Consider the following 166357-nt stretch of genomic DNA (forward strand, 5'->3'; position numbering starts at 1 on the left):
CCAAGGCTTGGCCTGCCCGCAGAAATGAACGATCGCCGGGGCGCGCGGTCTGAGATGGCGGGGATACTCGTGAAAGCGGTTGACGTGGAAGTTCCAGCACCGGCCGAGACGATGGACCTCGCCGCGCAGGATCCCGTTGATGATCGACTGATCCTCGGCATTGTGGGTCGGGTCCGCCAGCATCGCCAGCGCCCGCCGCGCCGCGCCGCTGCGGCGCCAGGCCTCGAGATCCATGACCATGACGCCGCTGTTGACGTAATCCCCCGGCCGGCACCCCGTGGCGGCGAGTTCGTGGCCGAGGATGAAGTCATCCGGCACGGCCGCGACGAGCCGGCCGCCGAGGTCGACCTCCCAGAGCGGGCGCAGATCGGAGAGCACGATGGTGTCGGCATCGAGCCAGAGCACGCGCTTCCGGTCGGGCAGCAGATCGGGCAGGAACAGGCGCGCATAGGCCGCGCGCGACAGGTGCGGCGACCTCAGGGGCGTGTCCGCCACCCGGTCGGGATCGAAAGGGATCAGTTCTACGGAGAGCCCGAGACGATCGGCATGAGCCCGGATCGTCGCCTCCTCCGCGTGCGACAGGCCGACGGCCAGGACGACGACGCGGGTGCCGCCCGCCGCCCGGGCGAGAGAGCCGAGCATGGCGACGAGCGGCAGGATCGCCGCCGCATCCGCTGCGGTGGCGACCAGCGGATACGGCACGCCGCTCCCGCCATCCGTGCGCCGCGCCGCACCTCCACGCGCTCCGGTCACAGCGGTACCGACCCCGAAGGGGAGACGCCACCCCCGCACCACCCGTGGCGGCCACGCGCCGCCCCGACGCGATACCGCTGCGCCCCGCGAGCCGCGGAGCCCACCCGACGGTGCGGATAGGCGACAGGCAGCGACGGAACCGCGCCGGTCGGCTCCGGAACACAGCCCCTCTTTCGACGGACGAGAAATGGCATCGATCCCCCGCTCCGGAATCCCGCGCATCATCCACCAGACGTGGCGCGACCGACGGATCCCCGAGGGTCTCGGATATCCGAAGAGCTGGATCGACAGCAATCCGGATTGGACCTATCGCTTCTGGACCGACGAAGATCTGCTCGCCTTTTTCCGCACCGAGCGTCCCGATCTTCTCGACCTCTATCTCGCCTATCCGAAAGGCGTCCAGCGCGCCGATCTCGCCCGCTACTGCCTCCTCGAGCGCTATGGCGGGCTCTATGCCGACATCGATACGCGCTGCGTCGGCTCGCTCGAACCCATCGCCGGCGATCACCGCGTGGTCCTGTGCGAGGAGCCGGAGGCCCATTGGGGGCCGGCGATCGCGCGCGGGCTGCCGCGCCTGTGGTTCAACGGCACCATGGCGAGCCCGCCCGGCCACCCGCTGTGGGGTCGGGTGATCGAGCTCTGCCGGCGGATGGCCGATCGCCGCGATGGCGATGTGCTCGACAATACCGGGCCGCTGATCCTCAGCGCCGTGGTCGAACGCTGGCCCGATCCGAACGAGCTGGCGCTCAACGGCTGCGCGCTGTTCGCCGACATCGACGCCTATGGCAAGCCGCCCTCCCGGGCGCCCTGGGGGCCGTTCGGCGACCGCACCATCTCCACCCATCTGTGGCGCGGCACCTGGTACGAGACCCATCAGGAGCGCTGGCGCGCCCGCAAGATCGGCCGGCTGCGCCAGATGCGCGACGCGCTCTTCGGCGGGCCGCGGATCGATCCGGCGGCCGCCGCGGCGGGGATCGACGCCGAGCTTCTCGCGCGGCCCATTGCCGCGAGCGACGGGTCGGCCTCGGTGCTCGTGCTCCTCGATCTCGGAGCGGCGGGATCGGATCCGGAACGTGCCTTCGCGCTTCTCGCCGCGCTCGACTATCCGAAGGATCGCTTGCACATCCGGCTCTATGGCGGCGGCGCGGCGGGCGGCTGGACGACGCCGCCCGGCGGGTCGGGCGGACCGTTCGGGTCCGCCGCGGCGCTGTCGGGGGCGGCCGGCCGGCCGCGCTCCCGCCGTGCGGCGCTGCGGGAAGGCCGGTCGAAGGAGCGCAACGCGGCGCTGCGCGCAGCCCTCACCGCCGAACATGACTGGGTGCTGTGGCTCGATGCGAGCCTCCTGCACTATCCGCCGGACACGCTCCGGCGCCTGATGGCGGCGCAGGCGAAGATCGTCGTGCCTCATTGCGTCGGTCGGGCCGGCGGACCGAGCCTCGACCGGAGCACCTTCCTCGAGGTCTATCGGCCGACGCGGGCCGAGTTCTACGAGCACGTCAGGAGCGGCGTGCTGAGGCCGCCGGCCGACTGGTGGTACCGCCGCCACCTGCACGACCTGCGCTATCTCGATCGCGTGCCGCTCCACGGCGTCGGCGCGGTGATGCTGCTGGTCGACGTATCCTGCCACCGCGCCGGCCTGCTCTTTCCCGAGCTTCCCTACCGGCATCGTGCGGAGAGCGAGGGCTTCGGCCTGCTGGCGCGCGATCTCGGCATCGTGCCCGTCGGTCTGCCGAACCTGGAAGTCGAGAGAGACCCCGCACCGGCCCGGACCGCGCCGTGATCCGCGGCGCGCCGGGAAGGAGACGCGAGTTCTGGACAAGGCCGCGCAAACCTTCGATATGGTCGGAGCCGGATCGGTCCGCCCGCGCCGGCGGCCGTGCGGCGGCGGCGGTGCGGCGGCGGCGGTGCGGTGGTCGTCGGCCCGAGGCGCGGGTTTCTCCATGGGACGGGAGTTCGTGTGAGCCATCAAGGAAAGGTCGCGCTGATGACCGGCGTGACGGGGCAGGACGGCGCCTATCTGGCCCGCCTGCTCCTGCAGAAGGGCTATGTCGTCCATGGCATCAAGCGCCGTTCGTCTTCCTTCAACACGCAGCGGGTCGAGGACATCTATCAGGACCCGCATGTCGAGGGCGCCCGCTTCGTCCTGCATTACGGCGACCTCACCGACACGACCAGCCTGATGCGGGTGATCGAACAGGCCGCGCCGGACGAGATCTACAATCTGGGGGCGCAGAGCCATGTCCGCGTCTCCTTCGAGGCGCCGGAATATACGGCCAATGTCGACGCGCTCGGCACGCTCCGCCTGCTCGAGGGGATCCGCATCCTCGGCCTCGCCGAGCGCGTACGCTTCTACCAGGCCTCGACCTCGGAGCTCTACGGCCTGGTGCAGGAGACGCCGCAGCGCGAGACGACGCCGTTCTACCCGCGCTCGCCCTATGCGGTCGCCAAGCAGTTCGCCTTCTGGAGCGTCGTCAATTATCGCGAGGCCTATGGGATGCACGCCTCGAACGGCATCCTCTTCAACCATGAGAGCCCGCTGCGCGGCGAGACCTTCGTCACCCGCAAGATCACCCGCGCCGCGGCCGCGATCGCGCTCGGCCGCCAGGACCGGCTCTATCTCGGCAATCTCGACGCGGAACGCGACTGGGGCCATGCGCGCGACTATGTCGAGGCGATGTGGCTGATGGTGCAGCAGGACGAGCCCGACGACTATGTCGTCGCCACCGGCACCAAGACCTCGGTGCGGCAGTTCGCCGAATGGGCCTTCGCCGAGACCGGCGTGACGCTCGCCTGGCGCGGCACCGGCGTCGAGGAGAAGGGCTATGATGCCGCCAGCGGGCGCTGCCTGGTCGAGATCGATCCGCGCTATTTCCGCCCGACCGAAGTCGACCTTCTGCTCGGCGATGCCGCCAAGGCCCGTCAGAAGCTCGGCTGGCGGCCGACCGTCACGGTGCAGGAACTGGCCGCCGAAATGGTGCGCGCCGACCTGAAGGTGATGGCGAGCGATCCCGTGATGAACGACGCATAGGCGGCGGTTTCGGATGAGCTACGATCTCGGCGGCAAGCGGGTCTGGGTGGCGGGCCATCGCGGCATGGTCGGTGCGGCGGTCGTGCGCCGGCTCGAACGCGAGGATTGCCACGTCCTCACCGCCGGCCGCGAGAGGGTGGACCTCACCCGCCAGGCCGAGGTCGAGGCCTTCATGGCGGCGGCGCGGCCGGATGCCGTGGTGATCGCCGCGGCGAAGGTGGGCGGCATCCTCGCGAACGACAGTGCGCCGGCCGACTTCCTCTATCTCAACCTGATGATCGAGGCGAACGTCGTCGAGGCGGCGCATCGGACCGGTGTCGAGAAACTGCTCTTCCTCGGCTCCTCCTGCATCTATCCGAAGTTCGCACCGCAGCCGATCCCGGAATCGGCGATGCTGACCGGCCCGCTCGAGCCGACCAATGAATGGTATGCGGTGGCGAAGATCGCCGGCATCAAGCTCGCGCAGGCCTATCGGCGGCAGCACGGCCGCGACTTCATCTCGGCCATGCCGACCAATCTCTACGGTCCGGGCGACAATTTCGACCTCGCCTCCAGCCATGTCATGCCGGCGCTGATCCGCAAGGCGCACGAGGCCAAACAGCGCGGCGACGCGGCGATCACGGTATGGGGCAGCGGCACGCCCCGGCGCGAATTCCTGCACGTCGACGACTGCGCCGATGCGCTCGTCTTCCTGCTGCGGCACTATTCGGAGGCCGAGCACGTCAATGTCGGCTCGGGCACGGATCTGTCGATCCTCGAACTGACCGAACTCGTCTGCCGCGTCGTCGGCTTCGAGGGCCGGATCGAACACGACCTCTCGAAGCCGGACGGAACGCCGCGCAAGCTGATGGATTCGGGCCGCCTCGCCGGGCTCGGCTGGCGTCCTTCCATTCCGCTCGAGGACGGCGTCGCCGCGACCTATCGCTGGTTCCTCGACAACGCCGCCGGCTGAGCCGTCGCCGCCCGGTCGAGCCGGGCGGCGGGATCGCTCAGAACTTGCCGTAGCGCAGATAGGCCTCTTGCGGGTCGACGCCCTCGAGAATCGCCTTGCGGACGAGATTCTCGGTGCCGATCGCCACTTCCGCCTTCTCGATCACCGCCTCGACGATCGCGGCGGGGACGCGGATGGCGCCGTCGCGGTCGGCGACCATGTAGTCGCCGGACCGGATCTCGACATCGCCGATCGTGATCGGCACCTCGGTCGCCTTCGGAAGCCACCAGCTGACGATGTCGCGCGGGGTGAAGCCGCGCGACCACGCCTGGAAGCCGATCTCGAGCAGGAAGTCGACGTCGCGGATATAGCCGTCGACGATGCAGCCGCGCACGCCCTTGTTCTTCAGCGTCTCGGCGGACAGCTCGCCCATATGGGCGACGATCCGGTCGTTCGGCTGGCAGACCCAGATCGAGCCCCTCGGCGCCTTCGACAGAAGGCCGGTCCAGGCGAGCAGCGTGTCGTGCGCCGCCGCGCTCGCATCGGTCATGCCCTCGATCGTGAAGGCGGGTCCGGCGATCCGCTTCTCCGGCAGGATCGGCCGCAACTCGGCCGGCAGGGTGAAGTCCTTCAGTCCCATCGCCCGCATGACGTCGTGCACGACGCCGGTGTAGCAGGCGGCGAGCCTGTCCGCAGTCTCCGTCATTGTTCCTCCCGGAATGGTTTTCTCACGCCGCCGGCAGGCAGGCCGGGCCGATCGGCTCGAAACTCTTATAGGTGAGAACGAATTCCTGATGGGCCAATTCTTCCGAACGGGTGCGGCCGCCGGCGGCGAGGCCGATGACGAGATCGCGGATCTCGGCGCCGACCTCGTCGAGGGTCGCGCGGCCCTCGATGATCCGGCCGGCATCGACGTCCATGTCGTCCTCCATCCGGCGATAGGTCTCCGGATTGGCGCAAATCTTGACCACCGGCGAGATCGCCGAGCCGACCACCGAGCCGCGCCCGGTGACGAACAGCACGGCATGGCTGCCGCAGGCGATCAACTCGGCGATCTCGGCATTGTCGTTGATGTTGGGGAAGCCCCAGCGCACCTCGCCGTCCGGCACCACGTCGAGCAGATAGAGCCCGCCCCTCGGCGGCAGGTCGCCGGGCTTGATCAGGCCGGAGATCGGCGAGGCTCCCGATTTCGCGTATGCCCCCATCGATTTCTCCTCGATCGTCGAGAGCCCGCCCTCGGCATTGCCGGCTGCGAAGGAGCCGTAGCCGAGCGTCGCGTAATAGCGGGCCGCCTTGGCGACCGAGGCTTCGAGTTCCCGGCCGAGTTCCGGCGTCGCGGCGCGCGCCGCCATGATGTGCTCGCAGCCGATCAGCTCGCCGGTCTCCTCGAAGATGCAGGCCGCCCCCGCCTCGACCAGCATGTCGAAGGCGCGGCCCGCGGCGGGATTGCCGGAAATGCCAGACGTTCCGTCCGAGCCGCCGCACACCGTGCCGATCACCAGTTCGGAAACGTCCATCGGCACGGTCGGCGCCGCGTCGAGCGCCGCGCGCTGCGCGGCGACGAAGGCGCGGCCGGCGGCGATCGACTTCCGCGTCCCGCCCGTGCCCTGGATGACGATCGTCTCGACCGGCCGGCCGGTCGCCCGCACGGCCCGTTCGAGCGCGCGCTTGTCGAAGCTCTCGCAGCCGAGCGAGACGAGGAGCACGGCGCCGACATTGGGGTGCGTGCAGAGCCGCTCCATCATCCGCTCCGCATAGGCGTTCGGATAGCAGCCGGGGAAGCCGATGACGTGCACGCCCTCCTCGCGAAAGGGCAGCGCGATCTCGCGCGCGACGTGATGCGCACATTCGACCAGGTAGCCGACCACCACCGTGTTCCGGATGCCCTTGCGTCCGTCCGAACGCAGCCAGCCGCGCATCGTCATCGACCCGCCTCCCCGCCGAGCAGGTGATAGGTCGGCGTGTAGTCGCTCTTCACATTGTGGACGTGGACATGCGCGCCGAGATCGATCGCTACGGTCGCGGTGCCGATCGGCGCGCCGTATTTGACGATCTTCTCGCCGGCCGCGATCGGCCGCCGGGCGATCTTGTGGCCGAGCGGCAGATCGGCCGGCACCGGGACGGGGACGCCGCCGCCGACCCGGATCGTCTCGCCGGCCGGAATGCGGGCGCGTACCACGAGCACATTGTCCGACGGATCGAGCAGAAGCAGCCGCCCGTCCGTATCCTCCGCCCGCCCTTCCAGCACGGCCCGAGACATCGCCATTGCCGCCGGCCCTCCCAAGCCGTGTCGGGCACCGCCCGGCGCCTCCAGTCATAGCCGCCCCGTTCGGATTTTCTACAAAAAATTTTCTATTGGATATCTTGCACCGCGCGCCCGGCCGTGGAAACGTCCGGCCATGAAGAAGCTGAAGGGCGCCACCTTGGCCGAGCAGGCTTACGAGGAACTGCGGAGCCAGATCGTCTCGGGTCGTCTGCCGGCCGGGCAGAGGCTCGCCCCCGATCAGCTCGCCGATGCGCTCGGCATCAGCCAGACGCCGGTCAAGGAGGCGATCGCGCTCCTCGAACGCGACGGGCTGGTGGTGGGCGAGGCCCGGCGCGGTACCACGGTGCGCCAGTTCGCTCCGGCCGACATCGAGGAGGTGTTCGAGGCCCGAACCCTGCTCGAGCTCCACGCCGTCCGGCGGGCGATGGCGGCCGGCCGGATCACGCCGGCCTTCGTCGCGCGGTTGCGCGCCGTGCTCGAGGCGCACATCGCCGAGGTGATGAAGCAGACCGAGGACGGGCTCGCCGCCGCGATCGCCCTCGACCGCGAGTTTCACGAGCTGATCGTCGAGCGGGGCGGCAACGAGACGATCGCCGGCTGGCACAGCGTGATCCAGCGCCAGACCCAGACGATCAAGAACTTCACGCTCAAGACCTACACGCTCGAGCGGACCATGCAGGAGCACACGGCGATCGTGGAGGCGCTCGCCGGCGGCGATGCGGAGGCGGCGGCGGATGCGCTGCGCTTCCATCTCGAGAAGAGCCGCGACGCGATGCTGTCGCGCGCGGCGGAGGAGGTGCCGGCCCGCGCGTGACGGCGGGAGGCCGGAGAACGGCCGCGGCGGAAGACCCCCGGGAGAGAGGGTGCCGCGGAACGAGAAGTCGGACAATGGGAGGAGACCCGTCCATGAAGACCATGATCAAGGCCGCGCTCGCCGCGGCGCTGTTTGCCGGCGTCGCCGGCGCGCTGCCCGCCCGGGCCGAGGAAGGCAAGGTGGCGCTCGACCTGACGACGCTCACCTCGCCGTTCTGGACCTCCTACCATCGCTATGTGATGGAAGAGGCGAAGAAGCAGGGCGTCGAGATGCTCGAGCCCTTCAATTCCGAATTCGACACGGCGAAGCAGATCACCGGCGTGCAGAACGCGCTCGCCCTCGGCGCCAAGGGAATCATCTTCTCGCCCTTCGAATCGGCGGCCGCCGGCAATGTGCTGAAGGCGGCGGAGAAGGCCGGTGCGGTCGTCGTCGCCGTCGACGTGGCGCCCGACAACGGCCCGGTCGCGATCGTCGTGCGCGCCAACAACATCGCCTATGGCGAGAAGGCCTGCCACTATATCGGCGAGCATGTCGCCGAAGGTCCGGTCGTGCAGATCATGGGTGATCAGGCCTCGATCAACGGCCGCGACCGCGGCGTCGGCTTCCGCGACTGCATCACCAAGAACTATCCGAAGCTGAAACTGCTCGAGGTGCCGACCAAGGCGTGGTCGGGCGAGGACGCGGCGGCCGGTCTCGACGCGCTGCTCAATTCGACGCCGGACCTCAAGGCGATCTACATGCACGCCGGCGGCGTGTTCCTTGCGCCGACGCTGCAGACGCTGAAGCGCAAGGGCCTCCTCAAGACGACCGGCGAGGAGGGCCACATCGTCATCGTCTCGAATGACGGCATCCCGCAGGAATTCGACGCGATCCGCAAGGGCGAGATCGACGCCACCGTCTCGCAGCCGGCCGACCTCTATGCCAAGTACGGCATCCAGTATGTGAAGGAGGCGATGGCGGGCAAGACCTTCGCGCCCGGCCCGACCGACCACGACTCGACCATTCTCGAGGTCCGGCCCGGCGTGCTCGAGGACCAGCTGCCGGCGCCGCTGGTGACGAAGGAAAACGTCGACGACAAGTCCTTCTGGGCGAACCAGCTCTGATCGCCGGGGGCGGGTCCTCGCGAGGGACCCGCCCCTTCGCCCTCTCCTCTTCTCCAGGCGACGCCATGTCCTTCACCGCACAAGCGGCCGCTCCGCCGATCGTCGAGGCGATCGGCGTCTCGAAGCGCTACGGCCCCACGATCGCGCTGCACGAGGCGCAGCTGCGCGTCGTCGCCGGCGAATCGCACGCCCTCGTCGGCCGCAACGGCGCCGGCAAGTCGACGCTGGTCGGCATTCTCACCGGGCTGCGCGCGCCCGACACCGGCATGGTGCGTTTCGCCGGCGAGCCGGCGCCGCCGATCGCCGACCGCGAAGGCTGGCGCCAGCGCGTCGCCTGCGTCTACCAGCACTCGACCATCATCCCCGACCTGACGGTCGCCGAGAATCTCTTCATCAACCGCCAGCCCGAGAAGCGCGGCTTCATCTCCTGGCCGACCCTGAAGCGCGAGGCGCGCGCCCTCCTCGACCGCTGGAACGTCGCGGTCTCCGAGGACATGCGCGCCGGCGATCTGCGGATCGAGGCGCGCCAGCTGGTCGAGATCGCCCGCGCCCTCTCCTACGGCGCGCGCTTCATCATCCTCGACGAGCCGACCGCCCAGCTCGACGGCGAGGAGATCAAGCGGCTCTTCGTGCGCATCCGCGAATTGCAGGCGGCCGGAGTGACCTTCCTCTTCATCTCGCACCACCTGCAGGAGGTGTATGAGATCTGCCAGACGGTAACGGTGCTGCGCGACGCCCGGCACATCGTCACCGCGCCGGTCGCCGACCTGCCCAAGGACCGGCTGATCGAGGCGATGACCGGCGAGCAGGTGCATTTCGGCTTCGCCGACGCCGCCGGCCGCAGCCCGGTGCGCGATGCCCCGGTGGCGCTCGAGGTGAAGGGCATTTCGGGCGAAGATTTCGAGGATGTGAGCTTCACCGTCCGCAAGGGCGAAACGATCGGCATTTCGGGCGCCACGTCGAGCGGACGCGTCGGCGTCGCGGAGGCCGTCGCCGGTCTCGCCCGCTTCGGGAAGGGCGAGATCCGCATCGAGGGGCGGCGCCTGCCGTCCGGAAACGTGCCCGCGGCGCTCGCGCTCGGGGTCGGCTGCGTTCCGAAGAGCCGGCACGACCAGGGCCTCGTCCTGCCGCTCTCGGTCGCCGACAATGGCACCATGACGAAGGCGGGCAGGATGGGGCCGCTCGGCTTCATTGCGCCCCGCCGCCGCGCCGAGACCACCAACCGGATGATCCGCGAGCTCGGCGTCGTCACGCAGGGGCCGGAGCAGCCGGTGTCCGGCCTGTCGGGCGGCAATCAGCAGAAGGTGGTGATGGGCCGCGCGCTCGCCACCGACCCGTCCGTGCTCGTGCTGCTCGATCCGACCGCCGGCGTCGACGTCAAGTCGAAGGAGGCGCTGCTCGCCGTCGTCGAGCGGATGCGGCGCGAAGGCAAGGCGATCCTCGTCGTCAGCGGCGAGATCGAGGATCTGAGAACCTGCGACCGCGTGCTCGTGATGCGTCACGGCCGCGTCGTCGCCGAGAAGAAGGCCGGCTGGAGCGACAACGAGCTCGTCGCCGCGATCGAAGGAATCTGACGATGACCACCCGCGACACTGCCGGCGGCATCGCCGCCGCCTCCGCCGGCCGCCCGGCCTTCCTCTCCGCCGCCGCACTGCGGCTGCGCGACCTCGCCCTCCTGCCGGCGCTCGCCGTGCTCGTCGTGGTCGGCACCTTCGTCAGCCCGGCCTTCCTGACCCAGGCGAACATCTACACCATCCTCACCTCCTCGGCGGCGCTCGCCCTCGTCGTGCTCGCCGAATCGCTGATCATCATCACCGGCAAGTTCGACCTGTCGCTCGAATCGATCGCCGGCTTCGCGCCGGCGATCGGCGCCATGCTCGTCATCCCGGCGGCGACCAACGGCTTCGGCACGGAACTGCCGACCTATGTCGGCATCCTCGCCATCCTGGCGATCGGCGGGCTCGTCGGGCTCGTCAACGGCTTCCTCGTCGTCCACCTGAAGCTCAACGCCTTCATCGTCACGCTCGCCATGCTGATCATCCTGCGCGGCATGCTGGTGGGGGCGACGAACGGCCGGACGCTGTTCGACATGCCGGACGCCTTCTATGCGCTGATGATCGTCACCGTGCTCGGCCTGCCGCTCGCCGTCTGGCTCGCCGCGCTCGCCTTCGCGGTCGCCGGCGTGATGCTGCGCTATCATCGGCTCGGCCGCGCCCTCTACGCGATCGGCGGCAATGCCGAGGCGGCGCGCGCCGCCGGCATCCGCGTCGAGCGCGTCGTCTGGGGCGTCTACGTCATCGCCGGCATGCTCGCCGCCGTCGGCGGCCTCGCCATCACCGGCTATGTCGGGGCGGTCTCCGCCAATCAGGGCAACGGCATGATCTTCACCGTCTTCGCGGCGGCGGTGATCGGCGGCATCTCGCTCGAGGGCGGACGCGGCACGATGTTCGGCGCGCTGACCGGCGTACTCCTGCTCGGCCTCGTCCAGAACCTCCTCACCCTCGCCCAGGTGCCTTCCTTCTGGATACAGGCTATCTACGGCGCCATCATCCTCGGCGCGCTGATGGTGGCCCGCGTCACCTCCGGCCGCGCGCAGACCTGAGAGAGCGCCCCCCGATGCCCTCCTTCCCGATCGTCGACACCCACGTCCATCTCTACGACCCGGCCGCCCTGCCCTATTCCTGGACGGCGGGCTCGGATGTGCTCGGCCGGTCGAGCCTGCCGGCGCGCTATTTCGAGCGCTCGGCACCGGTCGAGATCGAGGCGATGGTGTTCGTCGAGGTCGACATCGACGCCGGCCACCATCTCGACGAGGCGCGTTTCGTGACGCGGCTCGCCGACGACGAGCCGAAGCTGCGCGGCATGGTCGGCCATGTGCCGATGACCAAGGGCGCCGCCGCGGCCGAGGATCTCGAACGGTTCGCCGGCCTGCCGCTCGCCCGCGGCGTGCGCGACCTGATCCAGAAGCACGCCGACACGCCCGGCTGGTGTCTCCAGCCGGCCTTCGTCGAGGCGGTGAAGCTCCTGCCGCGCTACGGGCTCTCCTTCGATCTCTGCATCTTCCATCCGCAGATGAAGGACGCGATCGAACTGGTGAAGCGCTGCCCCGACACCCGCTTCGTGCTCGACCATATCGGCAAGCCGGGCATCAAGGCCGGCGTGTTCGATCCCTGGCGGGCCGATATCGCGGCGCTCGCCGAACTGCCGAACGTCGCCTGCAAGATCTCCGGCGTCGCCACCGAGGCCGATTTCGAGCACTGGACCGAAGAACAGCTCGCGCCCTACATCGCCCATGCGATCGAGCGCTTCGGCTTCGACCGGGTGATGTTCGGCGGCGACTGGCCGGTGTCGGAGCTCGCCATCGGCTATGCGGAATGGGTCGCGATCGTCGAGGGTGTCGTCGCCGGGGCATCGGAGACGGAAAAGAGAAAGCTCTTCCGCGACAACGCGATCGCCTTCTACCGGCTGTAGGCGCCGCGGCGCCTGCCCGCCCGTCCGCCGCGGCGGACGGGCGATGGGGCAGAACCCTCAGTGCGCGTCGTCCCAATTGTCGGCGGCGCGCGCTTCGACCTTAAGGGGCACCGAAAGCTGGACGGCGGGGAGCGGTGCGTTCTCCATCACGTCCGCGACGACCGGCAGGGTGCGCTCGACCTCCTCCTCCGGCACCTCGAAGACCAGTTCGTCGTGCACCTGCAGCAGCATGCGGGCCGACAGCCCGGCGGCCGCGAGCGCGCCCTCCATCCGCACCATGGCGCGGCGGATGATGTCCGCCGCCGAGCCCTGGATCGGCGCGTTGATCGCCTGGCGCTCGACGGCGGCGCGCTGCGAGGGGTTGGACGAGTTGATGTCGGGATAGTGGCAGATGCGGCCGAACACCGTCGTCACATAGCCGCGCTCGCGGCAGAGCCGCTTGGTCTCGTCCATATAGGCGCGGATGCCGGGGAAGCGCTCGAAATAGCGGCGGATATAGGCGCCCGCCTCGTCGCGCGGGATGGCGAGCTGCTCGGCGAGGCCGAAGGCCGAGATGCCGTAGACGATGCCGAAATTGATCGCCTTGGCGCGCCGCCGCACATCCGAGGGCATGCCCTCGACCGGCACGCCGAACATTTCCGACGCCGTCATCGCATGGATGTCGATGCCGTCGGAGAAGGCCTTCTTCAGCTGCGGGATGTCCGCCATATGGGCGAGCACGCGCAGCTCGATCTGCGAATAGTCGGCCGAGATCAGCTTGTGGCCGGGGGTCGCGACGAAGGCCTTCCTGATCTTGCGGCCTTCCTCGGTGCGGATCGGGATGTTCTGGAGATTGGGCTCGGAGGAGGACAGCCGGCCCGTCGTCGTCGCGGCGAGCGCGTAGGAGGTGTGCACCCGGCCGGTCTCCCGGTTCACATAGCCGGGCAGGAGATCGGTATAGGTCGATTTGAGCTTTGCGAGCTGGCGCCAGTCGAGCACCTTGCGCGGCAGCGGATGGCCCTCGGCCGCGAGCTCCTCGAGCGTGCGCGCGCCCGTCGCCCACTGGCCGGTCGCCGTCTTCTTCGCGCCCGGCAGGCCCATGCGGCCGAACAGGATGTCGCCGAGCTGCTTCGGCGAGCCGATCGTGAAGCGTTCGCCGGCGAGCGCGTAGACGTCCTCCTCGATGCCGCCGAGCGCCTGCGCGAACTCCGCCGACATGCGCGACAGGATTTGCCGGTCGATCGCGATGCCGCGCCGCTCCATCCGTGCGAGGGTCTCGACCATCGGCCGCTCGAGCGTCTCGTAGACCGTCGTCAGCCGCTCGGCGGCGAGGCGCGGCTTCAGCACCCGCCACAGCCGCAGCGTGACGTCGGCGTCCTCCGCGGCGTATTCCGCCGCCTTGTCGATCGGCACGAGATCGAAAGTGACCGCCGACTTGCCCTTTCCCGCGACGTCCGCATAGGCGATGCACTTGTGGTTGAGGAAGCGCAGCGCCAGCTCGTCCATGCCATGTCCGGACGAGATGCCGCCACGGCCGGCATCGAGCACATAGGAGATCAGCATCGTGTCGTCATAGGGGGCGACCTCGATGCCGTAGCGGGCGAGCATCAGCCAGTCGAATTTGAGGTTCTGGCCGATCTTCAGGACACCCGCCGATTCCATCAGCGGCTTCAGCCGCTCGATCGCCTCGGGCGTGCCGATCTGATCCGGCAGAAGGGCGGAATCGAAGAGGCCCGAGCCGTTGCGATGGAGGAGCGGCACATAGGCGGCGCGGCCCGGCTCGAGCGCGAGCGAGATGCCGACGAGATCGGCGCTCATCGCATCGAGACCGGTGGTCTCGGTGTCGAAGGCGACGAGCCCCCGCTCGAAGGCTTCGGCGATCCAGGCGTCGAGCCGTTCGATCGTGGTGATCGTCTCATAGCCGGACCGGTCGCAGGGGTTCGCCTTCGCCGCCTCGGCGCGGGCGGCGGCGAGCGCCTGCGGGGTCATGCCGCCGGCCGGCGCGGGGGGCGCGGCCGCGGCAACACCGGCGGCAGCCGGCGCTGCGGATTCTGCACCGGCCGCCAAAGGTTCGCCCTGCGCAGGGGCGGCGCCGTCGAAGCGCTGCGCGATCGCGGCATCCGGCTCGATCTCGGCCGGATCGACGCCATAGGCGTCGGCGACCCGCTTCGTGAGCGTGGTGAATTCGAGCGCCTTCAGGAAGGCCACCAGCCGTTTCGCATCGAGCGCCCCGAGCGCGAGATCGGCGAGCGGCACGCCGACCGCCATGTCGCAATCGAGCGTCACGAGCCGCTTCGACAGCCGCGCCCGTTCGGCGTTCTCGATCAGCGTCTCGCGGCGCTTCGGCTGCTTGATCTCGGAGAGCCGGGAGAGCAGCGTCTCGAGATCGCCGAACTCGGTGATCAGCTGCGCCGCCGTCTTGATGCCGATGCCCGGCACGCCCGGCACGTTGTCGGTCGGGTCGCCGACGAGGGCCTGCACGTCGGTGACCTTTTCCGGCGGCACGCCGAACTTCTCGATCACGCCGGCCCGGTCGAGCCGCCGCTCGGGCCGGTAGCCCGGCTTGCCCTTCACGCCCGATTCGAAATCGTAGAAGGTCACCTTGTCGGTGACGAGCTGCATCAGGTCCTTGTCGGCCGAGACGATCAGCACGTCGGCGCCGGCCTTCTCCGCGGCGCAGGAATAGGCGGCGATGATGTCGTCCGCCTCGTAGCGCTCCTGCTCGACGGGCACGAGGCCGAAGGCGCGCACCGCCTCGCGCATCAGGGGGAATTGCGGGATCAGCTCGGCCGGCGGATCCGGCCGGTGCGCCTTGTAGTCCGGATAGATCTCGCGGCGGAACGAATCCTCCGACTTGTCGAAGATGATGGCGAGATGGGTCGGGCGGATGCCGACCGCCCCCTCGCGGATGAACTGCAAGAGCTTCGTGCAGAACAGCCTCACCGCGCCGGTCGGCAGGCCGTCGGACCGGGTGTTGTATTTCCGGTCCTGATTCATCGACTGGAAATAGGCGCGGAATACGAAGGACGAGCCGTCCACCAGGATCACCTGGTCGCCGGGCTTGACCGCGTTGGGATGGGGGGCGGAGGTGTCGGACATGGCCGGGACTATGCCCGCCCGCGATCGGATTTTCCACTCCGGAACGGGCCGCGCCCGGCCTGGCGGGGGACGCGGCGCGCCCCGCCGCGCCCGTCAAATCGCCGTATTCTGCGGCCATTCCTCGGTCGCGCGGACGGGCGGACAGGATGGAAAGTCGATAGGGATGGCAGGATCGCTTCGCGGCACGCCGAGGATCGAGCCGAAGCTCGACGGCACGACGCCGCAAGGACCCGAGACCCTCGACCTCCGGCTCGGTGCCGCCGATCGCGCCGCCGCGTCCTCGCCCGGGGACGATGGCCGGCGCCGCCGCAGGCCTCCGCCGCGTGAGGAGGACGACAGCTTCGAGGACGCCGAGTTCGAGGACATCGCGCCGGAGCCCCGTGCGAGCGGCGGCAAGTCCGCAAAGGCGCGGCGGCCCGCGGCCGTCTCCTCGGAGCGCAAGCGCCGCAAGCCGAAGGCGAAGCGCGGCCGCCGCGGCGGCGGCAATGGCGGGCGTCGCAGCCTGCTCGGCCGGATGGTGCGCTTCGCCCTGATCGTCGGCATCTGGACCTTCGTCGCGGTCGCCGGCGTGCTCGCCTATTACGCCACCACTTTGCCGACCACGGCCGCCCTCGCCGTGCCGAAGCGGCCGCCCAACATCAAGATCCTCGCCACCGACGGCACGCTGATCGGCAATCGCGGCGATACGGGCGGCGAGGCGCTCGGCCTCGACGAGATGCCGGACTATCTCTCGAAGGCCGTGCTGGCGATCGAGGACCGGCGGTTCTACTCGCATTTCGGGGTCGATCCGCTCGGCCTCGCCCGCGCCGCCTATGCCAATCTGCGGGCGGGCAATGTCGTGCAGGGCGGCTCGACGATCACCCAGCAGCTGGCGAAGAACCTCTTCCTCACCCCCGACCGGACGCTCGAACGGAAGATCCAGGAGGTCGTCCTCTCGCTCTGGCTCGAGGCGCGCTACTCGAAAGATCAGATCCTCGAAATGTATCTGAACCGCGTCTATCTCGGCGCCGGCGCCTATGGCGTCGACGCCGCGGCGCGGCGCTATTTCGGCAAGTCGGCCGCCAATCTGTCGCTGAAGGAGGCCGCGACCATCGCGGGTCTCCTCAAGGCGCCCTCGCGCTACGCCCCGACCACCAATCCGGACGCGGCGGATGCGCGCGCCAATGTCGTGCTCGGCGCCATGCTCGCCGCCGGCTTCATCAACGGGACGGAAGAGAAACAGGCGCTCGCCGACAAGGTTCAGACCAAGAGCGAGGATTCGAACGGCGCCGGCAATTATGTCGCCGACTGGGTCGCCGATGTGCTGCCCGATGTCGTGGGCGCGCTCGACCAGGACGTCATCGTCGACACGACGATCGATCCTACCCTGCAGGCCGCCGCGGCGAAGGCGGTCGCGGACGGCCTCGCGAAGAACGGCGCCAAGGCGGGCGTCGACCAGGGTGCGCTCGTCGCGATCGAATCGAGCGGTGCGGTGCGCGCGCTCGTCGGCGGCCGCAGCTACGAGAAGAGCCAGTTCAACCGCGCCACCGAGGCGAAACGCCAGCCGGGCTCGTCCTTCAAGCCCTTCGTCTATCTGACGGCGCTCGAATTCGGTCTGGTCCCCGAGACGGTCCGCGTCGACCAGCCGATCAAGATCGGCAAATGGGAGCCGAAGAACTACGCCAAGGACTATAAGGGCCCGGTGACGCTGCAGACCGCGCTCGCCCTCTCGATCAACACGGTGGCGGCCGAACTCGCCAACGAGGTCGGCCCCGAGCGGGTGGTCGAGACGGCGCACCGGCTCGGCATTTCCTCGCCGCTGCAGGCCAATCCCTCGATCGCGCTCGGCACATCCGAGGTGACGCTGCTCGAACTGACCGGCGCCTACACGCCCTTCTCGAATGGCGGCCTGTCGATCCCGCCCTATGTCGTCTCCCGCGTCCGCGGCATCGACGGCAAGGTGCTCTACCAGCGCCCCGCGACCGCCGCGCCGCAGATCGTCGATCCGACCATGGTCGGCATGATGAACGGCATGATGGCCGATACGCTCGCCCGCGGCACGGCGCGCAAGGCCCATATCGACGGCTGGGACGCGGCCGGCAAGACCGGCACCAGCAATGATTTCCGGGACGCCTGGTTCATCGGCTACACCGCCCATATGACGACCGGCGTCTGGCTCGGCAATGACGACAACAAGCCGACCAAGCGGGTGACCGGCGGCGGCCTGCCGGCGGAGATCTGGAACGGCTTCATGGCGGCGGCCCATCGGGGTGTGACCCCGGCGAAGCTGCCGGGCGACTACCGCTTCCGCGATCCCGACACGTTCGACGCCATCGCCGCGCCCTCGCAGGAGATTCGTCCGCCGGCCGATGTCGGCGCCGGCGATGCGGTCGCCGCCCGCCCGCCATCGGCGCGCGATCCCGGCGCGGCCGACGAGACCGCCATGGGCGACCCGGTCGAGGGGGACCGGCGCTATCTCGACACGCCGCCGCCGCGCAACGAGGCCCGGCGCGACACCTGGGACGAGCCGGCGCGGCCGGCGCGGCGCGACGAACCGCTCTATGACGAATGGGGCTATCCGGTCGACCCGCCGCCGCTGCGCGAACGGATGGCGCGCGATCGCCGCTATGCCGAGGAGCGGCCGCGCTATGACGACCGCGCGGCCGAGGAGCGTTGGCCGCCTGAGGCGGTACCGCTGCCGCCCGCCGATGTCGGCGACGACTATTATTATGAGCGCCGGCCACGGCGACCGCTGCTCGACCGGCTGTTCGGGGGCTGGTAGCGGGAAACGGATCGCCGCCACTCGCGTTGACCCTGTCCGAAACGAAAAGGACAGGGCCATGGACGCGCGCAATCAGAGAACCCCGCCGAAGCAGACCGGTCCCGAAGGCGAGCCGGAACTCACCGCGACCGAAGCCCGGCAGGGCCAGTCGCTCAACCGGATGCGCTATGTGCTCGGCATCGGCCTCGTGCTCGTCATCTTCGGCTTCATTGCGAGCTATATGCTCGCCCCGAGCTGACGCGCCCCGGCCGGCGATCGGAACCTCACGGGCAGCGCGGGGTTGAGAAGGCGCGGTCCGAACGGCCGCTCCCCGATCCGTTCCGAGCACACGAGGGAAACCCCATGCGCGCTCTCGCCTCCGCCGATCAGGGTCAGACAGCGCCCGGACGGCCCTACGCCCACCCCGCCACTGAATATCGCGCCGACGCCGACGATCACCGCGGATTCGCCTACCGGCTGGAGGCGCTCGCGACGCTCTCGGTGTTCGCCCTGACGCTCAGCTATCTGTCGGGCGCGGCCCGGATGATCGGCGCGCTGATCAGCACCGCCGTTTCCTGAAGACATCGGGCCGCATCGCGCCGCCGCGGCGATCGGGCGGCAGCGTGCGAATCATCGGCCGGCTCGGGACGATTTCTCTGGATTTCGGCTGGGCATCGGGATGTACAGCGCACGCCTCAGGCATCGCGCTGACGTTCCAGCTCCGCCGCGGCTTCCGGCGGCAGGTCCTCATCGCCCGTACGGACGAGCGGTCGCACCGGCGGCTTTCCCGTCGGTGCGGGTTGTTCGAGGCTCTTCTCGCCTCGCGGTTTGCGGTCGTCGTCGGCCATCGGATTCTCCTCCCACCGCCCGATTATAGGACAGCGAGAGGAATCCGTCGCCCGCCTCAGCGGGCGGAGCTGCCGGTCCGGACCTGGCCCGTTGCCGCTGCCGCGAGAGCGCGGGCGGCGAGTTCCATACGGCTCTTCGGACGCGCGGCTTCGATCGCCGCAAGACGCTCGGCCTCTTCGGCCGCCTTGCGGATCTTCTCCGCCTCGCGTTCCGCCGCCTCGCGAGCGAGACGCTCACGGCGGGCCGCCTCACGCGCGCGCTCGCGCTCGGCGCGCGCCTCGGCGATGGCGCGCCGCTCGGCCGCACGCTGCTGCGCCGCCGGATCCTGCTGCTGGGCCTTGAATTTCTCGAGCTGCGACTGCCGTGCGGCAATCGCCGACTGACGCCGATCGACGAAGCTCTGTTCCTTGAAGGCTGACAAGTGTCGTATTTCCCTTTTCGGTCTCGACGCGGGGACAATGCGCAGTCGGGCGGCTCTGTCAACCCCGCATGATCACGCAGGGAGCGCGGCGCTTTACTGTGTCATCGGGGACCCGCAGAATCGGCATGCCCGATCGAATCGCGAAGGGGCGCGCCGATCCCTATATGGGGGCGAACAGGGAGTTTTTGAATGCCCACCGCCACGGCTTTTCGCCCGAGGCACGCGATCGTGCTCGCCGCCGGCCTCGGCAAGCGCATGCGGCCGATCACCGCCACCGTGCCGAAGCCGCTCGTCGAGGTGGCGGGGCGAGCGCTGATCGACCATGCGCTCGACCGCCTGGCACAGGCCGGCATCGAGGAGGCGGTGGTCAATGTCCATTACCTCGCGCATCTGGTCGAGGTACACGTCCGCCGCCGCACCGCGCCGAAGGTGACGATCTCCGACGAGCGCGACCTGCTGCTCGAGACCGGCGGCGGCATCAAGAAGGCGCTGCCGCTCCTCGGACCCGACCCCTTCGTGGTGATGAACTCCGATTCGTTCTGGATCGAAGGGCCGCGGCCGAATTTCGACTGGCTGTTCACGACCTGGGACGAGGCGCGGATGGACGCCCTCGTCATGCTGGCGCCGACCGTCACCGCCGTCGGCTATTCGGGACCCGGCGATTTCGTCATGGACAAGGACGGCCGGATCCGCCGCCGGCCGGAGCGCACCGTCGCGCCCTTCGTCTATCCGGGCGTCGCGCTCCTCCATCCCCGCCTCTTCGACGACGCGCCGGACGGACCCTTCTCGCTCAACCTCCTGTTCGACAAGGCGATCGAGGCCGGACGGCTCTACGGCGTGCGGATGGACGGCATCTGGGTGCATGTCGGCACGCCGGAGGCGATCCGCGAGGCGGAAGTCTGCGTGCAGGAGAGCGCCGCCTGAGCGGCGCCCCGCCCCCGGCATGAGCGGCCCGCGCGTCTTCACCATCCCGGCGGGGGTGCCCTTCCTCGATACGCTGGTCGACGCGCTGTTCTCCGGCCGACTCGGCCCGGTGCCCGATTTCGAAGCCGATCCCCTCGCGCTCGCCGACGTCACCCTCTTCCTGCCGACGCGCCGGGCGGCGCGCGCGCTCGCGGAGCGGATCCTCGCCCGGCTCGGCGGCCGCGGCGCCATCCTGCCGCGCATCCGGCCGATCGGCGACGCCGACGAGGAGGAGCACCTCCTCACGCCCGTCGACGGCGAGGACCCGGACGCGAGGCTCGCCCTGCCGCTGTCGATCGGCCGGCTCGAACGGCAGCTGATCCTCGCCCGGCTGGTGCTCGCCTGGGGCCGCGCGATACGCGCCGAACAGCTCCGCCTCGCGCCCGACGAGCCCGTGCTGGTCGCCGCGAGCGCGGCGGACGCGCTGCGGCTCGCCGGCGACCTCGCCCGCCTGATCGACGACGTGGAAACCGCCGGGCTCTCCTTCGACGCCTTCGCGGCGCTCGTTCCGGAGGCGCTCGCCGGCTATTTCCAGATCACGCTCGATTTCCTGAAGATCGTCGCGGAAGCCTGGCCCGCGATCCTCGCAGAGCGCGGTCTCGCCGATCCCGCGGTGCGACGCGACCGGCTGATCCGCGAGGAAGCGGCGCGCCTCGCCGCCGCGCCGCCGCGCGGGCTGGTCGTCGCCGCCGGTTCGACCGGCTCGATCCCCGCGACCGCATCGCTCCTCGCCACGATCGCCCGGCTGCCGAACGGCGCGGTCGTTCTGCCCGGGCTCGACACGGCGCTCGACGAGGCGGGCTGGGCGGCGATCGGCGCGGTCGGCACCGAAACCTCGGCGCCCGGCCATCCTCATTATGCGCTCAAGCAATTGCTCGCCGGGATGGGCGTGGTGCGGCGGGACGTCGTCGCCCTCGCCGAAGCGACGCCCGCACTCGCCGCCCGCGCCGCGCTCCTCTCCGAGGCGATGCGGCCGGCCGAAACCACCGAGGCCTGGGCCATTGCGCCCGCGCCGCCGGCCGCGGCGACGCAAGGCATCGCCCTCCTCCTCGCGCGCACCGAGCAGGAGGAGGCGCTCGCCATCGCGGTGGCGCTGCGCGAGGCGATCGCCACCGAAGGCCGGCGCGCCGCGCTCGTCACGCCGGATCGCACGCTCGCCCGCCGCGTCGCCGCGGAGCTCGCCCGCTTCGGCATTTCGGCGGATGATTCCGGCGGTCGGCCGCTGTCGCGCGCCGCCTCGGCGACCTTCCTCCGCCTCCTCGTCGCGGCCGCCGCCTCGGACGGGGCGGCCCTCGATCTGCTCGCCCTCACCGCGCACCCCTTCGCCGCCTTCGGGTTCGATCCCGCCTTCTGCCGGCGTGCCGGACGCCGGCTGGAACTCCTCGTCTTCCGCGGCCGCGTGCTGTCGGGCGGCCTCGCCGGACTGGTCGCGGAAACCGAGGCGGCGCTCGCCGACCATGCGTCCGGCGAAGGCCGGCTGCCGCGGCCGGTGCGCCGGCTCGGCGCCGAGGATCGCGCCATGGCAGCCGATCTCGCCGCCCGCCTCGCCGCCGTGCTCGCACCGCTCGCCCTCGTCCTCGGGGCGCGGCAGACCGATGCGGCGGCGATCACCACCGCGCTCCTCACGGCGGCACGCGCCGCCGCCGACACGGGGGCGGGCGACGGCCTCGCGCTCTTCGGGGGGGAGGAGGGCGAAGCGCTCGCCGGCCTCGTCGCCGGTCTCGCCGGACCCGACGGCGCCGGCATCACACTGTCGGGTCCGGAATATCCCGGCTTCCTCGCCGCGGCGATGGAGGGCGTCGCCGTGCCCGGCCGACCGGGTGCCGACCCGCGGATCGCCATCTGGGGCACGCTCGAAGCGCGGCTGCAATCGGTCGACACGCTGGTGCTCGGCGGCCTCGATGAGGGCGTCTGGCCGGCCGAGACCCGCACCGACCCGTTCCTGTCGCGCCCGATGCGCGCCGCGCTCGGCCTCGAGCCGCCCGAACGGCGGATCGGCCAGTCGGCGCATGATTTCCTCGGCGCGCTCGGCACGCCGGACGTCATCCTCACCCGCTCGGAGAAGCGCGGCGGCAGCCCGACCCTGCCGGCCCGCTGGCTGCAACGGCTCGACGCCCGGCTCGGCGAAGAGGGCCGCACACCCTTGCTCGCCCGCGGCGCGCGCTTCCTCGCCGCGGCGCGCCGGCTCGATACGCCCGCCGCCCCGCTCCGGCCCGCCCTGCGGCCGCGGCCCGCTCCGCCCGTCGCGGCGCGGCCCCGCCGCCTGTCGGTGACCGAGATCGAGACGCTGGTGCGCGACCCCTATGCGATCTACGCCAAGCACGTTCTCGGCCTCGATCCGCTCGATCCGCTCGGCGTCGCGCCCGACGCCGCGGCGCGCGGCACGCTGATCCACGCGGCGCTCGCCGAATTCGCGCAGAGCTGGAACGGCTGGTTCGACGCGCGCGCCGAGCGGGCGCTGATCGCGATCGGCGAGCGGCACTTCCGCGCTGTCGCCCCCTTTCCGGACATTCACGCGCTGTGGTGGCCGCGCTTCCGCGCCATCGCCCGCTGGTATGTCGGCTGGGAAGCGGGCCGGGCCGCCGAGATCGCCGAGCGTCACGCCGAGATCGCCGGCGACTGGACGATCGCGGCGCCCGCCGGGCCGTTCCGGCTGACCGGCCGGGCGGACCGTATCGACCTGCGCCGCGACGGCACGCTCGACATCCTCGACTTCAAGACCGGTGCGCCGCCGAGCGCCCGGCAGCTCTCGACCGGGCTCGCGCCGCAGCTCGCCCTCGAGGTGGCGATGGCGCGCGCCGGCGCCTTCGGCTCCGGCTTCGCCGGCCGGACGGTGGCGACGCTCGGCTGGATCGGCCTCGGCCGCGCCGGACGCGGCGAGCCGTTCTCGAATGCGGCGAAGGAGAAGGCGCCGGACGCGCTCGGTGCCGAAGCGGCGCGCCAGCTCGCCGCGCTCGTCGCCGCCTATGACGATGCGGGCCGCGCCTATCTCTCGCGCGCCCGGCCGATGTTCGAGCGGCGCTACGAAAGCCCCTACGACCACCTCGCCCGCGTGCGGGAATGGATGCTCGGCGGGGCGGAGGAGGAGCCGTGAGCGGCCGCGCGGTCGATCCGGCGACGCGGGCATTGCAGGCGCGGGCGACGGCGCCCTCCGCCTCGGCCTGGGTGTCGGCGAATGCCGGCTCGGGCAAGACCTTCGTGCTCGCCCGCCGCGTCGTCCGGCTGCTCCTCGACGGTGCGGACCCCTCCGCCATCCTCTGTCTCACCTTCACCAAGGCGGCGGCGGCGGAAATGTCGAGCCGCGTCTTCGCGATCCTGTCCGCCTGGACGCGGCTCGACGATGCCGCGCTCGACACCGAGATCGCCGCGCTCGAGGGCGCGCCGCCCGCCGCCGCCCGCCGCGACCGGGCCCGCCGCCTGTTCGCCCGGGCGCTCGAAACCCCCGGCGGGCTGAAGATCCAGACCATCCACGCCTTCTGCGAGCGCGTGCTGCACCAGTTCCCCTTCGAGGCGAATGTCGCCGGCCGCTTCGAGGTGCTCGACGAGCGGGGCGCGGCGATGCTCGCCGAGGAGACCCGGCGGGCCGTGATCGCACGGGCCGCGGCCGATCCCGGGCCGCTCGGCAACGCCTTCGCCACCGTGCTCGACGCGGCGAGCGATCAGGGCATCGAGACCGCGCTCGAGGCGATCGTGGCGAAGCGCGATGCGCTCGGGGCGCTCGTGCGCGCCCATGGCACGCTCGACACCGCGATCGCCGCGCTCGGCCGGGCGCTCGGCCTCGCGCCCGGCGAGACGGCGGCGACGCTGTGGCCGCTGATGCTCGACGCCGCAGAGGGCGGGCGGGAGGCGCTCGCCCGGATCGTCGCGGCCGCCGCGGCGAGCGACAAGCCGACCGACCGGAAATGCGCCGAGAAGCTCGAAGCGCTGCTCGCCATGGAGGAGCCCGTCGCGGCGGGCGAGGCCTATCTCGATTTCTACCGCACCGCCGCGGGCGATTGGCGCAAGCCCGACAAGATCCTGACCAGGGCGGTGCGCGACCGGCTCCCGGATGTCGCCGACCTGTTCGCGCGCGAGATCGACCGCGTCGCCGCGCTCGCCGACCGGATCGCGGCGGCCGAGAGCCATGCCGCGACGGCCGCGCTGCTGCGGCTCGGCGAGGCGGCGATCGACGGCTATGAGGCGGCGAAGCGGATCCGCGGCGTGCTCGACTTCCAGGACCTCGTCAGCCGCACCGCCGATCTGCTCGCCCGTTCCGATGCCGCCGCCTGGGTGCATTACAAGCTCGACCGCGGCGTCTCGCACATCCTGGTCGACGAGGCGCAGGATACGAGCCCGCGGCAATGGCAGGTCGTCGAGCGGCTGGCCTCGGAATTCTTCGCCGGCGAGGGCGCGGTCGAGCGGACGCGCACCCTCTTCGCGGTCGGCGACGAGAAGCAGTCGATCTATTCCTTCCAGGGCGCCGTGCCGGCCTGGTTCGGCCGCCAGCGCACGCGCTTCCGCGGCCGCGCCGGGCAGAGCGGCGCGCCCTTCGAGGATGTCGCCCTCCATCTCTCCTTCCGCTCGACGCCCGCCGTGCTCGCCGCGGTCGACGCCGTCTTCGCACAGCCTGAGGCGCATCAGGGCCTCGCGCAGGAGGATGCGCCGACCGTGCACGCGGCGCATCGCCGCGGCGAGCCCGGCCGCGTCACGCTGTGGCCGCCGATCGCCGCGGAAAAGCGCGCCGAGCCCGAGGACTGGCACAGCCCGCTCGATCATCTCGACGAAAAGGCACCGGAGATCACCCTCGCCGAGCGGATCGCCGCGACGATCAAGAGCTGGATCGACGGCCGTGAGCCGATCGAGGCGACCGGCCGGCCGATCCGGGCCGGAAACATCCTGATCCTGACACGCAAGCGCGGCGCCCAGACCGACGCGATCAACCGGGCGCTCAAGGCGGCGAAGGTGCCGGTCGCCGGCGCCGACCGGCTGGCGCTCGCCGGCCACATCGCGGTGATGGACCTCGCCGCGCTCGGCGACGTGGTGCTGCGGCCGGAGGACGATCTGGCGCTCGCCGCGCTCCTCAAGAGCCCGCTGATCGGGCTTTCCGAGGAGGCGCTGTTCGACCTCGCCCATGGCCGCAAGGGGTCGCTCTACGAGGCGCTGCGGGCCTCCGACGATCTCTTCGCCCGGGCCGCCTTCGAGCGGCTCGCCGCATGGCGGGCGAGAGCCGGGTTCGAGCCGCCCTTCGGCTTCTATGCCCGCATCCTCGGCGCGGAAGGAGGCCGCCGGCGCTTTCTCGAACGGCTCGGTCCGGAGGCGGACGAGGTGCTCGACGAATTCCTCGCCCAGGCGCTCGCGCAGGAGGAGATCGAACCGCCCTCGCTCGAACGCTTCCTCGCCCATCTGCGCGGTGCCGCGACCGAGATCCGGCGCGATCCGGACCTGCGGCGCGACGAGGTGCGGGTGATGACGGTGCACGGCGCGAAGGGGCTCGAGGCGGAGATCGTCTTCCTCGTCGATGGCGGCTCGGCGGCCGTCCATCCGAGCCACGACCCGGCGATCCTCGCGCTCTCCGACGACGCGGATGCGGAGGACGCGCCGCTCGTCTGGCTGGCGCCGCGGGCGCGGCGGCCGAAGACGGTCGAGACGGCGGTGGCGGCGGTGCGGCGGAAGGCGCTCCACGAATACCGCCGGCTGCTCTATGTCGGCCTCACCCGGGCGCGCGACCGGCTGATCGTCTGCGGCACGCAGAAGGAACGGAAGGGCGCCGACCCGCTGTGGATCGAGATGGTCGGCGCGGCGCTCGGCACGATCGGCACACCGGTCGAGGCGAAGGCGGGCGACGAGACCTTCGAGGCGATCGAATTCCGCCTGTACGAAGCCGTTGCCGCCGCGGGCGGCCCCGCCGGGGCGGGGCCGAAGCCGGAGGTGGAGTTGGCGCTCGCCGGCCCCGATCCGCTCGCCATGCCCCTGCCGCCGGCGCCGCCGGCGCTGCGCCGGCTGGTGCCGTCCGGCGGGGCGGAGGAAGCGCCGCCGCTCTTTCCCGCGGCGCGGGCGCTGGAAGAGGGGCCGGACGGCGGCATGGCGCTCGAGCGCGGCCGCATCGTACACCGCCTGCTGCAGGCGCTGCCCGACCGGCCGGCGGCCTCGCGCGCCGCGATCGGCCGGAGCTATCTCGACGCCGTCGCCCCCCTCTGGCCGGAGGCGGAGCGCGCCGCAACGCTCGCCCGGCTTCTCGCCCTGATCGAGGCGCCGGAGCACGCCGCGCTCTTCGAGCCCGGCACGCGGGCGGAAGTGGCGATCGCCGGCATGGTCGATACGGCGGGTGGCCCCGCCTCGGTGTCGGGCCGGATCGACCGGCTGTGCGTGACGCCGGAGCGGGTCACCATTCTCGATTACAAGACCAATCGCGATGTCCCCGGGAGCCTCGCCGCCGTGCCCGAGGCGCACATCACCCAGCTCGCACTCTACCGCGCCGTGCTCTCGCCGCTCTATCCCGGCCGCATCATCGACGGCGCACTCCTCTACACCGAGACGCCGCGCCTCATCGCCGTCGACGCGGCGACCCTCGCCGCGAGCCTCGCCACGCTCACCGGGCCGTGACGGCACGCCGCCTTGACCGGGCGGGGGCCGGTTCCTACCTTCGGTGCCCAACCTCACGCAGGCCCACGAGGCACGCCATGACCGTCAAAGTCACCGACACTTCCTTCGACACGGATGTGCTCGGCTCGAATCAGCCCGTCGTCGTCGACTTCTGGGCCGAATGGTGCGGTCCCTGCCGGATGATCGCCCCGGCTCTCGAAGAGATCGCGGGCGAGATGGACGGCAAGGTGACGATCGCCAAGCTCAACATCGACGAGAATCCGAACGTCGCGATTCGCTACGGCGTCCGCTCGATCCCGACCCTCATCCTGTTCAAGAATGGCGAGCCCACCGCCATGCAGGTCGGCGCCGCGCCGAAGGGCAAGCTCGCCGACTGGATCAAGAACGCGATCTGATCGCCGTTCGTCACGGCATGCGCAACGGGGCCGAAAGGCCCCGTTTGCTTTTGTGCCGTCCCCCGCCATCCGTCATCCCCGCGACGGCGGCGATGACGGGCGGCAAGGCCGCAGCCGGATCTCAGATCGTCTGGTTGTACTCGCCGACTTCCGGATTCTCGCGCAGCGTCTCGTCGACGGCTTTGAACATCTCGCGCATCCGCGCCTCGGAGACCGGGCTCTCGACCACGACGACCAGTTCCGGCTTGTTCGACGAGGCCCGCACCAGACCCCAGGTGCCGTCCTCGGTGACGACGCGGACGCCGTTGACGGTGACGAGATCGATGATCGCCTGCCCGGCGACCGGCTCGCCCTTCGCCCGCTTCTCCTCGAAGCGCTTCACCACCTTGTCGATGACGCCGTACTTCGTCTCGTCGTCGCAATGCGGCGACATGGTCGGCGAACCCCAGGTCTTGGGCAGCGCGTTCTTCAGGTCCGCCATGGTCTTCCCCGGATTGCGGTCGAGCATGTCGAGGATGGCGAGCGCCGAGATGAGACCATCGTCATAGCCGCGGCCGATCGGCTTGTTGAAGAAGTAATGGCCGGACTTCTCGAAGCCGGCGAGCGCCGAAAGCGCGTTGACCCGCCGCTTGATGTAGGAATGGCCGGTCTTCCAGTAGTCCGCCTTGACGCCGTTCTGGCGCAGCACCGGATCGGTGGCGAAGAGGCCGGTCGATTTCACGTCGACGACGAAGGTCGAGCCGGGATAGAGCGCGGAGAGGTCGCGGGCGAGCATCACGCCGACCTTGTCGGCGAAGATCTCCTCGCCCTCATTGTCGATCACGCCGCAGCGGTCGCCGTCGCCGTCGAAGCCGAGACCCACCTCGGCGCCGTGCTCGCGCACCGCGTCGGCGATGGCGTGCAGCATCTTCAGGTCTTCCGGGTTCGGATTGTAGCGCGGGAAGGTGAAGTCGAGCTCGGCGTCGAGCGGGATCACCTCGGCGCCGATCAGCTCGAGCACTTTCGGGGCGAAGGCGCCCGCCGTGCCGTTGCCGCAGGCGGCGATCACCTTGATCGGACGGTTGAGCTTCGGCCGGTTGGTGATGTCGGCGATGTAGCGGGTGGGGAAATCGTCGTGGAAGACATAGGCGCCGCCGCCGGAGAGATCGAAGGCCGCGGCGAGCACGATCTCCTTCAGGCGGCCCATCTCGTCCGGTCCGAAGGTGAGCGGCCGCGCGGCGCCCATCTTGACGCCGGTCCAGCCATTCTCGTTGTGCGAGGCGGTGACCATGGCGACGGCCGGCACGTCGAGTTCGAACTGCGCGAAATAGGCCATCGGCGTCACGGCGAGGCCGATATCGTGCACCTTGCAGCCCGCCGCCTGCAGGCCTGTGGCGAGGGCGAGCTTGATCGAGGCGGAGTAGGAGCGGAAGTCGTGACCGGTGACGATCTCGCGTTTGACGCCCATCTCGCCGAGCAGCGTGCCGATGCCCATGCCGAGGGCGGTCACGCCCATCAGGTTGATCTCCTGGCCGAACAGCCAGCGGGCGTCGTATTCGCGGAAGCCGGTCGGCTTCACCATCGGCTTCGATTCGTAGTCGTAGGTGTTCTGGACGAGCTTGGCGACCGGCGTCGGAAACATGGGCAACTCTCCCCGAAAGAGCGTTTCTGCACCCACACTGCGCGGGCACGCACCCGGAAGCAACAGCCTGATTGCGACGGGGTTGCGACGATGGCGGGGAGAAGCGCCCGGCCGGTGGAACGGGCCGGGCGCGCGGCGCGGAACCGGCCGGATCAGACCCAGCCGCCATCCACGACATAGGACTGGTTGGTGCAGCCGGACGCCTCGTCGGACGCGAAGAACAGCACCGAGCGGGCGATGTCGTCGGGATAGAGCTTCCGCTTCAGGCACTGCCGCTGCATCAGCTCCTTCTCGCTCTCCGGCGTCAGCCAGAGATCGAGCTGGCGCTGCGTCATGATCCAGCCCGGAACGACGCAGGTGACGCGGATGTCGTAGATGCCGAGATCGCGGGCGAGGCCGCGGGTCAGGCCCTGCACGGCCGACTTCGCCGAGGTGTAGGCCGGCATGCCACCCTGGCCGACCATCCAGGAGGTCGAGCCGAGATTGACGATCGAACCGCCGCCGGCCTGCTTCATGTCCTCGGCGACGTCCTGCGCGGCGAAGAACTGGTGGCGCAGATTGACCGCGTAGCGCTCGTCCCAATACTCGACGGTGACGTCCTCGAGCTTGTGGCGCTGGTCGTGCGCGGCATTGTTGACGAGCACGGTGATCGGCCCGAGCGCGGCGCGCACCTTGGCGATTGCCGCCTTGAGCGCCGGGATGTCGCGGATGTCGCAGGGCTCGAAATGGACGGTCGCGCCCTCGGCCGCGAGTTCGGCGGCGAGCTTTTCGGACGGCTCGCGCGCGATGTCGAGGAAGCCGACCTTCGACTTCTGGCGCGCGAAATGGCGGACGATCGATTCGCCGATGCCGCTGCCGCCGCCGGTAACGAGCACGGTGCGGCCCTCGAGGCTCGGATAGATGGCGCCGAATTTCATGGTCTGTTCCTTCTCGCGTCTCCCCGCCGCCTCGCCGGGCGGTCGTGTGGCGACAGTCATAGGCGAAAGCGCCGATGCCGCAAACGGAAATGAAGGCCGCACCTCAGGACCCGTCAGGACGCGTCCGCGCGGGCGCGCCGGCTTGACCGCGGCGAGCCGCTGCGGCCAAGTCGGGTGCCGCGGCGCGCACGCCGCCTCGGCCGAAAGGACTTCACGATGAGCCACGACGGCGCCCGTTCCCTTCTCACCTCCGCCGCGGTGCGGACGCGTGCCGAGCGGCTGCTGGCGCTCGGCCTCGCCGGGGCGCTCGACCATTTCACCGTCGTGCCGGAGCGGCTTCCCGCCGTGGTCGACTATGTCGTCGAGACGACGCGGCTCAATTATCCCGATCTCGACATTCCCTTCCACGCCCGCTGGCGCAATTTCTCGGTCGGCGGCATCGATCGCTGGGCCGATCTCGTCTCCGCCTCCGGCCTCGCCGAGGACCCGCTCGCCTTCGGCCGCGCAGCCTACGATCTCGCCATCGTCTCCGTGCTCCTCGACGCCGGGGCGGGTCCCGACTGGTCCTATGAGGAGGCCGCGACGGGCCGGCGCTGGAGCCGCACCGAGGGACTCGGCGTCGCGAGCCTCGCGATGTTCGCCTCCGGCCTCTTCTCGTCCGATCCGGCCGAGCCGCTCCGCGCCGATGCGGCCGCGCTCGCGACGCTCGGCGCCGAGGAACTCGGCCGCGGCTTCCAGGCGGGGCCGGACAACCCCCTCGTCGGCCTCGAAGGGCGCGCCCGGCTCCTCAACGCGCTCGGCCATGTCGTCGCCGACCGCGCCGATCTCTTCGGCGAGGGCGAGGCGCGGCCGGGCGGTCTGTTCGACGCGGTGCTCGCCACCGCCGAGGACGGCAGGGTCCGCGCGCCGCGCATCCTCGAGCTGGTGCTCGAGGCGCTCGGACCGATCTGGCCGAGCCGGATCGTGCTCGACGGCGTGCCGCTCGGCGACACCTGGCGGCACGACAGGCTCGTCACCGGGGATGCGACGAGCGGGCTGATGCCCTTCCACAAGCTGTCGCAATGGCTGACCTATGCGCTGGTCGAGCCGCTCCTGTGGGTGGGCGTCGAGGTGACCGATCTCGACGGGCTGACCGGCCTGCCGGAATACCGCAATGGCGGCCTCTTCCTCGATCTCGGCCTCCTCGTGCCGAAGGACCCGGACGCGCTCGCCCGGACCTTTCGGGCGGAGGACGCCTTCATCGTCGAATGGCGGGCGCTCACCGTCGCGCTGCTCGACCGGGTGGCGGAGGGCGTGCGCGACCGGCTCGGCCTCGACGCGGCGGCGCTGCCGCTCGCCAAGGTGCTCGAGGGCGGCACCTGGGCGGCCGGACGGCGGATCGCCAAGGAAAAGCGGGCGGATGGCGGGCCGCCGCTCATCATCGAAAGCGACGGCACGGTGTTCTGAGGGAGAGCCTCAGAGCGGCAGGTGTCGGGCGTGCCAGCCGGCGATCGCGGCGAGCACGGGCTCGGCGAAAAGCCGCGTGAGATAGCCGCGCACCCGCGGGATGTGGCGCAGATATTCCGGCCGCCCCTGCGCGGCGAGCCGGGCAAAGGCGCCGAGCACCTTGGCGTTGCGCTGCGCGCCGGCGATCGCATAGGCCTCGAAGAAGCCCGTCTCGTCGAAGCCGGAGGAAAGCCGCCGCCGCGCCGCGACATAGCGGGCGACCAGCCAGGCCTCGAGTTCGGGCGAGATATCGACGCGCGCGTCGAGCGCGAGCGACGCGACGTCATAGGCCGACGGCCCGGCGAGCGCGTCCTGATGGTCGAGAATGCCGATCCGGGCGAGGCCCTCTCGCTCCGGCAGCCAGAGCAGGTTGGGCGAATGGAAATCGCGCAGCACCCAGCTCCGCTCGGCCGTGGCGAGCCGGGCGGCGAGCCGCGTCCAGATCGCCTCGAAGGCGCTGAAGGCGGCTTCCGGCAGCGCTGCGCCGGTGGCGTGCGGGGCGTAATGGAGCGGCAGCAGCTCGACCTCGACGAGCAGCGCCTCGCGGTCGTAATGGGGCAGGGCATGCACCGAGCCGTCGGGCAGCGGCAGGCCGACGGGCCGCCGCTCCGCATGGATCGCGGCGAGCACGTCGATCGCCGCCGCATAGCGTTCGGGAACCGGTGCCCCTTCGGCATCGAGGAGGCCCGTCGAGCCGAGATCCTCGACGAGCAGGAAGCCCGCTTCGAGATCGTCGGCGATCCGGGCCGGCGCCGACAGGCCGAGCCCTCGCAGCGCCTCGCCCATGGCGACGAAGGGTCGGACGTCCATCGCCCGGCCGGCGAGGGAATCATAGGACCGGCCATGACGGAGCGGCGGCCCGTGCTTGCGCTCCGGCGCGTCCATCAGCACGGCCTTTGCGGCCTCGGTCGCGACCCGCTCGTAGATCCGCGTCGAGGCGTCGCCCTGCAGCGGCCGGCGCCGCGCATCGGCGAAACCGGACCGGTCGAGAAAGGCGCGGGCGGCGCGGCTGCGGCGGAGCCGCGCCGGCCAGCTGCCGCCGGCCGAGAAGGTGACACGGCGGCCGGAACCCGCGAGGGCGAGCACGATGTGGAGCGCATCCGCCGGGATGCGGTCCGCCGCCCGCTCCGGCCACTCGACGAGCACCGCGCCCTCGTCGATCGCCTCTTCGAAACCGAGCTCGTCCAGCTCGTCCGGGCCGCCGAGGCGGTAGAGATCGAAATGAGCGACGGGGAAACGCAGCCGGTAGGGCTGCACGAGGGTGAAGGTCGGGCTCGGCACTTCGAGCGCCGGGTCGTCGGCAAGCGCCCGCAGCAGCGCCCGGGCGAAACTCGTCTTGCCGGCGCCCAGCCCGCCCCCGAGCGCCACCACGTCGCCCGGCCGCAGCCGGACCGCGACATCTTCGGCGAGACGCCGCGTCGCCGCCTCGTCGGCGAGGAAGAGCGGCGGAAGCGCCTCCGCCATCACTCGGCCGCTTCGGCGGTGGCGATCGGCGCGGGCGGCAGGCGGACGGTGACGGTCGTGCCGCGGCCGACCTCGGAGGCGATCGCCACCGTGCCGCCGTGCAGTTCGACGAAGCTCTTGACGATCGACAGGCCGAGGCCCGCCCCGCCACGGCCGGCGCCGAGCGAACGGCTCTCGAAGCGCTCGAAGGCGGTGGCGACGAGATCGGCCGGCATGCCGCAGCCCTCGTCCGAGACGACGAACTCGACCAGACCGTCGCGCCGGCGCGTCGCGACGGCGATCCGCCCGCCCTCCTCGGAGAACTCGATCGCATTGGCGACGAGGTTGTAGACGATCTGGCGCAGGCGCTTCTCATCGGCGAGGAAGCGGCCGATGCCCTCCGCGACATCGAGATCGAGCGTGAGGCCGCGCGCCCGTATCCGGTCGGCGAGGCCTTCCGTCACCGCGCCGACGACGCGCGCCGGATCCGTCTCGGCGTAATCGAGGACGATCGCACCGGCCTCGACGGTGGCGAGGTCGAGGATGTCGTTGACGATGGCGAGCAGCGCCGCCGAGGACGTGCTGATATAGCCGAGATACTCGCTCTGCTTGTCGGTCAGCGGGCCGACGCCGCGATCGGCGAGCATCTGGGCGAAGCCGATGATGGTCGTGAGCGGCGAGCGCAGCTCGAAATTGACGTGGCGCAGGAAGGCGTTCTTCATGCGGGCGCCGGCTTCGAGCGCATCGTTGCGCTCGATCAGCGCCCGCTCGACCTGAACGCTCGCCGTGACATCGACGAAGGTGACGAGGGTCTGTCCCTCGGGCAGCGGCACGGTCGCATAGTCGATCACCCGGCCGTCCGCCCGCTCGATGCGGCCGGCATCGGTGGCGCGCGCCTCGGCGAAGCCGGCGATGCGGCGCATCACGCCGTCCCAGACCTCGGGCGCATCGTGCAGCGCGCGGCAGGCGCGCACGATCTCGGCGACGTGCGGCCGGACCTTGAGGACCGCCGCGTCGAGCGCCCAGATCTCGGCGAAGATCGGATTGTGGAGCCGCAGCCGGCCGTCGGGGCCGAATACGGCGACGCCCTCGGCGAGATGGTTGAGCGTCTCGCCCTGCACCCAGGCGAGCGACTTGTAACGGCTCTCGAGTTCGAGCTGGGCCGTGACGTTCTCATAGACCCAGGTGAGGCCGCCGTCGGGATGCGGGTTGGCGATCACGCGAAGGGTACGGCCGTCCGGCAGGTGCCAGAGATCCTCGCGGGCGTCGAGCGATTCCCAGGCCTTGAGAAGATCGTCGCGCCAGGAGCGGAAATCGGCCTGTTCGGGCAGCTTGCGGGCCGCGCGCATGCGCTCGAGGACGGCATTCTCTTCCGGATGGGACGAGAGAAAGACGGCGTCGAGGCCGAACAGGTCGCGGAAGGCGGCGTTCGAGGAGGAAAGCCGGCGGTCCGGCCCGAACACCGCGACGGCGGTGGTGAGCAGGTCGAGCGTGCGGGCCTGGAAGGCGGCGAGGCGGCGCAGCTGGCTCTCCGCCGTCTCGGCGGCCGACATGTCGACCGCGAGCCCGGCGCTGCCCGAGGGGAGCGCGACATGGACGAGGTCGAAGGCGCCGCGGCGCCCGGCCGCGACCGCCTGGATGCGGCGGGCGAACACCGGCGGTCCGGCCTCCGCCACGCTGCGGCGGGCAGCACTGTCGAGGAAATCGAGCCCGCGGGCGAGCGCCTCGGCCGGATCGGCGGCATCGACGGCGCGGGCATAGGCGGGGTTCACCCATTCGAGCCCGCCGGTCGTGTCGCGCAGCCAGGCGGGATGCGGCAGCGCCTCGAAGAGGGCGCGCAGCGCCGCGACCTCGCGGGTCATCCGGGCGTGGCGCGCCTCGAGCGCGGCGAGCGCGCGGCGGTCGCCGGCGAGATCGCGGAAGCGGACCGCCGGGCGGCCGAACACGGTGCGGCCCGAGGCCTCGACATGAAGGCCCTCCGCCGTTTCGAGGGTGAGCCCGAAGCTCTCGCCGCGCTCGCGCAGCCGCGCGACGGCATCGTCGAGCGCCGCGGCGCTCTCGGGCGCGAGCCAGGTGCCGAAGGCGAGGAAGGCGGCGCGGTCCTGCGGCGCGGTGCGTGCGGCGAGCCGGCCGATCATCACCGGCGGGGCGCCCGGTTTCGGCCAGGCGACCAGCCGCTGGTCCTCGGCATCGGCGAGCGCCTCGGCCCGGTCGGCCGCGGCCTTGCGGTCGGCGAGTTCGAGGCGCAGCGCGCGGTTCTCGGCCTCGCTGCGGGCGCGGGCGCGGATGAGCACGATCGTCGCGGCGAGTGCGAAGCCGACGGTGCCGACGAGCAGGGCGATCAGGACGACATGCTCGGGCGGCAGCGGCCCGGCCGTCTGCGCGGAGGCGGGCTGCGCCGCAGCGACGAGGGCCGCGGCGAAGGCGAGAAGCCGGCGGAAGGCCGATCGCCTCCCCCGAATACCCCACGCTCTCCCGCGCTGCCACCGCATGGCACCGGCCCCTTTCCGTCACCCGAACTCGATTGGAACGCGCATTCGGGGCGGCGCAGATGGTGCCGCGCGCACACGAATCGCCCCACTCTAGCGGCAGCGGGATTCCGGTGTGAAGCACCCGGCGACGGAAAAACCGGCATAATCGGCGCGCCACCGCCGCCAAGCCGGGATCAGCGAGGTTTTCAAAGGGGTTACACGAAAGCGTGAAGATGCCGCGCCGGCTCGGTTTCCGGCGCGGCAGAGCGTCAGTAGCGGTAGTGCTCGGGCTTGAACGGGCCGGCGGCGGCGACGCCGATATAGCTCGACTGCTTCTCGGTGAGCTGGGTCAGCTTGACGCCGATCTTCGCGAGATGGAGGGCGGCGACCTTCTCGTCGAGATGCTTCGGCAGCACGTAGACCTTGTTCTCGTACTGGCCCGGCTTGGTGAACAGCTCGATCTGGGCGAGCGTCTGGTTGGTGAAGGAGGCCGACATGACGAAGCTCGGATGGCCCATCGCATTGCCGAGATTGACGAGGCGGCCTTCCGAGAGCAGCAGCACGCGCTTGCCGTCGGGGAACTCGATCTCGTCGACCTGCGGCTTGACATTGTGCCACTTGTAATTGCGCAGCGCCGCGACCTGGATCTCGCTGTCGAAATGGCCGATGTTGCAGACGATCGCCCGGTCCTTCATCGCCCGCATATGGTCGATGGTGATGACGTCGACATTGCCGGTGGCGGTGACGAAGATGTCGGCCTTGGGGGCCGCCTCTTCCATGGTGACCACCTCATAGCCTTCCATCGCCGCCTGCAGGGCACAGATCGGATCGACCTCGGAGACCATGACGCGGCAGCCGGCATTGCGCAGCGACGCCGCCGAGCCCTTGCCGACATCGCCGAAGCCGGCGACCATCGCCACCTTGCCGGCCATCATCACGTCGGTGCCGCGACGGATGCCGTCGACCAGCGATTCGCGGCAGCCATAGAGATTGTCGAACTTCGACTTCGTCACGCTGTCGTTGACGTTGATCGCCGGCCAGAGCAGCTTGCCCTGCTTCTGCATCTCGTAGAGACGGTGCACGCCCGTCGTCGTCTCCTCGGTGACGCCGCGCACGGAATGGGCGACGGCGGTGTACCAGCCCGGCCGCTCGGCGAGGCGTTTGCGGATCGCGGCGAAGAGAACCTCCGCCTCCTCGCTGTCGGGATGGTCGAGGAAGCCGGTGTCGCCCTCTTCGGCGCGCTTGCCGAGATGGATCAGCAGGGTGGCGTCGCCGCCATCGTCGAGGATCATGTTGGGCACGCCGCCATCCGCCCACTCGAAGATGCGGTGGGTGTAGTCCCAGTAGTCGACGAGGCTCTCGCCCTTGATCGCGAAGACCGGGATGCCGGCGGCGGCGATCGCCGCGGCGGCGTGGTCCTGCGTCGAATAGATGTTGCAGGACGCCCAGCGGATGTCGGCGCCGAGGGCGGCGAGCGTCTCGATCAGCACGCCGGTCTGGATCGTCATGTGCAGGGAGCCGGCGATGCGGGCGCCCTCGAGCGGCTGCGACGGGCCGTATTCGGCGCGCAGGCTCATCAGGCCGGGCATCTCGGTCTCGGCGATCGCCAGTTCCTTGCGGCCCCAATCGGCAAGCGAAAGGTCGCGGATCGCATAATCGGCCATGGCATCTCTCCTGAAGCGGGGTCGCCGGGCTTATAGCGCGCCCGCCGTCATGCGGCAATCAGGATATAAAGATGTCTTTATGTTGCCGGCCGGGCGCCCGTCACTCTTCCTCGCCGAAGCGGTCGGCGACGAGGTCGGCGAGCGCGGCGAGCGCGGCCTCGGCCTCCGGTCCCTCGGCGCAGACCCGGATCGTCGTGCCGGGCGCCGCGGCGAGCATCATCAGCCCCATGATCGAGGTGCCGCCGACGGTCGTCTGGTCGCGCGAGACGGCGATCGTCGCGGTGAAGCGCTCGGCGAGCTGGACGAACTTCGCCGAGGCGCGGGCGTGCAGCCCCCGCTTGTTGACGATCGCGAGATCGCGACAGAGAGGATTGGTGTCGGGCATTGCGGCGGGCCTCAATGTCCGGCGAGCACCTGGCTCGCGACGTTGATGTATTTGCGGCCGGCTTCCTGGGCGCTCGCGACGACGGCGGCGAGCGGCTTCTCGACGCGCGTCGAGGCGAGCTTGATCAGCATCGGCAGGTTGACGCCGGCGATCACCTCGATATGGCCGGCGCGCATGACCGAAATGGCCAGATTGGAGGGCGTACCGCCGAACATGTCGGTGAGCAGGATCACGCCCGCGCCGTCGTCGACGCGGCTCACGGCATCGATGATGTCCTGCCGCCGGCGCTCCATGTCGTCCTCGGGGCCGATGGCGATGGTATCGAACTGGGTCTGCCGCCCCACGACGTGCTCGAGCGCGGCGCGAAACTCGGTGGCGAGCTGACCATGGGTGACGAGGACCAGCCCGATCACGTCGAAACCCCGAAAAGCACGTCTTTCGGCAAAGCGAGCTCTTGCCTTCTTCTTCCGGCCCTTTGCGCGGCACGGGGCCTGTTTGGCGCGCTCGACGCAAGCGTTGCGAGCGGCGCCACATCTTGACCAAACGATTCCGCAACGCAAGAGAAAACGGCTCGCCCGGGTTGCGTGCGTTCAGCCTTTGTGAAAATCGCGTGCCCAGCTTTCCAGCGCCGCGCGGACGCGCACGGCGCCGTCCGGTTGACCCGCGGGCAGCGCGAAGCGGTGCAGCAAAACCCCCTCGATACGGGTCTCGAGTTCGGCCCGTTCGGGCATGCGGGCGCTCTCCCCCGGCGCGACGAGATCGACGCAGAGCACGATCGCCACCTGCGGCTCGGTCGGCCAGGCGAGCAGCCCCTGGCCGCGCACCTCGATCAGGCCTTCGAGGCCCTCGGCCGGACGGGCGATCAGCCGCCCGCCTTCGGCGGTGAGCAGCACCCGATCATCGGCGACCAGCCGGACCGTGCCGAGATCGCTGAGCAGCAGCGAAAGCAGCAGCGCCGACTTGCCCGAGCCCGACGCGCCGCGCACCAGAACACCGCGGCCGCCGATCGCGACGGCCCCGCCATGGATGCCGCCGGGCGGGGCGGGCGGCGGCGTCATTCGGTGCGGGCCGCCGGCAGACGGACGGTGAAGCGTGCGCCGAGCACCTCCGCCGCCTCGCCGTCGCTGCGGCGGGTGCGCAGCCGGTTCTCCGCCCAGATGCGGCCGCGATGGCCCTCGACGATCTGCCGCGAGATCGACAGGCCGAGGCCGGAATTCTGGCCGAAGCCGTCGGTCTCGGGCCGGTCGGTGTAGAAGCGGTCGAAGATGCGGTCGATCGCGTCCGGCCGGATGCCCGGCCCGTCATCCTCGACGACCACTTCGACGGAACCGCCATTCCGCCGAACCGCGACCCGCACCGTCCCGTCCTTGCGGCAGAAGGAACGGGCGTTGTCGATCAGATTGTTGAGCACCTGGCCGAGCCGGCCGTCATGGCCGAGCACGACATAGGGCCGCTTCTCCTCGCTCTTGACGAGGTCGAGCACGATGCGCGGCCCGCCTTCCGGCGTCATCTCGCGGGCGATCGCCACCACGGTGCGGGCGACCTCGCCGAGATCGACCGGCACGGCGTCCTGCCGCGCCAGCTCGGCATCGAGCCGCGAGGCGTCGGAAATGTCGGAGATCAGCCGGTCGAGGCGACGCACATCGTGCTGGATGATCTCGGTCAGCCGCTTTTGCGCCGCCGGGTCCCTGGCGAGCGGCAGCGTCTCGACCGCGGAGCGCAGCGAGGTCAGCGGGTTCTTGAGCTCGTGCGCGACATCGGCCGCAAAGCTCTCGATCGCCGCGATGCGCGAGAAGAGCGCCCCCGTCATGTCGCGCAGCGCCTGCGACAGATGGCCGATCTCGTCGCGACGATTGGTGAAATCGGGGATCTGCGGACGCTTGGTGACGCCGCGCCGGACCCGGTCGGCGGCATCGGCGAGACGGCGGAGCGGCACGGCGATGGTCGAGGCGAGGAGCACCGAGAGCAGCACGACCACCGCCGCCGAGACGAGGAAGACGCGCACGATCGCCATCCGCTCGGCGTGCACGATATCGTCGATGTCGCTGCCCTGGGTGGAGAGGAGCAGCACGCCGCGCACCGACCGGTAGCGTTCGATCGGCACGGCGACCGAAACGATCAGCTCGCCCCGCTCGGTGATCCGCACCACCGAGGACGGGCCGCGTTCGAGCGCCGCCGCCACCTCCGGATAGCCCTTGCCGTTGGCCGGGCCGAGTTCCTGATAGATCGGCAGGTCGCCGCGCTGCATCCAGACCTTCGTCCACTGCCAGACCCGGTCGAGGAAGCCCGGCTGCTGGTCGGGCGCCGGAAGATCGAAGCGCAGGATCTGGCCCCGGGTGAGGAAGCGCGAGTCGAGGATCAGCGCGCCGTCACGGTCGTAGATTCGGGCGCGGGTGCGGGTCGGCGAGATGAGCCGCTTCAGGACCGGCCCGACCTTCTCGGGATCGATCGGGAAGTCGAGCCCCTCGATCGAATTGTCGTAGGGCGAAAGGCTCTGGCCGACCTGCAGTTCGAGCAGCTTCTCCGGGTCGATCGTCACCCGGTTGGTCTCGACCGTCGCCGAGGCGGCGATCGCGCCGGCGATGATCTCGCCCTGGACGAGCAGGCTCTCGACGCGCGCATCGATCAGCCCGGCGCGGAACTGGTTGAGATAGAGGATGCCCGAGACGAGAACGATCAGCGCGGCGAGATTGAGGACGATGATCCGCCGCGTCAGGCTCGAAAAGGCGTGCAGGCCCACCGTCCGGTAGACGCGGCTGACCAGCCGGCGGACGAGGCGGGTGCGCACCCGCCATGCCTTCCGCCGTTCCGCGGCGCCCCCTTCGATGCCGATGGCCATGAAGCTCGTCGTGCGCCCGACCGCGGTCAGGCCTCCTTGAAGCGATAGCCGACGCCATAGAGCGTCTCGATCATGTCGAAATCGTCGTCGACCGCCTTGAACTTCTTGCGCAGCCGCTTGATGTGGCTGTCGATCGTCCGGTCGTCGACATAGACCTGGTCGTCATAGGCCGCATCCATCAGCGCGTTGCGGCTCTTCACGACGCCCGGCCGCTGCGCCAGCGCATAGAGGATCAGGAACTCGGTGACGGTGAGCGTCACCGGCTCGCCGTTCCAGGTGCAGGTGTGTCGCTCCTGATCCATCGAGAGCGCGCCGCGCTCGAGCACGCGGGCGGCGTCCGTGACCTTCTTCTCGCTGCCGTCGCGCGGCTGGAAGCGGCGCAGCACCGCCTTCACCCGCTCGACGAGGAGGCGCTGCGAGAACGGCTTCTTGATGAAATCGTCGGCGCCCATCTTGAGGCCGAACAATTCGTCGATCTCGTCGTCCTTCGACGTCAGGAAGATGACCGGCAGGTCGCTCTTCTGCCGCAGCCGGCGCAACAGCTCCATGCCGTCCATCCTCGGCATCTTGATGTCGAGAATGGCGAGGTCGGGCTGGCTGGCCTGGAAGCCGTCGAGCGCGGAGGCGCCGTCCGTATAGGTCTGGACCCGGTAGCCTTCGGATTCGAGGGCGATCGACACGGAGGCGAGGATGTTCCGATCGTCATCGACGAGGGCGATCGTCGGCATGAGGCGGTAAACTCCCGAAAGGGCGGGCCCCGGCCCGCGTCATTGCGCAACCCCGTCGAGCGTGTTGGCCGCACGAATGCGCGCAAAGTATGACGCCAGTCTAGCGGATCGGCGCTTCGAACGCCAATTCGCGCCGATTGACGCGCCTTCGGGGCGACGGCATAAGATGATTACCTGAGTCAGATTATCGCCGAGGAACCACCATGTCCGCCACCGAAGCCTTCGACCCCGTCTCGAGCGCGCGCGCCACGCTCCGGTCGACCGGGACGGCGACCCTCGCGACGCTCGGCGCCGACGGCTCGCCTTTCGCCACCCTCGTGACGGTCGCGCTCACCGCCGATCTCTCGCCGGTGATGCACCTCTCCGACCTCGCCGTGCACACCAAGAACCTGAAGCGCGATCCGCGCGCCTCGCTGCTCTTCGTCGCCCCGGGCGGCGAGACCGGCAATCCGCTCGCCGGCAACCGCATCACGCTGACCGGAACGATCGCCAGGGCCGAGGACGAACCGACGCTGCGCCGCTATGGCTGGCGCCACGTGCCGAGCGGCAACCATCCCCCGCTCGCCGATTTCAACTATTACCGGATGACGGTGACCGGCTCGCATCTCGTCGCCGGCTTCGGACGCATCCACCAGATCCCGCCGGAGGCCCTCCTCGTCTCCCTCGAGGGGGCGGACGACCTGATGGCGGGCGAGGCGATGATCGTCGACCACATGAACGACGACCACGCCGACGCGATCGCCAATTACGCGACCCGTCTGCTCGGCCTGCCCTTCGGCGCGTGGCGGATGACCGGCTGCGATCCCGAGGGCGCCGATCTCGCCGCCCCGGGCCGCACCGCCCGGCTCCCCTTTGGCGACCGGGCGGCGACCGTCGCCGAGGCCGGAGCGGCGCTGAAGGCCTTCGCGCGGCAGGCCCGTCTCGCCGAGCAGCCGGCGGCCTGAACGGAGCCGCGGTATTTACTTCAAGGCCCTAATAATTAGCAGAGGCAATACTACCGGAACGACTTCGATCTAAATCGATTTTACTGCCGGGTGCGACAATCCCTGACTTTACGGGGGTTTGGCCGTCCACTAGCTTCCAGCGCACCGGCGCCGGGAGAGGCGGCCGGGGCATTATAACCATGTCCGTCCATCGAAGGGCCGGGCCGGCACATGCCGACCGGCCGGGAGAGCGATCATGATCGAGACCGGTATCCGGAATCCTGCCTGTGGCGCCGAGGCCTTCGGCCTCGCCGGGCTCGCCGGTCTCTATTGGAACTATCAGGCGCCGGCCCTCTACGAGGAAGCGATCCGCCGCGGCGAGGGCGTGATCGCCGAAGGCGGCGCACTCGCGGTGGAGACCGGCGTCCATACCGGCCGCTCCGCGCAGGACAAGTTCGTCGTCCGCGACGGCCGCACCGCCGATACGGTGTGGTGGGACAACAACAAGGCGATGTCGGGCGCCGCCTTCGAGACGCTGCGCGCCGATATGACCGCGCATGCCGCGGGCCGCGAACTGTTCGTGCAGGACCTTTACGGCGGCGCCGACCCGGCGCGCCGTATCCGCGTCCGCGTCTACACCGAACGCGCCTGGCACTCACTTTTCATCCGCAACCTGCTGCTGCGGCCGGCGAGCGAAGAGCTCGACCGCTTCGTGCCGGATCTCACCATTCTCGACCTGCCGAGCTTCCGCGCCGACCCCGCCCGGCACGGCTGCCGCACCGAGACGGTGATCGCCTGCGATTTCACGGCCGGCGTCGTGCTGATCGGCAACACCTCCTATGCCGGCGAGATGAAGAAGGCGGTGTTCACCTATCTGAACTTCACCCTGCCGCCCGAAGGCGTGATGCCGATGCACTGCTCGGCGAATGTCGGACCGGAGGGCGATACGGCGGTGTTCTTCGGCCTGTCGGGCACCGGCAAGACGACCCTCTCGGCCGATCCGGCCCGCACGCTCGTCGGCGACGACGAACACGGCTGGGGCGCCGACGGCATCTTCAACTTCGAAGGCGGCTGCTATGCGAAGACGATCCGGCTCTCGGCGGAGGCCGAGCCGGAGATCTACGCGACGACGAAACGCTTCGGCACCGTGCTCGAAAACGTTGCCGTCGATGCCGAAACGCGGGTGCTCGATTTCGACGACGGCACCAGGACCGAGAATACGCGCTGCGCCTACCCGCTCCACTTCATCCCGAACGCCAGCCATTCCGGCCGCGCCGGGCACCCGAAGACGATCATCATGCTGACGGCCGACGCCTTCGGTGTGATGCCGCCGATCGCCCGGCTGACCCCGGCGCAGGCGATGTACCACTTCCTTTCGGGCTACACGGCGAAGGTCGCCGGGACGGAGAAGGGCGTGACCGAGCCGCAGGCGACCTTCTCGACCTGTTTCGGCGCCCCCTTCATGCCGCTCCACCCGGCGGTCTACGGCAATCTGCTGCGCCGGCTGATCGCCGAGCACGACGTCGCCTGCTATCTCGTCAACACCGGCTGGACGGGCGGTGCCTATGGCACCGGCCGGCGCATGCCGATCAAGGCGACCCGCACCCTGCTCGCCGCCGCGCTGTCGGGCACGCTCGACGACAGCCAGACCTATCTCGATCCGCATTTCGGCTTCGAGGTGCCGACCGATGTCGCCGGTGTCGAGCCGCACATCCTGCATCCGCGCAAGACCTGGGCCGACAAGGCCGCCTATGACGCGCAGGCCGCCCGGCTCGTCTCGATGTTCCTCAAGAACTTCGAGAAGTTCGAGGCGCATGTCGACGACGAGGTGAACGCCGCCGCGCCGGGCAAGGTCGCGGCCTGAGCCGAGCGATCGGTAGCCGAGCGTCGCGCGGCGCTCGTGCCGGCGGGAGAGGGGCGGCGGCCCTTCTCCATCGAATACGAAAAAGGCCCGGCGATCGCTCGCCGGGCCTTTTCGGTTCTGAAGGCCGATACGCTGCCGCTCACTCGTTGGCGGCGGCCTCGCGGTCCTGCTTGATCTCCTCGCCGGTCTCCTGGTCGACGACCTTCATCGACAGGCGGACCTTGCCGCGCTCGTCGAAGCCGAGCAGCTTCACCCACACCTTGTCGCCTTCCTTGACGACATCGGAGGGCTTCGCGACGCGGCGGTCGGCCATCTGCGAAACATGGACGAGGCCGTCGCGCGAACCGAAGAAGTTCACGAAGGCGCCGAAATCGACCACCTTGACGACGGTGCCCTGATAGACGGCGTTGACCTCGGGCTCGGCGGCGATGCCCTTGATCCAGTTCATCGCGGCGGTGATCGCCTTGCCGTCCGCCGAAGCGATCTTGACCGTGCCGTCGTCCGAGATGTCGATCTTGGCACCGGTCTTCTCGACGATCTCGCGGATCACCTTGCCGCCCGAGCCGATCACTTCACGGATCTTGTCGGTCGGGATCTGCATCACCTCGATGCGCGGCGCATACTCGCCGAGCGTCGGGCGGGCCGAGGTGATCGCCTTCGCCATCTCGCCCAGGATGTGGGCGCGGCCGCCCTTCGCCTGATCGAGCGCGACGCGCATGATCTCCTCGGTGATGCCGGCGATCTTGATGTCCATCTGCAGCGAGGTGACACCTTCCGACGTGCCCGCCACCTTGAAGTCCATGTCGCCGAGATGATCCTCGTCGCCGAGGATGTCGGAGAGCACCGCGAAGCGCTCGCCCTCGAGGATCAGGCCCATGGCGATGCCGGCGACCGGCCGCTTCAGCGGCACGCCGGCATCCATCAGCGCCAGCGACGAGCCGCAGACGGTCGCCATCGAGGAGGAGCCGTTCGACTCGGTGATCTCCGAGACGATGCGGATCGTGTAGGGGAAGTCGTGATGCGCCGGCAGCATCGGCCGGACGGCGCGCCAGGCGAGCTTGCCGTGACCGATCTCGCGGCGGCCGGGCGAACCCATGCGGCCGGTCTCGCCGACCGAATAGGGCGGGAAGTTGTAGTGCAGCAGGAAGGTTTCCTTGTAGGTGCCTTCCAGCGCGTCGACGAACTGCTCGTCGTCGCCGGTGCCGAGCGTCGCCACGACGAGCGCCTGGGTCTCGCCGCGGGTGAACAGGGACGAGCCGTGCGCGCGCGGCAGCAGGCCGACCTCCGAGACGATCGGACGGACGGTGACGAGGTCACGGCCGTCGATGCGGATCTTGGTGTCGAGGATGTTCCAGCGGACGATCTTCGCCTGCAGTTCCTTGAAGACGGTGCCGATCTGCTCCTTGCTGAAGCGCGGCTCCTCGCCTTCCGGGAAGAAGTGGGCCATCACCTTCGCCTTGACGGCGTCGACGGCGCCGTAGCGCTCCTGCTTGACGGTCTTCTTGTAGGCCTCGCGCAGCTCGCCCTCGGCGATGCCGAGCATCTCGGTCTCGATCGCCGACAGGTCGGCGGGAGCGAAGTCGCGCGGCTCCTTGGCGGCCTTCTCGGCGAGGCGGATGATCGCGTCGATCACCGGCTGGAACGCGCGGTGGCCGAACATCACGGCGCCGAGCATGACCTCTTCGGAGAGCTCCTGGGCCTCCGATTCGACCATCAGGACCGCGTCGCCGGTTCCGGCGACGACGAGATCGAGCTTCGAATTCTCGCGATCGTCGATCGGCGTGTTGAGCACGTAGGCGCCGTCGATATAGCCGACGCGGGCGGCGCCGACCGGCCCCATGAAGGGCACGCCGGAGAGGGTCAGCGCGGCGGAGGCGGCGACCATCGCGACGACGTCGGGGTCGTTCTCGAGGTCATGGCTCAGGACGGTGGCGACGACCTGCGTCTCGTTGCGGTAGCCTTCCGCGAAGAGCGGACGGATCGGTCGGTCGATCAGGCGGGAGACCAGCGTCTCCTTCTCGCTCGGCCGGCCCTCGCGCTTGAAATAGCCGCCCGGAATCTTGCCGGCGGCGAAGGTCTTTTCCTGGTAATTCACCGTCAGCGGGAAGAAGTCCACGCCCGGCTTCGGCTCCCTGGCCGAGACGACGGTGGCGAGCACGGTGGTCTCGCCATAGGTGGCGAGAACGGCGCCATCGGCCTGGCGGGCGATCTTGCCGGTTTCGAGCGTCAGGAGGCGTCCGCCCCACTCGATGGAAACGCTCTGCTTATCGAACATGTTTTCGGGTTCCTTGTCCCTCGCGGATCAGGGACGAGGCCATGGACAAGACGGCGAGCGGCTCTCCTTGGAGACCGAGAGCCGCCGGCGATCCTGCCATGGCCAGGCCGGATCCGCATTTCGAGGCACGGCAGCCCCATGCCGCCGTACCGGTCGCGAGGACGGGCGCCGATGCGCCCGCCCGTCTTCGAGCGGCGCGCGGGGCGCCGCTCCGGCTCAGCGGCGAAGGCCGAGCCGCTCGACGATCGAGCGATAGCGCGCGTCGTCGATCTTCTTCAGATAGTCGAGCAGGCTGCGACGCTGGCTCACCAGCTTCAACAGTCCACGCCGCGAATGGTTGTCCTTCGCATGCGTCTTGAAATGCTCGGTCAGATTGGTGATCCGCTCGGAGAGAACGGCGACCTGAACCTCCGGCGAGCCGGTATCGTTGGCGCCGGTGGCATATTCCTTGATCAGAGCCTGCTTGCGCTCGGGCGTGATCGACATCGGGCAAATCCTCGTTCGAGAGAGCATGCGGCGCCGTGGGCGCCGCGGGTTGATCGGCCGTCGGGATACGCGAAGGAGGCCGGCTCGCCGGCATCGTCCGCGGTCCTGCGCTTCGGGAAGCTTCCGGCCACGTGCCGGCCGCGAAAGGCGCCCGGCGTCTTCCATCCGGAGTTCGGCCACTGCCGGGATGTCGTCCAGCAAGGTCGTTCCAAACGGCAAAGCCCGAAAGGCCGGAGCCCTTCGGGACGCGCGATCTATGGCGGAAAGTGCGCCGAAAGGAAAGTGGAAACTTCCCCCCGGGGGAGCCGGCGGAGTCCGTCGATCGCGGATCCCGAGGTCCTCGTCAGCCGCCGACGAAGACCCGCATCGGCGCGAGTTCGCCCTGTTCGATCGTCCCGATCGCAACCAGAGTGCCGGCCTCGGTCGCGTAGACCGTATCACCCTCCGCCGGGGCGTCGCGGCCGCGCACGAGCATGCTCTGACCGTTGCGCAGGCGTGCCGCCTCGTTGCGGTTGACCCGCAGCTCGGTCAGCCCGGCGAGGGCCGCCTCGATGGGCTGCATCAGCCCGTCGCAGCCTTCCTCGCCCGCCGCCTCGTGCGCCGCCCGCAGCGCATCGAGCGGCACCATCGCCGCCTCGCCGAACGGGCTCACCATCAGCCGGCGGAGCGCCGTGACATGGCCGCGCGTGCCGAGCACCCGGCCGAGATCGCGGGCGAGCGCGCGGACATAGGTGCCCTTGCCGCATTCCGCCGAGAACTGCGCCGTGTCGGCATCCGGCATCGCATCGAGGCTCAGCCGGTGGATCTCGACCGGCCGCGCCTCGAGCACGACCTCCTCGCCGTCCCGCGCGAGATCATAGGCCCGCTCACCCTCGATCTTGATCGCCGAGAAGGCCGGCGGCACCTGCATGATCGCACCCGTGAAGCCGGCGAGCGCCGCCTCGATCGCCGCCCGGTCGGGGCGATGGTCGGAGGTCGCGACGACCGCGCCCTCGGCATCGTCGGTGTTCGTCTCGATCCCCCAGCGCACGGTGAAGGCATAGACCTTGCGTCCGTCCATCACATAGGGAACGGTCTTCGTCGCCTCGCCGAGCGCGATCGGCAGCGAACCGGTGGCGAGCGGATCGAGCGTGCCCGCATGCCCCGCCTTCTGCGCGCCGAACAGGCGCTTCACCACGGACACGGCGTGGGTGGACGTCATGCCGAGCGGCTTGTCGAGCACCAGCCAGCCGGAGACGGCCCGGCCCTTCTTCTTGCGTGCCATCGGCCGCTACTCCTCGTCGGCCTCGGCCGGGGCGCCGCCGATGTCGCGCCGGATCACCGGGTCGTTGCGCAGGATCGCATCGATCCGGGAACCGCGGTCGAAGGATTCGTCGACGCGGAAATGCAGATCGGTGGCGAATTTGAGATTGACCCGCCTGGCGACCACGCCGCGCAGAAAACGCCGGTTGCGGCCGAGCGCCTCGACCGTGCGTGCGACATCCCGGCCGCCGAGCGGCATCACATAGCAGGTGGCGTGCTTCAAGTCGGGGGACATCCGCACTTCCGGGATCGACACCACGACGCCGTCGAGATCCGGATCGTTGACTTCGCCGCGGGCGAGGATCTCGGCGAGCGCATGGCGGATCAGCTCGCCGACGCGGAGCTGGCGCTGGGAGGGCGCGCTGGTGTTCATCTCTTCATCTCCTCGGCCGCTGCCGGATTCGGACCGGCGGCGGTCTGTTCCTTCTCTCGCTCGCCTCGACAGGACCAACCGCTCGGCGGGCCGTCGACCAGCGAGATCAACGCTCTTTCCGAGCCGTCGCATCGGGGATCGGCGTCGCGTGCCGCGCCCTGCGACGAGGACGGGCGCCGGCCGCGATCCCGCGCTACCGGCGGCCGACGCCGCGGGCCGTGCGGCGGGGTCCGATTTGCCGAGCTCTTCGAGGCGCCGCGCCGGCGCGACGAGGCCGAAACCTCGCGCGCGCCCGCCGACCGGCCGCTCGTCAGAGCGACCGCTTCACTTCCTCGACGCGATAGCACTCGATGACGTCGCCGGGCCGCATGTCTTCGTATTTCTCGAAGGCCATGCCGCATTCCTGGCCCGCCGGCACTTCCTTGACTTCGTCCTTGAAGCGCTTGAGCGTCGAGAGCTTGCCCTCGTGGATGACGACGTTGTCGCGGATGAGGCGGACATTGGCGCCCCGCTCGACCGTGCCGTCGGTGACCCGGCAGCCCGCCACCTTGCCGACCTTCGAGATGTTGAACACCTCGAGGATCTGCGCATTGCCGAGCATCGTCTCGCGCCGCTCGGGCGTGAGCAGGCCCGACATCGCCGCCTTCACGTCATCGACGAGGTCGTAGATGATGTTGTACTGGCGGATCTCGATACTCTCGCGCTCGGCCGCGTCGCGCGCCTGACCGCTCGGGCGGACGTTGAAGGCGATGATCGCCGCATTCGAGGTCGCCGCGAGCTGAACATCGGATTCGGTGACGCCGCCGACGCCGGAATGGATGATCCGGGCCCGCACCTCGTCATTGCCGACCTTTTCGAGCGCACCGGCGATCGCCTCGACCGAGCCCTGCACATCGCCCTTGATGACGAGCGGGAACTCCTTGAGGCCGGCCGACTGGCGCTGGTTCATCATCTCCGCGAGCGAGCCGCGCGCCGTGGTCTGGCGGGCGATCATCTTCTCGCGCTTCTGACGGCCGCGATAATCGGCGATCTCGCGGGCACGGGCCTCGTTCTCGACCACCGCGAAGCGGTCGCCCGCCTCCGGCGCGCCCTGGAACCCGAGCACCTCGACCGGAGCCGAGGGTCCGGCCTCCGCAACGGGCTGGCCGTTCTCGTTCAGGAGCGCGCGCACGCGGCCCCATTCGGAGCCTGCGACCACGATGTCGCCCGGATGCAGCGTGCCGCGCTGGACGAGCACGGTCGCGAGCGGACCGCGGCCCTTGTCGAGCTTCGCCTCGACGACGGCGCCCTCGGCGGAGCGGTTGGGGTTCGCCTTGAGATCGAGCACCTCGGCCTGCAGCAGGATCGTCTCGAGCAGCTTGTCGAGATTGATCGCCTTGGTCGCGGACACTTCGACCTCGAGCGTGTCGCCGCCCATCGATTCGACGAACACCTCGTGCTGCAGCAACTCGGTGCGCACCCGGCTCGGATCGCCATCGGCCTTGTCGATCTTGTTGATCGCGACGATGAGCGGCACCTTCGCCGCCCGCGCGTGGTTGATGGCCTCGATCGTCTGCGGCATGACGCCGTCATCCGCCGCCACGACGAGCACGACGATGTCCGTCACCTTGGCGCCGCGCGCCCGCATCGCCGTGAAGGCGGCGTGGCCGGGCGTGTCGATGAAGGTGATCTTGTGGCCGTCGCGCTCGACCTGATAGGCGCCGATGTGCTGGGTGATGCCGCCGGCCTCGCCCGAGACGACGCTGGTCTTGCGGATCGCGTCGAGCAGCGAGGTCTTGCCGTGGTCGACATGGCCCATGATCGTGACGACCGGCGGGCGCGGCAGCAGATTGCCGTCGGCCTCGGTGGCGGTGTCGAACAGGCCCTCCTCGACGTCCGATTCGGCGACGCGCTTCACCGTATGACCGAAGTCCTCGGCGATCAGCTGGGCCGTATCGGCGTCGACGACGTCGGTCGCCTTCAGGAGCTGACCCTGTTTCATCATGAACTTGATGACGTCGACCGCCCGTTCGGACATGCGGTTGGCGAGATCGCCGATCGTGATCGTCTCGGGGACGATGACTTCGCGGGTGATCTTCTCACGCGGGCCCTGCGCCATCTGACGGGCACGCTCGCGCTCCCGCCGCCGCCGGACCGAGGCGAGCGAACGCTCGCGCTCGCTGTCGTCGAGCGCGTTCGACAGCGTCAGACGGCCACGCCGGGCGGCCGTGTCGTCCTTCTTGACCGGCTTCGGCTCGACGGCCTTCGGCCGCTTCGAGGTCGAAGGACGCAGACCACCGGTCCGATCCTCCTCGTCGACCTCTGCGGGCTTCGGCGCCACCGGGCGGGTACGGCCGGCGGGCGCCTCGAACTCGGGCGGCGGCACGGGAACGCCGCGCGCGGCGAGACCGCCGCCGTCGCGACCACCGGGGGCCGGACGCGGACCGGTACGGCGCTCGCCCGAAGGCGCGCCGGCGAAGCGCGGACCCGACGGCCGGCCTTCACCGGACGGACGCCCCTCGCCGGAGGAGCGGCCTTCCCCGCCGTAACGGCCTTCGCCCGAGGGGCGCGGCGCTCCGGAGGAGGGACGCGGCGGGCGCGGCTCGGCGGCGGGCGTCGCGGAAGCGGCCGGGGCGGAGGCGGAACCTTCGCCGAACCGGCGCCGGGCGGCATCCTCGGCGCGCTCGCGCGCGGCAGCCTCGGCGGCGCGACGCGCCTCTTCCTCGGCCTGGCGGCGGGCGGCTTCCTCGCGCTCGCGGGCGACGCGGGCTTCTTCCTCGGCACGGCGCCGGGCATCGATCTCGGCCTGACGGCGCTCTTCGACCTCGCGCTGACGCGCGTCGGCGAGCGCCCTGGCACGGGCGTCGAGTTCGTCACCGGAGAGCTGGCGCAGCACCATGCCGCCGCGCTGCGGCCGCTGCGGCTGCGACTGGGCCGAGGGGCCGACGCGCGACGAAGAGGGCGCGGCACCGCCAGCCGGACGCGCCGCGGGCGCCGCCGAAGCGGCGGGACGCGGCGCAGGGGCGGGCGCTGCCGGACGGGGTGCGGAGACAGGCGCCGGGGCCGGCCGCGCGGCGGCGGGCGCTGCAGGGGCAGGCTGCGGCCGGGGCTGGCTCACGGGCGCCGAGGGCGCCGCGGCCGCGGGACGCGGCGCCGGCTGCTGGGCGGCGGGCTGCGGCTGAGGAACGGGCCGCGGGGCCGGGGCCTCGACGGCCTCCGGCTTCTCGCCCGGCAGCAGCGGCCGCCGCTTCTTCTTCTCGACCACGACGGTGTTCGTACGGCCGTGCGAGAAGCTCTGGCGCACCGTGCCGCGCTCCAGACTGTCGCGCTTCAAGGTGAGCGGCTTCTTGCCGCCGCCGAAAGTCTTGTCGCCGGTATTGGTCGTATCGTTCATTCGGTCTTCGGTCCTACGGGCTCGCCGGGGAGCCCCATTGCGGGCGGAGGGTCGATCAGCTCGGCCCCGTAGAATGTCCCGGACGGGTCGTCTTCGTCCGAAACCTGAGGATCAACGCCGAGCGGCCCGTCCTCTTCACGAAAGCGGGCAAGCGCGGCAACACGCTCGAGAACGTTATGGCTCGCGCGGCCTGCGAGCAGGGCAGCATGTATCACATTTGTTCGGCCGAATGCCAAATCCAATTGCGCGGACGAGAAAATTCGGACCGAGCGGTGCGCGGAGGCGACACCGCCCTGCCGTCTGAAGGCTCGATCGAGCTTCTCGACGCCGTCCTCGGCAGCCTCGGCCGCATGGATCAGCGCGATCGCCTTGCCGCTCGCGATCGCGGTCTCGACCTTGGTGAAGCCGGTGACCACCTCGCCGGCCTTGCGGGCGAAGGAGAGTGCGGCCACCGCCCCCTCCATATAGAGCGCCTCGACCCGATCCGAAAGACCCGGGGCAATTTTGACGTCCGCCTTGAACGCGCGCGCGAACAGCCGCCTCTTCTCGGCCAAGGCGACCGCGGCGCGGTTGGCGCTCACCCAGACGCCGCGGCCCGGCAGGCGGCGGCGGAGATCGGGAACGACCTCGCCCTCCGGATCGAGGACGAAGCGCAGCAACGCCTCCACCGGCCGGGTCTCACGGCTGGCGATGCAGGTGCGGGTCTGCGGTTCGTTCTTCCGCGGCACGTCGTGTTCCCGGAGTGCGGCACGGCCGGGCTCACGCCTCGGCCGTCTCGCCTTCTTCCTCTTCTTCCTCGCCCGCCTGCTGCTGGGCGGCGAGTTCTTCTTCCGTGATCCAGCCCGCCTTGACGCGGGCGGCCATGATCATCGCCTCGGCATCGGCGCGCGACAGACCGAAGGAATCGAGCGTACCGCCGTGACGGGTGGTGTCGCCTTCCTTGCGCTCGATCCAGCCGACCAGATCGTCCGGCACGCAGCCGGCGAAATCCTCGACCGTCTTGATCCCCTCCTTGCCGAGGGCGACCATCATGCCGGCGGTGACGCCGGGGATCTCCTTCAGCGCGTCCTCGACGCCGAGCGCGCGACGCTCCTCGTCGAGTTCCGCCTCGCGCCGCTCCAGATATTCGCGGGCGCGGTCCTGCAGTTCCCCGGCGGTCTCCTCGTCGAAGCCCTCGATCGAGGCGAGCTCGTCGAGATCGACATAGGCGATCTCCTCGACCGAGGCGAAGCCTTCCGAGGCGAGCAGCTGGCCGATCATCTCGTCGGCGTCGAGCGCGGTGTTGAAGAGGCTGGAGCGCTCCTGGAATTCCTTCTGGCGCCGCTCGCTCTCCTCCTGCTCGGTGAGGATGTCGATATCCCAGCCGGTGAGCTGCGAGGCGAGCCGGACGTTCTGGCCGCGCCGGCCGATGGCGAGCGACAGCTGATCGTCGGGCACCACGACTTCGATCCGCTCGGCCTCCTCGTCGAGCACCACCTTCGCCACTTCGGCCGGCTGCAGCGCGTTGACGATGAAGGTGGCGGCGTCGGGGTTCCAGGGGATGATGTCGATCTTCTCGCCCTGCAGCTCGTTCACCACCGCCTGGACGCGGCTGCCGCGCATGCCGACGCAGGCGCCGACCGGGTCGATCGAGGAATCGCGCGACACGACGGCGATCTTGGCGCGACTGCCCGGATCGCGGGCGACCGACTTCACCTCGATGATGCCGTCATAGATTTCCGGCACTTCCTGCGCGAAGAGCTTCGCCATGAACTGCGGATGGGTGCGCGACAGGAAGATCTGCGGGCCGCGCTGCTCGCGGCGGACGTCGTAGACATAGGCGCGAACCCGGTCGCCATAGCGGAAGGTCTCGCGCGGGATCAGTTCGTCGCGGCGCACGATGCCCTCGCCGCGGCCGAGATCGACGATGACATTGCCGTATTCGACGCGCTTGACGGCGCCCGAGACGATCTCGCCGATGCGGTCCTTGTATTCGTCGTACTGCCGGTCGCGCTCCGCCTCGCGCACCTTCTGGACGATCACCTGCTTCGCCGACTGGGCGGCGATGCGGCCGAAATCCATCGGCGGCAGCGGCTCGGCGATGTAATCGCCGATCTGGGCGGCGGGGTTCTTGGTGCGGGCGTCCTCGAGCAGGATGTCGGTCGCCGGATTCTCGACCGCCTCGACCACCTGGAGCAGGCGCTGCAGCCGGATCTCGCCCGTCTTCGGGTTGATCTCGGCGCGCACATCCGTCTCCGAGCCGTAGCGCGAGCGGGCCGCCTTCTGGATCGCGTCCTCCATCGCCTGGATGACGATCATCCGGTCGATCACCTTCTCGCGGGCGACCGCGTCGGCGATCTGCAGAAGCTCGAGCCGGTTGGCGCTCACTGCCATGGTCGTGTTCTCCGTCTTCGGGGCCGGCCGTTACGGCGCGGCGTCCGCCTCGTCTTCATCCGTCTCGGCCGTGTCTTCGGCCGCATCCTCGTCGGCGGCGGCGCGTTGCAGCCGCTTGGTTTCCCTGAGCGTCGCCTCGATCAGAGCGTCGGTCAGCACGAGCCGCGCCTCGGCGATCGCGTCGAGCGGCAGGACGACGTGCCCGGCCTCACCCTCGGCGGTCTTCTCGACGTCGAAGCCCACGCCGCCCGCCTCGAGCCCGGTCAGCACGCCGCGATAGCGCCGCCGCCCCGCGACCGCGACGGCGAGCTCGACCTTGGCGAGATGGCCCGCCCAGCGGTCGAAATCGGAGACGCGGACGAGCGGCCGGTCGATCCCCGGCGACGACACCTCGAGGTGGTAGGCGCCGGGGATCGGATCCTCGACGTCGAGCACCGGCGACAGGTCACGGCTGATCGCCTCACAGTCCTCGACCGTCATGCCGCCGTCCGGCCGCTCGGCCATCACCTGCAGCGTACGGCCGTTGCGGCCGGAGATCTTCACCCGCACCAGGCGATAGCCGAGCCCCGCCACCACCGGCTCGACGACCGCGGCGACGCGCGCGTCGAGACCCGTCTCGACGACGATGCGCGGTTCGGCGAGGGCGGTTTCCGCAGCGGGGTCGGCGGCCGTGTCAGCCAAGGCGCTCTCCGGTCGAAGGGCTCAAAAGCCGAAAGGAGCGGCCCGGTTGGACCACTCTCAAACAAGCCGAGCCTTGATTGGGAATGCGAGCGATATAGGCCGGATGCCGCGCAAACGCAAGCGCCGCGCGCGATCGGCGGCCGTGCTGTCATCCCGTTGTGATCCGGCCGCCCTAAGGCTTCCCTCGAACTGTTCCAGTTCCAGGGAACAGCCCCCTCCCCACCCCCCGACAGGAAGGCGTCATGACCAGCGATCGGACGTTCCGCACCTCGATGCTCGAGGAAGCCGCCGGCGAAGGCCACAACACCACCGCGAACGCCACCATGGGCGAGATCATCGCCGCGCGCTTCTCCCGCCGCGGCTTTCTCAAGGGTGCGCTCGCCGTGTCGGCGATCTCCGCCACGGTGAGCCCGCTCGCCCTCGCCACCGCGCAGAAGGCGCAGGCCGCCTCCGCGTCCGCCTTCTCCTTCACCGAAGTGGCCGCCGGTGTCGACGAGAACCACCACATCGCCGAGGGCTACGACGCCGACATCCTGCTGCGCTGGGGCGACAAACTGTTCGCCGATGCGCCGGAGTTCGATCCGGCCAACCAGACGGCCGAGGCGCAGGCGCGCCAGTTCGGCTACAACAACGACTATGTCGGCTTCATCCCGCTCGACGGCTCGAGCGAGCGCGGCCTGCTCGTCGTCAACCACGAATACACCAACCCGCATCTGATGTTCCCCGGCCTCGTCACGGTGGTCGAGGGCAAGATCGAGCAGAAGCCGCTCTCGAAGGCGCAGGTCGACATCGAGATGGCCGCGCATGGCGGCACGATCGTCGAGATCGTCAAGGAGGGCGGCAAGTGGCGCCCGGTGCTCGACGGCACGATGAACCGGCGCATCACCGTCAACACGGCGATGGAGCTGACCGGTCCGGCCGCCGGGCACGACCGGCTGAAGACCAGCGCCGATCCGACCGGCACCAAGGTCATCGGCACGCTCAACAACTGCGCCGGCGGCGTGACGCCCTGGGGCACCTATGTGATGGCCGAGGAGAACTTCCACGGCTATTTCTCCGGCAGCCTGCCGGAAGGCCACAAGGAAGCGGCGAACTACAAGCGCTACGGCGTGCCGGAGGGGGCCTATGAATGGGCCGCCCATTACGACCGCTTCGACCTCGCCAAGGAGCCGAACGAGCCGAACCGCTTCGGCTGGATCGTCGAGGTCGACGCCTTCGATCCGAACGCCACGCCGAAGAAGCGCACCGCGCTCGGCCGCTTCAAGCACGAGGGCGCGGAGTCGATCGTCGCCAAGGACGGCCGCGTCGTCTTCTATCTCGGCGACGACGAGCGCTTCGACTATGTCTACAAGTTCGTGACCGCCGGCACCTTCAAGGCCGACGACCGCGCCGCGAACATGAACCTCCTCGACGAAGGCACGCTCTACGTCGCGAAGTTCGCCGAGGACGGCCGCTTCGCCTGGCTGCCGCTCGTCCAGGGCGAGGGACCGCTCACCGCGGAGAACGGCTTCGCCTCGCAGGCCGACGTGCTGATCGAGACCCGCCGCGCCGCCGACCTCGTCGGTGCCACCAAGATGGACCGTCCCGAGGACATCCAGCCGAACGGCGTCAACGGCAAGGTCTATGTGATGCTGACCAACAATACGAAGCGCAAGGCCGAGCAGGTCGACGCCGCCAATCCGCGCGCCTCGAACGCCTTTGGCCACATCATCGAGCTCTCCGAAACGGACGGTGACTTCGCCGCGACCGCCGGCACCTGGGAAGTGATGCTGAAGTGCGGCGACCCGTCGGTCGCCGATGTCGGGGCCACCTTCTCGACCGCGACCACCGCCAATGGCTGGTTCGGCATGCCCGACAACTGCGCCGTCGACGCGGACGGCCGGCTGTGGGTGGCGACCGACGGCAATTCGCCGAAGGCGACCGGCCGCACGGACGGCATCTGGGCGGTCGATACCGAAGGCGAGGCCCGTGCCACGTCGAAGCTGTTCTTCCGCGTGCCGGTCGGCGCCGAGATGTGCGGCCCGCTTCTGCTGCCGGACATGCAGACGATGTTCGTCGCCGTGCAGCATCCGGGCGATGGCGGCGACGACTGGGCCGGCTTCGGCCGCGTCTCCTATTACGAGGACCTGTCGACCCGCTGGCCGGACTTCAAGGACGACATGCCGGTCCGTCCGGCCGTCGTCGCGATCACCCGGCAGGGTGGCGGCAAGATCGCCGTCTGAGGCGTTTCTCTGCGAAATTAGGTCGGCGCGGGAGCGATCCCGCGCCGTCCTTCGCGAACCACCGACCATGCGGCGGACCCCGGGGCCGCCGCCGCCCGGGGGCAGCCCGGGGACGGTCTCTCACACCCGCTCGAACGTCAGATACGTTCCCCGCCTTCCCTCGCGGATCGCCTTCGCCTCGTAGCGCGTGCCCGGCCAGCCCGGAAAAGGCTGCCGCCAGTCGTCGGCCGTGCGTGCCGTCCAGCGGAAGCCGGGATGCGCGTCGAGATGGGCGAGCGTCCAGGCGACATAGGAATCGATGTCGGAGGCGAAGCGGAACAGGCCGCCCGGCGCGATCACCCGCGCCAGCCGGTCGAGATTGCGCGGATTGACGAAGCGCCGCTTGAAATGGCGCGTCTTCGGCCAGGGATCGGGATAGAGCAGGTCGACGAGCACGACGCTCGCGGCCGGCATCCAGTCGAGCAGTTCCGCTGCGTCCCGATCGAACAGGCGGATCGTCTCGAAGCCCTCGGCGGCGATCGCGCGGGCCGCCTTCGCCATCCCGTTGACGAAGGGCTCGACACCGATCCGGCCGACCGCCGGCTCGGTGCGGGCGCGATGGATCAGATGCTCGCCGCCGCCGAAGCCGATCTCGAGCGCCACCGCTTCGACCGGCCGCGGAAACAGCGACCGCAGATCGCCGGGTGCCGGCACCGCCGTGTCGATCCGGAGCGATGCGACGGTGGTGGCGAGCGCCTCGGCCTGGCCGGCGCGCAGGCCTTTGCCCTTGCGGCGGCCGAAGAAGGAATCGCGCCGCGCCGGCGCGCTGTCCTCCGTCATCGGACGGCGCGCGTCAGAGCGCGCCGCGGATCGCCGCGACGAGGTCGGTGCGCTCCCAGGAGAAGCCGCCATCCTCCTCCGGCGCACGGCCGAAATGGCCATAGGCCGAGGTGCGGGCATAGATCGGCTTGTTGAGGCCGAGATGCTGGCGGATGCCGCGCGGCGACAGGTCCATCACCTCGCCGAGCACCGCCTCGAGGCGCCCGGCCTCGACATTGCCGGTGTCGTGCAGGTCGACATAGATCGACAAGGGCTTCGACACGCCGATCGCATAGGAGAGCTGGATCGTGCAGCGGCCGGCGAGACCGGCGGCGACGACGTTCTTCGCGAGATAGCGCGCGGCATAGGCGGCGGACCGGTCGACCTTGGTCGGATCCTTGCCGGAGAAGGCGCCGCCGCCATGCGGCGCGGCGCCGCCATAGGTGTCGACGATGATCTTGCGGCCGGTCAGGCCGGCGTCGCCGTCCGGGCCGCCGATGACGAACTTGCCGGTCGGGTTGACGTGCCACACCGTCGCGCCGCTGATCCAGCCCTCGGGCAGGGCCTCGCGGATATAGGGTTCGACGATCGCCCGCACGTCGTGCGAGGTCAGGTGCTCGTCGAGATGCTGGGTCGACAGCACGATCTGGGTGACCTCGACCGGCTTGCCGTCCTCGTAGCGCACCGTCACCTGGCTCTTCGCGTCGGGTCCGAGCGCACGGGTCTCCCCGCTGCGGCGGGCCTCGGAGAGACGCTTCAGGATGCGGTGAGCGTAGTAGATCGGCGCCGGCATCAGCTCCGGCGTCTCGGAGCAGGCATAGCCGAACATGATGCCCTGGTCGCCGGCGCCCTCGTCCTTGTTGCCCGCGGCGTCGACGCCGACCGCGATGTCGGCGGACTGGGCATGCAGATGGACGTCGATCTCCGCCGTCTCCCAGTGGAAGCCGGACTGCTCATAGCCGATGTCGCGGATGGCGAGGCGGGCGGTGTGGGCGACGAAGTCCCGGGTGATCTCGGCCGGCCCGCGGGTCTCCCCGGCGATCACCACACGGTTGGTGGTGGCGAGCGTCTCGGCGGCGACGCGGATCTGCGACGGGTCCCAGCCATGCTGCGGGCCGAGCCGGAAGAAGGCATCGACGATCTCGTCCGAGATGCGATCGCAAACCTTGTCGGGATGGCCTTCGGAAACCGACTCGCTGGTGAACAGATAGGACGCCCTCGACACAGGCCAACCCCTTCGCTCAAGATAATGGCCGGAGCGCGAGGCCCCGGCCGCGGTGGTGGTTCGTTCTGGCAGGTCGCCGGCCGAGGGTCAAGGCGGAGCCGGATCCCCGCCGGCAAGACGGAAAGGCCGTTCCGCCGCGGCATCGGCGCGAGCAAAACCGTGCCGTGCCGACGCCTGCGGGCGGAACGGGAACCTCAGTCGGCCGCCTCTTCGCCGGCGAGCGCACGGACGAGTTCGACGACCTTGCGGCGCACCTTCGGGTCGCTGATCCGCACGAACGCCTTGTTGAGCTGAAGGCCCTCGGCGCTCGACAGGAACTCGGTGACGAAGGCTGCCGGACGGGGCTCGGCGAAGCCGCCCTCGGGCGTGTTGCCCGGCGCGTCCTCGAAGAAGAAGGACACCGGCACATCGAGTACGGCGGCGATGTGCTGCAGCCGGCTCGCGCCGATGCGGTTGGTGCCCTTCTCGTATTTCTGGATCTGCTGGAAGGTGATGCCGAGGCTCTCGCCGAGCTTTTCCTGGCTCATGCTGAGCATCATGCGGCGGAGGCGCACGCGGCTGCCGACGTGGATGTCGATGGGGTTCGGCTGCTTCTTGTTGGCTATCAAAGGTTCATTCCTTGGTCGCTTGGCGTGGTGGCGCTCATGCGCCAAACCGCGCTCCGACACCCGCTTCGGAACGCGCCATACCACCACCGATCGAAACTTCCCCGCGTGCCATCTATGAAGGCCCTCGCAATTAGTGTCAATCACGAGTTTTAGTCTTGATAAAAGTTCCAATTGTTAGACCCGACAGGAGCAGCCACAGGGTCCAGAAGGGTCCGTCGCCCAGCCGCGCATAAAGGGTTGCCGGCAGCGCCCGTGGCAGATCGGCGTCGAGTGCGCCGGCGGGTCCGAGCGGCAGTTGCGCCAGAATGCGTCCGTGCGGGTCAGCGACCGCCGAAATGCCGGTATTCGCGGCGCGGACGAGCGGCAATCCCTCCTCCACCGCCCGCATCAGCGCCTGGCGCAGATGCTGGTGGGGTCCCGGCGTATCGCCGAACCAGCCGTCATTGGTGACATTGGCGAGCCAGCCGGGCCGGTTTCCGGGCTCGACCGCGGCGCCGGGAAAGATGATCTCGTAGCAGATGAGGGGGCCGGCCGGCGGTGCGGCGGGAAGCACGAGGGTGCGCCGCCGCATTCCGACATCGAAGCCGCCGGGGATGGCGACGACTTGCCGCAGCCCGAGGGCGGAGAGTGTCCGCTCGAAGGGCAGGAACTCGCCGAACGGCACCAGGTCGACCTTGTCATAGGCGTCGCGGATCGTGCCGTCATCGGCGATCACATAGACCGAATTGTAGACCCGCAGGCCGTTCTCCGCGCGCGGGTCGGCCTCGGCGCGCGCCGCACCGGTGAGAAGGGTGGCGCCCGCCGGCAGCATATCCGCGATCGCCGCCAGCGCCTGCGGCCGCTCGGTCAGGAAGAAGGGGAAGGCGGTCTCCGGCCAGACATAGAGATTGGGGGTCGCGCCGTCGGCTCGTGGCTGGGCGGAGAGCGCGAGATAGCGGCCGAGCACCGCGTCCTCCTCGCCGGAGGCCCATTTCTCGTTCTGTGCGATCGCCGGCTGGACGATGCGGATGCGGATGTCGGGAACGGCCTCGTCCGGCCCGCCGGCGAGCCGGACCGCGCCGAAGCCGAGATGGAGCGCGAAGAGGAGCGCGGCGGCGAGAAAGGCGAGGCGGTCCGGCCGCCGCCGCGGCCCGATCGACAGCAGGAGCACGGGCGCCGCGGCGGCGAGGAAGGCGAGCGCGGTGAGCCCCCACAGCCCGACGAGCGAGGCCGACTGCATGAAGAGCGGCGAGGGGGCGAGCGTATAGCCGAAGCTGTTCCACGGGAAACCGCTGAAGAGATGGCCGCGCAGCCATTCGGCGAGCGTCATCGCCGCGGCGAAAGCGACCACACGCGGCCAGCCGGGCGACCAGACGAGCCGGGCGAGCACCGCCCCGGCGCCCCAGAACAGCGCCAGCCCCGCCGGCAGGGCGACCACCGCCACCGGCATCAGGACGACGAGATTCTCGGCGCCGGCGAGGAAAGCGGCGCCGATCCACCACAGGCCGGCGAGGAAATAGCCGAAGCCGAACGCCCAGCCGATGGCGAAGGCCGGGCGGATGCCGCCGCGCCAGCCGTCACGTCGCCTGCCTGCTCCATCGAGCAGGAGCACCACGACCGGCACGGCGATGAACACGGCCGGCCAGAGGTCGAGCGGCGCGAGCGCCAGCGCCGCGACGGCCCCCGCGACGGCGGCGACCGTCATCCGCCGCCAGCCGGAGAGGAGCGGCAGCCGGTAGGCGGCGGCACGAATCGGCGGGAGGAAGCTCGGCATGGACCCCCGCGGCGGAGAATCGGAACAGGCGGCGCGCCGCGGCAGGAGAACGCCCGCCGCCGCTCCGGGTCAAGCCGAGCGCAGGCGCGGCATGCGGCGCAGTTCCGGCGCGAAGCCCGGCCGGTAGAGCCGGACGCGCCGCACGCGCCGGGTGTCGGCATCGACGATGTCGAGTTCATAGCCGCCCGGCACAACCACACGCTCGCCACGGCGCGGGATCCGGCCGAGCAGGGTGAAGACGAGGCCGCCCAGCGTGTCGACCTCGCTGTCGACGGCGCCGGGGGCGAGCGGCTCGCCGAGCACCGCCTCGACATCGTCGAGATCGATCCGGCCGTCGACGAGAAAAATGCCCTCGCCGTCCGGCACGATCAGCGCCTCGTCGTCCTCGTCGTGCTCGTCCTCGATTTCGCCGAAGACGATCTCGACGACATCCTCGAGCGAGGCGAGCCCGTCGACGCCGCCGTGCTCGTCGATGACGAGGGCCATCTGGACCCGGCTTTCGCGCATGGTGGCGAGCAGGGTGGCGGCGGGCATCGAGGGCGGCACGAAGAGAACGCGACGGACGAGGTCCGTCTTCTCGAGCGGCGTCGACAGGTCCACCTTCTCGAATCCGAGCCCGGTTCCGGTCTCGGCCGCCTTGGTCAGCCAGTTCATGAGGTCCTTGATGTGGACCATGCCGACCGGGTCGTCGAGCGTCTCGCGATAGACCGGCATGCGGGAATGGCCGGAATCGCGGAAGGCGGCGACCACCTCGGCGATCGGCCAGCCGATCTCGACGGCGAGGATGTCGGCGCGCGGCACCATCACGTCCTCGACCCGGATCTCCGACAGGTCGAGCAGATTGCGCAGCATCCGCCGCTCTTCGGGGGTGAAGGCGTCCGGGTCCTCGAGGGCGTCCTCGATCTCGTCGCGCGCGGAATGCGCAGGTCTGAGACCCACCGCGCGGATGATCCGCTCGAGCCAGCTTTCCGATGGCCTCTCGGCCTCGCGCGCCTCGGGCGCGCTCCTACTCTGCGGTTCGGTCGAAAGGTCTCCGGCGAGCGGAGACGCGTCTTGGTCACTCATCGTTCTCGTCGGGCGGATCGCCCTCTCCGGTGGCGGGATCGGCATAGGGGTCGGCAATGCCGAGACGTGCGAGAATTGCCGTCTCGAGCCGCTCCATCCGCTCGGCCTCGTCGTCCTCTATATGATCATGTCCCGCGAGATGAAGGAACCCATGCACCACCAGATGGGTGAGATGGGCCTCGAAGGACACCCCCTGATCGCCGGCCTCGGCGCGGATGGTCTCGCCCGCGAGCACGATGTCGCCGACGAGCGGACCGAGCCGCGCGCTGCCCGCCGGGGTCGCCGGAAAGGACAGCACATTGGTCGGCTTCGGCTTGTCGCGCCAGTCGGCGTTCAGCCGGGCGATGTGGGCATCGTCGGTGAAGAGCACGGCGAGCTCGGCGCCCTGCGCCAGCCGGACCCCGGCGACGTCGATCGCCACGTCGACCGCCCGCTCGACGAGCGCGCAGAGCGTCTCCTCCTCCGGCCAGTCGCCCGCCTCGACGATGACGTCGATCGCGATCTCCTCGGAAAGCGCGTTCACGGCCGGCCGCCATGCCTGCGCACGGCCGACGGGGCGGGCGTCGCGGCGTCATAGGCCCGTACGATGCGGGCGACCAGCGGATGGCGCACCACATCGGTGTCGGCGAAGCGGATCTGCACGATGCCCTCGACATCGCCGAGCAGGTCGATCGCCTCGGCGAGGCCGGAGACCTGGCCGGGCGGCAGGTCGACCTGCGTCGGATCGCCGGTGACGATCATCTTCGACCCCTCGCCGAGGCGGGTGAGGAACATCTTCATCTGCATCGATGTGGTGTTCTGCGCCTCGTCGAGGATGACGACGGCGTTGGCGAGCGTGCGGCCGCGCATGAAGGCGAGCGGCGCCACCTCGATCATGCCGGAGGAGAGGCCGCGCTCGACCCGCTCGGCCGGCAGCATGTCGTAGAGCGCGTCGTAGAGCGGCCGCAGATAGGGGTCGACCTTCTCCTTCATGTCGCCCGGCAGGAAGCCGAGCCGTTCGCCCGCCTCCACCGCCGGCCGCGACAGGATCAGCCGGGCGACGTCGCCGCGCTCGATCAGCGCGGCGGCATAGGCGACCGCGAGATAGGTCTTGCCGGTGCCGGCCGGGCCGATGCCGAAGACGAGCTCGGCCCGGTCCATCGCGCGGATATAGGCGTCCTGCGCCGGGTTGCGCGCCATCACGGTGCGCCGCCGCGTCGCGATCTGCGCCATGGCGAGCCGGCCCTTCGGCTCGAGGCTCGGCAAAGCGAGCTGGCTCTCCGCATCCTCGGCCATGCGGATCGCCCCTTCCACGTCCCCGGTGCCGATCGGATGGCCCTGGGTCAGGCGCACATAGAGGAGGTCGAGGGCGAGCCGCGCCTGCGCGCAGGCCTCCGCGCCGCCGCGGATCGTCACCTGATTGCCGCGTGCCACCACGTCGACGCCGAGCAGCTTCTCGATCGTCGCGAGGTTCTGGTCGAACTGGCCGAACAGCTCGCTCGCCAGCCGGTTGTCGTCGAAGGCGACGACGACATGGGTGAGATCGGAGGCCTGGCCGGACCGCGGCTGCGGGCGACCGCCCGGCCCGTGACGCGGGCTCAAGACGCGGCCTCGGCGAGAGCCGGCGCGCCGGCCCCGCCCGCCGTGCCGATCAGCCGGCCGAACAGGCTGTTGGTGCCCAGCCGCTCGATCGCCACCCGGCCGATCGTGCCGATCAGGGCCTCGGGCGCCTCGACCTGCACCGCCTGCAGCCAGGGCGACTTGCCGGCGAGCTGGCCGGCGAAGCGGCCCTTCTTTTCGAACAGAACGTCCATCGCGGCTCCGAGCTTCGAACGGTTGAAGGCGTCCTGCTGCGCCGCGATCAGCGCCTGAAGCTGCGCCAGCCGCTCGCTCTTCACCGCCTCGTCGACCTGTCCGTCGCGCGTCGCGGCGGGGGTGCCGGGACGGGCGCTGTATTTGAACGAGAAACAGGCGGCATAGCCGACCGCCTCGACGAGCCGCATCGTGGCGGCGAAATCGGCGTCCGTCTCGCCGGGGAAGCCGACGATCAGGTCGCTCGACAGCGCGATGTCGGGTCGCGCGGTGCGGATCCTGTCGACCAGCGCACGGTAATCGTCCGCCGTATGGCGGCGGTTCATCGCCTTCAGGATGCGGTCCGAGCCCGACTGCACCGGCAGGTGCAGATAGGGCATCAGTTCGGCGAGGTCGCGATGCGCGGCGATCAGCGTGTCGTCCATGTCGCGCGGATGGCTGGTGGTATAGCGCAGCCGATCGAGCCCGGGGATCTCGGCGAGGCGGAACAGGAGCTCGCCCAATCCCCATTCGCGGCCGTCGGGCCCCAGCCCGTGCCAGGCATTGACGTTCTGGCCGAGCAGCGTCACCTCGCGCACGCCGCCGGCGGCGAGCGCCTCGGCCTCGGCGAGAATGCGCTCGACGGGGCGCGACACCTCGGCGCCGCGCGTATAAGGCACGACGCAGAAGGTGCAGAATTTGTCGCAGCCCTCCTGCACGGTCAGGAAGGCGCTCGGCGTGCGGGCGGGGGCGCGGCCCGCCGCCTCGAGCCGGGCGAACTTCTCCTCGATCGCGAACTCGGTCTCGATCGCCCGCTCTCCGGCGGCCGCCCGCGACAGGAGCGCCGGCAGGCTGTGATAGGATTGCGGGCCGACCACCAGATCGACCACCGGCGCGCGGCGGGCGATCTCCTCGCCCTCGGCCTGCGCGACGCAGCCGGCGACGCCCACGGTCAGCCGGCGACCCATCCGCGCCGCCTCTTCCTTCGCGACGCGCAGCCGGCCGAGCTCGGAATAGACCTTCTCGGCGGCCTTCTCGCGGATGTGGCAGGTGTTGAGGAGAACGAGATCGGCCTCGGCGAGATCGTCCGTCGGCCGATAGCCCTCGGCAGCCAGAGTATCCGCCATACGATCGGAATCGTAGGCGTTCATCTGGCAGCCATATGTCTTGATCAGGACCTTCTTCGGCGCGGTCCGGGTATCCGTCATCGGTTCGTCGGGCTTTTCCGCTTGCGCTCCCCGCCTCTTCCTAGCGGGTTTCGGCCGGGTTGAGAAGGACGCCCGCCGCCGGCGGCGCGGGGATCGGCCGCCGCGCCCGCACTGCCCGGACCATCGTGCGCACCTCGCGCTCGGCCTCGGCGGCGATCCGCTTGCGGTCGGCACCGGCGCCGAAGGCGACCGGGCGGCCGAAGGCGACGACCGCATCGGCCCCCCCATCACCGACCAGCCGGCCGAGATGCGAGGCGAGGTCCATGCCGCCATACCAGGCGACGCGCGGCATCTCCGCCCGGCTCATCGGTAGGCCGTGAAAGCCGCGATAGACGACGGCGACCGGCTGGACCGTGATCGCCGCGCCGTCCGCCGCCGCATCGCGCGCCGCGCCGACGAGGGCGCTGCGGAACGGCAGCACTTCATAGCCGTCGCCGGTCGTGCCCTCGGGGAAGAGCACGATCGCCTCGCCGCGGTGCAGGCGTTCGGCGATCCGGCCGGCCGAATCGCCGGCGGCGCTCCGGCGGGTGCGGTCGACGAAGACGGTGCGCTGCAGCCGGGCCAGCCATTTCACCACCGGCCAGCCGTTCACCTCGGCCTTGGCGACGAAGGAGACCGGCATGACGGCCGAGAGGGTGACGATGTCGAGCCAGGAAACGTGGTTGGAGAGGAGCAGCACCGGCCCGCCGCGCGCCGGCACGCCCTCGACCCGGACGCGCAGCCCGACGAGACGCGCCGCGACCCGGTGCCACCAATGCGGCACCCGCGCGGCGAGCGGCGCGCGGCGGCGGATCGCGACGAGCTGAACCGGCAGCAGCACGAGCGTCAGGAGGACGAGGCCCGCCACCACCAGCGCGAGCCGCACCGTCCTCACGCGGCCGACCCGCCGCCGCGCCGTCCGTCCTTCGCCGCATCGATCGGCACGGCATAGAGTTCGAGCCGGTGGTCGACGAGCCGATAGCCGAGCCTCTCGGCGATCGCCTCCTGCAGCCGCTCGATCTCCTCGTCGCGGAATTCGATCACGGCGCCGGAGCGCAGGTCGATCAGATGATCGTGATGCTCTTCCGGCATCGTCTCGTAGCGGCTGCGGCCGTCGCGGAAATCGTGCCGCTCGATGATGCCGGCATCCTCGAACAGCTTCACCGTGCGGTAGACGGTGGAGATCGAGATGCGCGGGTCGACCGCCGAGGCGCGGCGGTAGAGTTCCTCGACATCGGGGTGATCGTCGGCGTTCTCGATCACGCGGGCGATCACCCGGCGCTGGTCGGTCATCCGCATGCCTTTGGCGATGCAGGTCTCTTCGAGCGAGACGTCGCCTTCTTCCGCGCTCACTGACCCCGCTCCAAGCTCGTCGTCCCCCGATCCGCCGTTACCGGACTTGCAGCCGCATGACAAGCGCGGCACTCGGCGCCGCGTCGGCGTGGCGATAATAGCCCTTTCGACGGCCGACTTCGACGAAGCCGACGCGGCGATAGAGCGTGCCGGCGGCGGCATTGCCCTCGTCGACCTCGAGGAAGGCGGCCTCCGCGCGCTCGCTGTAGAGCCGGCGCAGAACCTCCTCGAGGAGCAGCCGGCCATAGCCGCGCCCGCGCGCCGCCGGCTCGAAGACGATGGTCAGGATCTCCGCCTCGCCGGCGGCGAGACGCACCAGCACGAAGCCGAGGATGCGCCGCGTGCCGAAGCGCGATTCGCGCTTGAGGGCGAGGGCGAAGACGGTGCGGTCGGCGATCAGCGCCTCGATCTCGTCCTCGCTCCAGCCGCGCGCGAAGCCGGTGGCGTGGATCTCGGCGAGCCGCGCCGCGTCGGCCGGCTCGGCGGCGTCGATGAAGATGCGGGGGCGCAGGAAATGGTCGAAGATCATCGGCGGGCGATCCTGCCGCCCGTCTGCGGCGCGGCGTCGGCGGGCTTCACGTAGAGCGGCAGGGCTGGGTGCGCCGCGGGGTCGAGCGCCTGCCCGAGCGCCAGCACGGCCTCGATCGCCGGCGCGCTGCGGCGATGGACGACCGGCACGCCGCCCTCCGGCGCACCGGCTCCCGCAAGGCGGGCACCCACCGCCGCGGCGCGGGCGAGCGCGGCCTCGGGCGACAGGACCGCCGCCGGGCCGTCCGGCGTGCCGTCGGCGGAAAACAGCTGGCCATAGAGTTCGCCCGCGCGGGCGGGCAGGAGCGCGAGCACGGAAACGGCGCCGGCCTCGGCCCGCGCGCTCTGCGCGTGCGCGGCGAGCGTCGAAACCCCGATCGCCGGCCGGCCGGCGACGAGCGCGAGGCCCCGCGCCGCGGCGACCCCGACGCGCAGCCCCGTGAAGGAGCCCGGCCCGATCGACACGGCGATCCGGTCGACCGCGTCGGGCGCGATGCCGGCCTGCGCGAACACGGCCGCCACCGCCGGCATCAGCGCCTCGGCATGACCGCGACCGACCGTCGCGACGCGCCGCACGATCGTCCCGTCGGCGAGACGGAGAGCGACGGCGCAGTCTTCGAGCGCGGTGTCGAGAGCGAGAACGATCATCCCGCCCGGATAGCGCGCCGGGCGCGGCCTTGTCGAGCGTCCGCCCGGCTCAGGCGGCCGCGACCTCGCGCACTTCCGGCACGAAATGGCGCAAGAGGTTCTGGATGCCGTGCTTCAGCGTCGCGGTCGAGGACGGGCAGCCCGAGCACGAGCCCTTCATGTCGAGATAGACGACGCCGTCGCGGAAGCCGCGGAAGGTGATGTCGCCGCCGTCCTGCGCCACCGCCGGGCGGACGCGGGTCTCGATCAGCTCCTTGATCGTCTCGACCACCTCGCCGTCCTCCGCCTCGAAGAACTCGGCCGCGTCGGCCTCCCGCTTCGAGGTCGAGATGACCGGCGCGCCGGTCATGAAGTGTTCCATGATGGCGCCGAGGATCGCCGGCTTCAGATGCGGCCATTCCGCGTCGCGCTTCGTCACGGTGATGAAATCATGGCCGAGGAACACGCCGGCGACGCCGGGCACGGCGAACAGCCGCTCGGCGAGCGGCGAGCGCGCCGCCTCGTGCTCGTCGCGGAAATCGGCGGTCCCTTCGGGCAGGACGAGCCGCCCGGGCAGGAATTTCAGCGTGGCGGGATTGGGGGTCGCCTCGGTCTGGATGAACATCGCTTCGGCCTCGGCTCGGTCGGACATTTCTGTTTAGAACTCTTATAAAAGATAGCAGCTCGCACGCTGCGATCAACCCTGAGCCTCAAATGGCGGTTCCGCCGGCCCGAGACAAGCGTCGCGGCGCCGGGATTCGCCTCCGGTGCCCGGTGGGAGGGCGAATCGGCCGGCGAACCGGCAGCCCGCCGCGCAGCCTCGTTCGCGCGGCCCGCTCCCGTCCGGCGGCATTCGCAGCGGCGGCCCGGTCGCCGGCCGCTCAGGCGATCGCCCTGATGTCGTCGTCGCCGAGCGAGCCCGGCACGATGGTGATCGGGATCGGGAAGGTTCCCGACGCCTTGCCGGCGATCGAGGTGACGAGCGGGCCGGGCCCGTCCTTCTCGGCGCCGGCGCCGAGCACGAGAATCGCGATGTCCTCGTCCTCGGCGATCAGCTTCATCACCTCTTCCGAGCGCACGCCCTCGCGGATGACGAGTTCGGGTTCGATCGTGGCGTGCCTGCGGACGATGTCGGCGAAGCGGCCGAGCGCGGCCTCGGCCTCGTCCATCGCCTCGGCGCGCATGATGTTCTCGACGCCGATCCAGTGCTGGAAGGCGCCCGGCTCGATCACATAGAGGAGGGCGAGCGCGCCGGCGGTGTGTTCGGCGCGCAGCGCGGCATAGACGACGGCCCGGGCGCATTCGGGCGTGTCGTCGATGATGGCGAGAAACTTCCGCCGATGTCCGCTCTCGGTGCTCTTGCGCTTCAGCATGGCGCGGATGAAAGCACCGCCGCGCCCGCCCGGCAAGCGGCGGCACGCCGGCGCCGCATGGCGCGGCCGCTATCGCTGCGGCTGCCCCGCCGGCGATGCCGACCGGAACGGCCGCGCCGAGATCGCGCGACGGCGCCGCAGGCCCGATTGACAAGCGCCCTGCCCCCGCGTATCCACACGGCCGGTCCATCGCCGGCCTGCCCAGGTGGCGGAATTGGTAGACGCGCTGGTTTCAGGTACCAGTGGGTAACACCGTGGAGGTTCGAGTCCTCTCCTGGGCACCACTTTCCGAATAGCCCTGCCGTATTCGTCGAACGGTCACCGCCGAGGCCCGCACCAGACGAAAGGTGTGGGTCGTCTCGTCCCGGGATTTGTCTCGCCGGACCGCTTTCGCGCGACCCGCTGCCGGGCTTCGCCGTGGTGTGTGGCGGCCGGTTTCGGTCGCGGGAGGCATCGGCCACAACCGCGTTGCGGGGACGCCGCGGGACGGCTTACCTTGCCGCAGCTTTCCGGCCCGGTACCGCATGACCCCGATCGAGCATTTCATTTCCCGCTGGAGCGGCCGCGAAGGCGGCCAGGAGCGGGCGAACTATGCCCTGTTTCTCAGCGAACTCTGCACGGTGATCGGCGTTCCGCCACCCGATCCCGCCGGGCACGCCAGCGAACTCAACGCCTATGTCTTCGAGCGCGCCGTGACCTTCCGCGAGCCGGACGGCTCCACAGCGAAGGGCCGCATCGACCTCTACAAGCGTGGCGCATTCGTGCTCGAGGCGAAGCAGAGCCGCCAGGGCGAGGGGCCGAAGGCGGCGGAGGCCGGCCAGCAGGACCGGCCGGGCGTCGAGGAGCCGGCCCCCCAGGGCCGGCGCGAGAGCCGGCGCTGGGACGTCCTGATGATGAACGCCCGCCGTCAGGCGGAGGACTATGCGAAGGCGCTGCCGGCCGCCGAAGGATGGCCGCCCTTCCTGATCGTCTGCGATGTCGGCCACTGCCTGGAGCTCTATGCCGACTTCTCGGGCCAGGGGAAGAACTACGCCCAGTTCCCCGACCGGCGGGGTTTTCGCATCTTCCTCTCCGATCTGCGCTCCGAAGAGGTGCGCGAGCGGCTGCGCCTGATCTGGACCGATCCGCACGCCCTCGACCCGACCAAGCGCGCCGCCAGGGTCACGCGCGACATCGCCGAACGCCTCGCCAAAGTGTCGAAATCTCTGGAAGAGCGCCGCGCCGAGGACGGCCGGCCGCTGCACGCCCGCGAGGCGATCGCCGCCTTCCTGATGCGCTGCCTGTTCACCATGTTCGCCGAGGATGTCGAGCTGATCCCGAAGGACAGCTTCAAGGGCGTGCTCGAACGCTGCCGCGGCAAGCCCGATCTGTTCCCGAGGCTGGTCGGGCAGCTCTGGGAGGCGATGGACAAAGGCGGCTTCGCCTATGCGATCGAAGCCCAGGTGAAGCGTTTCAACGGCTATCTGTTCAAGGACCGCACGGTCCTGCCGCTGCCGCAGGAGGCGATCGGCGAGCTCGCCGAGGCGGCGCGGGCGAACTGGCGCGAGGTCGAGCCGGCGATCTTCGGCACGCTGCTCGAACAGGCGCTCGACCCCACGGAGCGCCGCAAGCTCGGCGCGCACTATACGCCGCGCGCCTATGTCGAGCGGCTCGTCATCGCCACGGTGATCGAGCCGCTGCGCGAGGAATGGGACCATGTCCGCGCCACGGCCGAGCGGCTGCGGGCGGGCGGCGATCCGGCCGGCGCGCTCGCGGAGGTGTCGAAGTTCCATGCCCGGCTGTGCGCGGTGCGGGTGCTCGATCCCGCCTGCGGCACCGGCAATTTCCTCTATGTCGCGCTCGAGCTGATGAAGCGGCTGGAGGGCGAGGTGCTCGAGGCGCTCGCCGATCTCGGCGGCCAGGAAACGCTCGGCCTCGACCGCCACACCGTCGATCCGCACCAGTTCCTCGGGCTCGAGGTCAACCCGCACGCCGCGGCGATCGCCGAGCTGGTGGTGTGGATCGGCTTCCTGCAGTGGTTCTTCCGCACCCAGGGCGGCCAGCCCGCCGAGCCGATCCTGCGCGATTTCCGCACCATCAGGGCGATGGACGCGGTGCTGGCGCATGACGGCCGCGACCTCGTCACCGATGCGGCCGGCCGGCCCGTCTCCCGCCGCGACGCGGCGGGCGAGCGGGTGGAGGTCTACCGCTACCGCAACCCGCGCCGGCCCGCCTGGCCGGAGGCGGAGTTCATCGTCGGCAACCCGCCCTTCATCGGCAAGGGCGAACCCATGCGGGCAGCTTTCGGACAGGCGTATCTCGACGCTCTGTGGGCGGCGCATCCGCACATCAACGAGAGCGCCGATTTCGTCATGTACTGGTGGGACCGCGCGGCGGAGCTGCTGACCCGGCACGGCACGCCGCTGCGCCGCTTCGGCTTCGTCACCACCAATTCGATCACGCAGGAATTCTCCCGCCGCGTCATGGCGGCGCGGCTGAAGGCGAAGAAGCCGGTCTCCCTCGTGATGGCGATCCCGGACCACCCCTGGACCAAGGCGACGCGCGACGCGGCGGCGGTGCGCATCGCCATGACGGTCGTGGTGGCTGGCGCACATGAGGGCGCGCTACGGGAGGTTGTAACCGAAGCGGAACTTGCGAGCGAAACGCCAATCGTTGACCTGAGTCAGCGGGTGGGTGAAATCAATGCCGATCTCACGATCGGTGCTGATATCACCGCGAGCGTAAAGCTGTCGGCAAATGCCGGATTATCGAGCAACGGCTTCTTGCTCGCAGGACGCGGGTTCGTCATCACCGAGACCGATGCGCAAATCTTAGGCCTTGGCGAGATACAAGGATTGGAAAAACACATCAGGCCATATCGAAACGGGCGCGATCTAATGACCATTCCCCGCAAGGTCATGCTGATCGACCTGTTTGGTCTCAAGAGTGAAGAAGTTAGAGGCCGTTTCCCTTCTGTCTACCAACATATCCTAGCAACCGTTAAGCCCGAACGGGATCAGAATAATCGCGATAGCTATCGTCGCAACTGGTGGATTTTCGCCGAGCCTCGTTCTGATCTGCGACCTGCGTTGGATCACCTGCCACGCTATATCGCAACGCCTGAAACTGCCAAACACCGCGTGTTTCAATTTGTGGACGGCCTTGTCCTGCCCGACCATATGGTCGTAGCCGTGGCAAGCGCTGACGCGGTGCACCTAGGAGTGCTCTCGTCCCGCGCCCATGTTCTTTGGGCCTTGCGCGCCGGGGGGTGGCTCGGCGTCGGAAATGACCCGCGATACTCCAAGTCTCGCGTCTTCGACCCCTTCCCCTTCCCGGATGCCCCCGAGCCGCTCAAGGCCGACATCCGGGCCGTGGCGGAAGAACTGGACGCCTTCCGCAAGGCGCGGCAGGCGGAGCATCCGCGGCTGACGCTCACCCAGATGTACAACGTGCTCGAAAAGCTCCGCGCCGGCACGGCGCTGGATGAGAATGACGTCCGCATCCGCGACGAGGGGCTGGTGCTGATCCTGAAGGAGCTGCACGACCGGCTCGATGCCCTCGTCTTCGACGCCTATGGCTGGCCGCAGGACCTTTCCGACGAGGAGATCGTCGCCCGGCTCGTCGCCCTCAACCGGGAGCGGGCGAAGGAGGAGGCGGCCGGGCTGATCCGCTGGCTGCGGCCGGACTATCAGAAGGCGCGCGCCGGCCTCACCGGCGCGGTGCAGCCGGCCGAGGCGCAGGACAGCATGGCGCTGGTGGTCGACGCGGCGAAGGCGCAGAAGCCCCTCTTCCCGACCGGCGAGGTGGAGCGCACCGCCGCCGTGATGGCCGCGCTCGCCAGTGCCGCCGGCCCGGCGGACGCCGCGTCGATCGCCGCCGGCTTCCGGCAGGGCAGGCGCGCCGAGCCGCACATCCAGGCGACCCTCGCCTCGCTCGCCCGCATGGGTTTCGCGAGCAGCCCCGACGGCCGCCGCTTCATGTTCCGCCGCGTCGCCTGAGGCGCCGCCGTGCGATCTGCCGATCGCCGATCCGGGCGCTCGGCCCGCGAGGACCTGCCGGCCGGCCCGCCCCGGGCAGAGGCGGAAAGAACCGAGATGGATGCGATCGAGACCGAGCGGCTGGTGCTGAGGAATTTCCGGCGGGACGATGCGGCCGATCTGTTCGCCTATCTCGCGGCGCCGCGCGCCGGGTGCTTTCTCGATCTGCGGCTCGCCGATCTCGACGCCGCCGCAGCGGAGGCGCAGGCGCGGAGCGGCGATGACGAGCACATCGCCGTCGCGCTGCGCGGCACCGGCCGGCTGATCGGCGACCTGTTCGCGGTTCCGGAGCCGCCCGACACCTATGCGGTCGGCTGGAACTTCAACGCCGATTTCGGCGGCGCCGGCTATGCCGCGGAGGCCGCGCGGGCGCTCTTCGGCCATCTGTTCGGGGCGAAGCAGGCGCGGCGTCTCTACGCCTATGTCGAGGACCACAACCGTGCCTCGCAGCGGCTGTGCGAACGGCTCGGTATGCGCAAGGAGGGCCATTTTCTCGACTTCGTGTCGTTCCGCACCGACGCGCAGGGCGCGCCGATCTTCGAGAACACGATGCAATACGCGCTGCTGCGCAGGGAATGGCGGGGCGAAGAAGGGCGGGCCTGATCCCGGGGCATCGGGGGATCGCATCCGGGCGGCCGGCCGGCGGCCGCGATGGTGCCCCCTCGGCAGCCGCCCGTGGGCGAGCCCGAATCGTCCTCGGAAAAAAACCGCGTCCGCCGACAGCATCCCGACAGGCGCGGGCGGCGATGGTTCCTTCGCCGGCGCGGTTGCCGGCCGATGAACAGGAACCATGATGCGCACGATCGCTCTCGCCGCCGCTCTCCTCGCCGTCCTCCCCGCCACCGCCGCCTTCGCCTCGCCGAAATGCACCTCCGAGCCGAAGGACAAGTGGATGAGCGAAGAGGCCATGAAGGCGAAGATCGCCGAACTGGGCTACCAGAAGATCCGTACCTTCGAGATCACCGGCTCGTGCTACGAGATCTACGGCTATACGAAGGACGACAAGCGCGCCGAGGTCTATTTCAACCCGGTGACCGGCGCGATCGTCAAGTCGGAGATCGGGGACTGACCGTGGCCGATCGCGGTCTCATGGCGGGGGCCGCGCAGGCCCCCGCACGCGTGGCGGTCTGGGATCCGGTCGTCCGCCTGTTCCACTGGACCGTCGTCGCCGGCGTCGTCCTCAACCTCTTCGTCCTCGAGCCGGGCAAGACCGCCCACCGCACTGTCGGCTACACGATCGCGGCGGCGCTCGCCATCCGCCTCGTCTGGGGCTTCGTCGGCACGCGGCATGCCCGCTTCGCCGACTTCTTTCCCACCCCCCGCCGGCTCGCCCGCTATCTCGGCGCGCTGCGGCGCGGCGAGGAAGCCCGCATGCTCGGCCACAACCCGCTCGCCGCGGTGATGATGCTCACCCTGATGGCGCTCCTCGCCGCCACGGCGACGACCGGCTGGATGACGACGCTCGACGCCTTCTGGGGCGAAAAATCGCTCGAGGAGGTGCACGGAACGCTCGGCAATGCGATCATGGTGCTCGCCGCCCTGCACGCCTTCGCCGCGCTCTTCGAGAGCTGGCGCCATCGCGAGAACCTCGTCTGGTCGATGGTCACCGGCCGCAAGCGGGCGTGACGGGAGGCGCGAGGGCGGACGGGGGGTTGAGGGCATGAGGCTGCTGCTCGTCGAGGACAGTGCGCGGCTGCGCGAACTGGTCTGCGAGACGATCCGCGAGGCGGGCTGGTCGATCGACGCCGTCGGCACGGCGGCGGAGGCAGCGGCCGCGCTCGACGCCGCCGAGTTCGACGTCGCCCTCGTCGATCTCGGCCTGCCGGACGGCGACGGGGTCGACCTCGTGCGGTCCTTGCGGCGGCGCGGCCGGACGATTCCCGTTCTGATGCTGACCGCCCGCGCGGCGATCGACGAGCGGATCGCCGGGCTCGACGCCGGCGCCGACGACTATCTGACCAAGCCCTTCAACAATGGCGAGCTGCTCGCCCGCATCCGGGCGCTGCTTCGCCGGGCGCCGCAGGTGGCGATGCCGGTGCTCGCCTTCGGCCGGCTCGCCTACGATCCCGCAGCGGCGCGGCTCGAATGCGGCGGCGCGGAGATCGCCCTGCCGCCGCGCGAACGGGCGCTCGTCGAGATCCTGATGCGCAATGCCGGCCGCACCGTGCCGAAGCGCCGGCTGGAGAACGCCTTCTCCGAGTTCGGTGAGGAGAGGAGCCCGAACGCGGTCGAACTCGCCGTGTCGCGGCTGCGCCGGCGGCTGGAACCCTTCGACACCCGCGTCGCCATCGAGACCGTGCGCGGCATCGGCTATCTGCTCACCGAGGCGCCCTTCGTCGAGGCGCCATGAGGTCGCTCGGCCCCCCGCTCGGGGTGATCGTGACGCGGCGCATCGTGCTCTTCGCCGTGCTCGCCATGATCGCCCAGCTCGGCATCGTCTTTGCCGACTATTATCGCGACGATGGCGGCCTCGGCCGCCTGTTGATCGAGCGCGAGACGGAGGCGATCGCCGCCGGCTTCGGCGAGGGCCGTCGGCTCGCCTTCAGCCTGCCGAAGGCGCTCGAGGCGCGCTATGCCGTCAGCGGCGACGGCTATTTCGCGCGCGTGCGCACCGCTTCGGGAACGGTGCTGTTCTCCGATTGCGGCGATGCCTGCGCCGACCATCTCCTGCCGCTCGCGGTCGATCCGCCGACCTTCTGGATGCGCCGGATCGCGCCGGGCAAGCCGCTCTCGGTCGCCGGCGGCCGCACGTTCCGCATCGCCGGCACGGACGTGCTCGTCGAGATCGCCGTGGTGCGGGACCAGGACGGGCTGATGTGGGGCGTGCTCGGTCACGAGGTGGTCGACCACATGATCGTGCCGATGGGGCTGATCCTCGTCTTCGTGCTCGGCGCGACGCTTTTTTCGATCCGCCGCGCGCTGCAGCCGGTGCACCGCGCCGCCGCCGCGGCCGATGCGCTGGAGCCGGAGCGGCCGGGCGCCAGGCCCCTCGACATCGCCGGCATGCCGCGCGAGATCGGCCAGCTCGTCGCCGCCGTCAACCGCGCCTTCGCCCGCGTCGCCGAACTCGTCCGGGCGCAGAAGGTGTTCACCTCGGCGGTGGCGCACGAGATCCGCACGCCCCTTGCGGTGATCAAGCTCGAACTGGAACGGATCGAGGATCCCCGCGCCCGGAAGGCCGAGGCCGATCTCGATCAGCTCGCCGCCTTCGTCGAACAGCTCACCGCGCTCGCCCGGCTCGAGGCGATCGACCACGACGCCTTCGTGCCGGTCGATCTCGGCCGGTTGACCGAGGAGACGGTCGGCGCGCTCGCCCCCTTCGTCTATGCCCGCCGTCACCGCATCGCCGTCGCGATAGAGGGCACGCCGCTTATGCTCGGCATGCCGGGACTGATCGGCGACGCCTTGCGCAATCTCATCGAGAACGCCGTCCGCCACACGCCCGAGGGAACGGCGATCCGCGTCGGCTGCGGACCGGCGGCCGTGCTCTGCGTGATCGATGACGGACCCGGCGGCGCGCTGCCGCAGAACGAGGCGATGCCCGGCACCTCCAAGCGCGCGGGCGGGCTCGGCATCGGGCTCGAGATCGTGCGGCGGATCGCGGCGATCCATGGCGGGCGGCTCGACATCGGCGAGGCCGTGCCGCACGGCACGGCGGCGGTGCTGCATTTTCCGCCGCTCGCGGGGACGGTCGTTGAGACCTGAAGCCCGAGGAACGGCCGTCCGTCAGCGGATGCGGCCGGCGACGATCCGGCGCAGCGCCGAAAGGCCGCCCGCCATGCCCGCGGCGAGCACGCCCGAGACGATCAGCGCCACGGCCGGCAGGTTTTCCGCCGCCGGCGGCGCGAGCGCGGCGACATAGCCGCCCGCCGTCATCATCAGAAAGCCGAGCCCGGCGAGCGCCGGCGTCGGCCAGCGCAGGATCATCAGCGTCACAGCCGCCGGGACGGCCACGGCCACCACGATCAACAGCATCTGCGGCGTCATTTCAGCCCCCGTTCAAAGAAGGCTAGCATTCCGCCGCGTCGTCCGGAACGAAAACCTGCACCCGCCTCGGCAATTCTCGCGAGGCGGGGATGCCGACTGCGCGCCGCTCAGGCGGCGCGCAGACCCCGCCGGCTCGGCAGGAATATCGTCAGGAGGCCGAGGAAGGGCAGGTAGGAGCAGATCTGGTAGACATAGGCGATGCCGTAGCGGTCGGCGAGTACGCCGAGCACGGCCGCCGCGATGCCGCCCATGCCGAAGGCGAAGCCGAAGAAGATGCCGGCGATCATGCCGACCCGGCCGGGAACCAGCTCCTGCGCGAAGACGACGATCGCCGGGAAGGCGGAGGCGAGCACGACGCCGATGATGAAGGAGAGCACGCCCGACCAGAACAGATCCGCATAGGGCAGCATCAGCGTGAACGGCAGCACGCCGAGAATCGAGAACCAGATCACCGTCTTCGAGCCGAAGCGGTCGCCGATCGGCCCGCCGAGCACGGTGCCGAGCGCCATCGCCCCGAGGAAGAGGAACAGCATCAATTGCGAATGCTCGACGTCGAGGCCGAACCGGTCGATCAGATAGAAGGTGTAGTAGCTCGAAATGCTCGCCGTATAGATGTTCTTCGTGAAGACGAGCAGGGTCAGCACGACGAGCGCCGTCGTCACCTGGCGGCGCGGCAGCGGCAGGGTGCGGCTCGCCGCCGGCCGTCCGGCGCGGGCGGCGCTGGTGCGGCCGTACCAGGTGCCGACCCGCCACAGGATCACCATGCCGGTCAGGGCGACGAGCGAGAACCAGGCGATGCTCGTCTGGCCGCGCGGCACGACGATGAAGGCGGCGAGCAGCGGCCCGATCGCCTGGCCGAAATTGCCGCCGACCTGGAACAACGACTGGGCGAGACCGTAGCGGCCGCCCGACGCCATGCGGGCGACGCGCGACGCTTCCGGGTGGAACACCGCCGAGCCGATGCCGATCAGCGCCGCACCGGCGAGCAGCAGCGTGAAGCTGGTGCCGAAGGCGAGCAGGAACAGGCCGAGCATGGTGGAGGCCATGCCGAAGGGCAGCGAACGCGGCATCGGCCGCTTGTCGGTGTAGAGCCCGATCGCCGGCTGCAGCAGCGAGGCGGTGACCTGGAAGACGAGGGTCAACAGGCCGATCTGCCAGAAATCGAGATGATAGCCGTCCTTCAGGATCGGATAGATCGCCGTCAGCAGCGACTGCATCACGTCGTTGAGCAGATGGCAGAGGCTGATCGCCAGGATGATCGCGAAGGTGGTGGTTTCGGCGGCCGGCCGCGCGGCGCCTGCAGTCGTGTCGGTCAAGATCGGAGCCCTCGGCGGCCGCTGCCGCTTCGGAAGGCAGAGGCCTCTGATCCGGGCAGGAATTTCCGGATCGCCGTTCCTATAGAACGGCTCCGCCGCGTCGTCCAGAACTCGTATGGCTTCCGAACGGATTCGCCGGGCCGCCGTCCGCACCGTTTCGAAAGGGCGCGCCACCGCGACGACCGGTCTTTCGGGGCGGCCCTTGCCGGCGCCTCGACGGCACCCCAAGTCGAGAGCATGATGGCGGGTGTCGGCGGGTTTCCTTGACTTCCGCACCGGCCATCACTAGAAGGGCGCCGATCCGGAAGGCGGCCGCGAGGTAAAACCGCGCTCCTTCCAGAGCGACGTGCCCGACGGGGCTCGCAAGACGTTCATGCGTGCCTCGGATCACGAAGAAAGAGGGTACGGAAACACTATGACCCTGCGCATCTCCGGCAAGAACATCGAGATCGGATCGGCCTTCCGCAGCCATGCCGAGGGCCGCATCGGCGACGCCGTGTCGAAATATTTCGACGGCGGCTTCAACGGCCACCTGACGCTGGAGCCGGACGGTTCGGGCTACCGGGTCGACTGCACCGTCCATCTCGATACCGGCGTCACGCTGCAGGCCGAGGGGTCCGGCCACGATGTCTACCGCACCTTCGACGTCGCCGCCGAGCGGATCGAGAAGCGGCTGCGCCGCTACAAGCGCCGGCTGCGCGACCATCATCACGGCCTGAACGGCGCAGCCGCCGGGCCCGATCTCGACGCCGCGAGCTATGTGCTCGCCGCACCCGACGACGAGACCGAGATCGGCGCCGATTATCACCCCGTCGTGATCGCCGAATCGACGACGCAGCTGCGCACCTTGTCGGTGTCCGGCGCCGTCATCGCGATGGACCTCGCCGATGCGCCCGTGCTCGTCTTCCGGCACGCCGGCCATGGCGGCGTCAACGTCGTCTACCGCCGTGCGGACGGCAATATCGGGTGGATTGATCCCGCGCTCGTCGGCAAGGGGGATTCCGTCGCCCGCTGAATGCGCATAGCATCATGAGCGGCCGGCCCGCGCTTCGCCGCGGGCCGGAGGGGACGGGTCTTGAACCGAAGGTTTGGACCGAGAGACATGGACCTGAGCGATCTGCTGAGCCCGGATGCGATCATCCCGTCTCTCAAGGCCAATTCGAAGAGACAGGCCCTCCAGGAACTGGCCGAGAAGGCCGCGACGCTGACCGGCCTCGACGAGCGGCAGATCTTCGATACGCTCCTGCAGCGCGAGCGGCTGGGCTCGACGGGCGTCGGCAACGGCATCGCCATTCCGCACGGCAAGCTCGCCAATCTGAAGCGCATTCAGGGTCTCTTCGCCCGGCTGCCGAAGCCGATCGATTTCGAGGCGCTCGACGATCAGCCGATCGACATCGTCTTCCTGCTCTTGGCGCCCGAAAGCGCCGGGGCCGATCACCTGAAGGCGCTCGCCCGCGTCGCGCGGCTGCTGCGCGAGCCCGGCCTCGCCGGCAAGCTGCGCGCCTCGACGGATGCGAGCGCGCTCTACGCCGTGCTGACCGCGAGCGCCACGTCGAACGCCGCCTGACGCCGCCTTAAGGGCGCCAACACGAGTTGACTTCCGCCGTTTCGGACGAGCCGCTAGACAGGACCGTCCGAATTCGCATGGGGGAGCGGCGGCGCATGTGCGGCATCGTCGGGATTCTGGGCCTCACGCCCGTCGCACCGCTGATCGTCGATGCCCTGAAGCGGCTCGAATATCGCGGCTATGATTCCGCCGGCATCGCAACGCTCGAGGCCGGCCATCTCGAGCGGCTGCGCGCCGAGGGCAAGCTGCGCAATCTCGAAGGCCGGCTCGCCCGCGCGCCGCGCCGCGGCACGGCCGGCATCGGCCATACCCGCTGGGCGACGCACGGCGCGCCCTCGGAGCGCAATGCGCACCCGCACGCCACCGAGCGCGTCGCCGTCGTCCATAACGGCATCATCGAGAATTTCCGCGAGCTGCGCGAGGAGCTGCTCGCCGCCGGACGGCAGTTCGAGAGCGAGACCGACACCGAGGTGATCGCCCATCTCGTCACGGTCGAGATGGCGCGCGGCCGCACGCCGGCCGATGCCGTCGCGGCGACGCTCGCCCGGCTGCGCGGCGCCTTCGCCCTCGCCTTCCTCTTCGAGGGCGAGGAGGACCTTCTCGTCGGCGCCCGGCGCGGTTCGCCGCTCGCCATCGGCTATGGCGCCGGGGAGATGTTCCTCGGCTCGGATGCGATCGCCCTCGCCCCGTTCACCGACACGATCGCCTATCTCGAGGAGGGCGATCTCGTCGTCGTGACGCGGGCCGGCGCCACGGTGCACGACGAGGCCGGCGCGATCGTCGACCGGCCGATCGTCACCATGACCGGCGCGACCTATGTCGTCGACAAGGGCAACCATCGTCACTTCATGACGAAGGAGATCCACGAGCAGCCGGACGTGGTCGGCCGCACGCTGTCGCACTATCTCGACCTGCCGAACGGCCGCGCCCGGCCGCCCGAGGGGATCGATTTCTCGGCCGTCGACCGGCTCGCCCTCACCGCCTGCGGCACGGCCTTCTATGCCGGCTCGATCGGCCGCTACTGGTTCGAGCGGATCGCCCGGCTCGCCGTCGACATCGACGTCGCCTCGGAGTTCCGCTATCGCGAGCCGCCTCTGTCGCCGGGCACGCTCGCCCTCGTCATCTCGCAGTCCGGCGAGACGGCGGACACGCTCGCCTCGCTGCGCCATGTCCGCCAGGCCGGCGCCCGTGTCGCGGCGGTGGTCAATGTGCGCGAATCGACGATCGCCCGCGAGGCGGATCTCGTGCTGCCGACGCTCGCCGGGCCGGAGATCGGCGTCGCCTCGACCAAGGCCTTCACGGCCCAGCTCGCCGTGCTCGCCGCGACGGCCGTCGCCGCCGGCCGCGCCCGCGGCGTTCTGCCGGCCGAGGAGGAGGTGAAGCTCGTCCGCGCCCTTTCCGAAGTGCCGCGCCTGATGACCGAGGCGCTCCGGCTCGAGCCGCAGATCGAGACGATCGCCCGCGAGATCGCACGGGTGAAGGACGTGCTCTATCTCGGCCGCGGCACCAGCTATCCGCTCGCCCTCGAAGGCGCGCTGAAGCTGAAGGAGATCTCCTACATCCACGCCGAGGGCTATGCCGCCGGCGAGCTGAAGCACGGTCCGATCGCCCTCATCGACGAGACCATGCCGGTTGTGGTCATCGCGCCCTATGACGGGCTGTTCGAGAAGACCGTCTCGAACATGCAGGAGGTGGCGGCGCGCGGCGGCCGGATCATCCTGATCACCGATCGCCGCGGCCGCGCGGCGGCCGATGTCGGCGCGGTCGAGACGATCGTCATGCCGGACATGCCGGCGGCGATCACGCCGCTCGTCTACGCGATCCCGGTCCAGCTCCTCGCCTACCACACCGCGGTGCTGATGGGCACCGACGTCGACCAGCCGCGCAACCTCGCCAAGTCGGTCACGGTGGAGTGAAATCAGGCCGCCCGCCGGAGCGTGGCGGCGCTGGCATGGCGCCGTGATCTGCTCCAAAATCCGGATGTGCGGGGAATCGGGGCCGACGAGGGTTTGCGAGCGATGAGCATGGACGAACGCCCCGAGAACGAGGGGCCGCGTCGCATCGGCGTGATGACGCGGCTGCGCAATTATTTCCTGACCGGCCTCGTCATCGCCGCTCCGGTGTCGATCACCATCTATCTGACCTGGTCCTTCGTCCGGTGGGTGGATGGATGGATCAAGCCGCTGATTCCGGCCGGCTATACCCCCGACACCTATCTGCCCTTCTCGGTGCCGGGCTTCGGCCTCGTCGTCGCGCTGGTCGGCATCACCCTGCTCGGCTTCCTGACCGCCAATCTGGTCGGCCGCACCCTCGTCGCCTATGGCGAGATGATGCTCGACCGCACGCCGCTGGTGCGCAATGTCTATCGGGCGCTGAAGCAGATCTTCGAGACGGTGCTCTCCAATCGCGGCCGCTCCTTCCAGAAGGCCGGGCTGATCGAATTCCCCCATGCGGGCTCCTGGTCGATCGTCTTCATCGCCACCGAGACGACCGGCGAGATCAAGCACCGGCTGTCCCAGGACGGCGAGCCCTGGCTCACCGTCTTCCTGCCGCCGACGCCCGCGCCGACCGCCGGCTTCCTGATGTTCGTGCCGAAGAGCCGGGTGATCGAGCTCGACATGACGGTCGAGGAGGCGGCGCGGATGGTGATCTCGGCCGGTCTCGTCAGCCCCGAATACGATCCGGCGCTGCGCGCTCTCGCCGCGCCGAAGCCCGCCGCCCGATAGGCGGCCGGCCGCTCAGCCCGCCCGGACGAGCCGGATCGCCGCGTCGCGGCCGAACAGGTAGAGCAGCACCCGCAGCGCCGCGCCGCGCGGCCCGCCGAGCGCCGCATCGCGCTCGACGATCAGCCGGGCGTCGTCGCGGGCGATTTCGAGCAGCGCGCCGTGATGCTCGAGCCGGGCGATGCGGAAGCCCGGCGTGCCGGACTGGCGGGTGCCGAGGATCTCGCCCTCGCCGCGCAGCCGCAGATCCTCCTCGGCGATGCGGAAACCGTCCTCGGTGTCGCGCATGATCGCCAGCCGGTCGTGCGCGACCGGGCCGAGCGGCCCCTTGTAGAGCAACAGGCAGGACGAACGCGCCGAGCCGCGGCCGACCCGGCCGCGCAGCTGGTGCAACTGGGCGAGGCCGAACCGCTCGGCATGCTCGATCACCATGATCGAGGCCTCCGGCACGTCGACGCCCACCTCGATCACCGTGGTCGCGACGAGCACGCGCGTCTCGCCGAGGACGAAGCGGCGCATCGCCGCGTCCTTGTCGGCGGCGCGCATCCGGCCGTGCACGAGCCCGACCACCGGCCCGAGCGCCTCGGCGAGGGCCTTCTCCCGCGCCGTCGCGGCGGCGACGTCGAGCTCTTCGGATTCCTCGACGAGTGGACACACCCAATAGACGCGCGCTCCGGCGGCGACCGCCGCGCCGATCCGCTCGACCACCGCATCGAGCCGGTCGAGCGGCAGGGTCCGCGTCTCGATCGGCTGCCGGCCGGCCGGCTTCTCGGTCAGCTTCGAGACGTCCATGTCGCCGAAGGCGGCGAGCACCAGGGTGCGCGGGATCGGCGTCGCCGTCATGACGAGCATGTCGACCGCCGCCCCCTTCGCCGCCAGCGTCAGCCGCTGATGCACGCCGAAGCGGTGCTGTTCGTCGACGACGGCGAGCGCCAGGTCGCGGAACACCACCTCGTCCTGGAAGAGGGCATGGGTGCCGACGACGATGTCGATGCCCCCGTCGGCGAGCCTCGGGAGGATGGCGGCCCGCTCGCGGCCCTTCTCCCGGCCGGTGAGCACGGCGAGCCGCAGGCCGGCCGCCGCGGCGAGCGGGCCGAGCGTCTTCGCGTGCTGGCGGGCGAGGATCTCGGTCGGCGCCATCAAGGCCGCCTGACCGCCCGCCTCGGCGACGATCGCCATCGCCATCAGCGCGACCATGGTCTTGCCGGACCCGACATCGCCCTGCAGCAGGCGCAGCATCCGCTCCGGCCCGGCGAGATCGCGCTCGATCTCGGCGATCGCGGTCCGCTGGCTCGCCGTCAGGCTGAAAGGGAGCGCGGCCTCGATCCGGGTGCGCAGCCGCCCGTCGCCGCGCCGTTCGCGGCCGGCCGCCCGGCGCAGAGTGCGCCGGGTGAGCGCGAGGGCGAGCTGGTTGGCGAGGAACTCGTCATAGGCGAGCCGCGTCATCGCGGGCGAATCCGGCGCGAGATCGGACGGCGCCGCAGGGCGGTGCACGGTGCCGAGGGCCGTGGCGAAATCGGGCCAGTGCTGCTGCGCCTTCAGCGCCGGATCGAGCCATTCCGGCAACAGGGGCAGGCCGTCGAGCGCGGCGCCGATCGCCTTCGCAACCGTCTTCCGCGGCAGGCCGGCGGTCATCGGATAGACCGGTTCGATCATCGGCAGCGCGGCGAAAGCCGCGGCATCGACGACATGGTCGGGATGGACCATTTGCGGCCGGCCGTTGAACCATTCCACCCGGCCGCTGACGAAGCGGATCTCGCCGACGGGCAGCGCCCGTTCGAGCCAGCTCTTGTCGGCATGGAAATAGACGAGCGCCATTTCGCCCGTCTCGTCCTGCACGAAGACCCGGTGCGGCAGACGGCGGTTGCCGGCCGGCGCCGGCTGATGGCGGTCGACCCGCACCTCGAGCGTGACGATCGCGCCTTCGGGCGACAGCGCGATGCCCGGCCGGTTGCGCCGGTCGACGAGCCCATAGGGAAGGTGGAAGAGGAGGTCGAGCACGCGCGGCGGCTCGCCCGCCTCGCGGCCGACGAGCCGTGCGAAGGCCTCGCCGATCTTCGGGCCGACCCCCGCAAGGCTCGTCACCGGCCGGAACAAAGGATTGAGGAGTTCGGGGCGCATCGTCTCCGGCCGGCATCGAATCGGCGGGATCATACGGCATCGCGGCCGCGTTGACCCCGGCCCGATGGCGGCCTATGTCTTGGCATATGACTTCAACCCCGACCTCGCCTCCGCGTACCGCCAGGCTGTTCAAGAACGGCCGCAGCCAGGCTGTGCGGATTCCGAAGGAGTTCGAGATGGCCGGCGACGAGGTGCTGATCCGCAAGGACGGCGAGCGGCTCATCCTCGAGCCCGTCCGGCCGGCGCGCACGCTTGCCGAGGTCATCGAATGGCTGCAGCAACAGCCTCCCCTCGACGAAGATTTCCCTGACATCGACGAGTTGCCACACAGCCCCGTCGAGCTCTAGGTGCCCTACCTTCTCGACACCAACATCGTCTCGAACATCGCTCGCGAACCTTTCGGCAAGGCAGCGCTGAAGGTGCTTTCTCTGCGTGGCGAGGTCTTCTTCATCAGCATCGTGGTTCTGTCGGAGTTGCGCTTCGGGATCGCGAAATCTGGCGCGACGCGGGCGACAAGAGCCGTCGAGGCCCTTTTGCCGATGTTCAGGGTCGTGCCGCTTGAAGAGCCCGCCGATGTTCTCTATGGCGCGCTGCGTGCCGATCTGGAGCGCAGCGGACGGCTGATCGGACCGAACGACCTCTTCATCGCCGCGCAATGCCTCGCGCTCGATCTGACGCTCGTCAGCGACAATGAGGGCGAGTTCTCGCGCGTCCCCGGCCTCAGGCTCGAGAACTGGCTGCGCTGACCCCTTACGGGAACAGCGCGAGCTGCTCGAGGCCGGTGGTCTCCGGCAGACCGAACATCAGGTTGAAGTTCTGCAGCGCCTGCCCGGCCGAGCCCTTGACGAGGTTGTCGAGCACCGAGACGACGATCGCCCGGCCGGGGATGCGGTCGGCGAAGACGCCGATCTGGACATAGTTCGAGCCGCGCACGTTCTGCGTCTGCGGCACGACGCCCGGCCGCGCCACATGGACGAAGGGCGCCTTCTGATAGGCGTCGGCGAGGCAGGCGCGCAGATCGTCGGCGCTCGTGCCCGGCACCATCCGCACATAGGAGGTGCACAATTCGCCGCGGCTCATCGGGATGAGATGCGGCGTGAAGTTGACATAGACGGTCTTGCCGGCGGCCTTCGAGATCTCCTGCTCGATCTCGGGCGCGTGCCGGTGCTTGGCGATCGAGTAGGGCGACAGGCCCTCGCCCGCCTCCGAGAACAGCGTGTTCTGCTTGAGACCGCGCCCGGCGCCGGTGACGCCCGACTTGGCGTCGATCACGATATCGTCCGCCGCGACGAGGCCGGCGCCGACGATCGGCAGGAGCGCGAGGAGCGAGGCCGTCGGATAGCAGCCCGGGCAGGCGACGAGCCGCGCCGAGGCGATCGCCGTCGCGTAATGCTCGGTCAGGCCGTAGACCGCTTCGCCCTGCAGGCCGAGCGCCCGGTGCTCGTGGCCGTACCAGGTCGCATAGGTGTCGGGATCGCGCAGCCGGAAATCGGCCGACATGTCGATCACCTTGATGTGCGGGTGCCGGGCGAGCAGGTCGGAGATGATCTCCTGCGTGGTGCCGTGCGGCAGGCCGCAGAACACCGCATCGACCGCCGACCAGTCGGCCTCCTCGACAGTGACCAGATCGGGCAGGTCGACGAAGGCGAAATGCGGAAACACCGCATCCATCGGCTTGCCGGCATGGCTGTTCGCCGTCAGGAGCGCGATCTCGATCGCCGGATGGCGCACGCCGAGCCGCACCAGGTCCGCACCCGTATATCCCGACGCCCCGAGGACGCCGATCCTGATCTTCTCGGCCATGCTCATGTTCCCGATCGCGCGCCCGAAGCGCGGTTCGTCAGATAGGATGTGTGCGCGGCGGCGCCAAGGCGTTCACCGGAACGGCGCGCGGTCAGTCCTTGAGGACGTTCTTCTCCGCGATCGTCGTATCGGCGGCGAGGCGATAGACGATCGGCACGCCGGTGTCGAGTTCGCGCTTGACGATCTCGTCCCCCGACAGGCCCTCCATCGCCATGATCAGCGCGCGGAGCGAATTGCCGTGCGCGGCGACGACGACCCGCTCGCCGCGCATCACGCGGGGAAGGATGTCGTGGATGTAATAGGGCCAGACGCGGGCGCCGGTGTCCTTCAGGCTTTCGCCGCCCGGCGGCGGCACGTCATAGGAGCGGCGCCAGACATGCACCTGCTCCTCCCCCCAGCGGGCCCGCGCGTCGTCCTTGTTGAGGCCGGAGAGATCGCCATAGTCGCGCTCGTTGAGCGCCTGGTCGCGGATCGTCTCGAGCCCCGGCTGGCCGACCTCGTCGAGGATCAGCGACAGCGTGTGCTGCGCCCGTGTGAGCGCCGAGGTGAAGGCGATGTCGAAGGAGAGGCCGAGCGCCTTCAGCCGGCGCCCGGCAGTGCGCGCCTCCTCGATGCCTTTCGGCGTCAGGTCCGGATCGCGCCAGCCGGTGAAGAGGTTCTTGAGATTCCAGTCGCTCTGGCCGTGCCGGACGAGGACGAGGAGGCGGTCCATGGAGCTATCCTTCTGTCAGGCGGAGAGGCCGAGCACGTCGGCCATCGCGTAGAGGCCGGGCTTCTTGCCCTGTCCCCAGAGCGCGGCCTTCACCGCACCGCGGGCGAAGATGGCACGGTCGGCGGCGTGGTGCGAGAGCGTGATCGTCTCACCCTCGCCGGCGAGGACGACGGAATGGTCGCCCACGACCGAGCCGCCGCGCAGCGTCGCGAAGCCGATCGCCTCCGCCGGCCGCGGGCCGGTATGGCCGTCGCGCACCCGGACGGACATGGCCTCGAGATCGACGCCCCGCCCTTCCGCCGCGGCCCGGCCGAACAGCAGCGCCGTGCCGGAGGGCGCATCGACCTTATGGCGGTGGTGCATCTCGAGGATCTCGATATCGAAGCCGGAATCGAGCGCCTTCGCCGCCTGCCGGATCAGCCCGGCGAGGAGGTTCACGCCGAGGCTCATATTGCCCGACTTGACGACCACGGCATGACGGGCCGCGGCGGCGATCTTCTCCTCGTCGGACGCCGAGAGGCCGGTCGTACCGATCACATGGACGAGGCGGGCCTGCGCGGCGAGCTCGGCGAAGGCGATCGTCGCCGCCGGCACGGTGAAGTCGAGCACGGCCTGCGCCTTCGCAAAGAGCGGCAGCGGATCGTCGGTCACGGCGACGCCGAGCGGCGGCAGGCCGGCGAGCACGCCAGCATCCGCGCCGAGCACGGCAGACCCCTCCGGCTCGATCGCACCGATCAGCCGCGCGCCCGGCGTCTCGGCGAGCACGCGCACCAGGGTCCGCCCCATGCGGCCGCCCGCGCCGACCACAACGAATGCCGTTTCCGCCATCTCGCCCTCCGCTTTTCCGCGTCATAGCGGGCGCACGCGCCGCCGGGAAGGGAGGGGATGGAATTTGACGTCGCGAATGTCGCCGGCCGCCTCGCTTCGGCGCCCGCGCGGATCAGAGCGCCCGGTCGATCTCCTCGAGGATCGCCGCGGCCGCGGCGCGCCGGTCGGGCGCGGCGAGGATCGGCCGGGCGACGACGAGATGGTCGGCGCCGGCGCGGATCGCCTCGGCGGGTGTCGCGACACGCCGCTGATCGCCGGCGGCGGCGCCTGCGGGGCGGATGCCCGGCGTCACGAGGGCGAGGTCCGGTCCGACCGCGGCGCGCACCGCGGCGACCTCCGCCGCCGAGCAGACGATGCCATCCATCCCCGCAGCGGCCGCGTCCCGGGCGCGGGCGACCACCAGATCGGCCGCCGTCCGGTGATAGCCGGCGGCGGCGAGGTCGGCATCGTCCATCGAGGTCAGCACGGTGACGCCGAGCAGGCGGAGCGGCGCCGAACCGCGGCCGGCGACCGCCGCCCGCATCGCCTTCGGATAGGCGTGGATGGTGCAGAAGGTCATGCCCATCGCCGCGATCCCCTCGACGCCGTGCGCGACGGTGTTGTCGATGTCGAGCAGCTTGACGTCGAGAAACACCTTCTTGCCCGAGCGGGCGAGTTCCTGCGCGAGGGCGAGGCCGCCGACGAACTGCAGCTGCATGCCGACCTTGTAGAAGGTGACGAGGTCGCCGAGCGTGTCGACGACGACACGGGCCTCGTCGACGCTCGGCACGTCGAGCCCGACGATCAGGCGGTCGGCGAGCGGCAGCGCGGTCATGGCGGTCCTCGGAATCAGGCGGCGGAGCGCGCCATCATCTTGAGGTCGGGCGGCATGCGCAACCCTTCGTCCGCCCAGGAGGGGAGAACCCGAGAGGGCCGCGCAGGGCGGCCGACGAGAAGCCCGGCCGCGTCCCCCGCCGCCGCTCAGGCGCCGCCGACGCCGCGATAGACCCAGACGCGCGCGGGCGGCACGTTCTTCAGCACCCAGGGCGTGACGTCCACCGTATAGGCGCCGCTGACGGCGGGGACCGGCGGCACGAGCGCATAGGAGAACTGGATGAAAGGCGCGCCGGGCCGCATCCGGGCGAGCAGGCCCTCGAGCAGCGCGCGCCGCTTCGGCAGGGGCTGGGTGAACAGCGGCAGCGATGAGACGACCGCCGACAGCCGGCATCCCTCGGTCGCGGCGAAGGCGAGGTCGAGATCGTAGGCATCGCCCTCGACGATCGACACGCCCGGAAACCGGGCGGCGAGCAGGCTGCAGAATTGCGGATTGTATTCGACCGAGACGATCCGGCCGGGCGCGACGCCGCGCGCCAGCAGCGCCTGCGTGACAACGCCGGTGCCGGGGCCGAGCTCGAGCACCGGCAGCGTGTCGACCGGCGAGACGAAGCTCGCCATCAGTCTGGTCAGCGCCTTGCCGGACGGGCTGACGGCGCCCGTGGTCAGCGGCTTGTCGATCCAGTTCTTCAGGAAACGGACCTCGTCCGCCACCTTGGTCTTCAGTCTGCTGGTCTGCAAGCCGTTCATGCCGCACCCGATTCGCGCATGCCTGTCGTTGATCATCACCCGTCCTTCACGGCGGCCGTGTGACAGTGCGCGCGGACTGGATCAGCCACCGAACAGATCCCGCACCTTGGCGAAGAAGCCTGTCGATTCCGGATTGGTCTCGTCCGAAGAGGCCTTCTCGAACTCCTCCAGCAGCTCGCGCTGCCGGCGCGTCAGATTGGCCGGGGTTTCGACAACGGCCTGAATATACATGTCCCCCATCTCCTTCGAGCGGAGGACGGGCATGCCCTTGCCGCGCAGGCGGAACTGCTTGCCGGTCTGGGTTCCTTCGGGAATTTTCACCCGCGTCTTGCCGCCATCGACGGTCGGCACGTCGAATTGCCCGCCGAGCGCGGCGGTGGTGATCGAGATCGGCACGCGGCAGAAGATGTCGGCCCCGTCGCGCTGGAAAAAGGAGTGCGGCTTCAACGACAGGAAGATGTAGAGATCGCCCGGCGGCCCACCGCGCAGTCCGGCCTCGCCCTCGCCCGACAGCCGGATGCGGGTGCCGTCCTCGATGCCGGCGGGAATGTTGACGGAGAGCGTGCGCTCCTCGGTCTGGCGGCCGGAGCCGGCGCATTCCGCGCAAGGGTCGGAGATCACCTCGCCCCGTCCCTGGCAGGTCGGGCAGGTCCGCTCGATCGAGAAGAAGCCCTGCGCGGCGCGGACACGGCCATGGCCCTCGCAGGTCGGACAGATCTTGGGCGAGGAACCGGGCTTGGCCCCGGTGCCCTTGCAGGCCTCGCAGACGATCTTGGTCGGCACGCGGATCTGCGCGGTCTTGCCGGCATAGGCCTCTTCGAGGGTGATCTCCATATTGTAGCGGAGATCGGCGCCGCGCTCGCGGCCGCCGGAGCGTGCGCCGCCGCCGGCGCGGCGGCCGCCCATGAAATCGCCGAAAATGTCGTCGAAGATGTCCGACATCGACGAGGCGAAATCGCCCTGGAAGCCGCGCCCGCCGGCCCCGCCGCCCTCGAAGGCGGCATGGCCGAAGCGGTCATAGGCCGCCCGCTTCTGCGGGTCCTTCAGGAACTCATAGGCCTCGTTGACTTCCTTGAACTTCGCCTCGGCGGTGTGGTCGCCCGGATTGCGGTCCGGATGATACTGCATGGCGAGCTTGCGGAAGGCGGATTTGAGCGTCTTCTCGTCGGCGTCGCGGGGACAGCCGAGTACTTCATAGAAGTCGCGCTTGGCCATCTAGCGGTGCTTTCGGCTGGCAAGTGAGCGGCCTGGTGCCGCGTCGTAACATGCGGCGGGGCGCGTCGCCGCGCCCCGCAGTCGATCGGCCGATCGCCGGTGGTGGCGAAGGGCACCGACCATGATCAGGCGGACTTCTTCTTGTCCTCGTCGACCTCTTCGAAGTCGGCGTCGACCACGTCGTCCTTCTCGGCCGAACCGGCACCGGCGGCATCCCCCGCCTGGCCGGCCGCGTACATCGCCTCGCCGAGCTTCATCGAGGCCTGGGCGAGCGCGTTGCTCTTCGCCTTGATCGCCTCGGCGTCGTCGCCGGCGAGCGCCGCCTTCACCTCGGCGAGCGCCGCCTCGATCGCGCCCTTGTCGGCGGCCGAGACCTTCGAGCCGTAATCGGCGAGCGACTTCTCGGTCGAGTGGACGAGCGCCTCGGCCTGGTTCTTCGCCTCGACGAGCTCACGCCGCTTCTTGTCGGCCGCGGCGTTCGCCTCGGCCTCCTTGACCATCTTCTCGATGTCGGCGTCGGACAGGCCGCCCGAGGCCTGGATGCGGATCTGCTGCTCCTTGCCGGTGCCCTTGTCCTTTGCCGAGACGTTGACGATGCCGTTCGCGTCGATGTCGAAGGTCACCTCGATCTGCGGCACGCCGCGCGGCGCCGGCGGAATGCCGACGAGATCGAACTGGCCGAGCAGCTTGTTGTCGGCCGCCATCTCGCGCTCGCCCTGGAAGACCCGGATCGTCACCGCGCTCTGGCTGTCCTCGGCGGTGGAGAAGACCTGGCTCTTCTTGGTCGGGATCGTGGTGTTGCGCTCGATCAGGCGGGTGAACACGCCGCCCAGCGTCTCGATGCCGAGCGACAGCGGCGTCACGTCGAGCAGCAGCACGTCCTTGACGTCGCCCTGCAGCACGCCGGCCTGGATCGCCGCACCCATCGCGACGACCTCGTCCGGGTTGACGCCCTTGTGCGGCTCCTTGCCGAAGAACTGCTTCACCACTTCCTGGATCTTCGGCATGCGGGTCATGCCGCCGACCAGCACCACCTCGTCGATCTCGCCGGCGGTGAGGCCGGCATCCTTCAGCGCCGCCTTGCAGGGGGCGATCGTCTTCTGGACGAGATCGTCGACCAGCGCCTCGAACTTCGCACGGGTGAGCTTCAGGGCGAGATGCTTCGGCCCCTTCGCGTCGGCGGTGATGTAAGGCAGGTTGATCTCGGTCTGGGCCGAGGAGGACAGCTCGATCTTCGCCTTCTCGGCGGCTTCCTTCAGCCGCTGCAGCGCCAGCTTGTCGCCGCGCAGATCGATGCCCTGCTCCTTCTTGAACTCGTCGGCGAGATAGTTGACGAGGCGCATGTCGAAATCCTCGCCACCGAGGAAGGTGTCGCCGTTCGTCGACTTCACCTCGAACACGCCGTCGCCGATCTCGAGCACCGAGATGTCGAAGGTGCCGCCGCCGAGGTCATAGACGGCGATCGTCTTGCCCTCGTTCTTGTCGAGGCCGTAGGCGAGCGCGGCGGCCGTCGGCTCGTTGATGATGCGCAGCACGTCGAGGCCGGCGATCTTGCCGGCGTCCTTGGTCGCCTGGCGCTGGGCGTCGTTGAAATAGGCCGGCACGGTGATCACCGCCTGCTCGACCTTCTGGCCGAGATAGGCCTCGGCGGTCTCCTTCATCTTCTGCAGGATGAAGGCCGAAACCTGCGACGGCGAATATTTCTCGCCCTCGACCTCGACCCAGGCGTCGCCGTTCGGCCCGCGCACGATCTTGTAGGGGACGAGGCCCTTGTCCTTCTCGACCATCGGGTCGTCGTAGCGGCGACCGATCAGCCGCTTGACGGCGAAGAAGGTGTGCTCCGGATTGGTGACCGCCTGGCGCTTCGCGGGCTGGCCGACCAGCCGTTCGTTGTCGTCGGTGAAGGCGACCATGGACGGGGTCGTCCGCGCGCCCTCCGAATTCTCGATCACCTTCGCCGTCTTGCCGTCCATGACGGCGACGCAGGAATTGGTCGTTCCGAGGTCGATGCCGATGACCTTCGCCATGCTTCTCTCCTTTCGGCGGACCGTGCGGGTCCTCCTTCGAGGCCCCCGCCGAGGCCGGCGGCTTGCCGGCCGGTCCCCATTCAACACGGGATCTGGCGGCGACGCTTTCCGGGTGTCGGATCGTCGCCGTTCGGCGCGTATATAAGAACAGCCCCAATCAGCCGCAAGCCGCTCAGGAGCGGGCGCTTTTCGCACCCCCAACCTCTAGCAACCACCATGCCGCACCCCCCTCCCGACGGCTTCCGATACCTCGCCGGCCATTTCGACCGCGCCCAGCAGGCCGCCCTTGTCGCAGCGGTCCGCGCGCTCGTCGCCGCCGCACCGCTCTATCGGCCGGCCATGCCGCGGACCGGCCAGAAGCTCTCCGTGCGGATGACCAATTGCGGTCCGCTCGGCTGGGTGTCGGACGTCACGGGCTACCGCTATCAGCCGACCCATCCGGTGACCGGCGCGCCGTGGCCACCCATTCCGCTCCCGCTGCTCGAACTGTGGGCGGAGGTCGCGGATTTTCCGCATCCGCCCGAGGCGTGCCTCGTCAACTGGTATGCGCCCGACGCCCGGCTCGGGCTGCATGTCGATGCCGACGAGGGCGAGAAGCGCGCGCCGGTGGTCTCCGTCTCGCTCGGCGACAGTGCCGTGTTCCGGCTCGGCGGCACCTCGCGGCGCGATCCGACGCGCTCGATGCGGCTCGTCTCCGGCGACGTGGTGGTGCTCGGCGGCGGCGCGCGGCTCGCCTATCACGGCGTCGACCGTATCCTGCCCGGCACCTCGACCCTGCTGAGGGAGCCGGGCCGGATCAATCTGACGCTGCGGCGGGTCACCGTGCCGGCGGATTGACGGCGGCGGCGGCGCGGCCTCTTCTGGGGCTCGGGTGACGCAGCAAGGGACGCGGCCGGACATGCAGCGAGAGATGCGCAACGACTCATCGGTGCTGATCGTCGTCGACGTGCAGAACGATTTCCTGCCGGGCGGCCGCCTCGCCGTGCCGGACGGCGATGCCGTCCTGCCGGTCGTGAATGCGCTGGGCACGCGTTTCGAGAATGTGGTGCTGACCCAGGACTGGCATACGCCGGGCCATGTCTCTTTCGCCTCCAGCCATGCCGGCAAGGCGCCGTTCGAGACGATCGTGCTCGGCTATGGCAGTCAGGTGCTCTGGCCCGACCACTGCGTGCAGGGCACGGAAGGCGCGGCGCTCTCCGCCGGGCTCGCCCTGCCGCACGCCCAGCTCGTCGTCCGCAAGGGTTTCCATCCCGCGATCGACAGCTATTCCGCCTTCTTCGAGGCCGACCACGCGACCCCGACCGGCCTTACGGGCTATCTGCGCGAACGCGGCCTTTCGGAGGTCTTCGTCGTCGGCCTCGCCACCGATTTCTGCGTCGCCTGGACGGCGATCGACGCCCGCCGGCAGGGCTTCGCGACCACGGTGATCGAAGAGGGCTGCCGGGCGATCGACACCGGCGGCTCGCTCGCCGCGGCGCGGAGCGCGATGGCCGAGGCGGGTGTGCAGGTGGTGCCGCGGCTCTGAGGCTCTGAGGCCTCAACCCGCCGGCAGCGGTGCGATGAGGTGCCCGAAGCGATCCACATTCCGCCGCAAATGCTCGGGAAAGCTGTCGTCGAGCGCACGGGCCACGAGCTGCGCCGCGCGGCGGCGGATCATCGGCCGGCTCGCGGCGATCCGCCGGGCGAGCGCGCCGAGATCGAGATCGGCCGGATCGATCCGCTCCGAACCGAGGAAACTGACGAGCTTCTCGTGCACCGCCTCGGGGCCGCCGAGATAGGTGAAGTGCCAGCCGGCATCGCGCTCCACCACGCGGTGCATCGGGCGACCCATGGCACGGGCGGCGCGCCAGGCGCGCAGTGTGTCGCGCAAGGGGTTGTCCGCCGGCCCCCGAACCGAGCGAAGCGCGCTGGGCCGGCCGAGAAATTTTCGCCGCACCGCGCGCGGGCCGCTGCGCAGCCACCGCGAATCGGTCTCGAGGTTGATGAAATAGTTGAACATGCGCAGCTCGAAGCAGACGATCTCGGGACGGTCCGCCGGCCGCGCCGCGGCACGGGCGACGGCGGAGGCCCTGGGGATCTCGTCGACGTCGGAGAGCAGCACGAGATCGTCCGGACCGGCTTCCGCGAGGCCGGCGGCGAGGGCATCGCGCTGCCGGTCCTGACGGGGCCAGCCGGCCCGCTCCGCGCTCGGCAGATCCTCGAGCACGATGTGGTGGATACGATCGAGGAACGGCGCGAAGCGCTCGCGGTTCTGCGCGAAGTGAAGCGGCTTCGCGGCGCCGGCGAAGGTGCTCCGCGCCTCGACGAGGACGAAGCGGTCGACGACCGCGGAGAGTTCGTTCAGCCGAATCTCGAGCAGATCGAGTTCGTTGAAGAACGGGAAGCAGTCGAACACCCGCGGCACGCCCGCCGCCCCGCTCATGGCCGCCGCCGCAAACGGCAGAAGGCGAGGCGCATTCTCAAGCCGATGGCGCCGCGGGAACGATCCAGCCCATCGTCGCGCCGTTGACGTCGCTCACGATGGCGATCCGGCCGACGCCCGGCACATCCCACGGCTCCCGGTCGACCGTGCCGCCCGCTTCGCGCAGCTTGGCGAGCCGCGCGTCGAGATCGTCGACCGCGATATAGGCGAACCAGCTCTCCGGCACGCCGTCGAAGGCGGGCGCCCCGATGTCGAAGATGCCGCCCACCATTTTGTCGCCCAGCAGCGCGAGATGGTAGACGCCGTCCGGCATCGGCATTTCGGAAAAGCCCCAGCCGAGCGTCGCGCCATAAAAGCGCTTCGCGGCCTCGACGTCGCGCGTCATCAGCTCGTTCCAGTAGAACGTCCCGTGATCCGCCATATCCGGCTCCCTTGTCAGTCGCGCGAGCTTAGCCGCGGGTCGGCATGAAGACAATTCATGGGTGCGGGGCGCTTTGCCGCCCTCTTCCGGGCTCTTCCGTACCGCTCGCCAAAGTTAGATCGGCGCGTGAGGACCTCTGCCGCTCGTCCGACATTCCGCCGGGCGGCAGAGCACCGGGCTTCGGCGCGGGACCAGACGATCGGGCGAGATCCCACGTCTACAAAGACAATCCTTATAGTATATATAAAGATCTTGGTAATCGCCGGGGGACCCGCCTTGCCGGATCTCACTATCATTATTCCGACCTACAATCGCGGAGCAACCTTGCCGCGCGCGCTGGCGAGCGCCTTGACGCAGGACTCCGCCGATCTAGAGGTGATCGTCGTCGACGACGCCTCGACGGACCAGACCCGAGAGATCGTCTTGCGCACCAACGACGAGAGACTTCGCTATATTCGTCTCGCCGCGAAGTCAAACGGTAACGTTGCACGCAATATTGGGATTGCTTCCGCTCGGTCATCCCTTGTCGCTTTTCTCGATTCCGACGATGAGTTCCTCCCCGGACGAGCGTTACGCCTGGTCAATTTCTTTAGAAATAATGAAACTATCGGCTCTGTTCTCGACAGCTTTCAGATCGTCAACGGACAGGACATCGAGATCGCGAAGCAACCCAGCGCCCGCATGACGGGAAATGCGCTCGTCCACCTGCTCGTCTGCCATGCCCTGCCGCTCACCTGCTCCGCCATCGCAGCCCGGCGGGAGGCGCTGCGGGCGGTCGGCGGCTTCGATCCGAATCTCGTGCGGCAGCAGGATCGGGATCTTCTTCTGAAGCTCGCCCGCAGCCATGTCGTGGCGCTCGGCACGGCCGAGGACGTCGTCAAGCATCAGGGCTCCGACTCGATCTCGCGCCTTTCCACCGATTACGTGCACGGGCTCGACGAACTCGTCGCCCGTCATCCGGTGTTCCGCGAGCCGGGCTATCGCGATCTGCTCGCCTATCTGGCGGTACGGGTCGTGGTGAAGGCGCTTCTGAAGGGCGAGGTGCCCGTCGCATGGCGGGAGGGGCAGGCGCTGCTTCGTTCGGCGAGCCTGCCGAGAAGCCTGTTCGGCGCACTCGCGCGCTACCGCAAGGGCCGCCTGATCCGGCGCCACGCCGAGGCCGCCGCCGCCCTGATCGGCGGGCCGTGATCCGCCATGGCGGGCCGCACCCTCGTGCGCGGCCACGCAGAGCTCTCGCCGGGCGCGGCAGAGCGTAAGGGCGGCGGGCCGCTCACCCGCCGACGTTGAAGGCGGCGAGCGAGGCCATGTTGACGATGTCGCTGTCGCGCGCGCCGAGCGAGACGATCTGCACCGGCTTGTCGAGACCGACGAGCAGCGGGCCGATCACCGTCGCGCCGCCCAGCTCCTGCATCATCTTGGTCGAGATCGATGCGGAGTGGAACGCCGGCATGACGAGCACATTCGCCGGCGCCGAGAGGCGGCAGAACGGATAGAGCGCCATCACCTTCGGATTGAGCGCCACATCGGCCGCCATCTCGCCGTCGTACTCGAAATCGACGCGCCGCCGCTCGAGGATCTGCACCGCCTCGCGGACATGGCGCGAGCGCTCGCTCTCCGGCTGGCCGAAGGTCGAATAGGCGAGCATGGCGACGCGCGGCTCATAGCCGAGCCGGCGCGCGACGCCGGCCGCCTCGATGGCGATCTCGGCGAGTTCCTCGCCCGACGGCATGTCGTGCACCGCGGTGTCGGCGACGATCACCGCGCGGCCGCGGATCAGCACGATCGAGACGCCGATCACCCGGTGGCCCGGCCGCGGGTCGATGACGCGGCGGACGTCGGCGAGCGCCGTCGAATAGTTGCGGGTGATGCCGGTCACCATCGCATCCGCATCGCCGAGCGCCACCATGGTGGCGCCGAAATGGTTGCGGTCGGTGTTGATCAGGCGCTGCGCGTCGCGATGGAGATAGCCGTCCCGCTGCAGGCGGGCATAGAGGAACTCGATATAGTCGGCATTGCGGTGCGACAGGCGGGCATTGTGGATCTCGAGCCCGTCCTTGAGCTCGATGCCCGCCGAGGCCGCGGTGGCGCGGACGATGTCCTCGCGGCCGATCAGGATCGCCGTGCCGAGCTTCTGGTTCACGAAGGCGGCGGCGGCGCGGATCATCTGCTCCTCCTCGCCCTCGGCGAAGACGACCCGCTTCGGATTGCGCCGCACCCGCTCATAGATGCGGGTGAGCGTCGAGACGATCGGGTCGCGCCGGGCGGTGAGCTGCAGCCGATAGGCGTTGAAGTCGGCGATCGGCTTGCCGGCGACGCCCGAATCCATCGCCGCCCTGGCGACGGCGGCCGGGATCTCGGAGATCAGCCGCGGATCGAACGGAACCGGGATGATGTAGTTCGGCCCGAAGCGCGGCCGCACGCCCTGATAGGCGGCGGCGACCTCGTCGGGCACATCCTCGCGGGCGAGCGCGGCGAGCGCCTGCGCCGCCGCGATCTTCATCGGCTCGTTGATCGTCGTCGCCCGCACGTCGAGCGCGCCGCGGAAGATGTAGGGGAAGCCGAGCACGTTGTTGACCTGGTTCGGATAGTCCGAACGGCCGGTCGCCATGATCGCGTCGTCGCGCACCGACGCGACCTCCTCCGGCGTGATCTCCGGATCGGGATTGGCCATCGCGAAGATGATCGGCCGCGGGGCCATCGAGGCGACCATGTCCGGCGTCAGCGCGCCCTTCGCGGAGACGCCGAAGAAGATGTCGGCGCCTTTCATGGCGTCTTCGAGCGTGCGCGCCTCGGTGCGGGTCGCGTGCGCCGCCTTCCACTGGTTCATGCCCTCGGTACGGCCCTCATAGACCACGCCCTTGGTGTCGCAGAGCAGCACGTTCTCCGACGGCATGCCCATCGCCTTGACGAGTTCGATGCAGGCGATGCCGGCGGCGCCCGCGCCGTTGCAGACGAGACGCGTCGTCTTGATGTCGCGGCCGGTCAGATGCAGCGCGTTGAGCATGCCGGCGACCGCGATGATCGCCGTGCCGTGCTGATCGTCGTGGAAGACCGGAATGTCCATCAGCTCGCGCAGGCGGCTCTCGATGATGAAGCAGTCCGGCGCCTTGATGTCCTCGAGATTGATGCCGCCGAAGGACGGCCCGAGATAGCGCACCGAATTGACGAAGGCGTCGACGTCCTCGGTGTCGACCTCGAGATCGATCGCGTCGATGTCCGCGAAGCGCTTGAAGAGGACGGCCTTGCCTTCCATCACCGGCTTCGAGGCGAGCGGCCCGAGATTGCCGAGGCCGAGAATGGCGGTGCCGTTCGAGATCACCGCGACGAAATTACCCTTCGTCGTATAGTCGAAGGCGGCGGCGGGATTGGCCGCGATGGCCTTCACGGGCACGGCGACGCCGGGCGAATAGGCGAGCGAGAGGTCCCGCTGCGTCGCCATCGGCTTGGTCGGGCTGATCTCGAGCTTGCCGGGTCGTCCCTGGGCGTGGAAGGCGAGCGCTTCCTGATCGGTGAGCGCGGGGCCGGATTTCGCGGGCTTCTTGTCCGCGGCGTTGTCGGAGGCTGCCATGGGACTCCCGATTGCAGGGCGTTTCCGGAGAGGCGGCGCTGGCGCGTCGTTCTTCGTGAGGGGTTTTTTCGAGGGCCGGACGATACGCGAGCCCCCTCCCCCACCTCAAGGGCTTCGACGCCCGGCGGCGACGAAACTCTCTTGACGCGGGCGCAGGGTCGCGGCCGTGGCGGCGATGACGGAGAGAGACGGTGCAGCGCGGCCGCGGGCCGCGCCGGCATCCTGCTCTAGCTGCGCGGCCCGTGCCCCGAGGGGAAAGCCGTCGGCTCCTGCCGCGCCGCAGCGAAATGATCCTTCACGGTCGCCCAGGTCGAGAAGTTGCGCCGACCACTCCAGGGCCAAGCCCCGCCGAATCGGGGCGGATAGCCGAGATCGGCGAGGACATCGTCGAGGAAGGCCTGAAACCCCCGGCGCTGCGGGGCGAGCTTGGCGAGCGTCCTGTCGCGGACATGGCGCTTCGGGATCCGGCGTGCCCTGAGCGTATCGACGGCCTCGCGAATGGCCGTCTCGGTCGGCGGCGCGATCATGCAGAAGTCGGGATCGAAGAAGAAGTCGCGCCCCCCTGTGCTCGGCGTCGAGACGACCGGCAGGCCGGCGAGCATATATTCCATGCTCGAGAGCATGACGCCTTCGACCGGCGAGAGGCAAAGGCCGACCGCCGCGCTGTTGAGGGCCCGATTGACCTCCTCGGCGTCGAGGCCCTGGACGATCCCGTTCTCGACCCGGTTGAGGATACGATGGGCCGGACTGCGCGCCTCGATCAGTGTCTGGAGCCGGACGGCCTCGGTCTGGTCGCCGGCGGGATAATGGCGCGTCACATAGGCGACCCGGTCGATGCCGAAGGCGAGGTCGACCCGCTTGGACACGTCAAGGCGGGCATTGTAGACCGCGTCGAACGCTACCTCCGCGTCGTCGATCGGGAAGAAGAACCGCTCGGACACGGACAGATTGTGATTGAGAAGGAGGCCCTTCTCACCGAACCGCTCGAGCGAGTCGACCTCGTCCTGAGCGTTCGCCAGAAAGTGGACGCGATGCTCGGGAAACGCCCTGCGATAGGCCGCGACCCGCTCGACGGCCCGCTTGGAAGCGAAGCCGCCGTCGAAATGCCACGAGAAGTAGATCACGATCGCGGCAGGCTTGCGGCCGACGCGGCTGCCGAAGGCCCAGAGGTAGTCGGCCGATTCGGGCCAGACCAGCGTCGTGTGGATGATCGGCGGATCGACCGAAAGAACGAGACCGCTCGCCGAATCCCGCTCGAGCCAGGACGGCGCGCCGAGCCAGCGCCGGCCGAACTTGCGTGCCTTGATGGCCAGACGTTGGGTGGGGCCGGATGGCATCGTGATCCCCCGCCGCGCCGCGACGACTGCCGGGCGCCAGGATCGCCACTCAACAGACGATCGCAGCGGCACGCAACCCGATTGAAGCCGGCGCGACCGGGGCCGCATCCTTCCGGCGCGCAAAAGATGGGGAGCGGCGCCGGCCGCTCTGGAGGTCGCGACCGGTTCTGCTAGCCTCTGCGCCATGCTCGAGACCGCTCCGCCCGACCCGTCCGCTCCGCCGCGCGCCACGCCGATGATGGAGCAGTATATCGAGATCAAGGCCGCCAATCCGGGCTATCTGCTGTTCTACCGGATGGGCGACTTCTACGAGCTGTTCTTCCACGACGCCGAAGTGGCGAGCCGGGCGCTCGGCATCACGCTGACCAAGCGCGGCAAGCATCTCGGCGAGGACATCCCGATGTGCGGCGTACCGATCCACGCCGCCGAGGACTATCTCGAAAAGCTGATCGCGCTCGGTCACCGGGTGGCCGTCTGCGAGCAGCTCGAGGATCCGGCGGAAGCGAAGCGCCGCGGCTCGAAATCGGTGGTGAAGCGCGATGTCGTCCGGCTCGTCACCCCGGGCACGCTGACCGAGGAGCGCCTGCTCGACACGCGGCAGAGCAGCTTCCTCGCCGCGCTCGCCCGCAATCGCGGCGGCGGGGCCGACGGGGCCGACCGCCTGGCGCTCGCCTGGATCGACCTGTCGACCGGCGAGTTCCGGCTCGCCGGCACCGCGGCCGACAGGCTCGGCGCCGATCTCGCCCGCATCGAGCCGCGCGAGCTCGTCGCGCCCGACGGGCTGCTCGCCGACGAGACGCTCGGCCCGATCCTGCGCGGGCTGGGGCCGGCGCTCACCCCGCTGCCGGCCGCCTTCTTCGACGGCGCCACCGCGGCGGCCCGCCTCGCCGCCTTCTTCGGGGTCGAGACGCTCGACGGCTTCGGCACGTTCGAGCGGGTCGAGATCGCCGCGGCCGCCGCCGCGCTCGCCTATCTCGAGAAGACACAGATCGGCGAACGCCCGCGGCTCGCCCCGCCGACCCGCGAGGCGGACGGCGGCACGATGCTGATCGATGCCGCGACGCGCGCCAATCTCGAACTGTCGCGTACCCTGTCGGGCGAACGGCGCGGCAGCCTCGTCGCGACGATCGACCGCACGGTGACCGGCCCGGGCGCGCGCCTTCTCGCCGAGCGGATCGCCAGCCCCTCGACGGACCCCGAAATCATCGACCGCCGGCTCGACGCGATCGGCTTCCTGATCGCGGAGCCGCGGCTCCGCGAGCGGCTCAGGGCGATCCTTTCCGCCGCACCCGACATGGCGCGCGCCCTCTCCCGCCTCGCGCTCAACCGCGGTGGCCCGCGCGATCTCGCCGCCGTGCGCCTGGGCCTCGAGGCGGCGGCCGATGTCGCCGCGGCGCTCGCCGGCGTTGTCGCGCCCGACGAACTCGCCGCGGCGGCAGAGAAGCTCGGCGCGGTCCCGGCCGGGCTCGCGGCCCTGCTCGCCGGAGCCCTCGCCGACGAATTGCCGCTCCTGAAGCGCGACGGCGGCTTCGTGCGGCGGGGCCATCTCGCGGCGCTCGACGAGGCGCGGGCGCTGCGCGACGAGAGCCGCCGTGTCATTGCCGGCCTGCAGGCCGACTATGCCGAGGACACCGGCGTCAAGGCGCTGAAGATCAAGCACAACAATGTGCTCGGCTATTTCATCGAGGTGGCGCAGGCGCATGGCGAAAGGCTGATCTCGGCGGAGTTCGCCGGCCGCTACATCCATCGCCAGACGATGGCGGGCGCGATGCGCTTCACCACCACCGCGCTCGCCGAGCTGGAGGCGAAGATCGCCTCGGCCGGCGACCGGGCGCTGGCGCTCGAACTCGAGGCGTTCGAGGCGCTCGCCGCCGAGGTGGTGGCGGCGGGCGACGCGGTCCGGGCCGCCGCCGCCGCGCTCGCGACGGTCGACGTCGCCGCCGCGCTCGCAACCCTCGCCGAGGTCGGCGGCTGGTGCCGGCCGGAGGTCGACCGCTCGCTCGCCTTCGCGGTCGAGGGCGGCCGCCATCCGGTCGTCGAGGCGGCGCTCGCCGCCGAGGGCGGCGAGGCCTTCGTCGCCAATGACTGCGATCTCTCGGCCCCGGACGGCGAGGAGGCCGGCCGGCTGTGGCTGATCACCGGGCCGAACATGGCCGGCAAATCGACCTTCCTGCGCCAGAACGCGCTCGTCGCCGTGCTCGCCCAGGCGGGCTCCTACGTCCCGGCTCGGGCGGCGCGGATCGGCGTCGTCGACCGGCTGTTCTCGCGCGTCGGCGCGGCGGACGATCTCGCCCGCGGCCGCTCGACCTTCATGGTCGAGATGGTCGAGACGGCGGCGATCCTCAACCAGGCGACGACGCGCTCGCTCGTCGTGCTCGACGAAATCGGCCGCGGCACGGCGACCTTCGACGGGCTGTCGATCGCCTGGGCGGCGATCGAGCATCTGCACGACGTCAACCGCTCGCGGGCGCTGTTCGCGACGCATTATCACGAGCTCACCGCGCTCGCGACGCGGCTCGGCCGGGTCGAGAATGCGACGGTGCGTGTGCGGGAATGGCAGGGCGACGTCGTCTTCCTGCACGAGATCGTGCCCGGCGCAGCCGATCGCTCCTACGGCATCCAGGTGGCGAAGCTCGCCGGCCTGCCGGCGCCGGTGATCGCGCGCGCCCGCGCCGTGCTCGAAAAGCTCGAGGAGGGCGACCGCCGCTCGCCGGCGCAGGCGCTCGTCGACGATTTGCCGCTCTTCGCCGCACGGCCGGCTCCCGCCCCGCCGCCGCAGAGGGCCGGGCCCGACCCGCTCGAGGCGGCGCTCGACGCGCTCGCCCCGGACGATCTGACCCCGCGCGAGGCGCTCGAGGCGCTCTATCGGCTGAAGGCGCTCCGGCCGCGGGGCTGACCGTCGCTGTGGCGGCGGCGACGCTTCGCCGCCCCGCCACCACCGCGACGGCGGCCGGCTCGGACCACGCTGGCGTGTTCCCTGCCGGCCCGGTCCACGCGGCCGGCAGAGGTCTCAGAGCGGCTCTCCCGCCGGCTCGATCGCCTCGTCCCTTGCCTTGGCGCGCGGCTCCGGCCAGAACTGGGGCTCGACGTTCCCGGTTGCGACGGAGAAGTCCGGCCCTCGATGTCCCCACATTGGCTTTCACGACCCGGCGCAACCCCTCCGCGCGATGCGGAAGCGGCCCTTTCGCCCCGACCGACGATGCGAACCGCCGTCCCGGCGGCGCGCTGCTTCGGGAGGACCCGATGAGCGACGTCTCCCCGCTCGTCGATGGCGACGGGCTCACGGCGGGCCTGTCGCGGATCGCCGCCGGCGCCGGCAAGGCCGAGGCGCGCGCCGCGCTGCTCGCGCATCTGAAGACCCGCCTGAAGGACGGCCGCGCCGAGGCGGAGCGCCGCCTGCTCGCGGGAACGCGCGGCAGCGGCCGGCACTGCGCGCGGGCGCTGTCCGACCTCCAGGACGGCATCATCCGCTTGCTCTACGAGGTAGCGGTGGGCCAGGTCTATCCGGCCGAGAACCCCTCCAATGCCGAGCGGATGGCCGTGGTGGCGGTCGGCGGCTATGGCCGCGGCATGCTCGCGCCGGGCTCCGACATCGACCTGCTCTTCCTCCTCCCCTACAAACAGACCCCCTGGGGCGAGAGCGTCGTCGAGTTCATCCTCTATATGCTCTGGGATCTCGGCCTGAAGGTCGGCCATGCGACGCGCAGCGTCGACGAGTGCATCCGCCTCGCCCGCACCGACATGACGATCCGCACGGCGATCCTCGAAGCCCGCTTCCTGTGGGGCGAGGAGGCGCTGTTCAGGGACCTGTCGCGCCGCTTCGACGGCGAGGTGGTGAAGGGAACGGCGGCCGAGTTCGCCGCCGCGAAGCTCGCCGAGCGCGACGACCGGCACAAGCGGCAAGGCGCGTCGCGCTATGTCGTCGAGCCGAACGTGAAGGAGGGCAAGGGCGGCCTGCGCGACCTCCACACCCTGTTCTGGATCGCCAAATACGTCTATCGGCTCGGGCCCGCCGACGCCAAGGCGCGCGACGAGCTGGCGGCCGCCGGCGTGTTCAGCCGCGACGAGCTCGCGCTTTTCCACCGCGCCGAGGATTTCCTCTGGGCGGTGCGCTGCCACCTCCATTTCCTGACCGGCAAGGCGGAGGAGCGGCTCTCCTTCGACGTCCAGCGCGACATGGCGATGCGGCTCGGCTACACGGCGCATCCGGGCCTGCGCGACGTCGAACGCTTCATGAAGCATTACTTCCTGGTCGCCAAGGACGTCGGCGATCTGACCCGTATCTTCTGCGCCGCACTCGAGGAACAGCACGTCAAGGCGGCGCCGCGGCTCAATCGCTTCTTTGCCGCCCTGCCCGGACGGCGCAAGAAATTCTCCGGCTCGAAGGATTTCGTCGTCGAGCATGATCGGATCAACATCGCATCCGACGCGGTGTTCGAGAACGATCCGGTCAATCTGATCCGGATCTTCCATCACGCCGACCGTTACAATCTCGCCTTCCACCCCGATGCGATGAAGCGCGTGACGCGCTCGCTCAAGCTGATCGACGCGAAGCTGCGGGAGAATCCGGAGGCGAACCGGCTGTTCCTCGAACTCGTCGCCTCGAAGAACCAGCCCGAGATCGTGCTGCGGCGGATGAACGAGGCGGGTGTGCTCGGCCGGTTCATACCAGATTTTGGCCGCATCGTCGCGATGATGCAGTTCAACATGTATCATCACTACACGGTGGACGAGCACCTCATCCGCTCGATCGGCATCCTCGCCGAGATCGAACGCGGCGAGCTCGGCGGCGAGCACCCGCTCGCCAACGAGATCATTCCCGGCATCCAGGACCGCGTCGTGCTCTATGTCGCGCTGTTCCTGCACGACATCGCCAAGGGGCGGCCGGAGGATCATTCGATCGCCGGCGCCAAGGTGGCGCGCAAGCTCTGCCCGCGGCTCGGCCTGTCGCCGGCGCAGACCGAAACCGTCGCCTGGCTGATCGAGCATCACCTGCTGATGAGCATGACGGCGCAGTCGCGCGATCTCGGCGACCGCAAGACGATCCTCGATTTCGCCGCCGTCGTGCAGAGCCTCGAGCGGCTGAAGCTCCTGCTCATCCTGACCGTCGCCGACATCAAGGCGGTCGGCCCGGGCGTGTGGAACGGCTGGAAGGGCCAGCTCCTGCGCACCCTCTATTACGAGACCGAGCCGCTGCTCTCCGGCGGGCACAGCCAGGTCTCGCGCGACCGCCGCGTCGCCGCCGCAAAGACCGAGCTCGACCGCGCCCTCGCCGAGGGCGGCTGGAGCGAGGCCGAGCGGCGCGCCTATGTCGAACGGCACTATTCGGCCTATTGGGTGCGGGTCGATCTCGCCCGCAAGATCGCGCACGCCAATCTGGTGCGCGACGCCGAGCGGACCGGCAAGACGCTCGCCACCGCCGTCGCGACGCGGACCTTCGAGGCGGTCACCGAGATCACCGTGCTCGCGCCCGACCACCCGCGCCTGCTCTCGGTGATGGCCGGCGCCTGCACGGCGGCGGGCTGCAACATCGTCGATGCGCAGATCTTCACCACCACGGACGGCCTCGCCCTCGACACGATCGCGATCACCCGCGAGTTCGACCTCGACGAGGACGAACTGCGCCGCGCGACCAAGGTGAGCGGCCTGATCGAGGACGCGCTGTCCGGCACCGTACAACTGCCCGAGATCATCGCCCGGCGGGCGAAGCCGCGGGCGCGGCTGAAGCCCTTCTCGGTCGAGACGCGCATCCTCGTCGACAACTCCTGGTCGAACGCCTACACGGTCATCGAAGCCTCCGGCATCGACCGGCCGGGCCTCCTCTACGACCTCACCCGCTCGCTCTCGGACCTCAACCTCAACATCGCCTCGGCCCACATCGCCACCTTCGGCGAGCGGGCCGTGGACGTCTTCTACGTCACCGACCTGATGGGCCAGCGCATCAAGCGGGCGAGCCGCGAAGCCTCGATCCGCCGGCGGCTGGAAGAGGTGTTCGCCGGCGAGATGCCGGCCGACAAGCCGGTGGCGAAGGCGAAGGCCGGGTGATGGAGCGCTCGTTCTTTCCGGGTCCGGCCCGTCCATCCGTCATTCCGGCCTCCGGGCCGGAATCCATGATCGTTCCGGTTCGAGCAAGCGCTCGGCCAGCTCCGATCGTTCCCGTGGCGACGGCGCGCTTCTGCGCCCAGCCTCACGATCATGGACCCCGGCACGGAGGCCGGGGTGAAGGTTGTGGGGGGAGGAGAGGGCAAAGCCGACCTGTCACCGTCCTCGAAAGCCCGGCCGGCCCATGTCGCTCCTGAAGAATTTCGTCACCGTCGGCGGCGCGACCGCGTCGAGCCGGGTGCTCGGCTTCGTGCGCGATTCCTTCATGGCCGCCGCGGTCGGTACCGGGCCGGTCGCCGACGCCTTCCTCGTCGCCTTCCGCTTCCCCAACCTCTTCCGCCGGCTGTTCGCGGAAGGCGCCTTCTCCTCCGCCTTCATCCCGCTCTTTGCGAAGACGCTGGAGGGCGAGGGCGCCGCCGAGGCGCGGCGCTTCGGCTCGGAGGCGCTCGCCGCCCTCCTCGCCGTGCTGATCGCCGTCACGGTCGTGGCCGAGATCGCCATGGTGCCGCTGATGTATGTGATGGCGCCCGGCTTCGCCGCCGACCCGGAGAAGTTCGATCTGTCGGTGCTCCTGACCCGGATCGCCTTCCCCTATCTGACGCTCATCTCGCTGACCGCGCTCTATTCCGGCGTGCTCAATGCCGGCGGCCGCTTCGCCGCCGCGGCCTCGGCGCCCGCCCTCCTCAACATCGTCTTCGTCGGCGCGCTCGCCTGGGTGATCCTCGACGGCCACAGCAACACCGCGACGGCGGGCATCGCGCTCTCCTGGGCGACGCTCGTCGGCGGCCTGCTGCAGCTCGCCGTCGTGGTCGTCGCGAGCCGCCGGGCCGGGCTCGGCCTGCGCCTCGTGCGGCCGCGCATCACGCCCGGGGTCAAACGGCTCGCCGCGCTCGCCCTGCCGGGCGTCGTCTCGGGCGGCGTCACCCAGATCAACATCGTGATCGGCACGATCATCGCCTCGCTGGCGCCCGGCGCGGTCTCCTACCTCTATTACGCCGACCGCATCTACCAGCTGCCGCTCGGCATCGTCGGGGCGACCATCGCGGTCGTCATGTTGCCCGACCTCGCCCGCCAGATCCGCGCCGGCCGCGACGATCTCGTCCATCACACCCAGAACCGCAGCCTCGAATTCGCCATGGCGCTCACCGTCCCGGCGGCGATCGCGCTCGTGGTGATCGCGACTCCGGTGGTGCAGGTGCTCTATCAGCGCGGCGCCTTCACCGCGGCCGATACGCGGGAGACCGCGGCGGCGCTGATCGCCTTCTCGGTCGGCCTGCCCTCCTTCGTGCTGATCAAGGTGTTCTCGCCCGCCTTCTACGCCCGCGAGGACACCAAGACGCCGATGTGGTTCGCGGCGGTCGGCATGGTCGTCAATGTGGTGCTGTCGCTCGCTCTCTTCCCCTTCCTCGCCCATGTCGGCATCGCGATCGCGACGAGCGTCGCCGGCTGGGCGAACGCGATCCTGCTCGGCGCGACGCTGTGGCGGCGGGGCCAGCTCGTTCCGGACCGGGCGGTGACGCGCAACCTGCCGCTCGTCGTCGCGGCCTCCGCGGTGATGGGCGCCGTGGTGTTCGGGGGTGGCCTGCTCGCCGAGCCCTGGTTCGCCGACGGCCGCGTGCTGTGGCGGGCCGGCGCGATGGCGGTGCTGTGCGGCGCCGGGCTGCTCGTTTACGCCGTGCTCGTCCAGCTCGCCGGGGTGATGGATTTCCGCCGGGTGGTGAAGGCGGCGCTCCGCCGGCGGTGAGGCGCGCGCCTTGCGCTTCTCACCCCGCCGTGCCAAGAGGCGCCGCTTTCCACCCTCCGGAACCGCGTGCCATGACCGACTTCCACCCTCGCGTCTTTTCGGGCGTCCAGCCCACCGGCAATCTGCACCTCGGCAACTATCTCGGCGCGATCAAGAACTTCGTCGCGCTGCAGGAGAGCCACGAGTGCATCTATTGCGTCGTCGACATGCACGCGATCACCGTCTGGCAGGAGCCGAACGAGCTCGCCCGCCAGATCCGCGAGGTGACGGCGGCCTTCGTCGCCGCGGGCATCGACCCCGAGAAGCACGTCGTCTTCAACCAGAGCCAGGTTTCGGCCCATGCCGAACTCGCCTGGATCTTCAACTGCGTCGCGCGCATCGGCTGGATGAACCGCATGACGCAGTTCAAGGACAAGGCGGGCAAGGACCGCGAGAACGCCTCGCTCGGCCTGCTCGCCTATCCGAGCCTGATGGCGGCCGACATCCTCGCCTACAAGGCGACCCACGTTCCGGTCGGCGAGGACCAGAAGCAGCATCTCGAGCTGACCCGCGACATCGCCCAGAAGTTCAACAACGACTTCGCGGAATCGATCGCGGCCAAAGGTTTCGGCGAGGCCTATTTCCCGCTCACCGAGCCGCTGATCTCGGGACCCGCGACGCGCATCATGAGCCTGCGCGACGGCACGAAGAAGATGTCGAAATCGGACCCGTCCGACAATTCGCGCATCAACCTGACGGACGACGCCGACACGATCGCGCAGAAGATCCGGCGCGCCAAGACCGATCCCGAGCCGCTCTCGACCGAGCTCGAGGGGCTGAAGGCGCGGCCCGAGGCCGACAATCTCGTCGGCATCTACGCCGCGCTCGCCGGCCTTTCGAAGGAAGCCGTGATCGCCGAATGGGGCGGGCAGCAGTTCTCGGCCTTCAAGCCGGCGCTCGCCGAACTCGCGGTCGACAGACTCGCGCCGATCGCCGGCGAGATGAGGCGCCTGATGGCCGATCCGGGCCATATCGACGCGCTGCTCGGCGCCGGTGCGGCCCGGGCGGCGGCGATCGCCACCCCGGTGCTCGACGGCGTCAAGGACGTCGTCGGCTTCGTCCGCTCGCGCTGATCACGCGGTGACGGCGTCCGGCAGGACGAACCCGTTCTGCCGGGCGAGATCGGCGAGCGAGGTCGCCGGCCGCGGCCCGATATGGGAGATCACCTCGCCGCCGGCGAGCGCGCCGAGTTCCGCCGCGGTGACGAGATCGAGCCCGCGCGACAGGGCATAGAGGAAGCCGGCGGCGTAGAGGTCGCCGGCGCCCGTCGTGTCGATCACCCGCTCGACGGTCGTCGCCGGCACCTGGACGATGCCGTCGGACGACACGACGAAGGAGCCCTCCGCCCCGACCGTGACGGCGGCGAGCTTGCAGTCGGCCTTGAGCGCATCGAGCGCCGTCGAGAAGCTCGAGGTCTGGTAGAGCGACTTCACCTCGACCTCGTTCGCGAACAGGATGTCGATCGTGCCGTCGCGCACCATCGACAGGAACTCGCCGCGGAAGCGATCGACGCAGAACGGGTCGGAAAGGGTGAGCGAGACCTTGCGGCCGGCGCCATGGGCGATCTTCGCCGCCTTGAAGAAGGCGTCGCGGGCGCTCGGCGCATCCCACAGGAAGCCCTCGAAATAGGTGATCGCGGTCGCGGCGACGACCTCGGCATCGACATCCTCCGGCCCGAGCAGATGGCAGGCGCCGAGATAGGTGTTCATGGTGCGCTCGCCGTCCGGCGTGATCAGGATCACGCAGCGCGCCGTCGGCAGTCCGCCCTCGAGCGGAGCGACGTCGAAGCGGGCACCGATCGAGCGGATGTCGTGGGTGTAGACGCGGCCGAGCTCGTCGGCGGCGACCTTGCCGACGAAGACGCAGCGCCCGCCGAGCGAGGCAACGCCGGCCACCGTATTGCCGGCCGAGCCGCCCGACGCCTCGATCGCCGGACCGATCACCGAATAGAGCCGGTTCGATTCCTCGAGATCGACCAGGCGCATCGTGCCCTTGACCAGGTTCTGGCGGACCAGGAAGTCGTCCTCGGCGCGGGCGAGAATGTCGACGATCGCATTGCCCATGCCGAGCACGTCGAAGCGGGGTTCCGTCATGAGGGAAGGGGATCCGGTTGCGGCGGCGCGGAGCGCCGCGGGTCGAGAAGCTGAGGGGGCGAACGGGCGGACTATACAGGCGAGGCGGGCGACCGCAACCGCGACCGCCGCCGAGGCTTGCGGCGGGCTGACGGCACGCTTAACTGCGACCCGTTGAGCCGGAGCCCCGCCGATGATCGCCGCCGCCTTCGCCGCCCTCTCCGACATTCTGCGGCCGGAGTTCCGCGCCGTGCTGTGGAAGTCGATCGGCCTCACCATCGCCCTCCTCGTCGTGGTCTGGCTGGCGCTCGAGAGCTTTCTCGTCTGGCTCGTCGATACCGGCAGCTGGCCCTGGCTCGCGACCGCGATCGCCATCCTCACCGGCATCGGCCTCCTGATCGGACTCGGCCTCCTCGTCGCACCGGTGACGGCGCTCTTCGCCGGCCTCTTCACCGACGAGATCGCCGGCCTCGTCGAGCGGCGGCACTATCCGCAGGATCCGCCCGGCCGCGACCTGCCCCTCGGACAGAGCCTTCTCGGCACGCTCGCCTTCACCCTCGTGGTGATCGGCGTCAACCTCGTCTGCCTGATCCTGCTTCTCGTGCCCGGCGTCAATCTCGTCGCCTTCCTGATCGGCAATGGCTATCTGCTCGGCCGGGAGTATTTCGAGGCCGCCGCGGTGCGGTTCCGCCCGCGCGAGGAGGCGCGGGCGCTGCGCGGCCGGCACGGCCCGACGATCTTCCTCGCCGGACTCGTCATCGGCCTCTTCGTCGCCATCCCGATCGTCAATCTCGCTGCGCCGCTCTTCGCCACCGCCTTCATGGTGCATCTCCACAAGCGTCTCACCGGCTCCCTGCCGGCCGCCTCCTGAGTGGAACGCGCTGCGACGCCGGCAAAGCGGCTGTCACCGAACTGTCCGAATTGTATGGTTAGTCGCATCAAGGGTCGCCCGCTCGAATCATCGCGCGACCAGGAGGGGCATATGGCGAGAAACGGCCTCGAGGCCGCCCGTCGGTTGATCCGCCTGCCGGCGGCGATCGGCGCTTTGCCGGCACTGCAGAACTGGCGACCGGACAATATCCGCCTTCCCGGCGCGAAGCTCTCGAAGCGCGAGCGGTTTTCCGCCGCCACCGGCACGCTCGGCCGGATCGGCGCGCTCGAGGTGCGGCTCGCCGAATCGCCGGCGGAAGTGAAAGACGCGCAGCGGCTCCGCTATCGGGTGTTCTATCAGGAGATGTCGGCGATCGCCGATGCGCGCACGCTCGTCTCCGGCCGCGACCGCGACGTCTTCGACAAGTTCTGCGACCATCTGCTCGTCATCGACCACGACCGCATCGCCCCGAACGGCCGGCCGATGATCGTCGGCACCTACCGGCTCTTGCGCCAGAGCGTCGCCGACCGGTTCGGCGGATTCTATACCGCGGCGGAATTCGACATCGCGCCGCTGATCGAGCGCCATCCCGGGCTCAACTTCCTCGAGCTCGGCCGCTCCTGCGTGCTCGCGCCGTACCGCACCAAGCGAACCGTCGAACTGCTCTGGCACGGCATCTGGGCCTATGTCCGGGCGCACGGCATCGACGTGATGATCGGCTGCGCCTCGCTCGAGGGGACCGATCCGAGCCGGCTCGCCCTGCCGCTCTCCTTCCTCCACCACCATGCCCGGGCGCCGGAAGACTGGCGCGTCTCGGCGATCGCCGGCCGCAAGGTGGTGATGAACCGGATGGCGCCGGAGGCGATGGACGGCAAGGCCGCGCTGCACGCTTTGCCCCCGCTCATCAAGGGCTATCTGCGGCTCGGCGCCTATATCGGCGAGGGGGCCGTCGTCGACCACCAGTTCGGCACGACCGACGTGCTGGTCGTGCTGCCCGTCTCGGCGATCAATGCACGCTACGTCAACCATTACGGCGCCGAAGCGACGCGCTACGCCGCCTGATCAGACCGGGCGGCCGGGACGCGAGCGATAGGTCGGCAGCGTCCAGCCGAAATGGAGCGCTCCGGCGCGGACGAGGAAACAGGCCGCCGCGCCGGCGAGTGCGGCGGGCCAGAACGGCACGCCGAACTCGACCAGCCCGACGAAGAGGCCCGCGCCGGCGAGCGTCGCCGTGACATAGATCTCCTTGCGCATCAGGACGCTCGGCTCGCCGGCGAGCACATCGCGCAGGATGCCGCCGAAGGTCGCCGTCACCATGCCGAGCAGGATCGCGGCGAGCGGGCTCGCCGCCGCTTCGAGCGCCCGCGCCGCGCCGAGTACGCAATAACCCGCTATGCCGACCGCATCCGCCCAGAGCAGCAGGCGGTAGCGCGACTCGACCAGATGGGCGGTGAAGAAGACCGCGGCGGCAACCGCAATGCAGAGCGCGACGGGCGTCGGCTGGGCGATCCAGAACACCGTCCGGCCGAGCAGGAGGTCGCGCACCGTGCCGCCGCCGACGCCGGTCAGCGCCGCGAGGAAGGCGAAGCCGACCGGATCGAGCTGGCGCCGCGACGCGGCGAGCGCCCCGGTCGCGGCGAAGACGGCGACGCCGACGAGATCGAGAACCGCGAGGGGCGTCGCATCCATCGCGGTCCCCCGCCGCTCAGGCCGCGCCGGACGCGCCCGGCTCGGCGCCTTCCTTCGGCGCGTCCTTGACCGGATCCTTGGCCGGCTTCGCACCGCCCTTCGACACGCCGACCATGGCCGGCCGCAGCGTCCGCTCGCCGAGCGTATAGCCGGCCTGGACGACCTCGACGACGGTGCCGGAAGGAAGCTCCGGATCCGGCACCTCGAACATCGCCTGATGCAGGTTGGGGTCGAATTTCTTGCCCTTCGCCTCGATCTCGCGGATGCCGAACTTCGACAGCACCTTGGCGAGTTCGCGCTCGGTCAGCGCGACGCCCTCGACGAAGAGGCCGATCGGATCGGCGCTCCCCTCGGGCAGGCCTTCCGGCACCGAACTCAGCGCGCGGCGCAGATTGTCGGCGACGTTGAGCATGTCGCGGGCGAAACCGCTGACGGCATATTGGCGGGTATCGGCGATCTCGCGCTCGCTGCGGCGGCGCAGATTCTCCATCTCCGCCGCGGCCCGCAGCAGGCGGTCCTTCAGCTCGGCGATCTCGGCTTCGAGCCGGCCGCGATCGGTCTCGGCGGCCGCCGCTCCGGCGGAGGCATCGCGTTCGGCTTCGGGCGTCTTCGTCTCTTCGGCCATGACGTCCTCTCTCGGCAATCGGTCTCGACCGACCTGCGCGGGCAGGCCGGCCGTGTCGCGCCCGATATCGAGGGTCGCCGCGCGAAAATCAAGCGCGGCGGAGGCCCTGCGGGTCAGAGCACCAGCACGCCCTGATGCTGCGCCTCGCCCTCGGGCTCGACATGGATGACGACCTCGGCGTCGTCGACCACCTGCGCGAGCGCCGCCTCGAGGCGGTCGCAGATGACATGCGCGGCGGTGACCGTCATCGCGCCGGGCACGACGAGATGGAACTCGATGAAGCTCGCCCGGCCGGCATTGCGGGTGCGCAGATCGTGCACCTCGATCGCGCCTTCGGCATGCCGGGAGATCGTCTCGCGGATGCGCGTCTCGAGCTCCGGCGGCACGGCATGATCCATCAGCCCGCCGACCGATTCACGGATCACCTTCCATCCCGACCAGACGATGTTGATGGCGACGAGCACGGCGAGCGCCGGATCGAGCCAGGCGAGCCCGGTCGCCGCGACGAGCAGCAGGCCGACGAGCACGCCGGCCGAGGTGAAGACGTCGGTGACGAGATGCCAGCCATCGGCGACGAGCGCGGGGGACCGATGTCGGCGGCCATAGCGCAGCAGGAAGAGCGCCCATACGCCGTTGATCAGGGCCGCGCTCGCATTGACGAGCATGCCGAGCGACAGGTCGGCGGAGAGCCGCGGCGCATTCCAGCCGAGCCAGGCCTCACGGATGATCAGCAGGGCGGCGACGATGATCAGCACGCCCTCGAGCACGGCGGAGAAATACTCCGCCTTGTGATGGCCGAACTGGTGCTGACGGTCGGCCGGCTTGCGGCTGACGCGGATCGCCCACAGCGCGGCGAAGGCGGTCGCGATATTGACGATGCTCTCGATCGCATCCGAGTAGAGGGCCACCGAGCCGGTCAGCCGGTAGCTGACATATTTCAACCCGGTGACGCCGAAGGCCACCACGATGGTCGCCAGCGCAACCATCGTGCGCCGATCCAGCCAAGTTGCCATCGCACCCGCGCCCCGTCGCCGCAAAATCGCCGGGTAGCACCGCGATCCCCTTGTTTCAACTGGAATTTTTGCAGGTGCGAAGGAGTTGCATGTGCAGCGGAAATTCAGAGCCGCCGGAGCGCCACCTGCTCGATCCGGTGGCTGGCGCCCTTGGTCAGCACGAGGTCGGCGCGGGGCCGGGTCGGCACGATGTTCTCGCGCAGGTTGACGAGGTTGATGCGCGACCACAGCCGCTCGGCGATGGCGAGCGCCTCTTCCCGCGAGATCATCGCATAGCGGTGAAAATAGGATTGCGGATCGCGGAAGGCGGTCGCCCGCAGCCGCTCGAACCGGGCGACGTACCAGCGATGGATCTCGTCTTCATCGGCGTCGATATAGATCGAGAAATCGAAGAAGTCGGAGACGAAGGGCACCGCCTTGCCGTCCCGCGGCAGGCGCGGCGCCTGCAGGACGTTGAGCCCTTCGACGATCAGGATGTCGGGCCGGTCGACGGTGATCCGGTCGCCGGGCACGATGTCGTAGACGAGATGCGAATAGAGAGGCGCCGAGACCTTCGGCAGCCCCGCCTTGATGTCGGAGAGGAAGGCGAGCAGGGCAGGCAGATCATAGCTCTCCGGAAAGCCCTTCCGCTCCATCAGGTTTTCGCGCTCGAGCACGGCGTTCGGATAGAGGAAGCCGTCGGTGGTGACGAGATCGACCTTCGGCGTGTTCGGCCAGCGGGTCAGAAGCGCGCGCAGCACGCGGGCGGTGGTCGACTTGCCGACCGCCACCGAGCCGCCGATGCCGATGATGTAGGGCGTCTTGCCCTCGGTCGAGCCGAGAAAGGTGCGCGTCGCCTCGTAGAGACGCTGCGTCGCCGCGACATAGAGCGAGAGGAGGCGCGACAGCGGCAGATAGATCGTCTCGACCTCGTCGAGCGAGATCGGGTCGTTGAGCGAGCGCAGCCGTTCGAGATCGGCCTCGGCGAGCGTGAGCGGGGTGCCGGCGCGCAGCCGCGCCCATTCCTCACGCGTGAAGAAGCGATGGGGCGTCAGATGCACCCGCGCCGTCTGGTCCATGCCGTCCTCCCCCGCGGGCCTAATCGGCAGGCCGCGACGCCTTTTCGGCGAGGCCGCTCTGCCGGGTCCGCCTCTCGAGCTCGGCCATCACCGCATCGAGCGGCACGCCCGCCGCCTCGAGGAGCACGACGAGGTGGTAGAGCACGTCCGCCGTCTCCGCGACGAGCGCCGCCCGGTCGCCCTCGACGGCGGCGATCACCGCCTCGACGGCCTCCTCGCCGAACTTCTTCGCGATCCGCGGCGGCCCCTTCGCCATCAGCTTCGCGGTGTAGGATTCGGCAGCGCCGGACTGCGCGCGTGCGGCGACGATGGCCGCGAGATCGGCGAGCGTAAAGCTGGACAAAGGTCGCTCCTCAGCCGTCGAGCCGGACGGGGATGCCGGCGTCGGCCATATGCGCCTTCGCCTGATGGATGGTGAAGGTGCCGAAGTGGAAGATCGAGGCGGCGAGCACGGCGCTCGCCCGGCCCTTCGTCACGCCCTCGACGAGATGGTCGAGCGTGCCCACCCCGCCCGAGGCGACGACCGGCACGGGTACGGCATCGGCGATCGTCCGGGTGAGGGCGAGGTCGAAGCCCGCCTTGGTGCCGTCGCGGTCCATCGAGGTGAGCAGAATCTCGCCCGCCCCGAGCCGCGCCACCTCGACCGCATAGTCGACCGCGTCGATCCCGGTCGGCTGGCGGCCGCCATGGGTGAAGATCTCCCAGCGCGGCGCGGCGCCGCTGCCGACCTGCTTGGCGTCGATCGCGACGACGATCGCCTGTGCGCCGAACTTCTCCGCGGCGCGGGCGACGATCGCGCGGTCACGCACCGCCGCCGAATTGATCGAGACCTTGTCCGCCCCGGCGAGCATCAGGGCGCGGATGTCCTCGACCGTGCGCACCCCGCCGCCGACCGTCACCGGCATGAAGCAGGCCTCGGCGGTGCGGGCGACGACGTCGAGGATCGTGCCGCGGTTCTCGTGCGTCGCGGTGATGTCGAGGAAGCACAGCTCGTCGGCGCCGGCGGCGTCATAGGCCTTGGCCGCCTCGACGGGATCGCCGGCATCGATCAGATCGACGAAGTTGACGCCCTTGACGACACGGCCGTCCTTGACGTCGAGACAAGGGATGACACGGGTCTTGAGGGTCATGCCGACCGGCGCGTCAAAGAGGTCTGAGGAACGCGGCCGGACGCGCCGGGAACAGCGGCCGGATCGTTGAGGAACGACCAGACCTCCGCCGGTAGAAGCCCGTCGGTCGCCTTCGGATCGAGGCGCGACAGGAGGAAGCGCATACCGGACCGGCGCTCCCGGAGTGCCGCCGAGAGGTCGTGCGCCGAGAGCGGCGAGATCAGCGCGACGGCGGAAGGCAGAAACGCCATCCAGTTCGCGACGGCGCCCAGCCGGTCGATATGGGCGATCAGCTCCTGCCGGGAGATCGTCGAATCGTCGAACACCAGAAGGTAGCTATGCATCGTCCCGCCTCCGCGACTCCGCGTCGTCGCCCGTCGCCGGATTGGTTTCGAGCGCCAGCGTCGCCGGATCGTGCGCCGCGCCGCCCTTGCTCAAGATAAGAAGTTCCTGCTGGCGCAACAAATAGGTTTCCGACTGCAGCCGGTCGGGCGCCCGAACAGCGAAGTAGCCATGAGCCGCCGCCGTCGCGAGAATGGGCAGGATACCGACCGCGATCAGCAGACCGGAAACGGCCCCTTCGAACCCGGCGAGCCACGCGAAGAAGAAGCAGACGGGCGGCGCCACCGCGCTCAGCCAGAGCAGCGGATTGAGCGCGTTCTGGACCCGCACCTGGGCCGCGCGGTCGAGCACGCCGCGCAGGTCCAGCCCGCTCTTCGGCCCGCCATTCATCGCCCGCTTCGCGCCTCCCGAATCAGCGCCAGCGCCTCGGCCGGGTCGAGGCGGCCGTCATAGAGGGCGCGGCCGGAGATCGCGCCCTCGAGGATCGTGCAGTCGGGCTCGAGCAGCCGCTTCACATCGGCGATCGAGGCGAGGCCGCCCGAGGCGATCACCGGGATCGACACGGCGTGCGCGAGCGCCAGCGTCGCCTCGACATTGAGCCCCTTGAGCACACCGTCGCGATCGATGTCGGTATAGACGATCGCCGCGGCGCCGGCGTCTTCGAAACGCCGCGCCAGCTCGACCACGGTCAGTTCGGAGGTCTCGGCCCAGCCTTCGACCGCCACCCTGCCGCCCTTCGCGTCGATGCCGACGACGATCCGGCCGGGATGCGCCCGGCAGGCGGCGCGGACGAGATCGGGATCGCGCAGCGCCACCGTGCCGAGGATGACGCGGGCAATGCCCCTGTCGAGCCAGCCGTCGATCGCCGCCCGGTCGCGAATGCCGCCGCCGAGCTGCACCGGCATCGTCACGGCGGCGAGGATGGCCTCGACCGCCGCGCCGTTCACCGAATGGCCGGCGAAGGCGCCGTTCAGATCGACGACGTGCAGATATTCGAAACCCTGCGCCTCGAAGGCGCGGGCCTGCGCGGCCGGATCGGTGTTGAACACCGTCGCGTCGTCCATGGCGCCGAGCTTCAGGCGGACACAGGCGCCGTCCTTCAGGTCGATGGCAGGAAAGAGGATCATCAGGGCTTCCAGGCGAGGAAGTTGGCGAGAAGGGCGAGGCCGAGCTTCTGGCTCTTCTCGGGATGGAACTGGGTGCCGGCGACATTGTCCCGCGCGACGATCGCCGTCACCGGCCCGCCATAGTCGGCGGTGGCGATCACCTCGTCGGGCCGGGTCGGCACCAGATGGTAGCCGTGCAGGAAATAGGCGTGCAGCCCCGCCTCGCCGAGCGGGATGCCGGCGAGCAGCGGGTGGTCGGCCGCGGCGACGAGCGTGTTCCAGCCCATGTGCGGCACCTTGAGACGCGGATCGGACGGCGCGATCGGCCGCACCTCGCCGCCGATCCGGCCGAGGCCCTCGGTCGCGCCGTGTTCGACGCCGCGATCGGCGAGCAATTGCATGCCGACGCAGATGCCGAGAAAGGCGCGGCCGCGCCGGTCGATCGCCTCGCCGATCGCCTCGACCATGCCGGGCACCGCGTCGAGGCTGGTGCGGCAGTCGCGGAATGCGCCGTCGCCGGGCAGCACGACGTGATCGGCCTTCGCGACGATGTCGGGATCGGACGTGACGATCACCGGGCCGGCGCCGGCGGAGGCAGAGGCGCGTTCGAGCGCCTTGACGGCCGAGCGGATGTTGCCGGCGCCATAGTCGATCAGGGCAATGGTCATCGCGCCGCCTCCGGAAAGAGGCCGAGCACCGGCGGATGCGCTGTCACCGGCACGCCGGCGAGCGGCGAACGCGGCGCGGCCGGCACCTCCGGCGGCGCCGGATCGTCGAGGCCGGCGAAGAAGCGCAGCTCCGCCTCGTCGATCGACCGGCCGCTCGCCACCCCGACCGTCCGCCACCCGCGTCCCGACAGGGTCCAGCGCCGCAGCGCGTTCGCCTCGAGGGCGAAGAGCAGGACGGCGAGCGCCGCGACGAGGCCGGAAATCCCCTCTCCGAGCTGCCGGCCGGCGAATTCGAGCCCGGCCGTGACGAGAACGAAGCCGAGGAAGACGATCCACATCCGCCGATAGAGCAGCCAGACGAGGGGAAGGAAGAAGGCCGGCCAGCAGAAGCCGTCCTTGACGAAAACGAGGCGGTCCGCCGCGTCGGTGTCGCGCGGCGCCATCACGACATAGGTTTTCATGCCGGCCTCCCGGAGGCTGATCTAGAGGCTGCCCTTGGTCGAAGGCACGCGGTCCGCCTGACGCGGATCGATCTCGACGGCCCGGCGCAGCGCGCGCGCCACCGCCTTGAAACAGGTCTCGGCGATGTGGTGGTTGTTCTCGCCATAAAGGTTTTCGAGATGCAGCGTGATCCCGGCATTCTGCGCGAACGCCTGGAAGAACTCGCGGAACAGCTCGGTGTCGAAATCGCCGACCTTGTCGCGCGTGAAGGCGACCTTCCAGACGAGGAAGGGCCGGCCGGACACGTCGATCGCGGCGCGGGTCAGCGCCTCGTCCATGGCGAGGTGGCAATCGGCATAGCGGCCGATGCCGCGCTTGTCGCCGAGCGCCTCCTTCAGGGCCTGGCCGAGCGCGATGCCGACATCCTCGACCGTATGGTGCTGGTCGATGTGGAGGTCGCCTTCGGCGCGGACGCGGATATCGATCAGCGAATGGCGGGCGAGCTGGTCGAGCATATGGTCGAAGAAGCCGATGCCGGTTTCCATGTCGGCGCGGCCCGTGCCGTCGAGATCGATCGCGATCTCGATGCGGGTCTCCTTGGTCTCTCGGCCGATCGTCGCCGTGCGCATCGCGCTTCTCCTTCGTCCGGCCGCTGTTTAACAGGCGAGGCTTGCGATTTCCACCCGCGGGCACGGGCTTTGCAGCCGCCGGGGCGCCGCCCTACATAGGGGGCTCGACCCACGAGGGCGCCGGCCGGGGCTTCGGACCGCGCGGACGCCGCTTCCAAGGAATCCCGATGTCCGAATTCACGAACGAGGCCGGCCGCCTCCCCTCCTGGCACGGCACGACGATCGTCACCGTCCGCAAGGGCGGCAAGGTGGTGATCGCGGGCGACGGTCAGGTCAGCCTCGGCCAGACCGTCATCAAGCACAATGCGAAGAAGGTCCGGCCGCTCGGCAAGGGCAAGGTGATCGCCGGCTTCGCCGGAGCGACCGCCGACGCCTTCACCCTGCTCGAACGGCTCGAGGCGAAGCTCGAGCAATATCCCGGCCAGCTCACCCGCGCCTGTGTCGAGCTCGCCAAGGACTGGCGCACCGACCGGTATCTGCGCCGGCTCGAGGCGATGATGATCGTCGCCGATCCCTCCACCACGCTGGTGCTGACGGGCAATGGCGACGTGCTCGAACCGGAAAGCGGCATCGCGGCGATCGGCTCGGGCGGCAATTACGCCCTCGCCGCGGCGCGGGCGCTGTCCGACAGCGCGCTCGACGCCGAGGCGATCGCCCGCCGCGCCATGGCGATCGCCGCCGAGATCTGCGTCTACACCAACACGGCCGTCACGCTCGAAACGCTCGACGCGGCGTAATCCGCGGCAGGCGAGGAAATCCCCATGACGAATTTTTCCCCCCGAGAGATCGTCTCGGAACTCGACCGCTACATCATCGGCCAGCACGACGCGAAGCGGGCGGTGGCGATCGCGCTGCGCAACCGCTGGCGCCGCCAGCAGCTCGAAGGACCGATGCGCGAGGAGGTTCTGCCGAAGAACATCCTGATGATCGGGCCGACCGGCGTCGGCAAGACCGAGATCTCCCGCCGGCTCGCGCGGCTCGCGGGCGCACCGTTCCTGAAGGTCGAGGCGACCAAGTTCACCGAGGTCGGCTATGTCGGCCGCGACGTCGAGCAGATCGTGCGCGACCTCGTCGAGATCGGCATCGGCCTGGTGCGCGAGAAGAAGCGCAAGAGCGTCGAGGCGAAGGCCCAGCTCGCCGCCGAGGAGCGCGTCCTGACGGCGCTCGTCGGCGAGAGCTCGAGCCCGGCGACACGCGAGAGCTTCCGCAAGAAGCTGCGCGCCGGCGAGCTCGACGACAAGGAGATCGAGATCGAGGTCCGCGACCAGGGCGGCGCGCCGTCCTTCGAGATCCCGGGCATGCCGGGCGCCTCGGTCGGCGTCGTGTCGATCGGCGAGATGTTCGGCAAGGCCTTCGGCGGCAAGACGAAGACCCGCCGCACGACCGTGCGCGACTCGCACAAGGTGCTGATCGACGAGGAGTCCGACAAGCTGCTCGACAGCGAGGAGGTCACCGCCGAGGCGATCGCCTCGGTCGAGAATGACGGCATCGTCTTCCTCGACGAGATCGACAAGATCTGCGCCCGCGAGGGCCGCGCCGGCGATGTCTCGCGCGAGGGCGTGCAGCGCGACCTGCTGCCGCTCATCGAGGGCACCACCGTGGCGACCAAGCACGGGCCGGTGAAGACGGACCATATCCTCTTCATCGCCTCGGGCGCCTTTCACGTCGCCCGGCCGTCGGACCTGTTGCCCGAGCTGCAGGGCCGCCTGCCGATCCGCGTCGAGCTCTCGGCGCTGACCAAGGAGGACTTCCGCCGCATCCTCACCGATACGGAGGCGAGCCTCATCAAGCAGTATGTGGCCCTGATGGCGACCGAGGGCGTCGCGCTCGAGATCACCGAGGATGCGATCGAGTCGATCGCCACCATCGCGGTCGAGGTCAATGCCTCGGTCGAGAACATCGGCGCCCGCCGGCTGCAGACGGTGATGGAGCGGATCCTCGACGAGGTCAGCTATTCGGCGCCCGACCGCGCCGGCGAGACGGTGCGGATCGACGCCGCCTATATCGAGCGGCACATCGGCGATCTCGCGCGGAACGTCGACCTGTCGCGCTACATCCTCTGACGACGGCGGCGGTCCTCTCCAAAGGGGGCCGCCGGCCGGTTCGGGATGGTCGCTCCGCCCGGCACAGGGTCCGGCCGAAGAGCCGAAACGATCCGGCGGCGCGACGATTTTCCTGTCGTTCCGCCGCCGGGGCCGTGCTAAGAGGCCGCCCCGTTGCGCAGCGGTCAGGCCCCCCGCTGTGCCGGAACAGATCCGACATGGTTCGTCGCCCGCTCGCTGCGCTTTTGCTGGTCCTTGCGCTCGCCGCGGGCCTCCCCGTTCTGGCGGCGGACGCCGTCCCGGTTCCGCCCGGCAACCGCTCGGCGGTGCAGCCGCCCATCGACGGCAGCTCGATCGCCCGGACGCGCGAGACCAAAGGGTCGTTCGAGGACAAGTACAAGCGGGTCTATGGCCTCCTCCAGCGCGACCGCACGCTGATCGGCAAGATCAAGAAGACCGCCGCCCTCTACGACATCGATCCGATCCACATCATCGGCGCGATCGTCGGCGAGCACACCTACAACGTCGATTCGATCGACAGCGCGCAGGGCTATTACATCAAGGCGCTCGGCTATCTGTCCGAGGACAACCTCGCCTTCGTGCATGACGGCGTGTCGGTCGGCGATTTCGTGGCGCGGCCGGAATTCGAAGACTGTGCCAAGGAAAAGGACGACTACGACCTCTGGTCCTGCCGCGAGCACGTCTGGAACGAGCGCTTCCGCGGCCGCACCGTCGACGGCACCGCCTGGCCGAACGATCGCTTCGGGCGGGTGTTCTTCCAGCCCTTCTTCGCCGGGCAGACCTTCGGCCTCGGCCAGCTCAATCCGCTCGCCGCGCTGATGGTGGCCGATCGTGTCCACGCCGTCGGCGGACTGCCGGTACTCACTGCGGCACAGGCGCCGAAGGTCTACCATGCGATCATGGATCCCGACCTGTCGCTGCACTATATGGCGGCCTCGATCCGCGCCTCGATCGACGCCTATCGCGACATTGCCGGTGTCGACATCTCCGACAATCCCGGCCTCACCGCGACCCTCTACAACATCGGCGACGTGCGTCGGCGGGCGCAGGAGTTCGCCGCGCTCCGCCGGTCGAGCCCGGGCACCTGGCCGCGCGAGAACTATTACGGCTGGTTCGTCAACGATCGGCTGGACGAGCTCGAGAAGCTGCTCTGAGGTCCTCCGCCGGACCGGCGAGGCGCTCGAGTTCCGCCGCGAGCCGGCGCATCGCCTCGGGCGGCAGCCGGTCGATCGTCGCGGCGAGCGCATGGGCGAGATCGGAAGCCGCCGGATCGAGGCCGGCCGTGTCGATCTCGATCTTCGGATGGGAGGCCGCGGCGAGACGCTGCAGCTCCTCCGCCTCGTCCCAGATGACGTTGAAATAGGCGATGATCCGCTGCGTCAGCATCCAGGTCGGACGGCCGCGGCGCCCGTGTTCGAGGGCGGAGAGATAGGCGCTCGAAACGCCGAGCTCGGCCGCCATCGCCTTCAGCGAAATGCCGCGGCGGGCGCGCAATTCGCGAATGCGGGCGCCGAAGGGGGTCACGCCTCCGCCTCCCCCGGCCCCTTCCTCGGCTTTCGGATGCGGACATAGAGCGCGCCGCCGCCGCCATGCGCCCGGTGCGCCTCGTCGAAGCCGACGACGACGCCCCGCATCGCCGGCTCGGCGAGCCAGCGCGGCACCAGGCGGCGCAGCACGCCGCGCTCGTTGAAGCCGAACACGTCCTCGCTCTCCGACCGGCCCTTGCCGGTGATGACGAGGACCAGCCGGTCGCCCCGCTGCTGGCTGAGGCGCAGAAAGCCGTGCAGCCGGTCATGCGCCTCGGCCTGGGTGAGGCCATGCAGGTCGATGCGCGAATCGATGCCGACGGTGCCGCGCGAGACGCGGCTGTGGGTGCGCCGATCGATCGGCTGGAGCGGCGGCGGCACGTGCTTCTTCGGACGCTTCGGCAGGGAGAAGGCGGCCGCACCCGACAATCCGCTCTCGGCGGGGCCGGCCGGCTCGGCGGGCGGTAGTGGCAACGGAGCGGTCTCCTCCGGCGCCGGCGCGGTCTCGGGTCGCAACGGCACCGCGGTGCGGGCGACCGTCTCCCACAGTGTCCGCTCCTCCTTCGACAGATGGCGACGACGGCGGCTCACGGCAGCGCCCCGCGCGGCACGAGCGCGACGAAGCGCCCCGCCGCCTGCATCGCACCGGCGATGGCGCCCGCGGCATCGCCCGATCCGAAGAACACGTCGCCCCGCGCCGGACCCAGAATGGCGCTGCCGGTGTCCTGCGCGACCAGGAGCCGGCGAAGCGGCGCCCCGCCCGGCAGGATCGTTTCCACCCATACCGGCATATGAAAGGTGTGCAGCGTCCGGTCGACCGCGAGGCTGCGGCCGGGCGAGAGCGGCACTTTCGCGGCGGCGACCGGCCCGAGTGCCGGATCGTCGACCGGTGCCTCGCGGAAGAAGATGTAGGAGCGGTTGGCGGCGAGCACAGAAGGCGCCTCGTCGGGACGGTCGGCGAGCCAGGCGCGGATCGCCTCCATCGTCACGCCCCCACGGGGCAGAGCGCCCCGGTCGACCAGCACGCGGCCGATCGGCGTATAGGGGTGGCCGGATTTGGCGGCATAGGTGACCCGCATCACCCCGCCCTCGGCGAGCCGGACGCGTGCCGCCCCCTGGATATGGATGAAGAAGGCGTCGACCGGATCGGCGAGATGAACGAGCTCGAGCGCCGCGCCGTCGAGTGCGCCCGCCATGATCGCCGCCCGGTCGGGATAGGGGGCGTAGCCCGATTCGGTCCGCCGCGCGAAGCGATACCCCGCGGGGACGCCCGGCGGCGGGTTCTCCTCGTCGATCTCGACGAGATCGGCGGGCGGGGCGTGGAGCGGCACGGAGAAGCGGGGCGAGGCGGCCCGTGCGCCATCGACCTCGGGCTCGTAATAGCCGGTGAAGAACCCCCGGCCCGTCTCGGGCTCGACGAGCACCGGCGCGAAATGCGCCTCGAAGAAGCCGCGCGCGGCGACGGCCGATTGGTCCGGGAGGGCGAGGGCATCGCGGGCGACGACGGACAGCGCGGCGCCGTCGACACCGAGCGCCCGCGTCTTCGGCGGCGCGTCGGCGATCGTCGCGGCGCTCAGCCGGAATGCGCAAAAGGCCGCGGCGTGATCGTCCGCGGCCCAGCCATCGAGATCGGTAAAGGTGAGCGGCGTCAGCCGGAAAGGCGAGGGCGGCACAGCCTCACTCGACCGACTCGGTCGCCACGAGCTTCCAGTTCGGATCGCGCGAAGCCGTCTCGCGGGCGAACGTCCAGATGTCGGTGACGTCGCTGACATGGACCGGGTCGCCGTCGACCACCGCGCCGGCTTTGTCGCGCGTCGCGGTGATCAGCTTGGTGACGAAGCGGACGGTGACATGGGCGGTTCCGCCCTTCACCGCCGCATCGACGATCTCGGCGCGGTCGATGCCGACGAAATTGAACTCGATCGTCTCGCCGCGGCCCTCGCGCTCGCCGATCGCACCGACGAAGCCGTCATAGACCTCACGGGAGAGCAGCGGCTTCAGCGTCTTGCGGTCGCCGGCGGCAAACGCCGTGACGATCATCTCATAGGCACCGCGGGCGCCGTCGAGGAACTGCTTGGGATCGAAGCCCGGATCGGCGGCGATGATGGCGCGCAGTCCCTGCCCGAGCGGCGAGCCTTCCGGCGCGATCGCCGTGACCCGCTCGTCGACGGCGGGTGCCGGGGCAGGCTCGGCCGGCGCCGTCGGACCCGGCCGGCGCGGCAGCGCGATCACCTTGTCTCCGGCCGCGTTCGGCTCCGCCGGCTTGGTGTCGCGACGGGAAAACGGGTCGAAGGGTGGCCGTTCATTGCCGGTCCGCTGCCCCAGAACCCCGCGCAGCTTGAAGAAGATCACCACCGCGAGGACGAGGAAGATCAGCGTATAGATATCGACGAAGCCGGTCATGCCATCAGTCCCGCCACGAATATGGGCCACCCGCCCGAGCGCGGTGATCGCACCGCAGCACTATGTAGGCACCGTGAGGCGCGAGGCCAAGCCCGTCAACGTTTTCCCCTCCCGCAGGATGCAGGGCGGCCGCTTGTAACCCCCGCGGCCGCATGTTAGCGAGCCGCGAAAGAAGAGAGCCGGCCGCGGCCGGGACAGAGGAGCCAGCTCGATCATGGCGGACAATCCCCAGAACGGCGCGGCCGCACAGGCGGCGCCGAGCCTCACCATCCTGACCCAGTATGTGAAGGATCTCTCCTTCGAGAACCCCGACGCCCCGCGCTCGATCGGTCCGCGCCGCGGCGCCCCTTCGATCAATGTCGGCATCAATGTCGGCGTGAAGCCGATCGAGAAGGACGATTACGAGGTCGAGCTGCGGCTCGAGGCGCGCGCCACCGACGAGGGCAAGGCGCTGTTCGTCGCCGAGCTCGCCTATGCCGGCGTGTTCCGGCTCGCGAACGTCCCGCAGGACAACCTGCCGCCGCTGCTGATGATCGAGTGCCCGCGCCTGCTCTTCCCGTTTGCCCGCCAGATCATCGCCGAGGTGACGCGGAACGGCGGCTATCCGCCGCTGCTGATCGATCCGGTCGACTTCACGACGCTCTATCGCCAGCGCCTCGCCGAGATGTCGCAGGCGCAGCAGGCCGCCCGGCCGAGCTGATAGGAAGACGAGACGGAGCGCCGCGGCGCTCCCTGCCGTCCGCTCCGGCGGACGGCCCCGCGCCCGACCGGCACGCCTATTCGGCCGCCTCGGCGGTCTCGGTTTCGAAATAGCGGGTCCAGATCGCGTTCGCGCCGAGCCCTTCGACGAAGCCGCGATGCGCGGCGCGCTCTTCGGCCGTGACCCGGAACGCCCGCTCCTGCGGCCGGATCGCCGCCGCTTCCGCGACCACGCTGCGGCCGGAAAACGCCGTCTCCTCGACGAGCGACAGGCCGAGATGCGCCTGCCTTCCGCCGATCAGCTCGATATAGACCTCGGCGAGGAGCTCGGCGTCGAGCAACGCGCCGTGCAGCGTGCGCCGGCTGATGTCGATGCCATAGCGATTGCAGAGCGCGTCGAGCGAGTTCGGCCCGAGCGGATGGCGCTGGCGGGCGAGCATCAGCGTATCGACGATGCGGTCGACCCGGTAGACCGGCAGCGACAGGCGACCGAGCTCGGCATTGATGAAGCCGAGATCGAACATCGCATTGTGCGCGACGAGCCGGGCGTCGCCGATGAAATCGACGAACTCTCCGGCGATCGCGGAGAAGATCGGCTTGTCGGCGAGGAAGGCGTCCGACAGGCCGTGCACACGGAAGGCCTCGGCCGGCATCGAGCGCTGCGGGTTGATGTAGAGATGCAGCTTGCGGCCGGTCGGAATGTGGTTGAACAGCTCGACGCAGCCGATCTCGACCAGGCGATCGCCTTTCAGGGGATCGAGACCGGTGGTCTCCGTATCGAAAATGATCTCGCGCATCGTGTCTCCCGCGGCCGCCGATGGTGGCCGAAGCGGGGACATGACACAAGATGCCGCGTCAGCGCATCCCCTGTCCGCGCGCCGCGGCGGACCCGGCGAGGGCGCGCAGGATATCGGCAACGGCCCGTTCCGCCGCGTCGAGGCCGAAGGAGGTGTCGATCAGGAAATGCGCGCGCCGGCGCTTCTCGGCATCCGGCATCTGACGGGCGAGGAGGGCTTCGAAGCGCGCCTCCGTCATCCCCGGCCGGGCGAGCACACGGCTGCGCTGGATGCCGGGCGCTGCCGTGACGACGAGGACGGCGTCCACCCGTGCCGCGCCGCCGGTCTCGAAGAGGAGCGGCACATCGAGAACGAGGACCCGGCGGCCCGCAGCTGCCGCATCGGCTGCGAAGCGCCGCTCCTCGGCGCGGACCAGCGGATGGACGATCGCCTCCAGCCGCAGAAGCGCCGCACGGTCCGCGGCGACGATCGCGCCGAGCCGCGCCCGGTCGATCGCACCACCGGTGACGACGCCCGGAAAGGCCGCTTCGACGGACGCGACGGCAGAGCCGCGATAGAGCCTGTGCACCGCGGCATCGGCATCGAAGACGGCCGCCCCGCGCGCGGCGAACATCTTCGCCGTCGTCGACTTGCCCATGCCGACCGAGCCGGTCAGCCCGAGAACGATCATGCCGTGACGCCGAGATCGGCGAGCACCAGTGCCCGGAGCGCCGGGGTGACCGTCGGCCGGACGCCGAACCAGCGCTCGAAGCCCGGCACCGCCTGATGGAGCAGCATGCCGAGCCCGTCGACCGTCGACCGGCCGGTGGCGCGCGCCGCGGCGAGGAAGGGCGTCTCGAGCGGCACATAGACGATGTCGGTGACGAGCGCATCGGCACCGAGCGGCGCGAGATCGACGACGAGCGGGGGCTCGCCCTTCATGCCGAGCGAGGTGGTGTTGACGAGGATTCGCGCGCCCGGCAGCAGGCCCGGCAGATCCTCCCAGCCGGCCGGACGAACCGCCGGTCCGAACCGCTCGGCGAGGGCTTCGGCCCGGTCGCGGCTGCGGTTGACGACGAAGACCGGCGCGAAACCCCGGCCGATCAGCCCGTGGATCACCGCGCGGGCCGCGCCGCCGGCGCCGAGCACCACCGCCGGCCCGGGTGCGGCGTCCCAGCCGGGGGCCTGCTGATCGAGATTGCCGAGAAAGCCCGCGACGTCGGTATTGCCGCCGATCAGCCGGCCGTCCTCGAGCCACAGCGTGTTGACCGCGCCGAGCGCCGTCGCGACCGGATCGTGCCGCTCCGCCGCGGCGAAGGCGGCCTCCTTGTGCGGCACGGTGACATTGCCGCCGCGATAAGGACCTTCGGCGAGACCGCGAAGAAAGCCGCCGATCTCGTCGGGCGGCACCGGCAGGCGCAGATAATCCCCGGCAATGCCATGCTCGGCGAGCCAGTGCCGATGGATGATCGGCGAGCGGGAATGGGCGATCGGCCAGCCGACGACGAAGGCGGTCGGCACGGCGGGTTCGGCGCTCATCGGGTCCTCACGGCAGAACGAGGCCTTCACCGCGCAGCGCCGCGAGGAGCGGCAGCAGCGGCAGGCCGAGAATGGTGAAATAGTCGCCCTCGATCCGCTCGAAGAGCTGGATGCCGATACCCTCGAGCTGATAGGCGCCGACCGAGCGGGTGACCGCATCGCCGGCGCGGTCGAGATAGCGGTCGAGCGCCTCCCCGTCGAGCGGCCGAAGCGTCAGGGACGCAGAGGCGAGGTGGCGCCACGAGATCGCGCCGCCGCGGGCGAGCGCGACGGCCGAGCGCAGATGATGGGTCCGCCCTGAAAGACGGGCGAGCTGCGCCTTGGCGCCCGCGCGGCCATCGGGCTTGACGAAACGCTCGCCGGCGAGATCGAGCACCTGATCGCCGCCGATCACGAGAGCATCCGGACGCCGCCGCGACACGGCGAGCGCCTTTGCCTGGGCGAGCGCATCGGCGACCTCCGCCGGCGTCGCGCCCGCGGCGAGCAGCGGTTCCTCGAGGGCCCGTTCGTCGACATCGGCGCCGACCGCCTCGAAGGAAAGCCCGGCGCCGCGCAGGAGCGCGATGCGGGCGCTGCTCGTCGAGGCGAGAATGAGTGTCGTCATCGCGTCATCGCTGCGTGAGAGAGCGTTTGTCCCCAGCCCTGTGGACGGCACGGGACGATGAGGCCCGCCCGGACAGGGCGCCTCGGGACTGTCCCCGAAGCCGCGAAAACGATCAACAGCCGATCGCATCGAGTCCGGAATCCGTGTGCGGAAGAAGATCGGGCATGAAGCCGGTTGTCCCGGACAGGGACGGAGACATCCCCGACAGCGGGGTTGCCGCGATGCCAGCAGGTGCTTCCATTCGTTAACGAAATGGAAATATCCCCGGTCTTCAGGAAAGCCGGGAGCGCCTGATCGACAAGCCGCCCGAACGCCTGCGCCGGGCCGCCGCGTTGTGGGCAGGCGCGAACCGCGCTAATCCACGCCCAATCTAAAGAAGACTCTAGAAACAAGACTCTTAAGGTTTGGTAAAAATGGATGGAAAGCCCCGAGGCTCGGTGCGGGCCGACAATCGGCTGATGCGCGTCCTCGCCGGCACGCCCGTCGCGCCGCCGCCGCTCTGGCTGATGCGGCAGGCCGGCCGCTATCTGCCCGAATATCGCGCGGTGCGGGCGGAGGCCGGCTCCTTTCTCGATCTCTGTTTCTCGCCGGCAAAGGCCGCGGAGGTGACGCTGCAGCCGATCCGCCGGTTCGGCTTCGACGCGGCGATCCTCTTTTCCGACATCCTCGTCGTTCCGCACGCCCTCGGCCGCACCGTCCGCTTCGTCGAGGGCGAAGGCCCGCGGCTCGAGCCGATCGATGCGGCGGGCATCGAAGCGCTCGACGAGGAGGGCATCGCGACCCGGCTCGCGCCGGTCTACGAGACGGTCGCCCGGCTGCGGCAGGATCTGCCGCGCGAGACGGCGCTGATCGGCTTCTGCGGGGCACCCTTCACGGTCGCCACCTATATGGTCGCCGGCAAGGGCTCGCCCGACCAGGCGCCGACCCGGCTCTTCGCCGCGCGCGATCCCGCCGCCTTCGATCGGCTGATCGACCGGCTGGTGACGGCCTCGGCGGACTATCTGCTGCGTCAGGTGGCGGCGGGCGCCGACGTGCTGATGATCTTCGATTCCTGGGCGGGCGCGCTCGGCGGCGACGATTTCCTGCGCTGGTCGGCCGAGCCGATCGCGCGGATCGTCGAGACGGTGCGGGCCGCCGCGCCGGGTGTCCCGGTGATCGGCTTCCCGAAGGGCGCGGGCCTCGGGCTCGAGACCTTCCTGCGACGCACCGGTGTCGACGCGGTCGGGCTCGACTGGACGGTGCCGCTCGAGTTCGCACGGGACCGCCTGCAGCCGCTCGCCGCGCTGCAGGGCAATCTCGATCCGATGGTGCTCGTCGTCGGCGGCGCGACGCTCGATCGCGCCGTCGACCGCATTCTGGAGACGCTCGGCAGCGGGCGGCTGATCTTCAATCTCGGCCATGGCATCGTGCCGGAAACGCCGATCGCCCATGTCGAGCGGCTGGTCGAGCGGGTGAGGAGGGGCGGATGATCTATCTCTGGGTGAAGGCGCTGCACGTCATCGCGATCATCGCCTGGATGGCGGGGCTGCTCTATCTGCCGCGCCTCTTCGTCTACCACACCAAGGCGGCGGCGGGTTCGGCGGAGGCCGAGACCTTCAAGGTGATGGAGCGGCGGCTTCTGAAGGCGATCATGAACCCGGCGATGATCGTCGCCTGGCTCGCCGGGCTCTGGCTCGCCTCGACGACCTCCGCCTGGACCGAAGGTTGGTTTCACCTCAAGCTGATGCTTGTCGTGATCCTCTCGGCCTACCATATGTGGCTCGGAGCGAAGCGCCGCGCCTTCGAGGCGGACGCCAACCGGATCTCGGAGCGCGGCTGGCGCTTCCTCAACGAGGTTCCGACGCTCCTGATGATCGGCATCGTCATCGCGGTGATCGTCCGGCCCTTCTGAGCCGGTCGCGATCGTTCCTGCCGCGGCTCTTGCCGCGGCGCAGACGAGCGACTATGGTGCCGGCACCGCGTCGAAGCAGACGGGCGCCGGTTGCGCAGCCTTGCGCACCTGAAGCGTCACGCCAGGGTCCTCCCCGGATCCGCAAGGCTCAAGTTCTGCGCCTCCTCTCTTTCATTCGCCCAAACGATCGAGCGAGATTCGCATTCAATGCGCGAAATCAAACTACAAGACTTGAAGGCGAAGTCGCCGACCGAACTGGTCGCCTTCGCCGAGGAATACGAGGTCGAGAACGCGAGCACCATGCGCAAGCAGGAGCTCATGTTCGCGATCCTGAAGCAGCTCGCGGCGCGCGACATCGACATCATCGGCGAGGGGGTGGTCGAGGTGCTGCAGGACGGCTTCGGCTTCCTGCGCTCACCCGACGCCAACTATCTCGCCGGACCTGACGACATCTATGTCTCGCCCTCGCAAATCCGTCGTTTTTCGCTGCGCACCGGCGACACGGTCGAGGGCCAGATTCGCGGTCCGAAGGATGGCGAGCGCTATTTCGCCCTCCTGAAGGTCAATCTGATCAATTTCGAGGACCCGGAAAAGGCGCGCCACAAGGTCCATTTCGACAATCTGACGCCGCTCTATCCGAACGAGCGGTTCAAGATGGAGCCGGAGTTTCCGACCTCGAAGGATATGACGCCGCGCGTCATCGATCTCGTCGCGCCGCTCGGCAAGGGCCAGCGCGCGCTGATCACCGCGCCGCCGCGGACCGGCAAGACGGTGTTCCTGCAGAACATCGCCTCGTCGATCGCGACCAACCATCCCGAGTGCTATCTGATCGTCCTGCTGATCGACGAGCGGCCGGAAGAAGTCACCGACATGCAGCGCTCGGTGAAGGGCGAGGTGATCTCCTCGACCTTCGACGAGCCGGCGACCCGCCATGTCGCCGTCGCCGAAATGGTGATCGAGAAGGCGAAGCGCCTCGTCGAGCATGGCCGCGACGTCGTCATCCTGCTCGATTCGATCACCCGTCTCGGCCGCGCCTACAACACCGTCGTGCCGTCCTCCGGCAAGGTGCTGACCGGCGGCGTCGACGCCAATGCCCTGCAGCGGCCGAAGCGCTTCTTCGGCGCGGCGCGCAACATCGAAGAGGGCGGCTCGCTCACCATCATCGCCACGGCGCTGATCGACACCGGCAGCCGCATGGACGAAGTGATCTTCGAGGAGTTCAAGGGCACCGGCAATTCCGAGATCATTCTCGACCGCAAGGTGGCCGACAAGCGCGTCTTCCCGGCGATCGACATCACGCGGTCCGGCACCCGCAAGGAAGAGCTGCTCGTTCCGCCGGACATTCTCAAGAAGACCTTCGTGCTCCGCCGCATCCTCAATCCGATGGGTACCGTCGATGCGATCGAGTTCGTGCTCGACAAGCTGCGGCAGACGAAGAGCAACGCCGATTTCTTCGATCAGATGAACACCTGATCCGGCGCATCAAGCGCGGCGGCGAGCGCCGCCGCCTCGGTCACCGGCAGAGAACAGCGGCCTTCGCGGCACAGATGGGCGGTCGGCTTCCCCCCGACCGCCTTTTTTCCGTGTGCCGGATGAGCGGGGGGAAGCATTTCGCCGTCGGCCCGGCGATCGAGGATGAGGTTCGGATTACGGGCCGCGCGGACGGTGCCAAGGAGCGCCTCCGCCTCCTGGCCTTCGGACGAGACGATCAGGACGAGCGTTCCGAAGAGGCGGAGGTCGAGCGCCGAGAGGAGGCTCGCCGTGCCGAAGACATTGCCGACCATCACCGGCCGCGCGGCCTCGAGCAGCCGGTCGGCGCGCGCGCGCCACCGGTCATCGCCGCTCAGGTGCCACAGCCGCACATGGGCCGACGCGGCGAGGCCGTGCGGATTGGGTGTCGCCTCGTCGAGCCGTTCGACGGGCCGCAACACCAGCTCCTCGGCATCGTCGGCGGTGAAATGGAAGCCGCCGGCCCCGTCGCCGTGATGGCGCTCGAGGGCGTCGAGCCAGCGGATGGCGTCCTCGATATAGGCGGCGCCCCCGGTCGCGCGATGGAGCGCGAGCGCCGCCGAGGCCATACCGGCGAGGTCGCCCGCAAAGCCGGGGAAGACCAGCCGGCCGTCCTTCCACGCATGGCCGAGGCGATCGCCGCGGGCCATCGTGGTCGCGACGAAGCGATAGGCGGTCTCGGCGGCTTCGATCAGGTCTGGTCGGTCGAGCCGGAAGCCCGAATCGGCAAGCCCGGTGATCGCGAGGCCGTTCCAGTCGGCGAGAATCTTGTCGTCGCGGCCGGGCCTCGGCCGGGTCTCGCGCTCGGCCCGCAGGGTGGCGAGAAGCGCCGGAAGACGGTCCTGCTCGTCATCGGTGAGGCGGTCGCCCCGCAATCGATTCGGAACCGAAACGCCCTCCCAATTGCCGCCGGGCCGGATGTCATAGGCGCGCCCGACAAGTTCGGCATCGGCCGGTGGCAGCGCGGCCGCCAGCGCGTCGGGTGTCCAGATATAGAAGCGTCCCTCCTCCCCTTCCGAATCCGCGTCGAGGCTGGCGGCGAAGGCGCCACCCTCGAGCCGCATCTCGCGCGCCATCCAGCCGGCGACCTGATCGATTCGGATCCGGAACAATCCGGAGCGATGGGCGTGGGCCGCGAGCCGGGTCAGCAACTGGCCGTTGTCGTAGAGCATTTTCTCGAAATGCGGCACCAGCCATTCCGCGTCGACGCTGTAGCGCGCCAGCCCGCCGCCGATATGGTCGTAGATTCCACCTTCGCACAGACTGGTCAGCGTGGTGTCGACGAGTTGGGCCAGATCGCGGCGGCCGGTCCGGCCCGCCGTCCGGTCTAGAAAGCCGAGGACCGAAGCGTTCGGGAATTTCGGCGCGCCCCGTGTCCCGCCGCGCTCGCGGTCCATCAGGGAGAGGAGACTGTCCGCGGCGCGGTCGAGGAGATCGGGGCCGAGTGCGGGCATCGCCTCCGGGCTCGGCTCGGGCCGTCGGAGATGATCGAGCAGACGGCCGGCCTGGCCGGTCACCTTCCCGCGCTCGCGCTGCCAGAGGTCGGAAACAGCCTCGAGCACGGCGACGAAGCCGGGACGTCCGTAGAGCGGCGTCTTCGGAAAATAGGTGCCGCCCCAGAAAGGGGCTCCGGCCGGGGTCAGGAACATGGTCAGCGGCCAGCCACCCTGGTCGCCGAGGGCCTGGAGTGCCTTCATGTAGATCTGGTCGATGTCGGGCCGCTCCTCGCGATCGACCTTGATATTGACGAACAGCCGGTTCATCACCGCCGCGACCGTCTCGTCCTCGAAACTCTCATGCGCCATGACATGGCACCAGTGACATGCGGCGTAGCCGACGGAGAGCAGGATCGGCTTGTCCGAGGCCGCGGCCTCGGCGAGCGCGTCCGGTCCCCAGGGTCGCCAATGGACGGGGTTGTCACGGTGCTGCAGCAAATAGGGGCTCGTCTCGTGACGGAGCAGGTTTTCCGACATGCCGGTCTCCCGTGGGTCGCGTCCGATCAATCTGGGGCGCCGGGGCGCGCGAGGCCAGCTCGATGAGCGAGGCTACGATCTTCGCGCTGTCGAGCGGCGCACCGCCGGCCGGCGTCGCCGTCATCCGGGTGAGCGGTGAGGGCGTCCGATTCGGACTCGAAACGATTATCGGTCCTCTTCCGCCGCCGCGCCGCGCCGCGCTGAGGCCGATTCGGGATCCGCGCACTGGCGAGCTGCTCGACGCCGGTCTGGTGTTGTTTTTCCCTGGACCGCACAGTTTCACCGGCGAGGATGTCGCTGAGCTGCAGATCCATGGGGGCCGAGCGGTGGTTGCCGCGGTGCTCGACACACTCGGCGGACTGCCCGGCTTCGCACCGGCCGAGGCGGGCGCTTTCACCCGGCGTGCCTTCGAGAACGGCCGTCTCGACCTGACCGAGGTCGAGGGGCTGGCCGACCTCGTTCAGGCGGAGACGGCCTGGCAGCGCCGGCTCGCGCGGGCGCAGGCCGGCGGCGCGTTGAGATCGCTCTATGACGGCTGGCGGTCTCGGCTGATCCGGGCGCGGGCGCTGATCGAGGCGGAACTCGACTTTCCGGATGAGGAGGATGTGCCGGGCTCGGTGTCGGAGCGGGTCTGGGCCGACATCGCGGTGCTCTCCACGGAAGTGGAGGTCCATCTGGCGCGCGCGGAATGGGGGGAGCGCGCCCGGTCGGGGTTCGAGATCGTGCTGCTCGGGCCACCCAATGCGGGGAAGTCGAGCTTGCTGAACGCACTCGCCGGGCGGGACGTCGCGATCGTCACGGACGAGCCGGGGACAACCCGTGATCTGATCGAGGTGCGGCTCGACCTGGCCGGCTATCCCGTGACGCTGGTTGATACCGCGGGCTTGCGGCAGGCCACGGGGCGGGTGGAAGAGGAGGGGATCCGCCGCGCCCTCGCCCGCGGCGCTCGCGCCGACCTCCTCCTTCGGCTCGACCCGGCGGACGAGATGGTGCAGCCGCGATCGGCTCCGGATGGGGTGGCGCCGGAGGGGCCGCCCGCGCTCCGGATCGCCAGTAAGGCGGACGTGATCGATTCGGACTCGAAACATTTCCTGCGGGAAGCGGGGAGCATGCCGGTTTCCTCGACCACTGGGGAAGGGTTGGACGACCTGATCCGTGCGATCGGCCGGGCGCTGGGTGTCGCGGAGCCGCCGCCCGACCTCGCCCTGCCCAATCGTGCGCGCCATCGGGCCGGGCTGCTCGCGCTCTCCGAATCCCTGCAAGCTGCGCGAAAGAGCGGTCTTGCGCTCGAACTGCGGGCCGAGGAACTGCGGCGCGCCGGTGATGCGCTCGGCCGCCTCACGGGTCGGATCGATGTCGAGGACATGCTCGACGTCATCTTTCGCGAGTTCTGTATTGGCAAGTGACCGCTTCACGTGACCGGTGACCGTTTCACGTGAAACAGCCGCCGCTTTGACGGACGTTGGGCGATCCGCTAGGAAGCCGCCATGATGGATGTTCCTCCCTTCGATGTCGTGGTGATCGGCGGCGGCCACGCCGGCTGTGAGGCCGCGGCGGCGGCCGCGCGACTCGGAGCCAGAACGGCGCTCGTCACTCAAAAGGCCGAAACGATCGGCGTGATGTCGTGCAATCCAGCGATCGGCGGGCTCGGCAAGGGGCATCTGGTGCGGGAGATCGATGCGCTCGACGGCCTGATGGGTCGTATCGCCGACGCGGCTGGCATCCAGTTCCGCGTCCTCAACCGACGGAAGGGGCCTGCGGTGCGCGGTCCCCGAACCCAGGCGGACCGCAGGCTCTATCGCGAGGCGATGCAGGCGGCGATTGCTGAAACACCAAGCCTGACGGTCGTCGAGGGCGAGGCCGACGACATTCTGGTCGAGGGCGGCCGCGTCACGGCGGTGCGTCTTCTCGACGGGCGTCTCCTGAGCTGTGGCGCGGCGGTGCTGACCACGGGCACCTTCCTTCGCGGCCTGATCCATATCGGCGAGACCAAGATCCCGGCCGGCCGGGCCGGCGAGAAGCCGTCGCTGGGTCTCTCGGCGACCCTCGCACGGGAAGGCTTCGCGCTCGGCCGGCTGAAGACCGGGACGCCGCCACGCCTCGACGGACGGACCATCGACTGGTCCGGACTCGATCGGCAGGGGGCTGACGATCCTCCGGAACCGTTCTCGACCCTGACGACGGCCATCCGCAATCCGCAGATCGAATGCGGTGTCACCCGCACGACGCCGGCGACTCATGCGATCATCGAGGCCAATCTCGCCCGGTCGCCGATGTATTCGGGCCAGATCGAGAGCCGCGGGCCGCGCTACTGCCCGTCGATCGAGGACAAGATCGTGCGCTTCGGAGAGAGGGACGGACACCAGATCTTTCTCGAGCCGGAGGGTCTGGACGACGACACCGTCTATCCGAACGGCATTTCGACCTCGTTGCCGGAGGATGTGCAGACGGCGCTCGTCGCTTCGATCCCGGGCCTCGAGCACGCGCGGATCCTGCGGCCCGGCTATGCCATCGAATATGACCATGTCGACCCGCGCGAACTGACGCCGAGTTTGGAGACCAGAAGGGTCGCCGGGCTGTTCCTTGCAGGCCAGATCAACGGTACGACGGGTTATGAGGAAGCGGGCGGTCAGGGCCTGGTCGCGGGGCTCAATGCGGCGCGTCGCGCGGCCGGGATGGACGGCGTCGTCTTCAGTCGCGCCGAGAGCTATCTCGGCGTGATGATCGATGACCTCACGACGCGTGGCGTCACCGAGCCCTATCGGATGTTCACCTCGCGCGCCGAGTTTCGGCTCTCGCTCCGCGCGGACAATGCGGATCAACGGTTGACACCGCTCGGCGAGACGATCGGCTGCGTCGGCGCCACCCGTCGCGCCGCCTTCGCGCAGAAGAGGGCTGCGCTGGCGGCGGCCCGTGCCGCCTTCGAGTCCGTCGCCCTCACTCCGGATGCGGCGGCCCGCCATGGCTTGGCGATCAATCGCGACGGCGTCCGCCGGAGCGGCTTCGACCTGCTGTCGCGACCGGACATCACGGTGCAGACGCTCGCGGCGATCTTTCCCGAGCTGCGCGCGATCCCTGCCGCCATTGCGGAGCAGGTCGAGACCGACGCGAAGTATTCGGTCTACCTCGTACGACAGGAGGCCGATCGGGCGGCTCTCCGGCGCGACGAGGCGATCTCGCTCGACCCGATCGGCTCCTATGCGGACATGCCCGGCCTTTCGAACGAGCTTCGGCAGAAGCTCGACCGCCTTCGGCCTCCGACGCTCGGCCATGCGGCGCGCATAGAGGGGATGACGCCGGCCGCGCTGGCGATCCTGCTCGGCCATGCCCGCAAGGCGATCGGAGCGCGGGCGTGAGTGCGGCGGAAGGGCCCGGTGCCGTCGAGCGCGTCCTCCCCGTTTCACGTGAAACGCGCCAGCGGCTGGAGACCTATGTCGCTCTCATCCGGCGTTGGCAGCCGGCGCAGAACCTCGTCTCGCCGCAGACGCTCGATACGCTCTGGACCCGACACATCGCCGACTGCGCCCAGCTCGTCGCGCTGTTCCCCGACGATTTGCGCTGGGTCGATCTCGGCTCCGGCGCCGGCCTGCCCGGCCTCGTCACCGCGATCCTGCTTGCGGATCGGCCCGGCGCGAAGGTTCATCTGGTCGAGAGCAATCAGCGCAAATGCGCCTTCCTGCGGGCGGCGATCCGCGAGACCGGCGCGCCGGCCGTCGTGGCCGAAGGCCGGATCGATTCGGTTCTGAAACAATTCGACGCGCCGGTCGATCGGATCAGCGCCCGCGCGCTCGCTTCATTCGCCGCTCTTCTCGACCTGTCGGCGCCGCTCCTCGCCCGCGGCGTGCCGGCCGCCTTCCACAAAGGTGCGGATTTCGCCGCCGAGCGCGCGGAAGCCTCTCAATCCTGGACGCTCGATCTGGTAGAACATCAAAGCATGATCGACCCGCGTGGCCTCGTCGTCGAGATCCGCAGGGCCGTCCGCCGAGACGTTTGACCGCGTCGCCAGGACCCCGGAGGCCGCCATGACGCAGATCGAGACAGCCGCATTACCCAGCCCTGCCGCGTCGCGCCTGCCCAGGCTGCCGCGCGTGCTGGCGCTCGCCAATCAGAAGGGCGGCGTCGGCAAGACGACGACGGCGATCAATCTCGGCACCGCCCTCGCCGCAATCGGTGAGGAGGTGCTGATCGTCGATCTCGATCCGCAGGGCAACGCTTCGACCGGCCTCGGCATCGACCGGCGCAGCCGCCAGGTCTCGACCTATGACCTCCTGATCGGCGAGGCGCGTCTCGCGGAGGTCGTCAAGGAGACGGCCGTGCCGCGGCTCTCCGTGGCGCCCTCGACGCTCGACCTGCTCGGCGTCGAACTGGAGATCGCGGCCCAGAGCGATCGCGCCTTCCGGCTGCGGCGTGCGATCGCCGATCACATGGCGCGGGCGGAATCGATTCGGGGCCGAAACTATACCTATGTGCTCGTCGACTGCCCGCCCTCGCTCAATCTCCTCACCATCAACGCGCTCTCCGCGGCGCATTCGATTCTCGTGCCGCTGCAGTGTGAGTTTTTCGCGCTCGAAGGCCTGTCGCAGCTGCTGCAGACGGTGGAGCAGGTGCGCCGGGCGCTCAATCCCGAACTGTCCATTCATGGCATCGTGCTCACCATGTTCGATGGGCGCAACAATCTGTCGAGCGAGGTGGTCGCGGAAGTGCGCGCCAATATGGGCGATGCGGTCTACGACACGATCATCCCGCGCAATGTCCGGATTTCGGAGGCGCCCTCGCACGGCAAGCCGGTGCTGCTCTACGATTTCAAGAGCACCGGCAGCCAGGCCTATCTGCGCCTCGCCTCGGAGATCATCCAGCGCGAGAAGCGCCTGCGTGCCGCGTAAGGAGAACGAGGGATGAGTGAGGAGATCGGGCGGCGCCGCTTGGGCCGCGGGCTCGCGGCGCTGATCGGCGACATGGATACCGAAGCCGCCGTGGTCGACCGCGCGCGCACGAGCCGCCGCGTGCCCGTCGAGTTTCTGCGGCCGAACCCGCGCAATCCGAGAAAGTCCTTCGAGGAGGGCGACCTCGCCGATCTCTCCGCGTCGATCCGCGAGAAGGGGATCATGCAGCCGATCCTCGTCCGGCCCGTGCCGGGATCGAGCGATGCCTTCGAGATCATCGCCGGCGAGCGCCGCTGGCGGGCGGCGCAGCGTGCCGGACTGCACGAAGTGCCGGTGCTGATCCACGAGGTCTCCGACAAGGAGGCGCTCGAGCTCGCGATCATCGAGAACGTCCAGCGGCAGGATCTCAACGCCCTCGAGGAGGCGCTCGGCTATCAGCAGCTGATCGACGAGTTCGGCTACAGCCAGTCGGCGCTCGCCGACGTGATCGGCAAGAGCCGTCCGCATGTCGCCAACACGCTGCGGCTGCTCAAGCTGCCGCCGCCGGTGCAGGCGCATCTGCGCGAGGGCCGGCTGACGGCGGGCCATGCGCGTGCGCTCGTGACGGTCGAGGATCCGGTGGCGATGGCCGAGCGGATCGTCGAGGCCGGGCTCACGGTGCGCGATGCCGAGGCGCTCGGCCAGCAGCAGCCCGCGAGGGAGGGCGTGCCGCGGCGGCCGCGGAGCGACAAGGACGCCGACACCCGGGCGCTCGAAAGGGCGCTTTCCGATACGCTCGGCCTCGTCGTGTCGATCGAGCACAAGGCGAACGGCACCGGCACGGTCGCCATCCGCTACCGCTCGCTCGACCAGCTCGACGAACTCTGCCGACGCCTGCAGGGCTGAACCGCGCCGGAAGGCCGTCAGATACGCCCGGGCGTGCCACGCCTCTCTGGCGCTTCGCGACGGTGTCGACGTCGTCAGCGGCGCGGGCGGGCCTGCACCGCGATGGCGAGCATCGCCTGGGCGAGCACGGTGTCGGCCATCGCCCCGCCGATCCGGCTTTCGAAAAGCGCGCCGTCGAGCCGCTCGAGCGCGGCCGCCAGCCGGCCGCTCGTCCAGGCCGAGAGCTGCGCGCCGACCTTCGGGCGCCGCTGGAAGAAGAGCGGCGGCGTGACCGCGTCGAGTGCCGCCTCGACCGAGCCTCCGGCCTCGACGAGCCCGCGGAGGCGATGCAGCAGCTGGAGATGGCGCAGGCATGCGCCGGCGACCACGAAGCCCGCGGTGCCCGAGCCGACGAGCCGACGGAAGGCGCGGTCGAAGCCCGCCGGATCGCCGCCCGCGACCGCATCGACCGCATCGTCGATCGCGAAGGCCCCGGCGTCGCCGACGACCGCGCGAACCGTGTCGAGATCGACCCGGCCGGTGCCGCGTGCATAGAGGGCGAGCTTGCGCACCTCGTTGCGGCTGGCGAGCCGGTCGGCGCCGAGCAGCGTCTTCAGAGCGGCCCGCGCATCGCGGTCGATCGAGAGGTTTTCGAGCGCCAGCTCGTCGTCGACCAGACGGTCGAGCGCCGCGCCACTGTCGGAATAGCAGGCGATCGCGGCGGCGCCCTTGGCGTTCTCGCAGAGCCGGCGCAGGCCGACGCCCTTTTTCAGATCTCCGGCCTCGAGGATCACGAAAGCGTCTCGCGGCGGGGCGGCGAGTACGGCCTCGACGGCGGTCTGCACCGCCTTGCCACCATCGGCGCGCAGCCAGATGGCGCGGGTTCCGCCGAAGAGCGGCACCGTGTTTGCTTCATCGGCGAGGCGGCCGGGGTCGCCGGAGAGCGCCGCGGAATCGAGCTTGACGAGGGCGAAGGGGTCATCTCCGCCACCGATCACGCGGGTGGAGAATGTGGCCGCCCGTTCCGAGACGAGGCCGGTATCGGGTCCGTAGAAGAGCACGACGCGGAAGGCGGGGTCGGGCGACTGGAGAAAGCGCTCGACCTCCTGAGGGCGGATCGCCGTCATGCGGCCGGCCCGGGCGACCCGCTCAGCGGTGGTCGCGGACGAGCACCGCGGCAATCCGCAGCCGCATGTCTTCGGCGATCAGCTGCGAGGCGCGGTCCTGCGCGTCGATCAGGGCCCGCTCGTTCGCGAACTGCTGGTTCGAGCGGTCGTAGGACGCGACGCCGCGGCTGGTGCCGCGTGTGACGGAGCGCCCGGTCTTGATCTCGGTGAGCTCATAGACCGCGGTCACCGTGACCGAATAGGCGGGCGAGGACTCGTCGCGGTCGAAGCCCAGGCGCGTTTCGCTCGAGGTCACCTGCAGCGACAGATCATAGAGCGGATCCGCTTCATCGCCGCCGCCGGTAAAGGCGAAGATCAGGTCGTTGCGGACCTGCTGCGCGACCCGGCCGGAAACGCTCGCGATCGAGATCGCGGCCAGTTCGGCGGAGACGCCGGGCCGCGCCCCGATTTCCGTCGAGCCCGCCATGAAGACCGGGGTGACGGTGCAGCCGGCGAGGCCGAGCGCGAGAAGCGCCGCGGCCGCCCCGGCGACGATCCGGCGCGGCGCGCCGGGAAGACGATCAGACGACGACATTCACGATCCTCTTCGGCACCACGATGATCTTCTTCGGCAGGCGCCCTTCGAGCGCCCGCAGAACGGTCTCGTCCGCGAGCGTCGCCGCTTCGATCTCAGCTTGGGACGCCCCCGCGGCGATTGTCAATTCGGCACGCTTCTTACCATTGATCTGGACCGGGAGCACGATCTCATCGGCGACGAGGAGCGCCGGATCGACGATCGGCCAAGCCGCCTCCGCGACGAGCCCGTCGCGGCCGAGCAGCACGCCGCATTCCTCGGCGAGATGGGGCACCATCGGGGCGACGACCGCGACGAGGAACTCGGCCGCCTCGCGCAGCGCGAAGGCGAGGTCCGCGGCCGGCGTCCCGCTCCGCGCGGCGGCGAGCGCCTCGCCGAAGGCGTTGGCGAAGGCGTGCACGCGGGCGACGGCGACGTTGAAGCGCAGCCGCTCGATATCGGCTTCGACATCGGCCGCCAGCCGATGGGCGGCGCGGCGGAGCGCGGTCGATTCGGGTCCGAAACGCTCCGGCAGCGCTGCGCCGGCCGGCGCGCCGAGTTCGATCGCCTCGTTGATCTGGCGGAACAGCCGCTGGGCGAAGCGCCAGGCGCCTTCGATGCCGGCCTCCGTCCATTCGCTGTCGCGCTCGGGCGGCGTGTCGGAGAGCATGAACCAGCGGGCGCAGTCGACGCCATAGGTGTCGGCGACCACTTCGGGGGGAACGACGTTCCGCTTCGACTTCGACATCTTCTCGGGCGGACCGACCGTGACCGGCTCGTCGGTGCCGCGCCGGACCGCGCTGCCGTCGGCGCGCTTCTCGACCTCCTCGGGGAACAGCCATTTGCCGTTCACGTCCTTATAGGTCTCGTGGACGATCATGCCCTGGGTGAAGAGCCCTGCGAAGGGTTCCTTGACCGAGATGCGGCCGCAGGATTCGAGCGCGCGGGTGAAGAAGCGCGCGTAGAGGAGGTGCAGGATCGCGTGCTCGATGCCGCCGATATACTGGTCGACCGGTAGCCAATGGTCGACGGCGGCGCGGTCGAGCGCACCGTCCGGGCCGCTCGCGAAGCGGGCGAAATACCAGGACGAATCGACGAAGGTGTCCATCGTGTCGGTCTCGCGCCGTGCCGGCCCGCCGCATCTCGGGCAGGCGACCGAGCGCCAGGCGGTGTGGCGGTCGAGCGGATTGCCCGGCCGGTCGAAGCTGACGTCGTCCGGCAGGAGCACCGGCAGCTCGGCCTGCGGCACCGGCACCGGGCCGCAGCTCTGGCAATGGATGACCGGGATCGGGCAGCCCCAATAGCGCTGGCGGGAAATGCCCCAGTCGCGCAGGCGGAAATTGACCTTCCGTTCGCCCTGCGGCGCACCATCGAGCGTCTGGCTCTCGAGGCGGGCGGCGACGGCGTCCTTCGCCTCGGCGACCGTCAGTCCGTCGAGGAAGTCGGAATGGATCAGCCGGCCGTCGCCGTCGAGGGCGACATCGCCCTCGAATGCCGCGTCCCCCGGCATGGCCGCACCGTCGGGGAGCACCACCTGCTTGACGGGGAGGCCGTATTTCCGGGCGAAATCGAGATCGCGCTGGTCGTGCGCCGGGCAGCCGAAGATCGCGCCCGTGCCGTAATCCAGCAGGATGAAATTGGCGACATAGACGGGCAGGAACCAGCCCGGCACGAGCGGATGCTCGGCCTTGATGCCGGTGTCGAAGCCCTTCTTCTCCATGGTCTCGATCTCTTCGGCCGAGGTGCCGCCGCGCTTGCACTCCTCGATGAAGGCGCCGAGTTCCGCATTGCCGGCCGAAGCGAGTCTGGCGAGCGGATGGTCGGCGGCGACGGCGAGGAAGGAGGCGCCGTAGAGCGTGTCGGGCCGCGTCGTATAGACCTTGAGGCTCGGGAAATCGGGCGAGGAAAGCCGGAAGCGGACCTCGAGGCCTTCGGACCGGCCGATCCAGTTCCGCTGCATCAGCCGCACCTTGTCGGGCCAGCGGTCGAGTTCGTCGAGCGCCGACAGGAGATCGTCGGCGAAATGGGTAATGCGGAAGAACCACTGCGCCAGCTTCTTGCGCTCGACCACCGCACCGGAGCGCCAGCCGCGGCCGTCGATGACCTGCTCGTTGGCGAGCACCGTGTTGTCGACCGGATCCCAGTTCACCTCGCTCTCGCGCCGGTAGACGAGACCCTTCTCGAACAGATCGACGAAAAGCCGCTGCTGTTCCGCGTAATAGTCCGGGTCGCAGGTGGCGACCTCGCGGTTCCAGTCGAGCGACAGGCCGAGCAGCTTCAGCTGCTCCTTCATCGCCGCGATGTTCTCGTAGGTCCAGGTCTTCGGGTGGATGCCGCGCTCGATCGCGGCGTTCTCGGCCGGCAGGCCGAAGGCGTCCCAGCCCATCGGATGCAGGACGTTGAAACCCTTCATCCGCTTGAAGCGCGCGACGACGTCGCCCATCACATAATTGCGGCCGTGGCCGATATGGATGCGGCCCGACGGATAGGGGAACATCTCGAGGACGTAGTATTTCGGCCGCGGATCGTCGTTGCGGGTCCTGAAGATCTCGCGATCCGCCCAGACGCGCTGCCAGCGCGGTTCCGTCTCGCGGGGATTGTAGCGTTCTGTGGCCATGCGTGGTCTTGATGTCCGGAGAGGCGCGGGGGAGAAGGCGCGTGCGCGCGCCCGCGAAAAGTCGGCAGCGACCTTCACCAGAAAGACCCGGACCGGTCAACCGCCTTCGCGGTGCGGCGGTTGAGCGGTGTCGGCCGCCGTGATAGGGCCGCGGCGGACCCGATCGGAGGATCAGAGCGTGAGCGATGCGGCGGCGGCCCTCGGAGAAGTGAGGGCGCGGATCGAAGCGGCGGAGCGGGCTGCCGGCCGGCCGGCCGGCGCGGTGACGCTGGTCGCGGTGTCGAAGACCTATGAGGCGGAGGCGATCCGGCCGGTGATCGCCGCCGGTCAGCGGGTGTTCGGCGAGAACCGCGTACAGGAGGCGGCCGGCAAATGGCCGGCGCTCCGGGCCGAGCATCCCGATCTCGATCTGCATCTGATCGGGCCGCTGCAATCGAACAAGGCCGCCGATGCGGTGCGGCTCTTCGATGCCATCCACACGGTCGACCGCGACAAGATCGCCGTCGCGCTCGCCGCCGAGATGGCGCGGCAGGGGCGCAGGCCGCGGCTCTTCGTTCAGGTGAATACCGGGCTCGAATCCCAGAAGGCCGGCATCGACCCGCGCGAGGCGGTCGCCTTCGTCGCGCGCTGCCGCGACGCGCACGGCCTGTCGATCGAGGGCCTGATGGCGATCCCGCCGGCCGACGAGGCGCCGGCGCCGCATTTCGCGCTGCTGAAGAAGCTCGCGGGGGAGGCGGGCGTCGCGGCGCTCTCGATGGGGATGAGCGGCGATTTCGAGACGGCGATCGCCTTCGGCGCGACCCATGTCCGCGTCGGCAGCGCGATCTTCGGCGCCCGTCCGCCGGTCGGCTGAACGGCTCAGACGACCCGCAGCACCGCGCCGCGCCCTGCGGCCGCGAGCAGGCGGCGCATCGCCGGCAGGGTGACCGCGACGCAGCCCTCGGTCGGTGCGAAGCCGGGACGGGCGAGATGGAGAAAGATGGCGCTGCCGCGGCCGGGCCTGCGGCGGGAGAGGTTCCAGTCGAGCACCACGACGATGTCGTAGAGCCGGTCGTCGCGCCACAGCCGCTCGCAGCGCGCGGGGTGGGGGAGCGGCACGGGCCGGTTGTAGCGCCGGTCGGCCGGGTCGTCGCACCAGCCGTCATTGCGGCCGATCGACCGCACCGACAGCGCCGTCACGGGGCGCGGCACCCGGTCGCGGCGGTAGAGCACGGCGACGAGGGCGAGATCGCCGGCGGGCGTCGCGCCGTCGCCCTCACGCTTGCCCACCCGCCGGATTCCGCTGCGGCCGAGCGCACAGGGCAGCGTGGAGCTTCCGACGCGCACGACACCCAGCCGGCGATCGAGCGGACGAGCCCGCACCTTCAAAACGGCGGTCCGCGACCCCATATGTCCACCACCCTTCTCTGCGGCTTGCACGCGGTTCGCTCCGGGCGCTACATCTTTGTACGGCAACGCGCAATCCGGGACGCCGCCGAAGCCGTCTCCCTGCCGAGGACCGAGGCGCCGATGACCGCACGCAAGATCCTTGTCGTCGACGATGACGATCTCCTCCGCGACGGGCTCGTCGAGCAATTGTCGCTCTATGAGGAGTTCGAGATCGGCCAGGCAGGGACGGCGACCGGTGCCGTCCAGCAGGCGAGGAACGGATCGACCGACCTGCTGATCATGGATGTCGGCCTGCCCGACATGGACGGCCGCGAGGCCGTGAAGCTGCTGCGCAAGGGCGGCTTCAAAGCGCCGATCATCATGCTGACCGGCCACGACAGCGAGTCGGACACCATTCTGGGGCTCGAGGCCGGGGCCAACGACTATGTGACGAAGCCCTTCCGCTTCGCTGTTCTCCTCGCCCGCATTCGCGCCCAGCTCCGCCAGCACGAGCAGAGCGAGGACGCCACCTTCTCGATCGGCCGCTACACCTTCCGCCCCTCGGCGAAGATGCTGGTCGACGAGCGCGGATCGAAGGTCCGCCTCACCGAGAAGGAGACGGCGATCCTCAAATACCTCTATCGCGCCGGCGACAAGGTGATCGGCCGCGACGTGCTGCTGCACGAGGTCTGGGGCTACAATTCGGGCGTCACCACCCATACGCTCGAAACCCATATCTACCGGCTGCGGCAGAAGATCGAGCGCGAACCCTCGAATGCCGAGCTTCTGGTGACGGAAGCAGGCGGCTATAAGCTGGTGCCGTGAAGCCGGCGCGGCCGGTCCTTCCGCAGCGGGGGTGCCGATGAGTCTCGAGCAGGACATCGCTCTGTTCAAGCGCGTGCCGCTTTTTTCGGGGCTTTCCGCGGAGCCGCTGCGGCTGATCGCCTTCAGCGCCGTCCGGCTCGACCTCGCCGAGGGCCACACCCTCTTCCGGGCCGACACCAAGGCGCTCTCCGGCTTCGTCGTTCAGGAGGGCCGGATCGAGCTGACCGATCCCGGCAAACGGCCGGGCGCCGGATCGCTCGGCAGTTTCGGGCCGGGCACACTGCTCGGTGAAGCGGCGCTCTTCGTCGAGACGCAGCGCCCCGCGACGGCGACCGCGACGGCGCCCTCGAAGGTGATCGAGATCGATCGCAATCTGATGAAGCGGATGCTCGCCGAATATCCCGACGTCGCGGCGAAACTCTATGCGGCGCTGCGCGGCCGGCTCGCCGGCACGGTGGGCGAGCTCGCGAGGGTGGGCGAGCGGCTCGGTCAGGCCGGCTGAGGCGACGTCCCGGCCGGGGGGGCCGCGAAGCCCCGGTGGATCATGGCGATCATCGTCTCGATCAGGCTGCCGCGATCGGCCCAGGGGAAATCCCGCTTGGCGATCAGCAGCGCGGCGAGCCCGTGTACCGCCGCCCAGACCGTCTGGGTGGCGACGAGCACGTCGCCCCGCCGGATGAACCCCGCCTCCATCTGCGCGCCCACCTCGGCGAGCACGAGGCCGAAGGTCTCGAGCCCGAGCGGCTTCGAATCCCACGCGCGGGCGACGTCCTTGTCGGCCGGATGGCGCAGCACCGCCGGGCTGACCATGAAGGTGAGCTGATACTCTTCCGGGTGTTCGAGCGCGAATTCGATATAGGCCCGGCCGATGGCGTCGAGCCGGTCGAGGCCGGGCGGCATCGACTCGATGACGGTGCGCATGCGTTGGTGCAGGCCGTCGAAGGTGCGGCGGCAGAGCGTGTCGAGGATCTCCTCCTTCGACGAGAAATAGACGTAGAGCCCCGTCTGCGAGAGGCCGACCTTCTCAGCGAGCCGGCGCGTCGTCACCGTCTCATAACCCTCGCAGACGAACATCTGCTTCGCCGCCTCGAGGATCTCGTCGCGGCGTTCATGGCCGAGGCCGCGCGGTTTGCGGCCCCGGGGGGCAACGGCGCGCGGGCCGGGCTTGGTCGCTCTCTTCATCGCTTCGGACGGTCCCTTTCACGTCGTCGGGCGGCTGCCGCATAAGGCACGCGGGCGGGCATTGCGGCAAGTGCCGGACAGCGCGCCGCTCCTCCCGGCCGCCGCCTCAACGGCCGGACCGGGGTCAACGCTCCGCGGCTTTATATGGTCATTGATTAGTGTTCAATGATCATATATCTCGTCTGTCATCGCTGCCGTCCGTTCGCCCCTCGCGAGGCTCGCCCATGCCACTCCCTCTCCCCCGCGCCGCCGCCCTCGCCGTCCTTCTGCCGCTGCTCGCCGCCTGCAGCGAGGCCCAGCCCCAGGCCGCCAAGGCGCCGCCGGTGGTGCAGACCGCGCTCGTCCGGCTCGCCCCCGAGACGGAGGATCGCCGCTATACCGGTGTCGTGGTCGCCCGCCGCGAAGCCGTCGAGGGCTTCCGCGTCGGCGGTCGGATGATCGCGCGGTTGGTCGATGTCGGCGATCGCGTGAAGGCGGGCCAGGTGCTGGCGCGGCTCGATCCGACCGATCTCGATCTCGCCGCGGAGAGCGCGGCGGCGGAGGTCGATGCGGCGAAGGCCGCGCTCGCCCGCGCCGCGGCCGAGGTGGCGCGCGGTGCCGCCCTCGCGGGCCGCAGCTTCGCGAGCGCCTCCGACCTCGAGGGCCGTGAACTGACCCGGGACGAGGCGCGCGGTCGGCTCCTGCGTGCCGAGCGCCAGCACGCGCTGGCCCGTAACCAGCGCGCCTATGCCGAACTCACGGCTTCGGCGGACGGCGTCGTCACCGGGGTCTCGGCGGAGGCGGGCCAGGTGGTCGCCCTCGGTGATCCCGTGCTGACCCTCGCCGCCGATGGCGTGATCGAGGTCTCCGTGGCGATCCCCGAGGGGCGGCTTGGCGATCTCGACGGCGGCGCGGCGACCGTTTCGCTGTGGTCGGACGGCACGACCTATCCGGCGCGGCTGCGCGAACGGGCGCCGGCCGCCGACGCCGCCTCGCGCACCTATGCCGTCCGGTTCGCCTTCGACGATCCGCAGGGCCGGGCACGGCTCGGCATGACCGCGACCGTCGCGCTCACTCGTGGCGATCCGCGTCCCGTCGCGCGCCTGCCGCTGTCCGCCGTGCTCGATCAGGGCGCCGGAGCTGCCGTCTATGTCGTCGGCGAAGGCGGGCGGCTGGCGCTCCGGCCGGTCACCGTGCTGCGCTGGGCCGCGGGCGAGGCGGTCGTCTCCGGTCTCGCCGAAGGGGAGCGGGTGGTGACGCTCGGCGTCAACCGCCTCGCCCCGGACCTCCCCGTCCGCCTCGCCTCCGCCGCGCTTTGACCGAGGGCCGACCGATGACCCGTTTCAACGTCTCGGCCTTCGCGGTCCGCCATCCCGCCCTGATCCTCTTCAGCATCCTGATGATCGCGGCGGCCGGCGCGCTCTCCTATCTCAATCTCGGCCGCGCCGAGGACCCGAGCTTCGTCATCAAGGTGATGAATGTCAGCGCCTTCTGGCCGGGCGCCACCGCCGACGAGATGCAGCGCCTGGTCGCGGACCCGATCGAGAAGACCCTGCAGGAGGCGCCCGAATTCGACCGCGTCCGCACCTATACGGCTCCGGGGGCCGCCTATCTGCAGCTGCAATTGCGCGACTCCGCCGATCCGGCGCAGGTGCCGGACTACTGGTATCAGGTCCGCAAGCGGGTCGGCGACATGGCGGCGTCGCTCCCCTCGGGGGTGCTCGGGCCGTTCTTCAACGACGAATTCGGCGATGTCGATTCCGCCCTCTATACGCTGACCGCCGAGGGCGCCGCACCGCGCGCGCTGAAGGACGAGGCCGAGGCGATCCGCCAGCGGCTCCTCGAGATCGCGGCGGTCGAGAAGGTCCGCTTCTACGGCGTCGAGGACGAGAAGATCTTCGTCGAGTTCAGCCATCGCAAGCTCGCGACGCTCGGCATCACGCCGCAGGCGATCTTCGATTCGATCGCGCGGCAGAACGCCGTCGTGGCTTCGGGCGCCATCGACACCGCCGCCGACCGCGTGGCGCTCCGCGTCACGGGGGCGCTCGACGGACCGGCCGCGCTCGCCGCGGTGCCGGTCGAGGCGAACGGCCGCAGCGTCCGGCTCGGCGACATCGCCACCATCGGCCGCGGCTATGCCGATCCGCCCTCCTATCTGGTCCGGCAGCAGGGCCGGGAAGCGGTGGCGATCGGCGTGGTGATGCGCAAGGGCGAGAACATCCTGTCGCTCGGCGATGCGCTCGCCGCGGCGACGGCCGAGATCCGCGCCGACCTCCCCGTCGGCTTCGAGCTGACCCAGATCGCCGATCAGGCGCATGTCGTCTCGGAATCGGTCGGCGAATTCCTGCACGTCTTCGTCGAGGCGCTCGCCATCGTGCTCCTCGTCTCCTTCCTGTCGCTCGGCTGGCGCACCGGCATCGTCGTCGCGCTCGCGGTGCCGCTCGTCCTCGCCCTCGTGATGGTGGTCATGGACCTGATGGGGATGAGCCTCGAGCGGATCACGCTCGGGGCGCTGATCATCGCGCTCGGCCTCCTGGTCGACGATGCGATCATCGCCGTCGAATCGATGGTGGTGCGGATGGAGGAGGGCTGGGACCGCGTCTCCGCCGCCGGCTATGCCTGGACGGCGACCGCCTTCCCGATGCTGACCGGCACGCTCGTCACCGCGGCCGGCTTCCTGCCGGTCGGCTTCGCCCGCTCGACGACCAGCGAATATGCCGGCGGCATTTTCTGGGTGGTGGCGATCGCCCTCGTCGCCTCGTGGATCGTCGCCGTCGTCTTCACCCCCTATCTCGGCATGAAGCTGCTGCCGGACTTCGCCAAGAGGTCGGAAGGCCGCAAGGCCGCCGCCGGCCACCATGCGGACGGCCTCTACGAGACGCGGCCCTACCGCGCGCTCCGGGCGGCCGTCCGCTGGTGCGTCGGCCATCGCGTCGCGGTCACCCTCGTGACGGTGCTGCTCTTCGCCGGCTCGGTCTATGCCTTCGGCTTCGTGCAGCAGCAGTTCTTTCCGTCCTCGACCCGGCCGGAACTGACCGTCGACATCCGGCTGCCGGAAGGCTCGTCCTTCAAGGCGACGGAGGCGGCGGTCGCCCGCTTCGAGAAGACGGTCGCGGCGGATCCCGAGATCCTCACCTCGACCGCCTATCTCGGCGGCGGCGCGCCGCGCTTCTTCCTCACCATGAATCCCGAACTGCCGAAGGCGAACTACGCCGTCTTCGTTCTGCAGACGGCGGATCAGCAAGCGCGCGAGCGGGTCAAGGCGCGGCTCGAGCATTTCGTCGCCGAAGGCGGCCTGCCCGAGGCCCGGATGCGCATCGCCCGCCTCGCGCTCGGCCCGCCGGTCGGCTTCCCTGTCCAGTTCCGCGTCGTCGGACCCGATCCGGCCACCGTCCGGCCGATCGCCGAGGCGGTGCGCGGCGTAATGGCCGGCGATCCCAACCTCGTCGATCCCAATCTCGACTGGAACGAACGCGTGAAGTCGGTCCGCCTGGTGATCGATCAGGAGCGCGTGCGGGCGCTCGGCCTCACCCCGGCCGAGATCGGCCAGACGCTCGAGACGCTCCTCTCGGGCCATACGGTGACCGAGATCCGCGACGGCATCGAACGGATCGGCGTCGTCGCCCGCGCAGTAGCGGAAGAGCGGCTCGATCTCGACCGGCTGCCGGATCTGACGATCACCAGCCGCGACGGCCGGCCGATCCCGCTCTCGCAGGTCGCCCGGCTCGATTACGGCTTCGAGGAGCCGATCCTGTGGCGGCAGAACCGTGAGACCTTCATCACGGCCCGCGCCGATGTCGTGCCCGGCATCCAGCCTCCGGTCGCCAGCGCGGCCGTGTGGCAGAAGCTGGGCGCGATCCGCGCGAACCTGCCGATGGGCGCGCGGATCGAGATCGGCGGCGATGCGGAGGAGAGCGGCCGGGCGAACGGCGCGATCGCCAAGGTCTTCCCGGCGATGATCCTCGTCATGCTGACGCTCCTGATGATCCAGTTGCAGAGCTTCAGCCGGATCGCGCTCGTGCTCGCCACCGCGCCCCTCGGGCTGATCGGCGCGGCCGCCGCATTGCTCGTCTTCGATCAGCCCTTCGGCTTCGTCGCTTTGCTCGGCGTGATCGCGCTCGCCGGCATGATCATGCGCAACACCGTCATCCTCGTCGATCAGATCGCCCGCGAACAGGCGAGCGGCGCCGATCCGTTCACCGCGGTCGTCGACGCGGCGATCCACCGGGCGCGGCCGGTGCTGCTGACCGCGCTCGCCGCCATCCTCGCGATGATCCCCCTGTCGCGGAATCTCTTCTGGGGGCCGATGGCCTTCGCCATTATGGGAGGGCTCGCCGTCGCGACCGTTCTGACCCTGCTCTTCGTACCGGCTCTCTATGCGCTCTGGTACCGCATCCGGCCGCCGGTCGCGACCGCGGCGGGCGCGGAGCGGGGCGCGCCGCGGCTCCTGGCGGGACCGCAACTCGCCGTGCCGGCCGAGTGAGAACGGAACACAGCGGCCGGTCCCTGAAGGGCGGCCGGGGTCCGCCGGGTGGCGCCGCGCCCGGCGCGCCCGGTGGACCCCGGTCCTGCGGAGGCGGTCCTGCGGGTGAGAGCGATGGCGGGGCGGGTCCCTGCCTCCCCGCTCAGGCCGCGGCCCAGCCCTCCCGCATCAGCTTCACCGCGCCGAGATAGACCTCCTCGGGCGTATCGAAGAGCGGCCGCCAGACGCGGGTCGCGGCGGCGAGGTCGGGCAAAGCCGAGCCGAACGCCTCAACCGTCATCCAGCCGTCATAGCCGGCCGCCTTCAGCGCCGTGAACACCGCGGCGAAATCGATCGGGCCGGTGCCGGGCGTGCCGCGGTCGTTGTTCGAGATGTGGACGTGGTTGATCGCGGCGTGGGTCGCCGCGATCGCCGCCGCCTGGTTCTTCTCTTCGATGTTGAAGTGGAAGGTGTCGTAGAGATAGCCGTAATTCGGTTCTCCGACCCGCTCGACCAGCGCCGCGGCCGCCCGCGCCGTGTTGAGGAAATAGCATTCGAAGCGGTTGAGCGGCTCGACCGAGAGCTTCACGCCGCGCTCGGCCGCATAGCGCGCGGCCGGCCGGTGCACCGAGACGCAGGCCTCGATCTCCGCCTCGGTCGGCCCCTTGCCGGTGAACTCGCCGAGCGGCTGGTGGAACGGCCCGCAGAGCAGGTCGGCGCCGACCGCCTCGGAACAGTCGATCGCCCATTTGAGCCAGTCGAGCGCGCCGTCGCGCTCGTTCGCCTCCGCGGAGACGGCCGAGCGGCCGCCTCCCGGCATCACGGTGACGGTCGAGGCGGCGAGGCCCTCGTCGCGGAGCACCGCGCCGAGCCGGGCGAAATGCGCCGGGTCTCCTTCGAAGACGGGGACCTCGACGCCGTCATAGCCCGCCGCCTTGAGCTTCGGCAGCAAGGGCCAGTGTGCCTCGCCGACATGGCTCGTCCACAGCAAGAGGTTGAAGCCGAGCTTCATGATGCGATCTCGACCCACTGGCCGGAGCGGCCGGAGGCGAGGATCGCGTCGCAGACGCGCGCGGTGGCGAGCGCGTCGCGGAAGGTCGGCGCGGCCGGTTCGCCGGTCGAAAGGCCCTCGAGGAAGTCCGCCACCTGGTGGATGAAGGAGTGCTCATAGCCGATGATCAGGCCCGGCACCCACCATTTGCCGAGATAGGGATGGTCGCCATCGGTGACGAGCACCGAGCTCCAGCCGCGCAGCGTGCCCTCGACGCCGTGGTCGAACCAGGCGAGTCGGTTGAGATCGTGCAGGTTCCAGGCGAGCGAGCCCTTCTCGCCATTGATCTCGAGCGTATAGGCCGCCTTGTGGCCGCGCGCGTAGCGGGTCGATTCGAAGGTGCCGAGCGAGCCGTTCTGGAAGCGGGCGAGCACCGCGGCGGCATCGTCGATGCCGACCGGCTTCACCGCTCCCGTGAGCGCATCCTTCCGCTCCTTGACGAAGGTCTCCGTCATCGCGGTGAGGCTCGAGATGCCGCCATTGATCCACAGCGCGGTGTCGAGACAGTGGGCGAGCAGATCGCCGGTGACGCCCGAACCGGCCGCCTCGACATCGAGCCGCCAGGTGCCCGCGCCGCCTTGCGGCACGTCGGGCGAGATCGTCCAGTCCTGCAGGAACTGCGCGCGGTAATGGTAGATGCGGCCGAGCTTGCCGTCGGCGACGAGCTGCTTGGCGAGCGTGACCGCCGGGATGCGGCGGTAATTGTACCAGACCATGTTCGGCACGCCGGCCTTCTCGACCGCCTCGACCATCGGCAGGCCCTCGGCCTCGGTGCGGGCGAGCGGCTTCTCGCAGAGCACCATCTTGCCGGCCTCGGCCGCCGCGATGGCGATCTCGGCGTGCAGATCGTTCGGCACGCAGATGTCGATCGCGTCGATATCGGCGCGCGCGATCAGCGCCCGCCAGTCGGTCTCGACGCTCTCATAGCCGAACATCTGCGCGAAGCGGCGGACCTTCGAGACATTGCGCCCCGCCGCCGCCTTCAGCACCGGCCGGTAGCCGGTCTCGAAGAAATGGGAGACGTTCGCCCAGGCGTTCGAATGGGCGCGGGCCATGAAGCCATAGCCCACCATGCCGACATTGAGTGTCTTCGTCATTCCGGTCATGCCCCCGCCTCACTCGTCCCAGCCATGCGCGTCGCGCACCTTGATCATCGCCCCGAGCACGGCGTTCCAGGTGTCCTGGCTCTCCATGACGGCGTTCGGGAACATGCAGCCGTCCCAGCAGATGTGACGCATCGTCTTGGTGAGATTGCCGTTTTCGTCCCGCAGCCAGTAGCCGGCGTGCTTCACGATATCGAGCCGGCCGTTGGGATCGTCGACCCGGCAGTGGCGGCCGGTCTTCTCGTGATCGCCCGAGCCGAACACCGTTCCGTCGTTCTGCGCGACATGGAAATCGAGCGTCCAGGGACGCAGCGCGTCGGCGACGGTCCGGTAGGCGGCGTCGAGCGTCGCGGTGTCGGACCAGTCGAAATCCTTCGGCAGGATGCGGTCTTCCTCCCTGTTGTAGCCGAGCGTGTAGAGCATCGAATGCGCCATGTCGGCCTGATAGCCGACGACGCCCGGCATGCCGACCATCTCGAGCAGCTTCACCATCTCGCGCCAGGAATGCATGCCGCCCCAGCAGATCTCGCCCTCGGCGACGAGATACTCGCCATAGCCTTCCGCGATCCGGCCCGCCTCGCGGAACGTCTCGGCGATCCGCTTCGTGTTGCCGACGGGGTCTGCGTCCCACGCCTCGACGCCGACGGAGGAATCGATCCGCACGCCGCCGGTCGGCCGGATGCCGATCGCGCGCATCTGCTGGCCGATCGCGCAGGCCTTCCTGACCTGCGTCAGGAAGCGCTGCCGGTCGTCGTCCGAGCCCATCGCCGACCCGCCGCCCGCGCCGCCCCAGATCGGCGCGACGAAGGAGCCGACCGCGAGGCCGTAGCTGGCGATGTGGTCGGCCATCCGCTTCACCGCATCGGCGTCGCTGTCGATCGAGAAATGCGGATCGGTGATGAAGAGGTCGATGCCGTCGAACTTGACGCCGTCGACCTCGGCATTCGCCGTCAGCGCGAGCAGCGTGTCGAGCGGGATGATCGGCTCGGAATCGGGCGCGCCCTTGCCGACGATGCCCGGCCAGGCGGCGTTGTGGAGCTTGGGGAAGGTGTTCGCCATCACGGGGTCCTCAGCGTGTTCCACGGCGCCTCGGCGCCCATCTCGACCGACACGTAACCGTTCTCGCCGACGCAAGGGCCGAGGATCGCGATCACCTTCGCGTCCTCCGACCCGGCATTGAAGGAGGCGTGCACGACGTCCGCCGGAATGAAGGCGCAATCGCCCGGCGAGAGCACCCGCCTCTCGCGGTCGATCCATTGCTCGACCGTGCCGGCGACGACGTAGATCACCTCTTCCTGGTCCGGGTGCTTGTGGAAATTGTGCCCCTTGCCCGGTTTCAGCGTCACGTCGATGACCGTCAGCTTCTCCGCGCCGGTGAGCGGCGGATGGCTCATCCAGCGCAACTGGCCCCAGTCGAGCCGTTCCGGCTCGGTCCCGGCCGCGGTGACGAATTGACCCGCCATCGCCCTTCCTCCCTTTGTTCGTCGGCTCAGGATTGCGCCGCGTGGTCGAAGACGATCGACTTGAAGCGGCGCGTCTGTTCGGTGAGCGCGGCCTCGACCGGCAGCCGCTCCATCGAGGAGGCGCCGTAGAAGCCGTGGCAATGGGCGCAGTGGCGCAGCACATATTGCGCGTCCTCCGGCTGCGCGATCGGCCCGCCATGGCAGAGCACGATGACGTCGCGGCGCACCCGCATCGCCGCTTCGGCGATCGCGTCGATCTCGACGACGCAGGCATCGAGCGACTTCGCCGACGTGGCGCCGATCGAGCCGCCGACCGTCACGCCCATATGGGCGACGATGATGTCGGCGCCGGCCTTCGTCATCGCCTCCGCCTCGGCCGGATTGAAGACATAGGGCGTCGTCAGGAGGTCGAGCTGATGCGCCTCGGCGATCATGTCGACCTCGAGCCCGTAGCCCATGCCGGTCTCCTCGAAGGAGGCCCGCATCACGCCGTCGAACAGGCCGATGGTCGGGAAATTCTGCACGCCCGAAAAGCCCATCGCCTTCAGCTCGCCGAGGAAATGCGTGACGAGCAGGAACGGGTCGGTGCCGTTGACGCCGGCGAGCACGGGCGTGTGCTTCACCACCGGCAGCACCTCGCGCGCCATGTCGCGGACGATGTCGTTGGCATTGCCGTAGGCGAGCAGGCCGGCGGCCGAGCCCCGCCCGGCCATCCGGTAGCGGCCGGAATTGTAGATGATGATCAGGTCGATGCCGCCGGCCTCCTCGCCTTTCGCGGACAGGCCGGTGCCGGCGCCGCCGCCGATGATCGGCACGCGGCGCTCCACCATGTCGCGGAACTTCTCGAGGATGGCTCGGCGGGGGATGGCTGGCATGAATCCAGTCTCCTTAGGCGGCTATGGACAGGAAGGTTTCGGCGAGCGCCGTGGCGAAGGCCGGATCGTTGATGTGGTGGGGCAGGCGAATGACGCGCCGGTCGGCGGTCGGGCGCACCGTCTCCTCCAGCGCGGCGAAGAGGGCCGCGTCGGCGGCGGGGTCGTAGAAAGGTCTGCCGGGCGCGTCGAGCGCCGACACCCCGCCCTCGGGGATGAGGAAGCGCACCGGCCCGTCGCAGCGGTTGAGCCTGCCGCCGATCCATGCGCCGATCGCACGGCACTCCTCGGCGGTCGTGCGCATCAGCGTGACGTTCGGGTTGTGGCGATAGAGCGTGCGCTCGCCGAACCGCTCGGGCACCGTCTCGAAGGCCCAGAAATTCACCATGTCGAGCGCGCCGGCCGAGGCGACGAGCGGCACCCCGGTGCGGGCGACCGCGCCCAGCCGGTCGTCCCCCGCGGACAGCACGCCACCGACGAGCAGGTCGCAGACCTCGGTGGTCGTCACGTCGACGACGCCGGTGACGAGGCCGCTGTCGACGAGCTTCTCCATCGTGCGGCCGCCGGTGCCGGTGGCGTGGAAGACGAGACAGTCGAAATCGGCGCGCAGCCGGTCGGCGACCGCGGTGACGCAGGGCGTGGTGACGCCGAACATGGTGAGGCCGATCGCCGGCTTGTCCTCGACCGCGAGGCGCGGCGCCTTCGCCATGCCCACCACGGCACCGGCGGCGCGGGCGAGCACGTCGCGGCTGATCCGGTTGAGCCCCGCCATATCGGTGACGGCGGGCAGCATGGCGATGTCGGAGACGTCGACGAAGGGCGCCGTGTCGCCCGAGGCGAGCGTCGAGACCATCAGCTTGGGCACGCCGAGCGGCAGCGCCCGCATGCCGGCGGTGACGATCGAGGTGCCGCCGCCGCCGCCGATGCCGACCACGCCGTCGATGTCGATCCGGCCGAGCACGAAGCGGCGGAACGCCTCGCCCATCGCCGCAACGGCGGCGCCGCGGTCGTCGCCGCCGAGGACGGCACCGGAACCCTCGGGGTGATGCGCCGCGACCGTCGCGGCGGCAATGTCGACCGGGACGGTGGCGGCCCGCGTGCCGACATCGACGATCAGAGGATTTCCGCCCGCCGCGGCCACCCGGCCGGCCAGAAAGGCGAGTTCGTCGCCCTTCGTGTCCGCCGTGCCGACAATATAGATTCGGCCCATGAACCGACCTCGCGGCCGAAGGCCGCCTTCCAGGAAGACGAACGAGCAATCCCGTTTCCGGAAACGTAGGATCTACGAATCCAGATCGTCGAGATGCTTGGACTGTCGAATGCGCCGGCCGCTCCTCCCAATACGGCCGGAACACAATCTCCACGATTTCTTCAATTGCTTTTCGTGTGAGACGCCCGTATCGTATTGATATGTCCGTCTCAGGTCAAGCCGATGTCCGGGAGCAGGGGTCCGAGAAGGGGCCGCGCGGTCGCATGCGCCGCCTCATGCTCGATACCGCCGTCCGGCTGATGCAATCCGGCGTCATGCCGTCCGTGAGCGAGGTCGGCGAGGCGGCCGGCGTCTCGCGCGCCACGGCCTATCGCCATTTTCCGAGCCAGGCGGCGCTGATCCAGGCGGCCGTCGACGACGCGCTCGGGCCGATCCTCAGCTACGAGCCGAGTTCGACCGACCCGCGCGAGCGGGTGACCGGGCTGATCGAATTCGCCTTTCCGCGCATGGAGAGCTTCGAGGCGACGCATCGCGCGGCGCTCCTGCTCGCGCTCGACCAATGGCTCCGGCGCCAGGCCGGCACGCTCGGCGAGGAGCCGCGCGTCGTGCGGGGCAACCGGCGCGGCCTGCTGCGCGCCGCCGTCGAGCCGCTCAAGGATGTGCTCGGCCGGGCCGGGACGGAGCGTGTCGCCCAGGCGATGTCGCTGATCTTCGGCATCGAGGCGATCATCGTGCTGAAGGACATCTGGGGGCTCGACGCCGCGGAGGCGCAGGACGTGATCGTATGGACGGCGCAGGCGCTGATCGGCGTCGCGCTGCGCGACGCCGGTGCGGAGGGAGAGACCGCACCTGCCGCGAAGCCGAGAGGCGTCCGAAAGACAGGCGCGGCGACAAGACCGCGCGTGAAAGGGGGCTGACGGCCGAACCGTCATGGCTGCCGCCCCCGAGGACGAGGGCAGCCGCAACGTAAGGGAACAGGGAGGAAACCGTTCCATGCTGAGAAAGAGTCTGACGGCGCTGGCGGCATCGGCCGTCTTCGCGCTTTCCGCCGGAGCCGCGGCGGCGCAGGAACTGACGATCTTCTGGGCCGAGTGGGATCCGGCCAATTATCTGCAGGAGCTCGTCAACGAGTATGAGAAGGAGACCGGCGTCAAGGTGACGGTCGAGACCACGCCGTGGTCGGACTTCCAGACCAAGGCCTTCGCCGAGTTCAACGCCAAGGGCAGCGCCTATGACCTGGTGGTCGGCGACTCGCAGTGGCTCGGCGCGGCGTCCGAGGGCGGGCATTACGTCGACCTGACCGACTTCGTAAAAAAGAACAATGTTCTGGAGAAGATGGCGCCGGCAACCGTCAAGTTCTACTCCGAGTATCCGGGCAATAGCGGCAAATACTGGTCGATTCCGGCCGAGGGTGATGCCGTGGGCTGGTCCTACCGCAAGGACTGGTTCGAGGACCCGAAGGAGATGGAGGCGTTCAAGGCGAAATACGGCTACGATCTCGCGCCGCCGAAGACCTGGAAGGAGCTGCTCGACATCGCCGAGTTCTTCAATCGGCCGGATCAGAAGCGTTACGGCGTCGCCATCTACACCCAGAACCAGTATGACGGCCTCGCCATGGGCGTCGAGAACGCCATCTTCAGCTATGGCGGCGAACTCGGCGACTATTCGACCTACAAGGTTGACGGGATCATCAACTCCGAGAAGAACGTCACGGCGCTCGAAGCCTATCGCAAGCTCTTCGCCTACACGCCGCCGGGCTGGACCAACGCTTTCTTCGCCGAGAACAATCAGGCCATCACGGAAGGCCTGGCGGCGATGAGCATGAACTACTTCGCCTTCTTCCCGTCGCTGTTGAACGAGTCGACCAACCCGCACGCCAAGAACACCGGCTTCTTCCCGAATCCGGCGGGACCCGACGGCGACCAGTTCGCCGCGCTCGGTGGCCAGGGCATCTCGATCGTCTCCTATTCGGAGAACCAGGAAGAAGCCTTCAAGTTCCTCGAATGGTTCATCCGCGACGACGTGCAGCAGAAATGGGCCGATCTCGGCGGCTATACCTGCAGCGCGGCGGTCCTGCAGTCGGAGAAGTTCCAGAACGCGACGCCGTACAACAAGGCGTTCTATGAGACCATGTTCAAGGTCAAGGACTTCTGGGCCGTTCCGGAATATGCCGAGCTGCTGCAGCAGCTCAACCAGCGGATCTACCCCTATGTCGTGAACGGCGAGGGCTCCGCCAAGGAAGCCCTCGATTCGCTTGCGGCCGACTGGAAGGCGACCTTCCAGAAATACGGCCGCTAGGGCGAGCGATACGCCCCGCCTCGCCGGGGAGGCTGCCGCGCCTCCCCGGTCCTTTCGCGAGCCAGCCGATCCTGGAGAGCCGCTTTGGCGACGACCACCATGACAACGCTCGATCCGCAGTCGCGTGCCGCCCGTCGCGGCATGAGCGACATCGCGATCCGCAATCTGTTCATCATTCCGACGATCCTGTTCCTGATCGTCTTCAATATCTTTCCGCTGCTCTACTCGCTCGGCTATTCCTTCACGGACTTCCGCGCCTCGACCAATGCGCCGGCGAACTTCGTCGGGCTGCAGAACTATCGCGAGCTGCTGGCGGATCCGTATATCTGGAACAATTTCACGGTCACCGCGAAATACGTGATCGTCTCGGTCGCCGGCCAGGTCTTCGTCGGCTTCGGCGTCGCGATGCTGCTGAACCGGTCGATCCCCTTCAAGGGGCTGATCACGACGCTGCTGCTGCTGCCGATGATGCTGTCGATGGCCGTCGTCGGCCTGTTCTGGAAGCTGCTCTACGATCCCTCCTGGGGCGTGATCAACTATCTGCTCGGCCTCGGCGATTTCGAATGGCTCGGCGATCCCGACGTGGCGCTCTACGCGGTCGCGATCACCGACATCTGGATGTGGTCGCCCTTCGTCATGCTGCTGTCGCTCGCCGGCCTATCGGCGGTGCCGAAGCATCTCTACGAGGCGGCGGCGATCGACCGGGCCGGGCCGATCTACACCTTCTTCCGGATCACCCTGCCGCTCGTGCTGCCGATCCTGATGATCGCGATCATCTTCCGCACCATGGAGGCCTTCAAGACCTTCGACCTCGCCTACATCCTGTCGACGCAGCCGACCACCGAGGTGATCTCGATCCGGCTCTACAAGATGGCGTTCCAGGAATGGCAGACCGGGCGGTCCTGCGCGCTCGCCTATATCGTGCTGATCATGGTGCTCGGCGTCACCAACATCTACGTCAAGTATCTCAACAAGGTGAAGGAGCGCTGAGATGGCGGCCATCCGCACGCCCGTTCAGGTCGCGCTCAATCGAACCGCGATTGCCGCCGTCCTCGTGATCACGCTGATCTTCCTCGCGCCGATCTACTGGATCGCCTCGACGGCCTTCAAGCCGCGCAATCTCGCGACGACGATTCCGCCCACGGTGATCTTCGAGCCGGAACTGTCGCCCTTTGCCAAGCTCTTCACCAAGCGCTCGCAGCTGCGCGAGGCGCCGACGCCCGAGGAATACGCCGCCGCCCCGTGGTGGGAGCGGCTGGTCTTCGACGGCGGCGAAAAGGTGGTCCGTTCCGGCCGCGGCGAGATCCAGCTCTCGGCCTATCCGAACCGCTTCCTCAACAGCCTGATCGTCGCCATCACATCGACCGTGCTCGCCGTCGGCATGGGCACCTTCACCGCCTACGGCTTCTCGCGCTTCAAGGTGAAGGGGGAGCAGGACCTCCTCTTCTTCATCCTGTCGACGCGCATGCTGCCGCCCGTCGTCGTCGCGATCCCGATGTTCCTGATGTATCGGGCGGTCGGCCTCAACGACACGCATTGGGGCCTCATTCTGCTCTACACCGCGTTTAATCTCTCGTTTTCGGTGTGGCTCATGAAGGGGTTCATAGACGAAATCCCGCGCGAGTACGAGGAGGCGGCGCTCGTCGACGGCTATACGCGGATGGAGGCCTTCTTCAAGATCGTGCTGCCCGAGGCGGCGACGGGCATCGCGGCGACCGCGGTGTTCTGCTTCATCACCGCGTGGAACGAATATGCCTTCGCCCTCATCATGACGAACCGGCGGGCGCAGACCGCGCCGCCCTTCATCCCGTCGCAGGTCGGCTCCGGCCTGCCGGACTGGACGGTCATCGCCGCCGGCACCTTCCTGTTCCTGCTGCCGGTCGCGATCTTCACCTTCCTGCTCCGCAACCACCTGCTGCGCGGCATGTCCTTCGGAGCGATCCGCAAATGAGCGTCGAAGAGAAGAGCCTCCCGCCCGGCGGCTTCCGGGCGCTGAACGCGAAGCTGCTGGAGCCCGGTTCGATCGCCCTGATGGTGATCGGCATCGTCTCGCTCTGCCAGCCCTGGGTCGAGGTGCTGCACCGCTACGGCGTGACGATCACGCTCGTCGGCCTGGTCGGCTTCATGGTCTTTTCGCACGTGCCGCCGCCGGAGAAGGAGTGAGCCATGGCCGACATCGTTCTCCGCGACGTCGAAAAGTTCTTCGGCTCGGTGCAGGTCATCCGCAAGGTCAACCTGACCATCAAGGACGGCGAGTTCGTCGTGCTGCTCGGGCCGTCCGGCTGCGGCAAGACGACGACGCTGCGCGCCATTGCCGGGCTCGAGGACATCACCTCGGGCGAAATCGTCATCGACGGCAAGCCGGTGCAGAACCTGCACGCGGCCGACCGCGACATCGCCTTCGTGTTCCAGCTCTATGCGCTCTATCCGCATCTGAGCGTGTTCGAGAACATCGCCTTCCCGCTCAGGGCGACGCGCCAGCCGCGGAGCGCGGTGGAGCGGCAGGTCCGCCAGGTCGCGGCGGCGCTCGGCATCGAGCACCTGCTGGCGCGGAAGCCCGGCGCGCTGTCGGGCGGCGACATGCAGCGCGTCGCGATCGGCCGGGCGCTGGTGCGGCGGCCGAAGGCGATCCTGATGGACGAGCCGATCGGTGCGCTCGACGCCAAGCTGCGCGAGGACATGCGCATGGAGCTGAAGCGGCTGCACATCGAAAACAAGTCGACCTCGGTTTATGTCACGCACGACCAGGTCGAGGCGATGGCGCTCGCCGACCGCATCGTCGTGATGCACGACGGCGTACTGCAGCAGGTCGGCACGCCGTCCGACGTCTATGCCCATCCGGCGAACCTCTTCGTCGCGCAGTTCATCGGCAGCCCGGTGATGAACATCGCCCCGGCGGCGGTGAAGACCGAGGGCGGCCGGGTGCGGCTGGCGCTCGGCGGCGGGGCGGCGGCCTTCGAGATGCCGGCCGAACTCGCGCCGCGCCTCTCCGCCACCGGTGCCGGCGGCGCGCTGTCGATCGGCGTTCGGCCGGAGGGTGTCCAGCTGGCGCGGGAACCCGCCACCGGCACGATCGACCTCGAGGCGCATCTGATCGAGCCGCTCGGCGCCTATGACATCGTCGACCTGAAGGTCGGCGAGGGCTTCCTGCGGGCGCGCACGCCCGCCGGTTTCGTCGCCCGGCCCGGCGACCGGGTGCACGCCCGGCTCGACCCCGCGCAGACCCATTTCTTCGATCAACGCTCGGGCGCCTCGCTCGGCATCCGGCTCGGAGCTTGAGATGGCGACCGTACGCCTCGACAACGTCACCAAGCGCTTCGGCGGCAAGGCCGCGCTCGACAAGCTCTCGCTCGAGATCGCCGATGGCGAGTTCTTCGTGCTGCTCGGCCCGACGGGGGCCGGCAAGACGACGACGCTCCGGCTGATCGCCGGCCTCGACCGGGCCGACGAGGGCGCGATCGAGATCGGCGGCAGCCGGGTCAATGACTGGAGCGCGGCGGAGCGCGACGTGGCGCTGGTGTTCCAGCAATACTCGCTCTATCCGCGCTACACCGTCCGCCAGAACCTCGAATTCCCGCTCAGGTCGAAGGTGCGGCGGCTGGCGCAGGCGGAGATGGACGAGCGGATCGCCCGCGCGGCGAAGACGCTGCGCATCGAGCATCTGCTCGAGCGCAAGACCGACCGGCTGTCGGGCGGCGAGATGCAGCGCGTCTCGATCGGCCGGGCGATCGTGCGCAAGCCGCGCGTCTTCCTGATGGACGAGCCGCTGTCCAATCTCGACGCCAAGCTGCGCGAGGCGCTGCGCGGTGAATTGAAGGAGCTGCAGATGCGGCTCGGCGCCACCTTCCTGTTCGTCACGCACGACCAGATCGAGGCGATGTCGATGGGCGACAAGGTCGGCGTCCTGAACGGCGGCCGTCTCGTCCAGGTCGGCACGCCGCAGGAGGTCTATTCCCGGCCGCGCGACACCTTCGTCGCCTCCTTCCTCGGCTCGCCGGCGATGAACCTCGTGCCGGCGCGGATCGCCGACGGCAAGGCGATCGTGGTGCCCGGTGCGTTCGAGTTCGACCTGTCGGGCGAGGCGCGCGCCCGCACCGGCGGCCGGTCCGGCCCGGTGACGCTCGGCATCCGGGCGGAGGACATCCGGGTCGGCAGCGAGGGACCGGCCGAAGGGCTCGTCCACGATGTCGAGAATCACGGCGTCGAGAAGGTGGTGACCCTCAAGGTCGCCGACCGCCTCCTCAAGGCGACGGTCCCCGGCAACATGCCGCTCGGCATCGACACCCGCATCCGCTTCGGCTGGAACCAGTCGCGCATGCACGCCTTCGACACGGCGAGCGGCCAGAACCTCGCCGGCTGAAGGGGGCCGGACGAGGGCGGTGTCCGGAACGGGTCCCGGCCTTCGCGGCCCGTCGGCACCTCGGCCTGTCCCGGTGGCGCGCCCCGGCGTGGAGGCCGGGCGGGGCGAGGACCGCCGGGACGGTCGGTCCACCGACCCGGCTGCCATCAGCTCGGCTCGCAGCGCGGATCGCCTGCTGCATCCGGGGCGCTCGGGCCGGATCGGTCACGCCCGCTCGCAGCGGGTGCGGGCTGCGCTCGAGCCGGCCGGCGGACGCGCGGTGTGGCGGCGGCGCCCTTCGCCTGCGGCACGATCATGGAGGCGGCATGCCGCCTCCAACGCGAAGACGGGCGGCGGGCTGTGCGCCTCATCTTCTGCTGAAGGGCTGGCTGCGGCGGTGGTCATGTGGCTTGTCTGAGCGCTGACTTTTTGTGCTCTCTCACGTGGTCCATGGATCGGTTGACCTCCATCCCGTCTCTTGGCTTGCGACGGCGGGGGCGCGCACGAGGCTCAGGCGCCTTCGGTATCGGGGATATGCGCCTCACGACATGAGTCGTGCAGCGGATTTCCTCGTCGAGGCGCGCGAGCATGGCGGTGCTCTCGAGAGGCTTGCGGTGCCGGCGCGGCCGCCCCCCGGAAGGCCGGGGTCTGCTCGATGGCGTTCCCCTGCGGGACGCGTGCGGGCCGCGCGGCCCCTCGGACAGCCCTATCCTGGCCGCGCGGTGTCGGGCCGCGCCGCCCGGCCCGGGCCTGCGCTTGCCGGCTTCCCGGTGCTCTGGGCGGGCGCGGCTTCCCGTGCGGCGGGGCGGGTATCGGCGGGATGCGTGTCGGGGCGGCGGCGGAGGGTGTTGCCCGTTGTGTGCCCGTGCCTTCGGTTTGGGCCGTGTGTTGTATGCATTGCGTTGAGAATGGCCTTGCGCGGCGGCGGCTCTTGTATA

Annotated in this window: 150 protein-coding genes and 1 tRNA gene (1 of these 151 running past the window's edge); 65 read left to right on the top strand and 86 right to left on the bottom strand. The window is 69.7% G+C overall.

What is annotated here, in order from left to right; all coding sequences use genetic code 11:
* Positions 1 to 702, bottom strand: partial view of a glycosyltransferase gene (locus GGQ63_RS15165; protein ID WP_183857288.1) — the 5' portion only. The gene continues 294 nt to the left of window position 1, outside the view; only the first 702 of its 996 coding nucleotides appear in the window; the start codon lies at positions 700 to 702; its stop codon lies off the left edge, out of view.
* Positions 703 to 940: 238 nt separating this feature from the next.
* Between GGQ63_RS15165 and GGQ63_RS15170 the strand changes: the two genes are divergently transcribed.
* From GGQ63_RS15170 to fcl, 3 genes are all read left to right on the top strand, one after another.
* Positions 941 to 2533 carry a glycosyltransferase gene (locus GGQ63_RS15170; protein ID WP_183857290.1) on the top strand — a complete coding sequence of 531 codons (1593 nt, stop codon included), beginning with the start codon at positions 941 to 943 and terminating at the stop codon, positions 2531 to 2533.
* 204 nt (positions 2534 to 2737) lie between these two features.
* The gene (gene gmd / locus GGQ63_RS15175) at positions 2738 to 3781 is read left to right on the top strand and encodes a GDP-mannose 4,6-dehydratase (RefSeq protein WP_183857592.1); all 1044 of its coding nucleotides are present in this window, start codon (positions 2738 to 2740) and stop codon (positions 3779 to 3781) included.
* A 13-nt stretch (positions 3782 to 3794) separates the two neighbouring features.
* On the top strand, positions 3795 to 4733 hold the full coding sequence (gene fcl, locus GGQ63_RS15180) for a GDP-L-fucose synthase (RefSeq protein ID WP_183857292.1): 939 nt from the start codon (positions 3795 to 3797) through the stop codon (positions 4731 to 4733).
* 37 nt (positions 4734 to 4770) lie between these two features.
* Here fcl and GGQ63_RS15185 read toward each other — a convergent pair whose 3' ends face one another.
* Genes GGQ63_RS15185 through GGQ63_RS15195 form a run of 3 tightly spaced genes read right to left on the bottom strand, consistent with a single transcriptional unit; the run spans position 4771 to position 6978 of the window.
* The gene (locus GGQ63_RS15185; protein ID WP_183857294.1) at positions 4771 to 5418 is read right to left on the bottom strand and encodes an RraA family protein; all 648 of its coding nucleotides are present in this window, start codon (positions 5416 to 5418) and stop codon (positions 4771 to 4773) included.
* A 22-nt stretch (positions 5419 to 5440) separates the two neighbouring features.
* Positions 5441 to 6637, bottom strand: a complete 1197-nt coding sequence (locus GGQ63_RS15190; RefSeq protein ID WP_246429802.1) for a UxaA family hydrolase — start codon at positions 6635 to 6637, stop codon at positions 5441 to 5443.
* A complete protein-coding gene (locus tag GGQ63_RS15195; protein WP_246429803.1) occupies positions 6634 to 6978 on the bottom strand; it encodes a UxaA family hydrolase in 345 nt (114 codons plus the stop codon). Before GGQ63_RS15195 ends, GGQ63_RS15190 begins: the two co-directional genes overlap by 4 nt.
* A 133-nt stretch (positions 6979 to 7111) precedes the next feature.
* Here GGQ63_RS15195 and GGQ63_RS15200 point away from each other — a divergent pair, with 133 nt between their 5' ends.
* The 5 genes from GGQ63_RS15200 to GGQ63_RS15220 all read left to right on the top strand — a co-directional run bounded on the left by GGQ63_RS15200 (position 7112) and on the right by GGQ63_RS15220 (position 12366).
* Positions 7112 to 7792, top strand: a complete 681-nt coding sequence (locus GGQ63_RS15200) for a GntR family transcriptional regulator (RefSeq protein WP_183857296.1) — start codon at positions 7112 to 7114, stop codon at positions 7790 to 7792.
* Positions 7793 to 7884: 92 nt separating this feature from the next.
* Positions 7885 to 8895 (top strand): sugar ABC transporter substrate-binding protein, encoded by a 1011-nt coding sequence (locus GGQ63_RS15205; RefSeq protein WP_183857298.1) that lies wholly within the window; start codon positions 7885 to 7887, stop codon positions 8893 to 8895.
* A gap of 65 nt (positions 8896 to 8960) precedes the next feature.
* Complete coding sequence (locus GGQ63_RS15210) at positions 8961 to 10469, top strand: sugar ABC transporter ATP-binding protein (protein ID WP_183857300.1); 1509 nt, start codon at positions 8961 to 8963, stop codon at positions 10467 to 10469.
* 2 nt (positions 10470 to 10471) lie between these two features.
* Positions 10472 to 11497, top strand: coding sequence for an ABC transporter permease (locus GGQ63_RS15215; protein ID WP_183857302.1), 1026 nt, complete (start codon positions 10472 to 10474; stop codon positions 11495 to 11497).
* Positions 11498 to 11511: 14 nt separating this feature from the next.
* Positions 11512 to 12366, top strand: a complete 855-nt coding sequence (locus GGQ63_RS15220) for an amidohydrolase family protein (RefSeq protein WP_183857304.1) — start codon at positions 11512 to 11514, stop codon at positions 12364 to 12366.
* A gap of 57 nt (positions 12367 to 12423) precedes the next feature.
* Here the strand turns inward: GGQ63_RS15220 and polA are convergent, their stop codons facing one another.
* Complete coding sequence (polA, locus tag GGQ63_RS15225; RefSeq protein WP_183857306.1) at positions 12424 to 15444, bottom strand: DNA polymerase I; 3021 nt, start codon at positions 15442 to 15444, stop codon at positions 12424 to 12426.
* Between the two features lie 163 nt (positions 15445 to 15607).
* Here polA and GGQ63_RS15230 point away from each other — a divergent pair, with 163 nt between their 5' ends.
* From GGQ63_RS15230 to GGQ63_RS15240, 3 genes are all read left to right on the top strand, one after another.
* A complete protein-coding gene (locus GGQ63_RS15230) occupies positions 15608 to 18205 on the top strand; it encodes a transglycosylase domain-containing protein (protein WP_210308529.1) in 2598 nt (865 codons plus the stop codon).
* 58 nt (positions 18206 to 18263) lie between these two features.
* Complete coding sequence (locus GGQ63_RS15235; protein ID WP_183857308.1) at positions 18264 to 18443, top strand: hypothetical protein; 180 nt, start codon at positions 18264 to 18266, stop codon at positions 18441 to 18443.
* Between the two features lie 104 nt (positions 18444 to 18547).
* Positions 18548 to 18763 (top strand): hypothetical protein, encoded by a 216-nt coding sequence (locus tag GGQ63_RS15240; RefSeq protein ID WP_183857310.1) that lies wholly within the window; start codon positions 18548 to 18550, stop codon positions 18761 to 18763.
* A gap of 116 nt (positions 18764 to 18879) precedes the next feature.
* Here the strand turns inward: GGQ63_RS15240 and GGQ63_RS15245 are convergent, their stop codons facing one another.
* The gene (locus GGQ63_RS15245; RefSeq protein WP_183857312.1) at positions 18880 to 19032 is read right to left on the bottom strand and encodes a hypothetical protein; all 153 of its coding nucleotides are present in this window, start codon (positions 19030 to 19032) and stop codon (positions 18880 to 18882) included.
* A gap of 56 nt (positions 19033 to 19088) precedes the next feature.
* The gene (locus GGQ63_RS15250) at positions 19089 to 19454 is read right to left on the bottom strand and encodes a DUF6481 family protein (protein ID WP_246429804.1); all 366 of its coding nucleotides are present in this window, start codon (positions 19452 to 19454) and stop codon (positions 19089 to 19091) included.
* Between the two features lie 189 nt (positions 19455 to 19643).
* On the opposite strand from GGQ63_RS15250, the gene GGQ63_RS15255 reads away from it, so the two are divergent.
* From GGQ63_RS15255 to trxA, 4 genes are all read left to right on the top strand, one after another.
* Positions 19644 to 20378, top strand: coding sequence for a nucleotidyltransferase family protein (locus GGQ63_RS15255; RefSeq protein WP_183857314.1), 735 nt, complete (start codon positions 19644 to 19646; stop codon positions 20376 to 20378).
* Positions 20379 to 20397: 19 nt separating this feature from the next.
* Positions 20398 to 23511, top strand: a complete 3114-nt coding sequence (gene addB / locus GGQ63_RS15260) for a double-strand break repair protein AddB (protein WP_183857316.1) — start codon at positions 20398 to 20400, stop codon at positions 23509 to 23511.
* Positions 23508 to 26999 (top strand): double-strand break repair helicase AddA, encoded by a 3492-nt coding sequence (addA, locus tag GGQ63_RS15265; protein ID WP_210308530.1) that lies wholly within the window; start codon positions 23508 to 23510, stop codon positions 26997 to 26999. The genes addB and addA overlap by 4 nt, the downstream gene beginning before the upstream one ends.
* Positions 27000 to 27076: 77 nt before the next feature.
* Complete coding sequence (gene trxA, locus GGQ63_RS15270) at positions 27077 to 27394, top strand: thioredoxin TrxA (protein ID WP_183857320.1); 318 nt, start codon at positions 27077 to 27079, stop codon at positions 27392 to 27394.
* 121 nt (positions 27395 to 27515) lie between these two features.
* Here the strand turns inward: trxA and GGQ63_RS15275 are convergent, their stop codons facing one another.
* Positions 27516 to 29015 carry a phosphomannomutase/phosphoglucomutase gene (locus tag GGQ63_RS15275; protein ID WP_183857323.1) on the bottom strand — a complete coding sequence of 500 codons (1500 nt, stop codon included), beginning with the start codon at positions 29013 to 29015 and terminating at the stop codon, positions 27516 to 27518.
* A 152-nt stretch (positions 29016 to 29167) separates the two neighbouring features.
* Positions 29168 to 29932: an SDR family NAD(P)-dependent oxidoreductase gene (locus GGQ63_RS15280; RefSeq protein WP_183857325.1), complete on the bottom strand. Its 765-nt coding sequence runs from the start codon at positions 29930 to 29932 to the stop codon at positions 29168 to 29170.
* A 216-nt stretch (positions 29933 to 30148) separates the two neighbouring features.
* Between GGQ63_RS15280 and GGQ63_RS15285 the strand changes: the two genes are divergently transcribed.
* Positions 30149 to 31378 (top strand): DUF1688 family protein, encoded by a 1230-nt coding sequence (locus GGQ63_RS15285; protein ID WP_183857327.1) that lies wholly within the window; start codon positions 30149 to 30151, stop codon positions 31376 to 31378.
* A 9-nt stretch (positions 31379 to 31387) separates the two neighbouring features.
* Here the strand turns inward: GGQ63_RS15285 and tsaE are convergent, their stop codons facing one another.
* The 8 genes from tsaE to GGQ63_RS15325 form a co-directional block, all read right to left on the bottom strand.
* Positions 31388 to 32881, bottom strand: coding sequence for a tRNA (adenosine(37)-N6)-threonylcarbamoyltransferase complex ATPase subunit type 1 TsaE (gene tsaE / locus GGQ63_RS15290; RefSeq protein WP_183857329.1), 1494 nt, complete (start codon positions 32879 to 32881; stop codon positions 31388 to 31390).
* Positions 32881 to 35352, bottom strand: coding sequence for a PAS domain-containing sensor histidine kinase (locus GGQ63_RS15295; RefSeq protein WP_183857331.1), 2472 nt, complete (start codon positions 35350 to 35352; stop codon positions 32881 to 32883). Before GGQ63_RS15295 ends, tsaE begins: the two co-directional genes overlap by 1 nt.
* Before the next feature lie 248 nt (positions 35353 to 35600).
* Positions 35601 to 36995, bottom strand: coding sequence for an adenosylhomocysteinase (gene ahcY, locus GGQ63_RS15300; RefSeq protein ID WP_183857333.1), 1395 nt, complete (start codon positions 36993 to 36995; stop codon positions 35601 to 35603).
* 100 nt (positions 36996 to 37095) lie between these two features.
* On the bottom strand, positions 37096 to 37380 hold the full coding sequence (locus tag GGQ63_RS15305; RefSeq protein ID WP_183857336.1) for an HPr family phosphocarrier protein: 285 nt from the start codon (positions 37378 to 37380) through the stop codon (positions 37096 to 37098).
* Between the two features lie 11 nt (positions 37381 to 37391).
* The gene (locus tag GGQ63_RS15310; RefSeq protein ID WP_183857338.1) at positions 37392 to 37793 is read right to left on the bottom strand and encodes a PTS sugar transporter subunit IIA domain-containing protein; all 402 of its coding nucleotides are present in this window, start codon (positions 37791 to 37793) and stop codon (positions 37392 to 37394) included.
* Between the two features lie 177 nt (positions 37794 to 37970).
* Positions 37971 to 38438, bottom strand: a complete 468-nt coding sequence (locus GGQ63_RS15315; protein ID WP_183857340.1) for an HPr kinase/phosphorylase — start codon at positions 38436 to 38438, stop codon at positions 37971 to 37973.
* Positions 38435 to 40219 (bottom strand): sensor histidine kinase, encoded by a 1785-nt coding sequence (locus GGQ63_RS15320; protein WP_183857341.1) that lies wholly within the window; start codon positions 40217 to 40219, stop codon positions 38435 to 38437. The genes GGQ63_RS15315 and GGQ63_RS15320 overlap by 4 nt, the downstream gene beginning before the upstream one ends.
* Before the next feature lie 26 nt (positions 40220 to 40245).
* The gene (locus GGQ63_RS15325; protein ID WP_183857343.1) at positions 40246 to 40947 is read right to left on the bottom strand and encodes a response regulator transcription factor; all 702 of its coding nucleotides are present in this window, start codon (positions 40945 to 40947) and stop codon (positions 40246 to 40248) included.
* Positions 40948 to 41150: 203 nt separating this feature from the next.
* Here GGQ63_RS15325 and GGQ63_RS15330 point away from each other — a divergent pair, with 203 nt between their 5' ends.
* Together GGQ63_RS15330 and GGQ63_RS15335 are read left to right on the top strand one after the other, a co-directional pair.
* Positions 41151 to 41891 carry a HugZ family pyridoxamine 5'-phosphate oxidase gene (locus GGQ63_RS15330; protein ID WP_183857345.1) on the top strand — a complete coding sequence of 247 codons (741 nt, stop codon included), beginning with the start codon at positions 41151 to 41153 and terminating at the stop codon, positions 41889 to 41891.
* A 235-nt stretch (positions 41892 to 42126) separates the two neighbouring features.
* A complete protein-coding gene (locus GGQ63_RS15335) occupies positions 42127 to 43734 on the top strand; it encodes a phosphoenolpyruvate carboxykinase (RefSeq protein WP_183857347.1) in 1608 nt (535 codons plus the stop codon).
* A gap of 139 nt (positions 43735 to 43873) precedes the next feature.
* Here GGQ63_RS15335 and pnp read toward each other — a convergent pair whose 3' ends face one another.
* From pnp to rimP, 8 genes are all read right to left on the bottom strand, one after another.
* Positions 43874 to 46009, bottom strand: a complete 2136-nt coding sequence (pnp, locus tag GGQ63_RS15340) for a polyribonucleotide nucleotidyltransferase (RefSeq protein ID WP_183857350.1) — start codon at positions 46007 to 46009, stop codon at positions 43874 to 43876.
* Between the two features lie 216 nt (positions 46010 to 46225).
* Positions 46226 to 46495: a 30S ribosomal protein S15 gene (gene rpsO, locus GGQ63_RS15345; protein WP_183857352.1), complete on the bottom strand. Its 270-nt coding sequence runs from the start codon at positions 46493 to 46495 to the stop codon at positions 46226 to 46228.
* Positions 46496 to 46838: 343 nt separating this feature from the next.
* Positions 46839 to 47759, bottom strand: a complete 921-nt coding sequence (truB, locus tag GGQ63_RS15350; protein ID WP_183857354.1) for a tRNA pseudouridine(55) synthase TruB — start codon at positions 47757 to 47759, stop codon at positions 46839 to 46841.
* 6 nt (positions 47760 to 47765) lie between these two features.
* Entirely contained in the window at positions 47766 to 48170 is a 405-nt protein-coding gene (gene rbfA / locus GGQ63_RS15355; protein WP_183857356.1) for a 30S ribosome-binding factor RbfA, read from the bottom strand.
* 310 nt (positions 48171 to 48480) lie between these two features.
* A complete protein-coding gene (gene infB / locus GGQ63_RS15360) occupies positions 48481 to 51543 on the bottom strand; it encodes a translation initiation factor IF-2 (RefSeq protein WP_183857358.1) in 3063 nt (1020 codons plus the stop codon).
* Positions 51540 to 52271: an RNA-binding protein gene (locus GGQ63_RS15365; RefSeq protein WP_183857360.1), complete on the bottom strand. Its 732-nt coding sequence runs from the start codon at positions 52269 to 52271 to the stop codon at positions 51540 to 51542. Before GGQ63_RS15365 ends, infB begins: the two co-directional genes overlap by 4 nt.
* Positions 52272 to 52302: 31 nt before the next feature.
* Positions 52303 to 53916, bottom strand: coding sequence for a transcription termination factor NusA (nusA, locus tag GGQ63_RS15370; RefSeq protein WP_183857362.1), 1614 nt, complete (start codon positions 53914 to 53916; stop codon positions 52303 to 52305).
* 30 nt (positions 53917 to 53946) lie between these two features.
* A complete protein-coding gene (gene rimP, locus GGQ63_RS15375) occupies positions 53947 to 54597 on the bottom strand; it encodes a ribosome maturation factor RimP (RefSeq protein ID WP_183857364.1) in 651 nt (216 codons plus the stop codon).
* Positions 54598 to 54839: 242 nt separating this feature from the next.
* On the opposite strand from rimP, the gene GGQ63_RS15380 reads away from it, so the two are divergent.
* The gene (locus GGQ63_RS15380) at positions 54840 to 56819 is read left to right on the top strand and encodes a PhoX family protein (protein ID WP_183857366.1); all 1980 of its coding nucleotides are present in this window, start codon (positions 54840 to 54842) and stop codon (positions 56817 to 56819) included.
* A gap of 120 nt (positions 56820 to 56939) precedes the next feature.
* On the opposite strand, the gene trmB is transcribed toward GGQ63_RS15380, so the two are convergent.
* From trmB to GGQ63_RS15450, 14 genes are all read right to left on the bottom strand, one after another.
* Positions 56940 to 57638, bottom strand: a complete 699-nt coding sequence (trmB, locus tag GGQ63_RS15385) for a tRNA (guanine(46)-N(7))-methyltransferase TrmB (protein ID WP_183857368.1) — start codon at positions 57636 to 57638, stop codon at positions 56940 to 56942.
* A 13-nt stretch (positions 57639 to 57651) separates the two neighbouring features.
* Entirely contained in the window at positions 57652 to 58842 is a 1191-nt protein-coding gene (gene metK / locus GGQ63_RS15390) for a methionine adenosyltransferase (protein ID WP_183857371.1), read from the bottom strand.
* 194 nt (positions 58843 to 59036) lie between these two features.
* The gene (locus GGQ63_RS15395; protein WP_183857373.1) at positions 59037 to 59450 is read right to left on the bottom strand and encodes a helix-turn-helix domain-containing protein; all 414 of its coding nucleotides are present in this window, start codon (positions 59448 to 59450) and stop codon (positions 59037 to 59039) included.
* Between the two features lie 136 nt (positions 59451 to 59586).
* Positions 59587 to 61203: an apolipoprotein N-acyltransferase gene (gene lnt, locus GGQ63_RS15400; protein WP_183857375.1), complete on the bottom strand. Its 1617-nt coding sequence runs from the start codon at positions 61201 to 61203 to the stop codon at positions 59587 to 59589.
* 69 nt (positions 61204 to 61272) lie between these two features.
* Positions 61273 to 62268, bottom strand: coding sequence for a hemolysin family protein (locus tag GGQ63_RS15405; RefSeq protein ID WP_183857377.1), 996 nt, complete (start codon positions 62266 to 62268; stop codon positions 61273 to 61275).
* On the bottom strand, positions 62261 to 62791 hold the full coding sequence (gene ybeY / locus GGQ63_RS15410; protein ID WP_183857379.1) for an rRNA maturation RNase YbeY: 531 nt from the start codon (positions 62789 to 62791) through the stop codon (positions 62261 to 62263). The genes GGQ63_RS15405 and ybeY overlap by 8 nt, the downstream gene beginning before the upstream one ends.
* Positions 62788 to 63849: a PhoH family protein gene (locus GGQ63_RS15415; protein ID WP_183857381.1), complete on the bottom strand. Its 1062-nt coding sequence runs from the start codon at positions 63847 to 63849 to the stop codon at positions 62788 to 62790. Before GGQ63_RS15415 ends, ybeY begins: the two co-directional genes overlap by 4 nt.
* Complete coding sequence (gene miaB / locus GGQ63_RS15420) at positions 63846 to 65246, bottom strand: tRNA (N6-isopentenyl adenosine(37)-C2)-methylthiotransferase MiaB (protein WP_183857383.1); 1401 nt, start codon at positions 65244 to 65246, stop codon at positions 63846 to 63848. The genes GGQ63_RS15415 and miaB overlap by 4 nt, the downstream gene beginning before the upstream one ends.
* Before the next feature lie 40 nt (positions 65247 to 65286).
* Positions 65287 to 66120: a lyso-ornithine lipid O-acyltransferase gene (gene olsA / locus GGQ63_RS15425; protein WP_183857385.1), complete on the bottom strand. Its 834-nt coding sequence runs from the start codon at positions 66118 to 66120 to the stop codon at positions 65287 to 65289.
* On the bottom strand, positions 66117 to 66524 hold the full coding sequence (locus GGQ63_RS15430) for a Fur family transcriptional regulator (protein WP_183857595.1): 408 nt from the start codon (positions 66522 to 66524) through the stop codon (positions 66117 to 66119). The genes olsA and GGQ63_RS15430 overlap by 4 nt, the downstream gene beginning before the upstream one ends.
* A gap of 91 nt (positions 66525 to 66615) precedes the next feature.
* Positions 66616 to 67107, bottom strand: a complete 492-nt coding sequence (locus tag GGQ63_RS15435) for a GNAT family N-acetyltransferase (protein ID WP_183857387.1) — start codon at positions 67105 to 67107, stop codon at positions 66616 to 66618.
* On the bottom strand, positions 67104 to 67754 hold the full coding sequence (tsaB, locus tag GGQ63_RS15440; protein ID WP_183857389.1) for a tRNA (adenosine(37)-N6)-threonylcarbamoyltransferase complex dimerization subunit type 1 TsaB: 651 nt from the start codon (positions 67752 to 67754) through the stop codon (positions 67104 to 67106). The genes GGQ63_RS15435 and tsaB overlap by 4 nt, the downstream gene beginning before the upstream one ends.
* A gap of 49 nt (positions 67755 to 67803) precedes the next feature.
* Positions 67804 to 68358 (bottom strand): NifU family protein, encoded by a 555-nt coding sequence (locus tag GGQ63_RS15445; protein WP_183857596.1) that lies wholly within the window; start codon positions 68356 to 68358, stop codon positions 67804 to 67806.
* A 256-nt stretch (positions 68359 to 68614) separates the two neighbouring features.
* Positions 68615 to 69106, bottom strand: a complete 492-nt coding sequence (locus GGQ63_RS15450; protein ID WP_183857392.1) for a universal stress protein — start codon at positions 69104 to 69106, stop codon at positions 68615 to 68617.
* Positions 69107 to 69305: 199 nt separating this feature from the next.
* On the opposite strand from GGQ63_RS15450, the gene GGQ63_RS15455 reads away from it, so the two are divergent.
* The 7 genes from GGQ63_RS15455 (at position 69306) to GGQ63_RS15485 (ending at position 76827) form a co-directional block, all read left to right on the top strand.
* Positions 69306 to 69390: transfer RNA gene (locus tag GGQ63_RS15455), tRNA-Leu, on the top strand.
* Positions 69391 to 69630: 240 nt separating this feature from the next.
* The gene (locus GGQ63_RS15460; protein WP_183857394.1) at positions 69631 to 73083 is read left to right on the top strand and encodes a class I SAM-dependent DNA methyltransferase; all 3453 of its coding nucleotides are present in this window, start codon (positions 69631 to 69633) and stop codon (positions 73081 to 73083) included.
* Between the two features lie 96 nt (positions 73084 to 73179).
* Entirely contained in the window at positions 73180 to 73725 is a 546-nt protein-coding gene (locus GGQ63_RS15465; RefSeq protein ID WP_183857396.1) for a GNAT family N-acetyltransferase, read from the top strand.
* A gap of 187 nt (positions 73726 to 73912) precedes the next feature.
* Entirely contained in the window at positions 73913 to 74191 is a 279-nt protein-coding gene (locus GGQ63_RS15470; protein WP_183857398.1) for a PepSY domain-containing protein, read from the top strand.
* Between the two features lie 20 nt (positions 74192 to 74211).
* A complete protein-coding gene (locus GGQ63_RS15475) occupies positions 74212 to 74748 on the top strand; it encodes a cytochrome b/b6 domain-containing protein (protein ID WP_183857597.1) in 537 nt (178 codons plus the stop codon).
* 34 nt (positions 74749 to 74782) lie between these two features.
* Positions 74783 to 75472 carry a response regulator transcription factor gene (locus tag GGQ63_RS15480; RefSeq protein WP_183857400.1) on the top strand — a complete coding sequence of 230 codons (690 nt, stop codon included), beginning with the start codon at positions 74783 to 74785 and terminating at the stop codon, positions 75470 to 75472.
* Positions 75469 to 76827, top strand: a complete 1359-nt coding sequence (locus tag GGQ63_RS15485; RefSeq protein WP_183857402.1) for a sensor histidine kinase — start codon at positions 75469 to 75471, stop codon at positions 76825 to 76827. The genes GGQ63_RS15480 and GGQ63_RS15485 overlap by 4 nt, the downstream gene beginning before the upstream one ends.
* Positions 76828 to 76848: 21 nt before the next feature.
* Here the strand turns inward: GGQ63_RS15485 and GGQ63_RS15490 are convergent, their stop codons facing one another.
* Entirely contained in the window at positions 76849 to 77109 is a 261-nt protein-coding gene (locus tag GGQ63_RS15490) for a hypothetical protein (RefSeq protein WP_183857404.1), read from the bottom strand.
* A 107-nt stretch (positions 77110 to 77216) separates the two neighbouring features.
* On the bottom strand, positions 77217 to 78425 hold the full coding sequence (locus tag GGQ63_RS15495; protein ID WP_183857406.1) for an MFS transporter: 1209 nt from the start codon (positions 78423 to 78425) through the stop codon (positions 77217 to 77219).
* Between the two features lie 415 nt (positions 78426 to 78840).
* Here GGQ63_RS15495 and hpf point away from each other — a divergent pair, with 415 nt between their 5' ends.
* The 4 genes from hpf to GGQ63_RS15515 all read left to right on the top strand — a co-directional run bounded on the left by hpf (position 78841) and on the right by GGQ63_RS15515 (position 82718).
* Positions 78841 to 79440: a ribosome hibernation-promoting factor, HPF/YfiA family gene (hpf, locus tag GGQ63_RS15500; protein ID WP_183857408.1), complete on the top strand. Its 600-nt coding sequence runs from the start codon at positions 78841 to 78843 to the stop codon at positions 79438 to 79440.
* Between the two features lie 87 nt (positions 79441 to 79527).
* Positions 79528 to 79992, top strand: coding sequence for a PTS IIA-like nitrogen regulatory protein PtsN (gene ptsN, locus GGQ63_RS15505; protein WP_183857410.1), 465 nt, complete (start codon positions 79528 to 79530; stop codon positions 79990 to 79992).
* Positions 79993 to 80087: 95 nt separating this feature from the next.
* A complete protein-coding gene (glmS, locus tag GGQ63_RS15510; RefSeq protein ID WP_183857411.1) occupies positions 80088 to 81908 on the top strand; it encodes a glutamine--fructose-6-phosphate transaminase (isomerizing) in 1821 nt (606 codons plus the stop codon).
* 108 nt (positions 81909 to 82016) lie between these two features.
* Positions 82017 to 82718, top strand: a complete 702-nt coding sequence (locus tag GGQ63_RS15515; protein WP_183857412.1) for a DUF502 domain-containing protein — start codon at positions 82017 to 82019, stop codon at positions 82716 to 82718.
* Between the two features lie 12 nt (positions 82719 to 82730).
* Here the strand turns inward: GGQ63_RS15515 and recG are convergent, their stop codons facing one another.
* The gene (recG, locus tag GGQ63_RS15520) at positions 82731 to 84836 is read right to left on the bottom strand and encodes an ATP-dependent DNA helicase RecG (protein ID WP_183857414.1); all 2106 of its coding nucleotides are present in this window, start codon (positions 84834 to 84836) and stop codon (positions 82731 to 82733) included.
* Between the two features lie 86 nt (positions 84837 to 84922).
* Here recG and GGQ63_RS15525 point away from each other — a divergent pair, with 86 nt between their 5' ends.
* Positions 84923 to 85183 (top strand): antitoxin, encoded by a 261-nt coding sequence (locus GGQ63_RS15525; protein ID WP_183857598.1) that lies wholly within the window; start codon positions 84923 to 84925, stop codon positions 85181 to 85183.
* Positions 85184 to 85582 (top strand): PIN domain-containing protein, encoded by a 399-nt coding sequence (locus GGQ63_RS15530; protein WP_183857416.1) that lies wholly within the window; start codon positions 85184 to 85186, stop codon positions 85580 to 85582.
* A gap of 4 nt (positions 85583 to 85586) precedes the next feature.
* Here the strand turns inward: GGQ63_RS15530 and argC are convergent, their stop codons facing one another.
* The 7 genes from argC to dnaK all read right to left on the bottom strand — a co-directional run bounded on the left by argC (position 85587) and on the right by dnaK (position 92984).
* Positions 85587 to 86639 (bottom strand): N-acetyl-gamma-glutamyl-phosphate reductase, encoded by a 1053-nt coding sequence (gene argC / locus GGQ63_RS15535; protein WP_183857417.1) that lies wholly within the window; start codon positions 86637 to 86639, stop codon positions 85587 to 85589.
* A gap of 91 nt (positions 86640 to 86730) precedes the next feature.
* On the bottom strand, positions 86731 to 87351 hold the full coding sequence (locus GGQ63_RS15540) for a 2,3-bisphosphoglycerate-dependent phosphoglycerate mutase (protein WP_183857419.1): 621 nt from the start codon (positions 87349 to 87351) through the stop codon (positions 86731 to 86733).
* 15 nt (positions 87352 to 87366) lie between these two features.
* Entirely contained in the window at positions 87367 to 88179 is an 813-nt protein-coding gene (dapB, locus tag GGQ63_RS15545) for a 4-hydroxy-tetrahydrodipicolinate reductase (protein WP_183857421.1), read from the bottom strand.
* Between the two features lie 112 nt (positions 88180 to 88291).
* The gene (gene pyrF / locus GGQ63_RS15550; protein WP_425502082.1) at positions 88292 to 88984 is read right to left on the bottom strand and encodes an orotidine-5'-phosphate decarboxylase; all 693 of its coding nucleotides are present in this window, start codon (positions 88982 to 88984) and stop codon (positions 88292 to 88294) included.
* A gap of 155 nt (positions 88985 to 89139) precedes the next feature.
* Complete coding sequence (locus GGQ63_RS15555) at positions 89140 to 89778, bottom strand: class I SAM-dependent methyltransferase (protein WP_343061168.1); 639 nt, start codon at positions 89776 to 89778, stop codon at positions 89140 to 89142.
* Positions 89779 to 89823: 45 nt separating this feature from the next.
* Entirely contained in the window at positions 89824 to 90957 is a 1134-nt protein-coding gene (gene dnaJ, locus GGQ63_RS15560; protein ID WP_183857424.1) for a molecular chaperone DnaJ, read from the bottom strand.
* 125 nt (positions 90958 to 91082) lie between these two features.
* Entirely contained in the window at positions 91083 to 92984 is a 1902-nt protein-coding gene (gene dnaK / locus GGQ63_RS15565; protein WP_183857433.1) for a molecular chaperone DnaK, read from the bottom strand.
* 216 nt (positions 92985 to 93200) lie between these two features.
* Here dnaK and GGQ63_RS15570 point away from each other — a divergent pair, with 216 nt between their 5' ends.
* Together GGQ63_RS15570 and pncA are read left to right on the top strand one after the other, a co-directional pair.
* Positions 93201 to 93821, top strand: coding sequence for an alpha-ketoglutarate-dependent dioxygenase AlkB (locus GGQ63_RS15570; protein ID WP_183857435.1), 621 nt, complete (start codon positions 93201 to 93203; stop codon positions 93819 to 93821).
* A gap of 61 nt (positions 93822 to 93882) precedes the next feature.
* Positions 93883 to 94509, top strand: a complete 627-nt coding sequence (gene pncA, locus GGQ63_RS15575; RefSeq protein ID WP_183857437.1) for a bifunctional nicotinamidase/pyrazinamidase — start codon at positions 93883 to 93885, stop codon at positions 94507 to 94509.
* Positions 94510 to 94521: 12 nt separating this feature from the next.
* On the opposite strand, the gene GGQ63_RS15580 is transcribed toward pncA, so the two are convergent.
* Together GGQ63_RS15580 and GGQ63_RS15585 are read right to left on the bottom strand one after the other, a co-directional pair.
* Positions 94522 to 95406: a glycosyltransferase family 17 protein gene (locus GGQ63_RS15580; protein ID WP_183857439.1), complete on the bottom strand. Its 885-nt coding sequence runs from the start codon at positions 95404 to 95406 to the stop codon at positions 94522 to 94524.
* Positions 95407 to 95443: 37 nt separating this feature from the next.
* Positions 95444 to 95827 (bottom strand): VOC family protein, encoded by a 384-nt coding sequence (locus GGQ63_RS15585; RefSeq protein ID WP_183857441.1) that lies wholly within the window; start codon positions 95825 to 95827, stop codon positions 95444 to 95446.
* Between the two features lie 276 nt (positions 95828 to 96103).
* Between GGQ63_RS15585 and GGQ63_RS15590 the strand changes: the two genes are divergently transcribed.
* On the top strand, positions 96104 to 97015 hold the full coding sequence (locus GGQ63_RS15590; RefSeq protein WP_183857444.1) for a glycosyltransferase family 2 protein: 912 nt from the start codon (positions 96104 to 96106) through the stop codon (positions 97013 to 97015).
* Between the two features lie 82 nt (positions 97016 to 97097).
* Here the strand turns inward: GGQ63_RS15590 and GGQ63_RS15595 are convergent, their stop codons facing one another.
* Together GGQ63_RS15595 and GGQ63_RS15600 are read right to left on the bottom strand one after the other, a co-directional pair.
* Positions 97098 to 99395 (bottom strand): NADP-dependent malic enzyme, encoded by a 2298-nt coding sequence (locus tag GGQ63_RS15595; protein ID WP_183857446.1) that lies wholly within the window; start codon positions 99393 to 99395, stop codon positions 97098 to 97100.
* Positions 99396 to 99622: 227 nt separating this feature from the next.
* Positions 99623 to 100732 carry a glycosyltransferase family protein gene (locus tag GGQ63_RS15600; protein ID WP_183857448.1) on the bottom strand — a complete coding sequence of 370 codons (1110 nt, stop codon included), beginning with the start codon at positions 100730 to 100732 and terminating at the stop codon, positions 99623 to 99625.
* A gap of 184 nt (positions 100733 to 100916) precedes the next feature.
* Here GGQ63_RS15600 and mutS point away from each other — a divergent pair, with 184 nt between their 5' ends.
* The 4 genes from mutS (at position 100917) to trpS (ending at position 109690) form a co-directional block, all read left to right on the top strand.
* A complete protein-coding gene (gene mutS / locus GGQ63_RS15605) occupies positions 100917 to 103628 on the top strand; it encodes a DNA mismatch repair protein MutS (RefSeq protein ID WP_246429805.1) in 2712 nt (903 codons plus the stop codon).
* Between the two features lie 347 nt (positions 103629 to 103975).
* Complete coding sequence (locus tag GGQ63_RS15610) at positions 103976 to 106777, top strand: [protein-PII] uridylyltransferase (protein ID WP_183857450.1); 2802 nt, start codon at positions 103976 to 103978, stop codon at positions 106775 to 106777.
* Between the two features lie 241 nt (positions 106778 to 107018).
* A complete protein-coding gene (murJ, locus tag GGQ63_RS15615) occupies positions 107019 to 108578 on the top strand; it encodes a murein biosynthesis integral membrane protein MurJ (protein WP_183857451.1) in 1560 nt (519 codons plus the stop codon).
* A gap of 71 nt (positions 108579 to 108649) precedes the next feature.
* Positions 108650 to 109690, top strand: a complete 1041-nt coding sequence (gene trpS, locus GGQ63_RS15620; RefSeq protein WP_183857453.1) for a tryptophan--tRNA ligase — start codon at positions 108650 to 108652, stop codon at positions 109688 to 109690.
* Here trpS and GGQ63_RS15625 read toward each other — a convergent pair whose 3' ends face one another.
* Positions 109691 to 110710: an adenosine kinase gene (locus tag GGQ63_RS15625; protein WP_183857455.1), complete on the bottom strand. Its 1020-nt coding sequence runs from the start codon at positions 110708 to 110710 to the stop codon at positions 109691 to 109693.
* 172 nt (positions 110711 to 110882) lie between these two features.
* On the opposite strand from GGQ63_RS15625, the gene GGQ63_RS15630 reads away from it, so the two are divergent.
* Positions 110883 to 111560 (top strand): sulfate transporter family protein, encoded by a 678-nt coding sequence (locus tag GGQ63_RS15630; RefSeq protein ID WP_183857457.1) that lies wholly within the window; start codon positions 110883 to 110885, stop codon positions 111558 to 111560.
* 111 nt (positions 111561 to 111671) lie between these two features.
* Positions 111672 to 112622 (top strand): l-ornithine N(alpha)-acyltransferase, encoded by a 951-nt coding sequence (gene olsB / locus GGQ63_RS15635; RefSeq protein WP_183857459.1) that lies wholly within the window; start codon positions 111672 to 111674, stop codon positions 112620 to 112622.
* On the opposite strand, the gene GGQ63_RS15640 is transcribed toward olsB, so the two are convergent.
* The 12 genes from GGQ63_RS15640 to hisB all read right to left on the bottom strand — a co-directional run bounded on the left by GGQ63_RS15640 (position 112623) and on the right by hisB (position 120240).
* Entirely contained in the window at positions 112623 to 113249 is a 627-nt protein-coding gene (locus GGQ63_RS15640) for a trimeric intracellular cation channel family protein (RefSeq protein WP_183857461.1), read from the bottom strand.
* A 16-nt stretch (positions 113250 to 113265) separates the two neighbouring features.
* Positions 113266 to 113874 (bottom strand): nucleotide exchange factor GrpE, encoded by a 609-nt coding sequence (gene grpE / locus GGQ63_RS15645; protein WP_183857463.1) that lies wholly within the window; start codon positions 113872 to 113874, stop codon positions 113266 to 113268.
* A gap of 113 nt (positions 113875 to 113987) precedes the next feature.
* Positions 113988 to 114887: a cation diffusion facilitator family transporter gene (locus tag GGQ63_RS15650; protein ID WP_183857465.1), complete on the bottom strand. Its 900-nt coding sequence runs from the start codon at positions 114885 to 114887 to the stop codon at positions 113988 to 113990.
* 104 nt (positions 114888 to 114991) lie between these two features.
* Positions 114992 to 115945: a type I pantothenate kinase gene (gene coaA / locus GGQ63_RS15655; protein ID WP_183857467.1), complete on the bottom strand. Its 954-nt coding sequence runs from the start codon at positions 115943 to 115945 to the stop codon at positions 114992 to 114994.
* 19 nt (positions 115946 to 115964) lie between these two features.
* Positions 115965 to 116288 (bottom strand): phosphoribosyl-ATP diphosphatase, encoded by a 324-nt coding sequence (locus tag GGQ63_RS15660; RefSeq protein WP_183857469.1) that lies wholly within the window; start codon positions 116286 to 116288, stop codon positions 115965 to 115967.
* A 10-nt stretch (positions 116289 to 116298) separates the two neighbouring features.
* Positions 116299 to 117075 carry an imidazole glycerol phosphate synthase subunit HisF gene (gene hisF / locus GGQ63_RS15665; protein WP_183857471.1) on the bottom strand — a complete coding sequence of 259 codons (777 nt, stop codon included), beginning with the start codon at positions 117073 to 117075 and terminating at the stop codon, positions 116299 to 116301.
* Positions 117072 to 117398: a hypothetical protein gene (locus tag GGQ63_RS15670; protein ID WP_183857473.1), complete on the bottom strand. Its 327-nt coding sequence runs from the start codon at positions 117396 to 117398 to the stop codon at positions 117072 to 117074. The genes hisF and GGQ63_RS15670 overlap by 4 nt, the downstream gene beginning before the upstream one ends.
* Entirely contained in the window at positions 117391 to 117786 is a 396-nt protein-coding gene (locus tag GGQ63_RS15675) for a hypothetical protein (RefSeq protein ID WP_183857475.1), read from the bottom strand. Before GGQ63_RS15675 ends, GGQ63_RS15670 begins: the two co-directional genes overlap by 8 nt.
* Positions 117783 to 118523 carry a 1-(5-phosphoribosyl)-5-[(5-phosphoribosylamino)methylideneamino]imidazole-4-carboxamide isomerase gene (hisA, locus tag GGQ63_RS15680; protein ID WP_183857478.1) on the bottom strand — a complete coding sequence of 247 codons (741 nt, stop codon included), beginning with the start codon at positions 118521 to 118523 and terminating at the stop codon, positions 117783 to 117785. Before hisA ends, GGQ63_RS15675 begins: the two co-directional genes overlap by 4 nt.
* Positions 118523 to 119170, bottom strand: coding sequence for an imidazole glycerol phosphate synthase subunit HisH (gene hisH, locus GGQ63_RS15685; protein ID WP_183857480.1), 648 nt, complete (start codon positions 119168 to 119170; stop codon positions 118523 to 118525). The genes hisA and hisH overlap by 1 nt, the downstream gene beginning before the upstream one ends.
* The gene (locus GGQ63_RS15690) at positions 119167 to 119631 is read right to left on the bottom strand and encodes a DUF2628 domain-containing protein (RefSeq protein ID WP_183857482.1); all 465 of its coding nucleotides are present in this window, start codon (positions 119629 to 119631) and stop codon (positions 119167 to 119169) included. Before GGQ63_RS15690 ends, hisH begins: the two co-directional genes overlap by 4 nt.
* Before the next feature lie 21 nt (positions 119632 to 119652).
* On the bottom strand, positions 119653 to 120240 hold the full coding sequence (hisB, locus tag GGQ63_RS15695; protein WP_183857484.1) for an imidazoleglycerol-phosphate dehydratase HisB: 588 nt from the start codon (positions 120238 to 120240) through the stop codon (positions 119653 to 119655).
* 167 nt (positions 120241 to 120407) lie between these two features.
* Here hisB and hslV point away from each other — a divergent pair, with 167 nt between their 5' ends.
* The 3 genes from hslV to GGQ63_RS15710 all read left to right on the top strand — a co-directional run bounded on the left by hslV (position 120408) and on the right by GGQ63_RS15710 (position 123457).
* On the top strand, positions 120408 to 120977 hold the full coding sequence (gene hslV / locus GGQ63_RS15700; RefSeq protein WP_183857485.1) for an ATP-dependent protease subunit HslV: 570 nt from the start codon (positions 120408 to 120410) through the stop codon (positions 120975 to 120977).
* 24 nt (positions 120978 to 121001) lie between these two features.
* Positions 121002 to 122303: an ATP-dependent protease ATPase subunit HslU gene (gene hslU, locus GGQ63_RS15705; protein ID WP_183857487.1), complete on the top strand. Its 1302-nt coding sequence runs from the start codon at positions 121002 to 121004 to the stop codon at positions 122301 to 122303.
* A 197-nt stretch (positions 122304 to 122500) separates the two neighbouring features.
* Positions 122501 to 123457, top strand: a complete 957-nt coding sequence (locus tag GGQ63_RS15710) for a DUF1402 family protein (RefSeq protein WP_183857489.1) — start codon at positions 122501 to 122503, stop codon at positions 123455 to 123457.
* On the opposite strand, the gene GGQ63_RS15715 is transcribed toward GGQ63_RS15710, so the two are convergent.
* From GGQ63_RS15715 to GGQ63_RS15730, 4 genes are read right to left on the bottom strand one after another with little or no spacing between them, the layout of a single operon-like run.
* Positions 123420 to 123827, bottom strand: a complete 408-nt coding sequence (locus GGQ63_RS15715) for a helix-turn-helix domain-containing protein (protein ID WP_183857491.1) — start codon at positions 123825 to 123827, stop codon at positions 123420 to 123422. The two genes, GGQ63_RS15710 and GGQ63_RS15715, sit on opposite strands and share 38 nt — an antisense overlap.
* Positions 123824 to 124420, bottom strand: a complete 597-nt coding sequence (locus GGQ63_RS15720) for a Smr/MutS family protein (protein ID WP_183857493.1) — start codon at positions 124418 to 124420, stop codon at positions 123824 to 123826. Before GGQ63_RS15720 ends, GGQ63_RS15715 begins: the two co-directional genes overlap by 4 nt.
* Positions 124417 to 125502 carry a murein transglycosylase A gene (mltA, locus tag GGQ63_RS15725; protein WP_343061171.1) on the bottom strand — a complete coding sequence of 362 codons (1086 nt, stop codon included), beginning with the start codon at positions 125500 to 125502 and terminating at the stop codon, positions 124417 to 124419. The genes GGQ63_RS15720 and mltA overlap by 4 nt, the downstream gene beginning before the upstream one ends.
* A 4-nt stretch (positions 125503 to 125506) precedes the next feature.
* Positions 125507 to 126232 (bottom strand): Tim44/TimA family putative adaptor protein, encoded by a 726-nt coding sequence (locus GGQ63_RS15730; RefSeq protein ID WP_183857498.1) that lies wholly within the window; start codon positions 126230 to 126232, stop codon positions 125507 to 125509.
* Between the two features lie 214 nt (positions 126233 to 126446).
* Here GGQ63_RS15730 and secB point away from each other — a divergent pair, with 214 nt between their 5' ends.
* Positions 126447 to 126932 (top strand): protein-export chaperone SecB, encoded by a 486-nt coding sequence (gene secB, locus GGQ63_RS15735; RefSeq protein WP_183857500.1) that lies wholly within the window; start codon positions 126447 to 126449, stop codon positions 126930 to 126932.
* A 76-nt stretch (positions 126933 to 127008) separates the two neighbouring features.
* On the opposite strand, the gene dnaQ is transcribed toward secB, so the two are convergent.
* Genes dnaQ through GGQ63_RS15755 form a run of 4 tightly spaced genes read right to left on the bottom strand, consistent with a single transcriptional unit; the run spans position 127009 to position 129850 of the window.
* The gene (gene dnaQ, locus GGQ63_RS15740; RefSeq protein WP_183857502.1) at positions 127009 to 127728 is read right to left on the bottom strand and encodes a DNA polymerase III subunit epsilon; all 720 of its coding nucleotides are present in this window, start codon (positions 127726 to 127728) and stop codon (positions 127009 to 127011) included.
* Positions 127729 to 127786: 58 nt separating this feature from the next.
* Positions 127787 to 128398: a dephospho-CoA kinase gene (gene coaE, locus GGQ63_RS15745; protein ID WP_183857504.1), complete on the bottom strand. Its 612-nt coding sequence runs from the start codon at positions 128396 to 128398 to the stop codon at positions 127787 to 127789.
* Positions 128395 to 129246 (bottom strand): shikimate dehydrogenase, encoded by an 852-nt coding sequence (locus GGQ63_RS15750; RefSeq protein ID WP_183857506.1) that lies wholly within the window; start codon positions 129244 to 129246, stop codon positions 128395 to 128397. Before GGQ63_RS15750 ends, coaE begins: the two co-directional genes overlap by 4 nt.
* Before the next feature lie 7 nt (positions 129247 to 129253).
* Entirely contained in the window at positions 129254 to 129850 is a 597-nt protein-coding gene (locus GGQ63_RS15755; protein ID WP_183857509.1) for a Maf family protein, read from the bottom strand.
* A gap of 413 nt (positions 129851 to 130263) precedes the next feature.
* On the opposite strand from GGQ63_RS15755, the gene hemE reads away from it, so the two are divergent.
* The 3 genes from hemE to rho all read left to right on the top strand — a co-directional run bounded on the left by hemE (position 130264) and on the right by rho (position 133214).
* Positions 130264 to 131319 (top strand): uroporphyrinogen decarboxylase, encoded by a 1056-nt coding sequence (gene hemE / locus GGQ63_RS15760; protein ID WP_183857511.1) that lies wholly within the window; start codon positions 130264 to 130266, stop codon positions 131317 to 131319.
* Positions 131316 to 131741, top strand: a complete 426-nt coding sequence (gene hemJ / locus GGQ63_RS15765; protein ID WP_183857513.1) for a protoporphyrinogen oxidase HemJ — start codon at positions 131316 to 131318, stop codon at positions 131739 to 131741. Before hemE ends, hemJ begins: the two co-directional genes overlap by 4 nt.
* Positions 131742 to 131948: 207 nt before the next feature.
* On the top strand, positions 131949 to 133214 hold the full coding sequence (rho, locus tag GGQ63_RS15770) for a transcription termination factor Rho (protein ID WP_183857515.1): 1266 nt from the start codon (positions 131949 to 131951) through the stop codon (positions 133212 to 133214).
* On the opposite strand, the gene GGQ63_RS15775 is transcribed toward rho, so the two are convergent.
* On the bottom strand, positions 133199 to 135223 hold the full coding sequence (locus tag GGQ63_RS15775; protein ID WP_183857517.1) for a thioredoxin domain-containing protein: 2025 nt from the start codon (positions 135221 to 135223) through the stop codon (positions 133199 to 133201). The genes rho and GGQ63_RS15775 overlap by 16 nt on opposite strands.
* Before the next feature lie 62 nt (positions 135224 to 135285).
* Between GGQ63_RS15775 and mnmE the strand changes: the two genes are divergently transcribed.
* The 5 genes from mnmE (at position 135286) to GGQ63_RS15800 (ending at position 140991) form a co-directional block, all read left to right on the top strand.
* Positions 135286 to 136629, top strand: a complete 1344-nt coding sequence (mnmE, locus tag GGQ63_RS15780) for a tRNA uridine-5-carboxymethylaminomethyl(34) synthesis GTPase MnmE (RefSeq protein WP_183857601.1) — start codon at positions 135286 to 135288, stop codon at positions 136627 to 136629.
* Between the two features lie 81 nt (positions 136630 to 136710).
* On the top strand, positions 136711 to 138579 hold the full coding sequence (gene mnmG, locus GGQ63_RS15785; RefSeq protein WP_210308531.1) for a tRNA uridine-5-carboxymethylaminomethyl(34) synthesis enzyme MnmG: 1869 nt from the start codon (positions 136711 to 136713) through the stop codon (positions 138577 to 138579).
* A complete protein-coding gene (gene rsmG, locus GGQ63_RS15790; RefSeq protein WP_183857519.1) occupies positions 138576 to 139217 on the top strand; it encodes a 16S rRNA (guanine(527)-N(7))-methyltransferase RsmG in 642 nt (213 codons plus the stop codon). The genes mnmG and rsmG overlap by 4 nt, the downstream gene beginning before the upstream one ends.
* Before the next feature lie 28 nt (positions 139218 to 139245).
* On the top strand, positions 139246 to 140106 hold the full coding sequence (locus tag GGQ63_RS15795; RefSeq protein ID WP_281380209.1) for a ParA family protein: 861 nt from the start codon (positions 139246 to 139248) through the stop codon (positions 140104 to 140106).
* 12 nt (positions 140107 to 140118) lie between these two features.
* Complete coding sequence (locus tag GGQ63_RS15800) at positions 140119 to 140991, top strand: ParB/RepB/Spo0J family partition protein (protein WP_183857521.1); 873 nt, start codon at positions 140119 to 140121, stop codon at positions 140989 to 140991.
* 74 nt (positions 140992 to 141065) lie between these two features.
* Here GGQ63_RS15800 and holA read toward each other — a convergent pair whose 3' ends face one another.
* From holA to leuS, 3 genes are read right to left on the bottom strand one after another with little or no spacing between them, the layout of a single operon-like run.
* Entirely contained in the window at positions 141066 to 142097 is a 1032-nt protein-coding gene (gene holA / locus GGQ63_RS15805; RefSeq protein ID WP_183857522.1) for a DNA polymerase III subunit delta, read from the bottom strand.
* A gap of 22 nt (positions 142098 to 142119) precedes the next feature.
* The gene (gene lptE, locus GGQ63_RS15810) at positions 142120 to 142671 is read right to left on the bottom strand and encodes an LPS assembly lipoprotein LptE (RefSeq protein ID WP_183857524.1); all 552 of its coding nucleotides are present in this window, start codon (positions 142669 to 142671) and stop codon (positions 142120 to 142122) included.
* Positions 142658 to 145267 carry a leucine--tRNA ligase gene (gene leuS / locus GGQ63_RS15815; protein ID WP_183857526.1) on the bottom strand — a complete coding sequence of 870 codons (2610 nt, stop codon included), beginning with the start codon at positions 145265 to 145267 and terminating at the stop codon, positions 142658 to 142660. Before leuS ends, lptE begins: the two co-directional genes overlap by 14 nt.
* A 178-nt stretch (positions 145268 to 145445) precedes the next feature.
* On the opposite strand from leuS, the gene GGQ63_RS15820 reads away from it, so the two are divergent.
* Positions 145446 to 146120 (top strand): YggS family pyridoxal phosphate-dependent enzyme, encoded by a 675-nt coding sequence (locus GGQ63_RS15820; RefSeq protein ID WP_183857528.1) that lies wholly within the window; start codon positions 145446 to 145448, stop codon positions 146118 to 146120.
* Positions 146121 to 146125: 5 nt separating this feature from the next.
* Here GGQ63_RS15820 and GGQ63_RS15825 read toward each other — a convergent pair whose 3' ends face one another.
* Positions 146126 to 146656, bottom strand: coding sequence for a L,D-transpeptidase family protein (locus tag GGQ63_RS15825; RefSeq protein WP_183857530.1), 531 nt, complete (start codon positions 146654 to 146656; stop codon positions 146126 to 146128).
* Between the two features lie 120 nt (positions 146657 to 146776).
* On the opposite strand from GGQ63_RS15825, the gene GGQ63_RS15830 reads away from it, so the two are divergent.
* Positions 146777 to 147460 carry a response regulator transcription factor gene (locus tag GGQ63_RS15830; protein WP_183857533.1) on the top strand — a complete coding sequence of 228 codons (684 nt, stop codon included), beginning with the start codon at positions 146777 to 146779 and terminating at the stop codon, positions 147458 to 147460.
* A 37-nt stretch (positions 147461 to 147497) separates the two neighbouring features.
* Positions 147498 to 147962, top strand: a complete 465-nt coding sequence (locus GGQ63_RS15835) for a cyclic nucleotide-binding domain-containing protein (RefSeq protein WP_183857535.1) — start codon at positions 147498 to 147500, stop codon at positions 147960 to 147962.
* On the opposite strand, the gene GGQ63_RS15840 is transcribed toward GGQ63_RS15835, so the two are convergent.
* Entirely contained in the window at positions 147950 to 148642 is a 693-nt protein-coding gene (locus GGQ63_RS15840) for a TetR/AcrR family transcriptional regulator (RefSeq protein ID WP_183857536.1), read from the bottom strand. The genes GGQ63_RS15835 and GGQ63_RS15840 overlap by 13 nt on opposite strands.
* A 224-nt stretch (positions 148643 to 148866) precedes the next feature.
* Here GGQ63_RS15840 and GGQ63_RS15845 point away from each other — a divergent pair, with 224 nt between their 5' ends.
* Together GGQ63_RS15845 and GGQ63_RS15850 are read left to right on the top strand one after the other, a co-directional pair.
* The gene (locus GGQ63_RS15845) at positions 148867 to 149940 is read left to right on the top strand and encodes an efflux RND transporter periplasmic adaptor subunit (RefSeq protein ID WP_183857538.1); all 1074 of its coding nucleotides are present in this window, start codon (positions 148867 to 148869) and stop codon (positions 149938 to 149940) included.
* A gap of 14 nt (positions 149941 to 149954) precedes the next feature.
* Positions 149955 to 153104 (top strand): efflux RND transporter permease subunit, encoded by a 3150-nt coding sequence (locus tag GGQ63_RS15850; protein WP_183857540.1) that lies wholly within the window; start codon positions 149955 to 149957, stop codon positions 153102 to 153104.
* 142 nt (positions 153105 to 153246) lie between these two features.
* Here GGQ63_RS15850 and GGQ63_RS15855 read toward each other — a convergent pair whose 3' ends face one another.
* The 6 genes from GGQ63_RS15855 to GGQ63_RS15880 are packed head-to-tail and all read right to left on the bottom strand — an operon-like array spanning position 153247 to position 158782.
* A complete protein-coding gene (locus tag GGQ63_RS15855) occupies positions 153247 to 154095 on the bottom strand; it encodes a sugar phosphate isomerase/epimerase family protein (protein WP_183857542.1) in 849 nt (282 codons plus the stop codon).
* A complete protein-coding gene (locus GGQ63_RS15860; protein ID WP_183857544.1) occupies positions 154092 to 155231 on the bottom strand; it encodes a Gfo/Idh/MocA family protein in 1140 nt (379 codons plus the stop codon). The genes GGQ63_RS15855 and GGQ63_RS15860 overlap by 4 nt, the downstream gene beginning before the upstream one ends.
* Before the next feature lie 18 nt (positions 155232 to 155249).
* Positions 155250 to 156296, bottom strand: a complete 1047-nt coding sequence (locus tag GGQ63_RS15865) for a TIM barrel protein (RefSeq protein ID WP_183857546.1) — start codon at positions 156294 to 156296, stop codon at positions 155250 to 155252.
* On the bottom strand, positions 156296 to 156700 hold the full coding sequence (locus GGQ63_RS15870; protein ID WP_183857548.1) for a cupin domain-containing protein: 405 nt from the start codon (positions 156698 to 156700) through the stop codon (positions 156296 to 156298). The genes GGQ63_RS15865 and GGQ63_RS15870 overlap by 1 nt, the downstream gene beginning before the upstream one ends.
* A 26-nt stretch (positions 156701 to 156726) precedes the next feature.
* Positions 156727 to 157575, bottom strand: coding sequence for a phosphoenolpyruvate hydrolase family protein (locus GGQ63_RS15875; protein WP_183857550.1), 849 nt, complete (start codon positions 157573 to 157575; stop codon positions 156727 to 156729).
* 13 nt (positions 157576 to 157588) lie between these two features.
* Positions 157589 to 158782, bottom strand: coding sequence for a Tm-1-like ATP-binding domain-containing protein (locus GGQ63_RS15880; protein WP_183857553.1), 1194 nt, complete (start codon positions 158780 to 158782; stop codon positions 157589 to 157591).
* A gap of 200 nt (positions 158783 to 158982) precedes the next feature.
* Between GGQ63_RS15880 and GGQ63_RS15885 the strand changes: the two genes are divergently transcribed.
* The 7 genes from GGQ63_RS15885 (at position 158983) to GGQ63_RS15915 (ending at position 165440) form a co-directional block, all read left to right on the top strand.
* Complete coding sequence (locus GGQ63_RS15885; RefSeq protein WP_183857555.1) at positions 158983 to 159699, top strand: TetR/AcrR family transcriptional regulator; 717 nt, start codon at positions 158983 to 158985, stop codon at positions 159697 to 159699.
* Positions 159700 to 159778: 79 nt separating this feature from the next.
* Positions 159779 to 161080, top strand: coding sequence for an ABC transporter substrate-binding protein (locus tag GGQ63_RS15890; RefSeq protein WP_246429829.1), 1302 nt, complete (start codon positions 159779 to 159781; stop codon positions 161078 to 161080).
* Between the two features lie 84 nt (positions 161081 to 161164).
* On the top strand, positions 161165 to 162070 hold the full coding sequence (locus GGQ63_RS15895) for a carbohydrate ABC transporter permease (protein WP_183857559.1): 906 nt from the start codon (positions 161165 to 161167) through the stop codon (positions 162068 to 162070).
* Position 162071: 1 nt separating this feature from the next.
* On the top strand, positions 162072 to 163031 hold the full coding sequence (locus GGQ63_RS15900; RefSeq protein ID WP_183857561.1) for a carbohydrate ABC transporter permease: 960 nt from the start codon (positions 162072 to 162074) through the stop codon (positions 163029 to 163031).
* On the top strand, positions 163028 to 163243 hold the full coding sequence (locus GGQ63_RS15905) for a hypothetical protein (RefSeq protein WP_183857563.1): 216 nt from the start codon (positions 163028 to 163030) through the stop codon (positions 163241 to 163243). Before GGQ63_RS15900 ends, GGQ63_RS15905 begins: the two co-directional genes overlap by 4 nt.
* A gap of 3 nt (positions 163244 to 163246) precedes the next feature.
* Positions 163247 to 164359 carry an ABC transporter ATP-binding protein gene (locus GGQ63_RS15910; RefSeq protein ID WP_183857565.1) on the top strand — a complete coding sequence of 371 codons (1113 nt, stop codon included), beginning with the start codon at positions 163247 to 163249 and terminating at the stop codon, positions 164357 to 164359.
* A gap of 1 nt (position 164360) precedes the next feature.
* A complete protein-coding gene (locus GGQ63_RS15915) occupies positions 164361 to 165440 on the top strand; it encodes an ABC transporter ATP-binding protein (protein ID WP_183857567.1) in 1080 nt (359 codons plus the stop codon).
* Positions 165441 to 166357 lie beyond the last annotated feature (917 nt).

The sequence above is a fragment of the Prosthecomicrobium pneumaticum genome (genome assembly GCF_014199915.1).
Lineage (GTDB): Bacteria > Pseudomonadota > Alphaproteobacteria > Rhizobiales > Kaistiaceae > Prosthecomicrobium > Prosthecomicrobium pneumaticum.

Excerpts from the sequence above, each read along its gene's own strand:
- GGQ63_RS15170 (WP_183857290.1), top strand. The coding sequence starts at position 941 with ATGGCATCGATCCCCCGCTCCGGAATCCCGCGCATCATCCACCAGACG.
- gmd (WP_183857592.1), top strand. The coding sequence starts at position 2,738 with ATGACCGGCGTGACGGGGCAGGACGGCGCCTATCTGGCCCGCCTGCTC.
- fcl (WP_183857292.1), top strand. The coding sequence starts at position 3,795 with ATGAGCTACGATCTCGGCGGCAAGCGGGTCTGGGTGGCGGGCCATCGC.
- GGQ63_RS15185 (WP_183857294.1), bottom strand. The coding sequence starts at position 5,418 with ATGACGGAGACTGCGGACAGGCTCGCCGCCTGCTACACCGGCGTCGTG.
- GGQ63_RS15190 (WP_246429802.1), bottom strand. The coding sequence starts at position 6,637 with ATGACGATGCGCGGCTGGCTGCGTTCGGACGGACGCAAGGGCATCCGG.
- GGQ63_RS15195 (WP_246429803.1), bottom strand. The coding sequence starts at position 6,978 with ATGGCGATGTCTCGGGCCGTGCTGGAAGGGCGGGCGGAGGATACGGAC.
- GGQ63_RS15200 (WP_183857296.1), top strand. The coding sequence starts at position 7,112 with ATGAAGAAGCTGAAGGGCGCCACCTTGGCCGAGCAGGCTTACGAGGAA.
- GGQ63_RS15205 (WP_183857298.1), top strand. The coding sequence starts at position 7,885 with ATGAAGACCATGATCAAGGCCGCGCTCGCCGCGGCGCTGTTTGCCGGC.
- GGQ63_RS15210 (WP_183857300.1), top strand. The coding sequence starts at position 8,961 with ATGTCCTTCACCGCACAAGCGGCCGCTCCGCCGATCGTCGAGGCGATC.
- GGQ63_RS15215 (WP_183857302.1), top strand. The coding sequence starts at position 10,472 with ATGACCACCCGCGACACTGCCGGCGGCATCGCCGCCGCCTCCGCCGGC.
- GGQ63_RS15220 (WP_183857304.1), top strand. The coding sequence starts at position 11,512 with ATGCCCTCCTTCCCGATCGTCGACACCCACGTCCATCTCTACGACCCG.
- polA (WP_183857306.1), bottom strand. The coding sequence starts at position 15,444 with ATGTCCGACACCTCCGCCCCCCATCCCAACGCGGTCAAGCCCGGCGAC.
- GGQ63_RS15230 (WP_210308529.1), top strand. The coding sequence starts at position 15,608 with ATGGCAGGATCGCTTCGCGGCACGCCGAGGATCGAGCCGAAGCTCGAC.
- GGQ63_RS15235 (WP_183857308.1), top strand. The coding sequence starts at position 18,264 with ATGGACGCGCGCAATCAGAGAACCCCGCCGAAGCAGACCGGTCCCGAA.
- GGQ63_RS15240 (WP_183857310.1), top strand. The coding sequence starts at position 18,548 with ATGCGCGCTCTCGCCTCCGCCGATCAGGGTCAGACAGCGCCCGGACGG.
- GGQ63_RS15245 (WP_183857312.1), bottom strand. The coding sequence starts at position 19,032 with ATGGCCGACGACGACCGCAAACCGCGAGGCGAGAAGAGCCTCGAACAA.
- GGQ63_RS15255 (WP_183857314.1), top strand. The coding sequence starts at position 19,644 with ATGCCCACCGCCACGGCTTTTCGCCCGAGGCACGCGATCGTGCTCGCC.
- addB (WP_183857316.1), top strand. The coding sequence starts at position 20,398 with ATGAGCGGCCCGCGCGTCTTCACCATCCCGGCGGGGGTGCCCTTCCTC.
- trxA (WP_183857320.1), top strand. The coding sequence starts at position 27,077 with ATGACCGTCAAAGTCACCGACACTTCCTTCGACACGGATGTGCTCGGC.
- GGQ63_RS15275 (WP_183857323.1), bottom strand. The coding sequence starts at position 29,015 with ATGTTTCCGACGCCGGTCGCCAAGCTCGTCCAGAACACCTACGACTAC.
- GGQ63_RS15280 (WP_183857325.1), bottom strand. The coding sequence starts at position 29,932 with ATGAAATTCGGCGCCATCTATCCGAGCCTCGAGGGCCGCACCGTGCTC.
- GGQ63_RS15285 (WP_183857327.1), top strand. The coding sequence starts at position 30,149 with ATGAGCCACGACGGCGCCCGTTCCCTTCTCACCTCCGCCGCGGTGCGG.
- tsaE (WP_183857329.1), bottom strand. The coding sequence starts at position 32,881 with ATGGCGGAGGCGCTTCCGCCGCTCTTCCTCGCCGACGAGGCGGCGACG.
- GGQ63_RS15295 (WP_183857331.1), bottom strand. The coding sequence starts at position 35,352 with ATGCGGTGGCAGCGCGGGAGAGCGTGGGGTATTCGGGGGAGGCGATCG.
- ahcY (WP_183857333.1), bottom strand. The coding sequence starts at position 36,995 with ATGGCCGATTATGCGATCCGCGACCTTTCGCTTGCCGATTGGGGCCGC.
- GGQ63_RS15305 (WP_183857336.1), bottom strand. The coding sequence starts at position 37,380 with ATGCCCGACACCAATCCTCTCTGTCGCGATCTCGCGATCGTCAACAAG.
- GGQ63_RS15315 (WP_183857340.1), bottom strand. The coding sequence starts at position 38,438 with ATGACGCCGCCGCCCGCCCCGCCCGGCGGCATCCATGGCGGGGCCGTC.
- GGQ63_RS15320 (WP_183857341.1), bottom strand. The coding sequence starts at position 40,219 with ATGGCCATCGGCATCGAAGGGGGCGCCGCGGAACGGCGGAAGGCATGG.
- GGQ63_RS15325 (WP_183857343.1), bottom strand. The coding sequence starts at position 40,947 with ATGCCGACGATCGCCCTCGTCGATGACGATCGGAACATCCTCGCCTCC.
- GGQ63_RS15330 (WP_183857345.1), top strand. The coding sequence starts at position 41,151 with ATGTCCGCCACCGAAGCCTTCGACCCCGTCTCGAGCGCGCGCGCCACG.
- GGQ63_RS15335 (WP_183857347.1), top strand. The coding sequence starts at position 42,127 with ATGATCGAGACCGGTATCCGGAATCCTGCCTGTGGCGCCGAGGCCTTC.
- pnp (WP_183857350.1), bottom strand. The coding sequence starts at position 46,009 with ATGTTCGATAAGCAGAGCGTTTCCATCGAGTGGGGCGGACGCCTCCTG.
- rpsO (WP_183857352.1), bottom strand. The coding sequence starts at position 46,495 with ATGTCGATCACGCCCGAGCGCAAGCAGGCTCTGATCAAGGAATATGCC.
- truB (WP_183857354.1), bottom strand. The coding sequence starts at position 47,759 with ATGGCACGCAAGAAGAAGGGCCGGGCCGTCTCCGGCTGGCTGGTGCTC.
- rbfA (WP_183857356.1), bottom strand. The coding sequence starts at position 48,170 with ATGAACACCAGCGCGCCCTCCCAGCGCCAGCTCCGCGTCGGCGAGCTG.
- infB (WP_183857358.1), bottom strand. The coding sequence starts at position 51,543 with ATGAACGATACGACCAATACCGGCGACAAGACTTTCGGCGGCGGCAAG.
- nusA (WP_183857362.1), bottom strand. The coding sequence starts at position 53,916 with ATGGCAGTGAGCGCCAACCGGCTCGAGCTTCTGCAGATCGCCGACGCG.
- GGQ63_RS15380 (WP_183857366.1), top strand. The coding sequence starts at position 54,840 with ATGACCAGCGATCGGACGTTCCGCACCTCGATGCTCGAGGAAGCCGCC.
- trmB (WP_183857368.1), bottom strand. The coding sequence starts at position 57,638 with ATGACGGAGGACAGCGCGCCGGCGCGGCGCGATTCCTTCTTCGGCCGC.
- lnt (WP_183857375.1), bottom strand. The coding sequence starts at position 61,203 with ATGCCGAGCTTCCTCCCGCCGATTCGTGCCGCCGCCTACCGGCTGCCG.
- GGQ63_RS15405 (WP_183857377.1), bottom strand. The coding sequence starts at position 62,268 with ATGAGTGACCAAGACGCGTCTCCGCTCGCCGGAGACCTTTCGACCGAA.
- miaB (WP_183857383.1), bottom strand. The coding sequence starts at position 65,246 with ATGACGGATACCCGGACCGCGCCGAAGAAGGTCCTGATCAAGACATAT.
- GGQ63_RS15430 (WP_183857595.1), bottom strand. The coding sequence starts at position 66,524 with ATGCGGATGACCGACCAGCGCCGGGTGATCGCCCGCGTGATCGAGAAC.
- GGQ63_RS15435 (WP_183857387.1), bottom strand. The coding sequence starts at position 67,107 with ATGATCTTCGACCATTTCCTGCGCCCCCGCATCTTCATCGACGCCGCC.
- tsaB (WP_183857389.1), bottom strand. The coding sequence starts at position 67,754 with ATGATCGTTCTCGCTCTCGACACCGCGCTCGAAGACTGCGCCGTCGCT.
- GGQ63_RS15445 (WP_183857596.1), bottom strand. The coding sequence starts at position 68,358 with ATGTTCATCCAGACCGAGGCGACCCCCAATCCCGCCACGCTGAAATTC.
- GGQ63_RS15450 (WP_183857392.1), bottom strand. The coding sequence starts at position 69,106 with ATGCTGAAGCGCAAGAGCACCGAGAGCGGACATCGGCGGAAGTTTCTC.
- GGQ63_RS15460 (WP_183857394.1), top strand. The coding sequence starts at position 69,631 with ATGACCCCGATCGAGCATTTCATTTCCCGCTGGAGCGGCCGCGAAGGC.
- GGQ63_RS15465 (WP_183857396.1), top strand. The coding sequence starts at position 73,180 with ATGGATGCGATCGAGACCGAGCGGCTGGTGCTGAGGAATTTCCGGCGG.
- GGQ63_RS15470 (WP_183857398.1), top strand. The coding sequence starts at position 73,913 with ATGATGCGCACGATCGCTCTCGCCGCCGCTCTCCTCGCCGTCCTCCCC.
- GGQ63_RS15475 (WP_183857597.1), top strand. The coding sequence starts at position 74,212 with ATGGCGGGGGCCGCGCAGGCCCCCGCACGCGTGGCGGTCTGGGATCCG.
- GGQ63_RS15480 (WP_183857400.1), top strand. The coding sequence starts at position 74,783 with ATGAGGCTGCTGCTCGTCGAGGACAGTGCGCGGCTGCGCGAACTGGTC.
- GGQ63_RS15485 (WP_183857402.1), top strand. The coding sequence starts at position 75,469 with ATGAGGTCGCTCGGCCCCCCGCTCGGGGTGATCGTGACGCGGCGCATC.
- GGQ63_RS15490 (WP_183857404.1), bottom strand. The coding sequence starts at position 77,109 with ATGACGCCGCAGATGCTGTTGATCGTGGTGGCCGTGGCCGTCCCGGCG.
- hpf (WP_183857408.1), top strand. The coding sequence starts at position 78,841 with ATGACCCTGCGCATCTCCGGCAAGAACATCGAGATCGGATCGGCCTTC.
- ptsN (WP_183857410.1), top strand. The coding sequence starts at position 79,528 with ATGGACCTGAGCGATCTGCTGAGCCCGGATGCGATCATCCCGTCTCTC.
- glmS (WP_183857411.1), top strand. The coding sequence starts at position 80,088 with ATGTGCGGCATCGTCGGGATTCTGGGCCTCACGCCCGTCGCACCGCTG.
- GGQ63_RS15515 (WP_183857412.1), top strand. The coding sequence starts at position 82,017 with ATGGACGAACGCCCCGAGAACGAGGGGCCGCGTCGCATCGGCGTGATG.
- recG (WP_183857414.1), bottom strand. The coding sequence starts at position 84,836 with ATGCGCCCCGAACTCCTCAATCCTTTGTTCCGGCCGGTGACGAGCCTT.
- GGQ63_RS15525 (WP_183857598.1), top strand. The coding sequence starts at position 84,923 with ATGACTTCAACCCCGACCTCGCCTCCGCGTACCGCCAGGCTGTTCAAG.
- argC (WP_183857417.1), bottom strand. The coding sequence starts at position 86,639 with ATGGCCGAGAAGATCAGGATCGGCGTCCTCGGGGCGTCGGGATATACG.
- GGQ63_RS15540 (WP_183857419.1), bottom strand. The coding sequence starts at position 87,351 with ATGGACCGCCTCCTCGTCCTCGTCCGGCACGGCCAGAGCGACTGGAAT.
- dapB (WP_183857421.1), bottom strand. The coding sequence starts at position 88,179 with ATGGCGGAAACGGCATTCGTTGTGGTCGGCGCGGGCGGCCGCATGGGG.
- GGQ63_RS15555 (WP_343061168.1), bottom strand. The coding sequence starts at position 89,778 with ATGATCAACGACAGGCATGCGCGAATCGGGTGCGGCATGAACGGCTTG.
- dnaJ (WP_183857424.1), bottom strand. The coding sequence starts at position 90,957 with ATGGCCAAGCGCGACTTCTATGAAGTACTCGGCTGTCCCCGCGACGCC.
- dnaK (WP_183857433.1), bottom strand. The coding sequence starts at position 92,984 with ATGGCGAAGGTCATCGGCATCGACCTCGGAACGACCAATTCCTGCGTC.
- GGQ63_RS15570 (WP_183857435.1), top strand. The coding sequence starts at position 93,201 with ATGCCGCACCCCCCTCCCGACGGCTTCCGATACCTCGCCGGCCATTTC.
- pncA (WP_183857437.1), top strand. The coding sequence starts at position 93,883 with ATGCAGCGAGAGATGCGCAACGACTCATCGGTGCTGATCGTCGTCGAC.
- GGQ63_RS15580 (WP_183857439.1), bottom strand. The coding sequence starts at position 95,406 with ATGAGCGGGGCGGCGGGCGTGCCGCGGGTGTTCGACTGCTTCCCGTTC.
- GGQ63_RS15585 (WP_183857441.1), bottom strand. The coding sequence starts at position 95,827 with ATGGCGGATCACGGGACGTTCTACTGGAACGAGCTGATGACGCGCGAC.
- GGQ63_RS15595 (WP_183857446.1), bottom strand. The coding sequence starts at position 99,395 with ATGGCAGCCTCCGACAACGCCGCGGACAAGAAGCCCGCGAAATCCGGC.
- GGQ63_RS15600 (WP_183857448.1), bottom strand. The coding sequence starts at position 100,732 with ATGCCATCCGGCCCCACCCAACGTCTGGCCATCAAGGCACGCAAGTTC.
- mutS (WP_246429805.1), top strand. The coding sequence starts at position 100,917 with ATGCTCGAGACCGCTCCGCCCGACCCGTCCGCTCCGCCGCGCGCCACG.
- GGQ63_RS15610 (WP_183857450.1), top strand. The coding sequence starts at position 103,976 with ATGAGCGACGTCTCCCCGCTCGTCGATGGCGACGGGCTCACGGCGGGC.
- murJ (WP_183857451.1), top strand. The coding sequence starts at position 107,019 with ATGTCGCTCCTGAAGAATTTCGTCACCGTCGGCGGCGCGACCGCGTCG.
- trpS (WP_183857453.1), top strand. The coding sequence starts at position 108,650 with ATGACCGACTTCCACCCTCGCGTCTTTTCGGGCGTCCAGCCCACCGGC.
- GGQ63_RS15625 (WP_183857455.1), bottom strand. The coding sequence starts at position 110,710 with ATGACGGAACCCCGCTTCGACGTGCTCGGCATGGGCAATGCGATCGTC.
- GGQ63_RS15630 (WP_183857457.1), top strand. The coding sequence starts at position 110,883 with ATGATCGCCGCCGCCTTCGCCGCCCTCTCCGACATTCTGCGGCCGGAG.
- olsB (WP_183857459.1), top strand. The coding sequence starts at position 111,672 with ATGGCGAGAAACGGCCTCGAGGCCGCCCGTCGGTTGATCCGCCTGCCG.
- GGQ63_RS15640 (WP_183857461.1), bottom strand. The coding sequence starts at position 113,249 with ATGGATGCGACGCCCCTCGCGGTTCTCGATCTCGTCGGCGTCGCCGTC.
- grpE (WP_183857463.1), bottom strand. The coding sequence starts at position 113,874 with ATGGCCGAAGAGACGAAGACGCCCGAAGCCGAACGCGATGCCTCCGCC.
- GGQ63_RS15650 (WP_183857465.1), bottom strand. The coding sequence starts at position 114,887 with ATGGCAACTTGGCTGGATCGGCGCACGATGGTTGCGCTGGCGACCATC.
- coaA (WP_183857467.1), bottom strand. The coding sequence starts at position 115,945 with ATGGACCAGACGGCGCGGGTGCATCTGACGCCCCATCGCTTCTTCACG.
- hisF (WP_183857471.1), bottom strand. The coding sequence starts at position 117,075 with ATGACCCTCAAGACCCGTGTCATCCCTTGTCTCGACGTCAAGGACGGC.
- GGQ63_RS15670 (WP_183857473.1), bottom strand. The coding sequence starts at position 117,398 with ATGCATAGCTACCTTCTGGTGTTCGACGATTCGACGATCTCCCGGCAG.
- GGQ63_RS15675 (WP_183857475.1), bottom strand. The coding sequence starts at position 117,786 with ATGAATGGCGGGCCGAAGAGCGGGCTGGACCTGCGCGGCGTGCTCGAC.
- hisA (WP_183857478.1), bottom strand. The coding sequence starts at position 118,523 with ATGATCCTCTTTCCTGCCATCGACCTGAAGGACGGCGCCTGTGTCCGC.
- hisH (WP_183857480.1), bottom strand. The coding sequence starts at position 119,170 with ATGACCATTGCCCTGATCGACTATGGCGCCGGCAACATCCGCTCGGCC.
- GGQ63_RS15690 (WP_183857482.1), bottom strand. The coding sequence starts at position 119,631 with ATGAAAACCTATGTCGTGATGGCGCCGCGCGACACCGACGCGGCGGAC.
- hisB (WP_183857484.1), bottom strand. The coding sequence starts at position 120,240 with ATGCGCACGGCGACGATCGGCCGAGAGACCAAGGAGACCCGCATCGAG.
- hslV (WP_183857485.1), top strand. The coding sequence starts at position 120,408 with ATGTCCGAATTCACGAACGAGGCCGGCCGCCTCCCCTCCTGGCACGGC.
- hslU (WP_183857487.1), top strand. The coding sequence starts at position 121,002 with ATGACGAATTTTTCCCCCCGAGAGATCGTCTCGGAACTCGACCGCTAC.
- GGQ63_RS15710 (WP_183857489.1), top strand. The coding sequence starts at position 122,501 with ATGGTTCGTCGCCCGCTCGCTGCGCTTTTGCTGGTCCTTGCGCTCGCC.
- GGQ63_RS15730 (WP_183857498.1), bottom strand. The coding sequence starts at position 126,232 with ATGACCGGCTTCGTCGATATCTATACGCTGATCTTCCTCGTCCTCGCG.
- secB (WP_183857500.1), top strand. The coding sequence starts at position 126,447 with ATGGCGGACAATCCCCAGAACGGCGCGGCCGCACAGGCGGCGCCGAGC.
- dnaQ (WP_183857502.1), bottom strand. The coding sequence starts at position 127,728 with ATGCGCGAGATCATTTTCGATACGGAGACCACCGGTCTCGATCCCCTG.
- coaE (WP_183857504.1), bottom strand. The coding sequence starts at position 128,398 with ATGATCGTTCTCGGGCTGACCGGCTCGGTCGGCATGGGCAAGTCGACG.
- GGQ63_RS15750 (WP_183857506.1), bottom strand. The coding sequence starts at position 129,246 with ATGAGCGCCGAACCCGCCGTGCCGACCGCCTTCGTCGTCGGCTGGCCG.
- GGQ63_RS15755 (WP_183857509.1), bottom strand. The coding sequence starts at position 129,850 with ATGACGACACTCATTCTCGCCTCGACGAGCAGCGCCCGCATCGCGCTC.
- hemE (WP_183857511.1), top strand. The coding sequence starts at position 130,264 with ATGGATGGAAAGCCCCGAGGCTCGGTGCGGGCCGACAATCGGCTGATG.
- hemJ (WP_183857513.1), top strand. The coding sequence starts at position 131,316 with ATGATCTATCTCTGGGTGAAGGCGCTGCACGTCATCGCGATCATCGCC.
- rho (WP_183857515.1), top strand. The coding sequence starts at position 131,949 with ATGCGCGAAATCAAACTACAAGACTTGAAGGCGAAGTCGCCGACCGAA.
- GGQ63_RS15775 (WP_183857517.1), bottom strand. The coding sequence starts at position 135,223 with ATGTCGGAAAACCTGCTCCGTCACGAGACGAGCCCCTATTTGCTGCAG.
- mnmE (WP_183857601.1), top strand. The coding sequence starts at position 135,286 with ATGAGCGAGGCTACGATCTTCGCGCTGTCGAGCGGCGCACCGCCGGCC.
- mnmG (WP_210308531.1), top strand. The coding sequence starts at position 136,711 with ATGATGGATGTTCCTCCCTTCGATGTCGTGGTGATCGGCGGCGGCCAC.
- GGQ63_RS15795 (WP_281380209.1), top strand. The coding sequence starts at position 139,246 with ATGACGCAGATCGAGACAGCCGCATTACCCAGCCCTGCCGCGTCGCGC.
- GGQ63_RS15800 (WP_183857521.1), top strand. The coding sequence starts at position 140,119 with ATGAGTGAGGAGATCGGGCGGCGCCGCTTGGGCCGCGGGCTCGCGGCG.
- holA (WP_183857522.1), bottom strand. The coding sequence starts at position 142,097 with ATGACGGCGATCCGCCCTCAGGAGGTCGAGCGCTTTCTCCAGTCGCCC.
- lptE (WP_183857524.1), bottom strand. The coding sequence starts at position 142,671 with ATGTCGTCGTCTGATCGTCTTCCCGGCGCGCCGCGCCGGATCGTCGCC.
- leuS (WP_183857526.1), bottom strand. The coding sequence starts at position 145,267 with ATGGCCACAGAACGCTACAATCCCCGCGAGACGGAACCGCGCTGGCAG.
- GGQ63_RS15825 (WP_183857530.1), bottom strand. The coding sequence starts at position 146,656 with ATGGGGTCGCGGACCGCCGTTTTGAAGGTGCGGGCTCGTCCGCTCGAT.
- GGQ63_RS15830 (WP_183857533.1), top strand. The coding sequence starts at position 146,777 with ATGACCGCACGCAAGATCCTTGTCGTCGACGATGACGATCTCCTCCGC.
- GGQ63_RS15835 (WP_183857535.1), top strand. The coding sequence starts at position 147,498 with ATGAGTCTCGAGCAGGACATCGCTCTGTTCAAGCGCGTGCCGCTTTTT.
- GGQ63_RS15840 (WP_183857536.1), bottom strand. The coding sequence starts at position 148,642 with ATGAAGAGAGCGACCAAGCCCGGCCCGCGCGCCGTTGCCCCCCGGGGC.
- GGQ63_RS15845 (WP_183857538.1), top strand. The coding sequence starts at position 148,867 with ATGCCACTCCCTCTCCCCCGCGCCGCCGCCCTCGCCGTCCTTCTGCCG.
- GGQ63_RS15850 (WP_183857540.1), top strand. The coding sequence starts at position 149,955 with ATGACCCGTTTCAACGTCTCGGCCTTCGCGGTCCGCCATCCCGCCCTG.
- GGQ63_RS15855 (WP_183857542.1), bottom strand. The coding sequence starts at position 154,095 with ATGAAGCTCGGCTTCAACCTCTTGCTGTGGACGAGCCATGTCGGCGAG.
- GGQ63_RS15860 (WP_183857544.1), bottom strand. The coding sequence starts at position 155,231 with ATGACGAAGACACTCAATGTCGGCATGGTGGGCTATGGCTTCATGGCC.
- GGQ63_RS15865 (WP_183857546.1), bottom strand. The coding sequence starts at position 156,296 with ATGGCGAACACCTTCCCCAAGCTCCACAACGCCGCCTGGCCGGGCATC.
- GGQ63_RS15870 (WP_183857548.1), bottom strand. The coding sequence starts at position 156,700 with ATGGCGGGTCAATTCGTCACCGCGGCCGGGACCGAGCCGGAACGGCTC.
- GGQ63_RS15875 (WP_183857550.1), bottom strand. The coding sequence starts at position 157,575 with ATGCCAGCCATCCCCCGCCGAGCCATCCTCGAGAAGTTCCGCGACATG.
- GGQ63_RS15880 (WP_183857553.1), bottom strand. The coding sequence starts at position 158,782 with ATGGGCCGAATCTATATTGTCGGCACGGCGGACACGAAGGGCGACGAA.
- GGQ63_RS15885 (WP_183857555.1), top strand. The coding sequence starts at position 158,983 with ATGTCCGTCTCAGGTCAAGCCGATGTCCGGGAGCAGGGGTCCGAGAAG.
- GGQ63_RS15900 (WP_183857561.1), top strand. The coding sequence starts at position 162,072 with ATGGCGGCCATCCGCACGCCCGTTCAGGTCGCGCTCAATCGAACCGCG.
- GGQ63_RS15905 (WP_183857563.1), top strand. The coding sequence starts at position 163,028 with ATGAGCGTCGAAGAGAAGAGCCTCCCGCCCGGCGGCTTCCGGGCGCTG.
- GGQ63_RS15910 (WP_183857565.1), top strand. The coding sequence starts at position 163,247 with ATGGCCGACATCGTTCTCCGCGACGTCGAAAAGTTCTTCGGCTCGGTG.
- GGQ63_RS15915 (WP_183857567.1), top strand. The coding sequence starts at position 164,361 with ATGGCGACCGTACGCCTCGACAACGTCACCAAGCGCTTCGGCGGCAAG.